This is a genomic window from Arthrobacter sp. SAFR-044 (genome assembly GCF_051965175.1).
In the GTDB taxonomy this organism is placed as follows: domain Bacteria; phylum Actinomycetota; class Actinomycetes; order Actinomycetales; family Micrococcaceae; genus Arthrobacter.
In genome coordinates this window covers 23,050-253,735 of the sequence record NZ_JBQCMK010000005.1, presented here as the reverse complement: position 1 = coordinate 253,735, position 230,686 = coordinate 23,050, and the positions used below count along the sequence as shown (strand labels likewise).

The 230,686-nt window shown below is 63.4% G+C and carries 196 protein-coding genes, 1 tRNA gene and 10 pseudogenes (1 of these 207 cut by a window edge); 109 read left to right on the top strand and 98 right to left on the bottom strand.

Going from position 1 to position 230,686, the window contains the following annotated elements; genetic code table 11:
• Both uvrB and coaE read right to left on the bottom strand, forming a co-directional pair.
• Nucleotides 1–358, bottom strand: partial view of an excinuclease ABC subunit UvrB gene (gene uvrB / locus ACTHQS_RS10360; protein WP_440168358.1) — the start only. The gene continues 1,757 nt to the left of window position 1, outside the view; 358 of the gene's 2,115 nt are visible here — the first part of the coding sequence; it begins with the start codon at nt 356–358; its stop codon lies beyond the left edge, outside the window.
• Nucleotides 359–438: 80 nt separating this feature from the next.
• Nucleotides 439–1,653: a dephospho-CoA kinase gene (gene coaE, locus ACTHQS_RS10355; RefSeq protein ID WP_440168356.1), complete on the bottom strand. Its 1,215-nt coding sequence runs from the start codon at nt 1,651–1,653 to the stop codon at nt 439–441.
• A 76-nt stretch (nt 1,654–1,729) separates the two neighbouring features.
• On the opposite strand from coaE, the gene ACTHQS_RS10350 reads away from it, so the two are divergent.
• Nucleotides 1,730–2,419: an IMPACT family protein gene (locus ACTHQS_RS10350; RefSeq protein ID WP_440168354.1), complete on the top strand. Its 690-nt coding sequence runs from the start codon at nt 1,730–1,732 to the stop codon at nt 2,417–2,419.
• On the top strand, nt 2,403–2,906 hold the full coding sequence (locus ACTHQS_RS10345; protein WP_440168352.1) for a GNAT family N-acetyltransferase: 504 nt from the start codon (nt 2,403–2,405) through the stop codon (nt 2,904–2,906). The genes ACTHQS_RS10350 and ACTHQS_RS10345 overlap by 17 nt, the downstream gene beginning before the upstream one ends.
• An 81-nt stretch (nt 2,907–2,987) precedes the next feature.
• Here the strand turns inward: ACTHQS_RS10345 and rpsA are convergent, their stop codons facing one another.
• From rpsA to polA, 3 genes are all read right to left on the bottom strand, one after another.
• A complete protein-coding gene (gene rpsA, locus ACTHQS_RS10340; RefSeq protein ID WP_142031173.1) occupies nt 2,988–4,463 on the bottom strand; it encodes a 30S ribosomal protein S1 in 1,476 nt (491 codons plus the stop codon).
• A gap of 236 nt (nt 4,464–4,699) precedes the next feature.
• Complete coding sequence (locus ACTHQS_RS10335) at nt 4,700–5,998, bottom strand: GNAT family N-acetyltransferase (RefSeq protein WP_440168349.1); 1,299 nt, start codon at nt 5,996–5,998, stop codon at nt 4,700–4,702.
• A gap of 79 nt (nt 5,999–6,077) precedes the next feature.
• The gene (gene polA / locus ACTHQS_RS10330) at nt 6,078–8,720 is read right to left on the bottom strand and encodes a DNA polymerase I (protein WP_440168467.1); all 2,643 of its coding nucleotides are present in this window, start codon (nt 8,718–8,720) and stop codon (nt 6,078–6,080) included.
• 217 nt (nt 8,721–8,937) lie between these two features.
• Between polA and ACTHQS_RS10325 the strand changes: the two genes are divergently transcribed.
• Entirely contained in the window at nt 8,938–9,402 is a 465-nt protein-coding gene (locus ACTHQS_RS10325) for a hotdog fold thioesterase (protein ID WP_440168347.1), read from the top strand.
• A 9-nt stretch (nt 9,403–9,411) separates the two neighbouring features.
• On the opposite strand, the gene ACTHQS_RS10320 is transcribed toward ACTHQS_RS10325, so the two are convergent.
• The 6 genes and pseudogenes from ACTHQS_RS10320 to ACTHQS_RS10295 all read right to left on the bottom strand — a co-directional run bounded on the left by ACTHQS_RS10320 (nt 9,412) and on the right by ACTHQS_RS10295 (nt 13,648).
• Nucleotides 9,412–9,972 carry a dihydrofolate reductase family protein gene (locus tag ACTHQS_RS10320; RefSeq protein WP_440168345.1) on the bottom strand — a complete coding sequence of 187 codons (561 nt, stop codon included), beginning with the start codon at nt 9,970–9,972 and terminating at the stop codon, nt 9,412–9,414.
• A gap of 426 nt (nt 9,973–10,398) precedes the next feature.
• Nucleotides 10,399–11,559, bottom strand: a pseudogene (locus ACTHQS_RS10315) (anion permease); the annotation flags it as partial.
• 152 nt (nt 11,560–11,711) lie between these two features.
• The gene (locus ACTHQS_RS10310) at nt 11,712–12,218 is read right to left on the bottom strand and encodes an HAD domain-containing protein (protein ID WP_440168343.1); all 507 of its coding nucleotides are present in this window, start codon (nt 12,216–12,218) and stop codon (nt 11,712–11,714) included.
• Nucleotides 12,219–12,236: 18 nt separating this feature from the next.
• The gene (locus ACTHQS_RS10305; protein WP_440168465.1) at nt 12,237–12,911 is read right to left on the bottom strand and encodes a hypothetical protein; all 675 of its coding nucleotides are present in this window, start codon (nt 12,909–12,911) and stop codon (nt 12,237–12,239) included.
• Between the two features lie 145 nt (nt 12,912–13,056).
• A complete protein-coding gene (locus tag ACTHQS_RS10300; protein WP_440168341.1) occupies nt 13,057–13,488 on the bottom strand; it encodes a VOC family protein in 432 nt (143 codons plus the stop codon).
• A 13-nt stretch (nt 13,489–13,501) separates the two neighbouring features.
• A complete protein-coding gene (locus ACTHQS_RS10295; RefSeq protein ID WP_440168339.1) occupies nt 13,502–13,648 on the bottom strand; it encodes a hypothetical protein in 147 nt (48 codons plus the stop codon).
• Between ACTHQS_RS10295 and ACTHQS_RS10290 the strand changes: the two genes are divergently transcribed.
• A complete protein-coding gene (locus ACTHQS_RS10290) occupies nt 13,647–14,267 on the top strand; it encodes an L-threonylcarbamoyladenylate synthase (protein ID WP_141160539.1) in 621 nt (206 codons plus the stop codon). The genes ACTHQS_RS10295 and ACTHQS_RS10290 overlap by 2 nt on opposite strands.
• 45 nt (nt 14,268–14,312) lie before the next feature.
• Here ACTHQS_RS10290 and ligD read toward each other — a convergent pair whose 3' ends face one another.
• Entirely contained in the window at nt 14,313–15,335 is a 1,023-nt protein-coding gene (gene ligD, locus ACTHQS_RS10285; protein WP_440168336.1) for a non-homologous end-joining DNA ligase, read from the bottom strand.
• A gap of 67 nt (nt 15,336–15,402) precedes the next feature.
• Between ligD and ACTHQS_RS10280 the strand changes: the two genes are divergently transcribed.
• Nucleotides 15,403–16,080: an alpha/beta hydrolase family protein gene (locus ACTHQS_RS10280; RefSeq protein ID WP_440168334.1), complete on the top strand. Its 678-nt coding sequence runs from the start codon at nt 15,403–15,405 to the stop codon at nt 16,078–16,080.
• 8 nt (nt 16,081–16,088) lie between these two features.
• On the opposite strand, the gene ACTHQS_RS10275 is transcribed toward ACTHQS_RS10280, so the two are convergent.
• From ACTHQS_RS10275 to ACTHQS_RS10245, 7 genes are all read right to left on the bottom strand, one after another.
• Complete coding sequence (locus ACTHQS_RS10275; RefSeq protein WP_440168332.1) at nt 16,089–16,271, bottom strand: hypothetical protein; 183 nt, start codon at nt 16,269–16,271, stop codon at nt 16,089–16,091.
• Nucleotides 16,272–16,423: 152 nt separating this feature from the next.
• The gene (gene hrpB / locus ACTHQS_RS10270; protein ID WP_440168330.1) at nt 16,424–19,033 is read right to left on the bottom strand and encodes an ATP-dependent helicase HrpB; all 2,610 of its coding nucleotides are present in this window, start codon (nt 19,031–19,033) and stop codon (nt 16,424–16,426) included.
• A 30-nt stretch (nt 19,034–19,063) separates the two neighbouring features.
• The gene (locus ACTHQS_RS10265; RefSeq protein WP_440168328.1) at nt 19,064–19,651 is read right to left on the bottom strand and encodes a hypothetical protein; all 588 of its coding nucleotides are present in this window, start codon (nt 19,649–19,651) and stop codon (nt 19,064–19,066) included.
• On the bottom strand, nt 19,641–19,943 hold the full coding sequence (locus tag ACTHQS_RS10260) for a hypothetical protein (protein WP_440168326.1): 303 nt from the start codon (nt 19,941–19,943) through the stop codon (nt 19,641–19,643). Before ACTHQS_RS10260 ends, ACTHQS_RS10265 begins: the two co-directional genes overlap by 11 nt.
• A 157-nt stretch (nt 19,944–20,100) precedes the next feature.
• Nucleotides 20,101–20,616: a flavin reductase family protein gene (locus ACTHQS_RS10255; protein ID WP_440168324.1), complete on the bottom strand. Its 516-nt coding sequence runs from the start codon at nt 20,614–20,616 to the stop codon at nt 20,101–20,103.
• A 135-nt stretch (nt 20,617–20,751) separates the two neighbouring features.
• Nucleotides 20,752–21,699: a 5'-3' exonuclease gene (locus ACTHQS_RS10250; RefSeq protein WP_440168322.1), complete on the bottom strand. Its 948-nt coding sequence runs from the start codon at nt 21,697–21,699 to the stop codon at nt 20,752–20,754.
• 165 nt (nt 21,700–21,864) lie between these two features.
• A complete protein-coding gene (locus tag ACTHQS_RS10245) occupies nt 21,865–22,500 on the bottom strand; it encodes a dihydrofolate reductase family protein (RefSeq protein WP_440168320.1) in 636 nt (211 codons plus the stop codon).
• Nucleotides 22,501–22,648: 148 nt separating this feature from the next.
• On the opposite strand from ACTHQS_RS10245, the gene ACTHQS_RS10240 reads away from it, so the two are divergent.
• On the top strand, nt 22,649–24,790 hold the full coding sequence (locus ACTHQS_RS10240) for an amylo-alpha-1,6-glucosidase (RefSeq protein WP_440168318.1): 2,142 nt from the start codon (nt 22,649–22,651) through the stop codon (nt 24,788–24,790).
• Here ACTHQS_RS10240 and ACTHQS_RS10235 read toward each other — a convergent pair.
• Together ACTHQS_RS10235 and ACTHQS_RS10230 are read right to left on the bottom strand one after the other, a co-directional pair.
• Nucleotides 24,787–26,790: a vWA domain-containing protein gene (locus ACTHQS_RS10235; protein ID WP_440168316.1), complete on the bottom strand. Its 2,004-nt coding sequence runs from the start codon at nt 26,788–26,790 to the stop codon at nt 24,787–24,789. The two genes, ACTHQS_RS10240 and ACTHQS_RS10235, sit on opposite strands and share 4 nt — an antisense overlap.
• Before the next feature lie 14 nt (nt 26,791–26,804).
• The gene (locus ACTHQS_RS10230; RefSeq protein ID WP_440168314.1) at nt 26,805–28,193 is read right to left on the bottom strand and encodes a sigma 54-interacting transcriptional regulator; all 1,389 of its coding nucleotides are present in this window, start codon (nt 28,191–28,193) and stop codon (nt 26,805–26,807) included.
• Nucleotides 28,194–28,370: 177 nt separating this feature from the next.
• Between ACTHQS_RS10230 and ACTHQS_RS10225 the strand changes: the two genes are divergently transcribed.
• Together ACTHQS_RS10225 and ACTHQS_RS10220 are read left to right on the top strand one after the other, a co-directional pair.
• Entirely contained in the window at nt 28,371–29,000 is a 630-nt protein-coding gene (locus ACTHQS_RS10225; protein ID WP_440168312.1) for an MSMEG_4193 family putative phosphomutase, read from the top strand.
• Nucleotides 29,001–29,058: 58 nt separating this feature from the next.
• Nucleotides 29,059–29,760 (top strand): SCO1664 family protein, encoded by a 702-nt coding sequence (locus tag ACTHQS_RS10220; protein WP_440168310.1) that lies wholly within the window; start codon nt 29,059–29,061, stop codon nt 29,758–29,760.
• A 2-nt stretch (nt 29,761–29,762) separates the two neighbouring features.
• Here the strand turns inward: ACTHQS_RS10220 and ACTHQS_RS10215 are convergent, their stop codons facing one another.
• Nucleotides 29,763–30,512: an SGNH/GDSL hydrolase family protein gene (locus ACTHQS_RS10215; protein WP_440168309.1), complete on the bottom strand. Its 750-nt coding sequence runs from the start codon at nt 30,510–30,512 to the stop codon at nt 29,763–29,765.
• A 266-nt stretch (nt 30,513–30,778) separates the two neighbouring features.
• Between ACTHQS_RS10215 and ACTHQS_RS10210 the strand changes: the two genes are divergently transcribed.
• Nucleotides 30,779–31,549 (top strand): MBL fold metallo-hydrolase, encoded by a 771-nt coding sequence (locus ACTHQS_RS10210; RefSeq protein ID WP_440168308.1) that lies wholly within the window; start codon nt 30,779–30,781, stop codon nt 31,547–31,549.
• Here the strand turns inward: ACTHQS_RS10210 and ACTHQS_RS10205 are convergent.
• Nucleotides 31,546–32,370, bottom strand: a complete 825-nt coding sequence (locus ACTHQS_RS10205; protein ID WP_440168307.1) for a DUF1206 domain-containing protein — start codon at nt 32,368–32,370, stop codon at nt 31,546–31,548. The two genes, ACTHQS_RS10210 and ACTHQS_RS10205, sit on opposite strands and share 4 nt — an antisense overlap.
• A gap of 180 nt (nt 32,371–32,550) precedes the next feature.
• On the opposite strand from ACTHQS_RS10205, the gene ACTHQS_RS10200 reads away from it, so the two are divergent.
• Nucleotides 32,551–35,127 carry an ABC transporter gene (locus tag ACTHQS_RS10200; RefSeq protein WP_440168463.1) on the top strand — a complete coding sequence of 859 codons (2,577 nt, stop codon included), beginning with the start codon at nt 32,551–32,553 and terminating at the stop codon, nt 35,125–35,127.
• A gap of 130 nt (nt 35,128–35,257) precedes the next feature.
• Here ACTHQS_RS10200 and ACTHQS_RS10195 read toward each other — a convergent pair whose 3' ends face one another.
• The 3 genes from ACTHQS_RS10195 to ACTHQS_RS10185 are packed head-to-tail and all read right to left on the bottom strand — an operon-like array spanning nt 35,258 to nt 38,018.
• Entirely contained in the window at nt 35,258–36,016 is a 759-nt protein-coding gene (locus ACTHQS_RS10195) for an enoyl-CoA hydratase/isomerase family protein (protein ID WP_440168306.1), read from the bottom strand.
• Nucleotides 36,017–36,062: 46 nt separating this feature from the next.
• Complete coding sequence (locus ACTHQS_RS10190) at nt 36,063–36,689, bottom strand: flavin reductase family protein (protein WP_440168305.1); 627 nt, start codon at nt 36,687–36,689, stop codon at nt 36,063–36,065.
• Nucleotides 36,690–36,695: 6 nt separating this feature from the next.
• Nucleotides 36,696–38,018: an MFS transporter gene (locus ACTHQS_RS10185; protein WP_440168304.1), complete on the bottom strand. Its 1,323-nt coding sequence runs from the start codon at nt 38,016–38,018 to the stop codon at nt 36,696–36,698.
• A gap of 378 nt (nt 38,019–38,396) precedes the next feature.
• On the opposite strand from ACTHQS_RS10185, the gene ACTHQS_RS10180 reads away from it, so the two are divergent.
• Together ACTHQS_RS10180 and ACTHQS_RS10175 are read left to right on the top strand one after the other, a co-directional pair.
• Nucleotides 38,397–39,830 carry an SPFH domain-containing protein gene (locus ACTHQS_RS10180; protein ID WP_440168302.1) on the top strand — a complete coding sequence of 478 codons (1,434 nt, stop codon included), beginning with the start codon at nt 38,397–38,399 and terminating at the stop codon, nt 39,828–39,830.
• Between the two features lie 26 nt (nt 39,831–39,856).
• Nucleotides 39,857–40,099 (top strand): hypothetical protein, encoded by a 243-nt coding sequence (locus tag ACTHQS_RS10175; protein ID WP_440168300.1) that lies wholly within the window; start codon nt 39,857–39,859, stop codon nt 40,097–40,099.
• 32 nt (nt 40,100–40,131) lie between these two features.
• Here ACTHQS_RS10175 and ACTHQS_RS10170 read toward each other — a convergent pair whose 3' ends face one another.
• From ACTHQS_RS10170 to ACTHQS_RS10155, 4 genes are all read right to left on the bottom strand, one after another.
• A complete protein-coding gene (locus ACTHQS_RS10170; RefSeq protein WP_440168299.1) occupies nt 40,132–41,163 on the bottom strand; it encodes an aldo/keto reductase in 1,032 nt (343 codons plus the stop codon).
• A 15-nt stretch (nt 41,164–41,178) separates the two neighbouring features.
• Complete coding sequence (locus tag ACTHQS_RS10165; protein WP_440168297.1) at nt 41,179–42,072, bottom strand: SMP-30/gluconolactonase/LRE family protein; 894 nt, start codon at nt 42,070–42,072, stop codon at nt 41,179–41,181.
• A 101-nt stretch (nt 42,073–42,173) separates the two neighbouring features.
• Nucleotides 42,174–44,351 carry a bifunctional polysaccharide deacetylase/glycosyltransferase family 2 protein gene (locus ACTHQS_RS10160; protein ID WP_440168295.1) on the bottom strand — a complete coding sequence of 726 codons (2,178 nt, stop codon included), beginning with the start codon at nt 44,349–44,351 and terminating at the stop codon, nt 42,174–42,176.
• A gap of 1 nt (nt 44,352) precedes the next feature.
• Nucleotides 44,353–44,931 (bottom strand): hypothetical protein, encoded by a 579-nt coding sequence (locus ACTHQS_RS10155; protein WP_440168293.1) that lies wholly within the window; start codon nt 44,929–44,931, stop codon nt 44,353–44,355.
• 174 nt (nt 44,932–45,105) lie between these two features.
• Here ACTHQS_RS10155 and ACTHQS_RS10150 point away from each other — a divergent pair, with 174 nt between their 5' ends.
• The 3 genes from ACTHQS_RS10150 to ACTHQS_RS10140 all read left to right on the top strand — a co-directional run bounded on the left by ACTHQS_RS10150 (nt 45,106) and on the right by ACTHQS_RS10140 (nt 47,325).
• Complete coding sequence (locus ACTHQS_RS10150) at nt 45,106–45,393, top strand: hypothetical protein (RefSeq protein WP_440168292.1); 288 nt, start codon at nt 45,106–45,108, stop codon at nt 45,391–45,393.
• 81 nt (nt 45,394–45,474) lie between these two features.
• Nucleotides 45,475–46,053 carry a CPBP family glutamic-type intramembrane protease gene (locus ACTHQS_RS10145; RefSeq protein ID WP_440168290.1) on the top strand — a complete coding sequence of 193 codons (579 nt, stop codon included), beginning with the start codon at nt 45,475–45,477 and terminating at the stop codon, nt 46,051–46,053.
• Between the two features lie 162 nt (nt 46,054–46,215).
• On the top strand, nt 46,216–47,325 hold the full coding sequence (locus ACTHQS_RS10140) for a cytochrome P450 (RefSeq protein WP_440168288.1): 1,110 nt from the start codon (nt 46,216–46,218) through the stop codon (nt 47,323–47,325).
• A 43-nt stretch (nt 47,326–47,368) separates the two neighbouring features.
• On the opposite strand, the gene ACTHQS_RS10135 is transcribed toward ACTHQS_RS10140, so the two are convergent.
• Nucleotides 47,369–48,121, bottom strand: a complete 753-nt coding sequence (locus ACTHQS_RS10135; protein ID WP_440168286.1) for a lytic murein transglycosylase — start codon at nt 48,119–48,121, stop codon at nt 47,369–47,371.
• Between the two features lie 47 nt (nt 48,122–48,168).
• Here ACTHQS_RS10135 and ACTHQS_RS10130 point away from each other — a divergent pair, with 47 nt between their 5' ends.
• On the top strand, nt 48,169–48,684 hold the full coding sequence (locus tag ACTHQS_RS10130; protein WP_440168285.1) for a nucleoside kinase: 516 nt from the start codon (nt 48,169–48,171) through the stop codon (nt 48,682–48,684).
• Nucleotides 48,685–48,722: 38 nt separating this feature from the next.
• Here ACTHQS_RS10130 and selB read toward each other — a convergent pair whose 3' ends face one another.
• From selB to ACTHQS_RS10115, 3 genes are all read right to left on the bottom strand, one after another.
• On the bottom strand, nt 48,723–50,519 hold the full coding sequence (gene selB, locus ACTHQS_RS10125; protein WP_440168283.1) for a selenocysteine-specific translation elongation factor: 1,797 nt from the start codon (nt 50,517–50,519) through the stop codon (nt 48,723–48,725).
• Between the two features lie 3 nt (nt 50,520–50,522).
• Nucleotides 50,523–51,854, bottom strand: a complete 1,332-nt coding sequence (gene selA, locus ACTHQS_RS10120; RefSeq protein ID WP_440168281.1) for an L-seryl-tRNA(Sec) selenium transferase — start codon at nt 51,852–51,854, stop codon at nt 50,523–50,525.
• A gap of 36 nt (nt 51,855–51,890) precedes the next feature.
• Nucleotides 51,891–51,985 (bottom strand) — tRNA-Sec (locus ACTHQS_RS10115).
• Nucleotides 51,986–52,029: 44 nt separating this feature from the next.
• Between ACTHQS_RS10115 and selD the strand changes: the two genes are divergently transcribed.
• Nucleotides 52,030–53,055 carry a selenide, water dikinase SelD gene (gene selD, locus ACTHQS_RS10110; protein ID WP_440168280.1) on the top strand — a complete coding sequence of 342 codons (1,026 nt, stop codon included), beginning with the start codon at nt 52,030–52,032 and terminating at the stop codon, nt 53,053–53,055.
• A gap of 14 nt (nt 53,056–53,069) precedes the next feature.
• Here selD and nrfD read toward each other — a convergent pair whose 3' ends face one another.
• The 4 genes from nrfD to ACTHQS_RS10090 all read right to left on the bottom strand — a co-directional run bounded on the left by nrfD (nt 53,070) and on the right by ACTHQS_RS10090 (nt 59,049).
• Nucleotides 53,070–54,161, bottom strand: a complete 1,092-nt coding sequence (gene nrfD, locus ACTHQS_RS10105) for an NrfD/PsrC family molybdoenzyme membrane anchor subunit (protein ID WP_440168279.1) — start codon at nt 54,159–54,161, stop codon at nt 53,070–53,072.
• Nucleotides 54,158–55,168, bottom strand: coding sequence for a 4Fe-4S dicluster domain-containing protein (locus ACTHQS_RS10100; RefSeq protein ID WP_440168277.1), 1,011 nt, complete (start codon nt 55,166–55,168; stop codon nt 54,158–54,160). The genes nrfD and ACTHQS_RS10100 overlap by 4 nt, the downstream gene beginning before the upstream one ends.
• 98 nt (nt 55,169–55,266) lie before the next feature.
• Nucleotides 55,267–58,599 carry a formate dehydrogenase gene (gene fdh / locus ACTHQS_RS10095; protein WP_440168275.1) on the bottom strand — a complete coding sequence of 1,111 codons (3,333 nt, stop codon included), beginning with the start codon at nt 58,597–58,599 and terminating at the stop codon, nt 55,267–55,269.
• A gap of 177 nt (nt 58,600–58,776) precedes the next feature.
• The gene (locus tag ACTHQS_RS10090; RefSeq protein ID WP_440168273.1) at nt 58,777–59,049 is read right to left on the bottom strand and encodes a hypothetical protein; all 273 of its coding nucleotides are present in this window, start codon (nt 59,047–59,049) and stop codon (nt 58,777–58,779) included.
• A 233-nt stretch (nt 59,050–59,282) separates the two neighbouring features.
• Between ACTHQS_RS10090 and ACTHQS_RS10085 the strand changes: the two genes are divergently transcribed.
• Together ACTHQS_RS10085 and ACTHQS_RS10080 are read left to right on the top strand one after the other, a co-directional pair.
• Nucleotides 59,283–60,329, top strand: a complete 1,047-nt coding sequence (locus ACTHQS_RS10085) for a glucose 1-dehydrogenase (RefSeq protein ID WP_440168271.1) — start codon at nt 59,283–59,285, stop codon at nt 60,327–60,329.
• Between the two features lie 14 nt (nt 60,330–60,343).
• A complete protein-coding gene (locus tag ACTHQS_RS10080) occupies nt 60,344–61,312 on the top strand; it encodes an aldose 1-epimerase family protein (protein WP_440168270.1) in 969 nt (322 codons plus the stop codon).
• 124 nt (nt 61,313–61,436) lie between these two features.
• Here the strand turns inward: ACTHQS_RS10080 and ACTHQS_RS10075 are convergent, their stop codons facing one another.
• Complete coding sequence (locus ACTHQS_RS10075) at nt 61,437–61,937, bottom strand: MarR family winged helix-turn-helix transcriptional regulator (RefSeq protein ID WP_440168269.1); 501 nt, start codon at nt 61,935–61,937, stop codon at nt 61,437–61,439.
• A 91-nt stretch (nt 61,938–62,028) separates the two neighbouring features.
• Between ACTHQS_RS10075 and ACTHQS_RS10070 the strand changes: the two genes are divergently transcribed.
• The 15 genes from ACTHQS_RS10070 (at nt 62,029) to ACTHQS_RS10000 (ending at nt 77,424) form a co-directional block, all read left to right on the top strand.
• Entirely contained in the window at nt 62,029–62,496 is a 468-nt protein-coding gene (locus ACTHQS_RS10070; protein WP_440168267.1) for a hypothetical protein, read from the top strand.
• Nucleotides 62,493–63,134, top strand: coding sequence for a gluconate 2-dehydrogenase subunit 3 family protein (locus ACTHQS_RS10065; protein ID WP_440168265.1), 642 nt, complete (start codon nt 62,493–62,495; stop codon nt 63,132–63,134). Before ACTHQS_RS10070 ends, ACTHQS_RS10065 begins: the two co-directional genes overlap by 4 nt.
• Nucleotides 63,131–64,786: a GMC family oxidoreductase gene (locus ACTHQS_RS10060; RefSeq protein ID WP_440168263.1), complete on the top strand. Its 1,656-nt coding sequence runs from the start codon at nt 63,131–63,133 to the stop codon at nt 64,784–64,786. The genes ACTHQS_RS10065 and ACTHQS_RS10060 overlap by 4 nt, the downstream gene beginning before the upstream one ends.
• A gap of 2 nt (nt 64,787–64,788) precedes the next feature.
• Nucleotides 64,789–66,579: a thiamine pyrophosphate-requiring protein gene (locus ACTHQS_RS10055; protein ID WP_440168262.1), complete on the top strand. Its 1,791-nt coding sequence runs from the start codon at nt 64,789–64,791 to the stop codon at nt 66,577–66,579.
• 3 nt (nt 66,580–66,582) lie between these two features.
• Complete coding sequence (locus ACTHQS_RS10050) at nt 66,583–67,704, top strand: enolase C-terminal domain-like protein (protein WP_440168260.1); 1,122 nt, start codon at nt 66,583–66,585, stop codon at nt 67,702–67,704.
• A gap of 87 nt (nt 67,705–67,791) precedes the next feature.
• Nucleotides 67,792–68,547, top strand: a complete 756-nt coding sequence (locus tag ACTHQS_RS10045) for a ZIP family metal transporter (RefSeq protein ID WP_440168258.1) — start codon at nt 67,792–67,794, stop codon at nt 68,545–68,547.
• Between the two features lie 21 nt (nt 68,548–68,568).
• Nucleotides 68,569–69,204 (top strand): hypothetical protein, encoded by a 636-nt coding sequence (locus tag ACTHQS_RS10040; RefSeq protein ID WP_440168256.1) that lies wholly within the window; start codon nt 68,569–68,571, stop codon nt 69,202–69,204.
• Entirely contained in the window at nt 69,197–71,059 is a 1,863-nt protein-coding gene (locus ACTHQS_RS10035; protein ID WP_440168254.1) for a glycoside hydrolase family 15 protein, read from the top strand. The genes ACTHQS_RS10040 and ACTHQS_RS10035 overlap by 8 nt, the downstream gene beginning before the upstream one ends.
• Before the next feature lie 206 nt (nt 71,060–71,265).
• Nucleotides 71,266–72,603 carry an MFS transporter gene (locus ACTHQS_RS10030; RefSeq protein WP_440168252.1) on the top strand — a complete coding sequence of 446 codons (1,338 nt, stop codon included), beginning with the start codon at nt 71,266–71,268 and terminating at the stop codon, nt 72,601–72,603.
• Nucleotides 72,604–73,290: 687 nt separating this feature from the next.
• Nucleotides 73,291–73,512 (top strand): hypothetical protein, encoded by a 222-nt coding sequence (locus ACTHQS_RS10025; protein WP_440168250.1) that lies wholly within the window; start codon nt 73,291–73,293, stop codon nt 73,510–73,512.
• Between the two features lie 151 nt (nt 73,513–73,663).
• Complete coding sequence (locus ACTHQS_RS10020; RefSeq protein WP_440168248.1) at nt 73,664–74,113, top strand: rhodanese-like domain-containing protein; 450 nt, start codon at nt 73,664–73,666, stop codon at nt 74,111–74,113.
• Nucleotides 74,114–74,744: 631 nt separating this feature from the next.
• The gene (locus tag ACTHQS_RS10015) at nt 74,745–75,548 is read left to right on the top strand and encodes a helix-turn-helix transcriptional regulator (RefSeq protein WP_440168246.1); all 804 of its coding nucleotides are present in this window, start codon (nt 74,745–74,747) and stop codon (nt 75,546–75,548) included.
• Between the two features lie 214 nt (nt 75,549–75,762).
• Nucleotides 75,763–76,689, top strand: a complete 927-nt coding sequence (locus tag ACTHQS_RS10010) for an SDR family NAD(P)-dependent oxidoreductase (RefSeq protein ID WP_440168244.1) — start codon at nt 75,763–75,765, stop codon at nt 76,687–76,689.
• An 85-nt stretch (nt 76,690–76,774) separates the two neighbouring features.
• On the top strand, nt 76,775–77,131 hold the full coding sequence (locus ACTHQS_RS10005) for a hypothetical protein (RefSeq protein WP_440168243.1): 357 nt from the start codon (nt 76,775–76,777) through the stop codon (nt 77,129–77,131).
• Nucleotides 77,132–77,235: 104 nt separating this feature from the next.
• Entirely contained in the window at nt 77,236–77,424 is a 189-nt protein-coding gene (locus ACTHQS_RS10000) for a hypothetical protein (RefSeq protein WP_440168242.1), read from the top strand.
• 193 nt (nt 77,425–77,617) lie between these two features.
• Here the strand turns inward: ACTHQS_RS10000 and ACTHQS_RS09995 are convergent, their stop codons facing one another.
• On the bottom strand, nt 77,618–78,139 hold the full coding sequence (locus tag ACTHQS_RS09995) for a response regulator transcription factor (RefSeq protein ID WP_440168240.1): 522 nt from the start codon (nt 78,137–78,139) through the stop codon (nt 77,618–77,620).
• Nucleotides 78,140–78,620: 481 nt separating this feature from the next.
• Between ACTHQS_RS09995 and ACTHQS_RS09990 the strand changes: the two genes are divergently transcribed.
• Entirely contained in the window at nt 78,621–78,944 is a 324-nt protein-coding gene (locus ACTHQS_RS09990; protein ID WP_440168238.1) for a hypothetical protein, read from the top strand.
• Between the two features lie 877 nt (nt 78,945–79,821).
• Entirely contained in the window at nt 79,822–80,646 is an 825-nt protein-coding gene (locus ACTHQS_RS09985) for an alpha/beta fold hydrolase (RefSeq protein ID WP_440168236.1), read from the top strand.
• Here ACTHQS_RS09985 and ACTHQS_RS09980 read toward each other — a convergent pair.
• Entirely contained in the window at nt 80,631–80,984 is a 354-nt protein-coding gene (locus tag ACTHQS_RS09980; RefSeq protein WP_440168235.1) for a hypothetical protein, read from the bottom strand. The genes ACTHQS_RS09985 and ACTHQS_RS09980 overlap by 16 nt on opposite strands.
• 146 nt (nt 80,985–81,130) lie before the next feature.
• Between ACTHQS_RS09980 and ACTHQS_RS09975 the strand changes: the two genes are divergently transcribed.
• The gene (locus ACTHQS_RS09975) at nt 81,131–81,523 is read left to right on the top strand and encodes a nuclear transport factor 2 family protein (protein WP_440168233.1); all 393 of its coding nucleotides are present in this window, start codon (nt 81,131–81,133) and stop codon (nt 81,521–81,523) included.
• A gap of 189 nt (nt 81,524–81,712) precedes the next feature.
• On the opposite strand, the gene ACTHQS_RS09970 is transcribed toward ACTHQS_RS09975, so the two are convergent.
• Complete coding sequence (locus ACTHQS_RS09970) at nt 81,713–81,880, bottom strand: hypothetical protein (protein ID WP_440168231.1); 168 nt, start codon at nt 81,878–81,880, stop codon at nt 81,713–81,715.
• A gap of 717 nt (nt 81,881–82,597) precedes the next feature.
• Here ACTHQS_RS09970 and ACTHQS_RS09965 point away from each other — a divergent pair.
• The 10 genes and pseudogenes from ACTHQS_RS09965 (at nt 82,598) to ACTHQS_RS09920 (ending at nt 91,986) form a co-directional block, all read left to right on the top strand.
• The gene (locus tag ACTHQS_RS09965; protein ID WP_440168229.1) at nt 82,598–83,224 is read left to right on the top strand and encodes an HD domain-containing protein; all 627 of its coding nucleotides are present in this window, start codon (nt 82,598–82,600) and stop codon (nt 83,222–83,224) included.
• Nucleotides 83,225–83,433: 209 nt separating this feature from the next.
• The gene (locus tag ACTHQS_RS09960) at nt 83,434–84,417 is read left to right on the top strand and encodes a GlxA family transcriptional regulator (RefSeq protein ID WP_440168227.1); all 984 of its coding nucleotides are present in this window, start codon (nt 83,434–83,436) and stop codon (nt 84,415–84,417) included.
• Nucleotides 84,418–84,540: 123 nt separating this feature from the next.
• Nucleotides 84,541–84,912 carry a tautomerase family protein gene (locus ACTHQS_RS09955; RefSeq protein WP_440168225.1) on the top strand — a complete coding sequence of 124 codons (372 nt, stop codon included), beginning with the start codon at nt 84,541–84,543 and terminating at the stop codon, nt 84,910–84,912.
• Nucleotides 84,857–85,689: pseudogene (locus tag ACTHQS_RS09950) on the top strand (alpha/beta fold hydrolase). Before ACTHQS_RS09955 ends, ACTHQS_RS09950 begins: the two are co-directional and overlap by 56 nt.
• A gap of 90 nt (nt 85,690–85,779) precedes the next feature.
• The gene (locus ACTHQS_RS09945) at nt 85,780–86,337 is read left to right on the top strand and encodes an NAD(P)H-dependent oxidoreductase (RefSeq protein WP_440168223.1); all 558 of its coding nucleotides are present in this window, start codon (nt 85,780–85,782) and stop codon (nt 86,335–86,337) included.
• A gap of 80 nt (nt 86,338–86,417) precedes the next feature.
• On the top strand, nt 86,418–87,380 hold the full coding sequence (locus ACTHQS_RS09940; RefSeq protein ID WP_440168461.1) for a quinone oxidoreductase family protein: 963 nt from the start codon (nt 86,418–86,420) through the stop codon (nt 87,378–87,380).
• Nucleotides 87,381–87,444: 64 nt separating this feature from the next.
• Complete coding sequence (locus tag ACTHQS_RS09935; protein WP_440168221.1) at nt 87,445–88,179, top strand: SDR family oxidoreductase; 735 nt, start codon at nt 87,445–87,447, stop codon at nt 88,177–88,179.
• Between the two features lie 270 nt (nt 88,180–88,449).
• On the top strand, nt 88,450–90,360 hold the full coding sequence (locus ACTHQS_RS09930; protein WP_440168219.1) for a hypothetical protein: 1,911 nt from the start codon (nt 88,450–88,452) through the stop codon (nt 90,358–90,360).
• Nucleotides 90,357–91,517 carry an ROK family protein gene (locus ACTHQS_RS09925; RefSeq protein WP_440168217.1) on the top strand — a complete coding sequence of 387 codons (1,161 nt, stop codon included), beginning with the start codon at nt 90,357–90,359 and terminating at the stop codon, nt 91,515–91,517. Before ACTHQS_RS09930 ends, ACTHQS_RS09925 begins: the two co-directional genes overlap by 4 nt.
• 67 nt (nt 91,518–91,584) lie before the next feature.
• A complete protein-coding gene (locus ACTHQS_RS09920; RefSeq protein WP_440168215.1) occupies nt 91,585–91,986 on the top strand; it encodes a hypothetical protein in 402 nt (133 codons plus the stop codon).
• Between the two features lie 106 nt (nt 91,987–92,092).
• Here ACTHQS_RS09920 and ACTHQS_RS09915 read toward each other — a convergent pair whose 3' ends face one another.
• Nucleotides 92,093–92,947: a 3-hydroxyacyl-CoA dehydrogenase gene (locus tag ACTHQS_RS09915; protein ID WP_440168213.1), complete on the bottom strand. Its 855-nt coding sequence runs from the start codon at nt 92,945–92,947 to the stop codon at nt 92,093–92,095.
• 24 nt (nt 92,948–92,971) lie between these two features.
• Entirely contained in the window at nt 92,972–93,604 is a 633-nt protein-coding gene (locus ACTHQS_RS09910) for a TetR/AcrR family transcriptional regulator (protein ID WP_440168211.1), read from the bottom strand.
• A 69-nt stretch (nt 93,605–93,673) separates the two neighbouring features.
• On the opposite strand from ACTHQS_RS09910, the gene ACTHQS_RS09905 reads away from it, so the two are divergent.
• Together ACTHQS_RS09905 and ACTHQS_RS09900 are read left to right on the top strand one after the other, a co-directional pair.
• Complete coding sequence (locus tag ACTHQS_RS09905) at nt 93,674–96,082, top strand: alpha/beta fold hydrolase (protein ID WP_440168209.1); 2,409 nt, start codon at nt 93,674–93,676, stop codon at nt 96,080–96,082.
• A gap of 693 nt (nt 96,083–96,775) precedes the next feature.
• The gene (locus ACTHQS_RS09900) at nt 96,776–97,249 is read left to right on the top strand and encodes a hypothetical protein (RefSeq protein WP_440168207.1); all 474 of its coding nucleotides are present in this window, start codon (nt 96,776–96,778) and stop codon (nt 97,247–97,249) included.
• Nucleotides 97,250–98,884: 1,635 nt separating this feature from the next.
• Here ACTHQS_RS09900 and ACTHQS_RS09895 read toward each other — a convergent pair.
• Both ACTHQS_RS09895 and ACTHQS_RS09890 read right to left on the bottom strand, forming a co-directional pair.
• Nucleotides 98,885–99,028 carry a hypothetical protein gene (locus tag ACTHQS_RS09895; protein WP_440168205.1) on the bottom strand — a complete coding sequence of 48 codons (144 nt, stop codon included), beginning with the start codon at nt 99,026–99,028 and terminating at the stop codon, nt 98,885–98,887.
• 222 nt (nt 99,029–99,250) lie between these two features.
• A complete protein-coding gene (locus ACTHQS_RS09890; protein ID WP_440168203.1) occupies nt 99,251–99,457 on the bottom strand; it encodes a ribbon-helix-helix protein, CopG family in 207 nt (68 codons plus the stop codon).
• 275 nt (nt 99,458–99,732) lie between these two features.
• Here ACTHQS_RS09890 and ACTHQS_RS09885 point away from each other — a divergent pair.
• A pseudogene (locus tag ACTHQS_RS09885) lies at nt 99,733–99,948 on the top strand (transposase); the annotation flags it as partial.
• Here the strand turns inward: ACTHQS_RS09885 and ACTHQS_RS09880 are convergent.
• Both ACTHQS_RS09880 and ACTHQS_RS09875 read right to left on the bottom strand, forming a co-directional pair.
• A pseudogene (locus tag ACTHQS_RS09880) lies at nt 99,945–100,151 on the bottom strand (IS30 family transposase); the annotation flags it as partial. The pseudogenes ACTHQS_RS09885 and ACTHQS_RS09880 sit on opposite strands and share 4 nt — an antisense overlap.
• 1,380 nt (nt 100,152–101,531) lie before the next feature.
• The gene (locus ACTHQS_RS09875; RefSeq protein ID WP_440168201.1) at nt 101,532–104,567 is read right to left on the bottom strand and encodes a tetratricopeptide repeat protein; all 3,036 of its coding nucleotides are present in this window, start codon (nt 104,565–104,567) and stop codon (nt 101,532–101,534) included.
• A 569-nt stretch (nt 104,568–105,136) separates the two neighbouring features.
• Between ACTHQS_RS09875 and ACTHQS_RS09870 the strand changes: the two genes are divergently transcribed.
• The 7 genes from ACTHQS_RS09870 (at nt 105,137) to ACTHQS_RS09840 (ending at nt 109,916) form a co-directional block, all read left to right on the top strand.
• Nucleotides 105,137–105,496 carry a DoxX family protein gene (locus tag ACTHQS_RS09870; RefSeq protein WP_440168199.1) on the top strand — a complete coding sequence of 120 codons (360 nt, stop codon included), beginning with the start codon at nt 105,137–105,139 and terminating at the stop codon, nt 105,494–105,496.
• A 21-nt stretch (nt 105,497–105,517) separates the two neighbouring features.
• Nucleotides 105,518–105,745, top strand: a complete 228-nt coding sequence (locus ACTHQS_RS09865; RefSeq protein WP_440168197.1) for a hypothetical protein — start codon at nt 105,518–105,520, stop codon at nt 105,743–105,745.
• 221 nt (nt 105,746–105,966) lie between these two features.
• Entirely contained in the window at nt 105,967–106,872 is a 906-nt protein-coding gene (locus ACTHQS_RS09860) for an NADP-dependent oxidoreductase (RefSeq protein ID WP_440168195.1), read from the top strand.
• A 51-nt stretch (nt 106,873–106,923) separates the two neighbouring features.
• The gene (locus ACTHQS_RS09855; protein WP_440168193.1) at nt 106,924–107,985 is read left to right on the top strand and encodes an alkene reductase; all 1,062 of its coding nucleotides are present in this window, start codon (nt 106,924–106,926) and stop codon (nt 107,983–107,985) included.
• Between the two features lie 12 nt (nt 107,986–107,997).
• A complete protein-coding gene (locus ACTHQS_RS09850) occupies nt 107,998–108,486 on the top strand; it encodes a MarR family winged helix-turn-helix transcriptional regulator (protein ID WP_440168191.1) in 489 nt (162 codons plus the stop codon).
• Nucleotides 108,483–109,400, top strand: coding sequence for an SDR family oxidoreductase (locus ACTHQS_RS09845; protein ID WP_440168189.1), 918 nt, complete (start codon nt 108,483–108,485; stop codon nt 109,398–109,400). The genes ACTHQS_RS09850 and ACTHQS_RS09845 overlap by 4 nt, the downstream gene beginning before the upstream one ends.
• A 129-nt stretch (nt 109,401–109,529) precedes the next feature.
• A complete protein-coding gene (locus ACTHQS_RS09840) occupies nt 109,530–109,916 on the top strand; it encodes an MmcQ/YjbR family DNA-binding protein (protein WP_440168187.1) in 387 nt (128 codons plus the stop codon).
• 1,193 nt (nt 109,917–111,109) lie between these two features.
• On the opposite strand, the gene ACTHQS_RS09835 is transcribed toward ACTHQS_RS09840, so the two are convergent.
• Together ACTHQS_RS09835 and ACTHQS_RS09830 are read right to left on the bottom strand one after the other, a co-directional pair.
• Complete coding sequence (locus tag ACTHQS_RS09835) at nt 111,110–111,253, bottom strand: hypothetical protein (RefSeq protein WP_440168185.1); 144 nt, start codon at nt 111,251–111,253, stop codon at nt 111,110–111,112.
• 6 nt (nt 111,254–111,259) lie between these two features.
• A complete protein-coding gene (locus tag ACTHQS_RS09830; protein WP_440168183.1) occupies nt 111,260–111,466 on the bottom strand; it encodes a Fic family protein in 207 nt (68 codons plus the stop codon).
• A gap of 597 nt (nt 111,467–112,063) precedes the next feature.
• Here ACTHQS_RS09830 and ACTHQS_RS09825 point away from each other — a divergent pair.
• Both ACTHQS_RS09825 and ACTHQS_RS09820 read left to right on the top strand, forming a co-directional pair.
• Nucleotides 112,064–113,092: a serine hydrolase domain-containing protein gene (locus tag ACTHQS_RS09825; RefSeq protein ID WP_440168181.1), complete on the top strand. Its 1,029-nt coding sequence runs from the start codon at nt 112,064–112,066 to the stop codon at nt 113,090–113,092.
• A 662-nt stretch (nt 113,093–113,754) separates the two neighbouring features.
• The gene (locus tag ACTHQS_RS09820) at nt 113,755–116,655 is read left to right on the top strand and encodes an alkaline phosphatase family protein (RefSeq protein WP_440168179.1); all 2,901 of its coding nucleotides are present in this window, start codon (nt 113,755–113,757) and stop codon (nt 116,653–116,655) included.
• 264 nt (nt 116,656–116,919) lie between these two features.
• Here the strand turns inward: ACTHQS_RS09820 and ACTHQS_RS09815 are convergent, their stop codons facing one another.
• The 12 genes from ACTHQS_RS09815 to ACTHQS_RS09760 all read right to left on the bottom strand — a co-directional run bounded on the left by ACTHQS_RS09815 (nt 116,920) and on the right by ACTHQS_RS09760 (nt 128,020).
• Nucleotides 116,920–117,198: a recombinase family protein gene (locus ACTHQS_RS09815; protein ID WP_440168177.1), complete on the bottom strand. Its 279-nt coding sequence runs from the start codon at nt 117,196–117,198 to the stop codon at nt 116,920–116,922.
• Nucleotides 117,199–117,408: 210 nt separating this feature from the next.
• Complete coding sequence (locus tag ACTHQS_RS09810) at nt 117,409–117,687, bottom strand: HPr family phosphocarrier protein (protein ID WP_440168175.1); 279 nt, start codon at nt 117,685–117,687, stop codon at nt 117,409–117,411.
• Nucleotides 117,688–117,766: 79 nt separating this feature from the next.
• Nucleotides 117,767–118,615, bottom strand: a complete 849-nt coding sequence (locus ACTHQS_RS09805) for a PRD domain-containing protein (RefSeq protein WP_440168173.1) — start codon at nt 118,613–118,615, stop codon at nt 117,767–117,769.
• An 84-nt stretch (nt 118,616–118,699) separates the two neighbouring features.
• A complete protein-coding gene (locus tag ACTHQS_RS09800) occupies nt 118,700–120,148 on the bottom strand; it encodes a glycoside hydrolase family 1 protein (RefSeq protein ID WP_440168171.1) in 1,449 nt (482 codons plus the stop codon).
• Nucleotides 120,149–120,162: 14 nt separating this feature from the next.
• On the bottom strand, nt 120,163–122,139 hold the full coding sequence (locus ACTHQS_RS09795; RefSeq protein WP_440168169.1) for a glucose PTS transporter subunit IIA: 1,977 nt from the start codon (nt 122,137–122,139) through the stop codon (nt 120,163–120,165).
• Nucleotides 122,140–122,595: 456 nt separating this feature from the next.
• The gene (locus tag ACTHQS_RS09790) at nt 122,596–123,804 is read right to left on the bottom strand and encodes an MFS transporter (RefSeq protein ID WP_440168167.1); all 1,209 of its coding nucleotides are present in this window, start codon (nt 123,802–123,804) and stop codon (nt 122,596–122,598) included.
• Nucleotides 123,801–124,196 (bottom strand): DUF2255 family protein, encoded by a 396-nt coding sequence (locus ACTHQS_RS09785; RefSeq protein ID WP_440168166.1) that lies wholly within the window; start codon nt 124,194–124,196, stop codon nt 123,801–123,803. The genes ACTHQS_RS09790 and ACTHQS_RS09785 overlap by 4 nt, the downstream gene beginning before the upstream one ends.
• Nucleotides 124,193–125,419: an MFS transporter gene (locus tag ACTHQS_RS09780; protein ID WP_440168164.1), complete on the bottom strand. Its 1,227-nt coding sequence runs from the start codon at nt 125,417–125,419 to the stop codon at nt 124,193–124,195. The genes ACTHQS_RS09785 and ACTHQS_RS09780 overlap by 4 nt, the downstream gene beginning before the upstream one ends.
• Nucleotides 125,420–125,502: 83 nt before the next feature.
• Nucleotides 125,503–126,525, bottom strand: a complete 1,023-nt coding sequence (locus ACTHQS_RS09775) for a zinc-dependent alcohol dehydrogenase family protein (RefSeq protein ID WP_440168162.1) — start codon at nt 126,523–126,525, stop codon at nt 125,503–125,505.
• Nucleotides 126,526–126,528: 3 nt separating this feature from the next.
• Nucleotides 126,529–126,870, bottom strand: a complete 342-nt coding sequence (locus ACTHQS_RS09770; RefSeq protein WP_440168161.1) for a carboxymuconolactone decarboxylase family protein — start codon at nt 126,868–126,870, stop codon at nt 126,529–126,531.
• A gap of 55 nt (nt 126,871–126,925) precedes the next feature.
• Nucleotides 126,926–127,609, bottom strand: a complete 684-nt coding sequence (locus ACTHQS_RS09765) for an NADPH-dependent F420 reductase (RefSeq protein ID WP_440168159.1) — start codon at nt 127,607–127,609, stop codon at nt 126,926–126,928.
• 48 nt (nt 127,610–127,657) lie between these two features.
• On the bottom strand, nt 127,658–128,020 hold the full coding sequence (locus ACTHQS_RS09760) for a cyclophilin-like fold protein (protein ID WP_440168157.1): 363 nt from the start codon (nt 128,018–128,020) through the stop codon (nt 127,658–127,660).
• Nucleotides 128,021–128,342: 322 nt separating this feature from the next.
• On the opposite strand from ACTHQS_RS09760, the gene ACTHQS_RS09755 reads away from it, so the two are divergent.
• From ACTHQS_RS09755 to ACTHQS_RS09745, 3 genes are read left to right on the top strand one after another with little or no spacing between them, the layout of a single operon-like run.
• Nucleotides 128,343–129,290, top strand: a complete 948-nt coding sequence (locus tag ACTHQS_RS09755) for a helix-turn-helix transcriptional regulator (RefSeq protein ID WP_440168459.1) — start codon at nt 128,343–128,345, stop codon at nt 129,288–129,290.
• Nucleotides 129,290–129,697: a (R)-mandelonitrile lyase gene (locus tag ACTHQS_RS09750; RefSeq protein ID WP_440168155.1), complete on the top strand. Its 408-nt coding sequence runs from the start codon at nt 129,290–129,292 to the stop codon at nt 129,695–129,697. The genes ACTHQS_RS09755 and ACTHQS_RS09750 overlap by 1 nt, the downstream gene beginning before the upstream one ends.
• Nucleotides 129,697–130,680, top strand: coding sequence for an aldo/keto reductase (locus tag ACTHQS_RS09745; RefSeq protein WP_440168154.1), 984 nt, complete (start codon nt 129,697–129,699; stop codon nt 130,678–130,680). Before ACTHQS_RS09750 ends, ACTHQS_RS09745 begins: the two co-directional genes overlap by 1 nt.
• 1,565 nt (nt 130,681–132,245) lie before the next feature.
• Here ACTHQS_RS09745 and ACTHQS_RS09740 read toward each other — a convergent pair.
• Complete coding sequence (locus tag ACTHQS_RS09740) at nt 132,246–132,647, bottom strand: hypothetical protein (protein WP_440168153.1); 402 nt, start codon at nt 132,645–132,647, stop codon at nt 132,246–132,248.
• Between the two features lie 830 nt (nt 132,648–133,477).
• Here ACTHQS_RS09740 and ACTHQS_RS09735 point away from each other — a divergent pair.
• Together ACTHQS_RS09735 and ACTHQS_RS09730 are read left to right on the top strand one after the other, a co-directional pair.
• Entirely contained in the window at nt 133,478–134,323 is an 846-nt protein-coding gene (locus tag ACTHQS_RS09735; RefSeq protein ID WP_440168151.1) for an MFS transporter, read from the top strand.
• Between the two features lie 363 nt (nt 134,324–134,686).
• Nucleotides 134,687–135,070 (top strand): annotated as a pseudogene (locus ACTHQS_RS09730) (IS21-like element ISMyma9 family transposase); the annotation flags it as partial.
• 115 nt (nt 135,071–135,185) lie between these two features.
• On the opposite strand, the gene ACTHQS_RS09725 reads toward ACTHQS_RS09730, so the two are convergent.
• On the bottom strand, nt 135,186–135,497 hold the full coding sequence (locus tag ACTHQS_RS09725) for a hypothetical protein (protein ID WP_440168149.1): 312 nt from the start codon (nt 135,495–135,497) through the stop codon (nt 135,186–135,188).
• A 1,954-nt stretch (nt 135,498–137,451) separates the two neighbouring features.
• Between ACTHQS_RS09725 and ACTHQS_RS09720 the strand changes: the two genes are divergently transcribed.
• Nucleotides 137,452–137,691: a hypothetical protein gene (locus ACTHQS_RS09720; protein WP_440168147.1), complete on the top strand. Its 240-nt coding sequence runs from the start codon at nt 137,452–137,454 to the stop codon at nt 137,689–137,691.
• Nucleotides 137,692–137,930: 239 nt separating this feature from the next.
• Here the strand turns inward: ACTHQS_RS09720 and ACTHQS_RS09715 are convergent, their stop codons facing one another.
• The 13 genes from ACTHQS_RS09715 to ACTHQS_RS09655 all read right to left on the bottom strand — a co-directional run bounded on the left by ACTHQS_RS09715 (nt 137,931) and on the right by ACTHQS_RS09655 (nt 150,320).
• The gene (locus ACTHQS_RS09715) at nt 137,931–138,299 is read right to left on the bottom strand and encodes a hypothetical protein (RefSeq protein ID WP_440168146.1); all 369 of its coding nucleotides are present in this window, start codon (nt 138,297–138,299) and stop codon (nt 137,931–137,933) included.
• A gap of 578 nt (nt 138,300–138,877) precedes the next feature.
• A complete protein-coding gene (locus tag ACTHQS_RS09710; protein ID WP_440168145.1) occupies nt 138,878–139,579 on the bottom strand; it encodes a hypothetical protein in 702 nt (233 codons plus the stop codon).
• Between the two features lie 110 nt (nt 139,580–139,689).
• The gene (locus ACTHQS_RS09705; RefSeq protein WP_440168143.1) at nt 139,690–140,154 is read right to left on the bottom strand and encodes a hypothetical protein; all 465 of its coding nucleotides are present in this window, start codon (nt 140,152–140,154) and stop codon (nt 139,690–139,692) included.
• Between the two features lie 160 nt (nt 140,155–140,314).
• The gene (locus ACTHQS_RS09700; protein WP_440168142.1) at nt 140,315–140,773 is read right to left on the bottom strand and encodes a DUF2199 domain-containing protein; all 459 of its coding nucleotides are present in this window, start codon (nt 140,771–140,773) and stop codon (nt 140,315–140,317) included.
• A complete protein-coding gene (locus tag ACTHQS_RS09695; protein ID WP_440168140.1) occupies nt 140,739–141,389 on the bottom strand; it encodes a hypothetical protein in 651 nt (216 codons plus the stop codon). Before ACTHQS_RS09695 ends, ACTHQS_RS09700 begins: the two co-directional genes overlap by 35 nt.
• Before the next feature lie 140 nt (nt 141,390–141,529).
• Nucleotides 141,530–142,282, bottom strand: coding sequence for a DUF4386 domain-containing protein (locus ACTHQS_RS09690; RefSeq protein ID WP_440168139.1), 753 nt, complete (start codon nt 142,280–142,282; stop codon nt 141,530–141,532).
• A 39-nt stretch (nt 142,283–142,321) separates the two neighbouring features.
• Entirely contained in the window at nt 142,322–142,588 is a 267-nt protein-coding gene (locus ACTHQS_RS09685; protein ID WP_307427566.1) for a hypothetical protein, read from the bottom strand.
• Between the two features lie 197 nt (nt 142,589–142,785).
• Nucleotides 142,786–145,440: a LuxR C-terminal-related transcriptional regulator gene (locus ACTHQS_RS09680; protein ID WP_440168137.1), complete on the bottom strand. Its 2,655-nt coding sequence runs from the start codon at nt 145,438–145,440 to the stop codon at nt 142,786–142,788.
• Between the two features lie 350 nt (nt 145,441–145,790).
• A complete protein-coding gene (locus tag ACTHQS_RS09675) occupies nt 145,791–146,279 on the bottom strand; it encodes a hypothetical protein (protein ID WP_440168136.1) in 489 nt (162 codons plus the stop codon).
• 171 nt (nt 146,280–146,450) lie between these two features.
• Entirely contained in the window at nt 146,451–147,170 is a 720-nt protein-coding gene (locus ACTHQS_RS09670; RefSeq protein ID WP_440168134.1) for a DUF2306 domain-containing protein, read from the bottom strand.
• Between the two features lie 99 nt (nt 147,171–147,269).
• Nucleotides 147,270–147,965 (bottom strand): DUF4389 domain-containing protein, encoded by a 696-nt coding sequence (locus ACTHQS_RS09665; protein WP_440168133.1) that lies wholly within the window; start codon nt 147,963–147,965, stop codon nt 147,270–147,272.
• Between the two features lie 452 nt (nt 147,966–148,417).
• Nucleotides 148,418–149,104, bottom strand: a complete 687-nt coding sequence (locus tag ACTHQS_RS09660) for a DUF4386 domain-containing protein (protein WP_440168131.1) — start codon at nt 149,102–149,104, stop codon at nt 148,418–148,420.
• Between the two features lie 514 nt (nt 149,105–149,618).
• The gene (locus tag ACTHQS_RS09655; RefSeq protein ID WP_440168129.1) at nt 149,619–150,320 is read right to left on the bottom strand and encodes a TetR/AcrR family transcriptional regulator; all 702 of its coding nucleotides are present in this window, start codon (nt 150,318–150,320) and stop codon (nt 149,619–149,621) included.
• Nucleotides 150,321–150,487: 167 nt separating this feature from the next.
• Between ACTHQS_RS09655 and ACTHQS_RS09650 the strand changes: the two genes are divergently transcribed.
• The 3 genes from ACTHQS_RS09650 to ACTHQS_RS09640 all read left to right on the top strand — a co-directional run bounded on the left by ACTHQS_RS09650 (nt 150,488) and on the right by ACTHQS_RS09640 (nt 152,989).
• Complete coding sequence (locus ACTHQS_RS09650) at nt 150,488–151,471, top strand: NAD(P)-dependent alcohol dehydrogenase (protein WP_440168127.1); 984 nt, start codon at nt 150,488–150,490, stop codon at nt 151,469–151,471.
• Nucleotides 151,472–151,485: 14 nt separating this feature from the next.
• Nucleotides 151,486–152,214 (top strand): DUF4386 domain-containing protein, encoded by a 729-nt coding sequence (locus ACTHQS_RS09645; protein ID WP_440168125.1) that lies wholly within the window; start codon nt 151,486–151,488, stop codon nt 152,212–152,214.
• 271 nt (nt 152,215–152,485) lie between these two features.
• Nucleotides 152,486–152,989 (top strand): hypothetical protein, encoded by a 504-nt coding sequence (locus tag ACTHQS_RS09640; RefSeq protein WP_440168124.1) that lies wholly within the window; start codon nt 152,486–152,488, stop codon nt 152,987–152,989.
• 6 nt (nt 152,990–152,995) lie between these two features.
• Here the strand turns inward: ACTHQS_RS09640 and ACTHQS_RS09635 are convergent, their stop codons facing one another.
• Nucleotides 152,996–153,676 (bottom strand): TetR/AcrR family transcriptional regulator, encoded by a 681-nt coding sequence (locus tag ACTHQS_RS09635; RefSeq protein WP_440168122.1) that lies wholly within the window; start codon nt 153,674–153,676, stop codon nt 152,996–152,998.
• A 91-nt stretch (nt 153,677–153,767) separates the two neighbouring features.
• On the opposite strand from ACTHQS_RS09635, the gene ACTHQS_RS09630 reads away from it, so the two are divergent.
• From ACTHQS_RS09630 to ACTHQS_RS09615, 4 genes are read left to right on the top strand one after another with little or no spacing between them, the layout of a single operon-like run.
• The gene (locus ACTHQS_RS09630; protein WP_440168121.1) at nt 153,768–154,535 is read left to right on the top strand and encodes a DUF4386 domain-containing protein; all 768 of its coding nucleotides are present in this window, start codon (nt 153,768–153,770) and stop codon (nt 154,533–154,535) included.
• Between the two features lie 12 nt (nt 154,536–154,547).
• The gene (locus ACTHQS_RS09625; RefSeq protein WP_440168119.1) at nt 154,548–155,147 is read left to right on the top strand and encodes a hypothetical protein; all 600 of its coding nucleotides are present in this window, start codon (nt 154,548–154,550) and stop codon (nt 155,145–155,147) included.
• A complete protein-coding gene (locus ACTHQS_RS09620; protein WP_440168118.1) occupies nt 155,144–156,115 on the top strand; it encodes an NAD-dependent epimerase/dehydratase family protein in 972 nt (323 codons plus the stop codon). Before ACTHQS_RS09625 ends, ACTHQS_RS09620 begins: the two co-directional genes overlap by 4 nt.
• A gap of 20 nt (nt 156,116–156,135) precedes the next feature.
• A complete protein-coding gene (locus ACTHQS_RS09615) occupies nt 156,136–156,486 on the top strand; it encodes an SDR family NAD(P)-dependent oxidoreductase (RefSeq protein ID WP_440168117.1) in 351 nt (116 codons plus the stop codon).
• 262 nt (nt 156,487–156,748) lie between these two features.
• Here ACTHQS_RS09615 and ACTHQS_RS09610 read toward each other — a convergent pair whose 3' ends face one another.
• A complete protein-coding gene (locus tag ACTHQS_RS09610) occupies nt 156,749–156,955 on the bottom strand; it encodes a ribbon-helix-helix protein, CopG family (protein ID WP_440168115.1) in 207 nt (68 codons plus the stop codon).
• 540 nt (nt 156,956–157,495) lie between these two features.
• On the opposite strand from ACTHQS_RS09610, the gene ACTHQS_RS09605 reads away from it, so the two are divergent.
• The 4 genes from ACTHQS_RS09605 to ACTHQS_RS09590 all read left to right on the top strand — a co-directional run bounded on the left by ACTHQS_RS09605 (nt 157,496) and on the right by ACTHQS_RS09590 (nt 160,758).
• Nucleotides 157,496–158,284, top strand: coding sequence for a hypothetical protein (locus ACTHQS_RS09605; protein ID WP_440168114.1), 789 nt, complete (start codon nt 157,496–157,498; stop codon nt 158,282–158,284).
• Nucleotides 158,285–158,555: 271 nt separating this feature from the next.
• The gene (locus tag ACTHQS_RS09600) at nt 158,556–159,359 is read left to right on the top strand and encodes an APH(3') family aminoglycoside O-phosphotransferase (RefSeq protein WP_440168457.1); all 804 of its coding nucleotides are present in this window, start codon (nt 158,556–158,558) and stop codon (nt 159,357–159,359) included.
• A 273-nt stretch (nt 159,360–159,632) separates the two neighbouring features.
• A complete protein-coding gene (locus ACTHQS_RS09595) occupies nt 159,633–160,211 on the top strand; it encodes a hypothetical protein (RefSeq protein ID WP_440168113.1) in 579 nt (192 codons plus the stop codon).
• Between the two features lie 82 nt (nt 160,212–160,293).
• On the top strand, nt 160,294–160,758 hold the full coding sequence (locus tag ACTHQS_RS09590; protein WP_440168112.1) for a hypothetical protein: 465 nt from the start codon (nt 160,294–160,296) through the stop codon (nt 160,756–160,758).
• 134 nt (nt 160,759–160,892) lie between these two features.
• Here ACTHQS_RS09590 and ACTHQS_RS09585 read toward each other — a convergent pair whose 3' ends face one another.
• The gene (locus tag ACTHQS_RS09585; protein WP_440168110.1) at nt 160,893–161,768 is read right to left on the bottom strand and encodes a LysR family transcriptional regulator; all 876 of its coding nucleotides are present in this window, start codon (nt 161,766–161,768) and stop codon (nt 160,893–160,895) included.
• A gap of 233 nt (nt 161,769–162,001) precedes the next feature.
• Between ACTHQS_RS09585 and ACTHQS_RS09580 the strand changes: the two genes are divergently transcribed.
• The 5 genes and pseudogenes from ACTHQS_RS09580 to ACTHQS_RS09560 form a co-directional block, all read left to right on the top strand.
• Nucleotides 162,002–163,243 carry an MFS transporter gene (locus ACTHQS_RS09580; protein ID WP_440168108.1) on the top strand — a complete coding sequence of 414 codons (1,242 nt, stop codon included), beginning with the start codon at nt 162,002–162,004 and terminating at the stop codon, nt 163,241–163,243.
• Nucleotides 163,244–163,281: 38 nt separating this feature from the next.
• Nucleotides 163,282–164,568, top strand: a complete 1,287-nt coding sequence (locus ACTHQS_RS09575) for an FAD-dependent oxidoreductase (RefSeq protein ID WP_440168106.1) — start codon at nt 163,282–163,284, stop codon at nt 164,566–164,568.
• A gap of 75 nt (nt 164,569–164,643) precedes the next feature.
• Entirely contained in the window at nt 164,644–165,618 is a 975-nt protein-coding gene (locus tag ACTHQS_RS09570) for an amidohydrolase family protein (protein WP_440168105.1), read from the top strand.
• Between the two features lie 41 nt (nt 165,619–165,659).
• A complete protein-coding gene (catA, locus tag ACTHQS_RS09565; protein WP_440168103.1) occupies nt 165,660–166,502 on the top strand; it encodes a catechol 1,2-dioxygenase in 843 nt (280 codons plus the stop codon).
• A 138-nt stretch (nt 166,503–166,640) separates the two neighbouring features.
• Nucleotides 166,641–167,552, top strand: a pseudogene (locus ACTHQS_RS09560) (enolase C-terminal domain-like protein); the annotation flags it as partial.
• Nucleotides 167,553–167,662: 110 nt separating this feature from the next.
• Here the strand turns inward: ACTHQS_RS09560 and ACTHQS_RS09555 are convergent.
• From ACTHQS_RS09555 to ACTHQS_RS09545, 3 genes and pseudogenes are all read right to left on the bottom strand, one after another.
• Entirely contained in the window at nt 167,663–168,277 is a 615-nt protein-coding gene (locus ACTHQS_RS09555) for an MIT C-terminal domain-containing protein (RefSeq protein WP_440168455.1), read from the bottom strand.
• Between the two features lie 210 nt (nt 168,278–168,487).
• Nucleotides 168,488–168,616: pseudogene (locus ACTHQS_RS09550) on the bottom strand (translation initiation factor IF-2 N-terminal domain-containing protein); the annotation flags it as partial.
• Between the two features lie 23 nt (nt 168,617–168,639).
• Entirely contained in the window at nt 168,640–169,290 is a 651-nt protein-coding gene (locus tag ACTHQS_RS09545) for an ABC transporter permease (protein WP_440168102.1), read from the bottom strand.
• Nucleotides 169,291–169,348: 58 nt separating this feature from the next.
• Here ACTHQS_RS09545 and ACTHQS_RS09540 point away from each other — a divergent pair, with 58 nt between their 5' ends.
• Both ACTHQS_RS09540 and ACTHQS_RS09535 read left to right on the top strand, forming a co-directional pair.
• Entirely contained in the window at nt 169,349–170,551 is a 1,203-nt protein-coding gene (locus tag ACTHQS_RS09540) for a hypothetical protein (RefSeq protein WP_440168101.1), read from the top strand.
• 61 nt (nt 170,552–170,612) lie between these two features.
• Nucleotides 170,613–171,371 (top strand): hypothetical protein, encoded by a 759-nt coding sequence (locus ACTHQS_RS09535; RefSeq protein ID WP_440168100.1) that lies wholly within the window; start codon nt 170,613–170,615, stop codon nt 171,369–171,371.
• 25 nt (nt 171,372–171,396) lie between these two features.
• Here ACTHQS_RS09535 and ACTHQS_RS09530 read toward each other — a convergent pair whose 3' ends face one another.
• Complete coding sequence (locus ACTHQS_RS09530; protein WP_440168099.1) at nt 171,397–171,702, bottom strand: LysM peptidoglycan-binding domain-containing protein; 306 nt, start codon at nt 171,700–171,702, stop codon at nt 171,397–171,399.
• A gap of 252 nt (nt 171,703–171,954) precedes the next feature.
• On the opposite strand from ACTHQS_RS09530, the gene ACTHQS_RS09525 reads away from it, so the two are divergent.
• Nucleotides 171,955–172,290 (top strand): hypothetical protein, encoded by a 336-nt coding sequence (locus ACTHQS_RS09525; protein WP_440168098.1) that lies wholly within the window; start codon nt 171,955–171,957, stop codon nt 172,288–172,290.
• A gap of 56 nt (nt 172,291–172,346) precedes the next feature.
• Here ACTHQS_RS09525 and ACTHQS_RS09520 read toward each other — a convergent pair whose 3' ends face one another.
• Both ACTHQS_RS09520 and ACTHQS_RS09515 read right to left on the bottom strand, forming a co-directional pair.
• On the bottom strand, nt 172,347–172,628 hold the full coding sequence (locus ACTHQS_RS09520; protein WP_440168096.1) for a hypothetical protein: 282 nt from the start codon (nt 172,626–172,628) through the stop codon (nt 172,347–172,349).
• Nucleotides 172,629–172,677: 49 nt separating this feature from the next.
• The gene (locus ACTHQS_RS09515; protein ID WP_440168453.1) at nt 172,678–173,088 is read right to left on the bottom strand and encodes a DUF732 domain-containing protein; all 411 of its coding nucleotides are present in this window, start codon (nt 173,086–173,088) and stop codon (nt 172,678–172,680) included.
• 135 nt (nt 173,089–173,223) lie between these two features.
• Between ACTHQS_RS09515 and ACTHQS_RS09510 the strand changes: the two genes are divergently transcribed.
• Both ACTHQS_RS09510 and ACTHQS_RS09505 read left to right on the top strand, forming a co-directional pair.
• Nucleotides 173,224–173,415, top strand: coding sequence for a copper chaperone (locus tag ACTHQS_RS09510; protein WP_440168451.1), 192 nt, complete (start codon nt 173,224–173,226; stop codon nt 173,413–173,415).
• 997 nt (nt 173,416–174,412) lie between these two features.
• Nucleotides 174,413–176,044: a hypothetical protein gene (locus ACTHQS_RS09505; protein ID WP_440168094.1), complete on the top strand. Its 1,632-nt coding sequence runs from the start codon at nt 174,413–174,415 to the stop codon at nt 176,042–176,044.
• A gap of 179 nt (nt 176,045–176,223) precedes the next feature.
• Here the strand turns inward: ACTHQS_RS09505 and ACTHQS_RS09500 are convergent, their stop codons facing one another.
• The 3 genes from ACTHQS_RS09500 to ACTHQS_RS09490 all read right to left on the bottom strand — a co-directional run bounded on the left by ACTHQS_RS09500 (nt 176,224) and on the right by ACTHQS_RS09490 (nt 179,849).
• Nucleotides 176,224–177,201 (bottom strand): IS481 family transposase, encoded by a 978-nt coding sequence (locus tag ACTHQS_RS09500; protein ID WP_440168093.1) that lies wholly within the window; start codon nt 177,199–177,201, stop codon nt 176,224–176,226.
• A gap of 1,047 nt (nt 177,202–178,248) precedes the next feature.
• Nucleotides 178,249–178,674 carry a bacterial transcriptional activator domain-containing protein gene (locus tag ACTHQS_RS09495; protein WP_440168092.1) on the bottom strand — a complete coding sequence of 142 codons (426 nt, stop codon included), beginning with the start codon at nt 178,672–178,674 and terminating at the stop codon, nt 178,249–178,251.
• 869 nt (nt 178,675–179,543) lie between these two features.
• Entirely contained in the window at nt 179,544–179,849 is a 306-nt protein-coding gene (locus tag ACTHQS_RS09490) for a hypothetical protein (protein WP_440168090.1), read from the bottom strand.
• Between the two features lie 303 nt (nt 179,850–180,152).
• Between ACTHQS_RS09490 and ACTHQS_RS09485 the strand changes: the two genes are divergently transcribed.
• The 10 genes from ACTHQS_RS09485 to ACTHQS_RS09440 all read left to right on the top strand — a co-directional run bounded on the left by ACTHQS_RS09485 (nt 180,153) and on the right by ACTHQS_RS09440 (nt 195,846).
• Nucleotides 180,153–180,608 carry a hypothetical protein gene (locus ACTHQS_RS09485; RefSeq protein ID WP_440168089.1) on the top strand — a complete coding sequence of 152 codons (456 nt, stop codon included), beginning with the start codon at nt 180,153–180,155 and terminating at the stop codon, nt 180,606–180,608.
• A gap of 548 nt (nt 180,609–181,156) precedes the next feature.
• Nucleotides 181,157–183,028, top strand: coding sequence for a M6 family metalloprotease domain-containing protein (locus ACTHQS_RS09480; RefSeq protein ID WP_440168087.1), 1,872 nt, complete (start codon nt 181,157–181,159; stop codon nt 183,026–183,028).
• Nucleotides 183,029–183,778: 750 nt separating this feature from the next.
• Complete coding sequence (locus ACTHQS_RS09475; protein WP_440168086.1) at nt 183,779–185,065, top strand: ATP-grasp domain-containing protein; 1,287 nt, start codon at nt 183,779–183,781, stop codon at nt 185,063–185,065.
• A gap of 657 nt (nt 185,066–185,722) precedes the next feature.
• The gene (locus ACTHQS_RS09470) at nt 185,723–186,829 is read left to right on the top strand and encodes a T6SS phospholipase effector Tle1-like catalytic domain-containing protein (protein ID WP_440168085.1); all 1,107 of its coding nucleotides are present in this window, start codon (nt 185,723–185,725) and stop codon (nt 186,827–186,829) included.
• Nucleotides 186,826–188,769: a hypothetical protein gene (locus ACTHQS_RS09465; RefSeq protein WP_440168084.1), complete on the top strand. Its 1,944-nt coding sequence runs from the start codon at nt 186,826–186,828 to the stop codon at nt 188,767–188,769. Before ACTHQS_RS09470 ends, ACTHQS_RS09465 begins: the two co-directional genes overlap by 4 nt.
• A gap of 2 nt (nt 188,770–188,771) precedes the next feature.
• Nucleotides 188,772–190,049: a hypothetical protein gene (locus tag ACTHQS_RS09460; RefSeq protein WP_440168083.1), complete on the top strand. Its 1,278-nt coding sequence runs from the start codon at nt 188,772–188,774 to the stop codon at nt 190,047–190,049.
• A 400-nt stretch (nt 190,050–190,449) separates the two neighbouring features.
• On the top strand, nt 190,450–191,478 hold the full coding sequence (locus ACTHQS_RS09455; RefSeq protein WP_440168081.1) for a M12 family metallopeptidase: 1,029 nt from the start codon (nt 190,450–190,452) through the stop codon (nt 191,476–191,478).
• A gap of 1,063 nt (nt 191,479–192,541) precedes the next feature.
• Nucleotides 192,542–192,952 (top strand): hypothetical protein, encoded by a 411-nt coding sequence (locus ACTHQS_RS09450; protein WP_440168079.1) that lies wholly within the window; start codon nt 192,542–192,544, stop codon nt 192,950–192,952.
• Nucleotides 192,949–194,856, top strand: a complete 1,908-nt coding sequence (locus tag ACTHQS_RS09445) for a M64 family metallopeptidase (RefSeq protein WP_440168078.1) — start codon at nt 192,949–192,951, stop codon at nt 194,854–194,856. The genes ACTHQS_RS09450 and ACTHQS_RS09445 overlap by 4 nt, the downstream gene beginning before the upstream one ends.
• 495 nt (nt 194,857–195,351) lie before the next feature.
• A complete protein-coding gene (locus ACTHQS_RS09440; RefSeq protein WP_440168077.1) occupies nt 195,352–195,846 on the top strand; it encodes a hypothetical protein in 495 nt (164 codons plus the stop codon).
• 3,138 nt (nt 195,847–198,984) lie between these two features.
• Here ACTHQS_RS09440 and ACTHQS_RS09435 read toward each other — a convergent pair.
• Nucleotides 198,985–199,113: pseudogene (locus ACTHQS_RS09435) on the bottom strand (transposase); the annotation flags it as partial.
• 66 nt (nt 199,114–199,179) lie between these two features.
• Here ACTHQS_RS09435 and ACTHQS_RS09430 point away from each other — a divergent pair.
• Nucleotides 199,180–199,838: pseudogene (locus tag ACTHQS_RS09430) on the top strand (IS3 family transposase); the annotation flags it as partial.
• A gap of 318 nt (nt 199,839–200,156) precedes the next feature.
• Here the strand turns inward: ACTHQS_RS09430 and ACTHQS_RS09425 are convergent.
• Complete coding sequence (locus ACTHQS_RS09425) at nt 200,157–200,324, bottom strand: DUF3732 domain-containing protein (RefSeq protein WP_440168076.1); 168 nt, start codon at nt 200,322–200,324, stop codon at nt 200,157–200,159.
• Between the two features lie 412 nt (nt 200,325–200,736).
• On the opposite strand from ACTHQS_RS09425, the gene ACTHQS_RS09420 reads away from it, so the two are divergent.
• The 8 genes from ACTHQS_RS09420 (at nt 200,737) to ACTHQS_RS09385 (ending at nt 218,265) form a co-directional block, all read left to right on the top strand.
• Nucleotides 200,737–201,159 (top strand): hypothetical protein, encoded by a 423-nt coding sequence (locus ACTHQS_RS09420; protein WP_440168074.1) that lies wholly within the window; start codon nt 200,737–200,739, stop codon nt 201,157–201,159.
• A gap of 938 nt (nt 201,160–202,097) precedes the next feature.
• Nucleotides 202,098–207,455, top strand: coding sequence for a hypothetical protein (locus tag ACTHQS_RS09415; RefSeq protein ID WP_440168073.1), 5,358 nt, complete (start codon nt 202,098–202,100; stop codon nt 207,453–207,455).
• Nucleotides 207,456–207,669: 214 nt separating this feature from the next.
• Nucleotides 207,670–215,373 carry a SpvB/TcaC N-terminal domain-containing protein gene (locus ACTHQS_RS09410; protein WP_440168071.1) on the top strand — a complete coding sequence of 2,568 codons (7,704 nt, stop codon included), beginning with the start codon at nt 207,670–207,672 and terminating at the stop codon, nt 215,371–215,373.
• Between the two features lie 330 nt (nt 215,374–215,703).
• Nucleotides 215,704–215,922, top strand: a complete 219-nt coding sequence (locus ACTHQS_RS09405) for a hypothetical protein (protein WP_440168069.1) — start codon at nt 215,704–215,706, stop codon at nt 215,920–215,922.
• A gap of 85 nt (nt 215,923–216,007) precedes the next feature.
• The gene (locus ACTHQS_RS09400; protein ID WP_440168068.1) at nt 216,008–216,271 is read left to right on the top strand and encodes a hypothetical protein; all 264 of its coding nucleotides are present in this window, start codon (nt 216,008–216,010) and stop codon (nt 216,269–216,271) included.
• A gap of 122 nt (nt 216,272–216,393) precedes the next feature.
• On the top strand, nt 216,394–216,534 hold the full coding sequence (locus ACTHQS_RS09395; protein WP_440168067.1) for a hypothetical protein: 141 nt from the start codon (nt 216,394–216,396) through the stop codon (nt 216,532–216,534).
• A gap of 13 nt (nt 216,535–216,547) precedes the next feature.
• Entirely contained in the window at nt 216,548–217,927 is a 1,380-nt protein-coding gene (locus tag ACTHQS_RS09390) for an MFS transporter (protein WP_440168066.1), read from the top strand.
• A complete protein-coding gene (locus ACTHQS_RS09385) occupies nt 217,927–218,265 on the top strand; it encodes a nuclear transport factor 2 family protein (RefSeq protein WP_440157629.1) in 339 nt (112 codons plus the stop codon). Before ACTHQS_RS09390 ends, ACTHQS_RS09385 begins: the two co-directional genes overlap by 1 nt.
• A 315-nt stretch (nt 218,266–218,580) precedes the next feature.
• On the opposite strand, the gene ACTHQS_RS09380 is transcribed toward ACTHQS_RS09385, so the two are convergent.
• From ACTHQS_RS09380 to ACTHQS_RS09365, 4 genes are all read right to left on the bottom strand, one after another.
• Nucleotides 218,581–218,949, bottom strand: coding sequence for a type II toxin-antitoxin system death-on-curing family toxin (locus ACTHQS_RS09380; RefSeq protein ID WP_440168064.1), 369 nt, complete (start codon nt 218,947–218,949; stop codon nt 218,581–218,583).
• A complete protein-coding gene (locus tag ACTHQS_RS09375; RefSeq protein WP_440168063.1) occupies nt 218,946–219,152 on the bottom strand; it encodes a ribbon-helix-helix protein, CopG family in 207 nt (68 codons plus the stop codon). The genes ACTHQS_RS09380 and ACTHQS_RS09375 overlap by 4 nt, the downstream gene beginning before the upstream one ends.
• Before the next feature lie 341 nt (nt 219,153–219,493).
• Nucleotides 219,494–219,805 (bottom strand): CHY zinc finger protein, encoded by a 312-nt coding sequence (locus tag ACTHQS_RS09370; protein ID WP_440168061.1) that lies wholly within the window; start codon nt 219,803–219,805, stop codon nt 219,494–219,496.
• A gap of 19 nt (nt 219,806–219,824) precedes the next feature.
• Entirely contained in the window at nt 219,825–220,466 is a 642-nt protein-coding gene (locus ACTHQS_RS09365; protein WP_440168059.1) for a biotin transporter BioY, read from the bottom strand.
• Nucleotides 220,467–220,559: 93 nt separating this feature from the next.
• Between ACTHQS_RS09365 and ACTHQS_RS09360 the strand changes: the two are divergent.
• A pseudogene (locus ACTHQS_RS09360) lies at nt 220,560–220,947 on the top strand (recombinase family protein); the annotation flags it as partial.
• A gap of 262 nt (nt 220,948–221,209) precedes the next feature.
• Here ACTHQS_RS09360 and ACTHQS_RS09355 read toward each other — a convergent pair.
• A complete protein-coding gene (locus ACTHQS_RS09355; RefSeq protein WP_440168057.1) occupies nt 221,210–227,317 on the bottom strand; it encodes an N-acetylmuramoyl-L-alanine amidase in 6,108 nt (2,035 codons plus the stop codon).
• A 614-nt stretch (nt 227,318–227,931) separates the two neighbouring features.
• On the opposite strand from ACTHQS_RS09355, the gene ACTHQS_RS09350 reads away from it, so the two are divergent.
• The 3 genes from ACTHQS_RS09350 to ACTHQS_RS09340 all read left to right on the top strand — a co-directional run bounded on the left by ACTHQS_RS09350 (nt 227,932) and on the right by ACTHQS_RS09340 (nt 229,327).
• Nucleotides 227,932–228,387 carry a DUF6623 family protein gene (locus ACTHQS_RS09350; protein WP_440168055.1) on the top strand — a complete coding sequence of 152 codons (456 nt, stop codon included), beginning with the start codon at nt 227,932–227,934 and terminating at the stop codon, nt 228,385–228,387.
• Nucleotides 228,388–228,809: 422 nt separating this feature from the next.
• Nucleotides 228,810–229,028 (top strand): hypothetical protein, encoded by a 219-nt coding sequence (locus ACTHQS_RS09345; RefSeq protein WP_440168053.1) that lies wholly within the window; start codon nt 228,810–228,812, stop codon nt 229,026–229,028.
• 20 nt (nt 229,029–229,048) lie between these two features.
• Nucleotides 229,049–229,327: a hypothetical protein gene (locus ACTHQS_RS09340; protein WP_440168051.1), complete on the top strand. Its 279-nt coding sequence runs from the start codon at nt 229,049–229,051 to the stop codon at nt 229,325–229,327.
• A gap of 289 nt (nt 229,328–229,616) precedes the next feature.
• Here ACTHQS_RS09340 and ACTHQS_RS09335 read toward each other — a convergent pair whose 3' ends face one another.
• Together ACTHQS_RS09335 and ACTHQS_RS09330 are read right to left on the bottom strand one after the other, a co-directional pair.
• Nucleotides 229,617–229,772, bottom strand: coding sequence for a hypothetical protein (locus ACTHQS_RS09335; protein WP_440168050.1), 156 nt, complete (start codon nt 229,770–229,772; stop codon nt 229,617–229,619).
• Between the two features lie 121 nt (nt 229,773–229,893).
• The coding region (locus ACTHQS_RS09330) for a hypothetical protein (protein WP_440168049.1) at nt 229,894–230,686 on the bottom strand (793 nt) is incomplete at its 5' end.

The window sequence follows — 230,686 nt, the reverse complement described above, 5'->3', positions numbered from 1 at the left end:
TCTCGATGAAGGTGTCCGTCTGCGCCACGTATGCTTCGGGCTGGTAGTAGTCGTAGTAGGAAACGAAGTACTCCACCGCGTTGTTGGGCAGCAGTTCGCGGAACTCGTTGGCGAGCTGGGCGGCGAGGGTCTTGTTCTGCACCATCACCAGGGTGGGGCGCTGCACCTGTTCGATGAGCCATGCGGTGGTGGCGCTCTTACCGGTACCGGTGGCACCGAGGAGCACCACGTCCTTTTCACCGTTGTTGATGCGCTCGGTCAGCTCCGCAATGGCGGCGGGCTGGTCCCCCGCGGGCTTGAATTCGCTGATGACTTCGAAGGGCGCTACAACACGGTTGACTTCCTGCGCAAGGCTCATGGATCTAATTTACAGCCGGGCACCGACACTGGACGGCCCCTTCCGTTACCGGCGAACATCGGCCGGTGCCCGGGCCGGTGTCAGGAAGCGTACGACGGCGGTTCCCACCCGGTTGCCTCAGCCCACGCGGCCATCTGGGGCCATGCGACGTCCGTGAACCACGGTTCCTTCGCCTCCGCGTAGAAGCTGGTGGTGCCCGAATCGGCGTGCCGGGCGGCGAGGCCCGCCTTGTGCGCTGCGTACAGCCGGAGCGCGGAGGGATCGTTACGCAGCCAGTCGCGGAACATGAGCGCATACCGCCAACCCGCCGATCCAGCCGCCCGGACATGCACGTTCACGGCGCGGCACGGGTCCGCGTTGGCGTGGAAGCGCTTCAACCATGCGGCCGGGTCCGGAGCATTGGGCTTTGGAGTATCCGATTCGACGTCCCGTACCGCCGGAAAGCCTGCTGCGGCCAGGAGAGGTGCAATTGTGGCCGCAACCTCAAGGTCCGGCACCGTCACCTGCAGGTCAATGACGTCCTTCGCCGGCAGGCCGGGAACAGATGTGGAGCCAATGTGGTCCACGGCCAGGATGAGGTCGGGTGCGGCCGCCACCAGCCGGGCCGCAATCCTGGCCGCCTGCTGCGCCCACTCGTCGCGGTGTGGTTCCAGCACCGGTCCCCCGTTCCGTTTTGCGCGTTCCCCGGCCGCAATGTTGCCGGCGTATGGCACCAGGCGGGCGTCCCACAGCCTGTCCACCTGGTCCAGCAGGTTCTGTACGCTGCCCGAGTTGTCCAGGACGACGTCGGCCGCGGCCAGCCGGTCGCTCCGCGACGCCTGCGCAGCAATTCGCGCCCGCGCGGCGTCAGCGGTCATGCCGCGAAGTTCCACCATGCGCTGCAACCGCACGTCGTCCGGCGCATCCACCACCACCACCAAGTGGAAAGCGGACCCCTGGCCGGTCTCCACCAGGAGGGGAATGTCCTGGACCACCACGGCGTCACCGGGCGCCGCGGCCGTCATGGCTGCGGCGCGGGCGCGCACCAGCGGATGGACGATGCCGTTCAATGCGGCGAGGCGCTCTGGATTGCCGAAGACCGCCGCGCCGAGCCGGGCGCGGTCAAGCCGCCCGCCGTCGTCGAGCATTCCTGCCCCGAACTCCTCCGCGATGCGCTGCAGCCCTTCGGTCCCGGGTTCCACAACTTCCCGGGCCAGCGCGTCCGCGTCTACCAGCACGGCGCCGCGTTCCTTCAGGAGCGCGGCCACCACCGACTTCCCCGAGGCGATCCCGCCTGTCAACCCGATTTTCAGCACACCCCCACCCTACTGAACCGGCCGGGCCTTCTGAACGCGCCGGGCCACGCCCCATGGCGGCGTTAGACTGGGCCGGATGCAAGAGCAAGAGAGCCGGGCCACCTCCTACACCACGCTGGCAGCCGGGCCTGATTTCCGCCACGAGATCGAGATCAGGCGCTCGAGGTTCATTACCGTCCTGCGCCGCGTCGAAACCGAAGAAGCCGCCCGTGACCTGGTGGCCGGCCTGCGCCGCGAATTCCACGATGCACGGCACCACTGCTCCGCCTTCATCATCGGTCCGGACCGGGACATCCAGCGTTCCAATGACGACGGCGAACCGTCCGGAACAGCAGGCATCCCCATGCTCGAGGCGCTTGCCAAGAGGGAAACGGCACCCGGGGTGGCCGATCTCAGCGACGTCAGTGCCGTCGTCGTGCGGTATTTCGGCGGTGTCCTGCTGGGGGCCGGCGGATTGGTGCGCGCCTACTCGGAATCGGTCTCCACCGCCCTGTCCCTGGCGCCGATGGTGCGCCGGAGCAGGCTGCGCATCTGTGCCGCCGAAGTGCCGCATGCTGCTGCCGGCCGGCTGGAGAACGACCTGCGGTCCGCAGGATTCGTGATGGCAGAAACAAGCTACACCGCCCGGCACACCGTCCTGCGGGTGGCCGTACCGGATGAGGCTGCCTCCCTTGAGGCAGCCGCCGAACGCGTGCAGCTGCTCACAGCCGGGAGTGCCGCCCTGACCGCGGAGGGAACGGAGTGGGTGGATGTCCCGCTTGCCTGAGGTGTCCCTGGTGGACGTGGACGAAGAAGTGATGGACCAGCTCCTGGACCTCGCCAAGCGGGATGCGTCCCCGGATGAGGTTGCTCCCCCGCTCGGCGGGCCCGGCTGGAACCTTGAACGCACGGCCTGGTTTTACGGCTACCACCGCGCCGCCGCGGAAGGCCTTGAGGGGGCGGCCGGCGAGAAGTCCTGGGGAATCCTTGCCGATGGCGCCCTTGCCGGATCCATCCGGCTGAAGCGTGTCGGATCCGGCGACGGCCGGGAGTCGGCCGAGACCGGCATCTGGCTTGGCCGGAGCTTCCGTTCCCAGGGGATCGGCGGTGGCGCCCTGGACCTCGTCCTGGCGGAGGCCCGCCGGGCGGGCCTGACGCGCGTCACCGCGCGTACCCTGTCCGGGAACCTCAGCGCCCAGCGGCTGCTCGCCGCAGCCGGCGCGGCACTGACGCACGACGACGACGGGACGGTCCTCGCCGTCGTCGACCTTTAATCACAACGGGTTAAAGCACAACGGGCCCCCGCTTTCGCGGGGGCCCACTGTGTCAGCCCGGGAAGTCCAGGCCGGTGGCAATTAGTTGCCGGTCAGCTTCTCACGCAGGGCAGCAAGTGCCTCGTCCGAAGCCAGGGTGCCGGCACCGGTGTCGGTGGCAGCAGGCTCGGAAGAGTAGCTGGTGGTGCCGGAGTCGCTGTCACCGGACGTTGCAGCTGCAGCGTCGTCGGCAGCGTGCTGGGCAACCTGCTTCTTGTGTGCTTCCCAACGGGTCTGGGCGTCAGCGTACTGCTGCTCCCAGGCTGCGCGCTGGTTCTCGTAGCCCTCGAGCCATTCGTTGGACTCGGGGTCGAAGCCCTCGGGGTACTTGTAGTTGCCCTCTTCGTCGTACTCTGCGGCCATGCCGTACAGAGCGGGATCGAATTCGGTGCTGTCGGCGTCGACGCCCTCGTTGGCCTGCTTGAGGGACAGCGAGATGCGGCGGCGCTCGAGGTCGATGTCGATGACCTTGACGAACAGTTCGTCGCCAACGGAGACAACCTGCTCAGCCAGCTCAACGTGGCGCACGGCGAGCTCGGAGATGTGGACCAGGCCTTCGATGCCGTCTTCGACGCGGACGAACGCACCGAACGGAACCAGCTTGGTGACCTTACCCGGAACAACCTGGCCGAGGGCGTGGGTGCGGGCGAAGGTCTGCCACGGATCTTCCTGCGTAGCCTTGAGCGACAGGGAGACGCGCTCGCGGTCCAGGTCGACCTCGAGAACCTCGACGGTGACTTCCTGGCCAACTTCGACAACCTCGGACGGGTGGTCGATGTGCTTCCAGGACAGCTCGGAAACGTGAACCAGGCCGTCTACGCCGCCCAGGTCCACGAAGGCACCGAAGTTGACGATGGAGGAAACGACGCCGGGACGGACCTGGCCCTTTTCCAGCTTGTTGAGGAACGTGGAGCGGACCTCGGACTGGGTCTGCTCGAGCCATGCACGGCGGGACAGGACCACGTTGTTGCGGTTCTTGTCCAGCTCGATGATCTTGGCTTCGATCTGCTGGCCGATGTACGGAGCAAGGTCGCGCACACGGCGCATCTCGACGAGGGATGCGGGCAGGAAGCCGCGCAGGCCGATGTCGAGGATAAGACCACCCTTGACAACCTCGATGACGGTACCGGTGACGACACCGTCTTCTTCCTTGACCTTCTCGATGTCGCCCCAGGCACGCTCGTACTGAGCACGCTTCTTGGAGAGGATCAGACGGCCTTCTTTGTCTTCCTTGGTGAGCACCAGGGCTTCGACCTGATCGCCGACGGAGACAACGTCCCCGGGATCAACGTCGTGCTTGATGGACAGCTCGCGGGAGGGGATGACACCTTCGGTCTTGTAACCGATGTCGAGCAGGACTTCATCGCGGTCGACCTTGACGACGGTACCTTCGACGAGATCTCCGTCGTTGAAGTACTTGATGGTGGCGTCGACAGCTGCGAGGAAGTCCTCAGCGGTACCGATGTCGTTAATGGCGACTACGGGGGTACCGGGCTTCTCGGTGGAGGTGATGGTCATGTAGTAGGGGCTCCGTTGTGGATAGTTAGTCGGTCAGGCAAACCGGCGCGCCCGCGTCATGGAACGCAGGCGCGATTCGCGGAGAATCCGACGGATTCTCCGGGTCATCCTGATTTGTGGATTGCTTTCAATGCAGTCTTTAGGGGACCGCAAGCGCGTGCACGTGGTACACGCCCGTTTATTCTAGTCGTTGCCGGCAACAGGGGTCAAAGCGGCGGCGCAGGAGGCGTGCGGTTTCAGAAGTGGGTCAGGCAGTGCGTTGCCCGTTCAACAGCGAACATCTGTCCGGCCCTGAATGCGGCACCTTTGGTGTGTTCGGAAATCCTTCCCGCAGCCGCAAGGATTACCGGGCAGACGCCACCAAGGTACATGGAGGACAACGCCGAGACATCCATGGCCAGGTCCGGTTCCTCCCCCGGGCCGAGGCGTTCGACGGCGGCCTGGCCGCCTTTGACTTCCAGCGCAAAGGTTCCTGCGGTGAGGCCCAGCGGGTCCCCCACCTCCAGGACAAGCCTTCCGTCCGAGGGGAAGTGCCGGGCCTCCAGGGCCTTCCGGACGTCGAGGATCCGGAGCCAGAGCATGTCTCTGCTGTCTGACGCTTCGATGCAGCGCGGATCCGCAAGGGCCCACGCCAGGGGATCGTCCACCGGGGCCTCGTTCCAGGAGACGCGGTCCACGAGGTCGATGGCGGCCAGGTACTGCCAGAGTTCAAGGTAGGCGTGGTCGGTGGCGGCCACGAGATCCACCACCTCCACGGTGACCGGCTCGGCCTCCCAGCCGAGGAACTTGTAGGAGACGTAGCCGTCGATGGCGCCGTCCGGACCATAATGCAGCGCGGCTTTGATGGCCGGGTCCTCCTTGCCCTCCCGGCTGAGCGACCCCGACGCGAGCTGCCAGTACCAGTGCTGGCGCCCCAGGGAGCCAGGGGTGTGGCGGTGAACGCGGTCGAAGACCTTCGGGGCAACCTCGAGCAGGACTTTGGGATCCGCCACTTCCACGCTCCCCGCGGCCTGGTGGCGCAGTTCGAACCGGGCGGTGGTGTCCACCTTGACAGACCGCTCCATGCTGGCAACGCCATACCCGAAACGCCCGTAAATGCTTCCCTCGGAGGCGGTAAGGGCGGCAACGGCGATGCCGTCCTCCTTGGCTGCCTGCAGGTCCTCGCCCATCATGCGGCGGAGCAGGCCGCGCCGCCGGTGCGAGGTGCGGACGGTAACAGCGGTGACCATCTGGGTTTCGAGCATCCGGCCAAAGCCGACGTTGAGGGTTTTCCGGAACGTCCCGAAGGTGGCAACGGGCACCTCGGCCGGCAGCGAGGACTGCGCTACCGTGCCTGACTGGTAGGCGCCGGTGAAGATCCTGCCGTCCGCCTGGTACGTGGCCATGGAGCGCGCCACATGTTCCGGGGTGCGGGTGGAGTCATGGAAGCCGAAGGCAACCGCCCTGGCCCAGGCCTCTGCTTCCGCGTAGCCGGCACTGCCTTTAGTCACGGCAGGGAAGCGCCGGATCTCATAGTTTCCGCTCAGATCGCCCATTCACCCGAGCCTAGTTATGAATCCGGCGCCTGACCAGCGCAAACATTCCCCGTTGCGCCGCTTCAGTGCCCGCCCGGTCCTAGTGGCCGGCGTCGTACCAGCTGGGCCCGACGCCGATCTGGACTTCCAGCGGCACGCTGAGGTCGGCAGCGGCGGCCATTTGTTCGGTGACGAGCTTCTCGACGGCGGCGCGTTCGCCCGCGGCGACCTCGAGGACCAGTTCGTCATGGACCTGGAGCAGCATCCGGGATTTCAGGCCCTGCCCCTGCAACTCAGCGTGGACGCCCAGCATGGCGCGCTTGATGATGTCCGCGGCTGAGCCCTGGATGGGGCTGTTGAGCGCAATGCGCTCGGCGTTCTCGCGCAGCTGCCGGTCGGTGCTGGTGAGGTCCGGCAGGTAGCGGCGGCGGCCCTCGATGGTGGCGGTGTAGCCATCCACCCTGGCCTGGTCCACCACTCCGCGAAGGTAGTCGCGGACGGCGCCGAAGCGGTCGAAGTAGTCCTTCATGAGGGTGCGGGCTTCGTCGACGGAAATCTCGAGCTGCTTGGACAGGCCAAAGGAGGTCAGGCCGTAGGCGAGGCCGTAGGACATGGCCTTGACCTTTGACCGCATGGCGCTGGTGACCTGGTCCGTGGGGACGTGGAAGATGTTGGAGCCGACGAACCGGTGCAGGTCCTCGCCGTCCTTGTACGCCTGGATCAGGCCGGCGTCGCCGGAGAGGTGCGCCATGATGCGCATCTCGATCTGGGAGTAGTCCGCGGACAGCAGGCACTCGTACCCGTCGCTGACCACGAAGATGCCGCGGACGCGCCGGCCTTCCTCGCTGCGGATGGGGATGTTCTGCAGATTGGGGTTGTTCGACGAGATCCGGCCGGTGGCCGCGACGTTCTGGGCGTACGTGGTGTGGATGCGTCCGTCGTCGGCCACGGACTTCTTCAGCGACTCGATCATCTGGCGCAGCTTGGCGGCCTCCCGGTGCGCCATGAGCTGCACCAGGAACTCGTGCCCGGTCTTCTCCAGCAGGTTCTTCAGGGACGCGGCGTCCGTGGTGTAGCCCGACTTGATCTTCTTTGTTTTGGGGAGCTGCAGTTCGTCGAACAGGACGGCCTGCAGCTGCTTGGGCGAGCCAAGGTTGACCTCGTGGCCGATCGCGGCGAATGCCTGTTCCTGCGCCTGGTCGATGACCCGGGCAAGGTCGGCAAGCTGGTCATCCATCTTGTCCATATCGATTGCAATGCCCGCCAGTTCCATGTCCGCCAGGACGCGGCTGACCGGCAGCTCAAGGGTGGACAGCAGTTCTTCGGCCCGGCGGTCCTTGAGCTCGTCCTCGAAGTAGCGGCTCAGTGCCAGGACAACGGCGCCGGCCTGGACCAGGGCGTCGGCGGCTGCAGTGTCGTCGCCGTCGAAGGACAGCTCCAGCTGCCCCGCCTTGGCCGTGGCGGCCGGGATGCCCACGTTGAGGTGGTGCTGGGCGAGCTCGGCGAGTTCGTAGGTGCGGCGGTCCGGCTGGATGAGGTAGCCCGAGATGGAGGTGTCGTCCACCACGCCCTCCAGCTCCAGGCCGCGGGCCGTCAGCGCCTTGAGCGCGGCCTTGAAGCCGTGCATCACCTTGGGTGATTCAGGATCGCGCAGCCATGCGGCCAGCACGTTTTCGGTCTCCGCGTCCTGGCCACCAAGCTCGACGTAGACTGCGGCGTCGCCCCGGACGATGGCCAGCGCGGCGGCATCCTCGCCGATCCGGCCCGGGACGAGGTCGACGGCGAGGGCGGACCGCTGCCCGGCGCCGGCAGCCAGGAAGGCGGCCAGTTCGGCGGCGCCGGCGGGGCTGGTGTAGTCCGGGGTTTCGATGCTTTCCCGTTCAGCGGCCGGGGTGTCTGCGTCGCCGTAGAGTGCGAACAAGCGGCCCCGGATGGCCTTGAACTCGAGCTGGTCGAAGAGGTCCTCGATGGCTGCCTGGTCCGGGCGCGGCTGGTACAGGTCATCCAGGGTGACGGGTAGCGCGAGGTCGGTGTGGAGCTGGTTCAGCCGGCGGTTGCGCTTAACGGCGTCAACGTTCTCCCGGAGGGCATCGCCCACCTTGCCGCCGATGGAATCAAGGTGTTCCAGGACGCCTTCGAGGCCGCCGTACTGGTTGATCCACTTGGCCGCCGTCTTGGGTCCGACGCCGGGCACGCCAGGCAGGTTGTCAGCCGTCTCCCCCACCAGCGCGGCGAGGTCGGAGTAACGGGAGGGGCTGACGAAGTACTTCGCTTCGATGGCGGCGGCATCCATCCGCGGGATGTCGCTGACGCCCTTGCGCGGATACAGCACGAAGACGTTGTCGGTGATGAGCTGGAAGGCATCCCGGTCACCGGAGACGAGCAGGACCTCGAACCCTGCCTTTTCACCCATCGCGGCAAGGGTTGCCAGGATGTCGTCAGCCTCGTACCCGGGCATCTTGATGGTCTTGATGCCCCAGGCCTCCATGACCTGGCCAATGAGGTCGATCTGGCCACTCATCTCGCGGGGGGTTTCGTTCCTGCCGCCCTTGTACTCGCTGTACTCGGTCTTGCGGTGGGTGGATTCGTCAGAGACGTCGAACGCAACCGCGATGTGGGTGGGCTGCTGCTCCTTGATGAGGTTGATCAGCATGGAGGTGAAGCCGTGGATGGCGTTGGTGTGCTGGCCGTTGGAAGTGGAGAACTTGTCCGCCGGCAGGGCGAAGAAGGCGCGGAACGCCATGGAATGGCCATCCAGGACCAGCAGCCGGGGCTGGTCGGTGATGGGAATGACCGGCGCTTCAGTAGCTGAAACAGAGCCACCGGCGGCGGGGGCAGCGGACTTCGCAGCAGGCCTGCGGGCGGAAGACGAAGGCTGCACGGGAGCCCCCTCGTCGAGCGCCGGGGACGGGAAAGGGGCCGGTTTGGTTGTTTCACTCACAGGTGCCAGCCTAGTTGCCATGACAGACAATTTCACGCCGGGTGCTTTCGCCGAAGAGCTGGCAGCCGCCGGTATTCCCGACCATATGCATGACTGGCTGGGCGCATTCGGCGTTGGCGCCCTGGTGGTCAAGATGGGAATCCATTTCCTGGAAATGAGCCCCGAACGCACAGTCGCCACCATGCCGGTCAAGGGCAATACGCAGGTGGCAGGAATCCTGCATGGCGGTGCTCATGTGGTGTTGGCGGAGACCTTGGGGTCGTTTGCCGCCGGCATGCATGCAGGCCCGGGGCGCCACGCCGTCGGCATTGAGGTCAACGCCACGCACCACCGGTCCATCCGGAAAGGCCTGGTGACGGGTACCTGCACCGCGATCCACCTGGGCAGGACCCTGGCCACTCACGAGATTGTCATGACGGACGCCCAGGGGCGCCGCCTTTCAACCGCACGGATCACCAACATGCTGCGGGACAACGCCGGCTGAGGCAACGCGTCAGGACTGCGGATCCGTTCCGGCATGCAGCAGGTACCGCAACTCCACGATCCCCCGCCCCAAGGTGCGCGAGGCAGTCAACTCAAGCGGCGGCGTCGGCCCCTTCATCGGCAGCAGCCGTTTCCCCTCACCCAGCACCACGGGGATGACGGAGAGGATGATCTCGTCCAGCAGGCCGGCGTCGGCGAACTGGGCCGCCAGGTTGCCGCCGCCCACCACCCAGGTGTTCCGGTCCCGGGCGGCCTGCCGGAAGTCTGCGACGAATTCGCGCACGTCCCCGCGCACAAACGTGACGTCCGCGCCGTCCGGCGCCCGGTGTTCGTGGTGCGCGAAGACGAAGCAGGGCGTCCCGGAATACGGCCACGCGCCGGGCTCATGCTCCATCAGCCAGGCATAGGTCTCCCCGCCCATGACGATGCAGCCCACGCGTTCGATGAAGTCGTTGTAACTGTCCGCTCCGCCCTCGAAGCCGTCGAACTGCAGCAGCCAGCCGAGGTCGTCCGTGGACGTTGCGATGAAGCCGTCCAGGGACGCGGCGACAAAGTATTGGATGCTCGGCATTGCCCCAGCCTAGCCAGCAGCCCGGACCCAGCCAACCCCGCCCGGCCAAGGCACTCCGGCTGCCCGGAGGCCTCGGCAGAAAGGCGCCTACTTGGAGAAGTAAGGGATGATCAGGTACAGCCCCAGGAGGACCGCCAGGCCACAAAGGCCAAAGCACATGTAGGCAAGAGACCGCTTGACGCGGGGGGACGTCTGCTGGGCGTCGGCGGCAATGGCTGTAAACCGGACGCCGAGCGAATAGAGGGTGACCACGATTGCCGCGGATACGAGGGTGGTACCTGCAACGGTCAGGAGTTCCAACCACTTCATCGCTGATTCTCCTTGGAATTCCTGGCCTTGGCGTCGGCCTGCGCTTTGGCTTTTGCTTCGGCCCTGGCGCGGGCCATGGCCTTCTTCTTGGCGAACCGGACGGCCTGGCCGGCTTCCTCGCTTGGCGAACCGGACGGCCTGGCCGGCTTCCTCGACCTCGACGGCGTTCTGGTGGCTCACGGAGGACTTGCGTGAGTAGAAGAACATGAACAGGACCGCGGCGCTGCCGGCGATGGCGGCAATGAGGACACCCACGACGCCGGTCTTCACCAGCAGGGCGGTCAGGGCACCGACGATGCCGGCGGCCGGCAGGGTGAAGAGCCAGCCCAGCGCGATCTTGCCCACCATGTTCCAGCGGACGGTGGTGCCACGGCGTCCCATTCCGGAGCCAATGACGGAACCGGAGGCTACCTGTGTGGTGGAAAGGGCAAAGCCGAGGTGCGAGGAGGCCAGGATGGCTGATGCGGTGCTGGTCTCGGCCGCGAAGCCCTGGGCAGGCTTCACCTCGGTCAGCCCCGAACCCATGGTGCGGATGATGCGCCAGCCGCCGGCATAGGTGCCGATGGCGATGGCCAGGGCGCAGGCGGTAATCACCCAGAGTTGGGGACCGGAACCGGGCGCCTGGCTGCCCGCAGCAATCAGGACCAGCGTGATGATGCCCATGGTCTTCTGGGCGTCATTGGTTCCGTGCGCCAGGGCCACCAGGCTTGACGTGAAGATCTGGCCGGTGCGGAAGCCGCCGCGCTTCTGGGTGAGCTTGGTCCCTGTTTCGGGATCGTGGCGGGCCGTGAGGGCATAGGCCAGGCGGGTGCAGACGTAGGCGGCAAGGCCGGCTATCACAGGAGCGAAGACGGCCGGAAGGATGACCTTCTGGAGCAGGCTCTCGAAGTTGACAGAGCTGAATCCTGCCCCGACAACGGCGGCGCCGATCAGGCCGCCAAAGAGGGCGTGGGAGGAGCTGGACGGCAGGCCTTTCAGCCAGGTGACCATGTTCCACAGGACCGCACCCATCAAGCCGGCAAAGATGATCTCCGGCGTGATCTGTACTCCGCCGGAGCCTTCGCGGATGATGCCGCCGGACACTGTCTTGGCCACCTCGGTGGACAGGAAGGCGCCCACCAGGTTCAGGACGGCCGCCAGGGCCACCGCTGTCCGGGGCTTGATGGCACCCGTTGCGATAGGCGTTGCCATGGCGTTCGCGGTGTCGTGGAAGCCGTTCGTGAAGTCGAAAAATAGTGCCAGTCCGATGACCAGCGCCACCATGAAGGTGATATCCACCTGTTGCCCAATCTGCAGAGTCGACGTTCAGCAGTTTCTCCTACCAGGCTGCCTTGGACAGCATAGTTCACCAGCTGTTTGCGTGGAATGATTTGCGGTGTTGGCAGAACCGGCGGGAAACCTTATCGATCGTACGCGTCCCCCGCATGAGGTCAAAACACGGGTTGGGCCAGGAAGGCATAGATCCTGGCCAGTTCGGCGGGCGTGATTCCGCGCCGGGGATGGGGCGAGACGGTAAGGATCCGCCTGCCCAGGAACCGTGCCCACCGCTGCGCTTCCGCCTCGAACGCCAGTTGGTCGTCCACCCAGGCAACAGCGTCGGGCCCGGTGTTTTCGACGTCATCCTGGATGGCCCGGAGTTTCCACCAGCCGGTCCCGCCGGCCGCCCCGTCCGCGCTCAGGTACGGCCATCCGCTGCCCTTGAGCCCGACGGCGGGACACAGGTACAGGGGCGCCAGTTCCTCCCAGCTGGTGAGCCAGACACAACGCACCCCAGGCGTCAGGGCCAGGGAGTTCAGCCCCGCCACGAGTTCCGCGGCGAACGCGACGGGCAACAGTCCCGCGTCGGCTTGCTGCCAGGCGGAACCCCAGCCGGTGGTTCCTTCGGGGCCGAACGGGCAGACCACGCCGTCGACGTCCAGGTAAAGCGTGCAACCCATGCGGCAACCCGGGCAGCTTCAGCCCTGGTGGGACTGTGCCGGACGGGGACCCGTACCCAGTTCCGGGGCGATCTTTCCCTCAAGGGCCGCCAGGGTGACGTCCGGGAGGACGATAAGGCCGTCCAGCTCATGCCGGGCCCGCTTGTAGGCTGCCTGCCGTTCGGCCGGAGTTGCGGCCTGGTTCTCCGCGAGCATGAGCAGTTGGCGGGCCGTGGCCAGCCGTTCACGCTCGGGGCCGCTGAACTTGCTGTCCCTGATGCGCCGGGCTTCCCGCTCGGCCAGGTCGAGGGCCACCGCAAAGTTGTTGACCGCCTGCCGGTAGGCCGCCAGGCCGGACACGGACCGGAGGTCCCCGGCGGACACTGGGCGCTGGCCGTCGGCATCCCGCTTGGCGCGAAGAAAGGCCACAGTGAGGGGTTCACGGACGTCCGTCATGAGGGGGAAGTCGATGAGCTTGCCCACGTCGAGCTCATACTCGAGCCACCGGCGGTTGGTGGCGTCATGGGTGGCCATCAGGGCCAGCACCTCGGCCTCGGACGCCTTCTCAGGCTCCGCCGCCTGGTTATTGGGCCCGTCCAGTCCAGCCCGGTGCCGGTACCGTCGTTCTCCGGCGCGCCGCCAGCCGCTTGCCCAGCGGCCGGCGAACGCCATCAGTGGAAACACCATCCACCACTTATCGGACAGGAACTCCATGAAGGACCTCACCCGTTAATCCTCGCAGCCCGGGGCCCTGTCCTCAAGAAGTGGGTCCTGTCCTCAAGAAGTGGATCCGGCCTCAAGAAGTGGGGCAGGTCCGGCGGGGGCCAGGCGGTCCGGACGCCGGCCCCCGCCCGGTGGGTCAGGGAGCGGCCGTCGCCTGGGCTGCGTTGACGTTGACCAGCCAGGCGACACCAAACCGGTCCGTGCACATGCCAAAAACGTCACCCCAGGGTGCCTTCTCCATGGGAACAGTCACCGCTCCCCCGTCGCCGCTCAGCTTCTCGTAGTAGCCGCGGAGCTCCACCTCGTCGTCGCCGCTGAGCGAGATGGAAATGGAGGATCCAGGGTGGTACTCCATGCTGTTCGGAGTATCAGCGCCCATGAGCACCAGACCCTGCGTTGTGGTCAGCATGCCGTGCATGATCTTTTCCGCTTCCGAAGGGTCTTCGCTGGCCTGGAAGTCGGCGAACGTGCTGAGCGTCAGTTCGCCGCCGAACACGGACTGGTAAAAGTTCATGGCGTCGCGGGCATTGTCGCGGAAGCTGATGTAAGGGTTGAGAACTGTGGGCATGGCAGGATCTCCTTCACAAGGGGCCGGGAATTGCTTCGGCCAGCACTTTGGCACTCATCATCCTGCCCCATCCAGCGGCGGCCGGGTAGGGGAAGATTCCCCCGTCCACCCCTCGGTTCATGGTGCGGCGCGGCCCACGGGAACGTAGGCTCGGGGGCATGGCCAGATTCTTTGATGTTCATCCCCACGACCCCCAGCCCCGCGCCATTGCCCAGGCGGTGAAGATCATCCGCGACGGCGGCCTGATCGCCTACCCCACGGACTCCTGCTACGCGTTGGGGGCACAGATGGGAAACCGGGAGGCCCTGGACCGGATCAGGAGCATCCGGCACCTGGATGACAAGCATCACTTCACGCTGGTCTGCCGCGATTTCGCGCAGCTGGGACAGTTCGTGAACATCGGCAACGACGTTTTCCGCAGCATCAAGGCCGTCACCCCCGGAAGCTACACCTTTATCCTGCCGGCCACCAAGGAGGTTCCCAAGCGCCTGCTCCACCCAAAGAAGAAGACGGTCGGCGTGCGCATTCCGGATAACAGGGTGGTGCAGGCGCTGTTGGCCGAACTGGGCGAGCCGCTGCTGTCGAGCACGCTGCTGCTGCCGGACGAGGAGGAACCGCTGACGGTGGGCTGGGAGATTAAGGAACGGCTGGACCACCAGGTGGATGCCGTGATCGACGCCGGGGACTGCGGCGCCGAGCCCACCACCGTTGTTGATTTCTCAAGCGGGGTGGCCGAAGTTGTGCGCCGTGGCATGGGCGATCCGTCCCGGTTCGAGTAGCCCCCCACCGCCCCGTGGAACTGCCTGCCGCCCGGGGCGCTTTAGTCAGTCCTGCTTGCGTGCCCTGCTGGGCTGCACCCGCGGGGGTTCTCCCGGCATCTTGGGGTAGTCGGGCGGGAAGGGCAGCTCTCCCAGGCCGGCTTTGCAGTCGCGGTCCCACCACTCCAGCAGGGTGTCGATGGTTCCGGGGTTGGCCTTGAAATCCGCCCAGGGGTCTCCGACGGTCTTCAGCCGCCCGGGCACCGTGAGGATGGTGAAGTTCTTTGGATCCGCCTTTTCCAGTTCATCCCAGGTGATGGGGCAGGAAACCGGCGCGTGCGGGAGGGCCCGCGGACTGTAGGCGCCGGCGATGGTCCGGTCGCGGTTGGCCTGGTTGAAGTCCAGGAACACCCTCTGGCCCCGTTCTTCCTTCCACCAGGCCGTGGTTACCTTGTCCGGGATGCGCCGCTCCACTTCCCGGGCGGCAGCAATGACGGCGTGGCGGACGTCCAGGAACTCGCGGGTGGGCTCGATCGGGGCGTAAACGTGCAGGCCCCGGTTCCCGGAGGTCTTGATGAAGCAGGTGAGCCCAGCCTCGGCCAGCACTTCCTTCAGCACCAGGGCAGCGGGGACTGCATCGTCGAAATCGGTGCCTGGCTGCGGGTCGAGGTCGATCCGCAGCTGGTCCGGATTGTCGGTGTTTTCCGCGCGGGACGGCCAGGGGTGGAACACCACGGTGTTCATCTGCACGGCCCAGACGGCGGCTGCGGGCTCGTCGAACACCAACTGCGGGTGGGACCGCGCGCTCGGGTACACCACCTTGACGGACCGGATGAAGTCCGGCGTGCCTTTGGGCGGGTTCTTGGAGAAGAACATCTCGCCGTCAATGTTGCCCGAATACCGCTGGAGTGACACGGGGCGGTCCCCGTTGGCGGCCATGAACGCCTCCCCCACATCGCAGATGTAGTTCACCAAATCGAGTTTGGTGAGTCCCAGGTCCGGCCAGAGTACGCGGCTGGGACTGGAAATGCGCATGTCGCGCGGCCCGTTGGGTCCTTGCACAGTGATGGTGGTCTGTTCACTCGCCATGGGGACAACGTACACCCCGCCACCGGCAGGGATGGGTACATCCGCCGCCCTCCGGCATGATGGTCCCATGCCAGCATCCGATGACCAGCTCACCGTGGCCGTGGGCGACGCTTCTTTTTCCGCCGTCTACGCCCGCCCGGAAGACCCCACCGCCACTGTGGTGGTGGCGCACGGCGCAGGCGCCGGCATGGAACACCCGTTCCTTCGCGGCTTCACCGATGCCCTGAACAACCTGGGACTGGCCACCGTTCGCTTCAATTTCCCCTACCGGGAGGCGGGACGGAAGTTCCCTGACCGCCCTCCCATGGCCATCGCCGCCTGGCGGGCCGCCATGGCCGCCGCCCACGCGCAGGCCGGGGCCCACGGTGACCGCGGCCCGCTCTGGGCGGCGGGCAAGTCGTTCGGGGGAAGGATGGCGTCCATGGCCGTTGCCGATGGCATGGACGCGGCCGGGCTGGTCTACCTGGGCTATCCCCTGCACGCTCCCGGGAAGCCGGAGAAGCTGCGGGATGAGCACCTGTACGGGCTGGCCACACCGATGCTGTTCCTGCAGGGCACCCGGGACACGTTTGCCACCCCGAAAATCCTTGAGGGCGTCGTCTCCCGGATCGGGCCCACCGCGGTGCTCCAGTGGGTGGAGGGTGGCGACCACTCGTTCGCGGTGGCGGGAAAGAAGCGGCCCGCCGACGAAGTGGGTGCGTCCCTGGCAGCCCCCGTGGCCGTGTTTATCGCTGCGCACAGCTGAGGAGGCAGCTAGGCAGCGTCCTCGTGCCACCACCCTTCCCACGCGGCCGAGGTGAGCCGGCCGGCGGGAAACTCACCGTGCACCGCGCCACTGGAGGGCCCGCCGTCATTACGCCGTGCATCGTCGCCGCTGCCGCCATCGAGCAACAGGTTCCGGCCGTTCAAGAGGTTCAGGCTGTGCAAGAGAAACATGGTTCCGTCCTTCCTGGGGGTGTATGGACACCGCCGTCCACGTAGGAAGGAGCGTACCCAGTGCATGTTTCACCGGGGCGACGGGACGTTTCGGCCGTGTATCGGGTATCTCACCTACCCCTCTCCCTAGTGCCAGGGGCGCCGGGGCACGGCTACCTGCGCTGCTTGGTGCGTGCGGTGGCCGGGGCTGACCAGGGGTCCTCCGGCCACGGGTGCTTGGGGTAGCGGCCGCGCATTTCGCCACGGACCTGGGTGTACGGGCCGGACCAGAAAGACGTCAGGTCATCCGTCACCGCGAGGGGCCGCCGGGCCGGGGAGAGCAGATGGAACAGGACCGGGACACGGCCGTCCACCAGCCGCGGGGATTGGGCCAGCCCAAAACACTCCTGCAGTTTCACGGCGACGACGGGGGGTGCACCCTCGTCGCCGGGTTCCGGGTAATCGATCCGGACCCGGGAGCCGCTGGGGACCTCAAGGTTTTCGGGGGCGAGCTCACCCAGCCGGGCAGCTTCCGGCCAGGGCAGCAGGCGGCGCAAGGGGTCCGCCAGGTCAACGGAGCCGACCGGCTTCCCGGCGGCAAGGGCCTCGAGCTCGGGTCCCAGCCACTCGTCCAGCCGGTCCAGCAGCGCCCTGTCCGACACATCGGGCCAAGGCTCCCCCAGCTCGCGGTGCAGGAAGGCAAGCCTGCGCCGGAAGGAGGCCGCCGCCGTCGACCATGACAGGGCAGCCAGCCCGCCGGTCTGCAACGCGGCCGCCACAGCCTGCTTTCCCTGTCCGGCGGTGGGACGCACCGGTGTTTCGGAGAGCACTATGGAACCTAGCCGCCGTGTCCTGCGGGCGCTCAGCCGGCCCCCGGTGAATTCCGCTTCCACGGTGTCGGCCAACAGGTGCGACGCTGCTGTTTCGGCCATGGCGGGGGTCAAGGCTGCGGCGGAACGGATGACGGCGCCGGTCCCGGCCGCGTCCCGGCCGCCGGCGCGGGACACTTCGGCTACGGCCAGCCACTCGTGGCCGGACAAGGTGCTGCCTGCGGGCGGGCCTGCCCTGGTGCCGGAAGCCAGCAGGTACTGCCCGGCACCCCCGCTGCCCGGCACACGGTGGGCTACGCGGTCGGGAAAGGCCAGGGCGACGACTGCGCCGACAGCCTCGGAGCCGCCGGCGGAACTGGCCGGAACCGACGCGGCATCTGCGTCCTGCCGCCGCGCCAAGGCAGCGAGCCGCCTGGACTCGTCCGCCCAGCGCTTTCCCGCCGGGCTTTTGTCAGTACGGAGCTGGGCCAGCAGCCGGGGCAGGTCACCGCCGGGTGCCCGCTGGTCTCCGGAGACCGCGGCCACCACCTCGGCGGCGAGCTGCCGGCCGGCGGAGGCGCCGCCGTCGAGCAGCGCCCGGGCCAGCCGGGGATCGGCGGGGATGGCCGCAAGGGACCGGCCGGCGGGGGTTACCTGCCCGTCGTCCGATACCGCGCCGAGCTCCCGGAGCACCTCGACGGCTTCGTCCATGGCCAGGCGGGGCGGCTCATCCGGGAGCGCGAGGCCCTTGCCGCCCGGCGCTCCCCAGCACGCGAGGGTGAGGGCTGCGCCGGTCAGGTCCGCCACGTTGATTTCCGGGGTGACGTGGGCAGGAGCCGCGCCATAGGCCTGCTGCGAGTAGCAGCGGACCACCCGCCCGGGGCCTTGCCGTGCGGCGCGGCCGGCCCTCTGGTCTGAGGACGCCCGGGAGCAGGAGACAGTGACCAGCCCGCTCATGCCGCGCCCTGAGTCCCGTCGCGGTTCCCGGGTCAGCCCCGAGTCGACCACCAGCCGGACGCCGGGCACCGTCAGGGAGGATTCGGCGAGATCGGTGGAGACAATGATCCGCGGGGGATCCCCGGGACTCCGCCCCGACACGGCCCGGTCCTGATCCGCTGCGGGCACCTGGCCGTGAAGTTCCAGGACATCCACGCGGCGGCCCAACCGGCCACGGAGCGCCGCGGCCACGTGGGAGACTTCCCTGGCGCCGGGCAGGAACACGAGTGCATCGACCGCGTTGTCTCCAGCGAGGGCCCGGGCGTGGGCATCTGCCGCAACCGCGGCAACATGGTCCAGGAAGGCGGGCGCCACGCCCCTGGTGTCCAGCCGTGCCGCCGGAGCCGGGAGCCACTGTGCTTCAAGCGGGTAATTCACCGAAGGACAGCCGACGACGGGAGCCGGCCCCCCGCCGTCGCGATCCCCCAGCAGCGCTGCGAACCGTGGTGCGTCCAGCGTTGCGGACATGGCGACGACGGCGAGGTCGCCGCGCAGCGCGCGGACCTCCGCGATCATGCCGACCAGGAGGTCCGTTTCCAGGCCGCGCTCGTGCACTTCGTCCAGGACGACGGCGGCCGTCCCGTCCAGCCCCGGGTCTGCCAGCAGGCGGCGCAACAGGATCCCCGGCGTGACAAACTCAACCCGCGTATCCGGTCCTGCCTGGCGTTCCCCCCGGACGGTATAGCCCACGCGGCCGGCAACTCCGCTGCCGTCAAGGGCGGAAAGGCGGCGGGCGGCGGCACGGGCGGCAACACGCCGGGGCTGGGTGACGATGATGCGCCCGGAGCGGCCATAAAGATTGGCGAGCAGCGGCGGAACGAGTGTGGTTTTACCGGTTCCCGGTGGCGCCTGCACAACAGCCGCCCCGCATTCCAGTGCCTGCTGCAGTGCGGGCAGGGAGGCTTCGAAGGCGAGGCCGGCACCGATGGCCGCGAGGTTGAAGGCGTCGGCGGCAGGGTTGCCGTCAGGAGGAATCATGCGTCCATTTTGCCCTGACGGGGAAGCGGGTCAGGGTTTGCCTTGGCTCTTGCCCTTGCCCTTGGCTTCTTTTGCGGTGTCAGAACGCTGCGAGCCGGGCGCTTCCGGGGCGGGGGCAGGTGCCGGGGCGACGGCTGGAACAACGGGTTCCGCAGGGCTGGGGCCGTCCTGGGCGGTGTCTGCCAAAGCAGGGGCCGCGGCGCCGGCCTCCGGCGCGGCGGCAGGGGGCTCCGCCGCGGAGGCTGCGGCCACCTGTGTAGCGATATCTGCCCGGACGGCCGAGAGCGCATTTTCGATTCCGCGGTACCGGGCAGCTGACACGCGGCCTGCCGCGGCGGCTTCGCCCAGGTCCTTTTCGAGCGCCTGCAGGGCGGCCAGTGCCCCATCCATCCTGTTCTCCGATGCAGCCTGGCTGATGCTCAGGACGCGGATTTGGAAACCGCGCAGCACATTGGCGTCCGTGTCGGCCGGGTGGACGGCTGCCGCTCCCGCTACCAGGGCGGCTGCCAGCACGGCGCCGCACAGGACCATTAGGGCACGGACGCCCCGACGGCGGGTCACGGGGGCGGACGCGCCGGCCGCTTCCGGTCCGGCCGGCTTCTGCACCTCAGGCGGCATGCCTGCCCCGCAACGGGACGGTGGAGGCTGACCGGACGGGCAGGACCGTCACCGGAGTGGCCTCAACTACGGGTGCCCGCACGGCAGCCTTGTGCGCGGGAGAGGCGGCCCGCGCCAGCAGGATGCGGCCGCCCGTCCGCAGGGCCGTGGCGATCAACAAGCCGATGCCCACTCCGAGGAGCACGTGGCCGGCCAGGTAGTGCTGGGCCGTTCCCGGGCCACCCGCCGCAGCCACCGCCGCACCGCCTGCGGTCAGCATCAGTGACAGGGCCGTACCGAATATTGCGCCCATGGCTCCTGCTCCCATCCCATTTAATCAGCAAGCTTACTAGTAATGCTCAGCAAGCTTACTACTACGCGGGCCTGAAGCAAGAGTGCGGAAGGCTGCCACCGGGCAAAAATGGTCAGCAGCCCGCCTGGCTGGAGCCGGAGCTGGACCGGGAGCCGGGTCAGCCGGCGGCTTCGAGCAGGTGCCCGGCCGGCGCGAGGCCGGCGTACCTGCCCTTGAAGAACAGCAGGGGCTCGGCGTCGCCCCGCGCCTGGAGGTGCCGCACGGCGGCCACCACAATGGTGTGGTCGCCGCCGTCGTACTCTGCGCGGAGGTCGCAGTCGATCCAGGCGAGCGCACCGTCCAGCACGGGGTTGCCCAGCGGCGAGGACGTGTGGCCAACTCCCGCGAACTTGTCCGTCCCTGTGCGGGCAAACTGCCCGGCGAGGTGCTGGTGTTCCGCGGGGAGGATGTTGACGGTGAATGAACCGGCCTTCCGCAGCACGGGCCAGGTGGTTGAGGTCCGGGCCGGGCTGAAGGTCACGAGCGCCGGGTCCAGCGACAGTGAGGCAAAGGACTGGCAGGTGAAGCCGGCCGGGCCCTCAGGGGTGGAACCGGTGACAACGGTCAACCCGCTGGCAAACGTTCCGAAAATGTCCCGAAGGCGGCGGGGGGCAAGATCTGAAGTGACTGTCATTGAGTGGCCTCTCGTCTGGATCGTTACCTCACCAAACCACCAGCCAACCGGCCCGCTCAAGCCGCCCGAAACACGCGGACCCGCACCGCAACGAAAGGTCACGCCGGTACATCCGGCGTCATCGGTTCCCGGCCGTTATGCCGGCTGCGGCCGCTGGTCCAGCGCGGCGAGCAGCCGGCGGACCGAGCCGCCCAGGTTCCAGTCGATGGTCAGCTGCTCAAGTTCGGCCCGCCGGCCACCGGTGACCGGCTGCAGCAGGGCGCCCGCCTGCTCAAGGGTGGGCAGCTCGAGGTCGCGCACCAGGCGGACGACGGCGGGGGCTGCTTCGAGGTACGCGGCAGCGGCGGAGAGTTTGGCCCGGACGGGACCGGACACGCCGCCGTCGTCGTCTTCCGCCGCTGCCAGCAGCCGTTCCAAGGTGCCGTACTTGAGCAGGAGCGATGCGGCGGTCTTCTCGCCGATCCCGGCCACGCCGGGCAAGCCGTCGGAAGCGTCGCCGCGCAGCGTGGCGTAATCGGCGTACTGCTGCGGGAGGACCTTGTACTTGGCCACGACGGTTTCCTCGGTGATGACTTCCAGGTTCTTCATGCCGCGGGCTGTGTAGATCACCCGGACCTTCCGGTCGTCGTCGCAGACCTGGAAAAGATCCCGGTCGCCCGTGACGACGTCCACCGGGAGGACTGCCTGGCTGGCGTAGGTACCCACAACGTCGTCAGCCTCGTGTTCGGCTTTGCCGACGATGGCGATGCCGGCCAGCTCCAGCACGCGGCGGATCATGGGCAGCTGCGCCTCCAGGCCCTCAGGCACCACTTCCACGTCCGTGCCGCCGGGGACTGCCTGGGCCACCCGGTGGGCTTTGTAGGTGGGGATCAGGTCCACGCGCCACTGCGGCCGCCAGTCGTCATCCCAGCAGGCCACCAGGTGCGAAGCCTGGTAGTCAGTGCTGAGCCGGGCAATCATGTCCAGCAGTCCGCGGACGGCATTGACCGGCGTGCCGTCCGGGCGGCGGATGGTGTCCGGCAGGCCGTAGAAGGCGCGGAAGTACAAGGAGGCAGTGTCGAGCAGCATGAGGCGCTGGGGCATACCTCGATCCTCACACGGAATTGACCGGGAGGGCAGCAGCCGGGGTGTCCGCCGTGGCGCCTGGAAGGACTGCGACGTGAATCCCAGGCGCAGCAAGCCGCGCCCTGCCTGCTCGAACCGGAAATGGCCTAGGGTACAGCCGGACGTTGGGGTGCTAAAGGCCGGTCACGGCTGCCCGGTGCCGGGCGGGCCGGTGAGTACCGTGGGAACGTACTCCAGCAGCTGGAGCCTGCCGTCGAACGTCCTGCTCTGCACCATGTCCAGCCGGACGTCGGGATATCCGTCGAAGATCCGCTCCCTCCCGGTGGCGCCGGTGATGACGGGGAAGACCACCAGCCGGAACCGGTCCACGAGGCCCGCCACCAGCAACGACCGTGCCAGGCTGATACTGCCCAAGGTACTCAGGGGCCCCGTCCCTTTACGCTTCAGCTCGCGGACCGCGTCAACCGCGTCCCCGGTTACCAGGGTCGAGTTCGGCCAGTCCAGGGGAGACTGCAGCGAGGAAGAGAACACGATTTTCGGTACGGCGGAAAGCCCCGTGAGGCTGGCGCCCTCCTCCTCCGAAAAACCAGACCGGTTCGCCGCGGCCTGAGCAGACATGCCGTACATCAGCCGGTACGTATTCGCGCCCAGGAGGAAGGTGTAGTTCTTCGCCGATTCCTGGTCCAGCCAGGCAAGGTATTCGGGACCCTCCAGTCCCCACCACCCCGGCCAGCCCTCTGCGGAGGCGCAACCGTCCAGCGAAATGATCAGGTCCACCATCAGGGGTGCTTGGGACGGTTCGGCAGGTGTGGCGCCCATGGCCGGCTCCTTGGACTGATCGGCGTTGATCTGGCGGCAATGCTATGCCCGCCAGGGCGAAGGTACAAGGGTCCGGCCCTTTCATCAGCCCTGCCGCAGGCGTAGCGTCTATTCCGCTGGAACCGTCGTAGCCGTCTAAGGAGCGGACATGGCTGGATGGAATGCAGACACAGCGGCGGGGCCTGTGGGGGCAGGGACCGTAACCCTGGTCGAGGGCTCATGTTTTTGTATCTCCGCAGCCAATGGAGATATCCACCCGGAACTGCCCCACGGCGTCTTTCATGAGGACACCCGCATCCTTTCTGGGTGGAGCATGACGGTGAACGGCCAGGCCCTTGAGCCGTTGACGGCGGAGACGAAGGAACCCTACCGGGCACTGTTCATCGGCCGCGTTCCCCGGGCAGACGGATACGCGGACAGCCCCTTAATCGTGGAGCGGCTGCGGGAAGTGGCGGCCGGAGTGGTTGAGGAGATCACGATCCGCAACTATTCCGGCAACCCCGTTGAATGCAGCATCTCCGTGGGCGTCGATTCCGACTTCGCCGATCTGTTCGAGGTGAAGGAGGCGAGGGTCCAGCGGCGGTGGGACGTCACCCGCGGAGCCGACGGCGACTCCCTGATTATCAGCGCGGCCTGGCAGGACCTGCGGAAAGCTGTCCTGGTCAGGGGACGCGGCGCCGTCGCCTCCGCCGGCGCACTCTCATACCACGCCGTGGTTCCCGGATACGGCCAGTGGACCACGCGGTTGAGCGTGGCACCGGCAGGGCAGCACAACGTTACGCACCCCGCCGGGCACGGGGTGTCACCGAGTGACCGGCGGCACCAGGAATGGGTCGCCAAAATCCCCAGGCTGCAGATGGCGAACCGGTCCATTGAACGCACGCTGCGGCGCAGCTATGACGACCTCGGCGCGCTCCGGATCGAGGACCCTGAGCATCCGGAACGAATAGTGGTGGCGGCGGGCGCACCATGGTTCATGACCCTGTTCGGGCGTGACTCGCTGTGGGCTTCGGAGATGGCCCTGCCGGTGGATCCGTCCCTGGCCTTGGGCACCCTGCAGACGCTGGCGGACCGGCAGGGCAAGGTGGTGGACCCGATGAGCGAGGAGGAACCCGGGAAGATCCTGCACGAAGTCCGTTTGGGCGTGTCCTCCGGGCTGGCGCTTGGCGGCAAGTCCGTCTACTACGGCAGCGTGGACGCAACCCCGCAGTTTGTGATGACCCTGGCATCGGTCAGCCGCTGGGGGTTCGGAAAGGACGCCATAGCCGCCCTCCTGCCCAACGCCGACCGGGCCCTGGACTGGGTCCGGACCTACGGCGACAAGGACGGCGACGGGTTCGTTGAGTACCAGCGCCTCAACGACCAGGGCCTTATCAACCAGGGGTGGAAAGACTCCTGGGACGGGATCAATTTCGCGGACGGAACCATTGCCGAACCGCCCATCGCGCTTTGCGAGGTGCAGGCCCTGGTCTACTCAGCGTTGCTGTCCCGGGCATGGATGGCGTACGACGCCGGGGACGCGCCGTTGGCTGCCCGGCTCACCGCCGAGGCGGCGCAGTTGAAGAAAAGGTTCAACGAGGAATTCTGGCTGCCGGACCGCGGCTACTTCGCCGTTGCCCTGGACGGCCGCAAGCGGCCGGTTGATGCCTGCGCCTCGAATATGGGGCAGTGCCTGTGGCACGGCATCGTTGACGATGACAAGGTGCCGCTGGTGGCTGAACGGCTAATGTCGCCGGAGATGTTCAGTGGCTGGGGTGTCAGGACCCTGGCCTCAAATATGGGGGCCTACAACCCGGCCAGTTACCACAACGGTTCTGTATGGCCGCATGACAATGCCATTATTGCGGCCGGACTCATGCGGTACGGATTCGTCGAGGAGGCGCAGCGCATCGCCACCGCCCTGCTCGAAGCCGCGGATTTTTCCGGCGGCCGGCTGCCGGAGCTGTTCTGCGGCTTCAGCAGGGAGCAGGTGGCCGAGCCGGTGCCCTACCCCACGGCCTGCTCCCCGCAGGCCTGGGCGGCCACCGCGCCGATCATGCTGATCACCTGCCTGATGCGGTACGACGCCCATGTCTCCCGCGGAGGCTTCTGGATGGATCCGGCGCTGCCGCAGTCCTACGGGAACCTGCACATCACCAACGCTCCCCTGGCCGGTGGCCGGATCACCATCGACATCAGGGACGGCGAACCTGCGGTGCAGGGCTTGCCGGAGGGCTTGACGTTCCACCGCGAACACCGGCCATGGCTGACCGAGCTCATCTCGCAGGCCGGATTGGACGCCAAGGGCTAAACCTCCCAGTCGCCGTCAGCGTAGGCGCTGCGGACGTGGGCGCGCAGGTACTCCCCCACCACGGCAGCTCCAAGGCCGCCCACTTCGGGCGCCACAACGCGGCCGTCCACGCGCTGGGCCATCCGCTGGATGAACCGCTCCAGGCCGGGGTCGTTGCCCAGGCGGAAGAAGGTGGCCTGGACGCCGGCGCGCCCAAGGCGGTCCAGTTCGGCAACCGTGGCGCGGATGGTCTCTGCGTCCGGCGGCCAGTTGAACCAGGAGTCCCCGTCGGGCAGCAGGTGCGCCGTGGGTTCGCCATCTGTGACCACCAGCAGGACGGGCTGCATGGAGGGGTGCCGGCGGAAGAAGCGGCCGGCCAGCAGCAGGCCGTGGTGCAGGTTGGTTCCCTGTTCGCGGAAGGCAGGCAGGGCCGTGAGTTCTCCGATGTCCATGGACTGCGCGTACCGGCCAAAGGTGATGAGCTCGAGGCGGTCGCCGCGGAAGCGCGTGGACACCAGGTGGTGTAATGCGAGCGCTGTCCGCTTCATCGGAACCCACCGCCCTTCTGCGGCCATGGAAAAGGACACGTCCACCAGCAGGGCCACCGCGGCCTGGGTGCGGGCCTCCGTCTCCGACACTTCGATATCGCCGACGGCGAGGCGCAGGCCGCGGGCCGGGTCGCCGCCGTCGGCCATGGTCCGCCGGATGGCGTTGGTCATGGTCCGGGTGACGTCCCAGGGCTCGCCGTCCCCGAACTCCCATTGCCGGCTTGAGCCTGTCTGTTCTCCGGCGGCCCCGGCCATCCTGGTGTCCCGGCTTCCCTGCCGGCCGGACAGCTGCCTGGCAGCGTCGCGGAGGAGTGACTTCCCCAGCCGCCGCATGGCCTGCGGGGACAACCTTAGGTCGCCGTCCGTGCCGCGCCGCAGGTAGCCGCCGTCCTGCATGGCACGCTCGATCTCCGCGAGGGTGCGGGCGCTCACGGCGGCGCTTTCACCGAGCTGGCGGGCGATCGCGTCCAGGTCCAGGTCATCGAGCCTGGAGCCGTTGTAGGACTGGGAGAGCTGTTCGGACAGTTGGTCCAGTTCGGCGATGTCCTGCAGCACCCCCGTGCCGTCGCCCAGCCCCAGGCCCTCCTGCCCTTCGAAGCGTTCCGATCCCGTCCAGTCCTCTCCGGGGCGCAGTGCCCGGAGGGCGGCGTCAAGTTCGCTGAGCTGGGCCATCAGTTCGGGCGAGCCGAAGGCCTGGGCGGAGAGCCGCATCAGCTCATCGCGCTGCTCAGGTGACATCGACTGCAGGAGCCGTTGGGCGGCGGCGGCGCGCTGGGCCAGGGCGTCCACCAGTTCCTCCACCGACTGCGGATTCTCCGGGAAAAACTGGCCGTGTTTGGCCATGAACTCCTGGAAGTCGGCGTCGGTGTCCTCCCCGCGCCGGTGTTCGCCCAGCAGTTCGTTGAGGTCCCGGAGCATGGCGTTCACCGCCTGGCGGTCCTCATCGGTGGCACTCTCCAGCGCCTGCTTCATGCCGGCGAACCGCTGCTCGAGGACCTCGCGGCCCAGCAGGTCCTTGATGTGTTCGTAGGCCTCACGTGCTGCGCTGGATTGCCAGTCGTAGGACGCCAGCTCATTCACCGCCGCAGCCGTGGAGGGTGGGAGGTTCTGCAGCTGCATCTCCCGGAAGGCGCGCTCGGTGTTGTCCATCATGGCGTCCCGGGCCAGTTGCTTGCGCTCCTCCAGCACCGCGGTGTCCAGGAGCTTCTTTACTTCGTCCAGGGTGCCGTCCAGCCGGTGCCGGCTGAGCAGGTCGCGGCGCCGCTGCTGGACGCGCCGGGCAAGGTCATCCAGGCCGTCCCGGTTCCGGCCTCCGCGCCGCAGGAATTCCTGCAGGGCGTGGCGGGGCGAGTAGCCGGCCATCACGTCTTCGGCGACAGCGTCAAGTGCCTCGGCCAAGTCGACTGGCGGGGCGAGCGGGTCCGGGCCGCCAGTGTACCGGCCGTATCTGGCGGACCGCTTGTGGATGGCCATGCTGCCTCCCGGGCTTAGCCGTAGATGGTTTCCTCGTCGTCGGACTCCTTGGAGATCCGCCGGCCGAGGTATAGGCCCTCCAGTGCCAGTTCGACGGCGGCGGCCAGTTGTCCGTCATTCACCGCACCAAGGCGCCGCCCGATTTCGTCGTAGAGGCCCGAGCCGTTCAGCGACGGCAGGTTGCCCAGGAACTCCTGCGCCGTGACCTGCTCCCCGGTGGTGACGGTGCGGTGCCCGTCCAGGGCAGCCACGAGCGGGCCCATGTCCAGGCCCTGGAAGTGCGCCCTGACAGCTTCCGCGGTTGCGGTACGCAGGAGGTGGTCGAGGACGCCCTGTTCCCGCCCTTCCTCGCCGGATTCAAACTCGATCTTGCCCGTCAGGACCTCCACTGCAGGCTCCAGGTCGATGATCCGTGCCACCGCCTGGTCCTCCCCCCGCAGGCTGGCCCGGCGCAATGCCGCAGCAGCCACCGTCTCTGCCCCCGCAATGGCGAACCGGGCGGAAACGCCGGAGGTTTGGTTGATGGCAGGCGACTGCCGCAGTGCCCGGGTGTAGCGGGCCAGGATTTCCAGGATGAACGGCGGCACGTCCGCAACCAGCCGGCCCTCCTGGCGGATGACCGCCACTTCGTCTTCCAGCTCGACCGGGTAATGGGTCCTGATCTCCGCGCCGAAGCGGTCCTTCAGTGGCGTAATGATCCGGCCGCGGTTGGTGTAGTCCTCCGGGTTGGCGGACGCGACAACCAGGACGTCCAGCGGCAGCCGCAGCACGTAGCCGCGGATCTGGATGTCCCGTTCCTCCATGACGTTGAGCATGGACACCTGGATGCGTTCGGCGAGGTCCGGCAATTCGTTGATGGCGATGATGCCCCGGTTGGAGCGCGGGATGAGCCCATAGTGGATGGTTTCCGGGTCGCCCAGCCTGCGGCCCTCAGCTACGCGCATCGGGTCCACGTCGCCCACAAGGTCGGCCACGGAGGTATCCGGCGTCGCGAGCTTCTCCACGTACCGCTCTGAACGGTGCCGCCATGCGATCCGCAGCCGGTCTCCCTCGGTCAGCGCCCTGGCGCGGGATTGCTCGGTGATCGGCTCAAACGGGTGCTCGTTCAGCTCCGAGTCCTCAATTACCGGCGACCACTCGTCAAGCAACCCGGCCAGGGTACGGAGCACGCGGGTCTTGCCCTGCCCGCGCTCACCCAACAGGACAATGTCATGCCCGGCGAGCAGGGCCCGTTCGAGCTGCGGAATCACGGTCCTGCTGAAGCCGTACAGCCCCGGCCAGGGGTCACGTCCCGCGGCCAGGGCCGCGAGGAGGTTGTCGCGGATTTCGTGCCTCAGGTCCTTGTGGACGCAGCCTGCCGCACGCAGTTCACCAACGGTGTAGATATCGGGGCGATCAGTCACTCCTCTACGGTAATCCCCACCCTGCGGCTAATCGAGAGATTCCTCCACATTCCCGGCCCGCTTGCCGCTCCCCGCGCCTCGCAAGCTCGGCACGGGGCCCCCTCGCGGCTACCGCTTGCCGCTCCCCGCGCCTCGCAAGCTCGGCACGGGGCCCCCTCGCGGCTACGCTTAGTCCCAATGACACAGAGCACATTGATCCTCCTGGTGCGGCACGGCCAGACACCCACCACCGGTACCGTCCTGCCGGGCCGGGCCCCGGGCCTCCACCTTTCCGAGCGCGGCCGTGCACAGGCTGATGCTGTTGCCGACCGCCTTGACGGCCTGCCTGTCGAGGCGGTGTACTCGTCACCCCTGGAGCGGGCACGGGAGACTGCCGAGCCCACGGCCGCCCGCACCGGCCGGACGGTCAAAGAAGAAGCCGGGCTTTTGGAATGCGATTTCGGTGACTGGACCGGCGCGGCGCTCGCCGGGCTTGCGGGCCTGCCGGAGTGGCAGACCGTCCAGCACAACCCATCGGCGTTCCGCTTTCCCAATGGCGAGGGCTTTTCCGGAATGCAGGCGCGGATGGTTGGGACACTGGAGGATCTCCGGGCCGCCCATCGTGGCGGCGTCGTGGTCTGCTTCTCCCATGCCGATCCCATTAAGGCGGCCGTGGCCCATGCGCTGGGCACCCACCTTGACCTTTTCCAGCGCATCATGATCAGCCCGGCGTCGGTCTCGGTGATCTCCTACACGGACGGGCAGGCGCCGGCGGTGCTCACGGTGAATTCGATGTCGGAGCCCTTAAGCGGGCTGATGTCATCGTGATCCTTTCCGGACAGGAACGGAACGACTGGCCGCCGGTTGCGGCAGCACGGGGCATGCGGTGTCCGGGCGGGAGCTGACCCTCCTCACCGAGGGCCGCGTGGAGCTGCTGGGCCGCATCATGAGCGGCAGCAATGCCACGTTCCTCGCGGAGCTTTCCTGCGGTGACGATTCCGCCTGGGCCGTCTACAAGCCGGAGGCAGGAGAGCGGCCGCTGGTGGATTTCGACGCCGGCCTGTACCGCCGTGAGTGCGCCGCATTCCAGCTGAGCGAAGCACTGGGGTGGGGAATGGTGCCGCCTACAGTGGTCCGCACGGACGCGCCGCTTGGCGTCGGGTCGTTGCAGTGGTTCATCGAAGGCGACCACCAGGAACATTACTTCACCCTGTACGCAGACTCGCCGGAGACACACAGCGAGCTGGCGCGGATGGCGCTGTTCGACTACGTGGCAAACAATACTGACCGGAAAAGCGGGCACGTCCTGCGTGGTACTGACGGCCGGATCTGGGGCATCGACCACGGTCTGTGCTTTTCCGCTGCCTTCAAGCTCCGCACGGTCATCTGGGACTTCGCAGGCGACCCCATCCCGGACCAGCTGCTCGAGGACATCAGCCCCCTGGCGGCCACCGTCCCGGCAGATGTGGCGGAACTGCTCCACCCCGCCGAAGTGGCTGCCCTGCAGCGCCGCGTCCAGCGCATACTGCAGGAGAAGGTGCTTCCCGTTGACCGCACGGGGATGCGTTATCCGTGGCCCCTGGTCTAGGCCTATGACGTCCAGTCTGCGGGCCTGCGCGGGTCCGGGCGCTCTTCCAGCGCCGCTGCAGCCGCCGGGGCCGCCTGCTCAAGGTACGCGCCGATGTGCTCCAGCAGGTAATGCTGCCCCAGCACAGTGGGGTGGTCGCCGTCCGGGCCGATCAGGTCATCGAAGTCGTCGCTGATCCAGCCCTGGGCGATCGGATCAACAAACTCACCGCCCGCCCGCGCAGTGGCGGTCCTGAGTTGGTCGCTGATATCCACGAGCCCGGGGTCAGGGTCCGTGGTGTACGACGGCGGCCCCACCACAATGATCCTGGCCTCGGGGGCAAGTGCCTCTGCCTTGTCCATGGCGGCCAGGGCCGCGTCGCCGACGTCTGCGGAGGCGTAGCCAAGGTCGTTTTCCGAGCCGAAAAAGACCACGATCCCGGTGTCCGGGGTGACGAAGTCATCCACCTGCGTGCCGAAGGTCCCGTTGTAGTCGCCCAGGCTGAGGTAGCCGCTTCCGTCCTCGGCCGCGTTGACCACTTCCAGGCCCGTTACCGCCGGGTCCGTCCGCATCAGCGCGGGCCACGCCTCCTGCGGCGACGTGCCGTGACCGGTGCTCAGCGAGTCCCCCACTACCACCACGCGGACCGGCGGCGCCGAGGCCGGGGGCTGCGTCCGGGCAGCGCTTCCCGACGTCACGGCCAGGAGGAGGACCGCCACACCGGCGGTCACGAGCCGGCCGGGATGACCGTGCAGCGGGGCGCTGTCGTGCATGGTCCCTCCTCCTGCCTGCAATTACCGGCCGGCGGGCTGCTGCCCGCCGGCCGTTTATCTTCTAGTCCGTGTCCCATCGTAGGCAATTGTGGGAATACTTTAGGGCCAAGGTGACCAGGATCAACAGGATGCACAGCGACTGCACAGGAACCTTTAGGGCATTAGGTACCCTGGTGGCTGCCGTTCGGGGTCCAAGCCGTCCGGCGTCGAGCAGGCTGCGCTGTAATCGACGGGCTGCACTGTAGTCGGCGGGCTACGCTGGATCCGTGCAGCGGCAGGCAACCGGGTGGAATCCCGCAACCAAAGTTTCCGAGCAGGCGCCCGGCGTCTACTTCGCCGAAGGGCCAGCCTCCAACTGGATCGTGGCGCGGGACCCTTCCGGGTTCATCCTCATTGACAGCGGCTACCCCGGTGACCGCAGCAACGTCCTTGCCTCGATCCGCCACCTGGGCCTGGAACCGGCCAACGCCCTTGCACTGCTGGTCACGCACGGACACGTGGACCACACGGGCAGTGCCGCCTTCTTCTCCGAAACATTCGGAACCCCGGTCCTGTGCGCCCCCGGGGAGCTGGCCCACGTCCAGGGAAAGGAGAAGCACCAGGTCACCTTCGGCCAGGTCATCGGCCGGGCCTGGAAGCCGCGCATCTTCCGCTGGATGGTGCACGTCATCAGGGCGGGTGCCCTGGGTGCCAAGCCAGTGCCGGCGGCGGAAGCGTGGGACGCTGACAGGCTCCGGGCCCTGCCTGGCCGGCCCGTTGCCGTACCAGTGCCCGGCCATACGCCCGGCAATGCCGCCATCCACCTGTCCGGGGCGGGTGCCATTGCCGTGGGCGACTGCTTCGTCAGCGGCCACCCAATCAGCCGGACTTCCGGACCGCAGATGCTGCACCCGATGTACCACGCAGATCCGGCCGCCGCGCAGGCCGCCCTGCAGAACCTGGCCGGGTTGGAATCCCCGGTCGTCCTTCCCGGCCACGGACCCGCCCTGCGCGCCCCGCTGGCGGAAGCGCTGGCGGTTCTCGGGAACCGCGGTTAGAACTTGCCGTACCGTGCCCGCGCCATGGAATAGACGCCGTAGCAGATTAGCCCGGCCGCGATGGCGGCGAGGAGGAAGACGCCGTACGGTTGGGCGCCCAGGGTTTTCAGTCCGCCGTCGAGGCCGGAGGATTTGGATGGGTCGGCGGTTGCTGCCGCCACGATGATCAGGACACCGACGACGGCGAGCACCACACCCTTGGCTGCGTAACCGATGGTGCCGAGCCACTCCACGGCTGTCCGCGCGTTGCCCGGGTCCTGCAGGTCCTTCATGAACTTCCGGGAGACGCCCCGGTAGGCATAGAAGACGCCCGCTCCGATGATCGCCAGCCCCAGCACCACCAGAAGCACCACCCCGGCGGGCGCGCCCATCAGCTTTGCGGTGAAATCGGTGGCCGACTGGCTGGAGTTCTTGCTGCCCCCGGCGGCAAAAACGGCGAAGGTGAAGGCAAGGAAGCCGAAAACCACAGCTTTCCCCGCAGCGCCGGCAGCTTTCTTCAATTTCTTCTTGGAGTCGGACTCGGTTCGCGCCCCAAATACGGCTTCGCTTAGCATCCAGAGCGCAAGCGCGGCACAGGCGACAGCTCCGGCCCAGAGCAGGATCCCCCCGCCCGGCTTGGACGCCAGGGCTCCGATCGCCCCGGACTGGTCAGCTTCTCCACCCTGGCCCCTGGTCAACTGCAAGGCGATGGCGCCGACCAGGATATGGACCAGGCCGATGAAGACATATCCGGCCCGGGCCAGAACGCGGACTGCCGGGCTGCGGCTCGCCGACGCCGCCTCGGATACTGCCCTGTTAGCTCCCTGCGACGCGTTGCCCATGGCCGGCCCTTCCCAAATATGTAGTTGATCTTCCAATCCCGGGCCGGTTCCCCCCGCCTGCGTCGCGGAATGCTTCAGTGTAAATCCGTCCGCGCCGTCCCGACAGGCCCGGAAAGTTCCGGCCACGCACGGAGGGCTACTACAGTCGAATCGGTGCAAGCCAAACAGAACGTTGATGAACTGACCGAGCTGAACATCTCCGGGCCCGCGGCGGAGCACGCCGAAGACGGCTTCGTCCGCGTGCTCGGAGCCCGCGAAAACAACCTGCGGAACGTCAGCGTGGATGTGCCGCGGGATGCGATCGTGGCGTTCACCGGGGTCTCCGGCTCCGGCAAGTCGTCCCTGGCCTTCGGCACCATCTACGCGGAAGCGCAGCGCCGGTTCTTCGAATCCGTGGCGCCCTATGCCCGCCGCCTCATCCAGCAGGGCCACAACCCCAAGGTGGACCGGATCACCGGGCTGCCGCCCGCCGTCGCAGTCCAACAGCGCCGGGGGACGGCAACCTCCAGGTCCACGGTCGGGACCGTCACCACGCTGTCCAATTCACTGCGCATGCTGTTCTCCCGCGCCGGCAGCTACCCCGAGGGCGCAGCGCCGCTGGACTCGGACGCCTTCTCCCCCAACACCGCGGCGGGCGCCTGCCCGGAATGCCACGGCCTGGGCACCGCCCACACCGTCAGTGAGGCATCCCTGGTTCCGGACCCGTCCCTGAGCATCCGCGACGGGGCGATCGCCGCATGGCCCGGCGCCTGGCAGGGCAAAAACCTGCGCGACATCCTGACCCACCTCGGCTACGACGTCGATATCCCCTGGCGGCAGCTGCCCCGGAAACAGCGGGACTGGATCCTGTTTACCGAAGAACAGCCCGTGGTGGAAGTGACACCGCAACGGGACCGCGTCGCCAAGCCGTACAAGGGCCGGTTCTGGAGCGCCAAGAGCTACGTCATGCACACGCTGCTCGATTCCAAAAGCCCTGCCATGCGGGAAAAAGTCCTGCGCTTCATGGAAACCGGGCCCTGCCCGCGGTGCGGCGGAACAGGGCTCCGGCCCGAGGCCCTTGCCGTGACCTTCGCAGGACACACCATCGCCGGGCTCAATGCGGCGCCCATGACCGAACTGGCCGGCATCATCCGCCCCACCACCAAGCTGGCCAGTGCAGGGACCGCGTCCCGCAAGCAGTCTTCCGAGTCCAACGAAGTGGCTGTGGCCATCACCCGCGACCTGCTCCAGCGCATCAACGTGCTGCTGGAACTGGGCCTGGGGTACCTGGCCCTTGGGCGGGCCACCCCTACGCTCTCGCCGGGGGAAATGCAGCGGCTCCGGATCGCCACCCAGCTCCGCTCAGGGCTCTTCGGCGTGATCTACGTCCTTGACGAACCATCGGCGGGCCTGCACCCGGCGGACGCCGAACCCCTCCTCGCCGTCCTGGACCAGCTCAAGGCATCCGGCAACTCCGTATTCGTCGTGGAGCACAACATGGACATGGTCCGCCGGGCGGATTGGCTGGTGGACGTGGGGCCCCGGGCCGGCGAGGACGGCGGCGAGGTGCTGTACAGCGGACCCGTGCAGGGCCTGGATGCGGTGGCGGAGTCCGTGACGCGGCCGTTCCTGTTCCCCGACGGTACAGCGACGGCAGAGGACGACGGCGGTGCCGGGGCCGGCAAAGGTGCCCCGCACGAAGCCGCCGGGTGGCTGGAACTGCGGGGCGTCAGCCGCCACAACCTGCGGAACCTGGACGCCTCCTTCCCACTCGGTGTCCTGACAGCCGTCACCGGCGTCTCGGGTTCCGGAAAGTCCACGCTGGTCAGCCGGGTCCTCGCCGATATTGCCCGTGCCGCACTGCATGGTGGTGCAGAAACCGGGGCCGGGACATCACCCGACGAGCCGGACGAGGACCTCGAAGACCAGGGCGGACCGGCGACCGTGGGGCACGTATCCGGCCTGGACCGGATCGACCGCCTGGTGAAGGTGGACCAGAAACCGATCGGGCGCACACCCCGGTCCAACTTGGCCACCTACACGGGGCTCTTCGATGCCGTCCGCAAGGAATTCGCCGCCACCGATGCCGCCAGGAGCCGCGGATTTGGCCCTGGACGCTTTTCCTTCAACGTGGCCGGCGGCCGCTGCGAGACCTGCCAGGGCGAAGGTTTCGTGGCCGTGGAACTGCTGTTCCTGCCGGGCAGTTACGGCCCGTGCCCGGAATGCGGCGGCACACGCTACAACCCCGGGACCCTGGAGGTCACGTACAAGGGCAGGAACATTGCGGAAGTACTGGGCATGACGGTCAACGCCGCCGCCCACTTCCTGTCCGGGGTTCCCGCGGCCGCAAGGTCCCTGCAGACCCTCCAGGAAGTGGGCCTGGGCTACCTCAGGCTGGGCCAGCCCGCCACCGAACTTTCCGGCGGTGAGGCGCAGCGGATCAAGCTGGCCACCGAACTGCAGCGGGCCCGGCGCGGGCACACCCTGTACCTCCTGGATGAGCCCACCACGGGTCTGCACCCGGCCGACGTCCAGCTCCTGATGGCGCAGCTGAACCGCCTGGTGGACGCCGGAAACACAGTCGTCGTGGTGGAACACGCCATGGACGTGGTCGCCGCCGCCGACTGGGTGATGGATCTGGGACCTGCCGGCGGCGATGCCGGCGGCACGATCGTCGCCGCCGGTGACCCGGCCGCCGTCGCGCGTTCCCGCAGCAGCCGCACGGCCCCTTACCTTGCGGAAGCGCTGCGGGCAGCTTCCGGCGGCAAAGACGAGTAGGTCCTGCTCTCCTGCCCTCGTCCTTGCAGGAGCGTAGGACAGAGGGATGCGTACCGAAGGGGCGGCGTTGCCCATGACATCCTCCCGCTTGAGGCGGCACGGCCCATCGTGGACCTCGTAACCTCAGATGCTATGGCGTGCCCCGATGGCGGTGGAGAAACCGGGTGACGCGGCTCCGGAACTCGCCGGGATCCACCGCCGGGCCCTTTGGCGCGCGGCGGCCGGCTTCCGTCAGGAGGTGCAGGCCCTCGTCCACCGCTGCCTTCGATGCCCTCAAGGAAGCTGCCGAGACCCCGTTCCAGGGGGTGAGGAGGGCAGCGAGAGCCGCGTCAGCATCGTCGTCGGGAGCAAGGGTGGTGACCAGCCCCATGTCCCACGCCTCGCGGGCAGTCAGCATACGGCCCGTGTAGAGGAGGTCCTTTGCCCTTGACGGACCTATCCGCAGCGCCAGACGCGTGGCGAAGGTGGCCGGAACCAGCAAGCCGAGGCGTGCCACAGGCATCCCGATCCGCGCTGTCGGGGTCAGCAGTTGCAGGTCGCAGGCAAGGGCAAGCTGGCAGCCCCCGCCGGCCGCAACCCCCTCGACCACGGCCAGGGTGGGGACAGGCAAGTCCTCGAGCGCCTGCAGGGCGGCTTCAAGCACGTCAAAGGTGCGGCCAACTTCCGCATCCGACGTCCCGTCCCATTCGCGTATGTCCGAGCCGGCGCAAAACACTCCACCCCTGCCGCGAACCACGACGGCGCGCAGGGAAGGGAAGGATGCCAGGCCGTGCACTGCACGCTGCAAATCCTCCCAGCCGCCCAGCCCCAGGGCATTGAGCCGTTGGCCGCTGCCGAAGGACAGCACGGCAATGGACCCCGTTTCGTCAACACTGACCGTGGCCGTCACGTGCCTGCTTCCCCCGCATCCTGTTTGCTTCCGGCGCCGGACTTCGTCATGTGGCCTCCCGCGGTGTGAAGGAACCAGGCCATTGCGATGCGCGGATCCGCGCCAGATGGCGGACGGGGCCCAGCGTGCCCCACTCGTCCCCGCCCAGCCGTGACAGCGGATCAAGCCCTGTCACCTCCGGGTGCTCGCCGCTGAGCACCTGGGAAGAGACAGCTGCGTGCACAACCAGGCCGAACACCAGGACGCAGTCACCCATGCGGAGGGTCTGGTGAAGCGAACATTCCAGGACCGCCGGGGATTCCTTGACCCGGGGCGGCCGGACCGCGGCACTGGGCTCACGGGCCAGGTGGGCGGCGTCGAATTCGCTGATGTCGGCACTGAAATTCGTCCCGGTGGCGTTAACCTCCTGGATCAGCGCTGCCGGGGCGAGGTTGACCACGAACTCCCCCGTCGCTTCGATGTTCCGCAGCGAATCCTTCTCGCCCACGGAGGTGAACATGATGATCGGAGGGTCCACCGAAGCAACCGTGAAGAACGAGTGCGGCGCAAGGTTGTCCACCCCTGCCGGGGAAGTACTGGATACCCACGCGATGGGCCGCGGAACCACTACTGAGGTGAGGAATTTGTAGAAGGCCCGGGGACCCAGTTGTTCAGGTTCAAAGTCCGTCCGCATCCTGTCCTACAGGTTTCTTGGCGTCGCGGTGGCGGCAGCGTCCTTGGCCAGCGCCCCCTTGGCCCTGGGAAGGAGGATCAGGGCTGCCATGGCAATCACGCAACAGAGGATGATGTACAGCGAAATCGACGTCGAGTTGCCGTAGGTGGCCAGCAAGGCGGCTGCGATGAGCGGCGCCGGGCCACCCGCAATCACGCTGGCCAATTGGTAACCCAGCCCGGCGCCCGTGTAGCGGATGTCGGTGTCAAAGCTTTCGGCGATCAGGGCGGCCTGCGGACCGTATTGGATGTCGTGGAGGATCAGGCTGACCACCACGGCAACGCCAACCCAAAGGGAGTCGCGGGTGTTCAGCAGCCCAAAGTAGGGGAATGCGAACAGCGCGGTGAGCACGATGCCGGTTCCGTAAACACGCCGCCGCCCGAAACGGTCTGACAGGCGCCCAAACAGGGGAACGCTGATGAGCCCCAGCGCGGCCGCGATCAGCGTGTCATCCAGGATCGAGTTGCTGTCCAGCTTCAACTGCTTGGTGGCGTAGGTAATCACGAAAGTGATGAAGAGGTAGAAAGGCGCCTGCTCCGAGGTGCGCACCAGGGCGGAAAGGAGGATCTCCTTGGGCTGCCGCTTGATGACCTCGATAATGGGGGCACGCACCACCTTGTTGGACTTCCGGACTTCGTCGAACTCCGGGCTTTCGATGACGCGCAGCCGGACGAACAGGCCCACGCCGATCAGGATGATGCTCAGGATGAACGGGATCCGCCAGCCGTAGGCAGCAAATCCATCAGTGCCCGTTGCGGCAGTAGTGATCCTGACGACGCCGGTGGACAGGACCAGCCCCAGCGGCACCCCGATCTGGGGCCAGGAAGCGGACAGGCCGCGGCGGTTTTGGTCGCCCCATTCCATGCTCAGCAGGACCGAACCGCCCCACTCGCCTCCCACGCCGATTCCCTGGATTATCCGGAGCAGGACCAGCAGGACCGGCGCGGCGACGCCGATGCTTTGGTACGTGGGCAGGCAGCCGATCAGTACCGTGCCGAAGGCCATCAGGAACAGCGTGGCCATGAGTGTTGTCTTGCGGCCGATCCGGTCACCGAAATGGCCGAAGATGGCCGCGCCGATTGGCCTGGCCACAAAGCCGACAAACTGGGTACCGAAAGCCGCCAGCACGCCGGCGAAGGCAACCTGGCCCGGGAAGAACAACTGGGGAAACACCAGGGCGGCGGCAGTCCCGTACAGGAAGAAGTCGTACCACTCGATGGTGGTACCCACCACGCTCGCCACCGTAGCGCGCCGTACGGCCTGTTCCCGGGTCACTCCTTGAATACTCATCATCACTCCGTTGGTCAGATGCAGTAGAACGCCCGGCCTTATGGCAATAACAAGGGAAGAAAATGTCAATGCCTGGCGCTGGACCCGCATTGCGGTTCCATTTCCATCGTGCGAGCACTTGGTTGCCCGTGTCAACGGTTTCCCCCGCTGCCGGGCCCCTCCCGCGTACTGCGTGGCCCGCCGTCGTCCGTCTTTTATGGTTGCTGCAGGCAAATATCGGTGCGGCTATGGACTCTTGGGCGGGGCCCAACCAGACTGTCTACAACAGCTTGCCAAGTGAAACGGAATTGACCGCACTTTCATTCTTCGGATAAATGGACGGCTGCATTTATTGGGGCTTTACCGTGATGCCGTTCGCGGCATTGAAAGGATCTGGTTATGCCGGACTTCGCACCGTTCTTCCCGCTTATCGCCATTATTTTGGGGGTGCTTTTTGCCGTCGGCTTTATCTGGGTTGCCACGAAGCTGATGTGGAAAGTGGCTGAACCCAACGAGGCCCTGATCATTTCCGGCTTAACCCGTGGAACCCTTGAAACCCGGGAAGGAATGGATTTCAAAATTGTCACCGGAAAGGGCGCCTTGGTCCTTCCCGGCCTCCAGACGGTGCGGCCCCTGTCACTGACATTGAATGAAACCGAACTCAAAGTCTCCTGCGTTACCTCACAGGGCATCCAGGTGATAGTGGAGGGCGTCGTCATTTACAAGATTGGCGACGCACCGCCCTTTATCGCCAATGCCGCCCGCCGTTTCCTGGGCCAGCAGCCAAAGATGGAAAGCCAGGTGTACAACGTCTTTGAGGGCCACCTGCGCTCCATCATTGGCAGCATGACGATGGAGGAAATCATCCGCGAGCGGGACAAACTTGCCTCGCAGGTCCGCAGCGCCAGCGGTGTAGAGATGGAGAAGCTGGGCCTGGTGGTGGACTCGCTGCAGATCAAGGACCTGCAGGATCCCACCGGCTACATCCAGAACATCGCGAAGCCTCATATTGCCCAGGTGAAGATGGAGGCCCGGATCGCCGAGGCCACCCGAAACCGGGAGGCGGCGGAAAAGGAAGCGGAAGCGGCAGCCCTGATCGCGGATGCGCAGAGCGTGTCCGCGATCCGCCAGTCGGTGGCTCAGGCCAATGCCGAACGCGCCCGGGCCAATGCCGCCCAGGCCGGGCCGCTGGCTGAGGCCACGGCGCGGCAGCAGGTGGTGGTCCAGGAAACCGAGGTTGCCAAGCTTGAGGCGGACCGGGAAGAGCAGAAGCTGCAGACGAGTATCCGGAAACCTGCCGACGCGAAGGCCTACGCCAAGCGCACGGATGCAGAAGGCCAGAAAGCTGCGGACATCAGTGCCGCCGAGGCACTGGCCCGCCGCACCGAGCTTGAGGCCCAGGCCAACGCCCGCCGGACCGAAGTGACGGCCCAGGCCAACGCCACGGCAGCGGCGGCAGCGGCCGGAGCCACCAAAGTTACGGGCGAAGCCGAAGCGGCCGCCACCAAGGCGAAGGGGGACGCTGCCGCCTCCGCGATCAAAGCCAAGGCCCTGGCCGAGGCGGACGGCATCAAGGCGCGTGCCGAGGCGCTTGGTACCAACCAGGACGCGGTCATCTCCCAGCAGCTTGCCGAGAACATGCCGGCCATCATCGCCGCAGCGGCCGAGCCGTTCTCCCACGTGGGCCAGATGACCGTCCTCAACGGCGGTGAGGGTGTCAACAAGATGCTGGGCGGAATCCTAGCCCAGGCGGGCGACTACCTGCCGGCCCTCGCGTCGGCCCTCCGAAAGGGCGAGGACGCCAAGCGCCAGCCCAAGGCGCCGGGTGCCTAGGAATACCGGACGCGTGGGAATGCCTGATGCGCAGGAACGTTGACCGGAGCCTGACCGGCAAGATCGGCCGGGTGACCGGGCGGGTCGGCCCGGGCACCATCGGCGAAGTGATGCTGCCCTACCTGGGCGGCACTATGGCGTTCCACGCCCATCCCTTCGACAAGACCAGTAGTTTCCCGGTGGGGGCTGAGGTCCTGGTGATCTATTTCGACCCGCCTCAGACGGTGTACGTGGAGGAACTGCCGGACGTGTTGAAGCACGTCCAGTGAGGGCGCGGCGTCGTCCCCCTTCCCCGATGGGGCTACCGTCCGCCCTCCATTTTGCGGCTGCGCTGCTCCTGCGCCATTGGCCCGTACGGATAAATCCCTGCCCCGGGCTGGCTGGCCTGGGTGAGCCGGGTCACCTCGTCCGCACTGAGTTCCAGGCCGGCGGCCGCCAGGTTGTCGGCGAGCTGCTCTTTGGACCGGGTTCCCAGGATCACCGAGGTCACCCCAGGGCGGTCAGCCAGCCAGGCGAGGGCTACCTGGGAGGGGCTCACACCGTGGTCGGAGGCAATGCCTTCTACAGCATCAATCACCGTCCACGTGCGCGGATTGTCGTTGCGTGCCTTCCAGGCTTCCATGCCGCGTTCCGGGTTCTCCCCCAGGCGGGTTGCCCCTGAGGGGCGCTGGTCACGCCGGTACTTGCCGGACAGCCACCCGCCGCCCAAGGGAGACCACGGCAGCAGGCCGATTCCGGCATCAAGGGCGGCCGGCACGATCTCAAACTCGATGTCCCTGACCAGCAGGCTGTACTGGGGCTGCAGGCTGACGGGCGGGTTCCATCCCTGGCTGCGTGCAACGTGGACGGCCTTGGTGAGCTGCCAGCCCAGGAAATTCGAGAAGCCGTAGTAGGCGATCTTGCCGCGGCTTACGGCGTCTTCCAGGAACCGAAGGGTCTCCTCCAGGGGGGTAATGGGATCCCACGCGTGCATCTGGTACAGGTCGATCTGCTCCACGCCCAGGCGGCGGAGCGAATCATCCAGGGCGCGGGTCAAGTGCCGGCGGGATGTTCCGACGTCGTTCGGTGCCGTCCCCATGGGAAAACGCCCCTTGGTCGCGATCACCGCCTGGTCCCGCAGGCCCGGCCGCCCGGCGAGCCAGCGCCCGATGATCTCTTCGGAGACACCGGAGCTGTAGACGTCGGCGGTATCGATGAAGTTGCCGCCCGCTTCGAAGTAGCTGTCCAGGATGCCGTGGGAGGTTTCCTCGGTCGCTTCTGCACCGAATGTCATGGTGCCCAGCGCGAAGCTGGTAACGATGGCGCCGGTGTGGCCAAGTGTTCGGTGCTGCACGGTGTGTCCTCGCGTTCAGTTGTGGTTTGGGGGGAAATCGCGGGCCGCCGCGTCCGTGGTGGTGGTGCGGATCCGGTACAGGCTGGTGGTTGCGGTGAGGTAGAGGTCCTGCCCGTCGGGGCCACCAAAACACAGGTTGGAGACGGTTTCGGGCACGGGGATGGTGCCCAGGAGTTCGAAGGACGGTGAATAGATCCGGACGGACGGGCCGGCCGACGTCCAGATCCTTCCGTCGACGTCCACCCGCAGCCCGTCCGCCGCGTGGCCGTCTTCCAATTCGAGCGTGCTGGTCCTGGGGCCGCAGCGGCCGTCGCGCACGGGGTAGGTGGCGATCCGCAGGGGGACGCCGTAGCCTGGCCCGGCCGTGTCCGCGACATAAAGGACTGATTCGTCAGGCGAAAAGGCCAGCCCGTTGGGGTGCACCAGGTCGGTGACAACGGGGGCCAGAACCCCGGTGGCCGGTTCCAAGCGGAACACATGGCAGCCTCCGTATTCCTGATCGCCCTCATGCCCTTCCCGTGTTCCCGGAAGGATTCCGTAGGGCGGGTCCGTGAACCAGATGCTGGCGTCGCGGGCAACCACGACGTCGTTGGGCGAATTCAGCCGGCGGCCCTCGAAGGAATCGACCAGGCCGGTGACCGTCCCCGCACGGTCGCGTTCCACCCGCCGCCGGCCGTGGCTGCACTGCACCACGCTGCCGTCGGCGTCCAGGGTGCGGCCATTGGTGAATTCCACGCCGGTTGCGTATTCCTGTGTCACCCCCGTGGCCGGGTCGAACTCAAGAATGCGGTCATTGGGGATATCGCTCCACCGCACAGCCTGGGACGACGGCACCCATAGGGGCCCCTCCGCCCATACTGAGCCGGTGGCCAGGCACTCCAATGCGCCCGTCGTCAGTCCGTCACCCATGAGAAAGCTCCTTCGCGCTCCGGTACCGGGGCGCCATGACCCGGCGGGATGGGCGGCATCCCGGACCCGGGCGTCATGGAACCCATGGGCCTGAACTTACCCTAGGCCTGGCCCTGGGTCTGCGGGACGCGCAGGCTGCCGTACCTTTCCATCCGGTGCCAGCGAAGATGGACTCCGGCAACCGCCGTGACAACGGCCTGGATAACCACGAGGTACATGAGCTGCCGGTAGACGAACTGCTGCAAGGGAAGTGTCCAAAGCGGCCCGAGCCGTTCCTTGTCCAGCCGGAACGCGTAGGCGGCCATGAGGAATTGAACCGCCAGAAAGACCAGCCAGAGCGCCGCGATCCGCAGCGGGTCGAGGAAGATCAGGCCATAGAGGGCAAAGACATCGACGATGGGCGCGAAGAGGGGAAGCAGCACCTGGAGGACCAGCAGGTAGCCCAGTCCGCGCCGGCCGAGCTTGCCGGCCGCCCCTCCCTGCACCACGGCGCCCCGGTGCTTCCACATTGCCTGGAGGGTGCCGTAGCACCACCGGTACCGCTGCTTCCAGAGAGCGCCAAGGGTTGCGGGCGCTTCCGTCCAGGCCCTGGCGTCCTCCTGGTACACCACGCGCCAGCCGTCGCGGCACAAGGCCATGGTCAGGTCGGTGTCCTCGGCGAGGGTGTCATCGCTGACGCCGCCAACGTTGACGAGTGCGTTGAGGCGGAAGGCACCAATCGCCCCCGGAACGGTGGGCATGCATTCGGCGACGTCGAACAGCCTGCGGTCAAGGTTGAAGCCCACCACGTACTCGATGTGCTGCCACGCCCCCAGGATGCCTCCCCGGTTCGCCACTTTCGTGTTGCCGGAAATAGCTCCCACCAGGGGATCCGCAAACGGCTGGATGAGGGCACGGACAGTGTCGGGCTCGAAGACTGTGTCACCGTCCACCATGACAACGATGTCGTGGCTTGCCGCCTGGATCCCGGCGTTCAGGGCGGACGGTTTGCCGCCGTTCTCCTTCCGGATGACGGTGACTCCGGGCAGGGCGAGGGCCTCCACGATGTCCGCCGTCCCATCGGTGGAACCGTCATCCACCACGATGACCTCGACCGGATGGGTGGAGGCAAGGATGGACAGGACTGCAGCTTCAATTCCGGCGGACTCGTTATAGGCGGGGACAATCACCGTCGCTGGTTCAGTCACCACTGGCCCCACCATGACGTCGACGCGGCGCCGGCCCCGCCCGTCCCCGGGCAGACGGCGTGCGGCGCGGCTGTGGCGTGCTGCGAAGAACATCACCAGGACTGCACGGAGGAACGTCACGACCCCGGCGGCAACGAGCCCCAAGGAGATCGCCCAGACGACGAAATCGCTGAGGCGGAGGCCCCATACCAAGGCGGAGCCGCGCAGCTCTTCGACGCTGGAAGCAGGACGCATACTGTCCACGCCCACGGCATTCCCGACCGTTGTGACGCGGTACCCCTGCTCGGCGAAACGGGACAGGGCGGAGTCCAGCGCGGCGACGGTCTGCTCCCTGTCGCCGCCGCCGTCGTGCATGAGGACTATCTGCCCCTGCGGCCCGGACGGGGTCAGGTTGGCTTCGATTGCTTTGGTGCCCGGGGTTTGCCAGTCCTCGCTGTCCAGGCTGCTCAGCACGGTCAGGTATCCCTCGTCCGCCATTCCGTGCAACGCGGACCACATGCCGTTAGTGATTGCCCCGTTGCCGGCGGTATAGGGAGGCCGGAGCAGGGAGACTGCCTGGCCTGTGACCCCCACAATCGCATCCTGTCCGCCTTGCACCTCAAGTTCGCGGCGCCATTCAGGGGCCGTGCCGAGATCGGTATGGGTCAGCGTGTGGACGCCAACCTCGTGGCCTTCGGCCACGATGCGGCGGAGCAGCTCCGGGTTGTCCGCTGCCGCCGACCCGACGACGAAGAAGGTGGCGTGGACGTGGTGTTCCCGCAGCACGTCCAGGATGCGGGGCGTCCACACAGGGTCCGGCCCGTCGTCGAACGTCAGGGCGATGGTCCGGTCCGGTGGACTGACGGTGGTTACGGCCGCGCCACGCGAATCCACCACGGGTCCGCCGTGCGAGACCGTCGCAGGGACGGCGTCCGCAGCGGTGTTGGCCGGCGGTGAGTCCCGGGCGATACCACCCAGGTGATGGATGTACCCCTGCACCGCCAGGGCGAGGCCCAACGCGATCAGGGTGGCCAGGAGGACAAACCAATGCGCCCTGACATTGGCGGGAACATTCCTGGTGGCGGGCCGGGCACCCTTATTCAGGCGGGGCATGCTACTGGTGCGCGGGAGCGGTGGGCCGTGTGGCCTGGCCCGGGGCCGAGCCGCTCGCACCGGGGGCGATCGCGCTGGAGCCCGGCGCTGTTCCGCTGGAACCCGGGGCGGTGGCGCCGGAGCCGGTGACGGTTCCGGACGTTCCGGGGGCTGCTGGGGCGGCGGGCGGCGCCGGGGCAGGAGCAGCGGCGGGGGCGGCAGGCGCAGCGGGCACGACGGCGGTGGCCGCCGCCGGAGGTACGGCAGTCACAGCGGAAACGGGCACCGGGACGGCCGCCGGCGACTGCTCAACGACCGGAACGGCGGGCCCGGTCAAGCCGGCCCGGGGATCGACAGAGGGCCGGCTTGTAGGAGTTTCGTGGGGGCCTGCCGCGGCCGGCACAGGCAGGAATGGCGCCGAGACCCCCGAACCGCCGATGAACGCGGCCAGCACCAGGACGACGTAGCCGGCGACAAGTCCGAGCACGCCCAGGCCGATCAGCTGGACCCGCCGGAGCCGTCGGCCTGACGCATCAACAAATACGGGTCCGCGCGTGGAGATGGCGGGCAGCTGATCGGAAGTCTTCTCAGGGGCTTTCATCGAGCAACAACCCTAGAGGACCCGGAATCGCTACCACAAAAACCGGTCCTGGTGTCCTGTGGCGCGTCCGCCCGAACCTTGGAGGGTTCAGTCGGGCCATTGGCCCCTACGGTCCGCCATCGGCCGGGTGAAGACTTGAGCCATGAACCGGGCAGGTATGTGGAGTGGGGAGCCATGTCGGGAACGAACTTGAGTGGAACGGCCCAGCTCCTGCCAAGGTACGCGTGGCCGGTATTCCTCGTCGGCGCCATCCTGCTGCTCGCGGTGGGAAACCCCACGGTGTACGGCATCGGCGTCCCGCTCGCCGCCTTGGTTTTGGCCCTTGTCGTGCCCATGTCCCGTCCCCGCTGGACTGGGCATCCGGACTGGCGCGACGTGGGGGCCGTTGCAGCACTGTATGTGGGTGTCGTGGCACTCTTCTGGCTGGCTTTCAGGGTCTTTACCCAGGGGAACACCCTCTGACTGTTCCTTTGCTTCGCGGCCGGGATGCTCCTCGGGGTCCTGGGTCCGGTCGCTTACACCACCTGGATACGCCGCAGGGGCTTGGCGGAGTTAGGCATCGGCCGGGCCAACCTGGGCAGCGCGTTCACTTTGGGGCTGGCCCTCGCAGCCGTGCAGTTCGTCATCACCTTGTGGGGATACCCGCTTCCGCGTCCGGTCGACTGGGTGCCCCTGGCAGCCTTGGCGATCACCGTGGGATTCTTTGAGGCGGTATTCTTCAGGGGCTTCATCCAGTCACGCCTGGAAGCGAGCTTCGGCCCAATCGCCGGTGTTGCGGGGGCGGCGGCCCTGTATGCGGCCTACCATGTCGGCTATGGCATGGACGCGCAGGAGATGCTTTTCCTTTTCGGCCTCGGCGTGGTTTACGCGGTGGCCTTCAGCGTTACCCGGAACCTGATCGTCCTGTGGCCCCTGTTGCTTCCCCTCGGATCCTTTTACAGCAACCTGCGGGGCGGTTCGATCCAGATGCCGTGGGAGGCCATCCTGGGTTTCGTGGACGTGCTGGGAGTCATGGTGGCCGCCATCTGGTTCGCCGCGCGGCGCGAACGCCGGAGGCTGGCTGGCGCACTACGGGGCCGGGAGCCCACAAGGAAGCGCCGGAATTTACGACGCCGGGCGTGATGACGCGGGCGCACGCTTTGGCTAGGATCGAGGTTCTTCGGTCAGTCAATTAAGGGCTTGGCGCTTTTCGTGCCCGCAGGGCGCCAGGTGAGCAGAGAGGCCACCATGGATGACACCCAGCCAGCCCAATTCCCGCTGGACCCCTTTCCGCAATATGAACGCATGCGCGCATCGGCACCTGTTTTCCGGGATGACCAATCGGGAAGCTGGCACGTGTTCCGGTACGACGACGTTCAGCGGGTGTTGTCCGAGCACGCAACATTCTCGTCCCGCATGGGTGGCGATAATCCGTCCGGTACCGGCCAATTGTTCGCGTCCAGCCTGATCACCGCCGATCCCCCGAGGCACCGCCAGTTACGCTCGCTGGTCACACAGGCGTTCACGCCCAAGGCCGTTGACGCCCTGGCTCCCCGTATTGCCGGACTCACTGACGAGCTTCTGGAGGCGATCGCGGCCGGCGGAAGCGCAGACCTGATCAAGGACCTTGCCTACCCGTTGCCGGTCATCGTGATCTCCGAGCTGATGGGCATCCCCGCAGAGGACCGTGAGCGCTTCAAGCACTGGTCCGATGTCATTGTCAGCCAGACGCGGACCGGTCCGGCCACTGAAGCCCAGGATTCCACCACCTCGGAGATGGTCGAGTACTTCCTGGCCCTGATCGACCGGCGCAGGAACCATCCCGCTACGGACCTCATCAGCAGCCTGCTGTCCGCGGAGATCGACGGCCAAAAACTGACGGTTCCCGAACTGCTCGGGTTCTGTGCCCTGCTGCTGGTAGCCGGCAATGAGACCACCACCAATCTGATCGGCAACGCCGTTTTGTGCCTGGCGGAGTCGCCCGGCACCCTCGAACGGCTCCTCAGCGAGCCGGCCTTGGTTCCCCAGGCCCTCGAGGAAGTGCTCCGCTTTCGGTCGCCGGTCCAGTCCATGTACCGCGTGACAGTTGCGGAGGCCGTTGTGGGCGGCCAACTGATTCCCGCCGGCGCACCTATCGTGGCCTGGATCGGCTCCGCAAACCGCGATGAGCAGCAGTTCCAGCGCGCCGCTGACTTCGACATCGACCGCAGCCCCAACCGCCATCTGGCGTTCGGCCATGGGATCCACTTTTGCCTCGGAGCGCCGCTGGCGCGCCTCGAAGCCAGGATTGCGCTGGAAGCGTTGCTGTCCCGCCTGCCGGGACTCACCGTGGCTCCGGGGGCGCAACTGGAGCGAATGGACAGCAGCATCGTTTACGGGCTGAAGGAACTTCCCGTCACGTGGCAGCCTGGCTGACGCGCCCGGAGGCCGGGTTAGCGGGGAGGCCGCAGGATGCGGGTCAACCGGTGGTGCCTGTTTTCGCGGCGTACTCGGTGGCCTGGGAGCGCACCCGGCGGATGTAGGCATCGGACTGGTTGTAGGCGTAGATGGCATCTGCCCACCCCTGCGCGGTGGTGAGGTCGCGGCCGTGGCCGCACAGGTAGGTGGCCGCGCTGAGGGCGGCGTCGTCGATGTTGAACGGGTCTGCTGCCCCATCTCCGTTCCCGTCCGTGCCTGCGAGCCGCCACGTGGAGGGAATGAACTGCATGGGCCCCACCGCGTGGTCCCAGGTGGCGTCGCCGTCCAGGGCACCGCCGTCGGTGTCAGCGATGGCGGCAAAGCCGGCGCCATCGAGGCTGGGGCCCACAATCGGGCCGCTGGCCTGGCCAGCGGCGCTCAAGCTGCCGCCGCCGTAGGTGCCATGGGCTGATTCGACGAACCCTACGGCGGCCAGTGTGTTCCAGCCGATTCCACAATTCGGCGCGGACTCGTTCGCCGTGACCGCCGAAGTAACGTAAGCGCGCAGGGCCCGGGCGGGAATTCCGGTTTCGGCGGCAGCCCTGCCCAGCCACTCGGCGTCCGGGCTCGGCGTCACGTTCACGGCTGTGGTGAGCGCTGCCGGACCCGTTTGAAGCTTGACCCCAGCACGCGGCGGCGGAGAAGCGGCCGCACGCGCGCCGGCACCCGGCTGAGCCATCAGCCAGAACGAGAAGGCTGCGCTGGCGCAGAGCACGAACAGGCTGAAGACCACAAAGCGTTTTACACGGAGCACTGACCAATCAAACCACCGCGCCCTCTTCCGCGTGGGTACCATCAGGCATGGGCAGGAAGAATTACCTGGTCGAAGGCGGTTCAGGCACGGGCAAGACCGCCGTCTGCAACGAATTGCGGCGGCGCGGCTACCACGCCATCAACGGCGACCGGGAACTTGCCTACCAAGGTGATCCGGTAACCGGCAAACCCGTAGCGGGCGTCACAGGGGTCGCGGTGCACCGGTACCACCTCTGGAGGGTTGCCGACGTCCGGGCGATAGCGGCAGACCAGCGGGAAGCGGTGACGTTCTTCTGCGGCGGATCGAGAAACCTCGCCACGTTCATCGATCTCTTTGACGGCGTCTTCGTCCTCGAGGTGGACCTGGAGACCTTGAACCGGCGGCTTGACCGGCGCCCGCCGGACGAGTGGGGAGGACAGAAGGCGGAACGGCAACTGATCGAACACCTGCACAAAACACGGGAGGAAATCCCACCGGGCGGAATCGCGATCGACGCCACCGGACCGCTCCCCCGCGTCGTGGACGATATCCTGCACCATGTCCAGGCATCCGGACCTGCCTAGCCTTCCTTGGAGACACGCTTCTTTGCCCGACCGGCGGGTCAGCGCACCACCGTGCGGTGACCGGCATCCAGTCTCCTGGTCCAGCCCCGTGAATCGAGATGTTCCAGCAGCGGAACCGCGATCCGGCGCGTTGTGCCGAGTGCCTGGCGGGCCTGGCTCGTGGTGAAGGGCTGGTCCAAACCGGCGAGGGTGCGCATCGCAAGCGCCGGGGCCGTAGGCAGCAGCACCACCCCGTCGCGCAGCCGCAGCAAGCGCCCCGTGCGTTCTGCGGCAGCCAGCTCGCGGGCGCCGAGTCCCAGTGCAGCCAGCTCATCGGCTTCGGGGGCATGGAACGCGTCCGCGCTGAGCCTGCCCTCCAGCGTGGCGATGGCCGGTTCGATAGGACCAAGGTTGCGTTGGCTGCCGGGCAGCCGGACGTGTCCGCCGTCCTGTTCCAGGCCGGCCACGCGGATGATGTGGGACAGGAGCTTCTCGTCGGGCAGCGAGAGCAGGTCCCGCGCCGCACCCATGGAAAGGCCAGGGGCCAGGGCATCCCGTTCCTGCAGCGCCTTGACTGCGCTGCGGAGCTGATGCTGCCAGGCCTCAAGGACAGGAGCGTGTACCCACCAATCATCGATCACCTGCACGCCGGACGGCGCCTCCGCCTCCTGCCCGGAAACAAGCCCGAGCCGGCGCAAATGCTCCGCCTGTACAGCCCTGCGGGCGGCTACCTCTCCCAGCACGTCCCCGCTCGGGTCCATGCCTGCAAGCCGGTCCGCCCAGTGGGCGCCGTCGCCGCGGCGCCGCAAGGCCGGAGGGTCGGCGTCGAGGATCCGCGCGCCGCCGAGCACCGAGCGGCTTCCGGGGTCGCGCAGCACCAGCCGGTCTCCCAGGACGAGGGGCAGGTGCCTGTCCAGCACCAGCCGGCCATGGTCAGCCCCGAAGGGACGCAGCCGGGCCGGCACGGACGCCGTTCCCACATGGACCATGAGCTGCTCCGGTACCTCCGTATAGGCCACACCGGTGGTGCGCTGGATGCCTACGACTGCGGTGGTGGGCCATGCATCCGGAGTGACCAGCGCATCACCGCGCCGGATCTCCAAGGCCGTGACGTCGCGCAGGTTCAGCGCCACCCGGCTGACCGGCTCCACCGAGGCGTAGGAGGTGTCGCGGCTTTGCAGGCCCCGGACCACCACCGGTCGGGTATTGACGTGGCCGAGCAGTTCCAGCCGGTCACCCTGGGCGAGTGTTCCTGCTGCCAGGGTTCCGGTCACCACCGTTCCGGAACCGGTGATGGTGAACGAGCGGTCCACCCACAACCGGACCCGCCCGGTGGTGACCGGAGCAGGCACAGCGGCAAGGACGCCGTCGAGCGCTGCACGCAAGTCACCGAGCCCCGTCCCATCGATGGCGGATACCACTACCGCGGGAGCATCACGCAGGCCGGTGCCGGCCAGCTCCGTGCGGGCCCGCGAGAGCACCTCTGCAACCCGCTGTCCCGACGCCCGGTCCGCGCGGCTCAGCACTACGACGCCGTGTTCGATCCCCAGCGCAGCCACGGCGTCCCGGTGGTCGCTTGATTGCGCCTGCCAGCCTTCATCCGCGGCTACGACGAAGCAGACCACCGGGGCCGGTCCGATGCCGGCCAGCATGTTGCCCAGGAAACGCTCGTGGCCGGGGACGTCAACGAACGCAACATCCTGGCCCGAGGGCAGCGTGGTCCACGCGTAGCCCAGGTCGATTGTCAGCCCGCGGCGGCGTTCTTCCTCCCAACGGTCCGGCTCCATGCCGGTCAGGGCACGGACCAGGGTGCTTTTACCGGAATCGACGTGCCCGGCAGTGGCAATGACGTGCACTGCTCAGCCCGCCCTGCCTGCATCCGCATGCTCTAGATTGGCCAGTGCACGCCGTACCGCGTGGAGAATCCGGTCATCGTCCCCGGCGGGCACGCACCGCAGGTCGATCAGGCAAGAGCCGTCGTGGACGCGCGGCAGCACGGCCGGGTCGCCGGTCCGCAGGAGCTTCGCCAGTCGCTCGGGGAGCCGGAGCGCCCAGCCTGGCAGGGGAAAACCGGGGGCACCCCCGCCGCCTACCCGGCCGTCATGCGGCACCACAGGCACGCCGAGATCCCCGGCCAGCCGCTCCGTGCGGCGCCGCAATTGCCCGACGTCGGCATGCAGCGCCTGCACGACGGGCGGCACTCCGCCCGCAACGGTAGCCTCCAGGGCCGCGAGGGCAAGTTTGTCGGCCCGGACGGCGCGGGCCAGTGGGTGGCGGGCCAACCGTGTGATGACGTCCTTGCGGCCCAGCAGCAGGCCTGCCTGGGGTCCGCCCAGCAGTTTGTCGCCGCTGGCGATGACGACGTCGGCCCCGCCCGCCAAGGCAGAGGCAACATCAGGTTCATCAGGGAGGTGCGGGTCGGGTGCCAGCAGTCCACTGCCAAGGTCGGCCACGAGCGGAATCCCGTGGGCCGCGGTCAGACGGCCCAGTTCGTGCACGGGAACAGCGGATGTGAAGCCGTCAACCCGGAAGTTGCTTGGATGGACTTTGAGGACGCAACCCGTATCGGGTCCGAGTGCGCCGGCGTAATCGTGAAGATGCGTCCGGTTGGTGGTGCCCACCTCGCGGAGCCTGGCGCCCGTGGACTCCATCAGGTCGGTGAGCCTGAACCCGGCTCCGATTTCAACGAGTTCCCCGCGGCTCACCACCACCTCGCGGCCGGCGGCCAGGGCTGTTGTGGCCAGGACCAGCGCCGCTGCCCCGTTGTTGACCACCAGTGCGTCTTCGGCGGCGGGACAGGCGGCGAGCAGCGCCGCCCGTGCACCGGCGCCGCGGCGTGAGCGGTTTCCGTCAGCGAGGTCGAGTTCCACATCAACGTAACCGCTGGCTGCGATAACAGCTTCGAGCGCAGCCGCGGAAAGGGGTGCCCGCCCCAGGTTGGTGTGGACAATGACGCCGGTGGCGTTCAGCACCGGGCGCAGCGTTGTTGCCTTGCGGTCAGCGATGGCGGCCAGCAGGACCGGCTCCACCTGGCCGGGAGGGAGGTCACCGCGCCGGGCCTGTTCCTGGATGTCCCGGACGAGTTCGCGGATCACACGCTCATTCAGCCGTGTCCCGGCTTCGCGGACGGGGGGCAGTGCCAGCAGGTCGTTCGTGCGGGGAATCAGGCGCCGGGGATCGACGTGGTCCACAGCCCTCCTCATATCGCGGCATTCACTGCCGAAAGTTGGCGGTGGCGGACGGGAATCGAACCCGCCAGGCCGAGATGCTCAGCCTCACCGGTTTTGAAGACCGGGGGGCCCACCAGGACCCGGACGCCACCGCGCCTCAATATAGCAGGGTTGCCCCGGAGGGTACGCTAGGCGGGTGAATGAGGCCCAGACGTCAGTCCAGCAACTCGATGAAGCTGCCGCCGGCGCGCTCCGGCTCACCGACTACGCCCACGGCGGGGGGTGCGCCTGCAAGATTCCTCCCGGCGAGCTCGAGGACGCCGTCCGTGGCCTCATTGGCCAACCCGGCGCAGAGGTGCTGGTGGGCCTTGACAGCGGGGACGACGCCGCCGCCGTGCTGGTGCGCGACGACCTGGCAGTCCTTACCACCGCCGACTTCTTCACCCCGGTGGTCAACGACGCCTTTGACTGGGGCCGCATTGCCGCGGCCAACGCCCTGTCGGACATCTACGCCATGGGCGGCCGGCCGGTCACGGCCATCAACCTCGTCGGTTGGCCGCGCGGTGTCCTGCCGATGGAATTGATGACCGAAGTCCTCCGTGGTGGGCTGAGTGTGGCATCCCAGGCCGGGTGCCCGGTGCTTGGCGGGCACTCCATTGACGATCCGGAGCCCAAGTACGGCATGGCGGTCACCGGCGTCGCCCATCCCGACCGTTTGCTGCGCAACGACGCAGCCCGGCCCGGGCTGCCCATTACGCTCACCAAGCCGATCGGCGTCGGACTTCTCAACAACCGGCACAAGCAGACCGGTGAGGTGTTTGCTGAAGCTGTGGAGACGATGGCCGGGCTGAACCGCGATGCTGCCGACGCCGCTGTGGCCGCCGGAGTCCGGGCGGCAACGGACGTGACGGGATTCGGCCTGCTGGGACACCTTTACAAGATGGTCCGCGCGTCCGAAGTGGGCGCGGTGATCGATTTGAAGGCCGTACCGCTGCTCGACGGGGCCCGCGAGGCGCTCCGGGACGGCTTCGTTTCCGGCGGAACCAGGCGCAACCTGGACTGGGTACGGCCACACCTGGATTCCGCCGCCGGCGTCACTGAGGACGACCTGCTTCTGCTGGCCGACGCGCAGACCTCAGGCGGCATGCTGGTGGTGGGCGAGTTGCCGGGCTACCCCGTCATCGGCCACACCACGGCCGGCCGGGGCATCGGGATCCGCTGAGCCTTTCCGCCCGCTCAGCTGCCGGTGGTTATCGCGTCGCCGGTGACGCCGGCGGCGCGGCGGGCCGCGAGCCGGTTCTTCTGCGGTTCGATGGTGTACCGCGGATCCCTGGCAGAGGCGAGACCCGCCTCAAACACGCCAAACCGGGTCAGGGCCGAAGCGGAAAGCAGCGCAAGTCCCGAAGCCGCAGCGACCATCCGGTTTCGTCCGCCCAGCAGTGTGCCCAGGCCGCCGGCTATCGCCAGCCGCTCGCTCCATTTGAGCATGGCCCCTGCCTTGCCCTGGTGCAGCGGCTCTGCGACGACGGGGTCCATCCGGTGCTCCATCACCTTCATGGCCACCACGTCGCCCAGGACGCCGAGTACGGCGAGTTTCCGGGCCGGACCTGTCTCGCGCACCGGCGTGGTCACCATGGCGAGTCCGGCTGAGGCGAGGCAGGCCGAGCTCACGAAGACGAACGGCAGTTCCTCGTGGGCGGCGTTCCACGTGGGCGTGGCGGTGTCGCCAAGCAGCACGGCCGTGTAGGCCGCCAGTGGACCGGCGAACACGGCAGCTTCGACGCCGGCAGGCCCTTCGACAGCCTGCAGCACCTTGCGCAGGGGACCAAGCGGCAGCCGGTTTCCGCTCATCCGGTCGATTTCCGCCACGGCCGACACCCCGGCGCCGGCGCTGAACGCGCTGAGGATCCACGAGCCCACACTCATCGGGGAGGTGACCTTGAAGGTCCGCAGCATATGCAGGAAACGCTCCGGCCGGCCCAGGTCCTTCACCAGGGCAACGGCGCCGGCGCTCACTGCTGCCAGCGCACCCAGCCGGGCATTGCGACGCAGCACCGGCCGCCCGGTCAGTTGGCCGCCCACCCCGAGGAGGGCCGATCCTGCTGCCACACCGCCCAGGAAGAGATAGATCGCCACATCATCGCCCCATGGAGCCGGCTTGACTACCGGACGGCCGTAGTAGGAGGTGAATTCCGGCTCCGGAACCATCGGCATTTCCCGGGAGCCGTCGCCGTTGTCGCGGCGGCGGCCTATGCCGCGTTTGCCGCCCTCCCGGCGACGCCGGGCAGGCTCTGCCGGCCGGAAACTGTCGAACTCGGAAAGTGTCACGCGCGTCCTCCCAGGAAAGCCAGCGCAGCCGCCGCGGCCATTCCCGCTACGGCCATGCCGGCCCGCCGGTACATCTTTGGCAGATCAGCTGTGGGCACCCGCGGGTCCGGCGGGAGTCCGTAAACCTCCGGTTCGTCCAGCAGCAGGAAGACGGATCCGGTTCCGCCGACGCCGTCGTTTTCGTTCGCACCGTACAGCCTCGCCTCAGTGAGGCCCTGGGCGTGCAGGTCGGCGACCCGTTCCCGGGCCGTCTCCACCATGTCGTCGTGGTCGCCGAACTTGATGGACGTCGTCGGGCATGCCTTGGCGCAGGCGGGCGTCTCGTCCGCCACCAGCCGGTCGTAGCAGAGCGTGCACTTTTGGGCGATGCCTGCGTTGGGGACGTCGGGATGCCCGGCGTGCTGGTCTTCCCTGCTGGTGGCAACCTTGACCGTGCCGTTGCTGCGGCGCTCGATCACGCCGAAGGGGCAGCCGGCCACGCAGGTTCCGCAGCCGTTGCAGACGTCGTCCTGGACCACCACGGTTCCGAACTCGGTACGGAACAGCGCTCCGGTGGGGCAGACGTCAAGGCAGCCGGCGTGCGTGCAGTGCTTGCAGACGTCAGAGGACATCAGCCACCGGAAATCCGCCGTGTCCGGCGGCGCGGTGTCCGCCTCCGCGAGGTCCGTTGAGGCGGGTGCCGGCGGGGTGGGAGGACCGATGCGCGGCATGCCCAGGCTGACCAGGGCCCGTCCTGATTCCCTCGCCTCGACAATGCGGTCCTGGGCCTGCTCGATGAAGGCTACGTGCCGCCAGGTGCTCGCGCCCAGGGATCCGGTGTTGTCATAGGAGGATCCGAGCAGTTCGAGGTTTCCGTCCTGCGGGTTGTGGTTCCATTCCTTGCAGGCGACTTCGCAGGCCTTGCAGCCGATACAGATCGAGGTGTCGGTGAAGAACCCTTTGCGCGGATGGTTGTGATCCCAGTGGGCATCGGCGGTGGGGTCGGTCGGTCCGGACAGCTGGCCCATTTAGTTCTCCAACGTCGGGTCGATACCCGGAATGCTGCCTGTGGACAGCCTTCCGGGCGGGGCGGTGTGTGCTTTGGCCGGGCCGGCGGTGACGTCCATCATCGCTGCCCACCATCGGCGTCGTCATTTTCACCCGGGGGCTCCATGCCTTCCGCCGCGGGGTCGGTGACGGCCTGGTTGCCGGTTTCGATGGTCACTCCGGCCCTCGCCTGGTATTCGGCAACCAAGGCCAGCAGTTCCTGACCGCGCGGCCGGCGCCCCGGACGGATGTCGCAGGAGGCCACCTTGGATTCCTGGATCTGGACGTTGGGATCCAGCGTTACACCCAACAGATCGTTGGCCGCATCGCCGCTGACCACGGCGTTGCTGCCGACTCCCCAGTGGTAGGGCAGCCCGATCTGGTGCACGGTGTGGCCGCCGACGGCCAGCGGCCTCATGCGGTCGGTGACAAGCACCTTTGCCTCGATGGCGGAACGCGGCGAAATGATGGTAGCCCATCCATAGGGTTCAAGGCCCCGCTCTGCTGCCAGTTCAGGCGACACCTCACAGAACATCTCCGGCTGCAGCTCCGACAGGTACGGGAGCCACCGGCTCATCCCGCCGGCCGTGTGGTGCTCCGTGAGCCGGTAGGTGGTGAAGACGAACGGGTACACGTCCGCGCCACGTGTACCGGCGCTTGGCGCGCTGAGGTTGTCGGCGCGGGGGAACACCAGCCTTGCCGGGTTCTGCTGTTGCGGGTACAGCGCGTTGGCAACCGGCGATTCCTGCGCCTCGTAGTGGGTGGGAAGAGGCCCGTCCATCAGGCCCTTCGGCGCAAACAACCAGCCCTTGCCGTCGGCCTGCATGATGAAGGGGTCGTCACCGCTAAGTGCGGCCGGACCGCCGACGGACGGATCGGGTTTGCTGTCCGGCGCCAGGTCAACCGGGAAGTCGGGCACGTCGTCGCCCACCCATTTACCCTGCTCCTGGTCCCACCAGATGTACTTCTTCCGCTCGCTCCAGGGTTTACCTGCAGGGTCGGCCGAGGCCCGGTTGTACAGGATGCGCCGGTTCGCGGGCCATGCCCAACCCCATTCGGAAGCCGCTGGCCCCTGCTCCCGGCCCGGCTTGCGGTTGGCGGCATGGTTGAAACCGTCGGCATAGACGCCGGTGTAAATCCAGCAGCCGGCAGCCGTGGAACCATCGGCACGCAGTTCCGTGTACGCAGACAGCGGCTTGCCGGCGTCCGGACCAGCCATGTGCCGACCGTTGATCTCGGCCAGCACCGCCTCAGCGTCCGGGTCGCCGTGCTCGTCCGTGGGATAGTCCCACGTCAAGTCCAGCAGCGGGCGGTCGCGTTCGTCCGTGGAATCGGCCAGCTTCTCCCGGATCCGCTTGCCCAGTTCGAAGAAGAACTGCAGTTCGCTCTGGCACTCCCCTGGCGGAGCCACCGCCTGGTGCCGCCACTGAAGCAGCCGCTGGGTCTGGGTAAACGAACCTGCCTTCTCCACGTGCGTTGCTGCCGGCAGGAAGAACACCTCGGTCTCGATGTCTTCGGTGCGCAGCTCGCCGGACTCGATCTCCGGGCCGTCCTTCCACCAGGTGGCGGATTCGATGAGGTTCAGGTCCCGCACCACCAGCCACTTCAGGTGCGACATGCCCAGCCGCTGCATCCGGCCGTGCGCCGAGCCCACGGCGGGATTTTGTCCCAGCAGGAAGTAGCCCTCCACCTGGTCCTCGAGCATGCCCATCACGGTCTCATAGGTCCCGTGGGCGCCGGTGAGCCTTGGAAGGTAGTCGTAGGCCCAGTCGTTCTCTGCCGTTGCTGCCTCGCCCCACCAGGCCTTCAGCAGGCTGATGGTGTAGGCGTCCGCGTCAGCCCAGAAGCCTTTTTGCTGCTTGGATCCCACAACGGACAGATACTCTTCCAGGCTGTCGTGGCGGCCCGCGCTGGGCATCGGCAGGTATCCCGGCAGCAGGTTGAACAGGGTTGGGATGTCCGTGGAGCCCTGGATGCTGGCGTGGCCGCGCAAGGCCATGATTCCACTGCCCGGCCGTCCCACGTTCCCGAGCAGGAGCTGCAGGATGGCTGCCGCGCGGATGAACTGTGTTCCCAGGGAATGCTGGGTCCATCCCACGGCGTAGGCGAAGCAGGTGGTCCGGTCGCGTCCTGAGTTTTCAGTGATGGTGCGCGCCAGGTACTCGAAGTCCGCAACGCTGATGCCGCACATGTCCTGCACCATTTCCGCCGTGTAACGGGCGTAGTGCCGCTTCACGATCTGGAAGACGGTCCGGGGGTCCTCGAGGGTGTCGTCACGCTGAACTTCGGCGTGCTCCAGGGGCGGACCACCGCTGCCGAACGTATCGCCGTGGGCGCGGGCCGTGGCGTCGGCGCCGTGTTCCGATCCGGAACCGGGGTCCTCGATTGCACCGTCCTCTTTTTCCGCATAGGCCCAGGACGACGTGTCGTAGGCACCCTTCTCCGGGTCGAAGCCGGAGAACAGCCCGCCCAGGTCCTCGGCGTCGCGGTAATCGTCGTGGACCAGCGTGGCTGCGTTGGTGTACGCGCTGACGTACTCCTTGAACCAGAGGTCGTTGGTGATCACATAGTTGATGAGCGCGCCAAGGAGCACAACGTCGGAACCGGCGCGGATGGGAATGTGCTTATCTGCGACCGCGGACGTACGGGTGAAGCGGGGATCAACGTGGATGACCTTCGCTCCGCGGGCCTTAGCTTCCGCCACCCACTGGTACCCCACAGGATGGCATTCGGCCATGTTGGAACCCTGGATGACGATGCAGTCGGCGTTGGCCATGTCCTGCAGTGACTGCGTAGCGCCACCGCGTCCAAACGAGGCTCCCAAACTGGGAACCGTGGCGGAGTGTCATATGCGGGCCTGGTTCTCGGTCTGCACCGCCCCCGCAGCTGTGAAGAGCTTCTTGATCAGGTAGTTTTCTTCGTTGTCCAGGGTTGCGCCGCCCAGCGAGGCGATGCCCATGGTGCGGCGCAGCAGCCGCCCTTGATCGTCTTCCTGCTGCCATGTCCTGCGGCGGGTTTCGAGGAAGCGGTCCGCCACCATTTCGACGGCCGTTGCCAGGTCCAGGTGCTGCCACTCGGTGGAACGCGGTGCACGGTAGAGGACTTTCGTCTGCCGGCCCGGCGAGTTGACCAGCTGCTCGCTGGCAGAGCCCTTGGGGCAAAGCCGGCCGCGGGAGATGGGTGAATCCGGATCGCCCTCGATCTGGATGACCTTCTCGTCCTTGACGTAGACACGCTGTCCACACCCGACGGCGCAGTATGGGCACACGCTCTGCACCACGCGGTCGGCAGTTGCCGTCCGCGGGGCTATTGCCTTCGTCTTGGCCGACGTAACCGCCGGCCCACGGCCCAAGAGGTCGCCCGTACTCAGCTGACGGACGACCGGCCATTGAAGAAAACTTCGCGGTGCCATTTCTGGAGCATATCCCAGACGGTGTCGGGAGCAACAGGACAAGGGCAGGCGTGTCTCCCGGCCGGGTCAGGCCTGGCCTTGCAAATTCGCCAACAACAAAACGGCCGTTGCAGTCCCGGGAATTCCGGGGCTGCAACGACCGTGGAAGAGCCGGCGGTCCGGGCTCCGCAGAGCCGGTTACCGCTCGATGCTGACGGTGAGGTCCAGGTGGATATTCTCGCAGGCGAGCCGGTCCTGGAGGTACCGCGCGAGGCTTGCATTGGTGGCAGTGTGCGCGCCTTTTGGAACCGCGCCGCGGAAAACGGCCTCGGTATTCGTCGACCTGAGTACGTCCAGGGGAGTGGACCGGAGATGTCCGTCGGTCAAGCGTTCGATGTCGGTGCGGAAGGTGCGCCGGTGGTCCTGCCGCACGGAGGCGTGCAGGGTGAATGGAATAAAAGCTACGGGCAAGAGGGTCCTTTCGAGCGAGGCAGCTTCCGGTTGGCGCCTCGTAGGGAACAAGGCAAAAGTGATCCGCGGTATTCCCGCTCAGCCCAAAGGAGGCGGATGTCACGGCAGGCCTCGTTCCACGATGCTGCCCGGCTTCCGACGGCGGGACAACGTATTTGCCTCCCGGTTACCATTGCGCGTGCGCAAGTAATGGGTGAGACTGGCAGTACGGACCTTCCGCTCGAGGAGAGACGATGCGTGCATTGACAGTTACACCCGGCCAAAAGGACTCACTCCGCCTCCGCGATGTTCCGGAGCCGCCGGCCGGCGAGGGCGAGGTACTGGTAGGGGCACTTGCCGTAGGCCTCTGCGGCACCGACAGCGAGATCATTGCGGCGGAATACGGCGAAGCGCCTCCCGGCCAGGACTACCTGGTGCTGGGGCACGAGAATCTGGGCCGCGTGCTGGAGGCTCCCCCGGATTCAGGATTTGCCAAGGGCGACCTGGTGGTGGGCATTGTCCGCAGGCCTGACCCCGAACCGTGCAAGGCCTGCGCCGCCGGGGAATGGGACATGTGCCTGAACGGGAACTACACGGAGCACGGGATCAAGGGCATCGACGGTTTCGCCCGGCAGCAGTGGCGTGCGGATGCAGATGCAATGGTCAAACTTGATCCCGGACTGGAGGACGTGGGCGTCCTGCTGGAGCCCACCACCATCGTTGCCAAGGCGTGGGAACAGATCAACAGAATCGGGCAGCGCGCCTTCTTCGACCCCCACACCGCCGTCGTTACCGGGGCCGGGCCCGTTGGTCTCCTCGCGGCATTGCTGGGGATTCAACAGGGCCTGGACGTCCACGTCTTCGACGTCGTCAAGGACGGTCCCAAGCCCCAGCTTGTCCGCGACCTGGGCGCCACCTACCACAGTGAACCCCTGCCGGAATCGGACCTGTTGCCCGACATCCTCGTCGAGTGCACGGGGGTCACGCCCGTGGTCCTTGATGCACTCAAGTGCCGGGACCAGGACGCCATTACGTGCCTCACCGGCGTCTCCGGAACCGGGAAACAGACGAAGGTGGACGTGGGCGCGCTCAACCGGGAGGAGGTGCTCATGAATGGCGTGGTGTTCGGCAGCGTCAATGCCAACCGCCGCCACTACGACGCCGGAGCACAGGCACTTGCGAAAGCTGACCGTGGCTGGTTGCGCCGCCTCATCAGCCGAAGGCTTCCGCTGGAAGACTATTCGGACGCCTTCGACCACCAAGACGACGACGTCAAAGTCGTCCTCGACCTGCTGCAGTGACGGCAGGCGCAGCCATGACTGCGGAGCCAGGCCCTGATAACCCCGGCGCGCCCCGCCGGCTCCCCTCAGGACGGCAGTATGAGATCGCCGTCGGCGGGCAAAGGGTCCTGCTGACCGAAGTCGGGGGCGCCCTTCGCGCTTACCTGCAGGACGGCCGCAACCTGTTGGATGGGTACGGGCCGGAGGACATGTGCACGGGCGCACGCGGGCAGTCCCTGATCCCCTGGCCCAACCGGGTCAAAGACGGGCGGTACGAGTGGGGCGGCGACCGGCTGCAGCTGGACCTGAGCGAGCCGGACAAGGGTGGTGCAATCCATGGCCTGACCCGGTGGCGGAACTGGAGCGTCCCGGTCGTGGAGCAGGAGATCAACAAAATTTCGTTCACTTATACCCTTCACGCCTGCCAGGGCTGGCCGTGGGTCCTTGATGCCAGGCTGGATTACCTGCTCAGCGACCACGGCTTGAGTGTGCGGACGACGGTAGTTAATCGAAGCGCATCCGCCTGCCCGTTCGGGACGGGAGCCCATCCCTACCTGAGTACGGGGGCCACGCATGCGGGCGCCATCGACGGCGGCCTGGTGCAGGTGCCCGGCCGCACCTTCCTGCCGGTGGACGAACGCGGCATCCCCACGGGGCACGAGCGCGTGGATGGCACCATGTACGACCTACGGGAACTCCAGCAGCTGGGCGGGCGGCACATTGATGTTGCCTACAGCGACCTGATCCGTGATGCGGACGGACGCGCACGGGTAAGACTGCTGCGGCCGGACAATTCCGGAGGGGTTGAATTGTGGGTGGATGAGTCCTATCCGTACCTGGAAATTTTTACCGGGGACACCCTTCCCCAACGGGACCGGCGGCGCAGCGGACTCGGGGTTGAACCCATGACGTGCGCCCCTGATGCCTTCAACTCAGGCGAAGGCCTGATAATCCTTGAGCCGGGCCAGTCCCATACCGGTCAATGGGGCATCAAGCCGCTCTAACGGAGCTGCGCCGGCGCCCGGACCCGAAAGACATCCACACCCACAGCGAAGTGCCAACTATTGCGCATGCGCAAGTACTGTAGTTCAATGAAATCATGCGTTGCCGCAGCAGTCCCAGCTCAGTTCACGCGCCGGCTCCCAATGTAAAGCGGCCGTCGGAGGTGCCCTCGCCCCCGGCGGCGGCTGCAAAAGCCTCCAGCGCTGCAGCCAACGCCGGACGGCGGCCCGATGGCATTCTTGAAATGACCTCCGCAATCGCCTGCCGCCGGTGGTCGAGCACCGAATCCACCAGCGCATTGCCTTCCGCTGTGAGTTCGAGCCGGACATATCGCCGGTCTGCCGGGTCCTCCCGCCGTTGCAGCAGCTCAGCAGCTACCAGCCGGTCACAGATCCGCGTCGCATTCGAGGCATGCACGCCAAGTTCGGCGGCGACTCCGCCGAGGTTCTGCGGCCCCCGGTTGTGGATCAGGACCAGGACCCGCAGTTGCGGGGTATTCACTACATCCTCCACCTCAGCGACAGAGCGGGCCACCACACGCAAAAGGGTATCGGCAGCACGCATCACCGCTTCAACTTCCCGGCTCGAAGGTTCCGGGATTGTTTCAGATCCGCCAACTGTATCCATGGGCACCAGTTTCCTCCGATAGTTGCTTCCCCGCAAAGTTTGAAGCTTCCACGGGACCGGTGCGGGACAGTCAGTCCAGGTAAGGAGAATCGTGAGAACAATACAGGCAAAAGATTCTGTGGCAAGCACGGTCAGTGGAATCGACCGGCTCATCAGGAACGTACAGACCGGCCGGTTCGAACGTTCGCTCTCCGGATTGACGGCGGCAGGCGCCCTGGTGACTGCTGCCGAGATCTTCCTTGAGCATGACAAGGCCAGCTTCGGCAACAAGTGGATGTGGGTCCCAGTGGCCCTGGGACCGGTGGGGGCAGCGGCCGGGGTCGCGGGTGTCTTCAGCCGGCGCATGGCAAAGACGGCGCTTCCACTGGCCAGCGCCGCCATCATCGCCAATGGCCTGCAGGGAACCTGGCTGCACCTGCGCGGCATCCGGCAAAAGCCGGGGGGCCTGTCCAACCTGCGCTACAACCTGGAGATGGGCCCGCCCCTGTTCGCACCGCTGCTGGTCACCCTGGTGGGCGGGATGGGCCTGCTGGCCTCAGTCCTGAGGAGGGAACCGTGACCGGTCTCCCCCTGGGCGAGGACGACGGCGGCGGCCGGTACCCGGGCTTCAGCACCCTCGCGCAGGCGAAGCATTGGGACCACGCAACTGCCGCCGTCGTACAGTCCAGGCTGGGCCTGCCTCCGGACGTGCGCTTCTTCACCCCGGCGGAGGAAGCGGCGGCGCGCGCCCTCTTCGACCAGTTGCTGGACCAGCATGCGGAGCCACGGGTGCCGGTGGTGAACATGGTGGACGCCCGCCTGGCCGAGGAGCAAACCGATGGCTGGCACTACGGGAACATGCCGCGCGACGGCGAGGCGTGGCGTGTTTCCCTCGCGGCGCTGGACCGCGAAGCAAACTCCCGCGCCGGCTGCATCTTCGCCCGCCTGGATGCAGGGCAGCAGGCCGGACTCCTGCAGGACATCTGCGATCTGGACCAGGAACTCTGGCAGGGCCTGCCGGCGGACCGCGTATGGAGTTTGTGGACCCGGTATGCCTGTACTGCGTTCTACTCGCATCCGCTGGCCTGGGACGAGATCGGGTTTGGTGGGCCGGCCTATCCGCGCGGCTATAAGAACCTTGGCGTGGACAGGCTGGAACCGTTCGAGGTACGTGACGTCCGCCCCGGTGCGGACCCCACCAGCGGGGCCGACCGGTGAGCAGCCTCCGCGGGCGCAATGAGTCGGCGTGGCTGTTGCCCGCCGGCCCCGGCAGCAACCTGCGGCTGCGCGAGGACATGCGCCGGTACCGTGACGATGACGAAGTGGACATTGTCATCGTGGGCTGCGGTGCAGGCGGCGCCACGCTGCTCCAGCGCCTTGCCCGCGCCGGGTGGCGTGCGGTGGGCCTGGACGCGGGGCCGTTCTGGGAACCCGAGCAGGACTGGGTCAGCGACGAAGCCGGCTCCCACCACCTGTACTGGACGGAACCGCGGGTGATCACTGGTTCAGATCCCGTCCCGCTGGGTTCCAATAATTCAGGCCGGGGCGTAGGCGGCTCCATGGTTCATTTCGCCGGGTACACCCCGCGTTTCCATCCCAGCGATTTCCGCACCTTCAGTGCGGACGGAGTGGGGGCCGACTGGCCGCTGGAGTACGCCGACCTGCGGCCGTTCTATGAGGACATCGAGGGCGAGCTGCCCGTTTCCGGAGAGCACTGGCCGTGGGGAGACCCGCACAGCTACCCCCACCGCCCGCACCCGGTTTCCGGCAACGGGGACCTGTTCCTGAGAGGCGCGAACGCGTGCGGCATCACCGCAAAGGTGGGACCGGTGGCGATCGCCAACGGCCGCTTCGGCAACCGCCCGCACTGCATCTACCGCGGCTTCTGCCTCCAGGGCTGCAAAGTCAACGCCAAGGCCTCACCACTGATCACGCACGTCCCGGACGCGCTGGCCCACGGCGCCGAAATCCGGCCCGACTCCATGGCGACCAGGATCCGACTGGACGAACGCACGGGCCTGGCAACCGGCGTCGAATACCTCCACGGGGGCGTTCAAAGGTTCCAGCGCGCCCGCCTTGTGGCGGTGGCCGGCTACTCGATCGAAACTCCGCGGCTGCTGCTGAACTCCACCTCACCGCGCTTCCCGGACGGAATGTGCAACGACTTCGACCAGGTGGGCCGCTACCTGATGGTGCAGGGCGCGCCTCAAACCGGCGGGCGGTTCCAGGCCGAAGTGCGGATGTGGAAGGCCCCTCCACCCGAAGTCAGTACCGAGGACTTCTACGAGACAAACCCGGCAAAGCCGTACAAGCGGGGGTTCTCCGTCCAGTGCGTCTCCCCGCTTCCCATTACCTGGGCCGAACATGTGGCAGCACAGGGACACTGGGGCGCCGCCCTCCGCCGGTACATGAGCGACTACCCGCACTGGGCCTGCCTCGGCGCCCTCTGCGAATTCCTCCCCTTCGAAGGGAACCGGGTCACCCTTGCGGACGAAACGGACCGCAGCGGCATCCCTGTGGCCTGCTTCAGCTACAGCCAGTGCGACAACGACCGGCAGCTGATGTCCGCAGCGCAACAGGTGATGGAGCAGATCCTGACGGCCGCCGGGGCCCAGGAAGTCATCACCATCAACCGCTATGCACACCTGGTGGGCGGTGCCCGGATGGCCGCCGGCGAGCGTGAAGGAGTGGTGGACCGGAACCTGCGGAGTTTCGCAGTACCCAACCTGCTGGTCACCGACGGCAGCGTCCTGCCGACACAGGGCAGCGCAAACCCTGCCCTGACCATCATGGCCCTGGCAGCCCGCGCCGCCAGGGACCTGATCCAAGGTGCCCGCCTGGGCGCCGCGATGAGCGTGAAGGAAGACTGATCATGGCAACTACAGTGGCTGACTACCTGCTCTCCCGTTTGGGCGAGTGGGGCGTGGATAAGGTCTTTGGCTTCCCCGGAGACGGCATCAACGGCATCCTTGCCGCCTTTGGCAAGGCGGGCAACCAGCCGAAATTCATCCAGGCCCGGCACGAGGAGATGGCCGCGTTTGAGGCCGTGGGCTACGCCAAGTTCGGCGGCAGCCCGGCCATCTGCATGGCCACCTCCGGACCGGGGGCGATCCACCTGCTCAACGGCCTTTACGACGCCAAGCTGGACCACGTTCCGGTGGTGGCCATTGTGGGACAGACCGCCAGAAGCGCCATGGGCGGTTCCTACCAGCAGGAGGTGGACCTGCTGACCCTGTTCAAGGACGTCGCCTCCGATTACGTCCAGATGGTCACCGTCCCGCAGCAATTGCCCAATGTCATCGACCGGGCCATCCGGATCGCCGAAGCGCAGCGGGCCCCCACCGCCGTGATCATCCCCGCTGACGTCCAGGAACTGGAGTATGCCGCGCCCACCCATGAGTTCAAGATGGTGCCCTCCAGCGTGGGAATCCGCTGGCCAGAGATCCAGCCGGACAGCGAATCGATCCGCGGTGCGGCCCAACTCCTTAACGAGGGCACCAAGGTGGCCATCCTCATTGGGCAGGGTGCCCGGGGGGCGGCCGCTGAGGTGCGGGAAGTGGCAGAACTGCTGGGAGCGGGCGTAGCCAAGGCCCTGCTGGGCAAGGATTCGCTGCCCGACGACCTGCCGTACGTCACGGGATCCATTGGTTTGCTGGGCACCCGGCCCAGCTACGAGATGATGCGCGACTGCGACACCCTCCTGACGGTGGGTTCCAGTTTCCCCTACACACAGTTCCTGCCCGAGCCCGGCCAGGCCCGGGGCGTGCAAATCGACGTGGACCCTAAAATGATCGGCCTGCGCTACACCAACGAGTTCAACATCGTCGCGGACGCCGGCACCGCGCTGCGCGCGTTGATCCCACACCTGGACCAGAAGAAGGACCGGTCCTGGCAGGAAGGCCTGGAATCATCTGTCAGCCGCTGGTGGGAAACCATGCACGACGAGGCCATGGTCAGCGCCGATCCCGTCAACCCCATGCGGCTGTTCGCCGAGCTCTCCACCCGGCTTCCGGAGAACGCCATGCTCAGCGCCGACTCGGGCTCCTCGGCAAACTGGTACGCGCGGCAGCTCAAGTTCCGGGGTTCGGTCCGCGGCTCACTCTCAGGCAACCTGGCCACCATGGGGCCAGGCGTCCCCTACGCCATCGGGGCCAAGTTCGCCCACCCGGGCCGGCCGGCCATCGCCTTCGCCGGCGACGGCGCCATGCAGATGAACGGACTCGCCGAGCTCATCACGGTGAAACACTACTGGCACGAATGGGATGATCCCCGCCTGGTGGTCGCCGTCCTGCACAATAACGACCTCAACCAGGTCACCTGGGAAATGCGCGCCATGGGCGGAGTCCCCGCCTTCCGGGAATCCCAGGCCCTGCCCGACGTCGATTATGCCGGTTTCGCCGAAAGCCTTGGGCTGCAGGGCATCCACGTGGACAATCCCGACGACGTCGGGCCGGCCTGGGAAAAGGCCCTCGCCGCGGACCGGCCCACACTTTTGGACGTCCGGACAGATCCCGACATTCCGCCGATCCCGCCGCACGCCACCTTTGAGCAGGCCCGCAAGACCGCCGAGGCCATGATCAAAGGCGATGACAGTGCCTGGGGCGTGGTGAAGGAAGGGGTCAAGACCAAGATCCAGGAGTTCCTGCCGCACAAGGAGGGCTGACCCTTGGCAAGTCGCGCCACGAGCCAAACGGACGCTCCCGTTACCGCCGTCCGGGCAGCGGCCTACACCGTCCCCACGGACGGTCCGGAAGCGGACGGCACGTTCAGCTGGGACTCCACCACCATGGTGCTGGTCCAGGCAGCAGCGGGCGGGAAAACCGGCCTGGGCTGGACCTATGCTCCCGCCGCAGCGGCGGGGCTGGTGGAGGAACTCCTCGGCCCCGCGGTCTGCGGCGTGGACGCACTGGACGTGCCCGCAGCGGCGGCGGCGATGGCACGTGCGGTGCGCAACCCGGGAAGCACCGGGCTGGCCTCCTATGCCGTGTCCGCCGTCGACTGCGCGCTCTGGGACCTGAAAGCCCGCCTCCTGGACCTGCCGCTGCACCAGCTGCTCGGCGCCGTCCGGGACCAGGTGGCCGTCTATGGCAGCGGCGGGTTCACTACCTATTCCGAAGACCAGCTGCGGAAGCAGCTGGAGGGCTGGGCCCTTGGCCAGCGCATCCCGCGGGTGAAGATCAAGGTCGGCCAGGATGGCGGAACCAACGTGCCGCGGGACCTGGCGCGCATCCGCCAGGCGCGTGCCGCCGTCGGCCCTGGCACGGAACTCTTCGTTGACGCCAACGGCGCCTATACCGCCAAGCAGGCGATCCGCGTCATGCAGGCGGTTGCTGCCGAGAACGTGACCTGGTTCGAAGAGCCGGTCTCCAGTGACCACCTGGCCGGGCTCAGGGTTGTCCGGAACGCCGTGGAAGCGGATGTCGCCGCCGGCGAATATGGGACCGGGCTCCCCTACTTCCAGCGTATGTGCGCGGCCGATGCCATCGACTGCCTCCAGGCGGACGTGAGCAGGTGTGGAGGGATCAGCGAATGGTTACGCATCGCTGCTGTGGCCGCCGCCCACGGCCTGGAGCTCTCCGGCCACTGCGCTCCCCACCTCAGCGCCGCCGTCGCCGTTGCCACTCCCAACTTCCGCCACCTGGAGTGGTTCCACGACCACGTCCGCATCGAGGACCTCTTTTTCGACGGAACCTTGGACCCCGCCGGAGGGTGGATATGCCCCGGCGACGGCCCCGGCAACGGGCTGCAGTTCCGCAGTAGCGATGCTGAGCAATACCGGGTCCCCTAAGGTGTCCCGGCCGGCTATACGAGAGGACTGAACAGTGAAGAACGTGGGCAATAGCCTGAGGAAACGTCCGACGGCGGGTGTCGCCTGATGCCGATGTGGCTGCAGGCCTGGATGTGGGGCACTATCGCCGGGGCAGCACTGGTGGTGGGTTGCGCGCTGGCGTGGAAGTGGAAGATCCCCGCCAAGGTGGTGTCTTCCGTGATGTCCTTTGGCGCCGGTGTGCTGATCTCGGCCCTTGCCTTTGAACTGGTGGAAGAAGCCGTCAACGGCGGTGGCCTGTGGCCGACCATCGGCGGATTCGCCACCGGCGCCGTCGTCTACGTCGCTGCGAACGCATTGCTTGCCCTCAAAGGAGCCAAGCACCGCAAACGGTCGGGCGGGAAACAGCCATCGGAACAACAGAAGCCAGGCAGCGGGACCGCCATCGCCGTCGGGGCCCTGCTGGACGGGATCCCGGAATCAGTGGTCCTGGGCGTGGGCCTGGTGACTGCCGGCGCCGTCAGCCCTGCCATGCTGGCGGCCGTGTTCATCTCGAACGTCCCGGAAGGCCTCTCCAGCACGGCGGGCATGAAAAAGGCAGGCCGCAGTGCCAAATACGTGTTTGGGGTCTGGGTGGGCATCGCCGTCCTGTCGGGGATCGCCGCCCTGATCGGTTTCCTGGTCCTGCAGGATGCACCGGGGGAAGTTGTGGCCTTCATTACCGCGGTGGCGGCGGGAGCCATCCTGGCCATGCTGGCCGACACGATGATTCCTGAGGCCTTCGAGGAGCACCACCTGCTCACCGGCCTCATCGCCGCCGCCGGATTCCTGGCCGCCTTCACGGTGGACCAGGTAGGGGGCTGAACCATGACCGAAAGGAACCCCATGAGCAGCGACCCACACAAGGCCGGCCCCGTCAACGCAAAGCCCCTCAGCGCAGATCCCACCGGGCAGGATCCCGCCGCCAAGGACCCGGCCGCAGAAGCCAAGCTAAGGCTCCAGCTGGCCATCTTCGACGTTACCAACAACGCCAAAGGCAAAAGCCTGCACGAGATCCTGGAAAGCCTGCGGTCCGCCTTCGCCACCCAAGGTGTTGAGACACCGCCCGCCACGTGGCTTGAATCCGTAGCCTCCTCGGCCTATTACGGCGAGCCCTACATCATCGACCTCCCGGCAGCCATCGCGGCGGACGATGCCGTGTCCGCCCCCAACAAGAACGTCCGTGACCGCCTCGCCTCCCGCCGGAAGCTCCGCCAAAAGAAACTCCCGGCAGGAACCTTCCCCTCCCCCACCGACTGGGACGTGCCAGCCAACGAAATCAGCCACACCGGCGCACCCGGGCACGTCCACCCCGTCACGGTGTCCAGGACGAGACGAGGAACCCGCCCGATCCTGGCTGCGGCCGGCGTCGCAGCGGCGGTGATTGCGGCCATCGTGGCCGTGCGCGGGGCCGGCCGCCGCCCTGTACCCCTCCCACTCCAACCGCGCAACGCTATAACAAGGAAGGGCAGCCATGTCTGACATCAGCGATTACGCACTCGTGGGGGACCTGCACACGGCGGCTCTGATCAGCACAGCCGGGTCAGTTGATTGGTTATGCCTGCCCAATTTCGACTCCCCCGCCTGCTTTGCAGCCTTACTGGACACCCCGGCCGCCGGCCGGTGGCTCCTGGCCCCCGCCGGAGCACATAAGTGCACCCGCCGCCAGTACCGCCCGGGCACCCTGATCCTCGAAACCGAATGGGAAACATCCAATGGAAGCGTGAGAGTCATCGACTTCATGCCCATCCGCGACGACGCCGCGGACATGGTGCGTATCGTCGAAGGGATAAGCGGCAGCGTGCAGATGTATGGGGAATTGTGTCTGCGCTTCGATTACGGGCACATCGTGCCGTGGGTGCGGCGCAATGATCACGGCCTGAGCGCCATCGCAGGTCCGGACGCCGCCTACCTCACCACCGCAGCCCCGCTGCAAGGCAGGGACATGCGCACGGTCAGCGAATTCACCGTCCGGGCCGGCGAACAGGTGCCCTTCGTGCTGACTTGGGTTCCGAGCAGCAAACCAGCCCCGCGCCCAACCGATCCAGACACGGCGCTGCGGGTAACGAAGGAGTTCTGGCAGAAATGGACCGGCCGCAGCAGGCTGGACGGAAAGTACAAGGACGCGGTCGAGCGGTCCATAATCACCCTCAAAGGGCTCATCTTTGCCCCCACAGGCGGCATCGTGGCCGCACCCACTACGTCACTCCCCGAGGACCCCGGCGGATCCAGGAACTGGGACTACCGGTTCTGCTGGCTCCGGGACGCAACCCTGACCCTGCAGTCACTGCTCGCCGGAGGCTACACCGAAGAAGCCGCCGCCTGGCGCGAATGGCTGCTCCGCGCCGTCGCGGGCGACCCCGCCGACCTTCAGATCATGTATGGGATCGACGGCACCCGCCGCCTCCCCGAAACCGAACTGCCATGGCTGTCAGGGTTCGAAGGCTCCAAACCTGTCCGGATCGGCAACGCAGCCGCACCGCAACTCCAGCTTGATGTATGGGGCGAGGTCCTGGACGGGCTCTCCCTTACGCGGGCGGCCTTCCCGGACACCGCCGACGATTCCTGGGATATCCAGGTCGCCCTCATGGAATACCTCGAAGGGGCCTGGGACCAGCCCGACAATGGGCTCTGGGAGATGCGCGGACCACGCCGCCACAACACCCATTCGAAAGTCATGTGCTGGGTGGCCGCAGACCGGATGGTCAAGGGAGTAGAGCAATTCGGGCTGCCAGGTCCCCGGGATCGCTGGGCCGCGCTGCGGGAGCACATCCACGACGACGTCATGACCCACGGCTTCAACGAAAAACAGAACACCTTCGTCCAGTCCTACGGCAGCACCGAACTCGACGCCAGCCTGTTGCTCATCCCCCGCGTCGGGTTCCTCCCGCACGACCATCCGCGCGTCGTGGGCACCGTCGAGGCCATCCAGAAAAACCTCACGCAGGATGGTTTTGTTCTGCGTTACCACCCCGAGGCGAGCAATGATGGGCTCCCCGGGACCGAAGGAGTATTCCTGGCCTGCTCCTTCTGGCTCGTGGACGCGCTGCTGGGGATCGGCCGCAAGGAGCAGGCCACGGAGCTTTTCGAACGCCTGCTCACCCTCCGAAACGACGTAGGCCTGCTGAGCGAGGAATGGGACCCGGGGAAGAACCGGCAACTCGGAAACATGCCACAGGCTTTCAGCCACTTCCCCCTTATCCACTGCGCCCTGCAACTCGAGCACGGACGCTCGCGCCACAGCGACACGCCGTTGCCCGGCTCCCGGCACTCCGATCACCGGAAGCCCGTGCGAGAACGGGCTGACCGACAGGACGGAAGGAGATCCTTGCGTTAACGCAATAGTTGCCGTTGAATAATAGAGTGGTTCGTGTGGGAGGACCGCCGCAAACCGACGCATCTGGATTTCGCCGCGCTCGCAGCCCCCCCAACAGTCCTGCTCCTTCCGTCCTGCACGGAAAGCTGGCCAGCCTGGGTCCGCGGGAGAGCAACAGCACGCTGGGGGTGCTTTCTGACAGGCCATATTGCAAAGGAGCAATTCCGATGGCACGCAACGTTACGTCAGCACCGGCAGTGGGCAATGCCCGCTGGAAAAGGCTGATTCCCGTCGCAATCATCGTCTACATCATCTCGTTCATGGACAGGACCAATATTGGGTTCGCCCTTAACGGCCTCCACCAGGACCTGGGCATAGACGCCGCCCAACAGGGACTGGCCGCCGGTATCTTCTTCATCGGCTACCTCGTCCTGCAGATACCCGGCGGCCACCTCGCCGAACACTGGAGTGCCAAGAAGTTCGTGGGAATCATGGTGCTCGTCTGGGGCGTCCTGGCTGTCCTCTCCGGGTTCATCCAGGACTTCACCCAGCTGCTCGTGGTGCGCTTCTTCCTTGGCGTCGCCGAGGCCGGGATCTGGCCCGCGATCCTTGTCCTGATCAGCCACTGGTTCCCCGCCGCCGAACGGGCCCGGGCCTACGCGTTCTGGATGATGAACATCGCCATCGCTTCGATCATCACCGCGCCCCTCTCCGGGTGGATCCTGTCGTTCTCGGACTGGCGGTGGCTGTTCATCATCGAAGGCATCTTCCCGTTCGTTATCGCCGCACCCCTGTGGTGGGCCCTGATCGCCGACCACCCCCGCGAAGCGAAGTGGTGCTCCATCGAGGAGCGTGACTACATCGAAAAGGGCCTGGCCGCTGATGCTGCAGCGCATCCCCAGCAGGAAAAGCTCGGCCTCCGCCACGTCCTGTCCAACGCAGTGGTGTGGCGGCTGACGCTGGTGTACTTCCTCATCCAGATCGGCTTCTACGGCATCAACATCTGGCTCCCCCACGTGATCAAGACGATCACCTCCGGATCTTCCATAGAGGTGGGCCTGATCACCGCCATTCCTTATGTTCTGGCGATGTTCGGCCTTTGGTACAACGCCAAAGCAGCCGACCGTTCCGGCCGCTACTCCACCCACGTGCTGCTGTCGATGGCCGTGGGTGCTGTCGCCCTGGTCATCTCGGTCGCAACCGGAGACAACCTTCCGTTCCTTGCGGTCACCCTGATCAGCATCGCCGTCGCCGGCGCCCTTGCCTACGACGGCCCGTTCTGGGCGTCCGCATCCCGTGCCATGCCGGTGGCCGTCGCCGGCACCGCCATGGGCCTGATCAACGCAGTTGGCAACCTCGGCGGATTCGTCGGACCCTACGTGGGTGGTTACCTGCAGGACCTGACGCACGGCAGCTTCCTTGCCACGTCCATCTTCCTGGCATGCTGCCTGCTCGCTGCCGGCCTGGTGATGCTCAGCCTGCGCCGCGGCGGTGACAGGCCAGTGGCAGCCGGACAGGCGCCCGGGCACAAGTCCCCGGTGAGGCAGGCAGGAAAGGGGACGTAACCTTCGGAAGCTGGGTTGGCTGCCCAGCAGGCCTGGGCAGGCCTGGGCCACGGCGGCCGGGCCCCCGATCACCCGAAAGCAGCCCACGCCGTCGAACGCTCAGCCGGGGAAACCCGCCCCGCTTCCAAGCCGGCGCCTGCGTGGCCCGGCGCCGGCACCGGCATGATTGTGCCCTTGCCTCCTTTGCCGGATGAGCGGAAACTTGACGTACCGGGTTATGCAGCCAGCCGAATCGGCAGCCAGCAAGAGCCAGGCCCATGATTACCAGCGCTGACCCAACCCCCCGCACAGGCTTCCGCGGATGCATCCCGCGCTTTCCTCGAAGTGTCCGTCATGAACACGGTTGACGCCGTCGTCCTGATACTCCTTGCTGCCTTCGCCTGGGTTGGCGGGACTGCCTTCGTCCTGATGAAGCTACGCCGCCGCAGAAGAGGCTCTTCGCTGGTAGCTTCAGCGCCACCTCCCGCTGCGCCTACCACTCCCCGGTCCCACAGGCCATGGCGCCGGGTCCGTTCCGTGACAGGCCAAAGCCCTGGCCGGCGGCGCCGGCTGAGACTCAGAAAAGTCCGCCATTGAAGTCCTGCACCGCCCGCAAATTGGTCCCGCGGTTCAGTGCCGCCGGCTCAGGGCCACGCCACGTACAGTTCAGTGCCACCCATTGAGGGTGATTAGTTCTTGGGAGCAGTCATGGATACCGGGACGATCCTCGGGTTCCTTGCCGGATATCTTGCCGCAATCACCGGCGCCTTCCTCCTCTACCTTCCGGTTATCGTCTTGGTCGTTGCTCTGCTGGTCGCTGGCGGGTTGCTGCAACTGCTGTTGCTGCCGATCATCATCTTGGTCAGGAGGCTGCGGCACCGCCAAGAACCGGATGTGGATCCATCGTGGCTCCTGGAACGCCGTCGCTAGGTAGGCCGCCTGATGCAGGCAAGACGGCTGTGCACAAACAGCCGGTCACCAGGGCTATTGGCCATAGTCTGGGAACCGAGGAGCATATGGCTCGTCGTTCCGCTTGATGGTGGAACTGTTAGGGTCCCAGATCAGCAGGCAAAGCGAGGAAATGATGGAACAGCGCCATATCGCCAACGAGGGCACCACGAGCGGCAAACACGGACTGGATCCTGGCGGTTCCCCTGCGACCGTCACGATCGAGCAGTTACTGATAGAGAGCCGCGCCGGGCTTCAGCGGGTCCAGCCCGCGGATCTTGAGCAGGAGATGTCCGCGGGCGCCCTCGTTGTTGACACGCGTCCGGTCGAGCAACGGGAGCGCGACGGTGACCTTCCTGGAGCAGTGGTTATCGACCGAAACGTTCTTGAGTGGCGGCTGGACCCTTCCAGCCCCCACCGGCTCCCCATCGCCAACGACCCGGCCCGGCGGATTGTGGTGGTCTGCAACGAGGGCTACAGCTCCAGCCTCGCTGCCCACACCCTGCAACGGCTGGGGCTGAGCCGTGCCACTGACCTTATCGGGGGTTTCCAGGCCTGGGCTGCGTTGCGGAGCGGTTCCTGAAATTTCTTCTGTGCAGGGCCACAGCGAGGACAATGAGGGGTACATGGATGGCCGGGAGGTTATGGGCGAACCAACGCGGCAGGTAAATGTCCGTTACAGATCCATGGGGATCACCCAGGCGTTGTGCGAGCGGGGTAAGGGGGCAACGGAAGCCGTTCACCACGAAGACCAGGGTTTCCCCGCCCACAACTGCAGCAGCCACCGCCGCGCGCCTATCGCTCTTTCCAGAAAACCCCGCATAGAGCAGGTAGACCATGCAGGCCTCGATGCTGAACCATGCTGCAGTATGAAAGCCCTTTACCGCCCGAAGGGCGGCATCTCTGCTGATCATGCCGTCAAGACAACCATGGCAGGTGGCGCGGCATCAGGGGCTTTAGGCATGACGCTTAGCGAGGTCCAACGCCCCAGATTTTGTCCCCCCACCTGAGAAGCAGCGCCTCCGCGGGGCCACTCGAGCCCGTCCTGTCCGTCAGCATTCCGTATGCTGAATCCATGGCACATAACCAGGCCTCGGTGGCGCGCCCTCCGGCTGAATTGGCACGTACCCCGTTGGTTAGTTCCGTACGGCGCCGGGCCTGACCCCTTGGGAAGGAATGTTGCCCTGAGCGAGTACCTGAAGGCGCGTCGTCAATTGGTACAACCCGAGCAGGCAGGGCTCGTCAGCTATGGACGACGGCGGGTGGCGGGGCTGCGCCGGGAAGAGGTCGCCAGCCTGGCCGGAATCAGCGTGGATTACTACGTACGTTTGGAACAGGGCAAAGACCACCATCCCTCTCCGCAGATCCTGGACTCGCTGGCCCGCGCTTTACGCCTGGATCCGCCGTCAACCCTGCACCTGCACCGGCTTGCCCAGTCGTCCACCGCTCAGGCTCCGCTAGCCGCTCCTGCCGGTGTCCCTGCTGCCGCCGAGGGCGTCAGCCCAGCGCTTTCGGACCTGCTTGTCACTTTGGGACACGTGCCGGCGTTCGTCCAGGACCGGTTCATGACCGTGCTCGCCGCCAACCCCCTTGCCGTAGCGTTGTCGCCTCGAAATGCCCCGGGCACCAATGTGCTGCGGGCAGCGTTTCTCGACCCGGCTGAGCAGGCGCTCTACGAGGACTGGGAAACGGTCATGCAGGAGGCCGTCGCAGGCCTGCGCGCTTCCGCAGGTTCGCATGTCAACGACCCACAGCTGAAATCGCTCGTCATGGACCTGGCTGAACGCAGCGCGTATTTCCTTCAATTGTGGAACCGCCACGACGTGCGGCCAAAGGTCTCCGGATACCGCCTCCTGCACCACCCTGTCGTGGGCGAGCTGGAACTATTCCACGAAAAACTCGGTGTCAGCGGTACCAACGGGCACCTGCTGGTCATCCACCATGCCAAACCCGGAAGCCCGTCCGAGCAGGCCCTGCAACGCCTCGCCTCCATCTCCCGGGCGGACATCACGCCTTGAAGACCACCCCGCCAGGAAGCCGGCGGTCGAAACCCACCGTGACACCCTGGAAGGGGTAATTCCCGGAGGGTAGCCCTGGCATTCATATGAAGCAGGGGGATCTACCTGTCCTTTTCCAGCCGGAGCACACTGAAACAGCACCGCCGCGAAGTGCCGGTCATCGCCGGCCTAGGCGCTCCCAGTATCAGTACTCCCCCTGGAAAGCAGAGACACCATGTCATCCATCAACTCAGGATTCGGATTCAATTCCACCGCTTCAGATGTCAGCGCCGGCATCGACTTCACCGGCAAACGGGTCGTTATCACCGGCGGCGCGTCAGGCATTGGCATCGAAACAGCCCGCGCCTTTGCCGCCATCGGCGCCGAGGTCACCCTCGCGGTCCGGAACCTGGACGCGGCCGCCACGGTGGTGGCAGACCTGCGCGCCGGGACAGGCAACGACAACATTCATCTTGCCAGGCTCGATTTGGCCAACATGGCAACCATCGCCGATTTCGCTCATCAGTGGCGCGGACCGCTGGACGTCCTGGTCAACAACGCAGGAATCATGGCGCTGCCAGCGCTGGAGCGGACATCCGAAGGTTGGGAAATGCAGTTCGCCACCAACCACCTCGGCCACTTCGCGCTCGCCCAGGCCCTGCACCCTGCTCTCACCGAAGCCGGCAACGCCCGCGTCGTATCCCTAAGCTCCAGCGGCCACCTCTTCTCCCCCGTCCTCTTCGATGACCCCCACTTCAACTTCATCCCGTACGACCCCTTCGTCGCCTACGGACAATCGAAAACAGCAGCAGCCCTTTTCGCAGTGGGGTTGACCCGGCGCTGGGCCAATGACGGGATCACGTCCAACGCCGTCATGCCGGGGGCGATAGCAACTAAACTGCAGCGCCACACCGGCGGACTCCGCACACCCGTCGAGCGCCGGAAAACACCGCAGCAGGGCGCAGCGACGACCTTGTATGTTGCCACCGCACCGGCTCTCGAAGGGATAGGAGGACGCTACTTCGAAGACGTCAACGAAGCACCCCTTGTCGACCACCGCGGTCCGGACTACACCGGTGTCGCTCCCTATGCCCTGGACAGCGCCCACGCCGAACGCCTTTGGGACCTGACCCTCGAACTCCTCTCAGAACAGCAGGCCTAGAGCACCGGACCGAAAGCAGCACCTTTAACACCTACGCCGTTACCGGCCGTCCGTCCGTCCGTCCGTCTCAAGAATAAGGAACCCCATGTCCACGAATTTCACCCCGCTCGACCTGCAGAGCCACCAGCTGCCGACAAGCATCTTGACCTACCTTCGTGCCAGCAAGGCTCCGAAAACAATTGAGGTGTTCATCGAAGACCCGCAGGTGACCGATAATGGCACCCGGTATGCATCAAGAAAGGAAGTACTTCACTTCCTCACCAGCGTCACAACAGAGTACGCGTACACCACCACGTTCCAGCGCGCCGCTCAGGCAGAGCCGGATCAATATGCCGTGTGGAACCGCCTCGAAGGCAACTTTCCCGGATCCACTGCTGATCTGAAGTACACCTTCAACCTTCACAACGGATTGATACGAAGCCTTGAAATCACCGCAGCCTAACCCGGCCAGCAAGAGCCCCTGCCAGGCTTGGCAATGACTTGTTTGCGGACAGCCGCTACTGGGGGCGGACCCGGCTGCTGCATTTCCATGCGCCCAAGGTTGAAATGCGTCACCAGCCGCTCCGCCCACGGGGCGACGACGACGAACACCGCGCCTACGGTGCTGCCAAAGGCGGACTCCTCGCCCTGACCAAGGGGATCGCACGCGGCTCCGCGAGGGAGGACATCCTTGCGTACGCCGCCGCACCGGCCTGGGCTGCCACCGACATCACTGGCGCTGACTACGTGCGCTGAGCGCCGTCGTCGTTCTTCCTTCAGCGAAGGGGAAACGTTAAGATTCAGCCGCATGCTCAACGTCGTGGATGCACACCCCGAGGTCTGGTCCGGCAAGGTGGTGGTCGGCCGGATAAGCACGTTCCCGGGAAACCATGTTCGATAAAGTGCGAGGGATGTGGCCAGCTGAGCCGGGGACTGGGGATGTCCCGGCTCACCACGGGGCGCGGAAGTCACTGGTACCCGGGGCACGGCGGCAAGTCGATGTAAACAGCCTGACGGCATCCACGCGGTTGTTGCACCCGAGCTTTACGTAGGAGTGTTCCAGGTGTCTGGTGACTGTCCGCGGGCTGATTCCCAGCAGATGGCCGACTGCCGTGCTTTTCAGGCCTTGCGCCACAAGCGCCAGGATCTCTGTCTCGCGGTCCGTCAGGCCAAAAGCGTCAACAGGCCACGGGTTCGTCATTGAAGTGTGCGGATGTGAATAGGCTGTGTCGAGGAGACACAGCACGGGTTGGACTTCCCTGGCAAGGTCCATTTCCTTGTCGCTGAAATCGTGGTTCCACCGGTTCATGACCCAACTGTGCAAAATTCCGGGGCCCAACTGCGCGGCCCGCAGTGACAATTGGCGGTTAATCCGCATTTCCCGGAAACCCTCACGGTAAAGACGCGATTCATAAAACTCCCGGTCGGAGACAACGTCGCTGAGGCGGCGCGGTCGCCACACCCCGGTCATGGAGTCAACTAAATCGCTTCTAACCAGCGGATGGTCGTTTCGACTTTCAAGCAGTTTCCGGGCAAGGTCACCGAATGGGTGAGTCTGGGGGCGCGCGTAGACCTCCGCCCGGACCGCTCGCATGTCCAACTCATTCCACGCAAGCCCATCACAGGGGAAAAGCTTAGAGAGAAGCTCGCTGGCGGCTCTCAGATATGTCCCGCGGTCCGGCAGCCGGACAAGCTCGCTGGCCAGGTCCCCAAAAGTATCCATTGTTCTGCCCACCCAAAAACGAATGGCTGGTTTCCCAAGGCTAGCGAACGGGATTCAACACATTCAAGGGACTGCCGGCGGTTGGGGCTACCCCATCTGGCCCGCTCCCGACATACGCAGTATTACGTATATAAGCCCCTCGACCGGGGTTCTATATTCGCCTTGCTGGACATGGCGGACAACCACCTGCGGGTCCAAAAAACCGACCCGCTCCAATAAGGAGAAGATCATGGCAGTCGCAATCATCATGGAGTTCGACGGGACGACGCTTGAACAATACGACGAGATCAACAAGAAGATGGGCTTGACCCCAGGCGGTCCCGGTCCCGCAGGTTCAATATCCCACTGGGCCACCGCTACGGATAAGGGATTCCAAGTCACCGATGTGTGGGAAAGCCGCGAGCAGTTCGACGCCTTCGCCCAGGAAAAGATCGGCCCTCTGAGCATGGAACTGGGCTTTGCGGCGCCCCCGAAATTGACCTTCTACGATGTGCACAATTACTTCACTTCCAATACTGACACCTTCCGGTCGTCAGTCCCGGCTCAACCGTGAAGGAGCGCAACAGCTAACGAAACCCAGTTCTGCGCCTGTTCCCCAACGATAAGGTTCAGAAGGTCCCCGACCCATGAACAGGTGAAGGCCACCGCAGCAGGAATTTCCGAAACTGCACCTTAATATTCAGGCGCTGGGCGGTGTTGGCCGACCCGCGTCAACGAGGGCAGCGGAATGAGGTACCGCAGACGCCACGTCTCCAGCTGGGAGGCTGCACCGGCCAGGTCGTGATGCTCCCCAGGGGCAAGGTATTCCGAAGGCCACTGAGAAGGCTGAATTGCCCGCAGCACTATGCACGAAAGGGTGTCTCACACTCCTACATCCGCCCAGAAGATCGGCGCCGGAACCGACGTGAGATTCGTGAGCCAGACGGCCCACTGACGTGACATGAACGCACCGGCCTCGGGTCTGCGGTTTCACTTGGATCGCCTAGTGTCATTCTGGAGGGAGAGATGTTAGCTGGGCGGATCCTCCGCACAACCAGGGCGCTGCCGCGCCGCCCCCGGGGACCGGAAATTTCCGCGTGGCATGATCACTTCTGCAGCCGGACGAAGTTACCGAACCCCGGCGCTGGTTCCCTAAGTTGCACTCCAGCCTCTCAACCCAGCAGCTGGTCCCCTGCAAGAACGAATCCAAAGCCCTAGGACCGCCACAGGACAGCAACCAGGCATCACATTGGCGGGGCGTTCAGTATCGGAGTTCCAGCTTGGGCCCCGAGCTCGATCGGCCTGGCCTGGGAATCCCGGCAGGCACGTCGTCTCCCATGGGCTGGATCGGCGTCACCGTGAAGGTCATAGTGGCTGGAGCCCTAGGATTTCTCTGTTTCCCGTGGATAGTCTGGGAAAGAACGCCACCCTAGGTGAGGGTAAGTAAGAAAGTGATCAAAGCAGACGCTGTGGTAATCGCCCGGAACAATGTCACCCTAATGGGCCGGGAGGACGGGCCTGTGTTGATGTTTGCCCACGGCTTCGGCTGCGATCAAACCATGTGGCGGAACCTGGTCCCCTACTTCATGAATGAGTACCGGCTGGTGCTTTTTGACCACGTTGGTGCAGGACACTCCGACATCAGCGCCTATGACTGGGAAAAGTACGAATCCCTGAAAGGGTATGCGACGGATCTGCTGGAGATCTGCACAGCCCTTGACCTCGAGGACGTCATCCTGGTCGGACACAGCGTCAGCACCATGATCGCCGTCGTCGCCGCAAACCAGGAACCCACCCGTTTTTCCCACCTGATCCTGCTGGCTCCCTCACCCCGCCACACGGACGACCCCTACGACGGCTACATCGGCGGATTCTCCCGGGAAGACATCGTAGGCCTGCTGGCAGCTCTGGACAGCGACTATTTCGCCTGGGCCGCGGCCCTGGCACCCATCATCATGGGCAACCCCCAAGAGCCGGAACTAGCGGAAGACCTGCGTGCCAGCTTCTGCCAGACAGACCCGGCCATCGCCCGACACTTCGCCGAAGTAACATTCTTCTCCGACACCCGCCCCGAACTGAGAAAGCTGCACACCAACTGCCTCATTCTGCAGTGCTCCGACGACCGGCTAGCCCCGCCCGAAGTGGGCGCCTACCTGCACCAGAACCTGGAGCACAGCACCCTTGTGCAGCTCCAGGCAACAGGGCACTGCCCACACATAAGCGCACCGGAGCAAACGGCGCGCGCAATTCTTCACTACCTTCACACCCGCTCCTGACGGGCCCCGTCGGCTTCAACATCGTTGCTGGATGTCGTTGCGGGTAGTAGACCCACTCCCGTCTGTTGGTCCTCCGACAGCCTCGGGTCAAGCCGCCAGTAGATTCCCGCCCGGTCCAGGTCCATGAGCCTGTACCACCGATGCCCAGGCGTTTGACGGCCGCGAGGCGCATCAACACGGAAAAGTGCGTCTACGCCGGCCGTATAGTCTCGACGTTCGCCGACTTCGTGCCCGAGTGGAAGGGGCACATGTTTGCCGAGGAAGTTCTCGTGGACACCCGTCCTGTTGGCGATTTTTTTGATCGTTGCAGCCGGGGCCACCAGCAGCTCATCGTCCATCTTTGGAATCTGCCAGCAATAACCGACAGGAATACGGGATGTGAAGACTGCCGTCCTGCCCCGGGCCCTTCGCCTCTCGACAAGCCCCTGCCCTAGGCTTACTGTAGCCTCGCCAAATTCCCACAACGATGACTGAGGTGTGTGAAATGGGAGCACAGGAAGACGTCGCACTGGTGCGGCGCGGCTACGACGCATTCGTCGCAGGCGACATGGACACGCTCCGGGAGCTATTCACCGAGGATGCGATCTGGCATATCGGTGGAACCGGTGGCCTTTCAGGAGACAAAAAGGGCGTCGGGGAAATCCTGGCGTATTTCGGTGAGTTGTTCTCACGGTCCGAGGGGACACTCAAGCTCACCCTGGACGATGTTGCCGCGGGCGACAGGTACACGATCGGGGTGCAGTCCAACCACGCCGAGCGCGACGGAAAGGCGCTGGACCAGCGGACGGTCATCGTGTTCACCATCTCCGGAGGCAAGGTTACGGAGGCCCTTGAGATGGCGGAGGACACTGCCCAAGTGTCCGACTTCTGGTCATAAGCGCTCCGACGGCACCGCAACCGGGAATGATGCCTCAACAGGCCAACGGGAGCATTCTCAAGCAGGGGACGTCACCACCGGCCTCTACTGCTGGAATGTGCGCATCACCCCACGACGGATGAACGCGACCGCACCGCTGCTCCGCTCTCTTCCCCTGGAACCAGCACCTGCGGCGCAACCGTATGTCACTCAAAAATCACCAACGCGCAAGCACCGGTTCTCGTCAGCGATGAGCCCCTGGAGGGCCGGCATGCCGAGCTGGGACCGTTCACTGTCGCGTTCGAGCGGTTCCACCTCGACGCGGACTCCGCTCCACTGTTCCGCGGACTGCCTGAGGACCGGTGCCAGTGTGAGCACTGGGGTACGGTCCGGAGCGGAAAGATTGCGTTCCGCTTCAGACCATGATGAAGAATTCGTCGCCGGGGATTTCTACTATGCCCCTCCGGGACATGTGCCCATTGTGTCAGCCGGAACACGGGTCGTCGAGGTCACTCCGACGGCTGATCTGGCGAGGACGATGGAGGTTCTGCAGGCCAATATGGCAGCGGAATGAGCGGGACGATGATCACCAAGATCCCTATGGAGCAGGGATCCGGCCCGGAGAGAGTTCGAAACGCCCCCGTAGATCAGCCAGTCGCGGATGCGGCCCGGGCCGTCCTGTAGCGGAAGTTCATTGAGTTCCTGGAGACCGGCGAGCTTCCTGAGGGTCTCTTTGCTGACAACGTCTTCCTTGATTTCACAAATCCGCTCTGATGGCTGCAGGCATCCGGGATGCGGTTGCCTTGCGGCGCTCCGGCCGCCCCTCCCCTGGCAGGGTTCCCCGGTGGCGGACCGATCGCACTGACAGGGGTATTGGCTGAAAGCCTGATTTTTCGCCGCCTCCCCAATGTACGCGAGCCCTGGACAGGTGGCGGAGCCTCTCCGCGGTCCTTGGCGGCGCAAGGCGAGGATTCCTTTACGCTAAGAAATGCCCAGGCTAAGGCGAGGTGTCCGACGAACTTCAGACTGTTTGGTTTTGGGTAGTCCATGATGATGAGTGAAACGCCGACCCCGCAGCCACGAAAAGGAAGATACATGACGAACTCAGGTACAAGAGGGTCCACTCCCATGAATACCGAGGACGCCGTACTTGCTGCTGCCGAGGATTTGTTGGTTCAGCTCTTGCAGCTGCCCGTCTTCAACCACAGCGCCCGGGTGTTCGAGTATGCCAGAGCCATCGCTGCAAACGAGGACTGCGCTGTTGATGTGGCAGCTCTGCGGGTCGCTTCCCTTTTCCACGATGCCGGGACCGCCGACGAGTATGACGGCCCCCAGCGGTTTGAAGTCGAAGGTGCGGACGCGGCCGCGGCGTTCCTGACCACCTACGGATGGAAAGCCACCCGGGTTGACTCGGTCTGGGAAGCGATTGCGCTACACACCTCACCTCAGATCGCTGAACGCCGGGGACCCGTGGCAAGGTACCTCCGCCTCGGCGTTCGGGCCGACTTCGGGGACGATACCCTGCTGCCTCGCGCGGAGAAGCACCGTTCCGAGGTCGAAGCGATGTATCCCCGGCTGATGATCGAGCAGTGCCTGGGCCAGACAGTCGTAGAACAGGCACTGCGCAACCCGGAGAAGGCACCTCCATCCTCCTGGCCTGGTGGGCTGCTGCAGGCTCACCTGGGCAGAACTCATGCCCAGGGAATCAACCCCGCCTTCTAGCCGCTGCTCAAGCGGTTGCATTCGCGGGTGGGCCGCGCGCTTCACGCCGCCAGGCCCTGCTTTCTGAGCCAATCCCGTAAGTCCGGTGAGCACCTGCGGAAAGAGTGCGGCCTGTTGTGAACTATCGGGTCAGGATTCATGATTGGAAAGGCGCGCAAAGGAGTGCCTGGAGGCGTGTGCAGCGCCGGATGCGAGGACTGCGGTGAGAAGTGAGTGAACGTGGCAGGACCATCGGGTTCCTGGTCCACGACAACGTCACGATGATGGACATCGCCGGGCCAGCTGACGTGTTCCATCATGCCAATGCCTTTGGCGCCGGCTATAAGACGGTCATGGTTTCAGCGGACGGCCAAGCCAAACGGGCTGCAAACGGCCACTATCTGATGGTGGAAACCACCGCCGCGCGGGCAGGTGCCCTGGAAACGGTGCTCGTTCCTGGGGCCTACGGCATGGTGGCCAAGCCCTTCGAGCAGGAACTGGTCGACGCCGTTGCCCAGCTGACGACCGACGCCACAAGGATTGCATCCGTTTGCACTGGCGCTTTTCTCCTGGCGCACACGGGTTTGTTGAACTACCGGAACGCGACAACGCACTGGACCCAGGTCGAGCGGTTCAGAAAGTCATTTCCCCTGGTTAACGTGGTCCCCGATGCGTTGTTTGTGCAGGATGATCCGATCATCACTTCCGCTGGCATCAGTTCCGGCGTGGACCTGGCGTTATTCATGGTTGAGGACGACTATGGTCCGGAAGTAGCCCGCGCCGTCGTTCGGCAAATGGTCATATTCAACCAACGGCCCGGCAGCCAATCACAGCGTTCGGTTGCCGTCAGCGCGAACACATCCCGGGACCACGTCCTGAGGGAACTGCTGGACCGCATCACAGCTGAACCAGCCGCCGATTACTCGATCGATGCCATGGCCGCCATGACAAATCTCAGCGCCAGCAGCCTTACCCGCAGGTTCCAAGAGGCAACCGGGACCAGTCCAGCCCGGTATGTCGAAAAGGTACGCATCGAAGCCGCACAGGCAATGCTCCAACGCAGAGCCACTGTTGCCGCAACGGCAGCCGCAACCGGATTCGGAAGTGCAGAGACACTGAGGCGCGTATTCACGCAGAAAGTCGGAATGAGTCCCTCCTTATATCTCGAGCGACTCATGCTGCGCCACGGCGACGGCGGCCACCTCCCTGCGTAACTTCTACAGCTTGACGCTAATTGTGTGATTCCTGACCGAATCAGCGGGTCCGCTGATTCTTTCCAGGAACGATGCTTGACGTACCGGGGCAAACCGGAGCATCCACAACAATAGGAGAAGGCAATGCCCTTCGTAAACGTCAAGCTCGTCGACGGGGTCTTCACCGAAGACGAAAAGCACCGGATGGCGGCGGCACTGACCGACGTCATGGTTCAGTTTGAAGGATCCGAAGCTTTCCGCGAGGTCGTATGGGTCCTCATCGAAGAACTGCATACTGACGGTTGGCACATTGGCGGCCTTCCCTTCCGTGGACCAGCCAGCCTGATGGACGGCCTCGCCCGTTCCAAGAGCCTCTACGAATCCGTCGATGGCCATCCAGTGACCCGGACCGAGTGGCCGAAAAAGCACCCGTTCGGGACAAGTAACCGGAAGCAGAACAATGGGTTTCATCAAAGTCGGTACGGAAAACAGCACGGACATCGAGCTTTACTATGAGGACCACGGCACGGGGCAGCCGGTTGTCCTGATCCATGGCTACCCGCTGGATGGCGGGTCATGGGAGAAGCAAAGCGCAGCCCTCCTGAACGCCGGTTACCGCGTCATCACCTACGACCGCCGGGGCTTCGGCAGGTCAAGCAAACCGACCACCGGCTACGACTACGACACCTTCGCTGCAGACCTCAACACCGTCCTCGAATCCCTGGACCTGCAGGAGGTCGTCCTGGTTGGCTTCTCGATGGGCACCGGCGAAGTGGGACGGTACATCGGCACCTACGGCGAGGCACGGATAGCCAAGGCAGCGTTCCTTGCTTCCCTCGAACCATTCCTCCTGCAAACCGAGGACAACGCCACCGGCGTTCCTTCCTCAGTGTTCGACGGCATCCGCAACGCCGCCATCGAAGACCGCTACGCCTGGTTCGCCGTTTTCTACAAGGATTTCTACAACACGGACACCTCCCTTGGAAGCCGACTCAGCGAGGAAGCCCTGCGCGCGCATGGAACGTTGCGGCCCGCTCCTCCTGGTACGCCTCGTTCGCCGTCGTCGACTCATGGCTGACGGACTTCCGTGCCGAGGTCGAGAAGATCACCGTCCCGGCCCTGATTGTCCATGGAACGGAGGACCGCATCCTCCCAATAGGCGCAACGGGCCGACAGTTCACCAAGCGTGTTCCATCCGCTGAGTACGTGGAAATCGAACGCGCCCCGCACGGCATGCTCTGGACGCACGGTGGCGAGATCAACGAAATCCTGCTCCGCTTCCTGAACAAATAACCCAGCCCTGCCACCCGACTGCAGAGTGTGGAACCGACCGCTGTCCACACCCTGCTGCGGCTTCCCCTCCAATGAAATGGAACCACGACCATGACAGCTGTACATCACAAGACGCTGGTCCTTCTGGACCATCCCAACCTTTCCGCTTCCCGTATCAACAGGGCCCTGGCAACCGCGCTCGAGGATGCACCGGATCTGACGGTGCACGACCTAAGACGCCTGTACCCGGACGGCCACATCGACCTTGCCGCCGAGAGGGCCGCGGTGGAAGCGGCCGAGAACATCGTCCTGCAATACCCAACCCACTGGTACGCGCCTCCGGCATTCCTCAAAACCTGGCTCGATGAGGTGCTTGTCCGCGGCTGGGCCTACGGCACCGGGTCACCCGGAGCCCTTGCAGGCAAGACACTCCGGGTTGCCACCAGCACCGGCGGCGCCGGGGAGGCTTACTCCCCAGACGGCTTCCACGGGTGGGACTACAACGACATCCTCATCCCGCTGCAAGCCACAGCCCGCCGGCTCGGAATGCAATGGCTGAGCCCCTTCATCCTTCACGGCGTAAGGGACCTGACGGACGAACAGCTGCGGGACCTGGCGCAGGACTACAGGAACCAGCTGTCGTTACGCACCGTGCCAGAGCACGTCTAGGCAATTCCGGCGAGAACCAACACCGATAGGACAACCACAATGAAAAGCATGTCGACCACGGCCTAGGCGGCCCCGAAGTCATCCAGGAAGTCCACCTTCCCACCCCCGAGCCGGCCGCGGGGGAAATAACCATTGATGTCCAGTACGCAGCCGTCGGCCTCATCGATGCCATCATCCGCCGAGGAACATTCGCCAACCTCGACTACGTCCCCAAGCCCTCCTATGTACCGGGACTCGAAGTCACCGGGACGGTCCGCGCCCTCGGGGAAGGGGTTACCGGTCTCTCGATCGGTGAGCACGTCGCAACCGTGACCCTTCCGAACAGCGGAGGATACGCAGAAGTCGTATCCGCCCCGGCCGCGCTGGTCGTCTCACTCGAAGGATCCGGTGCTGATCCGGTCCAAGTGGTCGCGGGACTTGGCAACGCCGCGACCGCCTATATGGCACTCACCGAAGTCGGCAACATCCGTGCCGGATCCCGCGTGCTGGTCCACGGCGTCATTGGTGGCCTCGCCTCCGCGTTTCCCGCCGTCGCCCGAATGCTCGGAGCCAGCCGGGTAGTTGGTACCGTCCGCACCAGGGACAAGGCTAACGCTGCTATGTCTCTCGGGCTGGACCGTGTCATTGTCTCCGACGAATTTCCCGACGCCCTCCACGACGAAACATTCGATCTCGTTATCGACCCCGTAGGAGGAGACCATCGCCTCGCCACGCTGGACGTCATGGCACAGCACGCACGCATGCTTGTCGTCGGCAGCGCCGCACAGGACGCGGGCACCATGGTCGACACCAACAGGATTTGGCGCAGCAACATCGGCATCCTGGGCTTCAGCGCCGGGCTGGCGCTCTCCGAAAACCCCGAACGCGGGGCAGCCGCCGGACGTGCTGTCCTGCCTCTCATCGCAAGCGGTCAGCTGACCTTCCCGGTGCTCGTGCTCCCGTTGGAAGAAGCTGCCGAAGCACACGCACAAATGGAAGCACGGACCGTCACGGGCAGGCTGATTCTTGCCGTAAGCAGCCACCGACCCATTGGGAAGTACTGACAAGGTGCGGCACTCCCAGGCAGACCTGTCCTTTCCGCATCCGCAAGTGAATGAGTATCAAAACATGAACCATCAAAACCAAAAGAACATCATCGTCACCGGTGCCAGCAGTGGCATCGGGGCGGCCACTGCACGCGCGCTGGCAGCCCAGGGCCACAGGGTATTCCTCGGCGCGCGGCGTGAGGATTCACTGCGGACCCTCGTGGCCGGCATCCAGCGCGATGGAGGCGAGGCAGAGTACCGCCGGCTCGACGTTACAGACCTTGCCGACTTCAAGGATTTCGTGAAAGCCGCCGAAGAGCAATTTGGTCCAGTCGACGTTCTCGTGAACAACGCGGGCGTCATGCCGTTGTCCCCCGTGCATGATCTGCGCATCGAAGAGTGGAACTCCATGATCGATGTGAATCTGCGCGGCGTACTTCACGGTGTGGCAAGTGCTTTACCCGGCATGCGGTCCCGGCGGGCAGGTCACATCATCAATGTCGCCTCGGTCGCTGGCCTGCGCGTTGACCCGACCGCAGCCATGTACAGCGCTACAAAATACGCCGTCCGGGCCTTCTCCGAAGGGCTCCGCCAGGAGAACACCGACGTGCGCGTAACCGTGGTTTCGCCCGGCTTCACGCTGACTGAATTAACGGACCGGGGCGGCAATCCCGAAGTCCGAGCGGCTGCCCACGCCGCAGCCGAACAGTTCGGGATTCCCGCTACAGCTGTGGCCGACGTTATCGCCTTTGCCGTCGCGCAGCCAGCAAATGTCGACATCAATGAGCTCGTCGTCCGGCCGACCCTTCAGCAGTAGCCCCCAGCCCCCGACGTTTCAGGGCCGACACAGGCATAACTCGATTTGACTGCTCTTGGGTCTGTCTATGCCGGCCCACGAGCCACTTCTGAAACCGGGGTATGCATCTGGCCAAAGACCAACGCACTGAGCGAGAAGGTGTGCCAGCCTGTCTGCCACGAGGGCCGCATTCCCAGGATGGACGACCCAAGAATAATTAAATGCTTGACGCATGAATATAGCCGGTGAATACTTTTGAGTGCCTCCAGCCCCCACTCGAAGGACCGATCAATGAAGAACCTGTCCCGCCGCACCGTGCTCGCCACCGGCAGCGCCGCCAGCTTGGCCTACGCCCTAGGGATGGCCCAGTCCGCCCAGGCAACCACAGCAGTCACCGCGCAGCCGGGCACGCCGGCCACCAGTGCTCCGCCCCTGCGCCTTGCCAGCCGCAACAGTGCGTACACCCGCAGCGGTGCCGGTCCCCGATACTGGAACATCTACGGCTACTCCTTCCCCCACAACGCACCCATCCCCGAGAGCGAATGGAAAGCCAACATCGATTGGCTGGCCGGGAACTTCGCGGAATTCGGATACGGCATCGCCTGCACGGATGGCTGGATCGAAGGCTCAAGCCGCACCACCAAGAACGGCTATATCACCAGCTATAACGACTCCTGGCAGAACGGCTGGGCCTACTGGGCCAAGTACCTCAAAGCGCGGGACATGAAGCTGGGCGTCTACTACAACCCGCTCTGGGTCCATCGGGCAGCCGTCGAGGACAGCTCCAAAACCGTCCTGGGACGGCCCGACGTCAAGATCGCGGATCTGGTGGTCCCCAACGACTTCTTCGCCCGGGACATCGGCGGGAACCAACTCTACTGGCTGGACGCCACCAAGGCCGGGGCTAAGGAATATGTGCAAGGCTACGTCCGGTACTTCAAGGACCTCGGCGTTCCGTACCTGCGGATCGACTTCCTCTCCTGGTACGAAAACGGCATGGACGCCAACATTGGCCAAGTCAACGCACCCCACGGCCGCGCCAACTACGAACTTGCACTTTCCTGGATCAACGAGGCTGCCGGGGATGACATGGAGGTCTCACTGGTCATGCCGCACATGTTCGCCAACGGTTCGGCGGAACTGGCCAACGGGGACCTGGTGCGGATCAACGCCGACGCCGACAAGGGCGGCTGGGACCGGCTGAGCGGGATGCGCCAGAACTGGCAGGATGCGTGGCCCAACTGGGCCAACCCCTTCTGCGGCTTCACCGGCTGGTCGCACCGGAACGGCCGGGGGCAGCTTATCCTTGACGGCGACTTCATGCAGGCCAGCACATTCGCCAATGACGAAGAGCGCAAAACCATGATGAACCTGATGGTCGCTGCCGGATCACCCCTCGCCATCGGGGACACCTACCAGCAGATCGGAAAAAACGGCTGGGTGTACACCAACAAGGAAGTGCTTCAGCTGAACGAGGACGGCCTGGTGGGTAAGCCCATCTATAGGTCAGCCGCCCCGTTCACGGTGGCTCCAGGCTCCCGTGACACCGAACGCTGGGCAGGCCAACTCCCGGACGGCTCCTGGGGCGTCGCCCTGTTCAACCGCGGCGACACCGAAACCGTCACCCGGACCATAGACTTCACCGCAGACCTTGGCCTGGCCACCGGCGCCAACGCCCGGGACCTGTGGGCGCACCGGAACCTTGGCATGGACTCGAAGGTCACGGCACTACTGGCCCCGCACGCTTCAGCCATCTTCCGGGTCACCCCGCCGAAAGCGCATGGCACAACGCGCTACCCGGCCGCTTTCGCGGCCTGGGGCGGCGGGGCCGGCTTCAACAACAACCACCCCGGCCATGACGGCAACGGCTTTGTGGACGGACTCCAGGCCACCAGCGCCGGCGCGGACCCGCTGGTCACCTTCGCAGTCCAGGCTTCGCACCGCGGCACCTACACCGTCCGCTACCGGTACGCGAACGCCACCGGGGACACCAGCACCATGACCGTCAGCGCGGAAAGGGCGGATCGCTCCGTCGTGGACGGGCCGATGCACGCGAGCTTCCCCGCCCTCCCCTCCTGGGACACCTGGGAGATTGTGGAGGGCACTATCAAGCTCGACGCCGGCCTGAACCTGATAACCATCGGCAGGGGTGTGACAGATCAAGGAGCCATCAACCTGAACTGGATAGAGTTGGACATGTGAGCAGACGGAAGCAGGCCTTCGGCGTTCCCGCCCTCAGCGACCCGCACAGGGCAGGCCTGTTTTCCCTCGTGCTGCGGCATGCACCCATCTCCCGAGTGGAGCTTGCGAGGCAAACGTCCCTGGACCCGTCCACCATCGCCCGGACCCTCCGGCCGCTGGTGGACGAAGGGTACGTCACCGAAGCGCCCACGGCTCCCAACGGACGTGGCAGGCCGGAGCGCCTGATCGAAATCGTCGCCGCCAAACACACAGCCATTGGCATCAAGATCGGCCCCAGGGTTATTTCCGGGGTCGTGACAGACCTGGGCGCAAACGTGCTCGCACGCGGCGAAGAAGAAGTGGGCGTTCCGCTGGAAGCATCCGACACGTTTCGGGCCGTGGCCGGTCTCGTTGACCGCCTCCTCGCATCCGTGCCCCAGGCACGCGAACGATCGCTGGGATTAGGGATCGCGGTCAGCGGGCACGTCGATCCAGATGCAGGCACCTGCCGCTACTCGCCAATTCTCGGCTGGCGAGGAGTGGATGTTGCCAAGCCCTTATCCGAAATGACCGGACTTCCGGTAACCGTGCATAACGACGTCAACGCCCTGGCCGTGGCCGAGCACCTGTTCGGCCACGGCAGAAACGCGCGGAACTTCGCCGTCGTCACCTTGGGACCCGGCATCGGGTTGGGCTTGGTGATCGACGGGAAAGTGTACGGCGGCGCACATGGAACCGCCGGGGAGCTGGGTCATATCCCGCTGGTGCCGGGCGGCCCCTTATGCAGTTGCGGCAGGCACGGCTGCCTGGAAGCGCTGGCGGGAGATGCTGCCATCGCAGCCGCCGCCGGAACCACTGACGTCGCCGGCGCGATGATCGCAGCCCGAAACGGACCTGACCGCCAGGCAGTGAAGGCACAGTCAGCCTTTACCGCTGCCGGAAGATGGGTCGGCCGCGGCCTTGCGGTGGTCAGCAATCTCGCCGCACCGGAACTGATTGTCATCACGGGCGAAGGCTCCGCCGCTTACGACCTGATGGAGCATAGCCTGACGGCCTCCCTCAAGGAGTACGCGTTCGAAGGCGGGGACTTCCTGCCCCGTCTCGAAGTAGCTGCCGCGGACGCCGACCTCTGGGGCAAGGGCGCCGCCTGCCTGGCCATCCAGCGTTCCCTGCGCTGAGTCACCAAAGAAATTTCAGTAGCTGATCCTTCCACTCCTGAATGAAGACGCAACGAAGGAAACCGACATGACCTCAACGGCTATACCCACAAAAATCGACACCCCTCTCCAAAAGTACCCAGAACTTGCGGAGCAGCGGCGCCGCGCGGTCCTGCTCCTCAATCTGGCACTCCCCCACCCCTTAGACATCTCACAGCTCGGCCCTGAAAACGACGACGCTTCCTGGAACGACCTCCTGGCCACAGCCCTCGAATGGCGCGCCGAGCTTGAAACCTTCGCCGACGTCCAGTGTGAAGACTCCCCGGGCCTCCTGCACTTCAGCCGACCCTACGGGTGGCACTGCCTAACCAACTTCAGCGCCAAGCCAAAGCCGTTGCCGGAAGGAATCATCGTCATAAGCAGCAGCCCGATCACGAAAGGAAACCTGCCGCCAGCCACCACAGTGTGGCTGCTTCGGTGGGTGGGATAGCTCCGCACCACGGCGAAGCGGCGGAGGGCAATGAGTTCTGCCTGCTCTCCCGGTCGGTCCAAGACGTGGAACGGGAAGAACCGCAGCAGCACTAAAGGTCCGCGGCTCAGTACTTGTAGAAGCCCTCCCCCGAGGCGACGCCCAGCTTGCCCTGGTCGATGTAGTGCTCCTTCAGGTACTGGGCGAACGCCTGGGAACCGGCATCCGGCGAGGCCGAGGCGATATTGTACGCCGTGGTGAGGCCGACGACGTCGTAGATCTGGAACGGGCCGCTCGGGGCCCCCGTGGCGATGCGCCAGGTCTTGTCAATGGTGTGCGGGTCGGCGACGCCCTGCAGCAGCAGGCCGGCGGCCGCGTTCAGCAGCGGAACCAGCAGCGAGTTCAGGACGTAGCCGGCCTTCTCCTTCTTGATCTCGATAGGTTCCAGTCCGCTGTTCCGGGCAAAGTCGACGACAACGGCGTACACCGCCGGGTCAGTCTCCGCGGTGCCCATGACCTCGGCGATGTTCTGCGCCCAGATGTTGTTGGCGTAATGGAGCGCGAGGAATCGGTCCGGGCGTCCGGTGAAGTCTTTCAGGTCACTGGGCAGCAGGGTGGACGAGTTGGTCGCGAAGATGGCCTTGGCCGGCGCCAGCTCCGCGAGCTTGCGGTAGACGTCGCGTTTGAGTTCCAGCAGTTCGGGAACGGCTTCGATCACGAGGTCCGCGTCGACGACGGCGTCCCCGAGGTCTGCGGTGAGGCGGAGGTTTGCCAGGGCTGCTTCGGTCTTGCCCTCGGAGGCGCCGGCAACCTGTGCCCGGTAGATGCCGGCGAGGCGGGTGAAACGGTCCCGCGCCTTGGCAAGCGCGTCCTCGTCGACGTCGCACGCGGTGACCGCGAAACCGTGGAATGCGGCCTGGAAGGCGATCTGGGAGCCGAGCACTCCGGTGCCGAGCACGGTGAGCGCCTTGATGGAGGGCATTATGGTTTCCTTTCGGCGCGGGCCTTAGCGGCCGCCGGGGTTGTCGGACCCGTAAATACTGCGGATCCAGATGGTTGACAGGACGTCCAGGGCGGCTGTCTCCGCGATGGCGGGACTCTCCCGGTTGAGGACAGCAGTAATGACCCGCTCGTTCATCAGGTTCAGGCTCACCGCGAGGTCGTGCGCGTCGATGCCCGCCGGCGCGGCCCCCCGGACCTGCTCGGCACGGATCACGTCGCTTGAGAAGTCGACCCAGGACTGCATCGACTTGGACCACAGCCCGCGCACCTCGTCGTTGCGGGCGCGCGCCCCGATGGCGGCGGTCGACACACCGCGGTGCGCGACAAACACCTCAACGAACATTCCGATGGAACGGGTCCACGCACCCGTTGGGTCGCTCTCGAAATCACGCGGCAGGTGCCCCACCCGGTGATCGACCTCGGTGATGACCCGGTCCAGCAGGGCCAGCAGCACGGCATCTTTCGAGGGGAAGTAGAAGTAGAACGTGGGGCGCGAAATGCCGGCACCCCGGGCCAGATCCTCGATGGAGACGTCGTCAAAGGCACGGCCGGCCAGGAGGGCCTCCGCGGTGACCAGGATTGCGTCCTGCCGCTCATCGCCCGAAACCCTCGCGCTGCGTCTTCCTCTTTGAGCCATGCGCCCATCCTAGCCCCGGCTCTCAACACAGTGTTGACTATCTCAACATTAAGTCGATAACTTGGCGGCATGAGCGAGCACGTAGATGTGTTGATTGTCGGCGCCGGGCTGAGCGGCGTGGGTTTCGCCAGCCGGCTAAAGCGCGAGGTACCCGGAAAAACCTTCACCGTACTGGAGTCGCGGAATGCCGTCGGGGGGACCTGGGACCTGTTCCGGTACCCCGGGATCCGGTCCGACAGCGACATGTACACGCTCGGCTACTCCTTCCGGCCCTGGGCCGGCGCCAAGGCGATCGCGGACGGCGAGTCCATCCGCGAGTACATCGAGGCAACGGTCGCCGACGAGGGCCTGACGCCGCGTATCCGGCTGAACACCAGGGTCATTTCCGCCGCCTGGTCAAGCGAAACCGCGCTGTGGACCGTGACGGCGGTCCACACCTCCGGCGGCGAGTTCCGGTCCGGCCACACTGCCTCCTCCCCCGAGGCGCTCACCTTCACCTGCTCGTTCCTGTCCGTCTGTTCCGGCTACTACCGCTATGACGAGGGCTTCACCCCGGCCATAGACGGGGCAGACACCTTTGCCGGAACGATCGTCCACCCGCAGCACTGGCCGGCCGACCTCGATTATGAGGGAAAGCAGGTGGTGGTCATCGGCAGCGGCGCCACGGCAGTGACGCTGGTGCCATCCATGGCAAAATCGGCCGCCAAGGTGACGATGCTGCAGCGCTCCCCCACCTACATCGCCCCGGTGCCCGCGCGGGACCACCTGGCCGACCGTCTCCGGGGTAAGCTGCCCGCGCAACTGGCGTACGACGTCGTACGCTCCAAGAACATTCTTTTCTCCATGTTCACCTACCAGCTCAGCCGACGGCGGCCCGAGACGATGAAGGCGATCCTGCGCAAGTCGGCAGTAGCCAAACTGCCGGCGGGCTTTCCGGTGGACACGCACCTGGCCCCGTCGTACCAGCCGTGGGACCAGCGGGTCTGCGCGATCCCCAACGGGGACCTGTACCGGGCCATCAGTGCCGGCACTGCCGAGATCGTGACCGACACGATCTCCCGGATCACCCCGGACGGGATTGACCTGGCCTCCGGCACATCGCTGCCCGCCGACGTCATTGTCACGGCCACGGGACTGAACCTGCTGGTGATCGGCGGCATGAAGCTTTCCGTCGACGGCGAGCCCGTGGACGTCGGCAGAACCCTCACCTACAAGGGCATGATGCTGGAGGGGGTCCCGAATTTCGCCCTCACCATCGGCTACACCAACGCGTCCTGGACCCTGAAGGCGGACCTGGTCGCCGGCTACATCTGCAGGCTGATCAAGCAGCTCGACCGCCGGAACCTCCAGTGGGTGGTACCTGTGGCACCAGCCGAGGTCGCCAACGGCACGCTGTCCTCACTGATCGACCTGAAGGCCGGCTACATTTTCCGCGGCGCCGACCAATTGCCACGGCAGGGCGCAGGCGCGCCGTGGCGGCTGCACCAGAACTACTTCCGCGACTTCGCCCTGCTCCGGGCCGGCAGGCTGACCGACCACGTCCGGTTCGGCCGGCGCGGGCAGCCGGTGCGGGAAACCGTCCGGCAACCGGCGGCCCCGGCCCGGGATCCCCTCGCGCTGCAGGGAACGGGCCATGTCACCGTCGCGGGGACACGCCTGCGCTACCGGAAGACCGGCAGCGGGGATCCGGTCCTGCTGCTGCACGGCATCGGCCAGAGCCTCGAGGACTGGAACGAACAGCACGAGCGGCTCTCGGACCGACACACGGTCTACAGCATCGACCTTCCCGGCTTCGCGTACTCCGAACGGCTCCCCGGCACGACGACGCTCGCGAAGCTGGCCGGGATCCTGCCGGCCTTCCTGGACGCCGTCGGGGTTTCCGGGCCGCTGCCCGTGATGGGCAACTCGCTCGGTGGCGCCGTGGCCATGAAGCTGGCCGCCGACCATCCGGACCGCGTCTCCGCGCTCGTGCTGGCCAACAGCGCCGGATTCGGCAAGGAAGTGGCACTGGTCCTTCGCCTCCTTGCGGTCCGCCCGCTCGCGGCCCTGCTCCTGCGGCCCGACGAGAAAGCATCACGCCGGACCGTCCAGTCGCTCTTCTACGACAAAACGCTGGTCACGGACGACCGCATCGGCCACGCGCTCGCCCTGTCGCAGCGGGAGGCGCACCGCCGGACGCTGCTCGACGTCGCCCGCGACCTGGGAACGATCTCCGGTGTCCGGGCCGAGTGGCGCACCGCCCTGATCGAGGCGCTTGGCAAGTCCAACGTTCCGGCGCTGGTGATGTGGGGTGACCACGACCACATCCTGCCGTTCAGCCACCTTGAAGCGGCCGCCGCAGCGCTGCCCCTCGCCGAGTCGCACGTCTTCGCCAAGACCGGACACATGCCGCAGATCGAACGGCCCGACGAGTTCGCGGCCGTAGTCGAGGACTTCCTCACGAGGGTCTCTGTAGACCGTCAGGCGGCAAGCATCTAAGCTGCTTCTCGACGTCGGCAAGTCGCTATTTCGGCAGGAGCTCCCCGACATTTTGGGGATCGTAAATATATTGAGCGTCCGGAAGTGAGCCTCCAGATCCGCAGCCGGGGGCAGTGTGATTTCCTCGCGGATGCCGTCCCAGATCTGCTCCCGGGACAGCTGGCCAGAACCTTGCAGCCCCCGGATTCGACAAAGTGGACTGGCTGTTTGTCCCGCGCGGCCTAGTGCCGGCCGGGCCATGGCTGGGCACCGTAACCACCCAGGTCCGCTGAGCCCACAAAACATAGTGCCCCTGATTTTGCTGCCACTACCTAAATGACCGATACCCAAAAACGTAGGTGGCCTGGAGGGGAGGAATTAGGGGGCGGCAGGTGTTGCCCACCGATTAGTCCTCTCCGTAGCGTTGGTTTAAACCTCTCCCCCAAAGGGCATCCCGAGGGGGCGACGAGTGACAGAGAGGGCAAGCAGAGCTCTGATGTCAACACCGCGGTGGTCCTTCCGGCACCTTCGTTGCCGAGGAATCACCCCTCGGAAGATCAGGAAGCAGTACAGAGCTCATCGTTAGGCGAGTTCTGGCATCCCCAAACACAGCGGTGCCTTCTGCACAGCTGTGTGCTTGGGAGACGAGAACCACAGGGATAGGTGAGCGGCGGACCGTCTGCCGATGACGCCGGCGCACGCACTAGATGTCTCGTGTCCCTGCGGCTGTTTTTCATCATCATCGACCGTCAGGAATATCTCATGAACAAGGTATCTCGCCTGCTTAGCTCGGCTGCATTGGCCGGGGGCTTGACCTTCAGCGGATCAGCGCTGGCAGCAGGCGCCGCATTTGCTGATAGTGGTTCCACCACGAACTATCAGGCCGCCCATCAACAGGGCCGCGACAACAACGGCCGTAACAAGGACGACCACGACAAGGGTTACAACAAGGACGGCCGCGACAAGGACGGCTACAACAGAGAGGGCTATGACAGGGAAGGCTTCGACCGCGGTGGCCGCGACCGTTGGGGCTATGACAGGGATGGCTACGACCGCAACGGCTACGACTGTAACGGGTACGACCGCCATGGCAACGACAGGCATGGTCACCACAGCAAGTGGCATGGGTGGTACAAGCACGAGAACGGCACGGTCATCTACGTCATCGTCATCGTCATCGTGCAGTAATCCGTGTTCGACTAAATCCGTCCCCAGGGTTGCATCAACGACCTGCTTCGGCCCGTGGCCGATGGGGCAATGGCTCCCTTACCAGGCTCACCGAGGACGGAACGTCACCTTGGTCGGGGGCGGATCGGCCCCGCCCCCGGCTACCCATAGCCACTGGGCCTGCTGATGGGACAATGGCAATCCTGGTTCGGCACACCTACTATGCCAGGCTACGGGTACGGGGCAGCCCGGACTTTGATGGCGTCGTTTCGCCCTCGACTGTCGCTGTTGCCGCAACTGCCGGCCGATATTCCGGTGGCGGCACGGCGGCCATCAACGGCATTATCGAACTTCACCGCCGACTAACCACAGTTACGGCAAGCGGGGATAACTATCGTCTCCTCATGCTTCTCGCGGACAGCGGACCCACAGCATGAGCCCGCTGGATCCCAAGCGACTAAGGGACGTCCTCCTTAGGGCGCTCAAGGGGGTCCGCTTTCGCCGTACGCTGTGTTATCCACCGTCAGGAGACCCCTCAGTTCCAGCTTTCGACAAGAGCTCGGGCATCAGACGAGTAATCCCGGTGCCGTCCCCGAACGTGCCGGGGGACCATCATGGAATCAGTTGTACCCCTTCGCGCCCCACCCCAGACGCTCCCATCCTTAGTTGTTGCGAAGGCATCTGCCTGGCCCACCTATTATCGCCTCGACGTCGGTGAGTCCTGTGACCTGTCCAGGGGCGATCGTGCCAGTGCAGCCAACCGAAGTATCCGTACCAGTTGCTTCCTCAGGACCAGACTGTACCGTCGTTGCGATGCCCACTACTTCATTCAGACCAGCAACATCAGCCCCGGAAACCTGGATGGCTATGCCGTGACTGGATCCGTGCTGGAAGAGTTTGTCCTGATGCCATGACACGCGCCACCCTATACGCTGGTGAGGCCGGGATACGGCCCCTCCTGCCGCACCGACCGGTTAGATTACGTGCTAACCGGACGTCAGGCAACCTGCAGGAAACGTCAGGTTAGTGTCCGAAAGTCACTTCCCGCACAAGCCCAGTTAGCAATCTTGGCTACCAACCTGACTCCAGACTCAATCCATCTCGTCCTCAAAGCAGATATACGTGTGGACACTGTACACACCTCCTTTGATAGGACAAGGCGAAGGCGGGCCACCCTCTCTGGCTATCCCCAGACCACTTGCCGCGGGCCGAAGTGCAGGTACGGAAAAGTTCAAAAGCCATGTTGTTCCCGCTCCCCCGGCACATGCATAGGTGTAGGCCAACACCGGCAACCAAACAGAACCGAAACGAGGATTCGCATAACCCCAGCTCATCACGCGGAAGTCTTACCAGCCAGGGACTTGAACCCGCCACCCCACACACCTGAACAGGCCTCCGCGGCAGCCAGGCCAACGCCCGCGACGCAACCCGTCAGACGACGCGACCAAAAGCTTTGTCAACACGTCAAAGCAAGAAACGCCTCTGACGAGGGGATAACCTGTGCCCGAGGTGGGACTCGAACTACATTCCCGTTCATATAAATCCTGGGAACCCGCGAAAAAATGCGGAATTCTAGCCAGTTCGAGGGCTGTTTGGCCCAGTGCGAGACGAAAAGTGTTGACATTGTGCACACCCCCATTCGGGGGCGTTGGAGGACTACGGGCGCACCAGATGCCTGGAAATCGCGGCGGCAGAGTCCAGCAAGTCGACAGTGCCCTCGGCGACTCCGACGACGAGGCCGAAGCCTTCATCCGTGGTGAAGTCATGCCGGTAACCGTTGATCCACAGCAGCAGCACCATGAGCGTCCATGCCGTCCATTTGTTGCCATCAACGAGTGGACGGGGACCGGGCGACCGACTCCAACAACGCGGCCGCCTTCACCGCCAATTCCGGATAGGCCTCCGCCCCCATGACAGTGGTAGCCGGCCTGGCCAATGCCGAGGCCAACAACCCGACATCACGGATATGGACGCCGTACCGATCAACTACCTGAAGTGCATCCTCGGTGTCCAGGTACGCGGTCACGCGTCCTCAAGGCGCTTCAGCAACTCAGCGTCATGACTCATAACAAAATCAAGGCCCTCGCTGATGTCACGCCGGCGTGCGTGGCGCTGCAGAACCAACTCCGCCCCCTGCAACAGAAGCGCGGACTTGGACGTGTGTTCCTCGGCAGCCAACTTCTCCAGCCGCCGATCGAGGTCTTCAGGAACACGGAGAGTCATAGCCATGTCCTCATGGTACAAAAACCGTACCGGCCTGGATCGCTTGGCTGCAGAACCCGGAAGTGTGTTTCCTTCCGGACCATGCAGGCCGGACGCCTATTCGCTCGATGAGACATCTCGTTTCCCGCGGGTTACGAAAAGCAGTTGCCGGATCTCTTGAGCCAGTTAGACCCGGGCGGAGTAAAGCTGGCACCAAATTCGGCATTTCGTCAACGCCGCCTCAGGGCGGTCCTGTCATTTCGGGGGTGGCATGAGTCGAAGCTGGTCTCCGTACAACTCTCTGGGAAGGGGACTTAATCATCGGTTCGACGGCATCGAAGTCCGCGATCGGAACCCTCGTCGAAAGGACCAGCGGTTACGTTATGCTCCTGCATCTGCCCGAGGACCACACTGCCCGCACTGTCGCCGACGCCATGATCACCGCGATGAATACCCTGCCCGAGCAGCTGCGCCGTTCGACGACCTGGGATCAAGGAGCGGAGATGTCCCGGCATCGCTCACGTAACGACAAAAGCCCTGCACGGGGCACACTGAAATCCGGAACCGGCGATGGCAACACCTTCTGATGGTCGCTCAACCACCGGTACGCGGTCGGACGCGACACCCCGGCGGCCCGCGCCGCTACGGCTACCGCCAGCCCGGCATCCAGTCCTTCCCAGAACGCCAAACGAACACTCAACGGCGACCACGGTCTGCCCATCGACGACACCCCACAGAATTCAGGGTGTTGCGCTCACCACCTGAACTCGCCTCCCTAGCCTTTCGAGACAACCGGCCTGCAGGCTAGAGCCGGCCTGACTGCCTCTTACACCCGCGGAGGGGCATCGGAAGTCGCCACGTAGGGGGCTGAAGCACCGCCGTTCATCGGACCAAACCACCCCAAAATCGCAGTCACATTGTGCTCCAAGAACCAACTTTTCAGGGACCTTGATCGAAAGGTTTATGGCCCAACCAGGCATAGGACTCAAGTCCTCACGGCCCTCCGATAAAGCAGACGTAAGTGTGGACTTTGTCCACACCCTCTTTGGCAGGACAAACGTTGAGGCGCGACTGTCGCGGGCACGCCGTGAGACCGACTCCAAGGGCGTTCTTAAGCGAGAGCGCCGAAGTCATGTCGTCCCCGCTCCCCCGGCCCATGCATAGGTGTAGGCCCCCCGGCCCACCCGACAGCACGGGAACGAGGAACCATATAAACCACTTCAGCAGGCGGAAGGCCAGCCAGGGTCTTGAACCCGCCACCCCACACACCTGAAGAGGCCATCGCGGCAGCCAGGCCAGAGACCGCGAATCAGCCGTCAGAGCGACGCGACCACCAGCTTTGTCAACACGTAGAAGCATAATCGCCTCTGACGAGGGAATCTGTCGTGTCCGAGGTGGGACTCGAACTACATTCCAAGCCCTGAGTACACAGGGAAATCGCGGAATTATGCGGAATCCGACCGAGTCGGAAGGCTGTACGGCCCAGTCCGAGATGGAAAGTGTGGACATTGTCCACACCCTTCTAGTTCAGTTGAGTGCACTCCGAACGGTAGTGGCCGGGCGTCCGGCAGTGCTCCCATCTCCGGGGTTAACATGCAGCCGGTGAAGCGTTCACTTCCTCCCTCACCTATCTGGAGGCATCAGTGGCGGTCGCTTGCAGATTGCCGAAGTAACCGGTAGCTGCTATATGAAATACGAAAAGGGAGAGTCCCGCCCGGGGACACCCATGAATCCACGTCTTTCAACGCTGATCGCGCTGTGCCAGGCCCTTGGCCTTAGCCTGACTGATGTGCTGCCGCGGAACGCACCCGACATGACAGGGGGACGCTAGCAACAGGCCATAACCAGTCGGCCGGAAGCGTCATTCTCTGTCGGCTGAACCCAAGCAACAACACTTTGCATCAAAGCTGACACGCCCGGATGTATATGCTTAGGTCAAGTCCAAAGACTGCTCGCCGTCGCCCGGTCGAGACGCCCTTTCCCGGGAGGCTGATTTTCAGGGCGAACGCCGCGACGGGAGTTGGACGTGGGAAGGGCCGAGAAAGCCCGCCGCTGGCCAACAACTTATGGGAGCGATAGTTGGGTTGTGTCCCGACGGACCCTAAGGTTCAAGAAGGTTGAGAGCGGCCCTGGTTGTTTCGGTATCGGGGTGATCGTGGCCGAGAACTCTAATTTGATCAGCCAGAACGGACCGCCGCAGTCGTGTGGCTTCCGCTAGTCGCAAGGTCATCTGTAGAGCGTTCGCGAGACTAAAGCGCGTGCGGAGGGTAAGGCGATGATCTTCTCCTAGTGTTCTTACTTGTCGGGATAGCACTGCCTGAAAGAGCTTCAAGGCAGCATCGGGCTGTTGAGCGCGAAGCATTGCGTTACCAAGGTCATGCTTAGCCCTAAGCGTGTCGGGATGATCCACGCCTAATACCAACTGTCGGTTTTTGATTAGCTTCACAAAAGCGTCGATGGCTTCGGCGTGCCTTCCTTCTGTAGACAGTAGGCCAGCAATGTTATGGCAAGTATTCAAAGTCCTCGGATGATTCTGTCCGAGAATTCGCCTGCGATCGGCTATAACTTCTTCAAAAAGTTTCATCGCAGCCTTGGGAGACCCGTCGAGCGCGAGAGCATCTGCCAGAGCATGTTTGCTTTCCAGGGTGTCAGGGTGTTCGAAACCTAACACTGAGGAGCGCTTGGACAGTACCTTTTCAAATAGCTGAATTGCCTCTTTACGTTTGCTGGCTCTGAGCAAACTTACAGCCCAATTGTTCTCAACGTTAAGCGTTGCAGGGTGGGTCGGCCCCATTACCCTGGTCACATCGTCGTGCAAAGTCTCGAACCACGCTACTGCTTCCTCTACTCGTTCTTCTCCCAGAAATGTCAAACCATAGTCATTCTTCGTTGCGAGATTATCAGGATCGTCGCCCATTGATTCTTGCTCGTGCGCAGAAAGAAGCTCTCGGTATAGCACGGCCGCCTCATCATTGCGGTTAACCTTCCACAAAGCCTGCCCAAAGGCTTCTAACGTAGGCCAAGTATTCTTATGACCTGGCCCATAAATCCGTTCTTCGTCTGCAATCAGAGACCGAAATGCAGCTTCATCGAAGGACGCTGTTGAATTAACGATTGCTATGTCGCGCCGAGTCGCAAGCGTGTCAGAATGAAAGCCTCCTAAATGCTGGATCTGATCAGCCAGAAGGACTTCGTATAGTGAAGATCCGCGATGATAATCACCTGCCATAGCGATTGCACTGGCAATTTTTCTGCGGTATTGGAAAACTATTTGACTGTATTGCCCTGCGAGCGTCTCCAGCTGCGGAAGGGACCTTTCGTATACAATTAAGGCCTCCGCAAACCGACCAGCTTCGTGCAGCGCATCCCCGTATATAAGTTCCAAAGAAAGCGCCGAGATACTCCACTGGTCCACCTGAGGGAGTACGTATTCAGCTATTCGGATAATTTCAACGAAGTCTCCTGCAGACCCTCGAAGGCCAGTCACCAAGTAGTCTGCAGCCTCAACTAATAGCTGACCGTCCCTAAGCAACCCTCGGGCATAGAGTGCCAAAGTTAACCTTGCCGCATGCTCTTTAGCCGGTTCATCGCCTGAGGGATGCATCTCAAACTCATGAGCCACTTTGTGCGCTAGGAATTCCAGAAGTTTGTTTAGTTCATGAGCAAACACAAAGGAGTCGTCTTCGAGGGCTACTAGCATTTGATCCGCTTCATGAAATTGATAGAGGACTACACTCATGTGACGGATCCACGAGTAGCTCGTTTGCGCGTCTTTTGCAACCAGGGCGACTTCGTCCTCCGCCATGAATCCTAGGGAAATGAGTGATTCAAAAAGCCAGTTTTGGTTCCATTGTTTCGAATTGTGCTCTTGCGGGCTAATGGCTGCAGGAGTGCTTTGGGCGGCAACCGATAGAAAGAGTCGAACACTTTTCGGCAGCGCGTGCCAGGCGACTCTGTAGAGATCTCGGACCTTTGCGGGTAACGCCAAGACCTCCGCTTTATCGAGGCACAATTGCTTATTTGAAAACCGTTTCTGGTACTTCTCGATTTGACAGAATAATTCCAGTGCTAGTGGATTGGGGTAGCGCATTGCTAGTGCGGTGCCCGTGTCCCTCTCAATGTCAGGATAGTAGAATCCTAAAATCTTTTTTCTGTCAGGAATTGAAAGTTTGCCGAGCCCGGTCTTTCGCGACGTTACTCGGCCATCATGCTCTTGATGTGTTACGACTATCAGCCTGTCGGGACGCGCATTAAGGGCACGATCTAACTCGGTATTGTCGGCGGGGTTTCCTGGCCACGCAGTTGTTAACAGCAACACGGGGACCTCGGAGCTGATGAGTTTCTCAAGAAGTTGTGCAAAAATTGCTGTCGATTGTTGGACATCCTCAGCAAGTATCACCACCGGAAGCCCGCGACTGGCAAGGCCGGTGATTAGCAAGTAGGTTTCCCCAAGAAGGTCCTGTGCGGTGCCAGTACCTTGCCCCAGGATATCGACACTTCCTTCTAACAAATGCTTACGTCGCATACGTTGCTTGTTTGATGCTATCGCTCGTTTTACCCCCCAAGTGACTAGGCCGACACCCGGTACAGCAGCGTTTGCAAGCTCTTCTGCCGCGTGACCAAGGCCTTCATTAAACCCTTCTTCACCGACAGCTTTTGCGAAGTCGACCCATATGTTTCCCCCTCCCTTTCGTTTGACGGCCATATCGAGATACTCTGCGTGCGCCTCGAACTGACGCAACTCCTCAGCAAGCATGTTCGATGCTCCACCTGACCGGTTGGAGCAATCAACTCCCCACCACATCCAAGAAGGCAAGCTTTTAGGAACATGTGTAACAGTGGGATATAGGCGCTTGCGACGTGAGGAAACATCAGTGAGGTCAATGTTGTCCGCGGCGAGCGAACCAAGAATAGTGTCGGGCCAATAATTGGGAGTCGATTGTTTATCCGCAGCTAAGCGCGCGTAGAACTCCCTCGCGATGCGTGTTTTACCCCACCCTGAAGGTGCGGTGAGGTGTATCCATTGCGGTCGTTGAGCAGTAGACACTTGATTGAAGGCCGACACCAAGTCATCGACGATGATTCTCTGTTCTTCGCCAACAAACGGAGGTTCCCACACGTTCCGCTCACCGTTCATTCGGTCACTCTCGTTCTGAGCTGAGGCCAGCTGCACTCCTAGTAGGGGCCAATGCTACGACGAAAGCATCCGATGGTCACGGAAGACCGTTCTGAGGCTTATTTTATCTGAGGGTTTCGGTGTTTGGCTGCCCCCGGGCTGGATGTCGCACCACCCACCTAGGACTTGCCGGTTCCCGGAACAAACGGCTGTAGCCGGGGGTGCATGTTTGCTTGGCGCTAGGGATGCCGTGAGCACGTAGGACCCGGCTGCGTCTTCGAACAACCCTTGGGGCCGCTGGGGCGCAGCCCACAGCCGGGGACAATCCTGACGGGTTATCCACCGCTACTGCTGCTGAGGGAGCTTTCCCAATGGCTCCTGACCTTTAGCAGTGGATAACGACCTCTACCTCCTCGGACCTTCAGAACTTTGGAGTGCTTTCTCGCAGTTCCTGCAGAAATATTGATTCGGGCAATCTTCATGCTGGTTCTATGTCTGAAGCGAGTGGCCAGCGGCAAGGCAGAAACGAATCATGCAACGTCCGAAAAGTCAAGCTTTGTCAACACTACTCACGCCAATAAGCCTCTGACGTGCGGAAACACTGTGCCCGAGGTGGGACTCGAACTGCAGCCGGAACGATGAAAATCGCCCAGCCAAAAGCGAAACTCGCGGCTACCGGCCAAGGATGGGTGGAAGACTTCTCCGACGCCGCAGTCAAGAGCATCGGCGCACTCGAAATCCTCGCCGCCCTCGGCCTCATCCTGCCGGCAGTACTGGGTATCGCCACCGTGCTCGTGCCCGCTGCCGCGGCCGGGCTCGTCCTCCTCATGGTTGGTGCGGCCATCACCCACGGCCGACGCCACGAAACGCCGAATGTCATCATCAACATCGTCCTTGGGATTCTCGCCGCTGGCGTCGCCATTGCCCGGTTTGGCCCATCCGGCCTCTGAACGGGAGGGAGTAATCCCTCAATGGGGTTTGCGGCAGCCCACACCGGAGCACCGGTGAAAGCCACCGTCCACCCGAGCACGATGACCTTCGGCGACGCTGAGGCCGCATCACCCCAGGTCATCTCCGAACCGCTCGCCGCGATCACCCAACCCAGTGGGCCACCGGCCGCGGCGGCAACGGCGGCGTCCCCGCAGAACAGAGCGGCGCAGCCAGCAGCCAAGGTAGCAGAAGCACTCAAATGGAACTGAGTGGTGAACCTGAGCCTCAGACTCTCCTGAAAAGACCGGGCGCTTTAGCGATGCCGCTACAACCTCGCCGCCGCGCTGAAGTCCCGAGCCACGATGGACACGGCGTCCGTGTGGGCGGCACCATTGGACACTCGCTCGGTCACCTCGTCGATCCTTGGCTGGTTATCGTGGATATTTGTGGCTAGCCACATACTTCGTTTTCAACAGGAAGAGAAGAGATCATGAAAGCTATCCAGTTTGACCAGTTCGGCGGAACCGATGTTCTGCACGAGGCGGACGTCGAGGTCCCACAGCCCGGTCCGGGGCAGGTGCGTGTCCGGGTCAGGGCGGCCGGAGTGAACGCACTGGACGGAAAGATCCGCTCCGGCGCCCTGCAGGCCGCTTTCCCGACACCACTGCCGGTCATTCCAGGCTACGAGGTCTCCGGCACAGTGGACGCAGTGGGCGTCGGCGTAACGGAGGTGAGCGTGGGAGACGAGGTCGTTGGATGGTCAGATACCGGCGCCTACGCACAGTACGCCCTGGCCACGACCGTCGCCCCCAAGCCCGCCGACCTTGACTGGGAACACGCGGTCGCGCTCCCCGTGGCGGGCGAGACAGCCGAGCGGGTCTTGAACCTGCTCAGTGTCGCCCCCGGGGAGACCTTGCTCGTCCATGGCGCCGCAGGAGCGGTCGGGACCATCGTGGTCCAACTCGCCGCCGCCCGCGGTGCTCGCGTCATCGGCACGGCCGGCCCCACTAACCAGGACTATGTCACCTCACTCGGCGCCGAGGCGACCTTGTACGGGGAAGGGCTCGTCGAGCGGGTGCAGGCTCTTGCCCCCGCCGGGGTGGACGCGGTACTCGACGTTGCAGGGAAGGGAGCTCTCGAGGACTCCATCACCCTGCGCGGCGGCACCGACAGGATCGTCACCCTCGCCGATTTCCGAGCTCATCAGCTCGGGATCACTTTTGCCACCAGTTCCAAAGAGCGCTCGGCCAACCGCCTGGCTGCGCTGGCGCAGGACGCCGCGACCGGAAAGATCGTCACCACCGTCAATGCCTACCCCCTCGCTCGAGCCGCCACGGCCCAGCAGGTCAGCGACACCGGGCACATCCGGGGCAAGCTCGTGCTCACCGTCGCCTGACCGCGCGCTGGCTGTCCGCCCCGTGACCATCACCGCACCGAAGGAAGACCCATGCTGAATACCCTCTGGACGCCGACCACCGTCGGCGGCACCTCTCTCCCCCACCGCCTCGTTATGGCCCCCATGACTCGCGATCGCTCCACCCCCGAGGGGGTGCCCACGGAGCTCAACGCCGAGTACTACGCCCAACGGGCCTCGCACGCGCTCATCATCACGGAGGGCACTCAGCCCTCCCCCGACGGACAGGGCTACCTGCTCACCCCAGGAATTCACAATGACGAGCAGATCGCCGGCTGGCACCAGGTCACCGACGCCGTGCACGCAGCGAACGGCCGGATCTTCATCCAGTTGATGCATGTTGGACGTATATCGCACCCCGAGAACACCCCCCACGGACGCCAGCCTGTCGCCCCGTCGGCGATCCGGCCGGCCGGCGTCATGTTCACCGCATCCGGGCCACAGGAAATGCCGACCCCGCGCTCACTGTCCACTAAGGAGGTCGCCGCGAGCGTCGACGACTTCCGCCGCGCCGCGGCGGCTGCCGTGGCGGCGGGCGCTGACGGCGTCGAGATCCACGCCGCGAACGGCTATCTGGTGCACCAGTTCCTGTCCGACAACACCAACCAGCGCACTGACCTCTACGGCGGTTCCATCGAGAACCGCATCCGCTTCGCCGTCGAGGTCGCCACCGCCGTGGCAAACGAGATCGGCGCCGAGCGCACCGGTCTGCGTATCTCCCCCGGCAACCCCTACAACGACATCGCCGAGTCCGACACCGCTGAACTCTATCCGGCGCTCCTGCACGCCCTCAGTCCGCTCGGCCTCGCCTATCTTCACGTCCTCCACGCTGGCGACGATGCACTGTTGGACGCGCTTCGCGACCTATGGTCATCCACACTGATCCTTAACCGCTCCGGTGCCGACGTTCCCACCCGGGTCAAGGACATCGAGAACGGCTCAGCCGAACTCATCTCCGTCGGCGCCCTCGCACTTGCCAACCCGGATCTGGTCGCGCGGCTACGCTCGAATGCGCCGTTGAACACCCCTGACCCGGCGACTTTCTATGGAGGTGGCGCTGTAGGCTACACCGACTACCCGACGCACAGCGGCTGAATGGACCGAAAAATGCCGACCCCAAATCTGCACAACCCCACTACCTTCGACCAGGGCCCTGTGAGCTACGCAATCTTTCAACTTGCCCGTGCCCACCGGGGCTACGCTGCCGGGCTGCTTCGACAGCTTGATCTGCATCCCGGACAGGAATTGGTGCTCATGCACCTCTTCGACCAGGACGGCCAGACCCAGTCCGAACTTCTCGCCAGCGTTGGACTCGACCACTCCACCGTCTCTAAGACCTTGCGCCGCATGCAAGACGCCGGCCTCCTGATCCGCCAGCCGGCCGAACACGACCGGCGCGTCATGGTCGTCCATCTCACCGAGAAGGGTCGAGCCATGCGCAAGCCGATCGAATCCATGTGGCGGACGTTGGAGGAGACCACGATCAGAAACCTGTCACCTCAGCAGGCGGAATCCGTAGTGAACGCCGCCGACGCCATCGTCAAATCCATCAACGCCCGGGCCCAAACGATCCGGATGGAAAGTGAGACCTCATGACCACCACCCCTTCGTCCCTCCCGGTCCTCGTCGTCGGAGCAACCGGCTCCCTCGGCGGCAAGGTCGTCGACGAACTCCTTAAACGCGGCAAGAAAGTTCGTGCACTCGTCCGCCCGACCACCGACGCGAGCCGACTCGAGAACAAAGGTATCGAGATCGCCCGGGGCGACATGCTCGACCTCGACTCGCTCGTCGCCGCCATGCAGGGAGCGGATGCCGTCATCACTACCGCCGCCGGATACACACGCGGCGGCAAGAACGCGCAGGACATCGACACTGTCGGCAACTCCAACCTCGCCGAAGCAGCCCACCGGACCGGTATCCGGCGTTTCGTACTGACCAGCATCCTGACGAGCGACCAGACACCCCACGTCCCCCACTTCTGGCACAAAAAGGTCGCCGAGGACAAGCTCGAACAGCTCGGAGTCCCGTTCATCGCCCTGCGTCCAGGAGCATTCATCGACCAGGTCGCCAGCATGGGGGGCAACCCCGTCGAAAAAGGCCGAATGATGTGGCTGGGCAAGCCATCCGTCCCGCTGACCTTCGTCCACACCTCCGACCTCGCGTCATACCTGGCGGCGGCCGTCGACGCCGACGCCGATGACGCTGAGCGCATCGACATCGGCTGGGACCGGCCGGTCAGCGTGCTCGAAGTGGCAAGCCTTATGACTATAAACGCCGGAAAGCCCATCAAGGTGCGCGCAGTCCCTTCCGCCGTCACACGCTCCATAGGCGCCGTCGCCGGACGTTTCTGGCCGATAGTGCAGGACATGACGGCGATGTTCGGCTGGTTCGATACCGGCCGCTACGTCGCAAACCCCCGCCGACAGGAGCAGCTGTTCGGGCCCCCTCCCACGGCCGAGGACGCCATCGGCCGCCTCACCAAGGAACTGGTCAAACCGAACCGCCCCTAAGGCAGGCCCCACTAATCGACGTCAAAGTCCCGCCGGCGCCGGGCTGAAATCCCCTTCAACCCGCCGTTGGCGCGCCGTCGCACCAGTCAATATCAGTATTTACTGCCGTATCTTGGAAGGAATGTCACTTTGAAAGGCACAAAGCTGCAAGAGCGAGCAGCGGCCCGCACCCAGGAGCTGCCCGGTGCACAGCTGGAACACCCGTTCGGTGCGGACTGGGACGTGTACAAGGTGCGCGGGAAGGTCTTCATGCTTCTCACAGAAGTGACCGGAGAACCGATCGTGGTGCTAAAGGCCACCCCCGCAGACAGCAAAGCGTTGCAGCAATCGCACGAACACATCACCCCTGGCTATCACATGAACAAGAAGCACTGGATCACGCTGTCCGAGGGCAAGGACATCAACGGGCTCCTGGTTGATGATCTCGTGACCGAGTCCTACCTCCTGGTGGTGGAGAACCTTCCCAAGGCCCAGCAGCCAGTCGACCCAAGCCGCTTCGGGCAAGATCGTCCCTGACCCTTGCCGGGGACAAGGTGCCGGAGAATGCCCGCCGGGCGGCAGGTAACCTTCCCAGGTGTCAGCCGCGGTCACCCATGACACTAGACCTTGACGTCTCTGAAGCGGCCGAGGTGTTCGTGATCGTAACCGAAGAGCCGGATGGGCAGGTCATCATCGGCAGAATCGATCCGGGTCCACGGTGGGCGCCGCGACATTTGCACCTAAGTATGGAACTCGGCCGACGCAACAGCTCAGTTTGGCCACAGGATAGTGCGAACACTGCGTCTGGGCTGATGATGCGCTATAGCTATGCAGAAGAGGCCCAACAGATTTCCTCTGCCCTGGTGGAGGCGGCTGACTACTCCGGCGGGCCCACCAGTTCCTGCAACTCGCCCTCGAAGCAGACCCCGCCTACCGCCTAGCCAAGCTCAGCGACCTGATGATCGGCTCCGGAATGGTCGCCGGCTGGAACATGGACAAAGACCGGGCCTTCCGGCCCCGGGGCCTCGAAGCCTCCTAGCCACGCAGTCACAGCGATATGGACGACGACGGCGGGACCTTCCGAAGCCAGCTCTCCACCGCAGCGTCCCATCCCTCCGGATCGGAATTCCACTCCTTCGTGTGCTCCGCGGAACGGAAAGTGAGCAGCGTTGCTAGTTCGGATCTCCAAAGTCAGACGGATCACCCACACCAGAGTTTGACCGGAAGAAGAGACCGGAGCCCACACACCTTAACTCTGTCGACGGGTCGAACGCCAGCCACAGACTCCGGAGACGTTCCCACTGAACCCGGGACGTCCTCCGAAACCGCGGCTCGGCCGCAAAGTCATGTCGCCTGCAACAGAAAACTTCATGAAGTAGTGAAGGAAGAACCAGGAGGTAGGACCAAATGCAGTCAAAAAAGCCGCCCGTGCACCCAGGACCCTAACCCCGCCCCACACATAACTTCATAGGCCACCGCGGTGCCAGCCACAAACCGCGGCCAGTGTCAGAGGGACCCGCGGAGGGTCAATGTCCAAACATTAAAGCAAAAACCCCTCTGACGAGGGGGAATGCGTGCCCAAGGTGGGACTCGAACTACATTCCCGCCCATGCAAACAGTGGGAACCCGCGAAAACATAAGGAATCCGGGCCAGTCCGACGGCTGTTTGTCCCAGTACGAGACGAAAAGTGTGGACATTGTCCACACCCCCTTATGGGGGCGCTGGAGGACTACCGGGGCACCAAATGGCTGGAAATCTCGGCGACAGCGATCGCCAGGTCGATAGTGCCCGCGGCGACTCCGACGACGAGGTCGAAACCCTCATCCGGGGTAAAGTCGTGGCGGTAACCGTTGATCCACAGCAGCAGCACCAAGAGCGTTCATGCCGTCCGTTTGTTGCCATCAACGAGTGGATGGAACCGTGTGACCGACCCCAACAAGGCTGCCGCCTTCACCGCGAGTTCCGTATAAGCTTCCGCGCCCATGACAGTCGCAGCCAGCCTGGTCAATACTGAGGGCCACAACACGACATCGCGGATATAGAAGCGGTACCCATCGACTACCTGAAGCGCATCTTCAATGTTCAAGTACGCCGTCGCGTTCCTTCCAGGAATTGGAGGGTCAGGTCGATGCCCTCAAGTTCCCCTAACCAGTCTCTCGTGTGGGCGAGTTCTCGTCGGGCAAGGAGATCCGTGTTGATTTCGTCGAGGCGATCGATCATATCGGGGTCTACGACGCGGTGCCGGAGCCGACCTAATGACGCTCCTGGGCCCGTGGGCGGGTGCCGGCGGTTGCGGCGCTGTGTCGGCCAGACGGGGTCCTGCCTGCGCGCGACCCTAATCGAGCGATGGGAGACGTCACCTCGGACAGTGATAGTTCAACCGGCGACCTGAGGCTACTGGGGAATGCTTTCCCTGCTGTGATGGCCGGTAATAAAATTGCTGTGCTGGGGCGGCGGTGCCGTCGTGGTCTGGCCGGACGTGGTGCCGCAGGCGGCCAAGCTTGTCTCATAGGCGGAACGGCGGCACCCAATGACCAAGAAGAGCCACGTTTGGAGGCGGGCGGCCCTTGTATTCGCCCTGGTCCTCACGGCAACTGGCTGCACCCAGTCCAACGATGGACCCACCGCATCTTCGAGCTCACCGAGTCCCTTCGTGTCGCTGGAACATCAAATCCAGTTGTTCATGGATGAGGGAGCACCCTCCGCCGTCGTACAGATCCACTGGCCCGAGGGCGAGTGGTCCCGAGCCTACGGCGTCCGAGACCTCGAAACCAGGACGGCGGCGCAACCCACGGACCGCGCAGAGGTCGCCAGCGTCACCAAGACAATGACCGCCGTGGCCGTGCTGAAGCTCGTGGACGACCACCTCATTGGCCTCGACGAGCCCGTCAATGACGTCATCCCTGGATTCACTTCGTCACTCAAACCACCAGGCCCAATCACTGTGAGGCAACTGCTCAGCCACACTTCCGGGATGCCCGAGGTCAATGATGCCCTGCCGAAAGACATCGACTTCCGCCCCGTCCTTTCCCAGACACTCACCATGGAGCGTGGCCTGCAACTGGCGGGAACCTTGCCATGGACTAATGACGATGTCGGATCATTCAAGTACTCAAACACGAACTACCTCGCACTCGGACTCCTCATCCAGACCCTGCTGCACAAGCCCTTCGTCCAAGTAATGCAGGAGGAGGTCTTTGACCCTCTTGGACTAAAGAACACCAGTCTTAACCAGGTTGACCTGCACGAAGCCGGGCTTTTGCACGGCTACGTGGCCCTGCGCGGCGAGCGTATCGACACCACCAACAACACCTTCTCCGTGGGCAACCCGGCCGGCGGCGCTATATCGACGATGGAGGACCTGAACCTGCTCATGGCAGCAATCTTCCAAGGACGGGCGGTCTCTGCAACCTCCCTGCGCGAGATGAAAACCAGCCCGAGCTTCCGCCCCTACGGGCTGGGCGTGTGGGAGCACGGGGATGGGTGCTCGAAAGAATCCCGGCACGAGGGCAAGGGCTCCTTCGATGACTATCAGACGGTAGCGGTCAGCAGCGGAGACGGAAAGTATCAAGCCGCGATGACAGTCACGACCCCGCCGATGCCCTCGGAGCTCGAAGACCCCTCCACCCAGGAAAAACGCGACTACCTGAACGGCCGGATCGAATCAGCCCTCAACGAGACCCTCGATCGACTCTGCAGCGCGGCCAAATGATGAGTCGGACCCAATAGGCCCGGCTGCGCTTGGACAGCGTGAGCTTACTGGACGAAGAGCGTCCTTGCCGACGTGGTCCCCGTGCGATCAGTGATCCTGGCCTGGTAGGAAATCATGGCCATGGAGGCACGTCCTCGCCGGCGCCAGCGACTGGCCGTGGTAGCTGAGGAAGGTGCTGCTGTAGCCAGGCTCCCTGGCCTCATCCTCGCGCTTCAGCCACTCACCGAGATGAAGCTGGTGATGCTCCCCGTATTTTTCATTGGTTCTTTCGTGCATCCGATGCCCAAATGGATTCTTCGTCATAGGACACGCGACCTTAAACCACGTCTCTGGGAATGCAGAGAGGAAACGGTGCCACCGTGAAAGGAGCCACTTCGAGACCACGGCAATGGCCCGTTCGTTCTCCTGGCCATCCGCGCAGCAGTGAGTGGCGTGGGTTGCTCCGCTGCGCGTGACGCGAGCAGCTCCGTGAGCCGGCCACGAGCTACGGCCACTCGATTCTCCCGTGCGGCGCCCCTGGCGCGTCGGGCTCACGGCCTGATCTGGCCACCTCCGGTCGCGATCACTCCCGGATGCGGTCCTCTACATAAGGCCCCTGATGGTTGCCTGGAATAACCATTACGGTCACCTGAATTTCATTCGGCACCCTTAGTTTTGCCAGCATGACACCAGTCACAAGCCCCGCCCCTGAATCCAACAATGAAGAACAGCCCCGCCGCTCGGTGCTGCGTAAGCTGTCCCGTTCCGTCCGCACCCATAAGCCGCTGGCTGTAGTTGCCGAGGGATGCACTCTCGCCATTCTGGCCGGAGCCGGCGTCGCTGCAGCGTCGACGATCCCCTTCGGCCAGCAGCAGGTCGGCTCCGAAAACGAAAACGGGGAGCAGATCTCCTCGAACCAGGAAATCAAACCAATCGGTGACCGCCTCATGACGCCCTTCGGCAAGATTATGGGCTCCACGGTCAGCCCGGACGGCCGCTTCCTCGTCGGAACCAGCGCCGACCGCTCAGTCGATCTCCAGGTCTTCGACCTCACCACGTACAAGCCGGTCGCCGCGGCAGGCACCCAGGCAGCCACGGCCTTCGCGACCGCGGCAGCCAACGCCGGCTACGGGAACATGGCCTACCAGCACATCACGGATGGATCGGTCGGCCAGGAAGGTCCGGTTTTCTCGCCTGACGGCAAGTTCCTTTATGAGCCCGTCGCGACCGGCATCGTCCGCTACCCTTTCAACGCAGACGGCTCGCTCGGCACCGGCACGAAAATCGACATTCCAACAGCCGGTGAAAAGCAGGCCCTGACAGCTGGCATGGCCTTCTCCTCCGACGCTTCCACTCTCTACGCCGCCGTGAACGGCCAAAACACGGTGGTCGCGATCGACGCCGCTGCCGGCACCATCAAGCAGATCTTCAGCACGGGCATCGCCCCGAGGCAGCTGAAGTTTGTCGGGACCAAGCTTTACGTCTCCAACGAGGGAGGCCGCCCGGCCGTACCTGGCGAGGCAACCATGAACTCCTACGGCACCGACGTCCCGGCCGACCCCAAGCTCGGCACCTCAACAACCGGCACCCTCAGCGTCATCGACACGGCCAACCCCGCCGCTCCGGCGGCTTCCATCGACGTGCAGCTGCACCCGACCGCGATGTTCCTGGACGGGCCCACCCTGTACGTGGCGAACACCAACAGCGACACCGTCTCGGTCGTGGACACGGCCAGCAACAAGGTCCTCCAGACCATCGCCACCCAGCCGTGGTCCTCGTCCCAGGTCGGCTATGAACCGACTGGCATCACCATGCAGGGCGACCACCTCCTGATTTCGCTGGGTCGAGCGAACGCGGTCGCGGTCTACAAGGTCAACAAGCAGGATGCCAAAGATCCCGCCAGCTACATCGGCCTCCTGCCGACGGACTACTACCCCGGAAACGTCACCGCGGTGAACGGCCAAATCGTGGTCACCAACATCCGCGGCGTCGACGCCCGCGGCACGGAAGTAACCATCAAGGAAGGCGCCGGAACAGACGCCGCGACCGGACACGGAACACACTCCACCACCGCATCGCTCACCAAGTTCCAGATGCCCGACGACGACCAGATCCGCCACGACACCGAAACGGTCTTCGAACAGAACGGCTGGGACGGCGGCTCCGCCAAGCAGGCAACCCAGGGCCAAACCGACCATGACCCGGCCGTCGCCGTGCCAAAACGGGTCGGCGAACCGTCAGCCATCCAGCACGTGTTCCTGATCGTGAAGGAGAACCGCACCTACGACCAGGTCTACGGCGACATGCAGAAGGGCAACGGCGATGCGTCCCTGGCCCAGTTCGGGGCGAAGGTGACCCCGAACCAGCACGCCCTGGCCACCCAGTTCGGCCTGTACGACAACACCTACGACATCGGCACCAACTCGGCCGAGGGGCACAACTGGATGATGCAGGGCGATGACCCCGCCTACACCGAGACGAGCGCCGGCGAATACAAGCGCTCCTACGACACCGAGGACGACGTCCTGGGCCACCAGCGCTCCGGCTTCCTTTGGACCGCGATCCAGGACGCCGGGAAGACCGCCAGGAACTACGGCGAGTTCGACTCCGAAGAGGGCAAGCCCGACGGCGCCACCTGGCAGCAGTACTACTGCGCCGCCACCAGCACCATGGCCGGCGGAGACCCCGCCCAGCTGTTCACCCCGGCGCTGCAGATGCACGCCAGCTCGGCGATCCCCTCGCTCAAGGACATCACCGACCCCAACGCGGCACCCTTCGACACCGCCGTACCTGACATCTACCGCTACTCGACCTGGAAGCAGGACTTCGAGAAGAACGGCCCGAAGAACTTCCAGATGATGTGGCTCTCCAGCGACCACACCGGCGGCACCGCCGACCCCCGGGCCCAGGTCGCCGACAACGACCTCGCTGTCGGCAAGATCGTCGACGAAATCTCCCACTCCCAGTACTGGAAGGACTACGCGATCTTCATCGCCGAGGACGACAGCCAGAACGGAACCGACCACGTCGACGGCCACCGCGCCCCCGTCCAGGTCATCAGCCCCTACGCCGTCCACGGCAAGACCGTCAGCACCTTCTACTCGCAGATCAGCATGGTCCGCACCATCCAGCAGATCCTCGGCGCCCAGCCGCTGAACCAGAAGGTCGCCGCGGCCACGCCAATGTTCGACGCCTTCACGAACAAGGCGGACCTGACACCGTTCACCGCCGTTCCGAACCAGATCCCGCTCACCGAAGGCGTCAAGACCGCCCCGGAATGTGGGCTGGATACCCTGGGTCAGACCGGCCCCGCCGCCGCCACCGTCAACAATGAGGCCGCCAAGGCTGTCGCCGTCCCGGCGCCGATGAAAGACACCGCCGAGAAATGGGCGGACTGGTCAGAGAAGCAGCATTTGACCGGCAACGGCGCGAAGGAAGACGCCGCGGATCCCAACCTGTTCAACCGGTGGACCTGGTACCAGACCCACAACTGGTCGGACCCCTACCCCGGGGACGAAAGGATCTACGGGCCCGACGAGGTCCCTGGCATCCCCGCCGGCTCAACCAACCACGAGGACGACTGACCATCCCCTGAACGCCTGGCCACGGGCCGGACGTAGACAAGGTCCCGGTTCCCTTCGCGGGGGCCGGGACCTTGCCCATCCTGGAGCCGCACCTAATGACCTGGTGCGCCTTCCGGCCGGGCGAAGCCCAGTGACTCTGTGAGTCTGTCGCCCTGTCACCCTGCGGCTCCTAGTCCCGCTCTGGCAGTACCTTCTTGAGCGCATACTGGGACGCCCCTCGGCCGCGGACCACCGCGTCCGCCGGCACTTCGATGCCGAACTTCTTCAGGTAGCGGTACATGGTCGGGCGGGACAGACAACAGCCTCTGCCGCCTCGGCAGGAGTGCCGTCCGCAAGGAGCTGGCGTACAGCCTTAAGCTTCGTTTCGATGGTCCCCTGTTTGGGCGCCTGCCGGCCGAACTTCACGCCCCGGGCCTGTGCGGCCATCACCCCAGATCGCACCCGCTCAGTAATCAACTCGCGCTCGTACCGCGCCAGGCTGGCGAAGAGGGCCAACTGGCGGCGATCGGAGGTTCTGTAGAGTTCACGTGTCTCATGAGACATTGGACTCCTGCTGCACCGCTGGGGCCCGGTGGACTCCACGGGTTCCCGCGATTCGATGCTGACCCGGATACTCTCGGGCGAGGTCGTCGTCAATCCCAAGTGCATCCGGGTACTGGCACCTGGCGAACCCTTCCGGCTCTCGTACCAGCGCCCGGTAACCGGCGCAGGATGAGCGGTTGGTGTTGGTCAGGCAGTACTGGCGTTTCAGCCCTACCGGGCGTCGAGGTCCGTTTCGAGTAATGCGGCCAACTGCTCGAGGGCGTCTTCGGCGCCTGGGCCTTCGGCGCGAAGCACTACGGTGTCGCCGTTTCCGGCGCCGAGGCTCATCAGGGACAGGATGCTTGCGGCGTCCATGGCCTCGTCCTTCAAAGCACCGTCGTGGGCGATGGTGACCTCGGTGTCCAGGGCGGCAGCGGCTTCGGTGAAGATGGCGGCGGGGCGGGCGTGGAGACCGGAGGCGCTGGCGATGACTGCTTTGCGTTCGGGCATGGTTGGCTCCTTAAACAGGGATTGGTTTGGTGCGGTTTGGTTTGGTTTGTAGGGTGCTGGGAGGTCTTGGGCGTATCAGTTAACCGGGGACTTTGACGTCGGTGACGAGCCGGGCGACGTGGAGTGCGAGGTAGGCGACTTCGTCGCGGGTCAGGGTAGTGTTGAGGCCCATTTCCAGTAGGTACTGGATTTTGGCGGCGCACACCACCGCTTCGGGATGGCTCTCGATGATGGCGTCGGCCAGGAGGGATGACTCCTCGGAGATCTGTTTTCCGGAGGCTATCCGGCTGAACAAGTACCGCAGGTGGGTGACAAACCGGGCGGCGTTCATCGATTGCTGATCCACGTCGATACCGAAGGTCCGGTCGACCAGTTGAAAGGCTTGCTTTATCACCCCTGTCATTTGCATGGTTTTTTCCATGCCGGGGGTGGCGAACTGCGCGTTGACGAAGTGCATGGCTAAGGCGACGGCTTCGTCGTCACTCAACCGGATACCGAGCGAGGTCTCGACAAGGCCCAGAGCCTCACGGCCCGTGTCCAGTTCCTTTGGGTAGAGCTGGGACACTTCCCAGGCCAAGGGGAATTGGGCGGGGATTCCTTCTTCGAGCCGCTGCACGGCAAAGTGCAGGTGATCAGCCAGTGGTACTACCAATGCCTGGCTGACCCTTAGCCCGAGGCGTTCCTGCGCCAGCGCGGCCACTTCGCCTGCGGCAGTCAGGTAGTCCAGCGGGATGTCATTCAGGAACCGCGCCAGGCGGTCCATGTTGGTGTTTTCTGCCGTGACAAACACTTGGTCTGCGGTGTCGCGGTGAATGTCATCACCGGGTTTGCGGCCGTGCCCAAGGCCCCGGCCAATAGCAACCAGATCCTTGCCGTCATCATCGACTGCCAGCACGGCGTTGTTGTTGAGCACGCGCTTGATCTTCACGTCTTACCGTTCCTTCCAAAAATGCATTGCGGTGGTGCGGGGCTCTACCCCGCACCACCGATGCGCTACAGCCTATGGTGGCAGTCAGCGTCCGGGCTGAGCTGCCGTTGGGGCCGCATGCTCCAGTCGCTCACCGCGGGATGCGATGACGTCCTGGTACCAGAAGTAGCTGTCCTTGCGGATGCGGGCAAGGTCCTTCAGGTCATCCTCGGTGCGGTCCACGAAGATGAAGCCGTAGCGTTTGGAGATGCCTTGGTGCGTTGACACCAGGTCGATTGCCGTCCAGGGGCAGTAGCCGAAGACCTCGACCCCGTCGGTGATGGCCAGTTGGATCTGTTCCAGGTGCAAACGCAGGAACTCGATCCTGTAGTCGTCGTGCACGCGGCCGTCCACCAGTTCATCGAAGGCGCCCAGCCCGTTCTCGGTAATGATCAGCGGCAACCGGTACCGGTCCCAAAGCCGGCGCATGGTGGTGCGGAACCCCACTGGGTCAATCTCCCAACCGAAGGCGTTGACCGGCAGGTGTTGGTTTTTTTCTGCCCGGTACAGGCCGACTTCGCCGCGCACGACCTGTTGGTCCCCGCCCCGGACCTGGATGTCCGAGGCGTCACCGCGGGAAGCACCCACGGTCTGGGTCGAGTAGTAGTTGAAGGCGAGGAAGTCCGGCTTCGCGCCGGCCAGGAGGTCCAGGTCTCCGTCCAGGATTTCCGGCTCCCATCCCTTGGCCTTGAGGTATACCCATGCCAGCGGGTGGTAGCTGCCGCGCACGGACAGGTCCGTATAGAGCAGGTTCCGGATAGCGTCCCAGTCGTCCGCCGCGATCACGTCCTCGGGCGCGCACGTGGCCGCGTACACCGAAACGATGTTTGGCGCGGGTCCGATCTTAGCCTCGGGAAGGATCTCGTGGCAGAGGATCATGGCTTTGGCCTGCGCCAGGAACATGTGGTGGTTTTGTTGGTACAGCTCCCGCCCGGCGACTTGGCCGCTGCGGCCTGTGGTGCCGATGGCCCGTCCGTGCAGGATCATCATGTTTTGTTCGTTGATGGTGAGCCAGTATTTGACCTTTGAACCGTATTCCTCGAAGAGGATCCGGGCGTACCGTTCGAACGCGTCGATGGTGCTCCGCTCGGACCAGCCACCGCGTTCATCGAGGGCTGCGGGCAGGTCGAAGTGGTACATGGTCACTACGGGCTCGATGCCACGGGCGAGGAGAGCGTCAATCACGCGGTGGTAGTGCGCGATGCCGGCCGGGTTAACCTCTCCGTCGCCGTCGGGGACGATGCGGGTCCATGCGATGGAGAACCGGTATGCGGTGAGGCCCAGTTCGGCGAAGAGTTCCACATCCTCGTCAAAGCGGTGGTAGTGGTCGGCGGCTACGGTGAAGTCGGTGACTCCTTCCGGGCGGTGCATGTGGCTGTCGATGACGGATGGGCCTTTGCCGTCCGCGTCCCAGGCGCCCTCTACCTGGTAGGCGGAGGTGGAGGCTCCCCAGAGGAAATCGGCGGGGAACGGTGTGAGTTGTTCGTGCTGCATGCGGATGTCCCTTTCTAGCGTCCGACGGCGGCGATCAGAGTGCCGGGCACGACGTCGCCTTGGGCCAGTGGCTGGACGGGTGCGTCCTTGGGTCCGTTGGTCACGACGACGAGGACGGTGGCGGGGTGGCCGGCTTCGCGGATGGCGTTGAGGTCAGCGGTGACGAGTCGTTGTCCGGCTTCGACCCGGGTGCCGCGGGCGAGCGGGTTGTGGAAGCCTTCGCCCTGCATGGTGACGGTGTCGATGCCGACGTGCACGAGCACCTCTGCCCCGTCGTCGGTTTTGATTCCGAAGGCGTGGCCGGTCTTCATGGCCACCGCGATGGTCCCGGTGACCGGGGAGACGATGGTGTCCTCGGACGGTTCCACGGCGATGCCGGGGCCCATGGCGCCGGAGGCGAAGACGGGGTCGCTGACCTGGGTCAACGGGACCACCGAGCCTGCGCAGGGAGCTGCCAGTTGGATGGTCTCGGTCCGTACCAGCGTGGTGGTGGCGCCGGCGGTGCCGGCGGTAGCAGCTGATACACGGCGTCCGGAAGCCGCGGGGGCTTCCTCTTCCACGGACGGAGCTGCCTTTTCGTCCGTCGCCTCGATGACGGGCTTTTCGTATTTGAAGGACAGGATGAAGGTCAGCCCGCCGGATACTACTGCGGCGATGGCGAGGGCGATGATGATGTTGATGAGGTTCTGCAGGGAATTATCGCCGATGTAGAGAAACACGGCGGGCAGTCCGGAGGAGCCGGTGGCGAAGCGGTGCGTCTGGGTCAAACCGGCGTACAGGCCGCCGGCGCCGCCGCCGATCATGGCCGCGATCAGCGGGTAGCGCTTGGGCAGGGCGATGCCGTAGAGGATGGGTTCGGTGATGCCCATCAGGCCAGTGATACCGCCTGCGGTGGCGATCTGGCGGGTCTTTTTGTCCCGGACGCGGAAAGCGACGACGAGTGATGCGACGCCCATGGCGATGTTGGATACCAGGGCTCCGGGGCCGAAGATGCTCTCCTTGCCCGTTTGGGCGAGCTGGACGACGCCGAGTGGCGCGATGCCGTTGTGCAGGCCGAACATGACCATGACGGGAAGGGCCGCACCCACCAGAAGGGCGGGCGCCCAGGCGGCGTTGGTGCTCAGGAACCCGAAGAAGGAGCCGAGGTAGCCGCTGAGGATGCTGCCAATGGGCCCGAGGACAACAAGGGCCAAGGTGCCCATGATGAGGAACGTGAGCATGGGCACGAAGACGAGGTTTACGGACTTGGGGACGATCCGGGTCAGGAAGCGCTCTACGTAGGACTGTGCGAGGACCACCAGGATGATCGGGATCACCGCCCCGGAGTAGGTGGCCAGCGGGACCGGCAGTACGTCGAAGAAGCTGACCGGGTCCTTCTTGGCGACCATCGCGGTCCACACCGGGTGCAGCATCATAGCCGCTACCGCTGCGGCGAGGATGGGGCTGATCTTGAGCTTCTGCGCGGCCGTAAAGGCCAGAAGCACCGGAAGGAAGTAGAACACGGCGTCTGCGAACATGTTCACCAGCGCATACGTCTGTGATTCCCGGGACACCAGGTTCAGGACCACCAACACTGCCAGCAGCGCCTTGACCATGCCGGCGCCGGACAGTGCAGGGATTACCGGCTGGAAGACGCTGGCGACGAAGTCAATGATGGCCGTGCCGGCGTGCTTCTTGCCGGTTCTGGCTGGCTGGCCGGTAGAACCGGCGCCGCTTGGGGCGGCCGCTTTGGTCGAGAGGTCACCGACTTCGCGTTCGATCTCCTCGAAGACGTCCTGGACGTGCGTCCCGACAACTACCTGGAAGACGCCGGCATTGGACAGGGACTTGGCGATGCCTTCGGTGGCATTCAGTTCATCGAGGGCGACGGCCGATTCGTCCCGCAGGACGAATCGGATCCGGGTCTGGCAATGGTATGCCTCGATGATGTTGGCTTTTCCGCCGATGAGCCGCACGATTTCGGTGGCTAAGGGAGCATATTTTTTGCTCATGATTTATCCTCGCGTTCTTCAGACTGCTTACTGGCAGTCGGGGGAGGGCAACGCGGCTCGGGAAGCTTTCTCTGGGCACAAAAAAAGCTCAAGCCGGTTGACCGATGAAGGTCGAAGAGCTTGAGCCTTGCCCCGCGCGCAGCGGGTTACATACCCAGGTCTCGAAAGAACCAAGAACAGTGTGGCAGGTGATACGTATCACGTCAACCCGGCATAGCCCGGGACGGCGGATCCGATATTGATGGTCCGTGGCCCGCTCCGTGCCGGACGCCAGGGACAACACCGACGAGCTCACCCGCAATGGTGTGAACACCCAACGGACGGCTTCGGGGAAGCCGGACCAGGACCTGGAATCACAAGCCACTGATCGGTATTTGCGGGGAGTGTCCAACGAAGGGTGCTCCAATTCCAGCGAAGTGGAACACCCTTCGGTGACTGGAAGAGGACGCCTGCTTCTCAGGGGTGGGCGGGGTTGGTTGTGTAGGCGCCGGTGGTACGTCCGATGGCCCATACGCTCAGGGCGATTCCGGCGATGACGGCTCCGGCGGCACAGACTAGTGCCCAGCCGCCGGCGACGTAGAGCGCCGACCCGGCAGCGGATCCGATGGCACCGGCGACGAAGTTGGTGAACACGAAGGCGGTATTGACGCGGCTGCGTGCTTCCGGAGCGGTCTCGAACAGGCGGACCTGGTTGAGGAGGTTCTGCCCCTGCACGGCGACGTCGAGGACGATGACCGCGACGAGCAAGCCGATCAGCGACGTGGGGGCGAAGCCGGCGATGACCCACGCTATGAGGGCGGCGACCCAGGCGATGCCGGTCGCGGGGATGGACCAGCCCCGGTCGGAGAGGCGTCCTGCTCGCTGCGCGGCGAGAGCGCCGACGAGTCCTGCAAGACCGACGAGTCCGATCTGGGTCACGTCGAGGGAGAGCGGTGCTGCGGAGAGTTGAAAGGTGAGGACGGTCCAGAACATGGTGAAGCTTGCGAACCCGCAGGCCCCAAGCGGGAGTGTCCAGCGGACGGCACGGTGGCGTGCCACGACGACAAACACGGAGCCGATCAGTGCCGGGTACGCCAGGGACGTCTTGGCGGGCACTTCCGGGAGCACCCGCCAGAGCACGACGGCGATGACCGCGGTCAGTGCTGCGGCGACGAAGAAGATTGCCTGCCAGCCCGCGACGCCGGCAATCAGGCCGGAGACGGTGCGCGAGGCAAGGATGCCGATCAGGAGACCGGACGTCACGATCCCGACCATGCGACCGCGCGTGGTGTGGTCCGCGAGGTCTCCGGTCAACGGGGTGAGCAGCTGCCCGGACACCGTGGTGATACCGATGGCCGCGGACATCACCAGCAGCACTCCGTAGCCTGGGGCAAGCGCGGCGCCCAGCAGCGCCAGCGCGGACACGGCCATCAGGGCGGGGATCAATCGTGAGCGCCGCAGGACATCGCCCAGGGGAACGAGCAGCAGAACTCCGAGGGCGTACCCGATTTGTGTAAGGGTGACGATCAGCCCGGCGCCGGAGGCGGTGAGCCCGAAGTCGTGCCCGATCAGCTCCAGCAACGGCTGGGCCCAGTAGAGGTTGCCGACCGCGACGCCACCGGCGATGGCGAACAGAACAGCGAGGTTGCGCGTCATCCGCGCTGCTGGCTCCGTTTGAGTGCTCATGCCCCGGCCTCACTGTCCGAGTTGGCCGGAGCGATCTTCACGGTGGCGGCCTTCGCGCGGGCGCCGATCATCGGTGCGAGGTAGGGGCTGCCCGCGTATTTGCTGCGGTAGGCGGCGTCAACACCGTCGCTGACGGCTGCTTCGGCGGGGGTGAAGGTGACGTTAAGGGTGTGTCCCCCGGCGCTGATTCGCCCTCCGCCCTTGCTCATGGCGGAGGCGTGCCACCGCGAGGCGACGCCGTTGTAGGCGCGGACGTACAGGTCGCCGTCGACGACGACGGACCAGATCCAAGTCGGGGTGCCGTAGGTGGTGCCGTCGGTGCGGAACGGGGAAATGTGAAGGTCGTCTGTGCCGGCGATGTCCGCGAGGACGGTCGGGTTCCAGGGTGTCACGGGGTGCTCCTGTCGGTGCGTGAGGGATGAAGGGCGAGGATGGCGATGGCCGCCGCGATCGCGACGAGGCCGGCGTATCCGGCGAACAGCTGCGGGAGGGTAATCAGTCCGGCGAGCCTTCCGGCGATAAGGGCGGGTACGGCGGCACCGGTGTAGGAGATCACGTAGATCGTCGACAGGGTTGCCCCGCGCTGACGGGCCGGAGTGTGCTCGAGGATCGTCCGGGTGCCGCCGGAAGCGACCACCCCCTGGGCGATCCCGCCGAGAAGGCTGCTGATCAGGAACGGGATGATCGCCCCGGCCCAGAGCGCGAGGAGCGCCCCGAGGACGGCGAGGGTGAAGATGATCGAGCCAATGCGGATCGCCCGGCGAGGCCCGAGTCTCCCGGCGATAGGGCCACCCAGTGGGGCTGCGATCATGATCGATGAGAACACGGCCGCTGCAACCAGGACGCTGTCGCTGCCCAGGTTGTCGGTGGTGATCGTGGGCGCGAACGCCTGATAGAAACCCCCGATGCACCAGGTCCCGACGAACGCGGCGCCGACCGCGAACACCAGCCTCCCTGCACCATCGGGGACGCTGATCTGAGGGCGGAGGGAGCGCCGTGCTCCCGGCGCGGGGGTGGATGTTTCCGGCGCGAACAAGAGGCCGACGCCGAGAACAGCGAGGACGGCGGCGATCACAACGAACGGGAGCACCCTGGGCAGGGGCGCGGTCTCGACGAGAACCGCGGCGAAAAGGGCACCGAGCGGGATGCCGAGCATCGGCCCGCTGCCGGTGATCATCGCCGGAAGCCACGCCGGTTTTCCCCGCGCCGTATCGAACACGTACGCGCCCATCCCGGATGCGGCGGGCCCAGAACCGAGGCCTTGGAGCAGCCGGGCGACCAACAAAGCCGGCGTCGTGTGCACGCCGGTCATTAGCAGTGACCCGGCGATGGCGAAGCCGATGGAGCCGAGGATCACGGGTTTGCGCCCGGTGTGATCGGAGAGTCGCCCGAGGACAAGCAACGAAAACAGGGTGCCCGCGAAGTAGCCGACGGCGCCAAAGGCGAGGTCTCCGGTCGCGATGCCGTCCTCGGCCCGGTACAGGTCGTACAGCGGGATGGGCGCCCCGGCGGCAGCGAACACCATCACGAACGCTGCCGCAGCGATGATGAACGAGGCTCCGGCTGGAAGCCGAGCCGCTGCCTGGGACGACGACGGCACGGTTCGGGTGTTCATGCGCGGCTCTCCTTTTCGTGGTCTTGTGGTGGGCGATGTCAGTCGAGGGCTCTGCCCGGGCGCGGCCCGGGAAGCGCCCAGGGTCAGTTCCCGGGGGTGAGGAGGACCTTGATGGCGCGGCGTTCGTCCATTGCTTTGTACCCGTCCGCGACCTGTGAGAGCGGGAGGGTGAGGTCGAAGACCTTGCCGGGGTCGATCTCACGCTTCCAGATCCGGTCGATCAGGTCCGGCAGGAACCTGCGCACCGGTGCGGGACCGCCATGCACATGGATCCCGGCGAAGAACAATTCGTCACCGGGAATTTCGATGCCATGGGCAACACCAACGAAGCCGAGATGCCCACCGGGACGGGTGGAGCGGATGGCCTGCATCATCGCTTCCTGCGTGCCGACCGCCTCAACGACGGAGTGCGCACCGAGCCCGTTGGTGAGTTCCTTGATCTTCGCCACACCCTCGTCGCCACGTTCCTCGACGATGTCGGTCGCACCAAATTCGAGGGCGAGCTTTTGCCGGGACACATGACGGGACATGGCGATGATGCGTTCCGCGCCCAACTGTTTCGCGGCGAGGATCGCGAGCAGGCCCACGGCGCCGTCCCCGACGACCACGACGGTCTTACCCGGACCCGCCTCAGCGGCGACCGCGCCGAACCAGCCGGTGCCGAGCACGTCGGAGGCTGCCAGCAGCGACGGGATCAGGTCGGCGTCAGGTATTCCGGGGGTGGCGACCAGGGTGCCATCGGCCATGGGGACGCGCAGCAATTGTGCCTGGGCGCCGCCGACGAACTCGACGTGCTCGCACCGGGACTGGTAGCCGGCCCGGCAGATCTCGCAGGTGTTGTCGGAGGCGAAGAAGGACCCGATCACAAAGTCACCGACCTTGATCGTTTTCACGTCCTCGCCGATCTGCTCAACGATCCCGACGTATTCGTGACCCATCGCGGTGGGGTTGTGGACCGGGTTGATGCCGCGGTAGTCCCACAGGTCAGATCCGCACACGCAGGAAGCGGACACGCGCAGGATCGCGGCGGTGGGTTTTTCGATTACCGGGTCGGTGCGCTCTTCGAGACGCAAGTCACCGGGGGCATGGATAGTGACTCCATACATTCTTTAGTTCTCCTTCTCGGGGGTGAAGACCTTCTTGGCCACGGCCATTGCGGCCATGCCGTTGGGCCAGCCGGTGTAGAAGGCCAGCTGCAGGATCGCTTCTTTCAGTTCGTCCTCGGTGACGCCGTTCTGGCGGGCAAAGTCGAGGTGGAAGGTGAGCTGGTCGGTCTTGCCCATCGCGGTAAGGGCCGCGACAGTAATCAGGCTCCGGTCCCGCTTCGAGAGCCCGTCCCGTTCCCAGACCTCGTCGAACAGCACCCGGTCGGTGTAGTGCACCATTCCGGGCGCGAAATCGCCGAACGCGTTCTGGCCGCCGGTCCAGCCGGTCTTAGGGGTCTCAGTCATGGTTGGTTCCTCCTGCATCTCTGACGGCGCAGCCGTCTGATGGGGTGTGCGTGGTCTAGCGGACGATGGCGATGTTGAAGTCGAAGGTGTCAAGAGCTCCGACGAGTTCGAAGTACAGCCGGGAATACATTTCCGCGCCGCGGGCTCCGCGGATGCCGCCGAGGTCTACGATCACGTCTTCGTCCCAGCCGAATTCGCGCAGGAGTGCGCGGGCGGTCTCCTTCGCGTCCGCGTCCTCGCCGGCGATGAAGATGTTGTGCTTCCCGGGTACTCGTCCCGGGTCGACCATGACCTCGATGAACACTGTGGTGAGCATCTTCACGACCCGCGCCTCGGGGTGGGCGCGCTGAATCTGCTCAGCGAGGCTGTCGGTGTTCGCGACCGTCAACGTCGGCGGCATGCCCTCGGAGAAGTCGAGCGGGAGGGCAACATCGATGAGGACTTTGCCTGCCAGGTTCTCGGCTCCGGTGGCCTCGAGCGCGGCCAGCGAGAGGGCGCCGTGCGTCGCGTTCACGATGACTTCGGCGCGGGCGCCGGCTTCGGCGAAGGGCAGGAGTGCGATCGTCGAGTGGGCTGTGTGCCAGTCGGAGAACGGCGGGTTCCCCATGGAGTCGGAATCGGTGCGTGCGAGGGTTTGCCCGACGTCCCTGGTGCCGATCGCGACGTCGTGGCCGAGTTCGCTGAGCCGGGCGGAGAGGCCGCGGCCGACCATGCCTGTTCCCAGGACGGTGATGTTCATATCAGTTTCCAATCGTTGATGTTGCGGGGAAGGCTGGCGCGGAGGCGATCACTGAACCGCCTCGATGGTCAGGGTGAAATCGGCTCCCGCATTCGAAATGACGTCGAGGCCGTCGGTGACCGTGCCCAGACGGACGAGTCCCGGGTCCGGGACCGGTCGTGAGTCATCGCTGCGGTAGAAGATCGCGACCTCGCCGGTCGGGGACCAATAAGAGATGTCACCAGGCTCGAACGTGAACACCCGTTCCCCGTCGGGCCCCAGTGGCCGTGGCAGCGGGCCCGGCTTCTCTCTTCCGAACAGGTCGTACATTGTCACCGTCACCGGCAGGAGTGAGGCAAAGTCACCGGCGGTGGGGTTGTCGAATAGCGCCGCCATCGCGCTCCGTCCGTTGACGGTCAGTCGGATCTGCAAAGGAAAAGGTCTCCTGGTCCGGGTGGTTGTTGGGGTGGGTGTGGTTACCGTCGGACGTTTCTGCGGAGTAACAGCAAACGTCGTCGGTACCGGTCCCGCAGGGTATGCGCCCCTGCCCACCGACAGCGGGGCGGATGCTGCCGACGAGCGGATCATGCCCAGCACGGTCGGCGCTGTGACGGGGCTCATGCGCATGCGAGGTCCTTTGTTCCGTGGGGTGTACCTCTATGGAACTTCCTTTAATTGGTGCGTGGGAGTCACTGGTGATAGGTGTACTGACAGGGCATCCCTCCCGTGACGGCTCATGCGTAACGTAGGGGTCATGGACAACCGGAACGAGGTGCGTCAATTCCTCACCAGCCGCCGCGCGAAGCTCACACCCGAGCAGGCCGGCCTCCCTGCTGGTGGCAATCGCCGTGTCGCAGGACTGCGGCGTAGCGAGGTGGCGATGCTCGCCGACACGAGCATCGAGTATTACGCGAAGATCGAGCGCGGGAATCTGGCCGGCGTCTCCGACTCCGTCCTGGACGCCATCGCGCGGGCCCTGCAACTGGACGATGCTGAGCGCGAACACCTGTTCGACCTCGCCCGCGCCGCGAACGGTGCCGCCGTTGCCGTACCTCGCCGCAAACCGAAGCAGTGGGTCACACGGCCGGGGCTGCAGCTCGCGCTGGATGCCATCACCGCGAGTCCGGCGTTCGTGCGCAACGGGCGGATGGACATCCTGGCGGTCAACCCCCTCGGCGCCGCTTTCTACGACGAGGTCCTGGACGGACCGGGCCGGGGAAACCTGGCACGCTATAACTTCCTTGACGAACGCTCCCAGATTTTCTACCCGGACTGGGACGCCGCAGCTGACGTCTGTGTCTCGATCCTCCGTACCGAGGCAGGCCGGGATCCCCGCGACAAGCAACTGCACGACCTCATCGGGGAACTGTCCACCCGCAGTGATGAGTTCCGTACCCGGTGGGGTGCGCACAACGTGCGCCGGCACGGCTCAGGGACGAAGAACTTCCACCATCACGTCGTGGGAGAACTGACCCTCAGCTACGAAGGCCTCGAACTCACCGCCGAGCCGGGATTGTCGTTCCTGATCTACACCGCCGAACCCGGCTCGCCCTCCCACGAGCGTCTCCAGCTGCTCGCCAGCTGGGCCGCGACCCAGCAGGCGTCCGCCGGGGAGAGCACCACCCGTCATCGTCACGCCACAACGAACGCAGAGAAAAGCGCCCCATTGAGCGCAACCAGAAGCATTGAGGAGAAATACTGATGGAGATCATCCCGAAGACCGCGACGAGCAAGGGCCCGGCGGAGACCTTCACGGGCGATGTATACGTGGATGCGATCGCCGCACCGCGCGAGCCGGACCAGCGCATGCTCGTTGCCCGGGTCCGGTTCACGCCCGGCGCGCGCACTGCATGGCACTCCCATGCCCTGGGCCAGACACTGCACGTAACCGAAGGCGTCGCGCTGCTCGGCACCCGTGACGGGCAGGTCATCCGCGCCACCCCAGGTCAGACGATCTACACCCCGCCGGGAGAGGAGCACTGGCACGGCGCCACACCCGAAGACTTCATGGAACACCTTGCGCTGCTCGACAACGCTGACGACCCGTCGACCACCACCGACTGGCTGGAGCATGTCACGGACAAGGACTACCGGCAGGGAGCCCGCTGATGCACACCCGCACGCTCGGACAAGGACTCGAAGTGTCCGCCATTGGTCTTGGCTGCATGGGCATGTCCCAGAGCTACGGACCCAACCCCGGGACCCGTGAGGAGATGATCGGCGTCCTGCGCTCCGCCGTCGACCACGGCGTGACGTTCTTCGACACCGCTGAGGTCTACGGCCCCTACGTCAACGAGGAACTCGTCGGCGAGGCCCTCAAATCCGTGCGCGACCAGGTTGTCATCGCCACCAAGTTCGGTTTCGACATCGCCGGCGGCAAGGGCGGACTCAACAGCCGCCCGGAGCAGATCCGACGAGTGGCCGACGACTCGCTGCAGCGGCTGCGCACCGACACGATCGACCTGTTCTACCAGCACCGCGTCGATCCCGATGTACCGATCGAAGACGTCGCCGGAACGGTCGCCGAACTCGTCACCGAAGGCAAAGTGCGCCACTTCGGGCTCTCCGAAGCATCCGCCCACACCATCCGCCGCGCCCACACCGTACACCCGGTAACAGCGCTGCAAAGCGAGTACTCTCTCTGGACCCGAGACCCCGAAGCCGAGGTCCTGCCCACGCTCGCCGAACTGCGCATCGGGCTCGTTCCCTTCAGCCCGCTTGGCAAAGGCTTCCTCACCGGCACCGTAGACCAAAGCACCCAGTTCGCGGCCGGGGACGTGCGGACCACGATTCCGCGGTTCAGCGAGGAGAACCGCACCGCCAACCAGGCCCTTGTCGCGCATGTCGCAGCGATCGCCAAGGCCAAAGGAGCGACGCCCGGGCAGATCGCCCTTGCCTGGCTCCTCGCGCAGCAACCATGGATAGTCCCAATCCCCGGCACCAGGCGCACATCGCGGATCCAGGAAAACGCGGAATCCACCCAAGTGGCGCTCTCGGCCGACGAGCATGCCGACCTCTCGGCCCTCGCCGACCGGGTGGGAGTTGCAGGCGCACGCTACAACGAACACCACCTCGGACTCGTCGGCCGCTGAGGCTTTGGGCAACCTCCATGGGTGAGCTATCGTTCAAGCTCACCCATGGAGATGACTTCTTGGCACAGGTGCAGCCGGCTCCTGAAACGGATGCTCGCCCCGTGCACCGAAAGTGATGAATCAGGTCTTAGGTAGGGTGCATTGCTCAAATGTCGTGAATCCCATGGGGAAAGAGCCGTCTCGCCCGTTTAACCTGTCTCGAAACCTCTTTGTGTTGAAACCCTAGCCATATGAGTCAGTTGGTCGCCGGGGTGCGACATTTAGCGATCACAGAACACCGCCATTTATCGCCGAAAGTCACAGACGGGGCTAAGAAAAATTCACATTGAGCGGGGTGCTCGCGTCTCTACAAAGGATCCTTTATCGAGACAGGAGAAGCGACTTGTCAACCGTTCGGAAGGCCCTCGCTTTGCACCGGTTCCAGAGAACGACGGCGGCTCAACAACGTGTCGCACTTGGGACTGTCTCAATTAAAGGGAAAGTGACCTTTGATGCCCCGGCGCACCCTGATGCATCGCCCTGCACGACCTGGTTAGGAACAACGACACGGTCGGCCTGCTCAATGCCGCAGAGGTAGACCCCGTTGCGACCCATCTATGGGATGTTCCAGAACTTAGAACTGGAACACATCTGGTTGAGCCCGTTCTTCATTTGGTCCGTATCAGGTCGGCGAGTATCAGAGCGGACCAATCGGCGGAGCAGCACGGCGAAGTGCCAGGTTAGAGGGCGGCAGCACCGGGAGTACCTGCCCTCTGTCCAAACACTCAAGGTGCCAGTTATCGGTCCACGCCTGCCCGTCCGCCATGGAGCGCTCCTCCCCCACGCTCTTCAACCCCAGGAGCCGGCTTCGCTGTTGTCCTTCTGACGGCTGCCAAGCGGCTTTCCTGCGCTATCAGGACACTACGCACCGCCAGCAACGCTTAAATTCCCTACGTCGGTCTTCCGCCCGGCGATCAAGGAAAAGCAGACATAAGTGTGGACAGTGTCCACACCCCCTTTGGCAGGACAAACCGCGCGCATACGGCTCGCGGGACGTCTTAGTGGAGCCCACCAAAAAGATTCGCACCCAATTCGACGAAGTCATGTTGTGCCCGCAACCTCTAACCATGAATAGGTGTTGGCCACCCCCGGCCAACCCAACAGAACCGGAAGGAGGGCAGCATAAACCCAGCCACAGCAGGCGGAGGGCCCACCAGCCAGGATCTTGAACCCGCCACCCACACACCTGAATATGCTCAGCGGCAGCCTGGCCACATCCCGCACACCTAGCGTCAGAGGGACGCCACCACAAGCCATGTCAACACGTTAAAGCAAAAACCCCTCTGACGAGGGGATATGCCGTGCCCGAGGTGGGACTCGAACTACATTCCCGCCCTTGCAAACACTGGGAACCCGCGAAAACATAGGGAATCGGAAGCGGTACGGGGTCTGTTCGGCATGGTCAGAGCCGAAGGGCGTTGACACTGTCAACGGGTGTTTTCTCCCCACCTGGAACGTCGCTTCCTGACGGCCCATAATCCAACTTAGGGTGTGGCCAGGGGCCGGAGCGTACGCCCCCTCGGCTTTTATTTGGCGCAAGAGGCAGTCGTATCCGGCGAGAGCCCCAGCTTTAGGCGAATCTTCTGTGCAGTCGCAGCGCGCTCAGGCGGAGTTATCCAGCCGTTCCAAGCAGCAATTAGATTACCTTCCGTTGTTTGGTTGGCAACGTTTTGCGCCCCGCTGACGTCCTCGTACATGCCATTCGCTAATGCGGCAATGTCGGAACTAACAGCCTCAGGCCACATAACTTTTTCGGCGGTAAGGTTCTCGATAGCGGAGCGGTACGCATCCCGCAATGCCCCCGCTTCCGCCTTGGCAGCTTGCAGATCAAGAGGTTTGGTCTGTATAACGGTTGTCGTTTTATCCGCTTGCGCATTACTTGCACAAACAGCAGACAAGTAAGCCTTAGCCGCCTCATCTTTGCTCATGACAGTAGGTGTAGGCGTAGGCGTTGCTGTCGGACTTGCCTCCGGCGTCCCCGTCCCGCTTGCCCCTCCCGATCCGCCAACTGCCTGAGGGCCGCCGCTACAACCCGAAAGTGCAAGTGCCAACACCACGACAACATAAAACTCTTTCAAAGCGCCCCCATTTAAGCCAAAGCAACGATGCATTGAGGCCAGAGTAACACCACCTAAGCCACCTGCTGGTGGACCCTTTACTCCCGCTGCAACGAAATAAGCCGAGGCTAAACGTTTCCCAAATACGGACGTGGACGAGGCAGCTATGACTACCGGTCTGGCAACGCCCGGCTTTGCATTAGCTGTTGTTTGCGAAGTCCCGGCCCGAAAGCTTCTCTACGCGTTCGCGACTAAACGCACTTTGAGGACCAAGAGGCGCTACCGCTGCAGGCTTCGCCATCCTCGCCACGGCTCGTGTGCCTTGCGCGGACTTTCCCGGGAGATTGCCGTGCAGCTCAACGCTGCGTCCTTGCCTGATTATCAGTTCATAAACAACTATATAGATGACCCCTACGCCGTCGATGCCGTCCGCGTTGGGATGCATATTTATGGATCGTCTCGCCCAAAATTAGAGGTGGAAAGGGTAATCCGCCACGTTCCTCTGCTCGGACCTGGGCGGCTCCCCCGCTTTCAGCGATCCCGACCAAATACATGATGGCTGCCGCTGGTTTGTTAATTAGAAAATGTGACAGGACAAACGACCATCCGAGGGCTACCGCACAAGAGATTGACTAACGACTCGATGTTCCCGCCTCGACACCGCAGCACAGTTTTGACGCCAAAGTCAGGAATTACCGGCCATGCCCTCGGAGCAGTTGCTGACCTGGGGTTGGCGGCTTCCGTTCTGGGCCTCCGCCATCGTCGTCGTCGCTGCATACCTGATCCGCCGCCACATCCAGGAGCCGCCCGAGTTCGTAAAGGCCCAGGCTGCCAAGGTGAACGTCGCCCCACTCCGGCATCTTCTGCGCTTCCACTGGCGCGCGGTGCTGCGGATTGTATTCTGTGCGCTCATCGCGGGCACGAGCTACATGATGCAGACCTTCTCGGTGGCATTCGGTACCGCCGGGTACAAGCTGGATAAGCCAACCATGCTCCTGACGACCACAGTCTCGGCAGTGATCGCCCTCGGAGTCACGCCCCTGGCAGGATTCCTTGTGGACAAGATCGGCCGCAAAACGATGTTCCTCATCGCAACGGGCGGCGCAGGCATCACCATGGTGCCCTACCTGTGGTCAATCACGACCGGCAACTGGTCGCTGATCTTCCTGTTTGGCATCATCAACTACTCCCTCTTCTACTCAATGGTGAACGCGTCCTGGCCCTCGTTCTTCGCAGAGATGTTCCCCGGCCGGCTGCGCGTCTCCGGCCTCGCCCTGGGCACCCAGATCGGCTTTGCCATCTCGGGCGTCATCGGCCCCGTTCTCTCGACAGCACTCGCTGGCCCCGATCTGAAAGATTGGGTTGGGCCGTCCATGGTCGCACTCGGGTTCATGGTCCTGGCAGGGATCTCAGCCCTCACCGCCAAAGAGACCAAAAAGTACACGCTCAAGGAACTCGACGAAGTGCAGCAGGGCGAGCGGGAGACGGCCGTCCTCACGGCCGCGACCGTGTCTCCAGGCACGGCTACGCACGGTCTCGCTGGTTAGCCTGCCGTGTGCAAAAGTGACGGGTAAGCGTCCGCCTGAGCCGATCGCGCACCAGCTGTACTGGGTCAGGACGTTCGTTACATCGTGAATACGGAAAGACCTCTTAGTTTGGTGGCTACCACACAGCCAACGACTAAGAGGTCTTACCGTCCAGCCCGTAATGCCCGCTTGGCATAGGGCCCTCCGCGCCCGGGGGTGGAGGTGCGTAAGCCAGAGGTACACCCCAATCTGACAACGGAATGTCTGGGGGTCTGGACTTCGTTGTAGGAGGGCTCTCGAACTGTCGGTGACGGTCGAAAACTGAGCCATCGTGACGGTTGAAAGCTGAGCCACCTGTTCCAAACGATTGGGTGGGTGATCACAGTGGAGGATTGGGCGCTTATTCGGCGGTTGCATCTTGCCGAGGGTGAGTCGATGAGGTCGATTGCTGCGCGGCTGGGGATCTCCCGGAACACGGTCGCGAAGGCGGTCAGTGCGGAGGGTCCACCGACGTACGTGCGTGCGCCGCAGGGGTCCGGGATCAAGGCGATCGAGCCGGCAATCCGTGCGCTGCTGCTGGAGAATCCGCGGATGCCGGCTACCGTGTTGGCTGAGCGGGTGGGCTGGTCGGGGTCTCCGGCCTGGTTCCGGGAGAACGTGGCAAGGATCCGGCCCGAGTATGCTCCGGCTGATCCCGCGGACCGGATCAGCCGCGAACCCGGGGATCAGGTCCAGTGCGATTTGTGGTTCCCGGAGGTGCGGATACCCGTCGGGATCACCATCAATGGGATCACCTCAACCTCGGCCGGCCGGTAACCCAGCGACTCAAAAAAGAAGGACTCCACCGGAAGCGATAAAGCCCTTCCTTTATGTAGGTCTAATTCTAAGGATTACCGGCGTTCGCCATGATGAGCACGACGACCAGCAGCCAGATGACGCCAGCGATTGTGTCGATCCAGCCTAGGATCTTTCCAAGGGTGGCCGAGTGGTGCAGCGCTTCTGCCTTTCTTGCATTCGAGATCGCGAGGGGGCCGAAGACTATACCAAGAATGAAGAAGCCGATCACACCGAAGATGGTCGCTTTTTCCTTGAACTTCGAGCCCTGAAAATGTTCCAAGGAGTTGTTCTGCTGCACGTTCGGGTAATTCGGGTACTGGTAGGGCTGTTGTTGGCTGGAGCCTTGCGGGTAGGACATGACGGACCTTTCTGAGTGCTGGTTACGCGGGGCTTCCCGCGCTACCGCACCTGTCGGCCGTCGATCGTCCCCCGGCTAGAACATACCCTGCAACGCAGTGCTGGAACAGACTTTGCCCTCGATTTTCGGAATTTGTGCCCGCGATCCAGAGCGAAAGTTCTCCCTCTTCGCCTGCGTTCCTCAAGAATGGCGCAGGAAGTACTCACGAAATGCTCAAGAATTTATCAAGGCGGCGATCCAACCTCGGTCAATGGCATGCGCGCAATAGCTCCACGAACATAACTAAACGGGACGCCCGCCCCCTCCGCCGCACAAAGAAGCCCTCAATAAATGACAATGCGCTATCAGTAATCTACTGGGTATGTCACCGGACCCTTCATCAAGGTCATTTCTTCTTTTTATTACGAATACTAATAGTTTTGCGAAGTCCCGGGCGATGGGAATTTTGTCCCATTGCCCGACCACCTGCTACACATTGTCTACTTGGCTTGACGCGGACCAAATAGAAGGCACGCCCGCGCTATTGGCCTGGACGGTGTTATCCATGCCTTCTCACCGACGCTCGGTGAGGTGCGTGACTACGCCCCCAAAGACCAGGAATACGTCCAGAAATCGGCGCGCAAGTTGCTGGGCTGCGGGGCCGGGGCTGCTGGCACTGCTGGGACAGCCTGGATCGCGGCCATGGAGGTGGGTGCCGTTGCGGAGGTGCGTGAGCACGCCGTCGACCCGAGCAGGATAATCGGCTTCACGACTGCGCCTTTGACCCTCCGCCCTGTGGGCGATCCCTTATCGGACGACTTCAAGTCAGGCGAGCTGTCGACCTCCGGAAGCTTTCAATGCTGACGCAAGAAGTGAAAGACTCCACACATGGCGAATGCTCGGGGTGGTGCGATGTCCAACGAACAGGGGATCCGGAAATACATCCTCGTTTTGCAGTGGCCAGCAACATCTGAAGCGGACTTTGATGCGCTCATCTCGATGGAGGGGGCTCTGCTTCAGTCCGATCTCCTGGATGCATACGGCGTCGTAGATGGGCACGACTTTGGCGCCGGCGAGATGAACATATTTATCCACACCGACCGACCGCTAGAAGCTTTTCAGCACGCGATGACGTCACTGGGCACTGATCCGCGATGGCCCAGTGTACGGGCGGCATATAGGCCGGCAGATGGAGAACGCTATGTGGTCGTTTGGCCGAATGCGCTTCAAGTGTTCTCAGTGTCGTGATGCCAGAGGCCGAAGGTGCGGAATGAGTCTTCGGACCAGTTCGAACATTTGCAGCCTGAGGACGGATGCGCACCTGCTTTTTGCGACCGGCTTCTTTTCGACGATCGCTGACATTCCCCTTGGGCTGTAGAGATTGGCGCCCGTAAGCCGGTGGCCCAACGGACGCAGTGCCCGACAGGGGGTGGCTGAGCGGACGCCGCGTCCGGTAAAGGATGGCCTAACGGGCGCTCCTGCGTTCGATAGGGGATGGACTAACGAGCGCTCTAGCGGCGCAGTAGGCAACCGGCTTATTAAGTGGAAGGCTGTGCCTATCACGGCATCAAGGCCGTAATTCGATGGGGGACGAATATGCAGTGGAGCAAGCCCAGACCAGGCAATCCTTGGCCTCAAGACATGCTGATCAGGGTCACGGACGACCCTCACAATCTGACCCTGCTGCTCTTTATCCGGCACGCGTGGTCCATCGCTGGAGACGTGGAGCTGCCCGAACTCGCCCCTGTGCCGAATACAGGTCGTTCGAGCCTTCCGGCGTCCCCTGGTCGAGCCGAGTGGGAAAGGCGGTGGAAGGAATCGTGGAATCAGGCGTGGCAGTGGTTTGAGATTGAGGATCCATCGCGCCATCCCACGTCCTCTGCCGAGTTCCGGGAGCTGACAGACCCAGCTCTTGGCCTCAATCCTGTTATTCCTCCTTTCTGGACGCAGCAGTACGAATGGGAAGGCTTGGATAGTGACGCCTATCAGGCTTGGGATCAAGGTCTCGTCCCGAAATTCCCTCAAGACGCCGAACGACAGGTCCTTTCCGGCGCTGATCCCAGCATGGGAAAGCGGCATCGACAGCATCATCGTTCTGCCTTATCGCGGTTACTTTGCGCGGCGCATAACCCGCCGGCACGTGGTTGTCTCTGCTGAAGTCAGAAGCACTCCCGAGCAGTACAGCCGGGCGCTAACGGAAAGCATCTCCGCGTAGGCCGCCCGCGGCCGGAGTAACTAGGGCACCTTAAGGCGAAGGAGCCGACACATGTGCCGGCTCCTTCTGGGCCTTGGCCCGACCGGCCAATCAAGGATGCGTCTCGCTATTGGTGGCCTCGGAGGTCGCTTGTGTAGTCGCTCCGGCCATAAGACTGATTCTCCACTGGAAGGCTGGTCTGGTTATCCTCTCCGCGGAGCGCCCGGTGAAGGATCCCTTGTCGGGCGGCATATCGCCTGTCAGGAACAGATATTGAGAAAGCCTGTGGCACCGGGACGAACAAGGAAGGTGACGATGTGGCCATTGTCGTCCCGAAATACAGCCTTTGAACCGGACACGGTCACAACGCCGTCCTGATGGGGGTTTCCCCATCCCGGAGGTGGATTGCCCTGACCGTCGTCCAATGGTGTTTCGGCAATGAAGAATGTGTCCTCGACGCGCAATTCCTTGATTCCGCAGTGGGTATAGAGCCGGCTTGGCATGCCCGAAGCAGCGGGGATTGGTGTTTCCGGGGAGGCTTTAGTCACCGGTGTGGCGGGACCTGCGCACGCACACAGGACAGCCGATAGCGTAAGCGCCAATGATGACAGTCTGACTTTTTCGGCCATTCGACCGCACCCCAATTCCCGATCAGGCTCAAGAGTATGCCGCGGGAAAGAGCGCCACAATGCTAAAGCTGATCACGTTTTCCTCACGGCGTCCGGTAGAGGATCCCTCCACCGGGCGCTTGAGACGCCGGTAGGGCCACCGGCTTCCGGCGCTTGTGTTCAGAGGAATGCAGTGAATTGGGTGGCCTATCGTGTTGCTGACCGCTGTTGTAGGCTGCGGCCATGTCAGAGCCGGAGGGTAAGCGTCTTCAGCCGAGAATGACGCGTGGCAGTTGGCGTCTCTCCGTCTGGTCATCAGGCCTGATGGTTCTTTGTTTCTCCGTCCTGGCAATCTGGAGGTTGACTGCCGTTGATAGGGACATCGCTGCACTGTGGATCTACTGTGCAGTCGTCCTGGCCAATGCGGTCTATTTCCTTTACCTCCTCCGTGTCCGTCGAAACGATGCCATTTTCTGGGTCGATGAAGAAAGGCGGAGAGCAGAGTGGGACCGTCGTGGCAGGAAACTGTGAATCAGCCGGCGTCAACGTTCTTCTAAGGATTCCTTAGCCGGGCGCCGATGAGGTCCGTAAGGGCTGGGCTAGACGATGGCTCCGTCGTTGAGCCGTATCCGCCTGGAGCGGCGCGGGAGCCCGCGCGCCCAGAATGCCATCATGAGGCCGGCTGTCGCGGCTCCTCCCGCTTCAATCCAGGATGACGACCAAGATCCTTCCGGGGTGGGAATCGCAAAGGCAACCACCACCACCGCGAGCCCCAGCAGAACCTCCACGCCGGCCTGCAACGGTCTGGCGCGATACTCGGGGTAGGCTAGCCGGACCAAGGGGATGATCGGCAGTACGAATAATCCAGGGCTGAAGACCACGAAGATCACGTTGAATGTGAAGATGAGCAGGCCGAGCACCAGCAGGCCCAAGAACTTCAGGACTTGCAGCACGGGGAGACGGTTCGTTGGTGTCCATCGGCTCAGCAGCAGCCCCCAGGCGGGCAGTCCAAGAAGCCAGCCGCCGGCCCAGAGGCCCAAGTTCAGCAACGCCAGGACCACGAGCAGGGCACCAGGCAGCAGGAATGCCGCGGCCTGTCGCAGCGACGGACGCCTCCCAGTCGGGACGAAGATGCACGCACCGATCAGGAGATATGCGACCACATACCAGGGCAGGAGCTGTATCACCGGCACCTGGGACAGTCCAAACACCAGCAGCGTCAGCGAGGCGATCATCACGCAGACCCCAGCGAACGCCCAGGGCCGGCGAGAAAGGTTTGGTACGGCATCCCCCAATGTCATGAACCGCACTTTACCGGCTTGATGCGCCCGAAAGCCTTGCCATATGTGACAACCGTGCTGCAGTGATGCAGCGCCCTGTGGGGGATCCGCTTACGGGCCAAGCGCTTCAGCTATTGCTGCATCCCGGAAACCTGCAGGTAGTGTTCGCGTACTTGGAACCAGTCGTTTGGTCCAGGCTTCCCGGGATAGGGCAGTGGTGTCATGGCCAGCCGTAATGAAGGGATGACGCCCACCTGCCATTGGTCTTGGTAAACGATCTGGCCAGGATCACCTGAAATTTTGCGCTCCCATGCGACGTTCTTTGCATCGAGGATGTCAAGGAGGGGTTTAAGGGGGCCTGTCATACCGTCAGCGTGCTCTCTGAACCATGTGACCGCGCCAATGGAGTTCCCATCTCCATAGAATGGGGGGTTTGGCAGGTTCTCCTGGAACCAGGCATCGGCTAGGGCGTAGCGGTATATTTCCTCCTCGCTGAGTCGACCCGTGCGGCGTAGATGGTCCACCGCGACGAATACGCCTACGGGCGCGCCTGTGCGTCCCACATACTTCGCCTGGAACCGCTGGAAGATCGCCACACCCGCATGATTTCACCATCGGGCCTCGCAACACCACCCCAAGCAACGAAGGGTGCTCCATCAGCGAAGCTTCTCATAGAGACGTTCCGGGAGCTGTCCGGTAAGCCGATCCCTTACCGGACGCCTCATGGGCTCCCAGCGGCCGTATTGTTGTTGAAACCTAGCCCATTAACGCTTGATTGATTTGGGCCAGCCGATGCAGCGAAATTCCCGTCTGTTGTTCTCTAACCAAAGGGTGGTCGATGGACGGGTCGAGTACACAACAGGGAACCACTCCTGGTTCCCTGTTGTGTACGTGCGTTGCTAGGGACGTCGTGGGCTGGTCGTAGGGCAGCTCGTTGCATAGCCAGCCGAACACAGGGGGCATCGAGGCTCGCGCGGGGTCATCCCAGTGGTCTGCTATTTTCTGGACGCTTTCTTGGCTGAGTGAGACCCAGGCAGACCAACTAAAGACTTCACCGGGTGCATCAACAAGAGGGATTTCAATGTGTCCTCTAAGGAAGTAATGCCGTTCCCGGGACTGCCCCGGCTTTTGTTGACTCGGGGTCTTAGGCCGCTGTGAGCGCGGTCCGGTTGACGGGGAATTAATTCGGTTCCTCTCCTGCTGGTGACACCGCATTCAACTGGTGGGCAGTGGTTGCTGACCTGCTTTGGAGCATCCAGAGGGCGAGCCAGACGACCGAGGCGCCCAGTAGCGCCAGGGCCAGATCAAGTGCCAGCTCCGGGACGAAGTTGCGTAGCGCGATTGGAATGGTTGCGATGCCGGAGGCGATTGTTGGGATCCGGGGTGCTTTGCCGTCCCGTAGCAGCGCCAGAGAATACAGGATTGATCCGAGTAGGAAGATCATTGAGGCTGCCACAAAGGCTGTTCCGAGCGGACCTGCCCGCAACGTAGCGATCTGGGAGGGGTCGAGTCGGACAAATACCAGGTTGATCACCCATTCCACACCGGTCGCGGCGGCGAGTCCCAGGACGTTCAGCACGAGGGCGACCGCGGAAAACTTTGATGATTGGCGCAGGGCAACCGCGGCTAGACCGATGACCAGAATGATTGCGAGTGCCTGTGCCAGGGGCGCAGCAAGCTGCGTCGCTGAATTGAGTGGAATCAGTTCGGCACGCTTGGCCGCATTGACGAACAGGACCGCGGCTGCGGCCAGGCCCGTAACTGCTGCGAGGCGGACCGGAAACGGGGCAGGTGTTTGTCTGTCGAGAGTTGGGCTGGTGGTAGTCAACATGGGGTTCTTCTTTCGTGGGGGTGTAGCGGATTGCGGCGATGGGACTGGCGCATCCTTTGTCAGGACAGGTCAGTTTCCTTATTGGATGTGAAAGTGCGCATTTAGATCTGATCCTTTTCAGGATGCGGGTGTTTTGATCGTTAGGCGGGGGCGTCACTGCGGGCGGGCGTCGTGACGGCAGGCGCCATTCCTGTCGTGATGGGACTGGGCCTGAAGCCTTTGGCGACCAGCCAAATGCCCAGCGAAAATTCCCAGAGCGCAAGCAGGAGTGCGCCGATCCCGGACAGTATGGACACTGGTCCCCAGAGTCCGAACAGCGTTCCGGCAACAGAAGCGACGAGCAGGGGCGCTCCAATAAATCCCAGCATGGGAAGAATCCGCGGCACCAGCCGCGACTTGTACATCAGGGAGCCCAACAGCAGGGCGTTCAGGGCCGGGAGGAAGCCCTGTCCGAGGACCGTGGTCCAGGTGTGCAGGGAGAGCAATGCCTGCCCTGTGATCAACGCATCTGCTCCGGCTCCGGCCTGCCGCAGGGTCACAATGGCGAGGAGGGCCACGACACCGGCGAAGATGGTGGCGGCCTCCAGTACCCGCACGCTGACGAAGCCCAGCGCGAGCCCTTCGTTCTGCCTCTTGATCACCGGGTACAGCGCGACGCCAGTGCCGATGCAAGCAAGGGCCACGATGATCTCGAGGACGCCACCGAAGATGATGGCGGTGTCCGGTCCCGGTCCGGCGATGTAGTTAGGGTCCGTTCGCACCGGACCGTAGAGAGCGAGTGTCGGGATCGAGATAAAGGTGATCAGGTAGAGCACGCCCGCGGCCAGCGCGGTCTTTCGCAGCGAGCCCATCGGGACTCGTTTCGTTGCTGCTAAAGGGTCGATGCTTGTCATGGTGTCGCTCTCCTTCGTGGAATGCCTGGGAAGCATGAGCTATCGGGGCTCTGTGGTGGACTCGGGCTTGTCGGGTTCAACCTGAGTGACAGAAATCAGCGGCAGGCCGATATCGCGCACTTTTTGGAGCAGACCATGCAGTGCGGCCTGGTCAGCCACGTGGCCGTGGAGGATTGTGGTGCCGTCGTTTTCGTTCGTCAGGCTCAGTGCGTCGAACCAGGCAGTCCACCGGGAATCCAGGTGGCCTTCGAGTCGAATGTCGTACCATCCGGAGTTGTGGTGATGGCCGGTCGGTATTTCGCTCACGGCGCTCCTTTCACTGTGTCCGACTGGATGGACCTCAGCCGGCGTTGCGGCTGTTTCGTTGTCCTGATCGAACGGTAGAAGGAGACCTAATGACCACGCGTCATCACACATGGTGATTAGCGTGGTGATTTATTCACCGGGCCTTGTCATGCCATATTCCGTCCATCCGCGGCGGCCCGGGCTGGCCGGTCGCTGGATCAGGACAACAGGCCCAGTTCTTCGGCCCTGCGGACCGCTGCGCGACGGCTGTTCACGCCGAGCTTGGCGTAGATATGACTGGTGTGCGTCCGCACCGTGTTCAGGGACACCGTGAGTTCGTGAGCGATGCCCGGACCGTCGAGGTCCGTTCCGAGCAGCCGGAGAACGTCCAGCTCGCGTTCACTCAGCGGCTCGATCAAGCCCTGATTGACGGGTGCGGTCTCTTCGGTGTTGTTGTTCATTGCCGTCAGGAGCCGGCGGAGGTAGCCCGGGGCTGTCCGTTGTTTCACAGCCGCCCTGAGCAGTGAAGCCATCGGTGCGCCTTCATCAGCGAAAATACGAACGTAGCCCTCCGGCTCGGACAACGCTGCGGCTCGCTGCAGGAATGCCAGCGCCGCCGGGATGTCCCCTCGCATCTGGTCGGCAAGCGCATGAAGCACGAGGATCTCGATGATGCTTCCCGTTCTCCCGCCATCCTCTGCCGCTTGCAGAAGGCGGCCCAGCAGTCGGATTGCCTCGTCAAGGGAGGGCGTTGAGCGCTCTGCTGTGTGCCGGGCAAGGAGCACCCGGGCAAGAGTGATGTGCTCGAACTCGCGAAGGTAGCTGAGTTCATCTTCCGCTGTCAGGGCCCGCTCCCGCACCCAGCCGAGCGCTTGCCCCAACCGCCCTTGCGCGACCCAGGTCCGTGCTCTCAAAGCCGGCACCGGACGAACATTGGGGAAGTAATCGCTGACGTAGAGCCGGTCAGCCTCAGCCAGGAGGTCGAGCGCTCCGGCCAGGTCTCCTTCCGCCTCCCGGATCCGAGCCATCGCGACGCGCCAGCGATACAGATTTTGCGGCAGCTCGCTGAGGGGACCGAGCTGCTGGCTGCGCACTAAGAGCCGGGCTGCGCCCTGCAGGTCGCCGCGCTCCCGGCAGACCCCGCTCATGCCCACATACATGTCGGCTGTCCCCCGCAGAGCCGATCCGTGCTGTTCAGGGACGCGCTCCAGGGCCCGTTCGTAGGTGCGCATGGCGTCATTGAGATGTCCCTGGGCCAGCCGGATGTCCGCCAGCGCGATCGCGCATCCGAAGGTGTCGGCAAGGTGCCGTGCACGGTGCAGGCCGGCCATGCATTCGGCATACGCCCGATGGGCTGCCTCGAGCTCCCCACGCCCCCAGTAGGCGAGTCCCAGCAAGCCGGATGCGGCGGCACGGCTGAGATGATCCCCCTCAGGTGCAAGCTCAAGTGCACGCTGGGCATGACCCGCCGCCCCGGATCCATCGCCCCGGCCCAGCGCCAGCGCGGCCCGATACACCTCAATCGTCTCGGGAAGGCGGCGAAATTCCTCCTCGTCGGCGACGACCATTTCCGCTGATCGGCCTTGGATTTCCTTACTCGTATCCGTCGGTGACTTCAGCCACCGTTCGACCTCCCGCAGCCGGGCCTCGGCTTCCTCGACATCGCCGCTTACGACCAACGTCCCGACCAGCCCCACGCCCAGCACGGGCCTGACGCGGACCACATCGTCCGGGAGCACCTTCAACCAGCCGCGCAGCACGGCCTCCTGCCGGTTCCGCCGAATGGCGGGAACCGCTAGCTCGACGAGGTGCGCCGCCCGATCGAAATCCTTCGCGGCCACGGCATGGCGGACAGCATCGAAGGCCTGACCATTCTGTTCGTACCAAGTGCTCGCCCGCCGATGCAGAACCGGGAGCTCTTCGCCGGGCTCCTCCAGCAGGCGTGCCCGTAGAACGTCGGCAAAAAGCTGGTGATAGCGATACCACTGACGGCGGTCATCCAAGGGAACCAGAAACAGGTTCGCTCGCTCCAACTCCACGAGCCTGAGCTTGCCGTTGTCCTGTCCGGTGACGGCATCGCACAGCGGGCCGGTAAGCCGATCCAGGATGGAGGTTTCGAGCAGGAAGCGTTGGACATCCTCTGGTTGGCGCTGCAGGACCTCCTCGGCCAAGTAGTCGACGATGTATCGGTCGTCCCCGGCAAAGCCTGCGATGAAGGCGGCGAGGTCTTCGCGACCCTGCATCGAAAGCGCAGCGAGCTGGAGCGCCGCGATCCACCCTTCGGTGCGTCCTTCCAGCGCTACTATATCCCCTGCCGTCAGCTCCAATCCCATGGCGCCGTTGAGGTAAGCCGCCGCCTCGTCCGCAGTAAATCGCAGATCGGCGGCGCGGATCTCGACGAGCTCGCCCCGTGCCCGTAACCTTGCCAGCGGCAACACCGGGTCGGCTCGGCCGGCGATTACGAGATGCACCTGCGGTGGCAGGTGCTCCAGCAGGAAAGCAATCCCGTCGTGTATATCGGGTGCATCGATAACGTGATAATCATCGAGAACCGAGACCACATCGTTCGAGACGGCGTGGAGGTCATTGAGCAGGCTGGCGAGCACCGCTTCGATGGGCGGCTGCGCCGACTGCAGGAGCGAGAGCGCAGCGGCGCCAACCCCATCGGACGCCGTCTTCAACGCCGTGATGAAGTACGTCCAGAACATCGTGGAATCGTTGTCACGCTTGTCAAGCGAGAGCCACGCCGCCGACCATCCATCAGCGGAAGTGGATGCGAGCCACTCCGTCAGCAACGTCGTCTTACCGAAGCCGGCCGGAGCCGACACCAGCGTCAACGTGGACTCCGCTCCACGGTTCAGACGCTCGCTCAACCTCGGACGCTCTGTCAGACCCCGTCGCCGTCTGGGGACGCGGAGCTTGCTCTCAAGCAGTGGGCCCGCCATGACCGCCTCCCCTCTGCAGACAGTGTACGGCTGCCACGACTGGTGCCAACGGCCCATTCCGAGTCGGCAGGGCGAAATGCTCGGCCCGGGTGATCATCAATGTGGACTGTGAACGCCCAGTACTAGCCAGCTTCTACATAGCAAGACATAACCCCGTTCACCTGACCCGGTTTTTCACATCCAAGGATGAGGCGATGACCTGGCTGACGGACGGTCTTTTGCTGACCTGCCACCTGTAGGGCAGGGGTTACGGTTTGGTCGTCATGGTTGGAGGCAACCTATCCAGCCGTTCGTCTCCAGCTGTCCCCGGGCGCCTTCACGAAGCGCTTCCACACGTAGTCCCAGGGCGTCACGGCCAGGATGGCGGTTACAAAGAGAATACTGAAGAGCATGTCGGAGGCGGCCTCGTCCATGTCGTTGGCGATGAGGTGGGGCAGGGCTACGATTCCCAGCCAGAGCACTTTCCAGATCACTTCGAACATGAGAATCGGGAGCATTCCGATGGGGTACCTGAGTCCCAGGAGCGCCAGAAGCGACATCGCTGTCAGAATGCAGACGACTACGCCGTCCATTACCGGCATTGACGCTGCCTGGAGAAGCAGGGGCCATTTGACGATGATGAGCCCTACTGCCATCAGCAGGTAACCGCCCCGCATCATGTGCAGGCGGAAGGTCGGCAAAACCGCGCCGGCCGGGCCGTCCTTCCCGGGTATAACTGTCCGGGGATGATGATTCAGGGGCAGTGAGGATGCGGCGGGCTGTGACATGGTCAGAATCCTTTGATGTTTGGTGGTCCGGCCCGCGGATGCGTTGCCGGGGCCCGTGGCTTTCCGTTATCCGCTGCCGCAGCAAAAATCATGGCCACCTACCTTACTACCGAGCAGTACAGGTGGGGACTTCATAAGATACGTGACGCGAGGGCCGGAACCGGCCCGACGTTACGCAGCTTTGGGCGGGGGCTGGGCGGGCCGGGCAGAAGGGCCGGACGCCGGTCCGGGTCCGTGGGCGCGGCGGTAGATGAAGTACTCGGCTACGGCGAGGCTGAGAACCCATGACGCCCCGATCAGTAGCGCCAGGGTGAGTTCGTCAAATGGTCCTATCAGCAGGATCCAGGGGATGGTTACTACGACGATGGTTCCCTGGGCGATGCCGATGGCGTATGCCCGGGACATCCACTCACTGTGCCGGACGTAGTTCCGGCGCCGCACGGCGATGAATCCCAGGACAATGAAGGCCACCATTGCGGAGCCGAAGACCAGGCGGAGGGCGAGCAGCAGCGGCCCGTCAAGGGGTGGGAGGTCGTAGAAGATTGCCATCCACAGGCCGGACAGGGCGGCGAGCAGACCGGTGGGGGCAAGAGTGCGTCCGGCAATTTTGTGCCAACTGGTCCTGCCGCGCTTGCCCCGGCGAAGCGAGGGAACGAACTGGAACGCCCCGAGCACCAGGTACACGGTGACGGTGGGGATGTGGATCAGGACGGGGATGGGCGAGTCGAAGAACGCGGCGTTATCCGGTGTGATCTGACCTCCCGATAGTTCGGTCAGGCGCAGTCCGCCGGCGATGATCGGGACGAGGCTAAGGAGTATCAGGGAGGAGGGTACAAGCCATCGGGCCCGGGGTGGCTTGGGACGGGAGCGGGGAATGGTTTCGGCTGTCATGGTGTCGCTCTCTGGTGGGTGCGCTCACGCACTCGTCGGGTTGAGTCGGTCCAGGAACCCCCCAGAGTCCCCTTGTGGTTGTGCTGCAACCAGGCTTGGTCACCGCGTGGCCCCGGTCGGCATCATGCAGGTGTGGGAGACCCAGCAGGGTTCGTTGGAGGATCGAGCGCGGCCTTGGTCGAGCCGGAACGGAGGGTACTTGTCACTCATCAAGGCCGCGTACGTGATGGTCCGCACGGTCCAACGGTTAATGCCCATCAGCAGGTCGAAGATCCCAAGACGGTAAACGCCGGTGAAGAGCAGGATGACTGCGGCGATGCATGCCAGCAGGCTCAGCACTGAGATGCTCGCCGTCGATGACGATGACACGCTTCCTGTGAGGGCGGTGACGATGAGTAGTTGTGGCAAGGCGAACAGCCAGGACTTGAAAAGTACCTTCCAGTGCGAGAGCTTCACCGGGTAGGCAACGTCCAATTCCGCCGGATAGTCGCTGCGGGCGAGGGTGAAGGGCGGATAGCGGTCCGTGGCAAGGGCGCCGTATGCATAAAGCGTCACGCGCCAGTTCCAGCGGAGTACTCCGACGGTGAATTGGAAGAGCGAGGCCGGATAGCGGCCGGTGAACAGGATCGCAAAGCCAGCTGCCACGGTCACGACCAGGAATGCGACCCACAGCAGGGCAAGGATGATGTAGTGGGGAATAACGAGGATCCATTTGGCCAGCCAGAGCCATCTCGACAGCCCCGGGTCAAGGTGCCCGGTAAGTTCGGACGGTTCGTTCCCAATGCGGTCGGCCACCTGCGAGGCCCCGGGCGCGATCCCTCGTCCCGGGCCCCCGGCTCCCGGCTCCCAGAAGAATTAGGAGTACCGCCGTGCCGATTAGTAGGAGCGCGGTGGTGAGTCCATCCATTTCCCGCGGAAGCGAACGGTAGGCCGACAGCGCACCCACCGCGGCGAGTCCGAGCAGGACCCCCAGCATCAGGATGGCCATGGGCAGCGCGGGCATTCTGGCTACTGGTGAATTGGGCCCGCGGGCAGGATTGTCGGGCATTGACGTGGACATGGCTTGCTTCTTTCATAAAGGGCTCACGGTTGGAGTGCCAAGAGCCGGCGACCGGATTAACCGCCCGCCACAGCACAGGTTTCGTACTGCGTACGGTCAACATACCGTACCTAGTACGAACACGCGATAGGGAGAGGGGCGGACAGGTACCGTTACCGCCGGGGGTGTGGCTCAGTGGGGCTGATATTCACGCGATGCGCCTGTGTATCGGACCGCCGTCAACGACCGTCCCGGCGTGGCGGAAACCGCGGGCGATGAGCCAGATACCGAAGACCACTTCAAATAGCCCTCCGGGAACAGCTCCGATGAGACCCGCACCTTTGACGCCCAACAGCTCCAACAGCGAGCCGGCGGCAAAGAACGCGTATCCAACAAAGCCACATCCCGCCAGGAATCTGGGAGTCAGGCCTGAGCGGAAGAGGACCGCGCAGAAGAATAGGCTGCCGATTCCAAGTCCGGACATTGCGACGTTGTAGGCGACGAAATTCCCGGAGATCGCGGCTGAGCCGTTGAGTAACAGCAGGCAGCCGACACCGACGGCGAGGCCGATGCCCTCAAAGATCCTGGTGGCCAGATACCCCAAGGCAACGGCCTTGCTGTGCGGCTGCAGGATGGGGAGCATCAGCACGCCGATGCCAATGACGACGAAGGAATTGGTGAGCATGAGCGCGGCGCCGACGACGAGCATTGCTCTGGAGCTTTGGTCAACAGACCCGGCCAGATTCGTTGCGATGGCGTTGCCGATCCCGTAGGTCAGGAAGCCCGCAAGAAAGAGTGTCCCGACGATCCGGGCTGTCGCCCGCACGCTTCGGGTTAACGGCCGCTTAGGGATGCTGGGTTGCCGGAGGTATCCGCTCGGCATTGAGGCTGACATGGCTTTCTTCTTTCGGGAATGTCTGGCTGGGGGTGGTGTGCAGGTTCGGTCCGGCGGGAATTCGACGGGTCCCCTGCCGAATGACAGTCGCCGGCCAGTCTTAGTCGCGCTTTTGGCCGCTTGGACGGGGTTCCGTGTAGGGAGGTTCCGGATCATCCCCGGAAGGTCCTGAAGATTGGTTCATGGAAGAGATGCGTAAGGAGCTCTTCGTACTTTGTACGCTGAGCATACCGTACTAAGTACGACAAAGCCATAGCGCGGCGGTACCAGTCGACGGCGTACGGGCTGCGCGATAAGCCGCGGGGACCCATTGAAGTGCCGGGCCTGCATTCGCCGTGTTCCTTCGACTCCAGCTGCAGGGCACCTCCCTGTCGTTACCTGCTTTTGGGATCCATAGGCTCCGCGGACGTGGTCACTCCTGGGAATCGGCCGGCCAATCGCAGGAAGCCGGATGGTCGAGTATTCGCCCTCCGCTCTTCACCACACGGTTCGGCCGTGATGGGTGTTCGTTCCTTTACGTCGTCTGCTGCGACTGGTCCTTGCCGCTGCTGGGGATCGCCCGTGTGAGCCCGTCGAGAATGACGTTCAGCCCGAAATCGAACTCGTCCCCGAAGTCGTACCCGGGTTTGAGGACGTGCTCAGTGGCGATCTCAACGAGATGGGGGTACTGCCCGCCTGAGAAGCGTTCAACAATCGAGGCGGTCACCTCGACGGCGGCGTCCGGGCCATGGAAGGGCAGGGCGGCTTCCTGGAGGGCTGCTCCGTAGATGTAGCTGTCGAGGAGCGCGTAGGCGTGGGCCGTCATCTGCACGGAGAATCCCGCGGACCGCAGGGTAGCAAGGGTCGCCTCGTGATGGCGCAGGGTTGCAGCCCCAGGAGATGCGCGGGCCTCCAGCAGCCCCACGGCCCAGGGGTGGCGCTTGAGCGCAGCCCGCACTGCGTGCGCCCGTCGGTGCATTTGGTCACGCCAGTCCCCCGCCGGGGATGGCGGCTCTATTTCGTCGAAGACCATGTCCACGATGCCGTCCAGGATCTCATCCTTGTTGGCCACGTAGTGGTAGAGCGACATCGGCTTCGTCCCCATGCTGTTCGCGAGGGAACGGATGGTTAAAGACGCGATTCCCGACTCATCGGCGAGGTCGAGGGCGTATCTGAGTACCCTTTCCCGGCTGAGTGGAATGCGTTTCGGGGGCAGGTTTTGCGTGCTGACTGACATCGTGACTCCCAGCCGTATCGGTTTAGTACTATGTACGCTACCATAACCGTACAGCGTACGAAATTGCGCTTTCAATCCAGCATCTAAGGAGAGCGGCCATGACCTCACCGGATCAGAGCGTCACAGAAGGTCTGTTAGGACGCCCAGCGTCAGCAGGGGAAGTGCCCATGCGGGCCATAGTGCAGGAGGCCTACGGACCCGCCGATGTCCTGCACCTGGCGCACATTGCCCGCCCCGCCATTAGCGAAAAAGAGGTTCTGGTCCGTGTGCACGCGGCGGGACTGGACCGGGGCACCTGGCATGTCACCACCGGACTGCCCTACGCCTTGCGGTTGGTCTACGGCACCCGCGCCCCTAAAAACCCTGTCCCGGGGCTGGACCTTGCCGGCACGGTCACGGCAGTCGGGGCAGCCGTGACCAGGTTCTCGGTCGGGGACGAAGTCTTCGGTTTCGGAAAAGGTCCCTTCGCTGAGTTCGCCGCCGCCCGGGAAGACAAACTCGCCCGCAAACCTGCCAACCTGACCTTCGAACAAGCCTCGGTCGTTCCGGTCTCGGCCAGCACCGCCCTGCAGGCGCTCCGCGCCGCCCGCCCCATAACGCCGGGGCAGAAGGTGCTGGTCCTGGGCGCCTCAGGCGGGGTCGGCAGCTATGCCGTGCAGTTGGCCAAGGCGGCCGGGGCCGTGGTCACCGGCGTGGGCAGCACCGCCAAAATGGACCTGATTCGCTCCCTCGGGGCCGACCACGTCATCGACTACACGCGTCAGGACTTCGCTGACGGCACCGCACGATACGACCTGATTCTGGACATCGCAGGAAACCCCACCCTGGCCAGTCTCCGCAACGCCCTTACCCCTAAGGGAACCGCTGTCATCACCGGCGGGGAGGAAGGCGGATCCTGGACCGGCAGCATGGACCGGCAGCTCCGGGCCCTGGCCCTCAACCCGTTCATCACCCAGCGGCTGACCATGATCACGTCAAAGCAACGCGCGTCGGACCTCGAGCACCTCACTGGACTTATCGAAGCTGGCACCCTTACACCGGTCATCGATCGGGCCTACCCCTTAGAGCAGGTCCCGGACGCCATGCGCTACTTCGACGCCGGCAAAGCCCGCGGAAAAATCTCCATCACCATCCAAGCCCCACTAGCCTAAGAGAGAAGCCCGCCATGTCAGTATCAGCACCCTACGGTTCCCTGGACGCCACCGGCAACCGACTCACCAAATCCCTGCGTGCACCCAGCCTGGTTGCCGGAACCGCGCTGCTGCTCATGGCGGTACTGTCCGCCTGGGGCAACTTCGGTATCCTGGAAAACCTCATCACCACAGGGGACACAGCCAAAACCGTCGCGGATATCTCCGCTTCAGAAGCACTGTTCCGCATGGGCGTAGCCGCCCTGGTCGCCGTCGTCGTTCTGGACGTCATCGTCGCCGCAGCGCTGTTCGAGGTGTTCGAGTCCGTGGACCGGGGCCTATCGATGATGGCGGCCTGGTTCCGGCTCAGCTACTCAGCGGTCTTCCTCGTCGCCATTTGCCGGCTCCTGGAAGTGCCCGCACTCCTGAAGAACGACGGTGGGCAGGCGGTGCGTATGCTGGACGCCTTCGATGCCACCTGGAAAGTCGGGCTGGTCCTCTTCGCCGTCCACCTGCTGCTGATCGGCTACCTGGCCGACCGGTCCGGGTTCATGGCAAGGATCTTCGGCGTCCTCCTCACCATCGCCGGACTGGGCTACCTCGCTGATGGATTCGCCACCATCCTCGTCCCTGATTTCCCGCTTGGCTTCGCCGTGTTTGTTTTCGGCGGCGAAGTAGCACTCATGTTCTGGCTGCTCATCAGGGGCCGCCAGGTCCGGGTCCCCACCGATTCTTCCCCGGTTCCCGGAAAAGACATGCCATGAACACGCCCCTGCCCCCGGCCCGGAACATCAGCCGATCCTACGGGCGCGCCACCATGCGCTTGGACGCCCTAAGGGGAGTTTCGCTTCAGATTTGTGCCAGTTAATCCCTGGCCATCGTCGGTAAGAGCGGCTCAGGAAAGTCGGCGTTCATGCTTCTACTGGCCCTCCTGGACCTGCACGACGGCGTCGCAGTCCTTATCGGAGGAGGAAAAGACGCCACTGGCTACTCAAGCACCCGGCAGGGCAACCCTCAGCACAGAGGAAACCAACCATGAAACAGGACCACGGCCACGCAATGAATGGCCCGATCGTGCTGACCACCACCGCCACCGAAGGAAGTAGGAACGCCCAAAGGGACCCGCACGCAGGCGTTGGATTGCCTACCTTCCGCTTGAACCTGATGCGGGGCGGTTACCTGCTGATGGCAGTGGGCCTCATCATCGTCAAATGGCCCCTCCTCCGCCAGGCCGCTTCCATGCCCGTGCCTGACGGAGTGATCGTCTGCCTCCTGACAGCGATGTCGCTCCTGGCACTCCTGGGCCTCAGATATCCCATCGGGATGCTGCCGATCCTCTTGTTCGAGGTAATCTGGAAAGTGCTGTGGTTGGGGATCGTAGCGCTGCCCTACCTTCTCGCCAACGACATGGACACCGCCACGGCCGACATGCTCTTCAGCATCCTCTTCGTTGTCGCCATCCTGGCCGTGACCCCCTGGGACTACGTCTGGAAGCGCTACGTACTGACTCCCGGGGACAGTTGGGGACGAACCGCCTGACGGCGCTTACGTTCGGGTAAGCCCATCGAGCACTTTGTGAAGTCCCCATCTGTACTGCTGGGTAGAGACGTAGGTGGCCATAATCGCTGCCGCTTCAGCGGAGAGGGGGTAGCTGGTGGCCGGTATTGCCGAAAACCCCTCCAGGCGGGAGGCAATTTTCTCCGCTTCCGAAATTCCCCTGGGCCCATCACCCAGCTCTGCCGCCTCGAGGGCTATCGAGCCGAAGACGTAGACGATCAGCAGGTAGGACGCCCTCGCGGCCTCGCCGGCGTCGAGCCCGGAATCCCGAAGCGTTTCCATGAGGTGTTCGTTCAGGGCAAGAGCCCGCGGGCCGTCCATGGGCCCGCCGATCATCAGGTTCACCGCTCCCGGATGGGCGGTGAGCCGCTCCCTGAGTTCCAACGCCAGGGATTCAATGCGCTGGCGCCACGGAACGTTGCGGTCCGAGAATACGGCCAGGTCAACCTGCCCCAGCAGGTGCTCAACAATGGCTTTGATGACTGCCGCCTTATCGGGGAAGTACGTATAGACGGCGTTCGGGGCGACCCCGACCCGGGCAGCAATCCCCCGCACGGAAGCGGCATTAACTCCGCCCTCGTCGAGAAGGTCAAGGGCTGCGTCCATGATCGCGTTCTCGGTCAGGGTCCTGCGGGGCCCCGGTTTCGAACTGCGTGCCTGCGTCGTCATTAATTCCTCTCTTGACTTTCCTCTGTACAGCGTACACTATTTGTACAGCGTCCAGATTGCACGCCGTACAGAAATAGGCAGGAAGACCGCCATGAACACCGCGCCAACCACGAAACTTCGCATCACCACCGGTGGGCTGTTTGCCTTCAGTGCCCTCGCGTTCGCGGCAGCGGCCACAGCCCTGTCCGTGATGTTTGACTGGCCGGACGTATTGCGGGAGCCGGCCGAGGTGGTGCTGCCTGCCTTTACCGCCGGCGGCCCCGCCCTCGTGTGGGCCTGGTTCGCGGCGGCCTGGACCTACGGGCTCCTCGCCATCCCGATCCTGCTTCTGCCGGCAGCTCTCGGCCTGCAGGGGAATCCCATTGTGAAGGTTGCCACCTATGCCGGGGCTGCCTCGGTACTCCTGTCACTCATCGGGTTCCTGCGCTGGGTGTTCGTCGTCCCGGCACTGGCCAGCACCTACGCGACAGGGGACGGGCAGACGCGGGCTGCGGTGGCCGCTGCCTGGACAGCGCAGCACCAGTTCGGCGGTGCACTACTGGGTGAGCACCTGGGCCAGCTGCTGGTGATCGGGTGGTCCGCCGCCGTCAGCATCGTGATCCTGCGCAGCGGGATTCTTCCCCGATGGATCGGCGCCGCCGGCCTCATCACTTCCAGCATCTATCTGCTCAATCAGGGCGACATCCTCGCCACCGCCGTCCCGGGATTTCCCGTCTGGGACCTCGCCGGCCTTCTCGGCAGCACAGGTTGGGGCCTCTGGGTTGCAGGGCTCGGTATCAGCATTCTCATAAAGCGTTCAGTGGCTGCAAGGCCTGTGCTCACCACGCATTTACATCCTGCCCAGCACGGTATGGCCTAATGAACGGACATCATGACCCACACAACGACTTCGCGGGCAAGCACGATCCGTGCCTGGCTGCTTTGGACCACCAGCTTCTTGGCACTGCCAATCGGCGGATACGCCGGCACCATGATCAGTGGCCGCATCGACGACCCGCTTTCTGCGGTCATCGGTGGGGCCACCGCCGGACTCATCATCGGTAACGGGCAGGCACTGACCAGCAGCCACAGGGTCCGGCCCCTGGCCTGGATCCCGGCGACCGTCCTGGGCATGGGCGCCGGACTGGCCCTGGGCGCCGCGGCCGCAGGCTACGGCACCGCCCTTCCTGACCTTGCCCTGATGGGCGCACTCAACGGGCTCGTCCTGGGTTTCGCCCAGGCACGTGCCCTTCCACGGCAGGTGGGCCGGCACCGCTGGATCTGGGCAGCGGCCATGCCTGCACTATGGAGCCTCGGCTGGACAGTAACCACGCTGGCCAGGATCGCTGTCGATCAGCAGTTCATCGTTTTCGGCGCCAGCGGAGCCCTCCTCGTCACCGCGATCACCGGCCTCATCCTGAACCGGTTGCTACCCGTCCCGCTGCTCAACAAGCCGGCCATGTCCCCCACGAACGCAAAGGTTCAGTCATGAATACCGGGCTCCACGTCATCTTCGGTACCGGTGCCATCGGGCTGGCCGCGTTCGACGCCCTCCGGCGGCGAGGCCGGACCGTCCGTCTGGTCAACCGGTCCGGGCAGGCCACCGTGCCCGAGGGTGTGGAAGTCATCGCCGGAAACGCCGCCGACCCCGTCTTCGCCGCCCGCGCAGCCCACGGTGCCACCGTTATCTATCAGACGATGAACCCGCCCTACCACCTGTGGAGCGCACAATTCCCCGCACTGCAGACCGGAGTGCTTGCGGCGGCGGAAGCCACAGGCGCCCGGCTGGTCAGCATGGAAAACGTCTACATGTATGGCCGCCCGGCAGGACGCCCACTGACCGAAGACCGACCCAACAATGCCCACACGATCAAGGGCCGGCTCCGCGCCGCGATGGCTGAGGAACTCCTGCACGCCCACCATGCAGGCCGCGTCGAAGTAGCCATCGGCCGCGCCTCCGATTACTTCGGTCCGCGCGGCGGAGCACAATCGAACCTCGGCGACCGCGTCTTCCCGGCAGCCCTGGCCGGAAAAACCAGCACAGTACTGGGCGACCGGCACCAACCCCACACCTACACCTACATTCCCGACATCGGTGAAGGCCTCGCCGTCCTGGGCGAACACCCGGACGCGCCCGGCCAAATCTGGCACCTGCCCAACGACCCCCACACGCGCAGCACCCAGGAACTCGTTGACACCATCTACCGTCAGGCAGGCCAACAGCGAACCAGGATCCGCGCCGTCCCGCCATTTCTCCTGCGCGCTCTGGCCATCACCAGCCCCGTCGTGCGTGAACTCCTCGAAATGCAGTACCAGTTCGAAGAACCCTTCATCGTTGACAGCAGCAAAATCACCACAAGGCTCGGCGTCACAGCCACGCCCCTGGACGAGGCCATCGCAGAAACACTCAATAGCTACACCGACACCAGCCAGCCCTACCCGGAACGAGCACAGTCATGAAAAACAAAAACATGAGACCCATGGCGGGCAGGACAGTGGTCGTCACCGGCGCAACCGGAGGCATCGGCAAGGCAACCGCCCACGGTCTGGCTCTGATGGGGGCCCACGTCGTCATCATCGGCCGGGACACCAAACGCGCGCAAGAAACCGCCGAAGAACTGCGTTTGGCCGGCGGCGGAAAGGTGGACGCCTTTGTTGCCGACCTGTCTTCCCAAACCCAGGTACGCCGGCTCGCCGACGAGCTGCTCACCCTCCCCCGCATCAATGTGCTGATCAACAACGCCGGAGGGTATTGGAACACCCGCCACACAACAGTCGGCAGTGCCCGCGGCGACCCCGACGACGAGGTCGAAGCCTGCATCCGTTGTTAAACCATGCCGGTAACCGTTGATCCACAGCAGCAACACCATGAGCGTTCATGCCGTCCATTTGTTGCCATCAACGAGTGGACGGGGACCGGGCGACCGACTCCCACAAGGCGGCCGTCTTCACCGCCAATTCCGGATAGGCTTCCGCGCGCATGACAACCGTAGCCAGCCTGGCCAATGCCGAGGCCAACAACCCGACATGACGGATATGGAAGCCCGTACCGATCAACTACCTGAAGAGGGTCCTCAATGTCCAGGTACGCTGTCACGCGCCCTCAAGGCGCTTCAGCAACTCAGCATCATGACTCATTACAAAATCAAGGCCCTCGCTGATTTCACGGCGCCGCGTGTGACGCTGCAGAACCAACTCAGCACCCTCCAGCAGAAGCGCGGACTTGGACGTGTGCTCCTCGGCAGCCAACTTCTCCAGCCGCCGATCGAGGTCTTCAGGAACACGGAGATTCATAGCCATGTCCTCATGGTACAAAAACGGTACCGGCCTGGATCGCTTGGCTGCTGATCCCGGAAGTGTGGTTCCTTCCGGCCTTACTCTAATCCCCTCGAGCCGACGCCCGCTCCCATGTCTCATAACCAAGGATGATTACCAGATGGTGGCTACGAAGTTAAGAGACATAGTTACGAGAATCGTCCTTGCCATCGCGCGTCGAAGACTCTGTGGAAATTCAGCGACCATGCAGGCCGGACGCCTATTCGTTCGATGAGAGACATCTCGTTTCCCGCGGGTTACGAGACGCAGTTGCCGTCGGATCTCTTGAGCCAGTTAGGCCCGGGCGGAGTAAAGCTGGCACCAAATTCGGCATTTCAACGCTGCCTCAGGGCGGTCCTGTCATTTCGGGGGTGGCATGAGTCGAAGCTGGTCTCCGTACAACTCTTCATTGTCACGGGTTCTGTGCTGGAGGAGACTTGATGCAACGGCCCCCCATTTCGGGCCGCCCGCGGGGCCACCCGGCTGCGGGGCCTCACAGCACCCTGTAGCGGCCTTGGTGGATCGATGAGCTCCATGACACTCCTCGAAAAGGCCGCTCAGCGGCCCCTCCACCTCTTGCCCCTGCTGGCTATCGCACTGATTGGATTTCTCGGGGGGTGCCAGTATGAGTCCAAGGACGTCCCCCTCCCGTCCTCCAGTTCTCCGAATACGGAGGCTGGCACGCCCCCACCGCGGCCGGACGGCGGCGGCACCGCCACGGTCCCACCGCTGCCGAAGAGTGGCGCTATCGGCGCCGGCACGTACCTCGTCACCAGCTTTGCAGAGAATTTCGAGATTACCGTCCCAGACGGCTGGTCGGCCGACGGTGATGGCCTGGGAAAGGACGACCCGAATCACCCGGATGCGATGGGGGTCTTCGTCGGTTGGTGGCCCTCAAACCATGTGCCGAGGGACGCGTGCAAGTGGCAGGGCTCGCTCGTCGAGGTCAAGCCGTCGGCTAAGGCCTTTGTCGACGCGATGATGGCGCAGACGTCCACGTCCAGCACCCCTCCCTTCGAGGTCAAAGTGGGCGATTACTCAGGCGTCGAGTTCGACCACTCCGTCGAGGGCGACGTGGACATCAGAGCCTGCGACAACGGTCAGTTTTGCGTCCACTCGGAATATTCGAACCTATGCACACGCTGGTACTCGAGCGCCGCTGAGCGCGAAACCTACAGAGTGGTCAACCTGAACGGCACGCGTGCCATGTTCTGGGTGGTTCAATTCCACGAATCGATCCATCCGGAGCTGACGAGCCAGGCACGCACCGTCTTCGACTCAATCGTGTTCAAGCTCCGACAAGTGACCAGCTGATGCGATAGGCGATCCCGCCCTCGGGCGCCGCCTCCTTCTCTGAAACCCACCTGTACGTCTCATAACTAAGGCGCCTCAAATCCCAAGGGTTTCGAGACAGCCGGGGTGTGTAGCGTTTAGGGCACCTTCACCGGGCATTTATGCGGGCGGGGTATACGGGACACCTCGAAATCCGTCCTCGCAAAGCCGCACGTCAGAACCAGGTTGTCGCAGTTAGGGACCGGCTTACGGGCGGTCGGTGCAGCCAGGTAGGACCTACCATCGAGGAGTGATAGAAGAACAGGTCAAAACGCTTCGACGACAGTATTCGGGCCATGGCTGGACTCCAATCAGCATCGGCTGCTCTGGCGCACTGGTTTATAGGCTGGACGGAGCCACCGACCTGTATGTGAAGGTTGGCGGCCTGACAAATAAACACGACGCCGGGTACGACCTGGGCGCCGAGGCGGAGCGTCTGCGTTGGCTTGCGAAGGTTGGGATTCCTACGCCGGAGGTCGTCGAGTACGACGTCTCTGACGACTGCGCCTGGTTAGTCACCACGGCAATAGCCGGCCGTTCCGCCGCCGAACACTGGCCGGCCGACCAGCGCACTAACGTGATAGACGCACTAGCCGATTTCACCCGCACGCTGCATGACCTTCCGATCGAGGATTGTCCCTACGAACGGAACCTCGCTGTCATCATGCCTGCCGCCGAACATGCAGTGCGGCAGCATTTGGTTGATCTGGACCGGCTGGACCCCGCCTATGTGGATTGGACACCGCAACAACTCCTCGATGAGCTTTTCGCCACCGTTCCCACCTCCGAAGACTTAGTTGTCTGCCACGGTGATCTCTGTCTGCCGAACGTACTGCTCGACCCCGACACGCTCACGATTACAGGGCTCGTCGACGTTGGTCGCCTAGGGAGGGCCGACCGGTATTCCGACCTCGCCCTGGTCACCAGGAGCATCACCAGCGCCCAGAACCCCCAGTACGGCCTACACCACGCGGATCGGTATCTCACCCGTTACGGCATAGAACAGGCCGACACCAACCGCCTCACCTTCTACCGGCTCCTTGACCAGTTCTTTTAAGAATGAAGGGGGTCCCCGCCCGTAGCGTCCGGTGAGGGATCATTTGTGAGACCGGTCCCCACCGTGCCTATTTTTTGCACATCCCGCCGGACGAGGTCCGCCTCAGACCGAAGCGCCTGCAACCGACGTGTCAGTGGTAACGCATATTCTGTGATGATGGGCTTTACCCGGAAGATCGATTCAGCAGAGCCCGTGGATCATGGATCGTCCACCGTGAGCCACTCTGCTGGGGCCAACCGCGGAATGGTTGTTGATGCGCTCTAAGGTTGGATGATGGGGAACGAAAACGGACGCTCGGATCACGAGAAACACCAAGACAGTGCCAGTGAACCTGACTTATTTGCTCAAATAAGGGCCAGCTCGAACTGGCATGCCTGCCGCCAGCTGTACCTCGGATGGACCCGGCAACAAACTATTGAGCGGATGCAATCCGTCGCACCAGGGTTCCCACTCGAAGCCTATGAACGGGAACTCACTCGCGCGATGGAATGGGCGGAGAAAAACAGGCAAAACGGTCTCCGGCGCCGGCAATTAGAAATTGAGGAAGCCAAGACTCTGGATGTGCTGAACGCAGTATTCGTCCTTTACCTCCTCAATACGAGATACGGCAGCCACTACGTCCAGGATGGTCTGGGCTATATCGACATACAGCACGAGCTGGGCAGCCTTTTCTCGTCACAGGAGATCGAAGCGGCCAAGCACAGAGCGGACGACGTTATCAAATACGCTTCGAACCTAGTCTGGCGCTCCTGGGATGGCCCCCACTTAGAAGACCTGCGAGCAAAGTTTCCCGAGTGCAACGACAACAACCTTTCAGTAGCAATCGGGCACGCGTACTGGCTCAACCGATAGCCAGTCCCTGTGAAGGATGGGCTTACGGGCGTGGAGCTCGCTTGGCTAGGTGGCGAGGACCTGGAGGTGGAATTATGCCGGTATGGCGAAATTCCACCGGTTCCAGTCGAACTATGTCGGGCGCACAGGCGCCCCTGTCGGCGTATTCGTGGCGGTCGACCATCTTCGACGCGTGGGGCGACTCAGCGAGGAGGAAGTCGCCTGCTACGCCTTTACCGATGCCTGGTTTCAGGAGAACCTGCCCAACCCGCCGTTTTATGCGGATGGGAACACCATCGGCGCGGTTACCTGGTTCAAGGAGCAGACAGACGGTATGGCGGAGCGTCTTCGGCCGCTTCTAGAGATGCTTGAGGCAAAGAGCGTTTTTTGGGAGTGCGAAACTTCAGCTGATCCTGGTGAGATCGTTTATGAAGATCAGTGGCAGGTGGGCGTCATTCCTTCATCGCGGTTGGCGATGACACCGTTGCCCTATCCCGGGAAGCCCGGGCCCAATGATTGGTTCGAGGTCCGTGAACGCTACCTGCAGGTCGGCCGGGCTGGGCAATAAATCGAGCGCCCGGTTGAGGATCCCCTTGCGGGCTCAGCTCATGCGCCAAATAGCGCCGCCAGAACGCCGCCACTTATCGCCGAAAGTCACAAGCGTGGCCGCGCCCTAGGGAATTCCCGGGTGAAGCCATCGGGCTACCGGAATGTTCTCAGGATGATGTCCGCAACCTTTTTAACGATGTCGCGAGTGACAGGTTGGCGGACCATCCAGGTTTCCAGCGCCATGGTGGGCTCCTTGAGTTGCTTCCACTGCCAGTCCGGCAAGAGGCGGTTGGCGCTGGCCTCGGTCAGCATCACAGCTACCGATGACGTTGCGTCAGCGCAGGCGCGGGCATGCTCGTTGAAGGTGGCAATTCGCCAGGCGGGGGTTACTCCTAGCTCATGTGATGTGGCTAGTAGGCGGTCATGGCCGAGTGGGAACTGTTCCCGCGAATGAATCAGCACTCGTTGGTCGTGAAAGTCGGACAGCCGGCAGTGCTCCTCCTCTTCATTCGCCGGCAGGCCGGGACGTAAGGCAAGGCCGAAGAATTCTTTCCTTACGTGCCCGCCGACAAGGTCTTGGGAGGGCTCCTGGTGTACGAGGCCGATATCCAGACGCCCTTCCCGGACCATTCTCAGCTGGACGGTGGTGTCTCCATCGGTGAGCTCAAGCTCGGCGAGGGGAGCCTGATCCGCCACTGCCGTCAGAAGCCGGTCCACCCACTCACCTGGCAGCCCCGGAGCGAGTCCAAGCGCGACGGGCTGCCGCACCGGCCCCGCTTGACGCGCTACATCCCTCGCCGAACCCGCCATGGCCAGCATTGTGAGCGCATGCTTATGCAGGGCAACACCGGCGGGGGTCGGGAAAGTGCCCTTAGGCAGCCGTTCAAACAACGGTGTCCCGCATTCATGTTCCAGCAGACGGATCTGACGGGTTAAGGCCGGCTGGGATATGAGCAACTGTTCAGCGGCACGGGAAATCGACTTTTGGTTGAACACCGCCACGAAGTAGCGCAGTTGTCGAAGTTCCATGCTCGGCTTCCTTTCCAGTGGGCACCATCTGAAGAACGGCCTGGTGCCATAACTTCAGGGTATGCCCCGGCGTGGAAAAGGGTATTGGATAACGCTGCTCAGGGGCTTCTATATTGTGATGTGTGACATAGACGCACGCCGCTAGTTATGGCTCCGGATCTAAGCGTCACAACAGGGACCAGCTGCAGCCCTCCCCTTTCCCTTCTGTCAACTGCCTCAAAGAAAGAAAGTCAATGACGACTTCGCTACCCGCGATCCGCCAGTCCCCATACCGTTGGGTGATCCTGACCTTGGCCTGGGCTGCCTTCACCATGACCTCTGTTGACCGCGCTACGTGGGGCCCCGCTGCGAGCTTCGTGGGGGAGGACCTGGGCGTGGCTGTGGCCGGCCTGGGCTTGTTCGCCACCACGTACTACATCGGTTACGTCGTTTCGAACCTGTTCGGTGGTTTCCTTGCCGACTGGCTTGGTGGCCGGCTCATCGTCGGGCTGAGCATTCTGCTCTCTGGTTCCTTCATGCTCGCCTTCGGCGAATCGACATCCAAAGACATGGGTCTTGTGTTCCAGGCGTGCGTCGGGTTGTTCGCGGGTGCAGAATTTGGCGGCGGCGTCCGGTTGATCGCCAACTGGTTCCGGCCAGAGAAGCGTGGCACGGCCATGGGTATCTTCATGACAGCAACCTCTCTCGGTCTCGTGATCGCCAATGCTGTGGTTCCTTCCTTGATCCAACAGTCGAGCTGGCGGACTTCCTACCACCTGTTCGGGTTCGTCTCCCTTGGCCTCGGTGTTCTCTGCCTGATCTTCCTGCGCGGCGGAAAACGTCAAGCAGAACCTCAAGAGAAGACGCGGCCCCAGATCATGCCACTCCTGCGGAACAGGAACCTCCTCATGCTCGGCCTGGCCGGTTTCGGCGCCCTCTGGGGCACCTACGGTTTTGTCACCTGGTCAAACCTGCTCATGACCAAAGGCATCGGCATCAGCCCGGTTCAGGCTGGAGTTGTCGTCGTGATTTTCGGTTCCGCGGCTATTTTTTCGAAGCCCCTTATCGGTTTCGTTTCTGACGCGATCAAGTTGACCCGGCGGAACCTCACCATCATCATCCTGTTGGCGTTCTCGGCCACCCTTGTTGCTTTCAGCATGGCCACCAACAACGTGCAGTTCCTCTGGATTGCACCGCTGCTCGGCATCGCCGCTTACGTCTACAGCCCCATCATGCTCGCCATGATCCCCACCCTGGCCGGCGAAAAACTTGCCGGTTCCGCTGCCGGCGGCATCAACGCCTTCTGGCAACTGGGGAGCACCATCGTTCCCACCGTCATCGGCATGGTCTTCGGTGCCACCTCCTCCTTCCAACTCGCTTTCCTGACCCTGGCGGCAGGGCCGCTGTTGGCAGTGATTCCCATGCTGGCGATCCGCCCGGTGAACGCAGCCACTGGCAAAACCGTCCCGGTAGCGGCCTCCCAGCCGGCCCGGTAACACCCCGAATCTTAAGCAATACCTTGAAAGGCAATACTTTGAATCAGCAGTACGACGTCATCATCGCCGGCGGAGGATCGGCTGGAGTCGCTGCAGCCATTGGCGCCAGCCGCGCCGGGGCCCGCACCCTCCTCCTTGAAAAAGGACCTTGCCTGGGCGGAGCCGCCACCCTGCGCAACGTTGTGACCTATGCCGGGATCTTCACGCAGGAAGATGAGCGGCAGGTTGTGTTCGGCGTGATGGAGGACGTTTATGCCAGGCTGCGTGCGATGGGCGCTGTCAGCGCGCCCCGCAAGTACAACGCAGTAACGGTGGTCTTCGAACCCGAAGACGTCAAGTTCGTTCTCGACGAGCTCTGTGCAGAAGCCGGCGTCGACGTTCGGCTACACACCCTCATCGTCGGCGCCGAGGCAGATGATGCCGGAACGATCACCTCAGTGCGCGTCGCAGACCACGAAGGACTGCACCACTTCACCGCAGGAGCCTTCGTGGATGCCACCGGTGACGCGGACCTGGCTTGCCACAGCGGTGCCGAAGTACGCTATGGCCGCGACGGGAAGGTGCAGAACGGCACCCTGGGCGTCCGCTTCGGTGGGATCCCGCTCGACGTGGACGCCGGACGGGCCGCACTCAAGAAAGCCGTCACAGCCAGCAAAGCGGCAGGCATGCCAAACCTTCTCGCTGAAACCGGGCTGGTCGCCCGGCTGCCTGTCTCCGGGGACATCATTACCTACCTTGTGGACGAGGGCTACGACGCCCGCAGTGCAGTGGACACCAGCCGGGCCGAAGCCCACGCGCGCCTCCAGGCGCAGGCCTACCTCCAAGCGCTCAAGACCGTCCCGGGGTGTGAAAACGCCTACATCGTCTCCACGGGACCCGAACTCGGCACCCGGGAATCCCGCCATGTCGTTGCGCCCCTGCGCCTCACCGAAGAAGATGTCCTGCTCCCGGAACCCCGTGAAGACACGGTCGCTATCGGGGCCTGGCCCATGGAGTACCACCCGGGCCCCGGCGTCCCGTCGATCTGGAAGTTCATCGCCGACCCCGGTTACTTCGGTATTCCCCTGGACTGCCTCAAGAGCGTGAACCGGACCAACCTCTTCGCCGCCGGCCGCCTTCTTGATGGGGATCAGGCCGCAGGATCTTCGTTGCGGGTCATGGGAACCGCGTTCGCTACCGGCCACGCAGCCGGCATCGCCGCCGCCCATATTGCCCTCGGCAAGCCCTGCGACACCTCCTCCGTGCAGACAGAACTGCAACGCCAGGACGCCAGGCTCCCGCTCCCCGTCACCACTGCAGCTCGTACCGAAGTGGCTGCTTCCTAGTCCTTCACCAACCACATTTCCTGGGTGGCCCATGCCCCCGATCCCGCTTCACCTATGTCAAAGGAAAGAACTTTCATGGTTTCCAAGATCGCCCTTGAAGAGCACTTCGGTGCTACCGACCCCAACATCGTTGCGCAGTCAGCGGAACACTTCACCGCCGACGCCTGGCCGGCACGTCGGGACATGCTGCTGGACATCCACGAAGACCGGCTTCGGCTGATGGACCAGTGCGGCATCGAAAAGTCCGTACTGTCCCTGCTCTCACCCGGCATCCAGTCCCTTCATAATTCCGAGCAGGCAGTGGACTGGGCGAAGCGCCTGAACGATTACGCCGCCAAGCAGGTCTCCAACAACCCTGATCGTTTCGCTTCCTTCGCCGCGCTGCCGATGCAGGACCCCGACGCCGCCACCGCGGAACTGCGCCGGGCCGTGACGGATCTGGGTCTGGTCGAGGCCTTGGTCAACGGCTACTCTCAGGTCGGCACGGAAGACATTGTGGTGTACCTGGACGACGCCCGGTATGCCGAGTTCTGGGCCACGGTCGAAGAACTCGATGTGCCCCTGTACCTGCACCCCCGCGACCCGCTGGCTTCGCGAAGCCCGCAGTACGACGGTCACCCGTGGCTTTACGGGTCGACCTGGGCCTTCTCCGTTGAAACCGGAACCCACGCGCTGCGGCTCATGGGCAGCGGACTGTTCGACCGGCACCCCGGAATCCAGATCATCCTCGGCCACCTGGGCGAGCTGCTGCCTTTCAACATCTGGCGCACCGACCACCGGGTGGCCGTCGCCCCCCGCGGCATCTCCATCGAGAAAACCTTCGGGCACTACCTACGGAACAACTTCTACCTCACCACGAGCGGGAACTTCCGCACCCCCGCGCTGCTGAACACCATCCAGGAAATCGGTGCAGACCGGTTGCTGTTCTCCTCCGACTACCCGTTCGAGCGGATGGACGAGGCAGCAACCTGGTTCGACAACCTCGAACTCAACGAGAACGATCTGACCAAGATCGCACGCACCAACGCAGCGAAGCTCCTGAAGCTCTAGCGCACCCACGACAGCCACCTGAAGTATTAGGAATAAAAGACATGAGCGCACAAGCAACCGCTGCCGCCTCCGGCGCCAACGCAACACAGCGATTCCGTGAGAACAAGCAGACCAGCGCAGTCGCCAACCAGGAGCGTGTAGCCCTGCTCGCCGGCCGGTTAATCAAAGCTGCAAACGACATCGTGCTCGAAGAAAGGGTCACGTACGAGGAGTACAACGCCCTCAAGGCCTGGCTGATCCAGGTCGGTGAGGATGGGGAGTGGCCGCTGTTCCTCGACGTCTGGCTGGAGCACTCCGTTGAGGAGGTCGCAACCAGCCACCGGAAGGGCAACAAGGGATCCATCGAAGGTCCCTACTATGTCCCGAACTCGCCGGAACACAACAGCCCTGCCACCATCGAGATGCGGCCGGAAGAAAAGGGCACCCCGCTGCTCTTCCAGGGACAGGTGCGCAGCACCGACGGCAGCCCCCTTCCGAACGCGAAGATCGAGCTGTGGCATGCGGACGAGGACGGCTTCTACTCCCAGTTCGCCCCGAACATCCCGGAGTGGAACCTGCGCGGGACCTTCATCACCGATGAAGAGGGCAACTTCCAAATCAACACGATCCAGCCGGCCCCCTACCAGATCCCCACCGACGGGGCCTGCGGCCAGCTCATTGCAGCAGCAGGCTGGCACGCCTGGCGCCCCGCCCACCTGCACCTGAAAGTCTCAGCCCCCGGTTACGAACTGCTGACCACGCAGCTCTACTTCCCCGGTGACCCGCACAACGATGACGACATCGCCACGGCCACCAAACCGGAGCTGATGCTTGACATCCAGCCAGCCGCCGGCCGCCAGGGAGTGCAGACCAGCTACAACTTCGTCCTGGACCCCGAGGCCTAAACACGGGAAGAAATGGGCTAAACCCTGAACTGCCGTTGCGGGATCCGCCCCCAAGGATCCCGCAACGGCTCTCCACGAATACCTGAGTCCATGCCTGACCCCTGCTTACACGCACATCCCAAGCCGGAAGAACCGCCCGTGAAAATCGAACGGATCGAAGCGATCCCATATGCGATCCCGTACACGCATCCCCTAAAGTTCGCCAGCGGGGAGGTCACCACCGCAGACCACGTCCTCGTCCGCGTCTTCACGGACGAGGAAGTCGTGGGAGTCGCTGACGCTCCACCCGGCCCTACACCTACGGAGAGACCCAGGACTCCGTCACGGCGATCATCGACAAGGTCTTCGCGCCACAACTCTTGGGCCCCGAGATTCTGGACCGGGAACGAATCCACGCGGTACTGGGCCGGACCGTTAACAACCACGTCGCCAAAGGATCAGTGGACATCGCCGTATGGGACGCCATCGGTAAGACCCTCGGGACACCCGTGCACAAGCTGCTCGGCGGATACAGCGACCGGATGCGCGTCAGCCACATGCTCGGCTTCCGCCCACCAGAGGAACTGCTCAATGAGGCGCTGCGTTTCGGCGAACTCTACGGCATCACCACTTTCAAGCTGAAGGTAGGGCGCCGGCCCCTCGCGCTGGACCTAGACGCGTGCCGCGTGCTGCGGGAAGGGCTGGGGGAGGACGTCGAAATCTATCTCGACGCCAACCGCGGCTGGACGGCAAACGAGGCCCTCGAAGTCCTCCACCGCACAGAAGGCCTGGGCCTGACACTGCTGGAGGAACCCTGCGACGCCAAAGAAGTCATGAGCCGCCAGCGCCTCGTGGACAAGTCACCAATACCAGTGGTGGGTGATGAATCAGTCCCCACCGCCGGAGACGTCGCCCGCGAGCTGTTGTCCGGAAGCTGCAACGCCATCTGTATCAAAACCGCCCGCTCCGGATTCACCGAAGCCACCCAAAATACTCGGGCTCTGCACCGGTTTGGGAGTCGATGTGACGATGGGCAACCAACTCGACACTCAAATCGGTGACGGCACGACCGCCGACCGGGATGCCCTTGGGCTGGCGGTTCAAAAATGCGTTCACGGCCAGATTGTGTGCGGCTGCCCTTGTAAGTGCGCAAATTAAGTGTGCTTAGGACGGCATGACGCTCACGTTTCCTCGTCTAGGGGAAGGAACGTCACGTAAAAGGGGCGGACTTTCCGGTACTCCTGCATGCGGTGTGAAATCTGGAGCGGATCCGAAGGAACGCGTTCGAAAATATCAAGCCCACGATCGAGGAGAATTCTCCAGCCGCTGTTGGCCACGATCGTCCGCCAGTGAAGATCGGATTCGATCCTGTATTCAAATCGCAGCGGCGTAGCTTTCATACTTGCTGCTACTCGGTCCAAATACCGGGTCTGCGACAGGTCTTTCTTTTCGTCGCCGTCTTTGTCCCGCTGCGTCCTAAGCAGCACCGAAGTCTGAACCCTGCCCCCTTGAGCGCGCACGAGGTCTTCCAGTAGTTCCAACAGATTTCGGACCTGATCCAAGGTGATGATGAAAGGGTCTGTGATTGTGATTTCAGTGGCATCGATGAGATAGGGAACAATCAGCTTTTCGAAGCTGATTCCAGTGTCGCCACGTTTGAATTCGACGTGCTTCTGTTTCAAAGCCGCACTGGATACCGACCCCGATTCCCCTGGGCCATAATCCTCGATCGCATGATGAGTGGGTTGAAGCGTGGTCTCGCGTGTTGTACCGTCCCCTGGTGTTCCCGGATTCATTCGAGGCCCGACCTGTTCAACCAGAAGTGCCCCGCTTTGCGGCTCGCCTGGTGGGGCGATAGAACGCCGCAGTGCGAAGGGATTGTTCCCCGGCCTCGGGCCGCCTGGTGGCCACGTCCTCTCTACCGGTGGAGGGGACAACTGGTCAGCTAATTCCCTCATTCGAGGGGTGAGTGCCGCTCCAGATGCTGCCCATCCGCGGACCTGAGTTACGGTGGCTGAATCCAAAGTAGAAGACGTTGAACGGCACGGAGTCCCTGATGAACGAACGAAGGTGACCAGGTCCTTGGAAGCGAGGTTAAGCTCTTTGGCGAGTTCATGAACTCTCAGTTTCGCCATCGTTGCATCCCGTTCCTGACGTTCTAATCGACATTGCGCCCAATTTTACGGCCCACTTGAATTCGCCTTTCGGACTTGCGGCCGATTGTCGCGATAGCAGCCCTTACCGACCAATCTCCAAAGACATTCCGCAGTGAGACCCGGGACGTGTACTGGATGCTGCCGTGCCGGAACAGCTTCACCGCCAGGGCGATGGCCGCGGTACCGAGGATGAACAGTTCGGCGATGACGACTGCCGCCTCTCCCCCGCTGAGCGAGCCGAGGCCGTTCCGCAGCATGGCGGTCACCGGTGCTGAGAACGGGAAATGGGTGAACAGCTGCGCGACCGGAGAACCGGGGTCGCTGAGGATGAGTGGGATCGCATACAGGGGCACGAACATCATCACAACGATCGCGCCGAACAGGCCGCTTGCTTCCTTGGCGGTGGGCATGACCGAGCCAATGGCGACCAGCGTCCCGGCGAAAAGGACGAAGCCGCCAACCAGCAGCAGCGCCCCTACGATCATTGCGGAGGGCTCTGGAACGAGTGCGGCCAGGGAGATGTCGGGGATGCCGGCGTGTCCGCGCAAGAGGATGAAGGCGGCGGCAGCCGGTATTCCTACGGTGAGCATCTGGACTGCGCCGGTGGCCAGGATCGCGAGGATCTTCCCGACAATCAGTGACGTCGGGTTCACGGAGGTCAGTCGGCTGCAGCAGAGCGTGTTGGCTGTCCGTAGGATTCGTGGATGAGCTTTGAGCAATGCAGAATCAGTTGCCGTCATGTACTGCCAGCGATGCGCTGTGAGAGCACGGTGGCCAGTGCTTAAGCCCTGGAAGTTTACGTGCGGCAACATCCAGGCTGACGAAGAGGGCTATTACTGGTTGCTCAACGGCGTTGAGCGAAGAGACAGGAACGACAGCCTAGACGTACTGGAGCGGGATCTGGACAGCATTAGCGCTACACACATGCGACAGATGTACCGGAAACTGCAGAAACATCAAGGTTCGGATTGGGCCTTCTCCGATATGGTTATTCGCGCTGGCCAGGAGCCTCAGGTGCCCCTGGACTTCGATCCTCGCGATCTTGAACTCCTGCCCGTCACCGGCGTCAGCTTCTCCTTTGATGAGGGGGAAATCCTGCTTGTAATTGAATGTTTCGTAGAGCATTCCAGCAAGTACAACACTGAGACTGACCTCGATGTAGCAACTCTGATATGGCCTCTACTGAGCAGAAAACGCCTATCGCTTATAAGTGCTGAAGTCGAACCATACCCCGATGTCGGCAGGTTGATAACCGTGAGGATCGGATTCAACCCCCGCAGCCGCTGGTTATCCGAGCTGTACGCCGATGGTCTGGATATCAAAGCGTTGCTTGAGGCGTCATCCGGTGACCTAACCCGCGAAACGGTCGCAGAGTTGATACGAAGCGGACACGTCACAGCGCTACTCGGCCAACCTGAAGGCGACTGGCTCGAGGCAAAAAGTCAGCACGCTGACCTCACAACGGAAGTCGGAAAGATACGTCTCGCCCAGTGGGTTTCTCAGTTTGCGAATGCCCGTGACGGTGGCGTAGTAGTTTTGGGGCTAGCCACAAAGAACAGGGGCAGCGGAGACGTGATCACCAAAGTCACGCCCTTGCCGCGCGAATCCGGAATCCGTAGAAAGTACGTCCAGGTCCTCGATTCCAAGGTGATACCACCGATCGAAGACCTTCGTGTCGAAGTTATAGCTCACGGCGGCGACGATCTGGTACTGATCGAAGTGCCCCCTCAAACCGAGGAAAACAAGCCCTTCCTCGTTCATGGCGCCGTCATCGAAGGAAAGGCCCAGGGAACCTTCTTCTCAATTGTGCGACGTCGGAACGATGAAATGGCATCCACCCATCCGGCAAATGTCCACGCCAATCTCACGGTTGGAAGGGCTCTACTACGACGAGGCGAGTTCCCCAAGACTTAGCCATGGCAGCATGCAGTAGGGCGGTTCCTTACCGCGCATAGACCGTGGATAGAGTGATGCCATGAACGGTAGCGGGACTCAGAAAAAGGGGAAATCCAAAAGTGAGCAGCCTGAATACTTAGCAAGTGCCGATTACACACTTCGCGCGGCAAACGCTGTTCTGGCGGTCGACCTCCGGGAGGTGCCAGTAACGCGAGTCAGTCAGTTTGCCGTCGGTTGGCTTCGAGCAGCTTTCGAGCAAAGCCGGAGCATCGCGGTTCTTACAGCATCCGGATTGGGGTACGCAGCTGCTCCCAATAGGCGCGCGTTCTGGGAGTTGACCATTCGTTTTCTCTGGCTAGCAGGCATGCCACAGTCAGAGCGTGCTTTGGCAGCCGACACGATGCTCGACCACGAACGTAAGACGGAAACCAAAACTGACGGATATATGCGGACAAATGGCCTCCCCTCGGACATTGACGTCGCTGAGATGGCAGCGTTCGTCTTGAACGTTTCTGAGGACAAACTGGTCGCATCACAGGCGACAAACCTTACCCACGCTGTAAAAGGCGCTGGTACCAACCTCTGGATGGTTTACCGCCTTTGGAGGGAGGACTCGACTTGGACCCATGCCACGGGCTTCCTGGCTGGTAGCTACGCTCCGACCAATGATGGCGACATGATGGGGAACGGCGAGCCTCCCCACATTGACCGGAATTTGGAGGCGCACAAAATCGCAACGGCGGTCATCACGGCGACCGTTGCCGATCTTCTCCTAGACGAAGGTGCCCCCAGCAACTTGGCTGGAGCCCCGTTGTCGGCCTTTCTACAAGCGAACTGACTGAATCCACCCGTCGCCCAGCCCATTAGGCGTACGGGGACGAAGTTCGCGGGTGGATGCTCTGATCGGGGTAGATGATCGTGCCCATGTTCATGTTGTTGGCTGCGAAAACGGCCGCAAGGCTGACGCCGTGCCGGAGCGCGATCCCGCTCATCGTGTCTCCGGCGACGACGGTGTAGGTGCTGGTCGAGGACGGTTGCAGTGGTGCATGGAGGGCGGACGGGGCGGCGGCATACGCGGAGGTTCCGCTGATCAGGGTGGACAGGGCAACGGCCGACATGGCGGCCCCTGCGGTGACGGCGACGCTCAGGCGGCGTGCGGGCTTGCTCATGGGTGGTTCCTCTATCGTGGCGGCCCGGCCGCACGTGTCGGTCGGCGGGTCAGGGCAGTGGAGAAACCACCGGCGGAAATCCGACGGTGGTCTCGGCGCGGTGCACGGGAGGCCACGAAGGCCGCGCCGGGTCACCTCACGTTATGTGTGCGGTACCGATGCTTAGCCTAACCGCAGCGTTTTTCACCCCTCGTTTCGCCTTTAGGGAAAACCACCCTTGTCCGGCCCTTGGTGCGGGTCCATACCTCCTGGATGGACGAGTCGGAGCGCCGCATCCGGGAGGAAAAAGCCCAACGTGAGGCGGCCGAGGAAAAACGTCATGAAAACGCTGTCAAGCATGCCCTTCCGGCATGGGGCTTCGCTCCGGCTCCCCTAGCTGGTTTCGTGGGCTCGGGAATTCTGGAATTTGGCAGGCTTGAGTGCTACGGCTCCATGACTGGGGGCTATCGACGGATCGCGGACCATTGGTGGTGCGACATGATTCCGGTTTCAGCGGCCAACGACTCCAACTACGGAAACGTGCTGGGATTCGTGATTGGCCTTGTCGCCTACGCCGTCATCTACGCAGTGGTGTACCTCAGGTCCTGACAGCAGGCGGGTTACGCCGCGTCGCGCCGGCTGAGCCGGTCAGCGATGTACGTCTCTTAGAGTTCCCGGCGGGTGGGCAGGATGATGAGCTGCACGGCCACGATCAGGACCAGTGTGGCCCAGTAGGAGGCGGTGGTGTCGCCATCCACGGAGCCGACCTTCTCCAGCCAGGGCAGCATCAGACCGTCCAGGAAGTGGGTCAGCGGGAAATGCAGGATCAGCAGGACGCCGCAGGCAAGGGACCGGGCCTGGCTGATGAAGATCCCGTCGGCGCGGGCGCAGGTGACCAGGGAGATTGTCGAGATAGCCGCCACGATGGAGCCCACGACGACTGTCAAGACGGTACACGCATGCCGAGCCGACGGTCCGCCTGTAGCCGGCCCTGTCTCACTTCACGGTTGAGCAGTACACCGTCTTGGCGGCGACCAGAAGTATCAACGCGTCGTTCTGGCTAAGCCCGTGGGCCTTGACCTTGTCCAAGGCCGCCTGGGCGGAGACCCCCGCAGCAAGGTCTGTGCAGATTCCCCGCCCCATGGAGATCAAGGTCGCGTCATCGATGCTGGAAGGGACCATCTTCCGGGCTCCTGAAAGGAAAGCCTGGTCCAAAGTGGCATCATCAATCGTTCCCTTCCCCAGGGGCTGAGTTGTCACCGACGCAGTCGCGGAAGGGGTGACCGTCTGTGTGGGGCTTGGGGAGGCGGGCACAGTATCAGCTGCTGAAGGCGCTGCGGCTCCTGGCTGTGAAGAACAACCTGCGAGAAGCAGAACAGCGGCAATACCCAGGACGGCAATCTTCATCGGGTTCTTTCTTTCAGTTTCGAGCTGCACGACTCCATCATGCTGGCTCGACGGCTATAGCTCTGGCATTTACCCTGTCAGCCTGTTGCCTGACGTCAGCGACCGACCGATGGCAGCGGGCGAAGACATTCCGAGATTCAGACGGCAGTCGGCCTATCAAACCTGGCCTGGATGGTCATCGTCGCCGTAACCGTTCTCCTGGAAAAGACCTGGACCCAAGGCCGCATAGCCAGCAAGATCGTCGGAACTGCGCTCATCGTATTTGCGGTCTTCGTCCCGGCAAACCCCGAACTCCTGCCCGGACTGTATTCAGCTGCACCGATGTAGCTCCCGCCGCTGGAGAGCGGATCGACGGAACCGGTTGAGCCCAGTACAGAAAACCTGGCAGGCCCGAACACAGCGGCGGGAACCGGGCCGCGACGCACACCAACCTGGGCGTCTGCATCACCACCTATGCAAACTGCGTCATTTCCCAGTCCCTGACGTAGTCGACCGGACCGCAGCGGCGGGTCCGAACACCGGTGACCTCGACCAGTAACCCACATTGATGACCAGAAAGTACGGCGCTGCGCCGTCGCGGGTTGTGTAGGACTGCAACAGCCTGCCGTCGAAATAGACGTCGTTTCGGCCCGCGTTCCGGTGCAAGCCACAGGTGTGCTGACTCGGACTATGCACCTTCGGGCGGTGACGGTACGACAGCTCTGCCACGCAAATCGGACCCGGTATACGCCTCATGCAAAGTCATGTCAAGCTTTGTCAACACTACTCACGCCAAAAGCCGCTGACATGCGGAAACAACGTGCCCGAGGTGGGACTCGAACTAAATTCCAGCCCCTGCAAACACTGGGAACCCGCGAAACATGCGGAAACGGCGGCAGTACGAAGGCAGTAAGACTCCATCCGAAGCAAAAAGTGTGGACAACGTCCACACTTTAATTCTGACCCTTCAGAGAACTCAAACCCCACGGCCACACCCTTCAAGGACAGGGTGCGGTCTTTCTTTGTCCTGACGCAATCGTCACTCGTCGCTCTCGCCTTTCCTCTCCCCTCAACGCGGCGCACCAGTCCTGCACCGCGCGGCCACCGTCGAACGGTCCACATCCCTCAAGGACGCGCAGCACGCCGGGCGTCTATCGCCCAATGAGCTTCGAAACCGGCCCAACCGTCACAACTTATGACGCTCTCTACCATGTGCCGCAAGGCCTTTCGTCATCGGCAGGGCTGCCAGCGGCACTTTCTAATGAAAGGGCCACCGAATAACGCACCGATAACGCGGACCATTCAAACTAGGGTCAGATTTTGAGCCCGTCACTTGGGGTGTGAAATGAGTACGATACCGCGCAAACCGGACGCGCCGCCGGGTGCCGGGGTCCAGACCTCCGTTGCCGCTTCCGCGGCGCAAGAGTCTCTACCGGAGACGCCCACATCGAACGTGCCCGTTGTGGATGTCCGCGAGCTGGAACACCCCTACCAATTCAGTCGGTTTCTGCTGGCGCTGTCATCCACGGTTATCGTGTTCGGGGCATTAGCGCTTTGGGGCTTCATCATCCTACCCGAACTGGTGGTGCCCTACCTGGCGCCCGTCGTCACCTTCGTTCTCATAGCGGCACTCTCCATATGGGTGCTGGTCCTAATCCACCGTTCTCGGTTACTCGGCAGCGCAGTGCTTGTGGCGCCCGAAACCCTCCCGCGGCTTGCCGTGATTATCGAGGAGGTGCGGACCAGCCTGGACTACCGGCGCCGGGTTGACGTCTACGTTGCGGAGAAGGCATCGAGCCCGGCTACCACGTGGAATTTCCTGGGAACGCGGATCATCCTTTTGGAGGGCGGCCTCGTCGCAGACCTTCAGGAGGACGAAAAGCGTCCCCAGCTCGTATTCCTGCTGGGTTCCCAATTCGGGCGGTTAAAGGCACGCCACCGGCAGTTTACGCTGCTGGAGGCATGGCTAGATGGTCAAGAGAACCTAAAGTTCCTCAACCTGTTCCTGGCCCCGTACTTCAGGGCCACGACATATTCAGGCGACCAAATCGGCACAGCGTGCTGCGGCGACATATGGGCGGCAGCAGCCATGATGAACCGTCTCTTAGTGGGCAAAGAGCTGATTCCCAGTCTAGAGGTCAGCGGAGTCTTAGATCAGGCGGCAAGGGTGAGCTCCCGTTGGCTGCCGCGATTGGCCCAACTCGCGATGAATGAGCCGCATCTGACCAACCGCTACCTGAACCTCATGGCGTTCGCGCAGCGGAAGTTCCCCGATGCGGCCCAAACGTACTTTGACACTTTGGAACCAGCCACACGCGAACGCTTGATGCAGGTAATCGAACGGTCCCCGCACCGGCGGAATGCTGCCGCTGTGCGACGGGGCGTGCCGGCACTCATCGCCGCCGGGGCGACGCTGGTCGCATTGGTCTTGGCAGGCATTGTGGGCACCCAGGTCAAGGTGCTGCTGCTGAGCAATGAGACGGATGGGCTGGTGAAGCCGGAGGAATCCATCCCGCCTAGGAAGACCCCCGAAGCTGTACCACCCACCGCGGCTGAAGTGCTGCTCAGCCACCTCCCGGAGTCGTTCAACGGCCGATGCCGCCAGGAAAGCGAGCAGGATCCCGCCCAGGCACAAGGCCTGGTAGTCGAATTAGCCTGCACACCCGCTTCCGGCGACCCTCACCGGATCTACTTCCAGCAGTACGAATCGGTCCAAGCTGTTGAACAGGTTTACTCATACCTGAGCGGCGGAACGACGATGCCGACAAGCACATGCCTTTCCATCAATCCGGGCCGGGGCGTCTTCATCGACGGGGCGACGACCACCGGCAGGTATGCATGTTACAAGACCAATGCCGGCGAGAACGTCTACCTCTGGACCGATCTCAAGCTGGGTATCGTGGGCGCGGTCGCCGATTCGTCAATGACGTTCATCGAATTGCGTACGTGGCAGGGCGTTAATGCCCAGTTGAGGTAGCGATAAAACTGCGTGACGGGCTGGACCGTAACTATTCGCCCGAGGGCCACAAAACAACCGCAGGCCAAAAGTTTCTTTAGAAGTCCAAGGCCTTCTTACGACGCTTGCCTAGGAATCAGGCTCCGTCAGGTGTCGGGCGCTCCACGAGAAAACACGTCTTGGGAGATCCCTAGATGTACTCAGCCAGTAGGTTGGTTGCACCTGCTGATGGGTGGCTTGCCTCCGAGGCTCCCGTGGGGCCGGTGGTTGTTGTAGAAGTTTAGCCAAGGCTGCAGGGCGTCTGTCCGGGCCTGGTTTGAGGTGAATGGTTGGCGGTAGGCCCAGCCTTCCTGGAGGGTGCGGTTGAAGCGTTCTGCTTTGCCGTTCTGCCAGGGGTGGCGGGGTTTGATCAGGATGTGTTTAGCGCCCAGCGCAGCGAGTGCGTCCTGGAAGTCGCGGGAGAGCCGGTAGGCGAAAGCGTTATCCGTCATGACGCGTTTGACGGGCGCGCCGCCGTTCGCTGCCATGGCGGCGGTGGCCCGGGTGAGGAACCCGGCGCAAGTCGGGCCTTTCTCGTCGGGCAGAACCTCGGCGTAGGCGAAGCGGGTGTAGTCGTCCACGGCGACGTGGACGTAGTCAAAGCCCATCCTCTGATGCGACTTGCGGTGGTTTGCCGCGCTCTGGGAAGGGTCGGCTCGCCAGCCTCCGCCGTCGGGGATCCGGCCAAGTTTCTTGACATCGATATGGATCATGTCCCCTGGGGCGTCGTGTTCGTAGCGGCGGTCGGTTGCCCGGGAAGCCCGGATCCGTTCCCCGGTCACCGGGTCCAGATCCCACAACCTGGGCATGCCCGCCCTGGCCAGGATCCGGGAGACCGTCCGGGCGCTTGTGCCGCAGCGCAAAGCCAGGTCCATTGGCCCTTCGCGGTACTCCACGCGCTGGGTCAGAACATCGGCAACGACTTCCGCCGAGGTGGCGTGGGGGCAGGATCTTGGTCGGGAGCTGCGGTCCTCGAGGCCGTCCCAGCCGTGGGCACGGTACCGGCTGAGCCAGCGGTGCGCGCAAGTCCGCGAGACGCCCATTTCCTTCGCAACGTGAGCGACGGGACGGCCTGCGAGGACGCGCTCGACGAGGATCCGCCTACCATTCCGGGTCAGGCGGGCATTACGGTGGGACATGAGGACCTCTTAGTCGTTGGCTGTGTGTGGTAACCACCAACCTAAGAGGTCCTCACCTATTCACGATGTAACCAACGTCCTGACTCAGTACACCTAGAGGGGCGGCGAAGGAACCGGCTCCGGCGCGTCCCTTCCAAAGCTCAACAGCCCATTGAGAACCTACGGCCGTACAGCTGAAGCACGCAGTACCGCGCCCCCAGGCCTGAAGAATGCGGCCCCTGCGGTTGGGGGTACTGCCGCCCCCGAGACACGGACATACCTCTTTCCCATATACAGAAAAAGACAATTCCCTTTGGAGACGCTGGTTGCATTCCGATGATGAGGGTGGTCTTGTCGCTGCAACCGGTCCACAGCTGCCTGGGGGTTTGTCGCCAAAGTCCGGGCATGCCGTGGGTGGACAAGGTGCACACCCCAATTCCGGCTCTAGAGAACATCAAGCCTCGCCCCACACACCTATGGGTCGGGCTGGGTTTTTTGCCTTGAAGGCATGCCGCCAGATATCCAGACGCGCTGTCGAAACTGAAGTATCAAAGCTGCCTGTTATCTGATGTGTCCCTTGATCGGTAGCCGGGCTGGCACTTGCTGCAATACCGCTTCCAGAGCAATTGGCATCATAGTGCGGGCAATCTTGCGTTAATTTTGCAGAAAGACGGGACATACTCCTGATCCAGCATGGGCAGGATCAAAGCTAGGCAACGAAGGGCTGCTAGCAGGCGGAACACCGTCAGACTGGCAGAAGATCCAGGATACATCCCCGCCTATTGTCGAGGGGCAGTAGCCCGCATTATGAAAGGGAAAAAGCGTGTCGGACGACCACGGGTTTGATTCTGCTAACGGTACTGGCGCAGATCAAGGCGCCCCGACCACCGCTGTCATGGTGATCCGAACATGGCATGAACTTGGACAGCGTCCAGGCTTTCGAGCTCGGGTAACCTATGGGCAGTCATCGGAACCTTCCGGGAAAGAGATATCCAGTTCAGACCCCGCCGAAGTCTTAGGTGTTGTCAAGCGCTGGCTTGCCGTCCAGGCTGGAGCCAGCGGCGGCTACTAGGCTTCTCTTCGGGCGCGTGTCTGATTGCTAAGCGCACCGGCAATAAGGGTCTGCAAAGATTCGGACGGCACGAGGGCCATATCATTGGCGAGATGCTTGCGAAAGCGCTCGTAAACGCGAAGCGCAGCAGCGAAGCTTCCGCGCTTCAGTTCTGCGGAAATCAAGTTTCGGACAGCATCCTCATAAAGCGGCTCGATCTCCAAGGCCGCCTCGGCAGCGGCTGCGGCAATGTCTGAATCACCCGCGGCGAGGCTCTTGCGAGAAAGCACGGTAAAGGCGCGCAGCCGATCCTGCTGCAGCCGGTTCTGTTCAAAAATAACCCAGTCCTCGAACCAACCTGGAAGCAGGACGGCATCCCGGCACTCATGTAGCAGGAAAAGATCAGAATTCCCTACCACCTGACTGTTTGTCGCAGCGTTCACAGCGGCGCGGAGCCTATCCAAATCCACTAGCACGCGACAGTTCAAGGAGAGCAACTGCCCCTCGTTCACTATCAGTCCTGGAACTTGCCGTGAAATCAGATGGACACTAACTCGCAAGCTCTCCAACGCCCTGACATCCGGGTACTCTGGCCACAGCAAACCAACAACATAACTACGAAGACACGGACCTTTTATGGCTAATGCAGCGACAAGACGCTGTTGCCGCGCCGCAACGTGCAAATGCACTCCGTTCCGAAGCAATCGCCAAGAGCGGAGCAGCCCTAATTCCAATTCGCCAAAGTCATCATCGCCCATGGGAACCCAGTTTCGATGCCGTCAATTCTGATGATTCAACTCGTAGCAACGAGGATCCTCATTCCACAGACCCGTGTCAACGTGCCGTTCTCCCCTATTTTGACGGTGAGAGAACTCTCTCCCAAAAGGCCGAGAACCTGCCGCCGTTCTGCAAACGCAAAGAAGACTCTTGATATTTCTGCTGCTTACATAATTCGCCTGAGGCGCCCTGCCATGCCGGGCGGTACGGCTCCGAGGCGTCCGACAACCGCAGGGAAAAGGTCGATCCCCCTATTGTTTCCCCAACACCAGCAGCATCGGACCTGATTCCCGTGAACGACTGAACCCGCAGGCGCCTTCCTCGGAGCGTACATTGAGCACGGCCCGTGAGCGGGGGCTGTCCCCTAATGGCCGTTCCGTTTGCATCGCGATACCGGTCGCACGTCCGAACGGCGCTCATTGCCGAGCGGCCGGAAGCTAACGCCCACGGCGCTGAGCCCTTACACTCGTGAAGGTCGCGGAGAGCTATGCTCTTAATGGCAATGCAGCTAACACACCCACTTCCGCGGGTCTACTTAAGGCCTGCTCGCAGCCGCATCTCCGCGGATGATACTTTCCGATGCGAGCTTGCCAGCACCTGGTGGTAATGGTTCAGCGTTTGTCCCCCCTGGAAGGCCTTCGACGAGCTCTTGCGCCCGCTTGTCCAGCAGCCGCGAAAGTGCCTGTTGTCCGAAACCGAAGAGGAGAGCGTAGGCCAGGATCTGCCCCTGTGAATCTAAACGCGACAGGCCCGGCACAAAACTTCCCTGGATAGCCACGACCCCCAGAATGGCAGCAAGCACTCCAAGCGGAACCTTGAGAAAGGCAAGTGCGACGGGCACGTCGTACGGTGTCGAGGTCCCCTTTAGATTCCGTATGGCAAGAGTTGCGGCAGTGGTACCCCCCAATGCGCCCAAGAGTGCGACGACTAGAACGTCGTTTCCGGTTGGCACTGCTTGAGGCCCTGAACTTGTTGGGCAATGTCTCGTCTGAAGCACGTTTGCTCCATTGGATGACGGCTCGCCAGGGAAACAGAAGGGGATGAAACTTGGGTTCTCGGCAACAAACCACACGGTCGGGACCAAGAGGAGCACGAGGAAGCAGGCAGATATCAGGACAATATTCCGGAAGCTCCGGAGCTGAGCGTGTTCAAGGTCAAGTCGCTCGTAGCTGTCTGCGACCACGCGCCGCATCCGGGGCCGAAGATTTTCAACAGTTTCCTGCTGAAGTTCATCGATGGTAATGCGTCTTGGATCGTCACGATGAAGCGTGGCATTAGCACGGGCAACTACCATGGGTATCTCTGCGCGAAGCTCCGCCGGGCTGTACAGGTCGATTATTTGGGCTCGGGCTGCGTGGAGATTTCGGTACGCGGCCTCAACGAGGGTGCCTCGCCACCAGTTAGCTATTGCCCGCGGTACAGGATCCTGTCTATTAGCCGCAAGCCAAGCTTTATGGGAAAAGGAACACACGGCATCAGCTATGGATTCTTGATAGGGGGTCAACCTGGGCTCACGCTTACGCATGGCTGCTATGCGGCTCTCAAGGCGAGCCGTGTCGACGTCTACGTGTTGGACCCAGATCCGTCGGCGCTTCGTTGATCCGACGTCTTTGCTGGCCGTCCGGCCTTGCACAGCGTGAGTCTCGGGACCTTGCTCGGTCATGGCTACACCCTTGGAGAGCGACGGTGTGTTTGCATTAAGGGAAAATCGGTTACTACTGGTCAAGTTCAAGGCTCAGGGTATGGGCAAACTAATGCATGCCGCGTTACTGGCACGTTACTGGTCGCTTCGCGGGCCGGCGCGATTTGAGCCGCCAACATTACCGAGCCGCAGGCATGCCGATCGGTGTCAGGTCCCGAACTCCCGCCCACGAGTTTAATGCCGTAGCCGCCCGCTCCCACAGGGCGAAAGGCGAGCAATCGGAGGTAACTCGGGCGGCAAGTTGATGCGTTTTCGGTGTGGGTGGGCACCGCCGGAACGTTCGATAGTGCCGCGGCGGCAGTGTGGCAGTGTGCGGTCAACCCGTTTGGCTCCGACAGCCCCGTTCTGCGGTAACGCGGCGATAACGCCGCTTCGCTAGATTTCACTGCGCTGGGCTTCCGCCCGCCCGCGTCGCCGACTTCCGCTGTTTTTGGAACGCCCATTCGGTGGCGCCGACAGCATTGAAAGAAGGAATTGTGATGCAGCAAAAGGTTCCGGGCAGCGACGGCGCTTCCAGCATATTCCCAGGTGATCTCTGCGCGGTTTCCATGAGCCCCGATGCGAAAGCACGCTTGAACGAAGAAGTTTCCCGACTCCGTTCCGTTGAGGAAAGGGGAGTTACCTCCCTCCTGGGCTTTGCCGCCCACAGCCGTCCGCTTGGTTTTGACGATGGCTTGATCTTCCCGCCCGAGCACTTCGCACCCGGTACTCCCGCACGTTCGATGGCTGCGGCGGCAGCAGCACGGGCGCCATTGCGAGGAACGGTCAGGGTCATCGTCGTCCTCGTCGAATTCAGCGACAAGCAGCTTGGTCAGACTGCCGCCCACTTTTCGGAGCTGTTCTTTTCCACGGGCGTGCTGCCGCATGGCAGCGTTCGCGAATACTACTCCGAAGTTACTGGAGGGCTGGTGGACCTTTCCGGCGAAGTTGTGGGGCCATATACGCTGCCTCAAACGCTCGCGTGGTATGCCAACGGGAATTTTGGGATCGGCAGGCCCAGCGGTACGGCAAGGGCGAACATTATGGCCGATGACGCGGCCGCTGCAGCCGATCCCAATGTGGACTTCGGCCCGTACGACAACGACGGCAACAACTACGTCGACGCCTTCATCGTCGTGCACGCCGGCCGTGGCGGAGAAGAAACGCTGAACCCGGGCGACATTTGGTCACACAAATGGAACCTGCCCACTGAGCGGTCCGCCGACGGCAAGAAGATCTTCGCCTATCTTACGATTCCTGAGGACAGCAGGATCGGCGTCTGCGCCCACGAACTTGGACACTTGCTATTCGGCTTTCCAGACCTCTATGACACCGACGACACGTCGGAAGGCGTGGGCAACTGGTGCCTGATGGGCGCAGGCTCCTGGAACGGCGGCGGCGATATTCCTGCACACCCCTCGGCCTGGTGCAAGGTCCAGCAGGGGTGGTCCTCTACCATCAACGTCTCGACCGCGGGCACAGTCAGCCTTCCGGACGTGAAGATCAGCCGCAAAGTCCACCGGCTATGGAAAGACGGCGGCAGCGGGCCGGAGTACTTTTTGCTGGAGAACCGCCAACGCACTGGCTACGACTCCGACCTTCCCGGTGACGGACTCCTGATCTGGCATATCGACGACAACCAGCCGGGTAACACCGACGAAAACCACTATAAGGTCGGGTTGGCGCAGGCGGACGGCAAACGGAATCTGGAACTCAACCAGAATCGGGGGGACGCCGGAGACCCCTATCCCGGCACGGCCAACAACACCGTCTTCAACGGCAGCAGCACCCCTTCGTCGAACTCCTACACGGGCCAGGCAACGTCCGTCTCCGTGACATCTATATCCCCTTCGGCGCCCACTATGACAGTCAGGATCTCTGTTAGCACGAAGGGGCCGCGTAAGGAACTGAAGGACTCCAAGGATGTGGTGACGTCCAAGGAGTCGTTCAAAGAACTCAAGGACCGTCAGGACAAGCCGCGGTTGCTGGACAAGTCAGTCGTCAAAGACCTCCGCGACACCAAGAGCGGGGTAAAGGATTACAAGGATCAGCATGACAGCGCGGCCCCGCCAGTCTCCTCTTTGCCGGATGCATGGGCAGACGACGCCGGGACCACCCCCCTCTTGGGAGCAATTAGTGAACTGGAAGACCGGGTCGCAGCATTGGAGGGCCTTCTCGCATCGTCCTTGGGCGCTGTCGAGCCGTTCATCAGTGCGGATCAAAGGCCGGACTTGATCGGTGGAGGGGGCTCCCCCGGCTCCGGCAGCGATTTGACCAGCCGAATGGAACAGGGAGACAGGGACGCGAAGGTCTCCTTTGACGCGCCGCCCCCGCAATGAGCATCGCATTCCTCGTCATTGCCGATCCGCAGGATAGTGGAGCGGCGCGGGTGACGCGCTGCCTCTCCATCCTGCACGGCGGACAGGGCGTGCTCCAAGTCAGCCCGAAAGCACTCAGCCGAAGCAAGTGGTTGCACACTGTATCTCCCACAGGTGCGTGCCACACCACGATCGTTGTTCCGGACGGTCGAACAGTGGATGACCGAATTCTCCGTTCGGTGTTGAACCGGATGGCTTCCCCGCCTTTCGTGCCGGCTTTCACGACGGCTTCGGTGAAAGACCGGGATTACGCAGCGGCAGAATTTCAAGCCCTTCTGACGGGTTGGCTGGCGAGCCTCGGTCCCCGAGTCATAAACCGGGCGGGTCCTGGCTTGCTGGCTGGTGCCTACGGGCCACCCCTGTCGTGGATCGTTCCGGCCGTTGCGGTGGGATTAAGAGTACATATTGCCCCCGCCGCAACGCCCGACCTGATTCTATACAGCGCGACGGACACATGTCTTCAGGATAGGTGCGCCGGTAGTGACCTACTAGTGGCAGGACAACGGGTTCGCGGTCCGCTGGCACCCGTGTTTGGACTGCAATGCCTGGAGGTGGCCCGGCGGCTAGGGCTGGTGCTTGCCTCGTTCAAGTTCGTCCAGTCCGAGGGTGAGCTGAAGCTGGCTCGCGTGAACTGCATGCCGCCACTGGCGCAGGACGGGGAAGTCGACGTCGTCGTGCACCTGATGGGGGAGGAACCCGAAGGGAGGGGCCTTGATCCTTGTCTTCGGGCGGCCTGATGACCCACCCATTGCACTGCTGCTGGACGCCCTCCAGCGACGAAACGCCAGCTACATCTTCATCGACGACAGACATCTTGCATACGCGAGCTTGGCAATCAACCTTGATGGCGGACAAGTGGACGGCCAGTTGAGGGCGGCCGGCGAGGACATCGAGCTGTCGGCCATCGGATCCGTGTACGCGCGACTGCTCAGCCTCGTCATTCCGACCGACCTCGACCAGGCGTCACACATCCAGACATTCCACGCACTGTTTACACAATGGTTAGACCTCACCCCTGCCTTGGTCGTCAACCGCCCCTGGGCCATGGCTTCAAATGCCTCTAAGCCGTACCAGTCCCAGCTGATAGCCGCGGCAGGACTGGAGGTCCCCGAAACCCTTGTCAGCAACGACCCGAAGGAGATTGAGAAATTCCGAAGGGGCGCGGGACATATTGTGTTCAAATCAATCAGCGGCGTTCGCTCAATTGTGGCTGAACTCGGCAATCGCCATCTGGAACGCTTGCCGTTGGTCCGGATCCTGCCTACCCAGTTCCAAGTTTCCATTCCCGGTACAGATGTTCGAGTGCATGTGGTTGGCAGCCGCACTTTCGCCACCGAAATCAGCTCTGATGCTGACGATTACCGCTACGCCGCCCGGTCTGGCACCGAAGTCCAGCTCACGGAAATCGACCTCGACAGCGGTATACGAGATGCCTGCATTCGTCTGGCCACCAGCCTTGGACTTCCCCTCTGCGGTATCGACTTACGGCGCACCCCGAGTGGTCGGTGGGTCTGCTTTGAGGCCAACCCGATGCCAGCCTACAGCTACTACCAAGAACATACCGGAGCCGACATCAGTGGCGCCCTGGCCTCGCTGCTGCTGGACTCTGCCCATCCCCCAACGGACAATAGCTCCATGGTGCAGGCCATCGAAAACCTCGCGAACATCACCGGAACAGTGCTGGCAGTGGAAGAGCATCCCCGTCTCAACGGGTGGAGCATGGTAACGATTCAGCTGGAGACCGTGCAGCCCATCAAGGGCAGCCCAGAGATTTGGAACGGCCGGGTGGGACAGGCGCAAAAAGTCGCCATCCGCAATGGACTGCTGAAAGCGCCCGGGAGACAGTCTGCTATGGCCAGGGCCGAAGCCTCTGCTCTCGTCAATTTGAAGCTGCGCTGCCCCGCCCAACTGACCGTGGACGGCATAATGTGCAAGCCCTACCCGGCAGAAGGCACCTTCAACTTGGGTTCACAGACCAGTGGCAGATTTGAGCTGTAATGCAATCTTTCGCCTCTTCATGCTTCTGTTTGGCGAAAGTGGTAGGAATCTGGCCGCCCGCAAAAGTGCAGGGCTTCGTCGCAGCACGAAGGACACACTTCCTGCTAAGACTTGTGATGACTTGAGGTCGGCGGTGCCAGCGGCGCATTCCGCACTGGAGACCATACGCCACCCACGGTTTGGGCTCAACGAAAAATCGGCCCCAGCCGTCACCGCAAATCTACCAGTCCACGATTCAATAACTGGCAACCCGACTCGAACTGGCAACCCGACTCGAACTGGCAACCCGACTCGCGCTTTACATCCTCTCCCCTAATGTCTGTCCTGCCACACGCAAAAGCCTGCCAGAGTGTGCAATGCCTGGAGAAACCGCCCTCCTAAAATCCAGTCACCGAGAGCATTGCTACTAATGCAAAGTGCTGATCACCGCCAGAAACAGGGTCGCTCCTGTCCCCAGTGTCAGTGGAGTTCGTCCTTTTGGGGAGGTACGCGTGAATCTAGGACAAGTCCATCCATCCCTGAATGCCAAACTCATTTATGGCATATGTGCCGCGGATTCTGGTAACGCCGTAGTAACGCGTCATTGTCCATCATGTGCTTGCTTTAAGCGCTGGAGTGAGGCTTCAGGTGCAGTAGGAACTTACGGGAAGGCGTCAGATGTCCAGGAATCTCGTCCTGTGTCTCGACGGTACAGGTGCACAATTACGTGCCAAGGGCAACACCAACGTCGTCCTGCTGTACAAAATGCTCGATCATTCAGATCCCGCCAAACAGATCGCCTATTACGACCCAGGGGTGGGCACTTTTGCGTCTGCTGGCGCGTGGACTCCTCTCGCTAGAGGAATCTCTCGACTAGGTGGCCTCGCATTCGGGTGGGGTCTGCGGCAGAACCTGGCCGAGGCCTATACATGGCTAATGCAAAACTGGGCGCCGGGCGATCAGGTTTTCATTTTCGGGTTCAGTCGTGGAGCCTACACCGCCCGCGCCCTCGTCGGCATCCTTCGCACCGTCGGCATGCTGAGACCTGGATCGGAGAACCTCGTCCCGTACGTCATCGCAACGTATGCCCGCCGAGGCGGCGAAGACAAGATCGACTGGGACGAGGTCCATTACACCTCCGAGGTGTTCGCGCGCCAGGTGGGCGGCAAATCCACGGTACCGGTGAAGTACTTGGGCTTATGGGACACTGTCAAAGCCGCCGGGTTCCTGCGCTGGGAGATCACTTGGCCTTTCACCCGCGAACTTCCCAACGCTGCGCGCATCCGCCACGCCGTGTCAATCCATGAGAAACGAGCGCCCTTCAAGGAGTATCTGGCGGACGCGCGGACAGACGGATCGGTCGAAGAGGTTTGGTTCGCCGGGGTCCACAGTGATGTCGGAGGAACCTTCGACGACGAACCAGGCCCTGGTCCTTCACACAGACTGCACAAAGAGACTCCTAGCCCTCGGCTCTCTACCATCCCGCTGAAGTGGATTGTCGAGGGTGGAATTGCGAACGGTCTGCTGGTTCGGTCCCGTGCTGCCGAGGCTACCTGCTCGGTCACGGCGGCAGATGCATCTGCGAAGCTTCACCGCCGCGGCTGGGCATGGGTATTCCTCGGCACACGCAGCAGGAAAGTCCCCGCCGGTGCATCGGTCCATGAAAGCGTGAATGCCCGAGCCCTGGCGGATCCCAGATTCAAGGCACCGGCCAACGTGGTCTGGGTCGACCCACACTGGGCCGGGCACCCGGCTGTACCCGCATCGGCGGGGCCTCAGCAATGACAACCACGAAGAAAAACCGGCCTGAGTCCCTGTTGCCGGCCCGGCGGCTACTACGTGCTTACGCATTCGATCCCATGTCGACTCGTCTGTCCGGCCGATTTCTCATCATTGACATCGCATTCGAAACAGACCTCAGGCCGGGACCGTCCGGACGACTCTTGCAGGTCGTCGATTATGACGGGGTCCGCGGCCTCTGGTATTTGCCGGTTGACCTCAACGCCGCCGCACCTCTCGCCCAGCAAGGGATGCGCCCCACCGAAAGCGACCCCAGAACCCACCAGCAAGTCGTCTATGCAGTGGCGATGAGCGTAATCGAACGCTTCGAACGTTTTGGCGGGTTCCGCTTCCGCTGGCGTGGCGACGACAAGCTCCGCATCGTCCCGCACGCCTTCGAGGGACGGAACGCCTACTTCGACAAGGATCGGCGCGCTGTCCTCTTTGGCTACTTCCGTGCCGACTCGAGGGACCCCGGCGCTAACCTGCCGGGGCAGATGATGTTCACCTGCCTGTCCGTAGACGTTGTCGCCCACGAAGTCACTCACGCCATCGTGCACCGCATGCGCAAGTACTTCTCCGAACCTACCCACCCCGACGTGCTCGCATGGCATGAAGCAATCGCCGACCTCGTTGCGTTGTTCAACCACTTCAGCTTCCCCGAAGTCGTCTCCGACGCGGTAGCTAAGTCGCGCGGGTCGCTCGAGGAAGGGTCTGCACTCCTGGACCTCGCAATCGAGTTCGGCGAGTCCACCGGCAGGGGCGCGGCACTGAGGTCAGCAATAGGCTCCCCCCGGAGCCCGGATGCTTTCCTGAAAGCGGTTGAACCGCACGATCGAGGTGCCTGCTTCGTCACCGCGGTATTCGATGCGTTCATTGACACATACACATCGCAGATTGCCGATCTCCGGCGCATCGCCAGTGCAGGCACTGGCGTTCTGCCCCCTGGCGCGCTGCCGCCCGACCTGGTCGCACGCGTCACCGCCGCAGCGGCGACGAATGCCGACCGTATCCTGGGAATGGTGATACGCGCTTTCGAATACCTCCCCGTGGTGGACGTGACCTTCGGGGATGTCGTCCGAGCGATCGTTACAGCCGATCAAGGACTCTATCCCGATGATGCTGCACAACTCAGAGCAACACTGGTCGAGGCGTTCCGTCGACGTGGCATTTTCCCGCCGAAAGTGAGCTCGCTTGCCGACGAGGCCCTGCTCTGGCCCAAACCGCCGCTGGACCTCAACCTAAGCCGAGGAATAGCTGGCGTCGACTTGGCACCGCTGTTCTCGGCAGCAACCCTCGAACTTGACCCCGGCAGCACCGTCCCCTTCGCCGATGATGCGGACGCCCTTCCACCTCCCCGGGAATCCGCTCCGGCTCCGGCGGTCCCCAGACAGGCAGTACGTGCCCATCTAAGCTCGCGGGTCACTGCGAGAAATCTTCGGGAAGTCATTCACCGCTGGGGCGAGGTGCACGCCTACGAACTCGGCCTTGACCAAGCCGCGGGAAAGATCGAGATGGTCAGCGCCCAAGCCGTCTACCTCCAAGCCTCCGACCGGCAACCTCGGCCCATTGTCGTCATCCAGTTCGCCCAACGCCGTGACGACCTGGAAGATCAGAGGACCGACGAGACCGGGGCGCAGATCCCGCGGATCCAGCGAGCAGCTATACGCGCTGGCACAACCGTCATCGCCCGCGTGGACGGCCGGGTCGAATTCCTCGTCACCAAACCCTTGCCACTCTCGGACCGCACGAAACTCGACGATCTGTCGGCGGACATCAAAGAGGCCGCCCTCGCGTTCGACAAGAGTGGCACCGAACGAGTGCAAGCGATTCGCGACTGGATGGGGGAAGTCGAAGACAGGGACGCGCTCTCGGCCTGGACAGTCGAACCGGCTACACTGCGGCTGTCCTTCGCGCGCCTGCATGCTGTCATGGATGGAGCCTGAACATGCCCGCTTCCTCTGTCACCGTCCGCATGTATGATGTCGGCTTCGGCGATGCCTTCCTGATTACCGTCAAGCAGGGCGAACGGGCATGGCGGATGCTCGTGGACTGCGGCGTCCATAGTCTAGGCAAGGCACGACCCCTCCTCGACGTCGTCCGGGCGATCATTTCGGACCTTACCGAAGCGGCCCCACCGGGAACACCACCGACCCTTGATGTGCTCGTGGCAACACACCACCACGCCGACCACATCACGGGATTCGCCTACGATGACTGGGACGCAGTCCACGTTGGCGAAGTCTGGGTGTCATTTGTTGAAGACGAGACCGACGACGACGCCAAGAAGCTGAAAAACGGGCTCGTCCGCGCAGCGAAAAGCTTGCACACCATAGTCGGACGTGCACCCACGGCCCTCGACGGCACATCGCAAACCGTGGCCCTTCGCCTTGCCGGCACCCTGGCCCTGAACTCCCTTGGAAACGAGGACGCCATGGACCGTCTGCTGGGACGCAACGGCAAACACTTCCTCAACATCCCGAAAGTTAGCTACCTCCCCGACAGGATTGCCGAGCTCAACGTCATCCGCACTTCACTGCCAGGTGTCACCGTGCACGTCCTCGGACCGTCACGGGACCCGGACCAGCTCAAACGAATGAACCCTCCGGCATCGGCTCAGTGGCTCGCCATGCAACATACCCTGGAAGAGGAAACCACCCACGAGCCGCCCGGTCCACTCTTCGACGATATCTACAGCGTCACTCCGGACGAAGTGAACCAGCACATCGGTATCGACCTGGTCAGCACCCTGCCGTCGCTCAACCTCGGGACACTTAATGATGCTGCGACTGAACTTCTGGCGGCGGCATCCATACTCGAGCGCTCCGTTAACAACACCAGCATCTTCTTCGTTCTGGACGTCGACGGCACCAGGCTCGTCTTCGTGGGTGACTCACAACAGGGCGCCTGGGAACACGTCCTGCAAGACCCTGCGGCCCGCGCACTCGTAAAAAACCCCGCCTTCTATAAGATCGGCCACCACGGGTCCCACAACGCCACTCCGCGCGATTACGTCACCAACGCCATCGGCAACCACGGTACCTACGCCATGCTCCCGTATGGGAAGGTCGACCAGTGGGGCGACATACCCAACGGGAACCTACTGGCCGCTCTGGCCGAGGTGAACGCGCAAGTCGTGCGAGCTGATGCACCCGTTGCCGATGCGCGCGTTCAGGTCGGGCCCCAGAACCTGTGGACTGAAATCACCTTTCCTGGTTCGGATTGATCGGACGGCCGATCTGTCCACTCAATGGCAACAGGGAGGGTGGTAGCACCTTGGTGCTGGTTCCACCCCAAGGTCGTGTCCTTGGTGTTGCCCCTTCCTGCTTCGGCTGGCGCAATGCGAGGGAAAACTCACCGCGGGTAGGTACGAGGATCCACCTAATGCCGCTTTCAACACATGCTTGATCTCCTAACTTCCCGTTCAAATATGGTCAGGAATGCGCCTTTGCCGCTGCAACCAGCCCGGCAGACAGCAGCCTCGCATGAGGCTGGCCTCTCAGCCCTCCAAAGCGTCGCGGTCCTCAGTAACGCCCCAGTAACAGGGCGCATGTTCCACTTTTCGCGGCAGCAGGCTCACCAGGATGCGTGGTAGGCCTCAGAACCGAACCGTTTAGGAGTAACAAATGGCCGACACCACGACTCGCCCACACTGCAGCGTAAAGCCGAGAACTGTCCGGTTACTGCCCAGCGAACTGCCGGCCAATCGGCTGGAGCTCATACGCGTCCTGGCATCCAAATGGGTCAACGGCACCGTGCTGCACTACTTTCTGACAGAGGGGCCTGAACCGCAGCATCAGGCCGTCCGGGACGCGTTCAGCGAATGGAAGAACCTGCCGATCGGACTGGAATTCGTGGAAGTCACGGACCGAAGTGAATCAGAGGTACGGGTCGGGTTCGACCAGGCCGACGGATCCTGGTCCTACGTCGGTCGCGACATCCTCGGTATCGGAACCACGGAGACGACCATGAACTTCGGTTGGGACCTGACAGACGATTACGGCCATACCACTGCCCTTCACGAGATCGGCCACACTCTCGGCCTCCCCCATGAACACCAAAACCCGTTCGCCGGCATTGTCTGGGACGAAGAAAAGGTCTATGGGTACTTTGGGGGCGCCCCAAACAACTGGTCCAGGGACCAGACCTTCCAAAACGTCCTGCGGAAAATAGATGCCGGCGAAGTCGAAGGCTCCAACTGGGACCCGAACTCGGTCATGGAGTATTGGTTCCCTGCAGGGCTAATCGTGCAGCCAGCGCAGTACCACGGGGGCCTTATTCCGGCCGGCGGCCTCTCCGCGACCGACAAGGATTGGGTCAAACGCTTCTACCCGGCCCTTCCAAACGTACTCCCGAAACTCGAGCCGTTCCAGACAAGGACCCTGTCGCTGAAACCCGGGGAGCAAGCCGACTTCAGGCTTGAGCCCTCGGCATCGCGAACCTATCAGATCGGCACTTTCGGCACAGCTGACTCAGTCCTCGTCCTATTCGAGGACGTAAACGGTGAATTGCGGTACGTGGCCGGCGACGACGACAGCGGGCAGCAACGCAATACCAGCATCTCTGCCAAACTCTTCCAAGGCCGAAACTACGTTGTCCGCGTACGCATCTACTGGACCGGCGGTTCCGGCCAGGCTGCGATCATGTACTGGTAACCCAGGGCCCCACTGGACCGAAGAAAGGCCTCTCCTTTCAAACACAGACGGGGACGTCAGCACAGGAAGACCCGGCAACAGCGAAACGCGGTAACCAAGCGGGTCGCTCCGGTCATGGCGGTGCCTTGGGCTTTCAAAAAGCGGACAATGATCGGGGAAATTCGGCGAGCTCAGGGCGTCCGTGCCGCGCTCGTCGTCGCTGCCATGTTGATCTTGGCGGTGACGTGGCCCCTCAGACCCCTCTCTATGCAGAAGCGGATCCTGACCCCGACACGGGCACCGTTAATGAGGCAATCACTTACGCGGGACTTGACGCTGGATTCGATTCCGAGCGGATCACCCAATTCGAACCCACCACCTTCAGGGGGACAGTCATCTACGGAACTTCCTCGCCAAGTTTGCCGACACTATAGGTTGCCTGGAGGAACGAGACCCAACTTACGGCTGAAAGTGAGGGGACCTTTGACATCGAACCGACATCAGCGTCCCTGCAATTCCTCGACGCCGGCAGACGGCGTTCAAGCGGTGGCTAAGAGCTGACATGAACTTGGAACGTGGCGCCCGTCCTCTCGGGAAACAGACGCCCCTACTCAAAATTCTTCCCGTCGTTGTCGTAGAAGGCGAAGTTGTTCCGTGCGGCAGAGAAAAACTTCGGTCAATATGTGTAAGCTGGCGAATTCTTTAGGCATTGTCAACGGATGTGACGGCATGTACCTGCGACTCAGCAAGTGCTGGCAGTAACGCTGAAGTAACGGCCCGCGTGCTGAACTTCCAGAATTCTCAGAACTCTTACAAAGCTTCCTACCTTTAGGGGGTTGCATTGGAGGCACGGTACCCCGAGGCATAATCGCCGTCGTGCTGGCAGCGGCACTATCCGGCTTGAGGCGGAGCTGTCACCTATGTCCCACAAGTCGCGAAACTGCTATTGCGGCGAAACCCTCCACTTGACATCGCCCAACATCCTCACAGGGAAATAGTGTCACTTCCCAGCTTTCGAAATTTAGACAAACCAACGAGAGTGATCTAGATGCCTAATAACAACGCCGGCACTAAAGGTGTTCGGATGATCTTTGAATACGACGGCGACGACATCCGCCTTATCCACCGCTCCGAGGTCGATGTCGCCCTGACCGGTTTCGACACCCCACCCGAGGTACGCTCGGGCCGGTTCGCAGAGGTCCGGGACGCTGAGGGAAAGGGCTTAACGAGGGTTCCGGTCAGAGTCGAAACGACCAGCGCGGAAGTCTTTCCCGAGACCCCAGGTGAGCCGATCACCCGCGTGACGGTAGATCGACCCAAGGGCGCCTTCACGGTTATCGTCCCGGTACCCGTTGGCGCGCATTCTGTAGCTTTGCTAGACGTCAGGAGGCCGACTCCGCCGCCCGAGGGATTGGCGGCACCATCGCCTTCCGCCAAAGGCGAAGAAACAGTACTTGGAGTATTCAACCTTGAGCTCGGAGGGCGAGAACAGTGACCACGTCAGATGGCTCGGTGACCGGCACGACGCAGATCAGCGGTTCAGCCCCCCGCAAACGCGCGTTCAACATCGTCATGCTCGGGGACGGCTTCCAAACATCCGAACAGACCAGTTTCAACTCCGCCTGCACATCATTCGTGACCGCACTGCTAGGCGCGGCTCCATTCAGCGACTTGGCTCCCGTCATCAATGTCTTCCGGGTGAACGTAAATTCCACAGACTCGGGGGCTGATGACCCGTCGTCGGCCGGCGGTACAGGCGCAACAGCCCGCACGTACTTCGACGCGACGTTCGGCGGGAACGGCATCCGTCGTCTGCTGGTGTGCAATGCCTCAACGGTGCTGATGGTGGCCGCCGCACAAGTGCCAGAATTTACTGTCGCGATCCTCGTCGTCAATTCAACGGTCTACGGCGGTTCCGGGGGCTCCGTGGCCACGTATTCGCTCGCGGGCGGGGCCACTGAGATAGCCATCCACGAGTCCGGCCATACAGCCTTCGGTCTGGCCGACGAGTATCCCTATTATGCAGGCGGCAACGAGACCGGCCACGACCAGCACCCCGCGAACGAACCCTCCGAGCCCAATGTCACGGTCAACACCAATCGCACCACGCTCAAGTGGCGCTGGGCCGTAGCCGCGACGACTGCGATACCCACGATGTCGAACCCGAACTGCTCGACAATTGATGCCAGGCCCAGCCCAGTTCCCTCCGGGACTGTCGGCGAGTTCGAAGGCGCCCACTACTACCACTGCGGCGCATACCGCCCGGAATTCGACTGCAAGATGCGCAACCTGGGCGTACCGTTCTGTGCGGTCTGCCGAGCGGTCATTTGGAACAGGTTAGCTCCCCTGGCCACCCTCGATGCACGGCGCCGGACGCCAATATCAGTGGTGGCGAGATACCCGGAGCACCTGGACGTGTTCGCCGTCGACGCGGCTGGCCGGACTGTGTCCGATTGGTGGGACGCCTCGAGCGGATGGGCCGGCTGGTTCCACCTCTCGGGCGGGATAGCGTCACCGGGCGGTCCCGGATCCCCTGTAACGGCAGTCTCCCGCTACGCCGGTCATCTGGACGTGTTCACGGTGGGCACGGACAACCGCGTGTACAGCGCATGGTGGGATGTGAGCGCGGGCTGGTCACAATGGTTCGCCCTCGGCGGCCTCGTCGCCAGGCCTGGATCGACCGTGAACGTCGTCTCGCGGTACACCGGGCACCTCGACGTCTTCACGATCGGTTCCGATGGTCGCGTCATGTCCTGCTGGTGGGACCAGGCCTCGGGATGGTCGGGGTGGTTCAACGTCTCTGGAGGCATCGCGGCCTCCGGCGCACAAGTTACGGCCATAGCCCGCTATCCATTCCACCTGGATCTGTTCGTGGTCGGTACCGATAACATCGTTTACAGCTGCTGGTGGGACGAACGGACCGGCTGGGCGGCCTGGTTCCGGGTTCGCAGCCAGGCCGCGAAGCCGGACGCGACCGTCAATGTCGTCGCCCGTCACCGTGACCAACTAGACCTCTTCACGACCGACCCCTCCGGCCGCATAGTCAGCACATGGTGGAACGTCCGCAGCGGTTGGGGAACATGGTTCCAAGTGTCCGGAGGAGTGGCGTCACCCGGGTCCCAAGTGACCGCGATCGCGAGATACTCCAATCAACTGGACCTCTTCACAGTGGGGACGGATAACCGGATCTACAGCACCTGGTGGCATGACACCTCCGGCTGGGCTCCCTGGTTCGTGGTCTCCGGCGGAGTCGCCTCACCAGGAAGCACCGTCACGGCCATTTCCCGGTACAGCGAGCACATTGACGTCATTGCAGTCGGCTCGGACGGCAAAGCCTACAGCTGCTGGTGGGACGACGGGGCGGGCTGGGCTAACTGGTTCCAACTATCAGTCAGCTAACCGTGAACAGAACTGCTCCGGATTACGACGTAAAACATTCACCCCCTTAAAAAGCCCAAATTCGCGTAGTGGTTCCGACTCTGCAATACGCAACAACATTGACAAGCAAACTGGCGAAGGGTTCATCCGAGGTAAGGCGTCAGCAGACTTTGACCACACCGTCGCCGTCGTTGCGCCCGTAGAGGCTTCGTGGCGCAACGCATTCCGCGTCAAGTTCCTTTGCAGCCGCTCAGGAGAACTTCGCGGTGTGGTCGGCACTCCTAGATTCCTGACGGATCAGGGATCGGTCCTCGCGCCGAGCCACTCCGTAAGACGTGATCTGCATCCGTTGCACAAGCAAATCCAAAGCGTTGTGGCGGACCGGTTGGCCAACCTGTCGCCCGGCTGTGCGGACATACGCAGACGTGCAGTACGTCTGCCAAGTTGGTACGACGGCTGGGCCATCTTTGGGCAAGCACGACTGAGCTATCTACCACCAAAGCAGGAGGTAAGACCATGAGCGACGGGCAGAGCAACGGGAATTCTGAAACCCTTGTCTCCGGTGCGCGACTCAGACGGTGTCTGGATAGCACCGAATTCTGGGTTGTCCAACTCCCACAATACGCCGATCGAAACCAGCGCAGAGCCGACTTCTGGGCGATCGCCGCTGGCATCTTGGCAGCGGTCACCAGTCTCGCCATCTGGCCAGCTCTCGGTGAAAGTCCTACGATCGAAGCCAAGATTCTCGTATCAGTGGTGTCCTTGGCCGCCGCGATCTGCGCTTTAGTCCCCCGGATCAAAGGGCATGGGGAGCTGGCCGGGGCTGCACGGGTCCTGAGCGCGCAGTATGGCAGTATCCTAGGCCGTTTAGTCGATCTGCTCGCCGAGCAGCCTCTCAATCAGGAGACGGCCAAGGTTGTGGTCAACGAATTCCAAGCTGTGAAAGAGAAAAAGGATGCCTTACGAGGCCTGCCTATTCGCGCTGGCGCGCAGGCCGCCCACCGGGAGTAGGAGCGTCCGCCTCGGCTTCACCTAGTCAGATGCAGCCCAATATGCCGTCGGGCCGGTACCGAAGACACATGAGGTTGAGCTCAGAGGCGTTTTTCAGACATTCTGGTAGTGAAGTCTGTAAATCCAACCCGGCACTGGACCTAACCCTCACATGCCTCGGAAAAACCAGGCATGAGTGTGGACATTGTACACACCCGGTTGGACAGGACAAAGCAACACAGGCCACTCTCCGATTGTCCTTTAGAGCCGCCGGCCGCCGTGTAGGAGAGCAGATTCGCAACAGTCATGTCGTTCCTGCTCCCCCGGCACATGAATAGGTGTAGGCCAACACCGACCTACCAAACAGAACCGGAATGAGGAATCGCAAAACCCGAGCTCAGCACACGGAAGTCTCACCAGCCAGGGACTTGGACCCGCCACCCCACGCACCTGAATAGGCTCCCCGGCAGCCAGGCCAAAGCCAGCACCCCTAGCGTCAGACGCGCCCAAGCACGAGCTTTGTGCACACGTCAAAGCAAGAAAGCCCCTGACGAGGCGATCTGTTGTGCCCGAGGTGGGACTCGAACTACATTCCAGCCCCTGCAAACACTGGGGACTCTCGAAAACATGCGGAAACCGGAGCAGTTCGTGGGGGTACGAGGTACTCCCGATACGAAAAGTGTGGACATTGTCCATAACCTCCGCTGGGGTCAATTTCTCGAACTCGCTCGGTCGTTTTCTGGGCGAATTCACGCTCCCCGATCACCGCCGCCCGCAGCTCCGAAAAGGGTAGTCGGCCAACGATTCCACTCGACGGGAGTGTAGTCATTCTGAACGGCCCGATGATAGCTGGGTGGGTCCTCCGCGCAACCAGGGCACATCCGAGCCGGCCCCGAGAACCGGAAACTTCCCCCCAACGTGACTGCTACCTCGGCCGGACGAAGTTTCCGAACCCCGACGCCGGTCCCCCAAGTTGCACTCCAGCCCCTCCACCCAGCAACTACTCCGCTACCAGAACGACGAACTAACTCAACGATTCCGGGCGGGTAGTCCCAGTCAAAGCCTCCGGCGAGCACCGCGATAGTCGCCTGTCCTTTGCCCTGGCTTCCGGCCAGCACGGCGCGATGGGCGTGGGCGTCGACGCCGTAGGTTCTCTAGCCCGTTGGCGCTGTTGCAGTGCACCTCCCGAAGCCCAGAGCACAACCCTCATGAGTCACCGCGCATGGAGGGTAGCCGTGCTCAGCCAGCCGACCACCGAAGTCTTGCAAACCGCGAGCGGAAACAGGCCATCGTGACACAGCATGGAGGGACACCCCTCGCGTGACATTCCGCATCCGAACCGAATCCGTGGAATGCCGCGTCATATTGTTGGCCCGGGAAAAGTGCACGATCTTGCCCGAACATGCTGCACGACATCCCTGCGACTCGTCGGGGTTTAAATTAACACAGCAGCGTCAACATCCAACCATTTATCGACTGTGTCGAGATAGATTTCGACACGTGCGGAATACGTCGCCTTGTCAAGTCCAACCAAAATCTAGGTCCAAGCCGGTCCGACACTGAATCGAGTGGTAATTGAGGTATTAGCGGAAAGGTCCCAGATCCGCAGCAACACCTTCAACGTTGCCTTGACCGGGAGCGGATTTCAGCCATACCGAAAATTGTAAGGAAGTGGCGACAGCCGCATAAGTCGGGAACACGTTGCCACTTACAATATTGTTGAATATATGTTGGCAACCTTACATCCTGGGCCACGGATCCACCCTGCCGAGAAGTTTTGAACCGCATAAACTTGTCGCCCTGTTTGGCTTCACCCGGACTTGTGACCAAGGAAGTTGTCACGGCTTGGGAAAGATTGAGCGGCTGCCAAGCGCCCAGGCCTGATTCGAAGTTTCCCGTACTCAGGAACATTTCACCATCTCTCCCCGTTGTGGACTAGGGCCGGCAGTTCGGCCCCCGAGATTATTTTCCCCCCACGTGGTTCCTCATAGGTTGGTGCTGAACTCTACTCTTTAAGCTCCAACGAGTCCAGAAATCGACCAATTCTCCAGAGAGCTGTTGGGTAAGGCATCAAGATCAACTGCTGTCGTTGGAGCTGCGATTTGGTTAAAATCGCGCACCCGCGAAGAAAGGAGAAGTCCCTTAGGCCGCCGGTGACAACGCTACCTCGAGAGTCGGCCTCAGTCGCTTACTTAGTAACCATCGCAGCGACAGAACGTTGGCTTTCGTCGGAAAGCCACACCTGCTTCCCGATATCACCCCGCCGCGCAGCAGTTCCTTTCCGCCGCATCTACAAATGATGGCCGTCGGCGGCCTCAGCGTCTAACCGGGTAGCGGTTTTGAGGGCGATCAGGTGCTGCCGAGCAACCGGGAAGGGAGCATAGATACACGGCCGTGGGGAACGAGGGACTGTTCGAGCGAGTGCCCAAGGCTCACCCAGATCGCTACCGCCGCAGCCAACTTACGACGGCGGATACCGTTGCCCCAACCACCCGACGGTGCGCGGACATCCACTTCCTCATGCCGGCCACCCTGCGCGTCTTATCTGTCCACGAGGCAGCTGGCGGGAGAGGAGCCGCGCTGTCACCGTAGTGCGTATCTGCTGGTAATGGGTTTCCCCGTTCCAGTCGACGAAGTCATTAGGGCAACAGATCCAATAAGATTATCCGCCCGTAACGCCGCAGTAACGCGCCAGCTGTTCAGATGATCACGTACTCGAGGATCCGTTCCTGAGAGGTGAACAAAGTTGAGTAACCCCCTAGTCGACATCGTCCCTGCCGCCGTTCGGAAAATTGCCTACGCAGTTTATGCGGCCGTTGGCCTAATCCTAGGGTGCATTCAGGTCGGCATATCGGCCGCCGGAGGCAGCCAACCGGTCTGGTTAAACGTTAGCCTCGCCGTCTTTGCTTTCCTCGGCGGCGCCTTGGGCTTCACCGCCGCATCCAATACCCAACCAATCGAGAAGCCCGTGCGACACCCCTAGGGCAGGACCGATCTGTGGGCCGATATGCAGCTACCACCCAATAAATAGTAGAAACCTCTACTATAAGTGCCAGCCAACGGCGACTCGGCCCGTGCGTTGCGTTTCCGGCGCTGAGTAGTGCGCGAGTTGTTACATGCTCCCGCTCGGACTCTAATACCTCTGTGATGACAGATGCACACCCGCGCCCCGGTCGCCGCAACCAGGCCGGCGTTCGCGCCGGAGGTCACCAACTTCACCCCGTTCAGGCCGCGGGCAGTGAGGTCGCGGAAGAATCCCAGCCAGCCCACGCCGGCCTCGGCCGAGGATGCGCATCGGGTCGGGGGCAAGCCTGGGTGGGCTGTGCCGTTACACCAAGCTAAAGCGTACTACTCATGCCCAATGATTATGCGGAGGAGTTCCGTCAAGATGTTATTGATGTGGCCCGCAAGGGCGAGGCGTCGCTCGTGAAGATTGCGAAGATTTCGGGCTTTCAGTCACGCCGTTGAAGCGTTGGATTGCCCTCGCCGAGCGTAAGGACTCCGGGCCGGCCCGGCAGCGGTGGAGTCCGGCCGACATGCGGGAACTTAAGAAGCGCAACCATCTGTTGGAGCAGGAGAATGAGATCCTGCGCCGGGCTCCTGCCTATTTGGCCAAGGACATCAAGCCAAAATAGTCTAACCGCCGGTCACGGATGTTGCCGCCGACGGTGTCCCCGTGGCAGTGACCTGAAGGGTGTTGGGATTCAGCAAGCATGACTATCACCGGTGGAGGGCCAGTCCGGTGGCGGAACGGGACTGGGAGGATGCGCACCCAGCCTCCTGGCATGCACGCCGATGATCCCGCCCGGTTACCGGTTCATCGCCGACGAACCCCGAGAAAGGCATTACGGCGGGAGGAACAGGGTCCAGCGCTTCTGCCGTGACCACGGCATCTGGGCGGTGTTCTCCAGGAAGCGGAGCGGGACCGAAAGCCGGGACCGCCGGGTCACGACGACTTGGTTGAACGGTACTTCGCCACCGCTGCACCGAACGACCTGTGGCTGACCGACATCATCCCCGTCAGGCCCACGGCCCGGCGGGGCGAGCCATATACACCGCTATTTACACAGTCCTCCCATCAGCGGATACCAATCGCCGTCTCTTGCATTGGAGTGGTAACGACCCAGTAACGGGGCGCATGGGATCCTAGATCCGGCCTGACGTCTGCGCCGGTGCGTAGCCAGCCTTGAGCGTTTTCACGGTGAGTCACTCGACACCTAGGAGGCCGACGATGGGGGGAGCTGGGCGCGAAGGAATCGTTCTGATAGGTGCACTCATCTACGCCGTCGTGTTTGGTATCCGGAAAATGCACGACGGAACTGAAAGCGAAGTCAAAACGGGCCAGCGCATCTTGGCTGCTGTTGCGGCCGTCGTCCTCCTTTGGGTGGCACTAGCCGTGATTTTCGCCCTGAGCTAATGAAGTACCGGTGCAGGGCCAGATAGGCCGTTAGGTGGTACCCGACCCAGCTCCTGCCGCTACCAATGGCTCCAGCGTCCATTTACGCCGGCCCGTGTAGAGTGTCCGCAACCACCGTTAGACGGTTGGGGTCGATACAGAAACCGTGCTCAGAATGCTCAAGTGGAAAGGCTTGTGCAAGGGGCGTCATTCTTCGACTGACTATGTTCAGAACGGAATCGACCGCCGAACGAAGCGCATCTGGATCCAGCTTCTCAGTGAGCAGCTCGGCTTGGTTCTTGCCAGAAGCGACCTGCTCTTCTAACGCCGACATCGTGTCGTCGCGTTCGAGGGAGGTAGTTTCAAGCAACCTACGAACAGATACAGTTCAGGATCCGTTGGATCATCCATCCGAAATCGCATTGGATGCCTGGGCCCTGCTTTCGGATCTGCCGTGACAGGCGAGCCTTGCCAAGTCGTTACCAGATATCCTGTGTCGGAATCATGTGTAAACCGTGGCGGGCACCGAAAACCTCACCCTTCCGAACGAAGAGATCCTATTTCCCGAAGTTCCAGGCGCGAAGTGGGCTGCCCAAGGGAGCAAAAGCTGGGCATTCACCCTTCCAGGAGCCGCCGTCGCCGGCAACACCGACATCTCAAAGGGCTTCACCGGCGGGGCTGACGCGATCTCGCTTGTTTACAACCGAAACTTAGATGGCTACGCCAACGAGAACCTGCTTCCTACGGAGCGCAGAGAGAACGTTGTCCCGACACCTGGTCCGGGAACATTCTCTTGGAGCATAAAAGGGGCAATTATGCCAGCGCCAAGCGGTTACGTGACGGACCTGACGCGAGACGGTATCCAAGCTCAAGTGACGTTTGTCATTGGGGCTGCGGGCGGGCTCCGCACCGGCGATCGCACCTTGGCTTCGAGATAAATTCGAGGGTCTATTCTCGCGACCGAGGCTGCAACGTTTCCCGGCACACCTGAAAGTGCTAGGGAACGGAAGAACCGTCCTCCACCCGGGCGTCAATCGTGCCCATAAAACCCCACCTCAGGGCCCCGGGTCAGGCGGCAAGGACACGATGCGTCTGACATGGGATAAGCGGCAGATGACCACGTGGCCTGCGCCTGGATCTGCTCCCCCGAGGAGGCATGGCCGCGACCCCGGGCCGTTCGGTGAAAATCGCTTTGATCCCGGCGCCTCGAGAGAGACTTAGGGTGCCTGGGTTGTTACGGGGTGGACGTTGCACTGGGTACCGTCGGAGTCAGGTCCCCGGACTCTCGCTCCCGAACGAGCGCAGCACCCGGCCGCTCCCACAGGCGAGAAAGGCGATCAGTCGCGGGCAACTCCAGGGCAGTTCCTGCGTATTGGTACGCGCGCAGTACGCGAACCGGTCGATGCGCCGATTCGAACTCCGCATGGCGCTGGGGTACGAACCCCGAACAGGCACCGGCCTCATTTGACCGGGTCTGGGACTGCCCGAAGGCCGCTCGAGCGGAAGAGCCGAAGTAACGCTGCAGTAACGCTGAGCGGCGATAGTTTCATAAGGCGAATGCGGAACGGAGTCCAGAGCTCATGCGCTGGCCCGATCATCCGGGTCAGCGCCCCGATCACGCCTGCCGCCCGATGATGTTCAGCCTCGGACGGGGACAGGATTCTCAAAACTAAACGGAACACGCTGAATGGACAGTGACATGGATCGAGTTAGAGACACTGCAAACCGCGTCGATGGATCAGGAGTTCCGGTCCATGGTCTGAGTGACTTCGCGGGCGCAGCACTCCTAAACGGCGATAGCCTTGAAGCAGCCAACGAAAACTCGACGGCACTCACCGGAGCAACAGGTGTCCTCCCGAAAGACATTCCCCCGTCAGTGACCATTATTGTTCCATCGGGCGTGCCCGTCGGTGCCCCGTTTAGCGTGCGCGTTAAGGCTAACCCGGGAACGCATTACTATTACACGACCGGTGATGACCCCAGCAACCCCACAAAGCCCCAGCTTCAGGGTGATGACATTGTTCAGTACGAGGGCGGATTTCGCCTGCAGTTCGATAGCGGGGAAACGGCGACCGCCACGGACGTACAGCTGCCGGCCACTGTGACACTGAACCGGCCTGGCTACCACGTGGCCCAGGTAAGCGCACTGATTGCCGGGGGCGGTTCCATCGATTCCCGTGCCGCTCAGTTCATCGCAGGGGCCGTATCCGTTGTCGTCACAGCACCCGGGGAACAGAATCCCCCGGCCGCCGTACCTCTGATGGAAACAGGTGCCGGCGTTACCGTCACGGCCACCGCAGACTGGCTGGGGGGGCTGGCAGTGACCGCCCAAAGCGGACAGAACACCGTCGGCCTTTCTGCCACAGACGCGGCTGGGACGAACTGGCAGGGAGTGCTGCATCTGGATCCGATGCCTGTGGGCCCGCGTTCCATCACAGTAGTGGCCACCGCAACTCTGGATCAGCAGCGCACCAGCACGGTCGTGCGCACAGTCACGGCAATCGACGCGGCGGCACCTCACGTGACGGTGAGCCATCCGACCTCCGGCGGTAAGGTCCTGCTCGGCACCTCCGGCGCCGTGAAACTGAACGGGGTGTGCAGCGACACGCAGAGCGGCATGAGCGGCGGAAAGGCCGCGGTCGGTGTCTCACTTTCACCGATCGGGCCGTTCGCGGCCGCAGAGCCCGGTTCCCCCAGTGATTTCTCCCTGTGGTCTGCGACAGTCACAGCACCGGGCATCGGACCGTTCACCGTATATCTGCGGGCCTCCGACGCGGCCGGCAACGCCGCCGAGATCCTGCCGTGGCCGCTGGAGGCAGTCAGCGACTATCTCCCGGCCACTGTAGACGATCGTCTGAGCGAGACCGAATACCTCGCCGCCCTCATGGTCTTTGCCCGCGACGCCGTGCTCACGCCCGGGGGCCAGGTCAAGACGGCAGACCTCACCGCGGCGCTGCAGCAACCTGTGGACCGGATGAGCCAACCGCTAAGCGCGGCGGCAGTCGCCGGCCTCGCCCCGGTGAATGAACTCCGCCTTCCCGTCGAGCTTCTGCGCGCACGGATTGCCTCCGGCGGAATCCCGCAAGCACCGGGACGGCAGGGGGAAATCGACTACCTACAGACGGCATACCAGACACTGCTGGTCGCTGCCGGAACCAGCTATGACGAGATGCGGCAGGCCCGCGGCGCCGACACCGCAACTCGGGCGGCCTTGGCGGCACGACTAGGCCTCACGCTGCATGGGCCGGCAGGATCGGCAGAGGGCCGGCCTGACCAGCTAGATACCCTCACCCTGGACGGGGCCGCGTTAACCGAGGCCGAACTGGAGCGCCTGTTCGCGCTGCCGCAAACCACCGCAGGTCTCGATCCATTGCGCCCGATCCAGCAGTCCCAGCTGCTCACCTGGCAGCTGGTCACCCAGGCCTCACAGTGGCAGGCCGAAGACCTCAACCCGCCCTCTAATCGGGCATTCACAGTCGTGGTTGACCCTGATGTGATCACCACCGCTGATATACGAGCCGGCAGCACCCTCGCGACCCGCATCGACCAGCTGTTCAAGGCCCGTTCCGGCCTCCTGGCCGAGCATGCCGTCAGCCTCACGGCTACGGTGGCTGGCGCCGCCGATCCGCCGGGCTCGCTGGCTGCTTTACTTGCCGCCGGACTCCCCAACGGCACCCCTGAGCTGCTTTCTGGGTGGCAAGCCCAGGAGGCCCAGGGCGTCGACATCAGCGATCCCCTCGCTGCCGCCGGACTCGACCGCACCGGCTACCGGTATCTGCTCAGCCTGGCAGGCCTAACAGCGGTCGCCCACCCTACCGCCCGGGAGTGGGACGACGGGGTGCAGGTTCTCACCGGAGCCTTCCGACGCCGGAAGTACCCGGAATGGCTGTCCGAGGAAAGCGGCATCATCCTCTCCCCCGAATTCTTCACCTGCGGGACGGAGCGCCCCGATGCGGGCATAGTCCGTATCGACCCGCGCGCACGCGCCGACTGGACCGGCGTCCTGTCTGCACGCACGACACGCCGGCAGAACCTTAGCGACGCCGCTACAGCAGTCATAGCAGCGGCGGAGCAGCGTTCCCTCCCTGTCCTGCGGGACGCGCTGCTCGCCGATGTGGCAGCCACGGTTACCGGGGACGTGGGTGAATTCCTGACCGGCATGTATCAGGTCGACTTCCGCGCCAGCGGAGCGGTGGCCACGACGCGGATGGCTCAGGCCATCGCGAGCCTGCAAACATTGCTGGAACTGGTCCGGTCCGGTGATGTGAGTGCCGCCTCGCCGGCCCATGTCTGGACGCTTGGCGACAGTCAGGCCTTCGACGTGGCGTGGACCTGGATGGGTGGCATCGACAGCTGGCGTCAGGCGATATCTGCATTCCTGTTTCCCGAAGCGGCGCTGGCGCCTCAGGTATTGGACCCTGCCGTGGACCCAACGTCCGGTGCCTCAGAGGAGTTCCACACCCTGGTTCTTGCTTTCCAGGACCTGCCAGGAGATGCCAGCCCGTCACAAGTCCTGGACTTGGTAACGGACTACTGCCGTGCACGCTCCCCCTGGCTGATCAACCAGAATCCGCCCGAGCCCGGGCAGCTGAGCTATCTCAGCGGCCGTAACCGGGACCACCAGGGGCGTCTTGCGGCGTGGTCGGGGTCGCTGCTCGTCCAGGGGAACGACGTCGGACCCGCTGCCGCTGGTGAGATTTTTTGGGCTGTACCCATGCTGGCCGCCCAGCGGCTGCTCGCGGCAGGCCATCACCAGGAGGCGATGGACTGGCTATGGGTCGTATACCCCTACAACGATCCGCAGGCGGTGTCCATTTACGAGCGCATCAACGATGAGGGCGACATGGCGCCCACACCGCCCGATATGAGCTTCCCGCCGAACTGGACCAAAGACCTGAATCCATTTCACCTCATCGCCGCCCGGGGCGGCAGGCCCGCCCCCTACCTGCGCAACACGCTGCTGACAATCATTACCGGCCTCATCGACTACGGCAACAGCGAGTTCAGCGTAGACCGCGACGCCTCACTCGGGCACGCCCGCACCCTCTACCTCACCGCCCAGGGACTGCTTGCCCATCCGCGGTTCGTGCCTGTACAGCCATCGGGCCCCGGCGAAGCAGCCCTTGCGCTGCCGCAACTGGACATCCTGACCACACGCGTGCAAACTCAGCTGGCCAAACTCCGTCAGGGCCGCAACATCGCAGGTCTGCCCCGGCTCGTGGCTGGAGCACCCAGCAGCAACAACGCCATTCGCCAACCCACGCCCTACCACTTCAAAATCCTGCTCGCCCGCGCCCAACAGATGGCCCAGCAGGCCGGACAACTCGAAGCACAATACCTGTCGCTCCTAGAAAAATACGATACGGGCACCCTCAAGCTCAGTGACGCACGGTTCGCCGCGGGCCTGGCCGAGCTCCAATCAAAAGTGCATGAGGCGCGCGTGCAAGAAGCTGACGACGCCGCAAAAGCCGCCGACACGCAACAGACCAAGGCCACCGTGATGGAAGCGGCCTACCGTCAGCAACTGGAAGCCCCCCCGAACCAGTATGAAACTACGCTGCTGGATCAGTACGGTCAGCTGCGGGACTTGCAGGACGTCGTCTCCGTCGCTAACGGCGCCATCGGCATCGCCCAAGCTGCCGCCAGCGCGGCTAGTCTCGATTCGGCGATCTTCAGTTTCGGAGCCAAAGTCGCTCTCGGGGGTATCCAAATTGCCGGATATGGCGTCAAAGCCGGAGCGGAGATCTTCATCAACGACCTTCAGTCCCAGATGCAGGCCAACCAGCTCAGGGCCGGTATTGAGACGCGCCGTGAAGAGACGGCTATTCAGCACACGTCCGCGGCGCAGGACGTGCTCGTAGCCACCGCCCAGCAAACCGTCGCCAAAGACCAGAGGACCATCGCCAAGGCGGAGCAGGACGTGTCCACCCGACAAAACGAACAGGCCAAGGCGACGCTGGCGCTACTGACCAGCCAGTTCACATCCCCCGATCTTTACCTGTGGATGAGCGACACTCTCGGGTCGGTGTACCGATACTTCCTTCAGCAGGCCACGGCCACGGCGCGCCTCGCTCAGGACCAGCTCGCCTTCGAGCGTGCCGAACCGGTCAGGACCTTCATCGGCGTCGACTACTGGAAGGCACCGCAGGGCAGCCGCAAGGCGCCGGTCATGGACACCAAGGGCATGACAGGAGCTGAACTTTTGCTCCAGGACCTGCTGCGGCTTGACCAGTACGCATTCTCCACCGATGAGCGAAGGCTAAACCTGTCCCAGACGTTTTCCCTCGCCCAGATCCTGCCGATGGACTTTCTGCAGTTCCGCCGTACGGGACAGCTAAGCTTCGCAACACCTATGTCCTGGTTCTCCCAGGATTTCCCCGACCATTACCAACGGCTGATCCGGCAGGTCCACCTCAGCCTTATTGCCCTTGTGCCGCCCGACCGCGGCATCCGCGCCACCCTGAGCAATACCGGAATCTCGAGGGTGACGACACCGGGCATATTCGGATCTTTTACCGACGTCGTCCTGCGCCGGGACCCCGTGTCCGTGGCGGTGACTTCACCGTTGAACGCGACGGGTGTTTTCGACCTGGATCTGCAGCCAGAGATGCTGCTCCCGTTCCAAGGCAGCGGGGTCGCGACGCAATGGCAGTTCAGCCTACCGAAGGCGGCCAACCCGTTCGCGTTCGCGAGCATCGCCGACCTGCTCGTCCGTATCGACTACACCGCGCTGGCCGACCCGGACTACGGGGCCCTGGTCATCCGGGAGCTGAACGCGAACCTCGACAGGTCTTCCGATTGTGTGTTCAGCCTGGCCCGCGACTTCCCCGACCAGTGGTACGAGCTAAACAATCCCGGTCCAGACGGCGTCCGCAGCACAACACTGACCCTGTCACGCAACAACTTCCCTGCAGATCTTCAGGGGCTGCTCACAACCCAGGTTGCAATCGGTCTGTCCACTGCCGGAACAGACCCGGTGCCCCAGGTCCAGCTCTCACTCAACCGCACTATCGGCGGCACGTCGGTGGGTGGCAGCACGGAAACGGACGGAAACGGCATCGCCAGCACACGGCGCGGCGCTATTGCATGGTCGCCGTTGGCAGGAACGGATCCCACGGGCAGTTGGCAACTGTCCCTGGGAGCGACGGCCGACCCGCTATTCACCGCCAGCCGGGTGGAGGACCTGCTGTTCGTCATCAGCTGGCACGGCCGCGCACCCGCGTGGCCCGCCTAACCCCGACACACCTATACGGAGGAGTAATAATGAGAAGCCGCTCCGATGCCGTCGTGGTTCCGACGGCCAGTACGGGTCATGCCTGGGCCTGGTTTAGTGATGCATTTCCTCCAGGGGGCGCACGAGGGCTCGAACAGGCCTTGCACCGGGTCTTACGCCATGCGGGCACGCATGAGGCCTTTCTCTGCCTTAGTCGGTGGCTCCGGGGCGTCCGATGAGCGGGCCGAAAATGGGCGGGATCAGTGTTCCCAAGGGTGGCGGGGCACTGACCGCGATAGGCGAAACCTTCCAGCCCGATTTGCATACCGGTACCGGGAACCTGTCCGTTCCCATTGCCCTTCCGGAGGGACGGAAAGGCCTGACCCCATCAATGTCCCTGGCCTACAGCACGGGGGCCGGCAACGGGGCCTTTGGGCTGGGCTGGACCCTCGGCATACCGCAAGTGGCCCGGCGGACGGACCGGGGCATCCCACGCTACGATGACGCGCTGGATACGTTCGTGCTCTCCGGTGCTGAGGAACTGGTGCCCGTACCGGAGGGCACCGCTGCTCCGGCGGCGGGGGCCGTGGGTACGGTGAGCCGATACCGGCCCCGGACCGAAGCCGCTTTCGCCCGCATCACCCACGTAACTGGCGAGAGCGGGGACTATTGGGACGTCCGCAGCAAAGACGGGCTGCGCAGCTACTACGGTACCCCCCGGCCAGCGGACGCCTCGGCCGACTGGGCCGATCCCGCCATCGTCGTCAACCCTGCCGGTGGCATCTTCACCTGGCTGTTAAGCGAGACGAGTGACCTGCTGGGTAACCGGATCAGCTACACCTACCGCCCCGACCCGACGGGTAGCCCGCAGCTTTATCTGGCCGGTGTGCGCTATGCGGACTACGGCGACAAAGCGAACCCGGCATACCTGGTCAGCGTCCGCATCATCTACCAGGACCAGGACCCGGACGGCCCACCACAGCGGCCTGACCCGTTCTCGGATCGGCGGCCCGGCTTCGAGCTGCGCACCACGCTGCGGGCCAAACGCATCGAAATCTGGATCCAGACCGACACACCGGTGCTGGCCACCAGCATCGCCCTGAACTACGTCGATGAAACAGGAACACCCCCGAGTAACAGGGTCTCGCTACTGGGCCGGATCCAGGTCCGCGGTCACGACGGTGCCGCGGAGCAGGCCCGGCCGCCGCTCGAGTTCACCTACAGTGACTGGGATCCGGCTTCCCGCAGGTTCCGGCTGCTGGACCCCGTTCTACCTCCAACCCCGCTCGGTACCGGCGGGCTGGAGTTGGCCGACGCGTTCGGTGACGGTCTGCCGTCCCTGCTGCAGCTCAACGAAACGGCCCGGTACTGGCGCAACCGCGGCGGCGGCCTTTTCGATCTTCCCCGTTCCATCGCCGACACCCCCGCCGGAGTTTCCCTGGATCAGCCCGGAACGCGCCTGACCGACATGAACGGGGACGGCCGACCCGAGCTCATCAGCTCCTCGGCGACCCGAACCGCATCTTGGTCCCTGGCCGCGCCACGTGACGTGCCCGGAGCACAGGCAGGCTTCGACCTGTCCAGCTACACGGCCAGGACCGCCCCGACATTCCCGCTGACGGACCCTCAGGTCCGGCTGCTCGACCTTGACGGGGACCACCAGGCGGACGTGCTGCGCGGAGGTAACCCGCCGATGATGGCCCACGGTGACGGCCACGCCGGGTTTAGCGGCCTGCAGCGACTGCCGGCAACAACGGACCTGCCGGTCCTGGACTTCACCGACCGGCGGGTGCAAACGGCCGACATGACCGGCGATGGATTGACCGATATCGTCTTTATCAACAACAGGTCGGTGATCTACCGGCCCAACCTGGGCTACGGGCGGTTCGGACTGCCCGTAGCCATGAGCGGTGCGCCTGACTTCAGCGACGCCGCCTCCTACACCCGGACCGGATTCGATCCCCGCCGCCTGCTCATCGGCGACGTGGTGGGCGACGGCACCGCTGACGTGCTCTACATCGGTGAGGGCCAAGTCACCCTCTGGGTCAACCAGTCGGGCAATGGATTCGCCGCCCCTGTGATCGTCCACGGAACCCCACGCACCACCGATCTGACCGCGGTACGGCTGGCCGACCTGAACGGCACGGGGGCGCCCGGCATCGTATGGTCAGGGGTCGGCCAGGAGAACCGGACCGCCTTCCTGGACCTGACAGGCGGGAGCAAACCCTACCTGCTCACCGGCATCGACAACCACGCCGGGGCAGCAACCACGATGAAGTACGCGACCTCGACCGCCTACGCCACCGCCGACCGGACCGCCGGGCGCCCGTGGCGGACCACCCTGCCCTTCCCCGTCCACGTGGTGGCCAGTGTAACCACGCATGACGCGTTCGCCCACACGGTACTGAACACCCGGTTCAGCTACCACGACGGTTATTGGGATCCCGGGGATCGGGAGTTCCGTGGGTTCGCCCGCGTCGAACAGACCGACGCCCTTCTCCCCGTCACTTCTGAACCGCTGCCCCCGGTAAAAATTGAACCGCTCGACCCCCTGGCCGCCCCGGCCAACGTGCCAATAGGATTCGATTCGGCCGCCGCGGGCAACCTGCTCGCCAACTTCAGCTTCGACGCCCCCTCCCCCGGCGGCCCCAGCACTCTAACCACGACCGGCGACCACCCGTCGGGCGGCGGCCCATCAGCCGCTGATTCCTGGACCGTCTGGAACAACGCTGCCACAACCACAACCACCGAACTGCTGGCCTCAACCCTGCCCTACGGCCGGGGCGGGTCGATGGTGCACGTCACCACCGGCGCCGGCGGCTGCGGCATCGTGCAGACCTTCCTTCCCGCGCACACAGGCCCCGTCCACGTCATGTCGTCCGCATGGCTCTACGTGATGCGGGGCAGCGTAATGATAGGCACCGGCGACGGGGGAAATACCAGCGAAGATGCCGTCTGTGCCGAAACGGGCCGCTGGATGCTCATGGAGGCTGGCAATCAGAGCACTCCTGGTAATGAGATCGTCATCTACTCAGCCAGTGCAGACGGGGCCGAGTTCTACATCGACCACGCCTGGGTCCGGGAACCGTCCGGACCCACAGAGCCCGTGGACAGCCCTCCGCTGCGCACCGTCACCTGGTTTCATCCCGGCCCGGTCGGGCCGCCTCATGGGGCCTGGCACCAACTCGACTTCAGCGAGGAGTACTGGCCCGGTGATCCACAGCTGGCCGTACACGTCGATTACACGGAATTACCGGATCGGCTGCCACGCCCCTCGCTCCGCGAAGGCGTCCGGGCAATGCGCGGCCGGGTGCTGCGCACTGAAACCTACGCCCAAGACAGCTCTGCCCGCGCCAAGAGCCCTTACGAGGTCCACGACTTCGCCTACCAGGTCGCGCCGGTGCTCGACGGTCGTACCGCCGAGCATGCGGACTGGCAGGCGTCGCCCGTGGTCACGGTCCATCCAACCATGTCCCGGTCGGTTGTGTGGGAACGCGGTATAGATCCCATGACAAGGCTCCTTCTCACCGGAGGCTACGACAGCTACGGCCGTCCGCATGCCAGAGCAGACATTGGGGTTCCCCGCGGCAGAGACCCCCGCGCCCCAGGCGCTGCCTGCCTGGCCACCCTCACCGCCACCGAGTACGCCACCCGCGATGACGCCGGGATCTACCTGGTCGACCGGGTAGCGCGCACCGTCCGGTACGAATGCGGCGACGACGGGACCGGACCCGTGCTCGCGTTCGGGCTGGCTACACTCACCGGCGCCACCACGACGAATCTGCGCGGACTCGAGCTCTCGTACTATGACGGTGAGGCCTTCACTGGTCTGGACTTGGGCCAACTGGGGGACCACGGGCTACCAGTTCGCACCGAACACCTCGTTATCACCCCGGCGCTCCTCACCCAGTCGGGCCAGCCCGGACCCGGCGGCACCGGCATCACACTCCCGCCCTACCTCAGCCTCGATGGGAGCGCTGCCCCGGCCAGCTGGCCGGCAGTCTACCCCGCCGCCTTCCAGCAGGCCATCACCGGTGCCCCCGACACCCGGGGGCCGCACCTGGGCTACAGTTGGCATGAGGATGTCGGAGACTACGTTGCCGGCTACTACGCCCAAACCTCCCGGGTGAGCTACGACATCCACAACAGCCCCCACATCGGTCGCGGCCTAGTCACCGTGTCCCTAGACTCGGTTGGCGCAGAGATTGCCACGAGTTACGACAGCTACCAACTGCTGCCGATCAGCATCACTGACCCGGCCGGACTTACCACCACCGCCGACTACGACTACCGGCTGCTCAGGCCGATCCTGGTCACAGACACCAACGGCAACCGTACCGCCGTCGGTTACACCCCGCTCGGATTGGTCGCCTTCACCGCCCAACTGGGAAAGATTGCAGGAGCGGAGGCTGACACCGTCGCGCAACCAGGCGTGTCCTACGAGTACCACTTGACAGCCTGGGACGACAGCGCACCCACCGGAAATTCCCCCGCCAATGCCCGGCAACCCATAAGTGTCACGACCGTGCGACGGGTCGAGCACCGGTGGACCATCGTAGACCGGGAAAATTCGCGCCGCACCGCCGCGGGCCAGCCGCCACTGACCGACCGGGACATCGCCGCCTTGTTCGGTCCGGAGGAGCAGACCAGCCACCCGGAACGGTTCATTCACATAGTCGAGTTCAGCGACGGACTTGGACGGCTCCTACAGACCCGCACCCAGGCGGACGACTTTATTATCGACGACCTTGGTCTGACCGACGACCCGGCAGTGGCAACCGGTACCGTCACCGGCCACAATGCCGTGCCTGAGTCCCCGGCGGTCGTCGTCAGCGGCTGGACCGTCTACGACAACAAGGGACGGCCCGTCATCGGCTACGAACCATTCTTCGACACCGGATATGGCTATCTGGGGCCCGCTGAGGGGCTTCTGGCGTCTCTGGCGCGTACTGTCCGGCATTACGACCCCCGCGGGCTGTGCATCCGCACCGTCACGGCCGATGGGACGGAAACACTCACCCTCCGCGGCGTTCCTACCAGCCTCGCCAACCCGGACGGCATGGAACCGACCCCCTGGGAAACCTGCACGTATGACGGCAACGACAACGCCGGCCGCACCCACCCCACGGTCAGTCTGGCGTTCGCCGACCACTGGAACACGCCCTCCAGCACCGTTCTTGACGCGTTCGGCCGGACCACTGCTACCACCGCCCGCAACGGTACCGAGATACAGGTCACCACCACCAGCTACGACATCGACGGACACCCGCTGACCGTCACCGACCCGCTGGGTCGCGCATGCGCGGCCACCTTCTATGACCTTGTCGGGCAGGCGTGGCGCACCTGGCTGCTGGATGCAGGCACCACCCACACGATCCGGGACGCCGCCGGCGCCCCAGTCGAACAACGAGACGACAAGGCCGCACTCACACTGTCCGCCTTCGACCGTGCCCATCGTCCACAACTTGGCTGGGCCTCCGAGCATTCCGGCCAGACACCCACGCTGCGCCTTGTCACCGTCTATGGCGACGACCCGACCGGGGCCGGACTGACCCTCGAACAGGCACGCGGCGCCAACGCACTCGGCCGACCCGTGCTTATTCTGGACGAGGCAGGGGCGCACTCCATCAGCGGCTACAACCTAGATGGCAACCCGGTGACCGTTACGCGCCGCATCTTGCAACTGGAACTGCTGCTCGCTGCCCTCCCCGCATCAGGCACAACAGGCGGTGTCTGGGACAACACGAGCTACGCCGCGGACTGGCAACCCGCGAGCGGCAAAAACTACACCGAGCACGCGGACGCCTTGCTAGATCCCATCAGCTACCAGACCGACAACGCATGGGACGCGCTCGGACGCAAAACTGCTGAAACAGGACCGACCGACGTGACAGGGACACGCAGCCGGTACGACTACAGCTACGGCCGGGGCGGCGGCATCACCGCCATCGCTTTGGACGACACTCCCTACCTGCAATCGGTCGCGTACGACGCCCACGGCCGCCGCCTCCTGGCGCATCTCGGCAACGGCCTTCTCCTTCGCTACCGGTACGACCCGCAAACATTCCGTCTCTCCCGCCTCCACACCGCCAACGCCACCCAGCTAAACCCCGTTAGCTGGCAGCCCCACGGGCCAGCACAGCAGGACCACACCTACCGCTACGACCTTTCCGGCAATCTCCTGACGATCGCCGACCGTACCCCCGCATGCGGAATTCCGCCAGCCAACCCGAACGCGCTCGACCGCCGATTCAGATACGACCCGCTCTACCGGCTAACCGCCGCCACCGGCCGCGAAACCGACATCCTGCCCGATCAGCCATGGTTGGAAACACCCCGCAGCCAGGACATCACCCGCGCCCGCGCGTACACGGAAACCTACGACTACGACCGTGCCGGCAATCTTCTTACCCTCCGGCATGCCGCGGACGCCACAGCGGCTGGCGCCTACACGCGCACCTACACCGCCACCGCCGGCAGCAACCGACTCGCTACGCTCGCCACCGGATCCATTACCGCAAGCTACACATACGACCCTGCCGGGAACCTGACCTCCGAAACTACCAGTCGCCTCTTCGAATGGGACCACGCGAACCGGCTCGCCACCTACCGCACCCAGGCCGGGCCCGAACCATCCGTCTACGCCCAATACCGCTACGACGCCTCCGGGACGAGGACCATCAAGCTCGTCCGCAACCAAAATGGACCCGACACCGTCACCATCTACATCGGCGCCGGGTTCGAACGGACTCTCCACACCCTGCCAGCTGCGGCCGCGCCCACCACCCACGACGCAGTGCACATCCTCGACGTCGCCAACCGGATCGCCACCAGCCGTAGAGGCGACCCGCTCCCCGGCGACGTCATGCCACCGATCATCTACACGCTGCCCGACCATCTAGGGAGCAGCACTGTCGTCACCGACCCCGCGGGTTCGCCGCTCAACAAGGAAGAATACACACCGTATGGCGAAACGTCGTTCGGCAGCTATTCACGAAAACGGTACCGATTTACCGGCAAGGAACGCAATGAAGAAAGTAGCCTCTCTTACCACGGAGCGCGCTACTACGCCTCCTGGCAGTGCCGGTGGGTAACTTGCGATCCGATACCAACCACCGGTGGCAACGTATATGGCTACTGTCATGGCGCGCCGCTCGTGCAGAGAGACCCTGACGGGCGAAGCCCAATACCCGTAGTGGATGGCATCGAGAAACACTCGGGCTCAACCGTAGCCGTTTCCCCTTCAGGATCTCGGGCAACGCCCGCGCCCACCCAAGCGAGTACAACGAATGGGCCTGGAACGCTTCCGGACGGACGGACGGATTGGGGCTGGGTAGCTAAAGAGACGCTGAAGCAAATTAACCCTTTCTCCACGCACGAAGAAAGAGTTCAGAAAGTCAATGCAGCACTGGCGCGCAACACGGACTCACTCAGGAGGGCCGGACTTCCTACCGATAACGGTGAGGGAATTCTGTCGGGATGGAGTCTGCTGGGACAAACCTTAGGGGCCGTTGCGGCCGGACGGCTATTGGGTCCCGTCCTGAACAGATTCCTCGTACCCAAGCCCGTGTCGGGCGTGAGGTCAGTTGTCCTGCCGAAGGCGACCGCCTCTACGGAAGCAGTCGTTCCGGAGACCGCAAAATCACCACTAGTAATCGACGTTTCAGAACAAACCCTTCCCGAGCCTATCCGGAGGGCAAAAGCACTTGATGAATGGAATGAATATTTGGGCCCGAACCAGACAAACGTCCACCCTCGCACTGGACTTCCGGACGCCGACCGATTGGTGTCGTCGGATGGCCTACGGAGCATCCGCTTTGGACAGCATGAAATGAATAGTAGCCGCCTGCATTACCACATGGAGGAATGGTTCCCGGATCCAGATCCTGAATTGCCGACACTTATGATTACCAATGACGTTAGAAACGTGAACAAATGAACCTAAACTCGCGTGCAGTCATAGGGCCGCTCGCGCACGAACCGCTGGGTGGCGGCCGACGGCGCTGCTGGTGCGGGTCCGCCCTTACAAATGCACCGGGTGCGGCCGGGTGTGGCGGCAGGACAGAGCGCCTTCGCCCCGTCGGTGACTGTTTTCATGCGTGCCTTACACACGGGGTCCATGAGATTCCTCGCTTTCGCCCACCACACTCAGCGCCCGCGTTCACGAACTGAAGTGTGGAGGCGGCCCGGTATTCGGCAGCCTCCGTGGTTGGAGCCGGAATGATCTTGGCGGGCACTCTAGGCGCTCTCAAATGAGGCACCAGTCGGGATGAGCCACAACGCCTTTTCGTCCGTAGTGCTTGTCCTGGTGGGAGTCGCGTTGATCGCTTTCAGACGTTCTGTATCCCAGCTTCAACTCACAGCACTGGCCAGTGTTGAGTATTTCAGGAAGAACCCCAAGATCCATCTCAAGCGGCTGGGTGCGGCCGCGGTAATTTTCGGGGTGCTGTTCATGCTTATCGGCATTTTCAGATATTTCGCGGTTTGAATCCTTCTACGAGAGTTTCATCCATCTGTGCGTCTAGCGATGGAATCTGCAACACTGACGGACCAGTGGGACTCTGGCTCTGTCCGTGACGGTCGAAAAGCGAGTCTTTGTGGGGGGGCAGCGAATGGGTGAAGGCGTAGTTTTCGCGCTGGTGGCCGCTGTCTGGTTCGTCTTCCGTAAGCGGATAGCGGCATATCAAGTGTTCCTGGTTACAGAGAAGTTTAAACTTCTCCCCGTCAGGGACAAAGCCGAGCAGCTGCGGGGCGTGGAACTTGTAGGCACCTTGTTCTGCGCACTGCTCTTCGTTGCAGGGGTCTTGTTGATGGTTCTCCGCACACAGCTCGGGTAGACCGTTGAGGCGTCCGCTGCTGGATCCTTTTACGGGCGATCAAGTCCTTCGCGAAGTGTCTCAAACCCGAAAGCGCCGATCTGCCTTTCTGGCCTGAATACCGGCAAACAGAACGGTGGACAATGTTGCTGGACACCACCCCGACAGTGGTCCCGGACCCCCGGCAGCAACAACGGCAGGCATGGGAAACGGCAAAGTGGCAGCCGGACACCTGGTGGGAATTCCCCGCCCTGCACTCGACCAACACCACCACCGACGACTGAAAGAGTCCGTACAATGACGTACACCCACAACACAGCTTCCGAAGGCACCGGGGACGACCTGCCAACCACCCTTTACAAAAAGCTTGCCTGGCGAATTCTGCCCCTGGCCTCCGTCTGCTACGCCGTGGCCATCATCGACAGGGTCAATATCGGCTTCGCCAAACTGGAGATGAGTGCCGACATCGGGCTCTCGGCCGCGGCCTACGGCCTTGGCGCTGGCATCTTCTTCCTCGCCTATATCTTCTTTGAAGTGCCCAGCAACATGATCCTCGAACGGGTCGGCGCAAAAGTGTGGATCGCGCGCATCATGGTCACCTGGGGCGTTGTCACTATCGCTACGGGGTTCGTCCAAAACACTGGACAGTTCTACACTGCCCGGATCTTCCTGGGCATCGCAGAAGCGGGCTTTTACCCGGGGATGGTCTATTTCCTGTCCCAGTGGTTCCCACGCAAACGCCTCGCCCAGGCCTTGGCGCTGCTGGTCATCGCAGGACCCATCGGCAGCATGTTCGTCGGTCCTCTGTCCGGGTGGGTCATGTCCGGCCTGGGGGGACTCGCCGGTCTCGCAGGCTGGGAATGGCTCTTCGTGATGCAAGGCATACCGGCTGCCCTCCTTGGCATTATCTTCTTCTTTGCTGTTGCCAGCTCGCCGAAGGACGCCGTGTGGCTCACCGCTGAGGAAAAGGCCGCCATCGCGGCAAGCCTCGGTCCCGCCGGGGCACGTGAGAAAGCGTCAAAACAGTTCAAGAAGGCCATCACCACCAAGCGGGTTTGGCTCCTCGGCTTCATCCTGGCAGCCAACTACATAGGCATCTACGCCGTCGTCTTCTGGATACCGAGCATCATCAAAAACACCGGCGTTACGAATGTAATGACGATCGGGTACGTGTCCTCGGTCCCGTTCGCTGTCGCTGTCGTGGCGACCATCGCCCTTGGCATTTACTGCGACCGTAGCCAGGCGCACCGGCGGGTACTGGTCACGGGCATGGTACTGGCCGCGCTGGGGCTCGTGATCAGTGTGGCCACCGGCGACCAGCTGGCCCCCACCCTTATCGGCATCTCCCTCGCCAGTGCACTCTTCACCGCTACGGGCCCCATCATTTGGGCGGTCACCAACCTCGAGCTCAAGGGCATGACGGCGGCCGCCGCCGGCATCGCGCTGATCAACACCATCGGCTCCATTGGGTCCTTCCTTGGCCCTTACGTCATGGGGCTCGGCCAGGACTGGACGGGCAATGTCATCGTTCCCCTCCTGTTCATCGGAGGCGTGGCGGTAGCCGGGGCACTGGCTGCCCTTGCCATCCCCCGCACCCCAAGGAACCCGGAACACCTCGACAGAGGGCGTGACACTGCCCTGAAACCGGTCCCCCAAGGGAAAGCGGGCGCCCAGTAGTGAACACCCTCTCCGAGACAGTGCGAACCGTGATGGAGGCCTACAACAAAGGCAACCCGGAACCCCTGATCGCCACTTTCCACGACGACATTCAATACACCATCGTCGAACTCGACAGGACATACCGGGGCCTAAAGGCAGTCAGCGCCCTGGCCCGCGAGGGGGCCGGACAAACACGGTTTCACCTGCAGGAAGTCACATCGCACGGGCCGTTGATCGCCTTCACCTACGACCACCACAACCCTCTTGCCGGAATGAGCTACAACGGCCCAGGACTGGCCGTCCAAAAGTACGACGACGACGGACGGCTGCTCGGACAATGGGCTTATAGAGCCTGAAAACCAAACAAAGGACGACGGCGGGATTCCCGCCGTCGTCCTTTGTCATTCTGATCGCTGCTATCGCAGCAGCCCCGAGCCACTACGCCCGAAGACCTGCCGCTGTCAAGCTTTGTCAACACTAGGCACGCCAACAAACGTTTGACCTGCGGAAACACTGTGCCCGAGGTGGGACTCGAACTGCATTCCGGCCCCTGGAAACAGTGGGAGCCCGCGAAAACATGCGGAATCCGGGCCAGTTCGAAGGCTATTGGGCCCAGTACGAGAGGAAAGGTGTGGACATTGTCCACACCCCGTTTCGGGGGTGTTCAAGGACTACCGGGGCACCAGATGTCTGGAAATCTCGGCGGCAGAGTCCAGCAAGTCGATGGTGCCCGCGGCGACTCCGACGACGAGGTCGAAGCCTTCATCCGTGGTGAAGCCATGCCGGTAACCGTTGATCCACAGCAACAGCACCATGAGCGTCCACGCCGTCCGTTTGTTGCCATCAATGAGCGGATGAAACCGGGCGACCGACTCCAACAAGGCAGCCGCCTTCACCGCCAGTTCCGGATAAGCTTCCGCGCCCATGACAGTCGTCGCCGGCCTGGCCAATGCCGAGGCCAGCAACCCGACATCCCGTATATGGAAGCCGTACCGATCAACTACCTGCAGGGCATCCTCAATGTCCAGGTACGCTGTCACGCGTCCTCAAGGCGCTTCAGCAGCTCAACGTCATGACTCATCACGAAATCAAGGCCCTCGCTGATTTCACGCTGGCGAGCGTGGCGCTGAAGAACCAACTCAGCCCCCTGCAACAAAAGCGCAGACTTTGACGTATGTTCCTCGGCAGCCAACTTCTCCAGCCGTCGATCGAGCTCTTTAGGGACACGGAGATTCATAGCCATGTCCTTATGGTACCAAAACGGTACCCGTCCTGCCGCCGTCATGCTGTGCGATCTCTGTGCAGTCAGGACGCGTTGTAAGCGGCAGCACTTCCAAGCTTTATGACGGTTCCATCATCGGCTCTTTAGCAGAACGAGCAGAAGCGGATTAGACGACTCGTGGACGCAGTCCCGTAGAGCTCTGAAAGGCAACCCGTGTGCTTCCTTAAGGCGCAAATGGAGGCAGGAGCTCTTGTGGTGTGACTGCGCTGGGGCAGGCACACTGCCTCCATGCCGGGGGTGTCACTGCAAAGCCGCTGTGCGCTGGCGTCGCTCTTCGCGGGGAATCATCGGAGAGGTTCCGTTCAGGTCTGGAAGTAAAAATGCGTGTGGGCCGCACACCGCTCGTTCAGTCGAGCGGCACAGTTGGGGCACGATGTGGTCGACAGATAAGCGTTTATGGACATCTCGCTTTTGCACACACCGCACAGGACTGCTGGCTCTGCCCACTCGTTTCTTGGCCATGTTAGGGCCGGGTGGTCTGCCTCCTCCTCGTGACAGAGATGGCAGGGATAGTACCGAAGACAGCACTTGAACTTTATGGCTATGACATCTACGTCGGTGTGATAGTGAATGCAGCGGGTTTGGTCGTCTACGGTTTCCCCGAAGATCCTCATAGCCATGCTCCGGCCTCGCTTACTTCACGCGGCGCACGAGGATGTCCGGGAAGGCCTTGTGGGCGGCCACCGCGGCGGCGGATGCCAGTGCGTCCTTTAGGATGTCGCCGGGGTAGAAGATGAGGTCACTGGCGAAGGCAGCCTGCCATGACAGCTTGAGGTTGACCATCATGCCGAGCACGCCGAGCAGGTGCGATGCGACCACGGTGACCACTACCGCGGCGAGGAAGAACCAGAGGCCGCGCCGCTTGGCGGGGAGGCGCCGGATGATTTGCTCGGCGGCTATGCCAACGAGCAGAGCGGCGAGGAGGAACCCCACGATGTATCCGGCGGATCCGCCGGCGAGGACGGCCAGGGCCGCCCGGCCGCCCGAGAAGATCGGCAGCCCGGCGAACGCAAGGAGTAGGTAGAGCGCCACCGCTGCGGCGGCACGTGATCCGCCCAGGACGAGGCCTGTCACCATGATGGCGAGGGTCTGCAGCGTGATGGGCACCCCGAAGCCGCCGACGGGAATGCCTGGGACGATCGCCGAGGCTGCGATCAACGCGGCGAACACGGAGATAAGGGCCAGCGACTGCGCATCCCACAGTGGACGCGGCGTGCGGGGGCTGTTCTGGGCCGGGCGGCGCGGTGCCGAGGTCGAGGTCGTCTCGTGGCTCATGGTTCCTCCTGTGAATGGTGGTCGGTCCTCCGAAGAAGGCTACAGAGCCCTGTCTACGGTCATTTTGTAGCGAAGCCACGACTGCGCCGATGATCTATGGATCAATTGCCACAAACCAGCCATCTGCCTTGCACAGCTCTCGTCCAAGGCCTCACGCGCAAAGGTGTCCGCGTCGAGTTCGTGAAGCAAAGCCTGGTCTCCACAGGCGAGGACTCTCCCCCATGGCCAACCTGATGCTCTCGGTCATGGGCGCCTTCGCCCAGTTCGAACGTTCCCTGATCGGGGAACGGCAGCGGGAAGGAATTGCCCTGGTGAAGCAGCGCGGAGTCTACAGTGGGCGGAAGAAGACCCTGCCCCCGAACGGGCAGCCGAACTCGTGAATCGCGTTGAGAACGGTGTTCCGAAAGCCGTTCTGGCCCACGACTACGGGATCAGCCGTGAAATGGTCTATCAGTACCTTCGTCTGGCCAGGGTCACCTAGAACTCCTGGCAGACAGGTTCACAAACCCTCTTATGACAGCGCCAAGACTGCCAGTTCCGCACTTCGGCAAGCTGACGGAATCTCCATTATCGGCTATCAAATTTTGCCGGGGGAGTGCCCTCAAAAAGGGGCTGCTTCCGGCCATCATTCGTGGCTTTTTCTCCAGGTTCCGTACTTTCAGTGACACACCATGGAACAGGCTCCATTCCTACCGATTCTAGGCGCCGTTACCTTTAGCAAGGTCCATAGCTGCAGTCTTGTCTTAGGGAAGGTTTGCAGTATGAAGGACGCGTTTGATCATTTGCGCCGTCTCGAATTCGAGCCGGCCGTTGTAGAAGCTGTCAGGCTGGATCCGGGAGCCAGAGAAGAATCTGTTTTTGAACACCTGGATAGCTCGATCCGTGCCGTCGTCATATGTGCTGCTTCCAGCGGAAGGGATCGCATATCCGATGGCAGCTAGATCGGATTTGACCTCGGTGACCACTGCGCTATAGTTCGGGGGCTGCCCTCTTCTAATGGGCAGCTTGATATTGGTATCGGCCTTGAAGATGGCGCCGTAGATGTCCTCCACTGGGTTTGACGCTGTGAAGATTGTTGAAGCGTCTGCCGGGGCGAGGCCGAAGCCTGCGGTTTCCAGTCTGGGCCAGTCCAAGCGCTTTCCTGGGTCGAGTGCCTTTCGTCCGACATCGCCGTTTGGATGCAGTCCGATGTCGCTGTGGCCAATGAAGTTTTTCGCTTTTGTTGCCGGGTAAGTGGCTTTGAGTTGGCCCAGTAGCGCAAGGAGGGCGACATACTGAACCTCTTCGTAAGCGACAGTGTCATTGAGGTGGACGATTTCAATACCGATGGACGAGGTATTGAGTGATGGCCTGCCTTTCCACATTGATCTTCCGGCATGGTTGGCGGCGTCGGATGCCTCGTGAGCCATTTTGATTATTTCGCCCGTCCGGGTAATCACGTAGTGCGCTGCTGCCTTCTCAGTTGCCGTCGGGTCCACGAAGTGGGGCGGCAGGTCACTGTTTCCGGCTGTGTGGTGCAGAACCACATAGTCTGGCGATACTCCTGTCGGGCGCGAGGATTTGTGTGGTGTTTTGGCCCAGAGGGGACGGAGTTTGACCGTTATGCTGTCGCCGCGAAGCACGATATTGGGATTGCCGGTGATAGCCGTGATGCGGTTCCCGGTGACCGTCACTTCCGCGCGTTCTTCCAGCCACATCCTGTCAGGTAGCGGGACGGCTGCCGTTGCGGCGAAGCCAGGCCAGTCCGCTGGTTCGGTGACAGAGTGGTCAGGTGTGATGGTCAGGTCGTGGACTCCGTCTTGAAGTTTCTCGTTCACGTCCTTCCAGGTGTTTCCCTTGACGTTGACGGTGAGGTTCATGCTCCCACTGACGATTGAAGCTTTGAACCGGACGTCCGTGTCGGTTGCCAAGAATTTGTTGACGCCCTGGATTCTGAAGGTACGTTTCGCCGCACCGGTTGGAGCGGTTGTGCCGGCGTCAGCCTCCAGTCCCGGCAGGTAAAGGATCCGCCAGTCTTCGAAGATGGCGAGTTTGCTCAGGTCTCCGCCGTTGAACTTCCGGTTGAGCTCGTCGACCGACAGGGTGATGGCTGTTCCTTCATTTGGTGGATTGAAAACTGTTGGGTCGCTGTCGAATGTCTGGCTGATGTCCCATGGGTCGAGAACCTCGACGCGTGCCCCGGTCGCCGTCTCGTCCCCGGCTATGCCGTGAATGACTATTGCGTGGGAGGAAGGTTCCCCGACAACCGTCACGTAGAGGGGGCCCCGCTCGCGCAGCCATTGGCGCCATTGCGCCGCGGTGGGGTATTGGCTGCCGACGAGTTGGATGTCTTTGAAGCCGTAGAAGTCCTTGACGTCCTCCAGGCGGTCCCATCCGTATGACTGCTCGAGGCTGTAGCCTACTTCTGCTGCCAGATGAGTGGCGGTGAGCACCACGCTGGCGGAGGCAGCGATGCTGCGCCGGTATCCCTCAAGCATCGCCATTGCAGCAGCCCAGCAGGAGGTTTTGTTGGGCTGTGGGACCAGTGCTACATCGTAATGTATCGGTTCCTGCTGTTGCGATCGCCCGGAGCTAACTTGGACCTCTTCGGTGCTTCCGTCCGAGTGGGTAGTCTTGGCAGTTACGCTGCGGCCGTCATCGAGGGCTTCCACTGCTGCCGTTGTGAGCGATGGTCTCCGGCTTGCTTGCGCGGCTGTTTCAGCTTGTTGCCGGGCGCCGCCGTCGATCTGCTGGCCCAGGTGGTCTCGGACCAGTTGGCGGTACTCGGGGTCAGTGATGGCTTCGGCATCGTGTGCTTCTTCCAAGGACCGCATGATGGAGCGGGAATTGGCTGAATTGTGGTCCTGCATGGCCATGGTCTTGGCCATTTCCGCGAAGGCTTTCGCGTTCTCCTGGTTTGAAAGGTAGGTGCGAATGACGTTTTCCTGGTTGCCGGCAAGGCCTGTAACGTCCCGGAAAGCTTGGCTGTTGACGAGGGCCGTTGACAGCCCTTCCAGTCCGCTGCCGGGTGCGGGGGCTTCCCTCGGGGTTTGCATTGTTACCAGAGGCTGGGCGAATTGGGCCCAAATCGCTTTCCAGTCGGTCCGCTGGGGTGTGGGTGTGACGACCTGCTGGATCGCTGTTGGTTCTTCGGTTCGGAAGAGGTCCCAGTCTTGAGAGGAGTCCGGCTTGACCTCTTCGCAGGCGTCGCACTGCCCCATCAAAGCCTCCATGTAGACTCCCCGGGTCGGGACGCTCAGACGGTAGGGTTCGACCGGGTGGAGGGGCAGATAGTGATCACGCAGGGTTGGCGTTGCTTCTTCCTCTTCCTCTTTGTTCTCGACGATGAGGGCCTGTGAGACGTTGTATCCGTCGGCTACGGGAAAGACCAGCGAGTTCCCTGCGACAGTGATCAGTTCGTGTTTGACTACGGATGACAGGCTTCGATAGCCGAGGGGTGCCCCGAAGCGGTTGAATATTTGAATGTTGAATCCGTCTAGCAGCATGAAGCGGCGGTCGGCGTCAAGAGTTCGCCACAGTGCCTTGTTGTAGTGCTCGAGGTTGGAGTTCAGGTGGGCCACTAGTTCCTCGACCAGGTAGGTATCTTCTTTGCGGGGGTTGCGGCGGTCCTGGGACGTCAGCGGTGTGGCGAGCAGAGCCCCGCTCGTAGCGAAGTCTTCGTCCAGCAGATCGTTGCCGGAGTAGCCGTTGTGGATATCACCGCTGTAATGCGCTGTTATATACCGGATGCGCACTTTGTCCACGATGAGCGTGGCTAAACCAGCACTCCGTAAGCCGTGGATTACCTGGCTGTTGGAGTGCAGACGCATCTGCTCCGGCAGATCCTTGCGGGGTACGGTGCTGCCGCCGGACAAGCGGATCTGCATGGCGCGTTCTCCACCGTTGTACCTGCTCATCGCTGTCAAGTCGAGATTAAGTGTCCCAATTCGGATAGTGTCAACGATTTTATTGAAAATCAGCGGTGCAATATCCCGATTGAATATTCCTTCCCATTCAGAGATGAGCCGTCCCGCAAAGTAGTTGTCGAGCATCTGGTGAACATCACTGAATTCTCCCAAGATGTTCGAGTAAGACTCCCACTGCTGTCGATCGATGGGGTTCTGAAAAAAGTCGATAATGAATGAATTTCCAGAGATCTCGATTGTCTTTGGGGCAAATGACTTGACACGTATTGCATCGGCTGGGCGCACGGATTGGAAGTTGGCGTCCAGGTCCATGAATGCATCGAAGATACGCGTCTTGACCAGGACTTCTTCTTCCACCGTGTTGGTACCGGGCCCCCCCAGCAGGGATAGGCCCCCAGTGAAGACCGCCACGGCGGCGGTCTTCACGATATCGATTTCTTGGCGTGACACGGTCTTGGTAACGACCGGGAGGGAGACGATGCGGTCGTATCTGGTTCTCGGGCGCGGAAGGCGGGTGCGTAGAGTGAACTCGCCGGTGATTTCGGTGATGGGGTCTTCGGCGTAGCTATTCAGCGGGAAGTCTACCCTTGAGTATCCGCTCAGGATTCGTTCGTTGGCGTCGAAGGCGCGGGTCAATGGATGCTGCTGCCGCACGCTGCCGCGCAGCAGCATGGGACGTAGATAGGTGCTGGACGGCATGGGGAGAAGGTGTGTCGTCAGGACGTCTTTCCATTTTGAGATGTTCCTGCTGTTGAACTCGGTCAGCAAAAATGGGACAAAAACGCATTCTTGAACGTCGGCGAGTTCCTGCGAGATTGCGTAGTGCCGCAGGACTTCGAAATACATCATCGTTATGGAGTGGCAGTGGTTATGGTTGGACACGACTTCGGTGGTGACCGCGTACTCCTGCCCCTCCTTCACGGTGGTCACGACGGATGCGTTAAGGCGTCGGTAGCTTTCGGCGTTCTGTGACAGGGCTTGTCGGAGTTTTTCACCGAAGAATTGGGTGATGCCACGGGACCCGCTTTGTGAGGCCGAAGAGTTTGAGTTTGCGTAGCCTCCTGCGACGCCGAGGGATCCGCTGATGGCGCCGATGGATCCACCTAGGCCAAGGCCGGCGCTGATCCCTGAGGTTGAGGCCGAACTTTGCCCGGCAAGGGTTTCCCGGATTCCGCCGCTGAGCACGTCCGTGATGCTGCGGTCATCCACGAGGGTTGCGCTGAGTCGTTCACTTTGGGTAAGTCTTTGCTCTTCGCTGGCTTCGAGCGTGTTGGCCATGTCGTATGAAACGATCTGCTTTTTTTGTCCTGGGGCCAATGGCAGGGAGTAGACCAGATCACCCAGAGAGTACCCGTCGGCCTTGAAGACGGCTTTGTAGAAGAGTATGTGTCCTGTGGAGACGGTTACCGCCTGGTAGAAACTCAAGGCATCACCTGCCAGTGGCGCGTCCTGCCAGCGGATTGGGTTGCCCAGGTCAACTGGGGCCCGGTTGATCTTCTCGGCTCCCCCGCTTAGTTGGAATGAACCATCGCCATTGCGGGTCAGCGTGTAATTGGCTACGTCCGGGTCGGAAACACGGACGATGGCGTTATATGCATACTCCTGCAACGTCCGGTTGGGTGTGGTGATGCTGATGCATCCACCCCCCAGATCTTGGGAATACTCGTCTGAATTGATTAGATCCGACTGGTCAGGCAGCCGCGTCACACCGGTATTTTTGGTCGCGCAACCGCAGTCCTCCGGATGCTCGGCATGCCCTCCGTCGTCGAGAAGAATGTAGATGAAATCCTCAGAAACCGTCTCCTCCGCGGAAGTGGATGCGATTCCGACATCGACCGCCGCATCGGGAGCGGCGGAAACAAGCGCTTGAGCGGCCACGAACACCCCGCGGGGATAGGGCATCGAAAAATAGCCCCGATCGTTTGTCTCCGCGGCTGACACAATCCGCCACACCACGTCGGTAGCGGTTTTCCCTTGAAGGACGACGGTAAGGCCGCGGACCCGCGTACCGGCGTGGCGGGCTAGCACCTGCCCGCGGATGCGTTTACGGGCAGTGCTGCTCCCCGATCCCCCAGTTCCTTCGATGACTCCCGGGCGGTGAGCCGGAATTTCAATTTTCAAACCATGAAGCAGCGGATCCGAGGCGCCGAAGTCCTGACTCCAGAGCGTAGCCCCGTCGAAGCCTTTGACCCGCACCCGGACCATCCCCTCGACGCCCTCGGCAAAAAGAGTTGGTTGGGTCAGCATTTCGAAGTTCACTGGAACATCGAGAGGGTCCGCCAATGTTCCCCAATCAGCGGTCAACGTACGAACCTCGATGGATCCCGACGCCGACCGGACGGGCACGTCCGCAACAACGCTGTAAAAATCCAAGTCTTTCCGGGTTAGCGGCTCCCCATCTGTTTTCACCAAGAAAGTCCCGGCAACTGTAACTGGTGTCAGTGAGCCCAAGTCAATCAGAAAAGACGTCAATTCATCGAAGCGGGCGTGCACGGATTTCACGAACTCAGCAGACACACTATGCCTCTGGGCCAGTTCCTGGAATTCAGCTTCTGACAGGGAGTCAGCTTCAGCGGATTCCGACGTGAAGGTACCGATGTTGACCAAGAGCCTAAGCAGATAGTTACTGCCTTGCCGTGGCGGGGGCGGGTTGTCAAGGACCATCCGGTCATAGATTGCAGCATTGACTAGGAAAAGCTTATTGGCGAACTCCAGCGTGTCATTGGAGTCGTCATGGGGCCCCACCCGAGGGCCGATGTCCAAAAAAAAGTAGGCACGAAGCGCCCCTCTATCGAGCACAGTCCCGGTTGAGTCAGAAACTGCAAAGGGAACTTCCAATTGCAGCTTCTCGAGGTCCCCCTCCCCCACCCAACCCGTGAACATCTGTCGGTCATCGCCAACAACGAACCGGCCATCATACGGGAACAAAAACGTCTCGTTCGGCACTACCCGGTGAGTCACAGGCTCATGGCGATCCAGGTCCCTTCTGACCCGAAGCACCTCCCTCTCCTCACCAGCGATGTAAGAGTAGACCGGAAGCCGCAGAGTCAGTCTTGTGATAGGTATCGAAGCGCTTCCCGTGTCAATGCGGAGGCTACCTGTCACAATAGCCATCGTTCAGGCCCCCATCCCAGCACCAGGCCACGATTGCGTCGACTCGCGGGAGCCCAACATCTGGCCACGCCGACCGACTGCTTGGACATCGGGTGGAGTGGTCCAGGCCGTTCTCGCCAACAGTTCAGGGCCCCGGCGTCCTACCGTGGATGTCGACGCTGCTGGGCAGAAGGACGTGTAGCAGTTGAAAGGTGTGCTCATCGCGCGCCGCCTATCCGGGCTTTCATGGCAGTAGGAACAGCCCAGCCTATTCAGCGACGTGTTACTGCAGCGTTACTGCTGGCAGCGCACGAACTGCCCATTCCAGACATACGATGGCCACCCAGCGTCAGGGTGCTTATAAATGCACCTTGCAAGGCATAACCCCTAGCCAAGAAGGTCACAACGCCTCCACACTGATTGCACCAGCCTGCTGGGGAGCACCTAAAATCTAGGAGGCTAAAGAAGTGGCACGCTTTTCAACTCACGGGGTAGCCGCGGTCGTCGAGTTCCCGACAAATGTCCGCAGAATCATGCACAACCTTCAAGGAACAACGATTTTTCAAAGCGCCCGAACGGATAACTGGCTACATCTGCCGATAGCAGCGGAGCATTTATCCATAGGTATTCAGCAGCGTGTATCCGAGGTGTTCTTTAAATGCACTTTGAATGAGAACGCACGTATTGATGAGGTTCGCCTGACCGATGAAAATCAAATTGTTTTCCGAAGGACAATCAATTTTGTCGGCGAAGATGTCGATGAACGCATGAGGTTCACCGAGGTACCTTTTGTCGGCGGTCTGGTGCTCACCCTCCATGTTGAATTCCTGGACGGCACTCCTGAGGGAAGGATGGAATTTAGGAACGGCGGCGCCACCACCAGGGCTGTGGGTGTATTTCCAGTTGGGGGATCCGGCGCTTAGCTGGCCATGGAAAAATAGGGTTCCTCCTGGTCCGAGCAGGCCTCATCGCCTGCGTTCGCCGCTTCCTCCCACCGATGTAGTCGCTCGAGAGGTGGGTCTGCCCGTGCTGCATCAGGCCGATCAGGGACTGGGAGAAGCAGCCATCGTAGGAAGACCTCCGTTAAAGGTGGACGTCAGGATTTGCATGCGCTTCGATCCCGGGATGTCTCGGGCCTCTGACATGATCTCGACGGCGCCGGTCCCCGAATGGCAGGCGTCAAGAATCAGGAACATCCCGTCAAGCCATTGCTCAGGCCCGGACAAGAGGGTTTCCACGTGGGTTCCAACCTCATAAGCGGTTCAGGACGTGGATTTTCCGGATTCCCGTCCTTGGGGAGCAGGAAAAACCGTGTGCCTCCTCTGGACTTGTCCCTGGTAACCCCGTGTCCAATGAAGACGATCAGCAGGCTCGCCTGCGCGGAAGCGGCGGACACCACAGCCTCTTCAACACTCGGATCCAGCCGGTGAATGCGACCGTTTCCTTCAGCTTGACATCCCCCACGGCGGGGATCGGTCAGCAATTCAAACAACCGACTCACCCGGTCGGGCACGAAATCCAGATGCTCCAGAGCGTCACACTGCGAGCCGATGACCAGGGCTGACCATCGGCAGCCCACTCGGGTTGCGCACCATCATCTACGACCGCATCTCACCGCAGCCCCCCGAATACCCGGCCATGGTACGGAAGTGGGTCAGCATCGCCGACCGCAACGATCTCGTAGCCGCCGAGCCGGACTTGACCAGACTCTTCGATCGGAACAAACCCGCCGAGGCCGTCCTCGAATCCGCATGGACTGTCGACAATGGAGCCAAACCCCATCAGGGCGAGTACTACCTCGGAAAAGCACAAGCCGGTCGACCGATTGCCGCCGCCCTGGGTAACCGGGAAGCGTCCGATTAGGACTGTGCTGCCCGACCCGTGCTGAGTTGCTGGCAGCCTGCCCCGCAAACTGCTGTGGTCGGGGAGTGTGCCTCGTCGATCATCCGCACAGGAGGCAGTTCGCTCCAGAGCGTCGTACTCATTAATCGGCCGAGGCAGTTGTCATCACTAACTACGACCCCTATTTCCGACGAAATTCACGCCGTCGCCGGCCGCCCGGACGGCCTCACCTCCGCTGCAGTCCCGCTGGCAAGGGATCCACCCGGCTCTGACGCTGTCAAGGGAGGGGGACATCAGTAGCAACGCGCCCTTAGACCGGATAGCCGTTCTGCTCACTCCAGTAGACCAGCCGGTCGCGGGTGGTGAGGGTGTCGGGGTGGTCGGCGCCCTGGATCCGGATGCGGTCTGTCAGGATCCGCCGGTACTCCTCTGAAGCTTCCGTGGCCCCGCCTGTCTCCGCCGTCAAGGTGGCTTGACGTCAGCGGTGTGGGTCAAAAGAACTCGATGTTGGAATTCCTTCGGCCCAGGCGGGGCGATACCAACCCGATCGGCCAGGTAGGTGTTCTTCTAATTATGACTAGTTTGGTTCAAGAACGATGTCGTGGCCGCTGCCAGTGCCATGGCCATCCCTTGAACGGCTCATCCTTCTCATTGAAAAAGGCGTTCCTCTCAACGTTGTCGGCTTCCGTCATGAAACGTAGGTTATCCACTTTCAACCAGAGGTTCTCGCCCGTGCTGCCCGGAATCTTGAGTTTGAGGCTGCCCGGAATCTTGTGATCGATTGACAGTCGAAACTGCTTCGGTGAGTCATTTGAATCGCGATTCGGAAGTAGGTCAAGAATCGGCGCGCCTTCACCTCGGCCAAAGTTATATCCGGCGAGTTCCAGCATCTTCCGAACCTCGTGCGCGTTTGCATCCTGATCTGATTCATTGTGGAGTATCTTCCAAAACTCGTTTCGCGCCGCGTCATACCCCCGCCTAGTATTCGGCTGCTCACTACTCGCACGCTCCCAAACCTCACGCAACGCCGTGGTCTGTCCGAAGTCCGAATGGTACGCCTGGATAGCGGCATACAACTGGGCCCGGTCTTGTGCTTGCTTCGCCGTGCCCTCTTCCTCGCGTCGGAATGATTCGGCTCCGGCGTCGGGGCTCAGCGGTTCGACGGTGCGTTCGGGCTGGGCTTCGGCTTTGGCCCGTTCTGCCCGCTGGATGTCCCGCTCGATCTGCTGGGACTGGCCCCGGTTGAACTGGGAGACCCAGTCGTAGGTTTCCCGGCCGGCCCGTTCCCGTTCGGCCCTGCGGGCCTCTTCCTCGCGTCGGAATGATTCGGCTCCGGCGTCGGGGCTCAGCGGTTCGACGGTGCGTTCGGGCTGGGCTTCG

Bases quoted from the DNA above. Each gene is read 5' to 3' on its own strand.
- ACTHQS_RS09635 (WP_440168122.1), bottom strand. From the start codon at position 153,676: ATGACGACGCAGGCACGCAGTTCGAAACCGGGGCCCCGCAGGACCCTG.
- ACTHQS_RS09810 (WP_440168175.1), bottom strand. From the start codon at position 117,687: ATGCCCGAACGCAAAGCAGTCATCGCCAGCGCCTCCGGTCTCCACGCC.
- ACTHQS_RS09820 (WP_440168179.1), top strand. From the start codon at position 113,755: ATGACACCAGTCACAAGCCCCGCCCCTGAATCCAACAATGAAGAACAG.
- ACTHQS_RS09465 (WP_440168084.1), top strand. From the start codon at position 186,826: ATGACAACCACGAAGAAAAACCGGCCTGAGTCCCTGTTGCCGGCCCGG.
- ligD (WP_440168336.1), bottom strand. From the start codon at position 15,335: ATGGCGAGTGAACAGACCACCATCACTGTGCAAGGACCCAACGGGCCG.
- ACTHQS_RS09375 (WP_440168063.1), bottom strand. From the start codon at position 219,152: ATGGCTATGAATCTCCGTGTCCCTAAAGAGCTCGATCGACGGCTGGAG.
- ACTHQS_RS10165 (WP_440168297.1), bottom strand. From the start codon at position 42,072: ATGGGTGACGGACTGACGACGGGCGCATTGGAGTGCCTGGCCACCGGC.
- ACTHQS_RS09440 (WP_440168077.1), top strand. From the start codon at position 195,352: ATGAGCGACGGGCAGAGCAACGGGAATTCTGAAACCCTTGTCTCCGGT.
- ACTHQS_RS09815 (WP_440168177.1), bottom strand. From the start codon at position 117,198: ATGTCTCATGAGACACGTGAACTCTACAGAACCTCCGATCGCCGCCAG.
- ACTHQS_RS10130 (WP_440168285.1), top strand. From the start codon at position 48,169: ATGGGCAGGAAGAATTACCTGGTCGAAGGCGGTTCAGGCACGGGCAAG.
- ACTHQS_RS09405 (WP_440168069.1), top strand. From the start codon at position 215,704: ATGAGCCACAACGCCTTTTCGTCCGTAGTGCTTGTCCTGGTGGGAGTC.
- ACTHQS_RS10035 (WP_440168254.1), top strand. From the start codon at position 69,197: ATGTCTGACATCAGCGATTACGCACTCGTGGGGGACCTGCACACGGCG.
- ACTHQS_RS09910 (WP_440168211.1), bottom strand. From the start codon at position 93,604: ATGGCTCAAAGAGGAAGACGCAGCGCGAGGGTTTCGGGCGATGAGCGG.
- ACTHQS_RS10020 (WP_440168248.1), top strand. From the start codon at position 73,664: ATGATGGAACAGCGCCATATCGCCAACGAGGGCACCACGAGCGGCAAA.
- ACTHQS_RS09625 (WP_440168119.1), top strand. From the start codon at position 154,548: ATGACCCACACAACGACTTCGCGGGCAAGCACGATCCGTGCCTGGCTG.
- ACTHQS_RS09655 (WP_440168129.1), bottom strand. From the start codon at position 150,320: ATGTCAGTCAGCACGCAAAACCTGCCCCCGAAACGCATTCCACTCAGC.
- polA (WP_440168467.1), bottom strand. From the start codon at position 8,720: ATGGCGTTCCGCGCCTTCTTCGCCCTGCCGGCGGACAAGTTCTCCACT.
- ACTHQS_RS09500 (WP_440168093.1), bottom strand. From the start codon at position 177,201: ATGTCCCACCGTAATGCCCGCCTGACCCGGAATGGTAGGCGGATCCTC.
- ACTHQS_RS10310 (WP_440168343.1), bottom strand. From the start codon at position 12,218: ATGGGTTGCACGCTTTACCTGGACGTCGACGGCGTGGTCTGCCCGTTC.
- ACTHQS_RS09715 (WP_440168146.1), bottom strand. From the start codon at position 138,299: ATGGCCGAAAAAGTCAGACTGTCATCATTGGCGCTTACGCTATCGGCT.
- ACTHQS_RS09790 (WP_440168167.1), bottom strand. From the start codon at position 123,804: ATGAGCACTCAAACGGAGCCAGCAGCGCGGATGACGCGCAACCTCGCT.
- ACTHQS_RS09990 (WP_440168238.1), top strand. From the start codon at position 78,621: ATGGCAGTCGCAATCATCATGGAGTTCGACGGGACGACGCTTGAACAA.
- ACTHQS_RS09700 (WP_440168142.1), bottom strand. From the start codon at position 140,773: ATGCGGTGTCACCAGCAGGAGAGGAACCGAATTAATTCCCCGTCAACC.
- ACTHQS_RS10160 (WP_440168295.1), bottom strand. From the start codon at position 44,351: ATGCCCCGCCTGAATAAGGGTGCCCGGCCCGCCACCAGGAATGTTCCC.
- ACTHQS_RS09860 (WP_440168195.1), top strand. From the start codon at position 105,967: ATGAAAGCTATCCAGTTTGACCAGTTCGGCGGAACCGATGTTCTGCAC.
- ACTHQS_RS10030 (WP_440168252.1), top strand. From the start codon at position 71,266: ATGGCACGCAACGTTACGTCAGCACCGGCAGTGGGCAATGCCCGCTGG.
- ACTHQS_RS10040 (WP_440168256.1), top strand. From the start codon at position 68,569: ATGAGCAGCGACCCACACAAGGCCGGCCCCGTCAACGCAAAGCCCCTC.
- ACTHQS_RS09975 (WP_440168233.1), top strand. From the start codon at position 81,131: ATGGGAGCACAGGAAGACGTCGCACTGGTGCGGCGCGGCTACGACGCA.
- ACTHQS_RS09670 (WP_440168134.1), bottom strand. From the start codon at position 147,170: ATGACAGCCGAAACCATTCCCCGCTCCCGTCCCAAGCCACCCCGGGCC.
- ACTHQS_RS10045 (WP_440168258.1), top strand. From the start codon at position 67,792: ATGCCGATGTGGCTGCAGGCCTGGATGTGGGGCACTATCGCCGGGGCA.
- ACTHQS_RS09450 (WP_440168079.1), top strand. From the start codon at position 192,542: ATGATCTTTGAATACGACGGCGACGACATCCGCCTTATCCACCGCTCC.
- ACTHQS_RS09610 (WP_440168115.1), bottom strand. From the start codon at position 156,955: ATGGCTATGAATCTCCGTGTTCCTGAAGACCTCGATCGGCGGCTGGAG.
- ACTHQS_RS09750 (WP_440168155.1), top strand. From the start codon at position 129,290: ATGGAGATCATCCCGAAGACCGCGACGAGCAAGGGCCCGGCGGAGACC.
- ACTHQS_RS09695 (WP_440168140.1), bottom strand. From the start codon at position 141,389: ATGTTGACTACCACCAGCCCAACTCTCGACAGACAAACACCTGCCCCG.
- ACTHQS_RS09865 (WP_440168197.1), top strand. From the start codon at position 105,518: ATGGGGTTTGCGGCAGCCCACACCGGAGCACCGGTGAAAGCCACCGTC.
- ACTHQS_RS10180 (WP_440168302.1), top strand. From the start codon at position 38,397: ATGCCGGACTTCGCACCGTTCTTCCCGCTTATCGCCATTATTTTGGGG.
- ACTHQS_RS10320 (WP_440168345.1), bottom strand. From the start codon at position 9,972: ATGCCGAGCATCCAATACTTTGTCGCCGCGTCCCTGGACGGCTTCATC.
- ACTHQS_RS10325 (WP_440168347.1), top strand. From the start codon at position 8,938: ATGACAGACAATTTCACGCCGGGTGCTTTCGCCGAAGAGCTGGCAGCC.
- ACTHQS_RS09525 (WP_440168098.1), top strand. From the start codon at position 171,955: ATGGACGAGTCGGAGCGCCGCATCCGGGAGGAAAAAGCCCAACGTGAG.
- ACTHQS_RS10350 (WP_440168354.1), top strand. From the start codon at position 1,730: ATGCAAGAGCAAGAGAGCCGGGCCACCTCCTACACCACGCTGGCAGCC.
- ACTHQS_RS09425 (WP_440168076.1), bottom strand. From the start codon at position 200,324: ATGGACGCTGGAGCCATTGGTAGCGGCAGGAGCTGGGTCGGGTACCAC.
- ACTHQS_RS09780 (WP_440168164.1), bottom strand. From the start codon at position 125,419: ATGAACACCCGAACCGTGCCGTCGTCGTCCCAGGCAGCGGCTCGGCTT.
- ACTHQS_RS10245 (WP_440168320.1), bottom strand. From the start codon at position 22,500: ATGGGCGCCACACCTGCCGAACCGTCCCAAGCACCCCTGATGGTGGAC.
- ACTHQS_RS10150 (WP_440168292.1), top strand. From the start codon at position 45,106: ATGTCGGGAACGAACTTGAGTGGAACGGCCCAGCTCCTGCCAAGGTAC.
- ACTHQS_RS10185 (WP_440168304.1), bottom strand. From the start codon at position 38,018: ATGAGTATTCAAGGAGTGACCCGGGAACAGGCCGTACGGCGCGCTACG.
- ACTHQS_RS09795 (WP_440168169.1), bottom strand. From the start codon at position 122,139: ATGAGCAAAAAATATGCTCCCTTAGCCACCGAAATCGTGCGGCTCATC.
- ACTHQS_RS10290 (WP_141160539.1), top strand. From the start codon at position 13,647: ATGGCCAGATTCTTTGATGTTCATCCCCACGACCCCCAGCCCCGCGCC.
- ACTHQS_RS09675 (WP_440168136.1), bottom strand. From the start codon at position 146,279: ATGTCACAGCCCGCCGCATCCTCACTGCCCCTGAATCATCATCCCCGG.
- ACTHQS_RS09605 (WP_440168114.1), top strand. From the start codon at position 157,496: ATGAGCTCCATGACACTCCTCGAAAAGGCCGCTCAGCGGCCCCTCCAC.
- ACTHQS_RS09460 (WP_440168083.1), top strand. From the start codon at position 188,772: ATGCCCGCTTCCTCTGTCACCGTCCGCATGTATGATGTCGGCTTCGGC.
- ACTHQS_RS09620 (WP_440168118.1), top strand. From the start codon at position 155,144: ATGAATACCGGGCTCCACGTCATCTTCGGTACCGGTGCCATCGGGCTG.
- ACTHQS_RS09690 (WP_440168139.1), bottom strand. From the start codon at position 142,282: ATGACAAGCATCGACCCTTTAGCAGCAACGAAACGAGTCCCGATGGGC.
- ACTHQS_RS09825 (WP_440168181.1), top strand. From the start codon at position 112,064: ATGGATGAGGGAGCACCCTCCGCCGTCGTACAGATCCACTGGCCCGAG.
- ACTHQS_RS09645 (WP_440168125.1), top strand. From the start codon at position 151,486: ATGTCAGTATCAGCACCCTACGGTTCCCTGGACGCCACCGGCAACCGA.
- ACTHQS_RS09630 (WP_440168121.1), top strand. From the start codon at position 153,768: ATGAACACCGCGCCAACCACGAAACTTCGCATCACCACCGGTGGGCTG.
- ACTHQS_RS09755 (WP_440168459.1), top strand. From the start codon at position 128,343: ATGGACAACCGGAACGAGGTGCGTCAATTCCTCACCAGCCGCCGCGCG.
- ACTHQS_RS10345 (WP_440168352.1), top strand. From the start codon at position 2,403: ATGTCCCGCTTGCCTGAGGTGTCCCTGGTGGACGTGGACGAAGAAGTG.
- catA (WP_440168103.1), top strand. From the start codon at position 165,660: ATGAGCGCACAAGCAACCGCTGCCGCCTCCGGCGCCAACGCAACACAG.
- ACTHQS_RS10255 (WP_440168324.1), bottom strand. From the start codon at position 20,616: ATGACAGTCACTTCAGATCTTGCCCCCCGCCGCCTTCGGGACATTTTC.
- ACTHQS_RS10175 (WP_440168300.1), top strand. From the start codon at position 39,857: ATGCGCAGGAACGTTGACCGGAGCCTGACCGGCAAGATCGGCCGGGTG.
- ACTHQS_RS09945 (WP_440168223.1), top strand. From the start codon at position 85,780: ATGACAGCTGTACATCACAAGACGCTGGTCCTTCTGGACCATCCCAAC.
- ACTHQS_RS09395 (WP_440168067.1), top strand. From the start codon at position 216,394: ATGTTGCTGGACACCACCCCGACAGTGGTCCCGGACCCCCGGCAGCAA.
- ACTHQS_RS09735 (WP_440168151.1), top strand. From the start codon at position 133,478: ATGCCCTCGGAGCAGTTGCTGACCTGGGGTTGGCGGCTTCCGTTCTGG.
- ACTHQS_RS10240 (WP_440168318.1), top strand. From the start codon at position 22,649: ATGGCTGGATGGAATGCAGACACAGCGGCGGGGCCTGTGGGGGCAGGG.
- rpsA (WP_142031173.1), bottom strand. From the start codon at position 4,463: ATGACCATCACCTCCACCGAGAAGCCCGGTACCCCCGTAGTCGCCATT.
- ACTHQS_RS10010 (WP_440168244.1), top strand. From the start codon at position 75,763: ATGTCATCCATCAACTCAGGATTCGGATTCAATTCCACCGCTTCAGAT.
- ACTHQS_RS09660 (WP_440168131.1), bottom strand. From the start codon at position 149,104: ATGTCAGCCTCAATGCCGAGCGGATACCTCCGGCAACCCAGCATCCCT.
- ACTHQS_RS10250 (WP_440168322.1), bottom strand. From the start codon at position 21,699: ATGCCCCAGCGCCTCATGCTGCTCGACACTGCCTCCTTGTACTTCCGC.
- ACTHQS_RS10190 (WP_440168305.1), bottom strand. From the start codon at position 36,689: ATGCGGACGGACTTTGAACCTGAACAACTGGGTCCCCGGGCCTTCTAC.
- ACTHQS_RS09725 (WP_440168149.1), bottom strand. From the start codon at position 135,497: ATGTCCTACCCGCAAGGCTCCAGCCAACAACAGCCCTACCAGTACCCG.
- ACTHQS_RS09590 (WP_440168112.1), top strand. From the start codon at position 160,294: ATGGCGAAATTCCACCGGTTCCAGTCGAACTATGTCGGGCGCACAGGC.
- ACTHQS_RS10080 (WP_440168270.1), top strand. From the start codon at position 60,344: ATGACTGCGGAGCCAGGCCCTGATAACCCCGGCGCGCCCCGCCGGCTC.
- ACTHQS_RS10025 (WP_440168250.1), top strand. From the start codon at position 73,291: ATGGATACCGGGACGATCCTCGGGTTCCTTGCCGGATATCTTGCCGCA.
- ACTHQS_RS09915 (WP_440168213.1), bottom strand. From the start codon at position 92,947: ATGCCCTCCATCAAGGCGCTCACCGTGCTCGGCACCGGAGTGCTCGGC.
- ACTHQS_RS09935 (WP_440168221.1), top strand. From the start codon at position 87,445: ATGAACCATCAAAACCAAAAGAACATCATCGTCACCGGTGCCAGCAGT.
- ACTHQS_RS09410 (WP_440168071.1), top strand. From the start codon at position 207,670: ATGAGCGGGCCGAAAATGGGCGGGATCAGTGTTCCCAAGGGTGGCGGG.
- ACTHQS_RS09580 (WP_440168108.1), top strand. From the start codon at position 162,002: ATGACGACTTCGCTACCCGCGATCCGCCAGTCCCCATACCGTTGGGTG.
- ACTHQS_RS10140 (WP_440168288.1), top strand. From the start codon at position 46,216: ATGCGCGCATCGGCACCTGTTTTCCGGGATGACCAATCGGGAAGCTGG.
- ACTHQS_RS09455 (WP_440168081.1), top strand. From the start codon at position 190,450: ATGGCCGACACCACGACTCGCCCACACTGCAGCGTAAAGCCGAGAACT.
- ACTHQS_RS10075 (WP_440168269.1), bottom strand. From the start codon at position 61,937: ATGGATACAGTTGGCGGATCTGAAACAATCCCGGAACCTTCGAGCCGG.
- ACTHQS_RS10215 (WP_440168309.1), bottom strand. From the start codon at position 30,512: ATGCACGACAGCGCCCCGCTGCACGGTCATCCCGGCCGGCTCGTGACC.
- ACTHQS_RS10055 (WP_440168262.1), top strand. From the start codon at position 64,789: ATGGCAACTACAGTGGCTGACTACCTGCTCTCCCGTTTGGGCGAGTGG.
- ACTHQS_RS09505 (WP_440168094.1), top strand. From the start codon at position 174,413: ATGAGTACGATACCGCGCAAACCGGACGCGCCGCCGGGTGCCGGGGTC.
- ACTHQS_RS10100 (WP_440168277.1), bottom strand. From the start codon at position 55,168: ATGGGCCAGCTGTCCGGACCGACCGACCCCACCGCCGATGCCCACTGG.
- ACTHQS_RS09650 (WP_440168127.1), top strand. From the start codon at position 150,488: ATGCGGGCCATAGTGCAGGAGGCCTACGGACCCGCCGATGTCCTGCAC.
- ACTHQS_RS10000 (WP_440168242.1), top strand. From the start codon at position 77,236: ATGCGTCACCAGCCGCTCCGCCCACGGGGCGACGACGACGAACACCGC.
- ACTHQS_RS10155 (WP_440168293.1), bottom strand. From the start codon at position 44,931: ATGAAAGCCCCTGAGAAGACTTCCGATCAGCTGCCCGCCATCTCCACG.
- ACTHQS_RS09930 (WP_440168219.1), top strand. From the start codon at position 88,450: ATGAAGAACCTGTCCCGCCGCACCGTGCTCGCCACCGGCAGCGCCGCC.
- ACTHQS_RS10300 (WP_440168341.1), bottom strand. From the start codon at position 13,488: ATGCCCACAGTTCTCAACCCTTACATCAGCTTCCGCGACAATGCCCGC.
- ACTHQS_RS09855 (WP_440168193.1), top strand. From the start codon at position 106,924: ATGCTGAATACCCTCTGGACGCCGACCACCGTCGGCGGCACCTCTCTC.
- ACTHQS_RS09980 (WP_440168235.1), bottom strand. From the start codon at position 80,984: ATGGACGATGAGCTGCTGGTGGCCCCGGCTGCAACGATCAAAAAAATC.
- ACTHQS_RS09965 (WP_440168229.1), top strand. From the start codon at position 82,598: ATGACGAACTCAGGTACAAGAGGGTCCACTCCCATGAATACCGAGGAC.
- ACTHQS_RS10205 (WP_440168307.1), bottom strand. From the start codon at position 32,370: ATGGGCAACGCGTCGCAGGGAGCTAACAGGGCAGTATCCGAGGCGGCG.
- ACTHQS_RS09890 (WP_440168203.1), bottom strand. From the start codon at position 99,457: ATGGCTATGACTCTCCGTGTTCCTGAAGACCTCGATCGGCGGCTGGAG.
- ACTHQS_RS09895 (WP_440168205.1), bottom strand. From the start codon at position 99,028: ATGGTGCTGCTGCTGTGGATCAACGGTTACCGGCATGACTTCACCACG.
- ACTHQS_RS09615 (WP_440168117.1), top strand. From the start codon at position 156,136: ATGGCGGGCAGGACAGTGGTCGTCACCGGCGCAACCGGAGGCATCGGC.
- ACTHQS_RS09390 (WP_440168066.1), top strand. From the start codon at position 216,548: ATGACGTACACCCACAACACAGCTTCCGAAGGCACCGGGGACGACCTG.
- ACTHQS_RS10260 (WP_440168326.1), bottom strand. From the start codon at position 19,943: ATGGGCGCAATATTCGGTACGGCCCTGTCACTGATGCTGACCGCAGGC.
- ACTHQS_RS09370 (WP_440168061.1), bottom strand. From the start codon at position 219,805: ATGAGGATCTTCGGGGAAACCGTAGACGACCAAACCCGCTGCATTCAC.
- ACTHQS_RS09710 (WP_440168145.1), bottom strand. From the start codon at position 139,579: ATGACATTGGGGGATGCCGTACCAAACCTTTCTCGCCGGCCCTGGGCG.
- ACTHQS_RS10225 (WP_440168312.1), top strand. From the start codon at position 28,371: ATGACACAGAGCACATTGATCCTCCTGGTGCGGCACGGCCAGACACCC.
- ACTHQS_RS09555 (WP_440168455.1), bottom strand. From the start codon at position 168,277: ATGAATCCGGGAACACCAGGGGACGGTACAACACGCGAGACCACGCTT.
- ACTHQS_RS09535 (WP_440168100.1), top strand. From the start codon at position 170,613: ATGAACGGTAGCGGGACTCAGAAAAAGGGGAAATCCAAAAGTGAGCAG.
- ACTHQS_RS10305 (WP_440168465.1), bottom strand. From the start codon at position 12,911: ATGGAGTTCCTGTCCGATAAGTGGTGGATGGTGTTTCCACTGATGGCG.
- ACTHQS_RS09995 (WP_440168240.1), bottom strand. From the start codon at position 78,139: ATGACCGGGGTGTGGCGACCGCGCCGCCTCAGCGACGTTGTCTCCGAC.
- ACTHQS_RS09845 (WP_440168189.1), top strand. From the start codon at position 108,483: ATGACCACCACCCCTTCGTCCCTCCCGGTCCTCGTCGTCGGAGCAACC.
- ACTHQS_RS09515 (WP_440168453.1), bottom strand. From the start codon at position 173,088: ATGAAGATTGCCGTCCTGGGTATTGCCGCTGTTCTGCTTCTCGCAGGT.
- ACTHQS_RS09875 (WP_440168201.1), bottom strand. From the start codon at position 104,567: ATGAACGGTGAGCGGAACGTGTGGGAACCTCCGTTTGTTGGCGAAGAA.
- ACTHQS_RS09530 (WP_440168099.1), bottom strand. From the start codon at position 171,702: ATGAGCAAGCCCGCACGCCGCCTGAGCGTCGCCGTCACCGCAGGGGCC.
- ACTHQS_RS10275 (WP_440168332.1), bottom strand. From the start codon at position 16,271: ATGTTTCTCTTGCACAGCCTGAACCTCTTGAACGGCCGGAACCTGTTG.
- ACTHQS_RS09775 (WP_440168162.1), bottom strand. From the start codon at position 126,525: ATGTATGGAGTCACTATCCATGCCCCCGGTGACTTGCGTCTCGAAGAG.
- ACTHQS_RS09920 (WP_440168215.1), top strand. From the start codon at position 91,585: ATGACCTCAACGGCTATACCCACAAAAATCGACACCCCTCTCCAAAAG.
- ACTHQS_RS10335 (WP_440168349.1), bottom strand. From the start codon at position 5,998: ATGGGCGATCTGAGCGGAAACTATGAGATCCGGCGCTTCCCTGCCGTG.
- ACTHQS_RS09770 (WP_440168161.1), bottom strand. From the start codon at position 126,870: ATGACTGAGACCCCTAAGACCGGCTGGACCGGCGGCCAGAACGCGTTC.
- ACTHQS_RS09955 (WP_440168225.1), top strand. From the start codon at position 84,541: ATGCCCTTCGTAAACGTCAAGCTCGTCGACGGGGTCTTCACCGAAGAC.
- ACTHQS_RS09470 (WP_440168085.1), top strand. From the start codon at position 185,723: ATGTCCAGGAATCTCGTCCTGTGTCTCGACGGTACAGGTGCACAATTA.
- ACTHQS_RS09585 (WP_440168110.1), bottom strand. From the start codon at position 161,768: ATGGAACTTCGACAACTGCGCTACTTCGTGGCGGTGTTCAACCAAAAG.
- ACTHQS_RS09745 (WP_440168154.1), top strand. From the start codon at position 129,697: ATGCACACCCGCACGCTCGGACAAGGACTCGAAGTGTCCGCCATTGGT.
- ACTHQS_RS09595 (WP_440168113.1), top strand. From the start codon at position 159,633: ATGGGGAACGAAAACGGACGCTCGGATCACGAGAAACACCAAGACAGT.
- ACTHQS_RS09640 (WP_440168124.1), top strand. From the start codon at position 152,486: ATGAAACAGGACCACGGCCACGCAATGAATGGCCCGATCGTGCTGACC.
- ACTHQS_RS09365 (WP_440168059.1), bottom strand. From the start codon at position 220,466: ATGAGCCACGAGACGACCTCGACCTCGGCACCGCGCCGCCCGGCCCAG.
- ACTHQS_RS10280 (WP_440168334.1), top strand. From the start codon at position 15,403: ATGCCAGCATCCGATGACCAGCTCACCGTGGCCGTGGGCGACGCTTCT.
- ACTHQS_RS10295 (WP_440168339.1), bottom strand. From the start codon at position 13,648: ATGCCCCCGAGCCTACGTTCCCGTGGGCCGCGCCGCACCATGAACCGA.
- ACTHQS_RS09740 (WP_440168153.1), bottom strand. From the start codon at position 132,647: ATGAGCAAAGATGAGGCGGCTAAGGCTTACTTGTCTGCTGTTTGTGCA.
- hrpB (WP_440168330.1), bottom strand. From the start codon at position 19,033: ATGATTCCTCCTGACGGCAACCCTGCCGCCGACGCCTTCAACCTCGCG.
- ACTHQS_RS09800 (WP_440168171.1), bottom strand. From the start codon at position 120,148: ATGCAGCACGAACAACTCACACCGTTCCCCGCCGATTTCCTCTGGGGA.
- ACTHQS_RS09765 (WP_440168159.1), bottom strand. From the start codon at position 127,609: ATGAACATCACCGTCCTGGGAACAGGCATGGTCGGCCGCGGCCTCTCC.
- ACTHQS_RS09850 (WP_440168191.1), top strand. From the start codon at position 107,998: ATGCCGACCCCAAATCTGCACAACCCCACTACCTTCGACCAGGGCCCT.
- ACTHQS_RS10005 (WP_440168243.1), top strand. From the start codon at position 76,775: ATGTCCACGAATTTCACCCCGCTCGACCTGCAGAGCCACCAGCTGCCG.
- ACTHQS_RS10235 (WP_440168316.1), bottom strand. From the start codon at position 26,790: ATGGCCATCCACAAGCGGTCCGCCAGATACGGCCGGTACACTGGCGGC.
- ACTHQS_RS10085 (WP_440168271.1), top strand. From the start codon at position 59,283: ATGCGTGCATTGACAGTTACACCCGGCCAAAAGGACTCACTCCGCCTC.
- ACTHQS_RS10265 (WP_440168328.1), bottom strand. From the start codon at position 19,651: ATGCCGCCTGAGGTGCAGAAGCCGGCCGGACCGGAAGCGGCCGGCGCG.
- ACTHQS_RS09905 (WP_440168209.1), top strand. From the start codon at position 93,674: ATGAGCGAGCACGTAGATGTGTTGATTGTCGGCGCCGGGCTGAGCGGC.
- ACTHQS_RS09570 (WP_440168105.1), top strand. From the start codon at position 164,644: ATGGTTTCCAAGATCGCCCTTGAAGAGCACTTCGGTGCTACCGACCCC.